Source organism: Streptomyces sp. bgisy159 (assembly GCF_965341775.1).
Lineage (GTDB): Bacteria > Actinomycetota > Actinomycetes > Streptomycetales > Streptomycetaceae > Streptomyces.
On the sequence record NZ_CBDQZH010000002.1, the window covers coordinates 1 to 222,848 of the forward strand.

A 222,848-nucleotide genomic window follows, 5' to 3' on the forward strand; every position below is an offset into this window, starting at 1 on the left:
CGGTGGAGCGCCCCTCCAGGTGGTCAAGGACTACATCGAGAACCAGAAGCGGCCGGACTGAGCGCGGCTGTCGTCGTAGAGCATTCCGGAGCGATGCTGCGGCGCTCCGCGCCGCAGGGCCCAGGATCGGATTCCCTCCCCGCCTGAAGGCGGGGATTCCCTCCGAAGAGGAGGGCCGCCCTCCCGGTACGCCGCGGAGGCGGAGGCCCGGGCGAGGGCCGAGGCCGAGGCCAGGGCGCGGGCGGAAGCGGCGGCCGAGGCCGAGGCGGCGGCCAGGGCGGAGGCGGAGGCCGCGGCGCTCACCGCGCGCCGTCGGGCCGGCCGCTCGCGCCGGATCGCGGTGGACCTGCTGCCGCCGGTCGTCACCCGCACGATCCGCAAGGCCCGCGCCGGCCGCTGACCGCGCGCCGTGCCCGGGGCCCGGAACTCGGGGCCCGGAGGAATCGCGCCCCGGGGCCCGCAGGAGCCGCACGCCGAGGCCCGGGGCCCGCAGGAGCCGCACACCGGGCCCCCGCAGTCACAGTCGCAGCCGACCCGTAGCCGCGGTCAGCCGGGCCGGTAGCGGGCCTCGATGCCCGCGATCACCAGGTCCAGCCCTTCCGCGAAGCGCTGGTCGTACTGAGCGAAGATCTCCGCGCCCGCCGCCGCCGTCAGGGGGAAGTCGGCCAGCAGGCGGGCCCGTTCGCCGATGTCGTAGCCCTCGCGGCGCTCCCCGGGCAGCGGCTCGACGCCCTGTTCCTCGGTGACGAAGCCGAGGGTGTAGGCGAACGTGGTCGTCATGGCGCGCACCGCCTGGGTGAGGGTGAGGCCGGCGGCCGTGAAGAGGCGCAGGTCGTCCTCCATGCGCGCGGCGTGGTCGATGCCCGTGAAGCGGGAGCCGCTGAACACCTTGGCGCCGTCGCGGTAGGCGAGGAGCGCGTCCCGCAGGCCGTGGCCGGTCCTGCGCAGCCGCTCCTGCCAGGTGTCGCCGGGATCGGGTCCGGCCCCGGCGGCCATCCGGCGGTACATCTCGGTCGCCATCTCGTCGAGCAGCGCCTGTTTGTCCTTGAAGTGCCAGTACAGGGCGGGCGCCTTGACGTCGAGTTCCCTGGCGATGGCGCGCAGGGTCAGGCCGTCCAGGCCGACCTCGTTGAGCAGGTCGAGGGCGGTGGCGGCGACGCGACGGCGATCGAGGGGGGCACGGCGCTCGGTGGTCACCCTTGACAGCTTAACGGAGTTAAGGGCACGCTCGTCGACGACAGAACTTAACAACGTTAAGGGGGAGTGGGCATGCTGGACGTCCTGATCGCGGGGGCCGGGCCCACCGGTCTCACGCTCGGCGTCGACCTGGCCCGGCGCGGGGTGCGGGCGCTGGTGATCGAGGCCGGCGACGACGTCGCCGCCGGCTCGCGCGGCAAGGGCCTGCAGCCGCGCACGATGGAGGTCTTCGAGGACCTGGGCGTACTCGACGCCGTGCTGGCGGCCGGCGGCCGGTACCCGGTCAGCCTGATCTGGAAGAACGGCGAGCCGGCCGGGGAGCACGTCATGTTCGACCCGGCGGAGGAGGGCGAGAAGGACTGCCGCTTCATGGAGCCGTGGATGGTGCCGCAGGAGCGTACGGCGCGGATCCTGCTGGCCCGCCTCGGCGAACTGGGCGGCAGCGTGCGCTTCGGCGCGCGGGCCGTCGGCGTGGAGCAGGACGCCGACGGCGTCACCGTGCGCCTGGCGGACGGCGAGGCGCTGCGCGCCCGCCACGTCGTGGCCGCCGACGGCGGCCGCTCGACGGTCCGGCGCGCGCTGGGCGTCGCCATGACGGGCGGCGGAGTCGCCCCCGGGCGGGAGAAGCCGGGCACGGGGGAAGTGGACCCGGACCCGTTCCTGGTGACGGACGTGCGGATACCGGGGCTCGACCGCGGCCACTGGCACATGTTCCCGCCGCCCCGGGAGGGTTCGGGCTTCCTGGCGCTGTGTCCGCTGGCCGGCACCGAGGACTTCCAGCTGGTCGCCGGGTTCCCGGGCGGGGGAACTCCCGACCTGTCGCTCGCCGGGGTCCGCGCGGTCGTCGCCGAGCGCACCCACCTCGCCGCCGGGGACGTGACGGCGGTGAGCTGGGTGTCCGCCTTCCGGCCCCGCGCGGCCCTGGCCGACCGCTTCCGCGTCGGCCGGGTGTTCCTCGCCGGGGACGCGGCGCACGTCCACTCACCGGCCGGCGGCCAGGGCCTCAACACCAGCGTGCAGGACGCCTACAACCTGGGGTGGAAGCTGGGCGCGGTGCTGCACGGGGGAGCGCCGCCGCGGCTGCTGGACACCTACGAGGAGGAGCGCCGCCCGGTCGCCGCCGCGATGCTCGGCCTGTCCACGGCCATCCACCGCGCCGAACGGACGCGGGGCGCGGCGACCCGCCAGCTCGGCCTGCACTACCGCGAGTCCCCGCTCAGCGAGGAGACCCGCCGCGACCCCGGCCCGCTGCGCGCCGGGGACCGCTTCCCGGACGTAACGGTGGACGGCGTGCGCCTCTTCGACCGGCTGCGGGGCCCGCGGTGGACGTCGCTGACCCTGGACTCCGGCGTGTATCTGGTCCGCCCGGACGGCTATGTCGGCTGGGCGGGCGAGACCCCGGAGGGACTCGACGGGTACCGGCGGCGCTGGTCGGTCCCGGCCGCCTGAGCGGCCGGGCCGGGTCTCAGGCGCCGGCCAGCGACAGCTTCACCGCGAACCCGAGGAACAGCGCGCCCGCCGCCGAGGTGGCCCCGGCCGCCAGCCGTCCACGGCGCCGGAACGCCTCGGCCAGCCGTGTGCCGCCGAAGATCAGGAGGGACAGGTAGAGGAAGCTGGCGAGCTGGAGCAGGGCCCCCAGGACGACGAAGGACAGCGCCGGGTAGGCGTAGTCCGGGTCGACGAACTGCACGAAGAAGGAGATCAGGAAGAGGATCGCCTTGGGATTGACCAGGGAGACGGCCAGCGCCCGGCGGTAGGGCCGCTCGTCGCCGCCCTGGACGGCGGCGGGTTCCCGGCCCGTGGTCCGCACGGGTTGCCCGGTCCGCCCCCGCGCCCGCCACATCTCCCGCGCGGAGCGCAGCATCCCGTACGCCATCCACGCGAGGTAGCCGGCGCCGGCGTACTTGACCACGAGGAACAGCAGGGGGGTGGTGGTGAGCACGGACGCCGCGCCGAGCGCCGCGAGGGTCATCAGGACGGTGTCGCCGGTGAACACGCCGGCGGCGGCCGCGTACCCGGTGCGCACGCCCTTGCGGGCGGCCACGGACAGGACGTAGAGCGAGTTGGGCCCCGGGAGCAGCACGATGAGCACGAGCCCCGCCAGATAGGTGGGCAGGTCGATGACGCCGAACATGTGAAGGAGTGTCGCACGCGGGTACGACACTCCTTCCGGGTGACCGGGCCGGCACCGGCCGGACGGCTCAGAAGGCGTCCGACGGGACGTACGTCCCCCAGACCTCCCGCAGCGCGTTGCAGACCTCGCCGACGGTCGCGCGGGCACGCAGCGCGTCCTTCATCGGGTACAGCACGTTGTCCTCGCCCTCGGCGGCCTTCTTCAGCGCCGCGAGGGCGGTGTCCACGGCCTGCTGGTCGCGCTCGGCCCGCAGCCGGGCCAGGCGTTCGGCCTGCTGGGCCTCGATGGCCGGGTCGACGCGCAGCGGCTCGTAGGGCTCCTCCTCGTCGAGCTGGAAGCGGTTGACGCCCACGACCACGCGCTCGCCGCTGTCGGTCTCCTGCGCGATGCGGTAGGCGGAGCGCTCGATCTCGTTCTTCTGGAAGCCGTGCTCGATCGCGTTGACCGCGCCGCCGAGGTCCTCGACCTTCTGCATCAGCTCCAGCGCGGCGGCCTCGACGTCGTCCGTCATCCTCTCGATGACGTAGGAGCCGGCGAACGGGTCGACGGTGGCCGTCACGTCCGTCTCGTACGCCAGCACCTGCTGGGTGCGCAGGGCGAGCCGCGCGGACTTGTCCGTGGGCAGCGCGATGGCCTCGTCGAAGGAGTTGGTGTGCAGCGACTGGGTGCCGCCCAGGACCGCGCCCAGGCCCTGCACGGCGACCCGGACCAGGTTGACCTCCGGCTGCTGCGCGGTCAGCTGCACGCCCGCGGTCTGGGTGTGGAACCGCAGCATCAGGGACTTGGGGTTCTTCGCCCCGAACTCCTCCTTCATCACCCGCGCCCAGATCCGGCGGGCCGCGCGGAACTTGGCGACCTCCTCCAGGATCGTGGTGCGGGCCACGAAGAAGAACGACAGGCGGGGCGCGAAGTCGTCGACGTCCATACCGGCCGCGACGGCGGTGCGCACGTACTCGATGCCGTCGGCGAGGGTGAACGCGATCTCCTGCGCGGGGGACGCGCCGGCCTCCGCCATGTGGTAGCCGGAGATCGAGATGGTGTTCCACTTCGGGATCTCGGCCTTGCAGTACTTGAAGATGTCCGCGATCAGCCGCAGCGACGGCTTGGGCGGGAAGATGTACGTCCCGCGCGCGATGTACTCCTTCAGCACGTCGTTCTGGATCGTGCCCGTCAGCTTGTCGGCGCTGACGCCCTGCTCCTCCGCCACCAGTTGGTACAGCAGCAGCAGGAGCGCGGCCGGGGCGTTGATCGTCATCGACGTCGACACCTTGTCCAGCGGGATCCCGCCGAACAGCACCCGCATGTCGTCGACGGAGTCGATCGCCACGCCCACCTTGCCGACCTCGCCGTGCGCGATCGGCGCGTCGGAGTCGTGGCCCATCTGGGTCGGCAGGTCGAAGGCGACCGACAGGCCCATGGTGCCGTTGGCGATCAGCTGCTTGTAGCGGGCGTTGGACTCGGTCGCCGTGCCGAAACCGGCGTACTGGCGCATGGTCCACGGGCGGCCCGTGTACATCGTCGGGTAGACGCCGCGCGTGAACGGATACGACCCCGGCTCGCCCAGCTTGCGCTCAGCGTCCCAGCCGACGAGGTCGTCGGGTCCGTAGACCGGTTCGATCGGCAGCCCGGACTCGGACTCGCGTGCCATTTGTTGCCTCCGCGCTTATTGGTTACTCGCCAGTACGACCGACTCCTCGGCACGGACTGTAGCGGCGGCCGTGCGCCCGGTGGAGTGGACCAGGCTGGGAGCTTGCTCACAACGATGCCGTGTCGTTCGCAACCCGTCACGCACGGGCAGCATCTCTAGGGGAACAAGGGTCGCCGCCTCAGGCGACCGGTGGGACGGCTGGGGGCGCGATGGGCGGCGGGAGCAGAGGCAGATCCGGGCTGAGCGGCAGATCCGGGACCAGAAGCAGATCCGGGCTGAGCGGCGGATCCGGGCTCAGAAGCAGGTCCGGGACCAGAAGCGGAGCGGTGATCGCGACCGCCGGCCTGGCGGCCCTCGCCGTGCTCTGCGGCTGCACGGTCCGCACGACGGAGGCGGACGGCCCGCCGGTGCGGGTCACCCCCACCCGGCCGGGCGAGCCGAGCACCGCCACCCCGGCCACCCCGGCCGACGGCAAGCCGGGTGACGACACCCCGGCACCGTCCTCCGCCGAGCCGCCGTCCTCGCCCCCGCCGTCGTCCCCGGCACCGCCCTCCCCCACGCCCACCCCCGCCCGGGTGCTGTGGCGGCCCGGCGACCAGGGCCGCGACATCCGCGAGCTCCAGGCCCGGCTGCGCCAGGTCGCCTGGCTGTACGACGGGCCCACGGGCGTGTACGACGACCGCACCGAGGAGGCGGTACGCGGCTTCCAGGGCAAGCGCGGGCTGCCCGGGACGGGGACGACGGACACGGTCACCTGGCGGCGGCTGCTGGCCATGACGCACGAGCCGGGCCGGTGGGAGCTCTACCTCATGGGCGGCCAGGAGGCCGCCCCGCCCGACCCGCGCTGCCTGACCGGCCGGGTGCTGTGCATCGACAAGACCTCCCGCACCCTGCGCTGGATGATCGACGGCCGCACCCTGTCGACGGTGGCGGTCCGCTTCGGCGCGCAGTACACGCCGACCCGGGAGGGCGTCTTCCAGGTGTACTGGAAGTCCCGGCACCACGTGTCCACGCTGTACGACTCGCCGATGCCCTACGCCATGTTCTTCAGCGGGGGACAGGCCGTGCACTACTCGGCCGACTTCGCCGCCCGTGGCTATGCCGGCGCCTCGCACGGCTGCGTCAACGTACGGGACGAGGCGGCGATCGCGAAGCTGTTCGACCAGGTGCGCACGGGCGACAAGGTCGTCGTGTCCTGGTGAGCCGCCGGTGCGGCGCGCGAGATCCGCGGCAGGACCGGGAGTGAGCGGGAGGGAGATTGGGCGCGGGCGGGACCGGGGGAACGTGTCCCGCCCGCGCCAGGTGCACGAGCCGTAGGTACGGGGGGAACCCCGGCTCTGTGCGAGGGCCGATGACCAGTCGGCTCGCTTATTACTGCGCGCCCGGGGCCGAAAACGTCACACCTGCCGGGAAGAAATTTCCAGAACTTCCAAAACCGCAGGTCAGAGTGGTTCCGAGGGGGTCAGTGACCGTGGCGCCCGGGGTTGCCGCCCTGGGCGCCACCGTCTCCGTGGCCGCCGCCATGCCCACCGGACCCGCCTTGGCCACCGGACCCTCCGTGGCCGCCGTGAGCGCCGCCGGCGGCCCGCTCGCCGGTGCCCCCGGCACCTCGGGTGTCACCGGTTCCGCCGCTGCGGCCGTCCCGGCCGCCGGTCCGGCCGGTGCCGCCGCCTCCGGAGTGGCCCGCGCCGCCGGTACCGCCCGTACGTCCGGTGCCTCCGGTGTGGGCGCCCGGCTCGTCCCGGCCGTGGTGCCCGCCGTGGTGCCCGTCTTCGCGCTCGTCGTCACCGTCGTCGAGGACGTGCGCGCAGTACGACGGGACGCGGGCCGCGCCGCCCGCCGTGCGCTCCAGGGAGCGGCGCCGCTCGCCGTCCAGTGGACGGCCGTCGTGCAGGTCGCGGCAGGAGTCGGTGATGTCACGGGGCGGGGCGCCCCGGCGGTCGGTGCCGCGCGGGCCGGGCGTGGCGGGTGCGGCGCCCGGGTCGGCGGAGCCGCCCGTCGTGCCGGCCGCCCCGCCTTCCGACGCACCGGCCGTCGCTCCGTCCGGGGTGGCGGCGCCGGTGTCCGGGGTCGCGGAACGCGGCGGGCCGACCGGGCCGGGCGTGGCGGCGGAGACGGAGGCGGCGGGCTCGGGGCCACCGCCGTCGAACGGACCCGGCAGGATCCCGGTCCCGGCGGCGACGGCGACCCCGCCGGCCATTCCGGCGACCAGAGCGGCGGCCAGCCCGAACCGCACCGGCCGGCCCCACCGGGGCCGCGGCACGTCGAACCGGCGCCCGCGGCCGAGCCGGTACAGCCCGGCGTCGGACCCACGCGCGCCCCTCCGTGCCCCGTCCCCGGCGCGCTCCTCGGCCCGCTCCTCCGGCTCACCCGCGCCCGCGGCGCGGAACGCGGCGAGCGCGCCGGCCTCACCGGGCGACGCGGGGCCTGCGGGCGCGGACCCACCGAACCCGTCGGTGGCACCCGCCTCCACGGCCGCGTGCGCCGACGGCACCCCCGCCCGGCCGGACCGCTCCCCCGGCGCGGACGCGTCCGAGCGCGCGGCGGTGGCAGCGGCCCGCTCGTCCGGCACGGCAGCCCCGGACGCCGCCGGGGGAGCCGACGCGGACGAGACCGCGCGTGCCGCGCGGAAGGCGGCCAGTGCGGCGGCCTCACCGGGGAGTTCCGCCGCGGCCTGCGAGGTCCGCGGGGGCGGGGTGCCGAGGGCGGAGAGGGCGGCGAGAGTGCGGGCGAGGCGTTCGGCCTGGTCCCGGTCGGCGGGCCGGGCGCCGGCGTCGGGTGACTCGCCGCGCAGCAGACGCTCGGCGGTCTCCGGGTCCAGCCAGCGGGCGGGGGCCCCGGGCTCGTCCCCGGGGAAGACATCGCGCTCGTCGCCCATCACATGTCCTTCTGCGTCCGCGCCCGGGCGTGCGTCACGCCGGCGGAGCTGACCGCGCCGGCCCGCGGGCCCCGCTGCGGCGGCAGCGCGTCGAGCACCCCGGCGGTCTCCGGGTCCTCGCCGATCAGCTCGGCGAGCTTCTTCAGGCCGCGGTGCGCGGCGGTACGGACGGCGCCGGGCCGCTTGCCGAGCGTCTCGGCCGCGGTCTTGGCGTCCAGACCCACGACGACCCGCAGCACGACGGCCTCGGCCTGGTCCTGGGGCAGCCGCGAGATGAGGGAGAGGGTGCGGTTGGTGGCCAGCGCCTCGATGGCCTCCCCGGCGGTGTCCGACTCGGCGGCCCGGCCCGTCAGCTCGGTCTCGTCGCCGCCGACCGCGGGACGGCGGCCGCGCATGCGTATGTGGTCCAGGGCTCGGTTACGGGCGATCCTGGCGGCCCAGCCGCGGAAACGGTCCGCGTCGCCGCTGAAGCGTTCCAGGTCACGGGCGATCTGGAGCCAGGCCTCGGAGGTGACGTCCTCGGCGTCGATCTCGCCGACGAGGGTGCGGACGTATCCCAGCAGCCGGGGGTGCACCGCGCGGTACACGGAGCGGAACGCGTCCTCGTCCCCGTTCTGCGCCGCCAGCACGGCGGCTGTCAGCTCGGCGTCGTCCCCCAGCACCCTGGTTCCTCGATCGATGGTCGCGGTCCGCGCGACCGCGGGTCTTCGCGGTGGTCGGGCCGCCCGCAGTCACCCCCCGCGGTCCGGCGCGAAAAGGCACGTTACGGCGTGAAACCGCGACTCGTCCACGCCGGTCCGTCCTGCAACTATCTCGTGACATCGCCGACGCGCGACGGGGGTGTGACACAAAACGCACCGCCGGCGCTGTAGGGAGTACGGGCCGTACGCGGCTCGTGCCGCGCGACGGCCGGGGCCTCTCCTGTGGGGGGTGGCGGCCCCGGCCGTTGCCTCGGCCGGCCCCTCGCGAGGACCGGCCGCTCCTTCTTTCCCGCCCACGGCGATGGTCAGCGCAGGAGTGGCGGCCCACCGGGCCGCGGCTATCGTGGTCCAGGGGGCCGCGACTGCCGGTGAGCGAGGTCTCCATGAGCGGATCGGTCACTCCTGCGGGCACCGAGGGCGCCATGGGCCGCGGTTATGCGCGCCACTCCCGCGTCCAGCACCGCGCCGCCGACTACGGGATGCCCCTGCTGGGCCGGGCCCTGGACGAGGTCGTCCTGCCGGAGGAGGGCGCGCCCTTCCGGGCCGCGGACCTCGGCGTGGCCGCCGGAACCAACTCGCTGGACCCGTTACGGGCCGTGGTGGAGGGGATCCGCCGGCGTACCGGCGAGGACACCCCCGTGACGGTGGTGCACACCGACATCCCCGCCAACGACTTCAACGCCATGTTCACGACGATCATGGAAGCGCCCGGCTCCTACGCCCACCTGCCGCAGGTCTTCGCCCACGCCGAGGCGCGCTCCTTCTACGAGCCCCTCTTCCCGCCCGCCGAGCTGCACCTGGCGTGGAGCGCGATCGCCGTGCACTGGCTCTCCCGGGTACCGGAGCCCGTCCCCGGCCACATCTACTCCTCACGGGCCGCCGGCGGCACGCGCCGGGCCCTTCGGGAGCAGTCCCGCGCCGACTGGGAGGCGTTCCTCACCCACCGGGCGCGGGAGCTGCGTCCCGGCGGTCAGCTGGTCGTCCTGGGCGGGGGGCGCGCCGACGACGGGTCCGGCGGGGCCGACGGTCTGATGGACGCCGCCGACGCCGTGCTGGCCGACCTGGTGCGGCAGGGGCTGGTCACGCCGGGCGAGTACGCGCGGATGACGATCCCGACCTGGAACCGGACCAGGGAGGAGTTCCTCGCGCCCCTCGGGGCGGGTCCCCTGTCAGGGGTCCTGCGGGTCGAGGAGTGCGATCTGGTGGTGCTGCCCGACGTCCTCCTCGAACAGCTGCGGGCGAGCGGGGACGTCCACGACTTCGCCGGGCAGGTGACGGCGTTCTTCCAGGCGGCGTTCCAGTCCTCCCTGTTCAGCGCGCTGGACCCGGGCCGCGGCCCCGGCGGGGTGGACGCCCTGGCGGAGGCGTTCGCCGCCGGGATGCGGAGCCGGGTCGCCGCGGACCCGGAAGCGGTCGAGACCCACTGGCACGTCGTCCCGCTGCGCATCGCCCGTGCGTGACGCGCCGGGCGCCCGGACGACCCCTGCCGCCCCGCCGCGTCCCGCGCGCCGTGGCCCCGACGGGCCTCCGGCCCGTCACGCGCGCGGTGCCCGACGGAGTGCCGGGCGGGCCGCGTATCCGCCCATGCCGCCCAGGACGCCCGCCGCCGCGACCAGCAGGGCCGCGGTGATGCCCACCCGCAGCAGCAGGGTGCCGAGGGCCGCGCCGGTCAGCACCGCCACCAGGCCCGCGGCCCGGTAGGGCTGGAACGGGTCGCCCGCCCCACCGCCCAGAGCCGACTTCCGGATCCAGGTGACGAGGGTGCCGGTGACGAGCGTGGTGTTCAGGACCGCCCCGAGCCTCCACATGGTCGCGCTGCGCACGCCCATGGCCGCCGCGGTCGCGGCGATCACCGCGTAGTGCCGGGGCGAGGGCTCCTCCGCGGCGGGCGGCAGACCGACCGCGGCCACCGCCCCGGCCACCAGCAGGGTCGCGGCGATGGCGGCCGAGGTGAGGATCCACCGCCGCCGTCCGGCCTCCAGGGCCGCCCCCAGGCGGTTCCCGACGACGGCGCCGGCCATGAACGCGGCGAGCGCCGTGAACGACGCCAGCGGCGCCGGGCCCCCGCCCCGGGCGAGCGCGAAGCCGAGGAAGAGGATGTTGCCGGTCATGAAGGCGGTGAAGACCTGCCCGAGGCCGAGGAAGGCCACCGCGTCGACGATCCCCATGACCGCGGTGACCACGGCGAGCACCTTCGGCAGTGGATCGGGGTGAGCGGGTGCGGGTACGGACATCGGCTCGCCTTCCTGGTCCCGACGCGCCGGTGTGGAGGCCGGTCCGGGCAGCTCTCCCGGCGAGCGCCCGCGCCGCCCCGCGGAACGGGTCCGCCGCCCATTACAGCCCCGAACCACCCCGACCGGGTCACACGGCACGCCGGGGTCCGGGCCGCCGCCCCGGCTCCGCTAGGGGTTCCGGCCCTGGCCGGTGCCCGCCGTCGGCCGGCCCTGGCCGTCCTGCCGCGGTCCGTTCGTCCCCGCCTCGGCCGCGCTGCCGCCGCCCGGGGTGACGGGCACGCTGGGCGCGGACGGCTCCGTCGGCCGGCCCGCCGCGGCCGTGCCGGCCGGCGGCGTCGGTACGGCGGCCCCCGGGTCCCGGTCCTCGCCCGCCCCGGTCCCGGCCGTCTGCCGGGCGCAGAACGCGTCGACCTGGTCCGCGCCGCCCGCGGCGGCAGCCAGCCGCTCCCAGGCGGTGGCGTCCAGCGCCTTGCCCCGCGCCTCCACCAGCGCGTACGCCTGGCACTGGGCCTCGGTGTCCTGGGCGGTGTCCGGGCGGTCGGTGGCCCCGGGGTCGGCGGCGGAGCGGGAGGCGTCGGCGGAGCGGGAGGCGTCGGCGGACGGCTCGGCGGAGTGGTCCGGTGCCCCGGCCGACGGAACGGGCCGGCCGGGCCGGTCCTGCTCGGGGCCGTCGCCGGAGGATCCGGCCGTCCCGATCGCGGCGACCGCGACCCCGCCGAGGGCGAGGCCGGCCACCGCCATGGACAGCGTGACCCGGACCGGGCGGCGCCCGGACCGGCGCCGGTGGCCGCGGGGGCGCCAGTCGTCGCGGTGCCGGGTACGGGTGCGGTGCTCCCCCGCCTCGCGGGCGGCCCGGAAGGCGGCCACGGCACGCCGCTCGCCCTCGCTGCCGTCGAGCGGCCCGTCGCCGGTGTCCCGCAGCGCGACGGCGAGCAGTTCCTCCAGTCCGGCCGCGAGGCTCAGGTCGTCGGTGCCGCGGACGGGGCCGCCGGACGCGGTGGCGCCAGGGTGCGCACGCCGCCGGTGGCCGTGCGCGGCCCCGCCGTCGTCCTGCCGTTCACCCATGTCCTGTTCCGCCTCTGTCCCGTTGATACGTGTTGCCGTCCGCGCCGCCGCGCGCGGTTCCGCGAGCCGTCGGTGATCCATACGGATGTCCGCCCCGGCCGTTCATGTCGACTCACCCAGCGTCCGGGAGCCGCCATCCGTCACACCCTCGACCCCGAGCTGGCGGGCCAGCCGCTTCAGTCCGCGGTGCGCGGCGGTCCGTACGGCGCCGGGCCGTTTGCCGAGCACCCGGGCCGCCGCGGGCCCGTCGAGGCCGACCACCACCCGCAGCAGCACCGCCTCGGCCTGGTCGCGGGGCAGCCCCCGCACCAGCTCCAGGGCGCGCTCGGTGGAGAGGGTCTCCAGCGCCTGGTCGTGCGTGCTCTGCGGTCCGGGCAGCTCCAGTACGTCCTGCTCCAGGGCGGTGCCCCGGGGCCGTACCCGCAGCCGCCGCAGATGGTCCAGCGCCCGGTGCCGGGCGATGGTGGCGGTCCAGCCGCGGAAGCCCGCGCCGTCGCCCTTGAACCGGCCGAGGTCCCGGGCTATCTCCAGCCAGGCGTCGGACGCGACGTCCTCGGCGTCGTCGCCGACGATCCCGCGCAAGTAGCCGAGCAGCCCCGGCTGCACGATCCGGTACGCCACCGCGAACGCGGCCTCGTCGCCGCCCTGGGCCCGCACCACCGCCGCGCCCAGTTCCCCGTCGTACGCGTGAGCGCGCCGGGGTTCCCCTCCCTGGCCCAAGACTGTCCTCGTTCGTGCGGAGTTCGTGGCGGGTGCGCGGTCCCGGCGCCGGGTCGGCGGTCCGGCCGGGGGCACGCTCCCACGGTCATCAGCGTCGCCGCTGACGGAAACGTCACAGAGCACCGGCGACGCCGACGCGGCCCACCCCCGTAGGACCGTGCCGGTGCCGCCGGTGCGCCCCCCGGTCAGGCCGCTGCCCTCCTGACCCTGCCGGGCAGGGTCAGGAAGAAGAGGTGCAGGGACTCCTCCGGCCCGCCCACCTCGTACCGGTTGACGACCTTCCCGAGAGGGTTCCAGATCCGCCCGTCCGGCATCCGGACGCCGACGGGCTGACCGAAGTAGGCGCGCTGCTCGGTGTCGAAGTCGACCCAGACGGCCCCGGCGCGCCGGACGAGCACCTCACCGACGTAGGCGCCGAGCGAGACGAGGGTGTCGTGCACCAGTTCACGGCTCCCGCCACCCTTGCGCAGGCCGTCGACCAGCGAGTCGACGACGCGCAGGCTGGCGACGGAGTAGTCCAGCGGCAGCCGGCGGCGCGCGCCGACCCGGGCCACGAATCCGGCCGCCCGGGCCGTCATCGCGTCGGCGTCCTCCATAGGGTCCGTTCCCCTCCTCGACATGGCGGGGAACACCGAGTCAGGTCTCCCCGCCTGCCCCAGCGCACGGACCTCCGAAGACGTCACACCAGTCCCATGTGTCACCGCTCACACAACGCCCCCGCCCCGCCGCGTCACCCCACGGCGTCCCGGCACAGCAGCCGCAGCGACCCCTCCCCGGCGAAGCAGCGCCGGGCCTCGTCGAGGGGGTCCCACAGGCGGCCGTCGGGGGTGCGCACCCAGTGGTCGCCGCCGCTGGTCCACCACTCGCCGCCGGTCTCCCGGACGATCACCTCGCCGGCGTACGCGCCGAGGCCGCGCAGCGCGCTTGCCATGGCGGCGTACGGCGTGCCCTCGCGGCGGATGTCGTCGATCACCCGGTCGACGCGCCACAGACTCTGTGCCGAGTAGTCGAGGTACAGCCGGGCGCCCTCACGCATCGTCGCCACGGCGTCGGCGGCCCACCGCTGAGGTCTGGCGGCGGCCGTGGGCCGGGTCTCCTGGGTCTCGCTCATCGCACTGGTCACACAGGGAAGAGCGACTCCGGCCCGTCATTCGTCACCGGCGCGAGGCACCTGACACGGGACCGGCGCAGGACCGCCCCACCTCCCCCGCACCCCGGTCACCGGCGGTCCCCGGTGTGACACTCCGCCCCGGCCCTGCGCTCTCGAAGTGATGAGCGCGTACTTCCATCTCCGCGCCGTGCCCCCGGCGGCGCTGCGCAACAGCGCGTCCTGGCTGCGCAGGCTGTTCGACGACGACTGGAACACCGTGCGGGACCGGATCGACCGGCACCGCGAGGAAATGCTCGACGCCCGCTACCACGACCACCAGCTTCTCTACGCCGACGCCCCGCCGGAGCACACCGACGCCGGCCCCGGCGCCCAGGTGGTGCTCGGCGGCCAGCGGGTCTACACGACCGACACCGGGCAGCCACCGTTCCTCCTGCTGACGGCGGCCCAGACGGCGCGGGTGGCCGCCTTCCTGTCGGCCGCGGACTTCGACGCCCTGTGGCGCCCGGCCCGCGGCAGTCTCCTCGCCCACTACGGCGGCCCGGCCCACGAGCCGCGTGCCAAAGCCGCGTTCGCCTCCGCGCACCGCGACCTGACGGCCTTCTACACGACGACGGCCCAGTACGGGGACGCCGTGGTGAAGTGGCTGGTGAGATAGGGGGCGGTCGTCACCCCACGGCCCGTGCGCGGCGCGAGACCACCGCCCGCAGTACCCGCCGCCCCTCGGTGGACACGTCCAGCGCCCGGCGCAGCCCGCCCGCGCCGTGCTCCGCGAGGAGTTCCAGGATCGTCAGCTGACGGCGCAGCTCGGCGGCGGCCAGCGGCGGCATCCCGTCGGTACGGCCCTCGCGGCGCGCGTCGACCGGGTCGGGGTCGTCGGAGGGGTCGAGCAGCCGGTGTATCTGCAGCGCGGCGACCGAGCAGGCGTCGGCCCACGTCCGCAGCTCGCCGTTCGACCGCTCGGCCGGCACCGCGGCGAGCATCCGCCGGGCGAGCGCCGCGGCCTCGTCGCCGGCGCCCTCGGCGTCCTCGGGGGTCTCGCCGATCCGTTCGCGCGCCTGCTCCACCAGGCCGCTCCAGGCCGCCGCGTCGGCCCCCGCCGCGAGGTTCCCCCACAGCGGCCGCAGCACCTCGTCGTCGCCTCCCAGCAACGGCACGCACCGGTCCAAACAAGCCAAGCCGCTGGCGGCCAGTCCACGCTCGTCGGCCTGAGCGATCAGTTCCACCAGGCTCATCACGTCTCCCTCGCCGGGGCGCCATCCCTTACGGAGCCCGCACTTCCCCTTACTGCGTGCGACGGCACCGGAATGTCACTGGAGCACCACACCGAGTCCCGCCCCACTCACGACCGGCGCTTTTCAGCCAAGCACCGGGGCCTGCATGATCCCGCCGGCCACCGGTCCGCGCAACGCCTTCTCGTGCTGCATCCGCGTCAGCCGCAGCACCAGCAGGACGGCGAGCACGGCGGCGAGGGCGTCGGTGAGGTCGGCGAAGAGGAGCAGCCGGACGGCCGTACGCCCCACCTCGGCCTCATCGGCGCGCCCGTACATCCGCGACGCGACGCGGCTGACGCTGATCGAGACGACCCACATCACCCACCAGGCGTTGACCAGCCCGTGTCCGCGGGGCCGCTCCGGGTCGCCGCTGGCCTTCCAGACGTCCACCGTGATCCGGCGCGGGAACCACAGGTTCACGAGCGGCACGAACCACGCCCCGATCGCCCAGCCGCGCTTCATGGTGTGCCCGAACGGGTCGAACACCTCCGCGTTGACGCGCACCCGGTAGAACCAGCACAGGAACACGACCGCGGCGGCCAGCAGGGCGCCGCTCTGCAGCACCCCCGAGGTCTCGAACAGCGAGTCGGCGCGGTCGGCCCGCCGGGCCAGGTCCGCTCCCCCGCCTCCGTTCACGATGTCGTCCAGGACATTGTGGACGTACAGCTCGACCCCGACCGCGAACAGGTCGACGACCAGGACCAGCCCGAGCAGGGCCGCCGTCGCGCGCCCCAGTCCGACCGGCGAGCGCAGCCAGGCCACCGGCGCCACCCCCTTGGCCGGCGGCACCGGGCTCACCGGCGGCGCCGACGGCAGCTCCCGCGGGGTCCCGGACGGCGCGGCGGCGCACTGCCCGCACGACGGCTCCCCCTCCGGCACGGCACCGGCCCTCCCGCAACGCGCGCACGACATGAAGCCCCCTCCCCTCCCCGGCGGTCCCCCCGGACCGCATGGAGCGGAACCTACGGTTCATCACCGTCGCGGGTCCACACCCGTTACCGACCCGTCACCCCACGCGCCCGGCCAGCGCCCCGAACTGCGCCCACGTCAGCGCCGGCTCGCGGGCGTCCCACAGCTTCTGGGCGGTCGCCCGCAGCGGCATCCGTATACCGGCCGCCACCTGGTCCTGCGTCTGCGCGCCGGCCAGGTCGCACCACACCGCGAAGAACCCGCCGGGTATCTGCGCGTCGTACCGCGACGCCACCGGCGTCGTGCCGCGCAGCACCAGCGGCGTCCACTGCTCGTAGATCCGCCGCCCCGTCGGATAGACGAAGGTCTGCGGCTCGCCGAGCACGTAGTAGAGGAACTCGTCGTTGTAGTTGACGACCTTCCGGCCGGCGCTCAGGTACTCCACCGGCTTGCGCGCCCCGAGTTCCTTGCCGGTCCAGTACGCGGCCCGCAGGTCGTCGGCGGGCCGTACCGAGCTGTCGCGGAAGAAGCCGTCGTTCCACACCGACATGGTCCGGCCGTGGGCGCGGACGGTCCCGGCCCGGTCGTTGAGCCAGCCGGTGGTGAGGTCGGCGACCCCCGCCCCGGCCCCGTACCGCTTCCGCGCTGCGGCCGCCAGCTGCGGGTAGGAGGCCTCCGGGTCGGACGCCATCAGAGCCAGGTACTCGTCCCCGCCGAGGTGCCACTCGCCGCCCGGGAACAGATCGGCGTACTCGTTCAGCAGGTCGTCGACGAGCCGGGCGGCGGCGGGGTCGGATATGTCGACGGCGCCGCGAGCGGCGGCCCCCCGCACGTTGCGCAGCTGGAGCTCGGGGTGCGCGGCGATGACCGCGCCCAGGTGGCCGGGCGAGTCGATCTCGGGGACGACGGTGATGTGCCGCGCCGCCGCCAGCGCGACGATGTCCTTCACCTGCGCCTTGGTCAGGTGCTGCCGCGCCACGATCTCCGGATGGCTGTCGGACTCGATCCGGAAGGCCTGGTCGTCGGAGAAGTGCAGCTGCAGCCGGTTGTACTTCAGGTCCCCCAGCTCCCGCACCCGGTCCTCGATCCACCCGGCGGTGAAGTGCTTGCGCGCGATGTCCAGGGAGAGGCCGCGCACCGGCTTGGCCGGCTGGTCGCGCACCACGCCCTCCGGCGCCGTACCGCCCCCGCGCACCTCCTGCTTCAGCGTCCGGGTCCCGTAGAAGACCCCCGCCTCCGGCCCGCTGATGGTGACCCGCCCGTCGCGCACGGTCATCGTGTACGACTCCGGGTTCGCCCCCTTCCCGTCGTCGAGCTCAAGCCGCAGGTCCCCGGGCCGGGTCCCCGCCGACTCGCCCGCGTACGCCAGGCCCAGCTCCCCGGCTATCAGCCGGCCCTCGTCGGCGAGCCGGGCGTCGTCGACGACGACCCGCTGTCCCTTCGCCGGCCGCCACCCGGGTCCGCGCGCCGCCGTGTGCGACCGTACGGCGGGTATGGTCCGGGGCGCCTCGGACAGGGGGTACGTCCGGGTGGGTGACGGGTCGGCCGGGGTCGACGAGGCGGCGGACGGACTCTGCGCCGAGACCGTGCCCGGAGCCCGCTCCGCGCCGGCCCCGGCGTCGTCGCCGCCGGTCGACGCCCACACCCCGATCCCGACGCCGAGTCCGACCGTCGTGACGAGCGCCCCGACGAACAGCGCCCGCCGCCCCGTCCTGCCGTCGCCCCGCACCCTGCGCCTGTGCCTGCTCATTCCGCCAACCTACGACCGGCGGCAGCCGAACGTGTCCACCGGGCGTTCCGAAACTCTCCCGTTCGGGTGAAATTCAGGCAACCGTCGGCCGCCTCGTGACCATTCTGGATAGCGTGGCGTCACACCTTTCACAGCATCCCCTGCCGCACCACTTCGTGACGCGAGGATCCACGCTGCCCGCCCACCGACTCCCCCACCCGCCCGGCCCGGTCGCCATACCGGACCTGCCCCTGCTGAGGGGCTTCAACACCGCCCCGGCCCCCGAGGCCCACCGGGCCCTCCTCTCCTGTCTGCGCAGCCCGCGCTGGGCCCACCGCGTCGCCGCGCACCGCCCCTACCCCACCCCGGACGCCCTGCTGGCCGCCTCCGACGAGGCCGCCTACGACCTGACGTCGGCGGACCTGGCACAGGCCCTGGCGGGCGAATCGCTCCCCGCCCTGCCGGACGGCACCTACGAGGCCGCCCACACCGCCCTGAGCGCCGCCCACGCCGCCTACGAGGCGAAGTTCGGCCACGTCTTCGTCATCTGCCTGGCGGGCGTCTCCCCGCGCGAGTCGCTGGACCGCGTCCTGGAGGGAATCCGGTCACGATTGGCGAACGATCCGGAAGACGAACGTGTAGTGGCCACGGAAGAACTCCGCCACCTCGCCCGGGAGCGTCTGATCGCCCTCCTCACGGACGGAACTCACCCGTACGTGCGCTCTTGAATGCCAGTTTGATCACACCACAGACCCCCGGCTGAGCCCGGCGGCGGCGCATGGCTACGATGCTGGGGGCCGGTGGACCGTACCCGGCCGGGCCCGACCGACACCGAAGCCGGCGCGGCCCTAGTCCCCGCTCCCGGAGGGTTCTTCCGTGCCGGCTGGAACGCTGTACCGCGGCCGGGAAGGAATGTGGTCCTGGGTGGCTCACCGAGTCACCGGCGTCCTCATCTTCTTCTTCCTGTTCGTCCATGTGCTCGACACCGCTCTCGTGCGCGTCTCCCCCGAGGACTACGACAACGTCGTAGCCACGTACAAGACGCCCATCGTCGCCGTGCTGGAGTACGGCCTCGTCGCCGCCATCCTCTTCCACGCGCTCAACGGCCTGCGCGTCATCGCCGTCGACTTCTGGTCGAAGGGCGCCCGCTACCAGAAGCACATGCTGTGGACCGTTGTCGGCGTCTGGGTCGTGCTGATGCTCGGGGCGATCTACCCGGTGCTCGGCCACGCCGCTCGTGAACTGTTCGGGAAGTGACGTCGATGGCCACCACTGAAACCACCGCGTCGGGCGTCGGCCCGGTCGAGGACGCGCACGGCGGCTACGGCGTGGACAACCCCGCGCCGCTCATCGAGGCCCCGCGCAAGCGCACCAAGAAGACCCCGCGGTCCACCCGCGGCAACTTCGAGATGGCCGCCTGGCTGTTCATGCGCCTGTCCGGCATCGTCCTGGTCGTCCTGGTCATCGGCCACCTGCTCATCCAGCTGGTGCTGGACGGCGGCGTGTCGAAGATCGGCTTCGCCTTCGTGGCGGGCCGCTGGGCCAGCCCGTTCTGGCAGGTCTGGGACCTGCTGATGCTGTGGCTGGCGATGCTGCACGGCGCGAACGGCCTGCGCACGGTCATCAACGACTACGCGGAGCGCGCGAACACCCGGCTGTGGCTGAAGGCGCTGCTCTACACCGCCACGGTGTTCACCATCCTGCTGGGCACGCTGGTGATCTTCACCTTCGACCCGAACATCCGCTAGGCACGGGGCTGCGAGAATCATGAAGATCCACAAGTACGACACCGTCATCGTCGGCGCCGGCGGCGCGGGCATGCGCGCGGCCATCGAGTCGACGAAGCGCAGCCGCACCGCCGTGCTGACCAAGCTCTACCCCACCCGCTCCCACACGGGCGCCGCGCAGGGCGGCATGGCCGCCGCGCTGGCCAACGTGGAGGAGGACAACTGGGAGTGGCACACCTTCGACACGGTCAAGGGCGGTGACTACCTGGTCGACCAGGACGCCGCCGAGATCCTGGCGAAGGAGGCCATCGACGCCGTCCTCGACCTGGAGAAGATGGGCCTGCCGTTCAACCGCACCCCGAACGGCACCATCGACCAGCGCCGCTTCGGCGGCCACAGCCGCAACCACGGCGAGGCCCCGGTCCGCCGGTCCTGCTACGCCGCGGACCGCACCGGCCACATGATCCTCCAGACGCTGTACCAGAACTGCGTCAAGGAGGGCGTGGAGTTCTTCAACGAGTTCTACGTCCTCGACCAGCTGATCACCGAGGTGGACGGCGTCCGCAGGTCCGCCGGTGTGGTCGCCTACGAGCTGGCCACCGGCGAGATCCACATCTTCCAGGCGAAGGCCGTGATCTACGCCTCCGGCGGCTGCGGCAAGTTCTTCAAGGTGACGTCCAACGCGCACACGCTGACCGGCGACGGCCAGGCCGCCGTGTACCGCCGGGGTCTGCCGCTGGAGGACATGGAGTTCTTCCAGTTCCACCCGACCGGCATCTGGCGCATGGGCATCCTGCTCACCGAGGGCGCCCGCGGCGAGGGCGGCATCCTGCGCAACAAGGACGGCGAGCGCTTCATGGAGAAGTACGCTCCCGTCATGAAGGACCTGGCGTCCCGTGACGTCGTGTCCCGCTCCATCTACACGGAGATCCGCGAGGGCCGCGGCTGCGGTCCCGAGGGCGACCACGTCTACCTCGACCTGACGCACCTGCCGCCGGAGCAACTGGACGCCAAGCTCCCGGACATCACCGAGTTCGCGCGCACCTACCTGGGCATCGAGCCGTACACCGACCCGATCCCGATCCAGCCGACCGCGCACTACGCCATGGGCGGCATCCCGACCAACGTCGAGGGCGAGGTCCTCGCGGACAACACCACCGTCGTACCGGGTCTGTACGCGGCGGGCGAGGTGGCCTGCGTGTCGGTGCACGGCGCCAACCGCCTGGGCACCAACTCGCTCCTGGACATCAACGTGTTCGGCCGCCGGGCCGGCATCGCGGCCGCGGAGTACGCACAGAAGGCCGACTTCGTGGAGCTGCCGGAGAACCCGGCGCGGTTCGTGGCCGACCAGATCGAGCGGCTGCGCGAGTCCACCGGCACCGAGCGGGTGGCGACCCTGCGCAAGGAGCTGCAGGAGACCATGGACGCCAACGTCATGGTGTTCCGCACCGAGCAGACGATCAAGACGGCGGTCGAGAAGATCGCCGAGCTGCGCGAGCGCTACAAGAACGTGGCGATCCAGGACAAGGGCAAGCGGTTCAACACCGACCTGCTGGAGGCCGTCGAGCTGGGCAACCTGCTCGACCTGGCCGAGGTCATGGCCGTCTCCGCGCTGGCCCGCAAGGAGTCCCGCGGCGGTCACTACCGCGAGGACTACCCGAACCGCGACGACGTCAACTTCATGCGCCACACCATGGCGTACCGCGAGGTGGGCGACGACGGCACCGAGTCCGTCCGTCTCGACTACAAGCCGGTCGTCCAGACCCGCTACCAGCCGATGGAGCGTAAGTACTGATGGCAACCCCCGTTCTGGACAAGGTGGAAGCGGAGTCCGCCGCGTCCCCCTACATCACCGTCACCTTCCGCGTCCGCCGGTTCAACCCGGAGGTCTCGGCCGAGGCGACCTGGGAAGACTTCCAGCTGGAGATCGACCCCAAGGAGCGCGTCCTCGACGGTCTGCACAAGATCAAGTGGGAGCTGGACGGCAGCCTGACCTTCCGCCGTTCCTGCGCGCACGGCATCTGCGGCTCGGACGCGATGCGGATCAACGGCAAGAACCGCCTCGCGTGCAAGACGCTGATCAAGGACATCAACCCGGAGAAGCCGATCACGGTCGAGCCCATCAAGGGCCTGACGGTCCTGAAGGACCTGGTCGTGGACATGGAGCCGTTCTTCCAGGCGTACCGGGACGTGATGCCCTTCCTGATCACGAAGGACACCAACGAGCCCACGCGTGAGCGGCTGCAGTCGGCCGAGGACCGCGAGCGCTTCGACGACACCACCAAGTGCATCCTGTGCGCGGCGTGCACCTCGTCGTGCCCGGTGTTCTGGAACGACGGGCAGTACTTCGGCCCGGCGGCCATCGTCAACGCGCACCGCTTCATCTTCGACTCGCGCGACGAGGCCGGCGAGCAGCGCCTGGAGATCCTCAACGACCGGGACGGTGTGTGGCGCTGCCGCACGACGTTCAACTGCACGGACGCCTGCCCGCGCGGTATCGAGGTCACGAAGGCGATCGCCGAGGTGAAGAAGGCGCTGATCACGCGCCGCTTCTGAGCCGTCCGGCGCCCGTACGGCGGTTGTACGACGGCGAGGGCCCCGCTCCGTGAGGAGTGGGGCCCTCGCCGTTGCGGCGCCGGTGACGTCAGCCGCGCAGCACGCGGCCCTGCGCGTCGGTGCGGTCGTTGCTGGTGAGGAAGAGGATGCCGTCGATCAGCGCCCAGACGCCGAGGCCGCCGCAGGTCAGCAGCTGGGCGACGCCCACGCCGACGCTGCCGACGTAGAAGCGGCCGATGCCGAGGGAGCCGAGGAAGAGCTGGAGGATGCCCGCGACGATCTTCGACTTGTCGGAGTACGGGCGGCCCTGGGGGTCGTAGCCGTAGGGCGCGTCAGGGGTGGGGACGGTCATGTGAGCTTGCTCCTGGGATGACTTCGTGAGAGCCCGGAGCGGAACGGCTCCGGGGCCGGGGAGCACGCGCACGCACGTATCCGGCCGAACCCGGCCGCCCCCCGTCTGGCGTGAGACTAGAGAGACGGATGGGGCGAAGGGGAGGGACCCGGGCGGATCGTTCCTGTTCTGTGATCAGATTCTCGCCATGTAACAGCCGGAAAGCGTCACCGGTCGAAACGTCGGGCAACCCGCGGCCGTCAGACGACGTTGCGCACCACGGTCCAGGTCACGGCGAGTCCCAGGATCAGGATCTGGGTGCGGCGGCTGAGCCGCGGCCGCCAGCGGCGCCCGCGCAGCCCCTCCCACGCCCAGCGTCCGAGCAGCGCGAGGGCGAAGGGCGAGGCGAGCAGCAGGGCACGGTTGTCGTGCCAGGCCCCGGCCAGGTCGCCGTGCAGCAGGTCGTACGCCATGCGGGTGCCACCGCAGGCGGGGCAGAGCTGCCCGGTGACCAGGCGGAACGGGCACTGCGGCAGGAGGTGGCCGGGCTCGTGCGGGTTGGTGCCGTACAGGTACACGCTGCCCGCCAGACCGGCGGCGAGCACCGCGAGGGGTGCCGCCGCCGGGTGCCGCAGCAGGGCGGACGCGGGGGCAGGGGGCGTCCGGGGCGCGTCGGCCACGTCAGCCACGCAGCACCCGTCCGTTGGCGTCGGTGGTGTTGCTGCTGGTCAGCAGGATGATGCCGTCGATCAGCGCCCAGATGCCGAAGCCGCCGCAGGTGAAGAGCTGGGCGAGGCCGAGGCCGACGTTGCCGATGTAGAACCGGCCGACGCCGAAGGTGCCCAGGAAGAGCTGGAGGATACCGGCGACGATCTTCGACTTGTCGGAGTAGGGGCGCCCGTAGGGGTCGTAGCCGTAGGGCGCGTTGGGGTCGCCGGTGTAGCCGCCGGGAGCGGCGTACCCGGGCTGCTGGTAGCCGCCCTGGGCGTACCCCTGCTGCTGGTAGCCGGGCTGCTGGTAGCCCTGCTGCGGATACCCGTAGGGACCGGCCTGGCCTCCCGCGTACGGCCCTTGACCGGCGTTCGGATAGCCGTACCCCGGCTGGGGCTGCTGCGGCTGCTGCGGCTGTTCGGTCACGGTGACTACTCCCCGAGGCCAGATGATCGGATGTGACAGTTAAGTGAGTTCAGGTCATCTTGCAGGAGGAGGCCGCCCGTTAGGAAGTCGGGTCGGTACGGGGACGAACCCGTCAATCACGGCTTTTCATCCGGTGTGCACCTATTCTGACGGTATGTCGGATGACCAGTCCTACGAACTGCTCGGGTTCGACAACGTCCTGCTGCCCGTCGGGGATCTCGGCGAGGCGGTGGCGTTCTACGAGCGCGCGGGGTTCACCACGGCGTTCCGGTTCGACGAGGCCGGGATCGCCCTGCTCAAGGTGGGTGGTGAGACCCCGGGGATCCTGCTGCGGCAGGAGGACGGACTGGGGCACCGGCCGCCGTCGTGGCCGGCCCCGCGCCTGTGGATCGAGGTCCCGGACGCGTCCGCGGCCGCCCACCGGCTCGCGGAGGCCGGGATCACCCCGCTCGACGCCCCCTTCTCCGGGGCCACCGGCTGGACCGTCGAGTTCGCCGACCCCTGGGGCAACATCCTCGGCCTCACCGACTACTCCAAGCGCCCGGAACTGGCCCGCCACAGCTGACGCCGACGGCCGGACAGCCGCGCCCCGCAGGCGAGTTGAACATGTTCAAAAGGAGGTCTACAGTCTCCCCTTGTCAGCGTTTTGAACGCGTTCAAGAAGGGGTGGGGCATGGACCGCACCGTCATCGCCTACGTCATCTACCTGGTCGTCAGCGTCGGTCTGACCGTCTGGGTGGCCCGGACCCTCAGCCGCAACGGCCGGATCTTCCTCGCCGATGTGCTCCACGGCGACGAGAAGCTCGCCGACGCCGTCAACCACCTCCTGGTGGTCGGCTTCTACCTGGTCAACCTCGGCTTCGTCGCGCTGTACCTGAGCGACGACCAGACCGTCACGGACACCCGGGGGATCTTCGAGGCACTGTCGACCAAGCTGGGCGTGGTGCTGCTGGTGCTCGGCGGGATGCACCTGGGCAACGTGTACGTGCTCAACCGGATCCGGCGGCGCGGACTGCTGGAGCGCGAGCAGGTCCCGCCGGTCGCGCCGCAGGGCTGGACCGCTCCGGCGGCCGGCGCGTGACCGGGGTGGAGGCCACCGAGGCCGCCACCGCGGACCGGGGCGCCCCGCGCGTCCCGGTCCGCCGGCTGACCGTCCTCTACGACGCCGGGTGCGGGCTGTGCGCCTTCGTGCGCGACTGGCTCGTACGCCAGCCCCAGCTGGTGCCGCTGGACCTGGTCCCGGCCGGCTCGCCGCAGGCCCGCCGTCGCTTCCCCGGGCTCGACCACGACAGCACCCTCGACGAGATCACCGTCGTCGGCGACGCCGGCCAGGTCTACCGCTCCGCCGCCGCCTGGATCGTCACCCTGTGGGCCCTGCGCGGCCAACGGGCACTGGCCCACCGGCTGAGCACACCGGCGGGGGCCCGCCTGGCGCGCGGCGCGGTCCTGGCCGCCGCGAAGTGGCGCGGGCCGCGGACCGGCGGCAGGGGGTCCCGCCCGGGCGGCGGGGAGTGGGGCGGGCGGATGTACCGCGGCTCCGACGGCTGGTCGTACGACCCGCGCTCCGGCTGGACCCGCACTCCGCCCACCTCCTGTACGGACGGCGCCTGCGGCACTGACTAGGCTCTCTGTCCGTGCCCGCGAACCACGACGGCCCCCACGCGGCGGCCCCCGCCCCCGGCCCCCCGCCCAGCAAGTCCGAGCAGACCCGCGCGCTGATCCTGGAGACCGCCATGCGGCTCTTCCAGGAGCGCGGGTACGACAGGACGACGATGCGGGCCATCGCCCAGGAGGCCGGGGTCTCCGTCGGCAACGCGTACTACTACTTCGAGGGCAAGGAACACCTGATCCAGGGGTTCTACGACCGTCTGGCCGCCGAGCACCGGCAGGCGGTCCGGGCGGTCCTGGACCGGGAGACCGATCTGGAGGCGCGGCTGGCGGGGGTGCTGCGGACCTGGCTGGACGTGGCGACGCCGTACCACGAGTTCGCCGTCCAGTTCTTCAAGAACGCCGCCGACCCGGACAGCCCGCTCAGCCCGTTCTCGCCGGAGAGCGAGCACGCGCGCGTGGAGGCCATCGCCGTCCACCGCGAGGTGCTGGCGGGCTCGAAGGCGAAGGTTCCGCAGGAGCTGCGGGACGCCCTGCCCGAGCTGATGTGGCTCTCCCAGATGGGCCTCGTCCTCTACTGGATCTTCGACCGGACGGAGGGCCGCGAGCGCAGCTACCGCCTGGCCGAGCGCGGCGCCCGCCTCACCGCGCGCGGTGTGTCCCTGGCCCGCTTCCGGGTGCTGCGCCCGCTGGTCCACGACGTGCACGAGCTGTTCACGGACTTCCTGCCGGGCATGACGAGGGTCCTGCCGGACCCGGGGAGCAGGGGCGTCCGGAAGGACTGATCCACTTTCGGGTGAAGGGGCCGGAACGGGACACCGGGGGTGCGGGCTGCCTACGATGATGCTCTCGACACCAGCCCCTAGGAGGCACGCGATGTCCGCCGCATCCGTCGAGCAGCCCTTCGACGACGAGCCGTTCTCCCTCACGGCCATCGCCGACGAGATCATGGAGCGCCATCCGGGCTACCGCGTCGAGATCATCGGAGGCCACCTCCTCGTGACCCCTTCACCGGATGCCCCGCACGCCCGCGCTCTGACCAAGCTCATGCGCCCCTTCATCGCCGCCGGCCTCGACGACGGCGAGACCGAGGTCCTTCAGAACGTCGGCCTCTGGCTGCCCACCGGTACCGAGGACTACGCCATCCCCGACCTCGTCGTGGTGGACGCGGACATCGACGAGCACTTCGTCGAGAACAACTGCTACGACCCGGTCTGCTTCCGGCTCGTCCTGGAGGTCACCTCCAGCAACTGGAAGGACGATCTCAAAACCAAGGTCAAGGCGTACGCCAGCGCCGAGATCCCGGTCTACGTCATCGTCGACCGCAAGCACCAGCGCCTTCACGTCCTCACCGACCCCGTCGCGGGGGACTACGAGCACCACCGCCCGTACTCCCCCGGCGAGACCGTCACCCTGCCCGACTCCATCGGCGCCAAGGTCACGCTCGACGTCGCCGAAACCATCAAGGCCGGGCAGGCGAGAACGGCTAGCTGACCGCGTCCACCTCCCCCTCCGCCAGCTCCACGTCGTACACCACCGGCCCCTCCGCCACCGTCACCTGCCGGGCGCGGGGCGCGTACGACGGTGCCGTGACCGCGAGGAGGTAGCCGCCCGGGGACGGCACCGAGAGGATGTAGGAGCCGTCGGCCAGGGAGGTCACCCGGTCGAGCTGACGGCCGCCGGGGGACATCAGCGTGACCGCCGCGCCCTCGACCGGCGCACCCGAGGAGTCGCGCACGAGACCGTGGACCACCGAGGCGGGACCCGCCTCGACCGGTGCCGCCAGATCCTCCTCCTTCGGTTCGACCGCGAGGTGGGGCAGCCGCTTCTCCAGCCAGGCCGGCAGCCACCAGTTGGACGTGCCGAGCAGGTGCATCGCCGCCGGCACCAGGGCCGTACGCAGGACGAACGCGTCCAGGGCGACCGCCGCCGCGAGCCCGACGCCCGCCATCGCAGCGCCCGAGTCGCCGCTGAGCACGAAGGCGAGGAAGACGCACACCATGATCAGGGCCGCCGAGTTGATGACCCGGCTGGTCTCCGCGAGACCGACCCGGACCGCCCGCGCGTTGTCCCTGGTGTGGACCCACTCCTCGTGCATCCGGCTCACCAGGAACACCTGGTAGTCCATGGAGAGACCGAAGAGCAGGGACAGCATGATGACCGGGAGGAACGCGTTGATCGGGCCCTCCTTGCCGAGGCCCAGCAGTTCCAGGCCCCAGCCCCACTGGAAGATCGCCACCAGGACGCCGAACGAGGCCGCCGCCGCGATCAGGTTCATCACGGCCGCCGTCAACGGCACGACGAGGGAGCGGAAGGCGACCAGGAGCAGCAGGAAGCCGAGGCCGATGATCGTGCCGACGAACAGCGGCAGCCGGTCGCCGGTGACCGTCGCGAAGTCCTTGGACACCGCCGTCACACCGCCGACGTGCGCCTGGGCGCCCGCGTTCGGGATCACCTCGTCGCGCAGGGTGTCGATCAGGACGTCGGTCTCCTCCGACTGCGGTGAGGTCGTCGGGATCACCTGGATGACGGTGACGCCCTGCGCCGGGGGCAGCGCGGCCACCCGCGCCACGCCGTCCGTCGCCTCGATGCCCCGGACCAGTGCGGCGCTGTCACCGCCGTCCGACACCACCTGAAGGGGACCGTTGAAGCCCGGCCCGAAGCCCTCGGCGAGCAGGTCGTAGGCCTGCCGGGTGGTGGTGGACGTGTCGTCGTTGCCCTGGTCGGTCGCGCCGAGCCGCAGCGACAGCACCGGCAGGGCGAGCAGCGCCATCACGACCAGCGCGATCGCGCCGACCGTGCGCGGACGCCGCTGCACCACACCCGACCAGCGCACGGCGAGCCCGTCGGTGCGCTCCGGCTCCGGGCCGTTCTCCGCCAGCCGGCGCCGCTGCCCCCGGCTGAGGACCCGCGGGCCCAGGAAGCCCAGCAGGGCGGGCAGCAGCGTGGTCGCCGCCAGCACGCTCAGCACCACCGTCAGGGAGGTGCCGATGACCACGCCGTCCAGGAAGCGCAGGTTCGTCACGAGCATGCCGGCGAGCGCGATGCACACCGTGCCGCCCGCGAAGAGCACCGCGCGGCCGGAGGTGTTGAGGGCGGTGACCACCGACTCCTCGGGGTCCACGCCGCGCAGCACGCCGCGCCGGTGCCGGGTGACGATGAACAGGGCGTAGTCGATGCCGACGCCGAGACCGATGAGCGAGGACAGCAGCGGCGCCAGGTCGGGGATGTCGGTGCTGTGGCTGAGCAGCTGGGTGCCGAACAGGCCCATGCCCACGCCGAAGACGGCCACCGCGATCGGCAGCAGCATCGCGAAGAACGAGCCGAAGGCGAGGAAGAGGACGACAGCGGCGGCGGCGAGGCCGACCATCTCCGCCAGTCCGGTCGGCGGCTCCTGCACCCGCTGGACGGCCTGGCCGCCCAGTTCGACCCGCAGCCCGTCGCGCTCGGCGGCCCGCGCGGTGTCGACGACGTCCTCGACGAGTTCCTTGGGGACCTCGTTGGCGCGCAGGGTGAAGGTGATCTGCGCGTACGCGATCGTGCCGTCCTTGCTGATCTGTGCCGCGCCCTGCGCGCCCGTGTAGGGGCCGGCGACGTCGCCGACGCCCTTCATCGCGGCTATCTCGTCGAGGGCGGGCTGTATTCGGGACCGTACGTCCTGGTCACGCACACTGCCCCGGTCGACCTTCCAGACCACGGTGTCGGTGTCGCCCGCGCGCGCGGGGAACGCCTTCTCCATCAGGTCGTAGGCCTTCTTGGAATCCGTGTCCGGCAGGGAGAAGACGTTCGCGTAGTCCGTTCCGGCCGTCGAGGCGGCGAAGCCCGTGCCGAACAGCGCCCCCACCCACAGCAACAGGACCACCAGCCGGTGCCGGTAGCACCACCGTGCCCATGTGGCCACGTTCAAGCTCCTTCGTCAGGTCATCGGTTGTCGGTCGGTCCCCCAGGTCCTGCGCACCAGCATGGGCGGCCCTACGCGCGCGTGCCCGCCGGCCGCCCGGACTCTCAAGGAACTCCAAAGCGGGAACGGTCCGCGTTGTCGGTGGGCGCACCGATACTGGGGGCATGTCGACGGCTCCCGGGACCGTGCTGGTCGTGGAGGACGAACCGAGCATCGCGGACGTCCTCGCCATCGCCCTGCGCTACCACCGCTTCGAGGTCATGACCGCGGGCACGGTCCGCGAGGCGCTCGCCCTGGCCGAGCGCACCCGGCCCGACGTGGCCCTGCTGGACGTCATGCTGCCGGACGGCGACGGCCGCGCCCTGGGCCGGCGGCTGCGCGCCGACCGGCCGCAGACGGCGCTGGTGTTCCTCACCGCGCGGGACGCCCCCGGCGAGATCGTGGGCGCGCTCGGCTTCGGCGACGACTACATCACCAAGCCGTTCGACATCGACGTGGTCGTCGCCCGCATCAGGGCGGTGCTGCGCCGCACCCGCCCCCCGGCGGACGTGCTGCCGCAGCGGCCGCCGCTGCGGTACGGCGATCTGGAGCTGGACGAGACGACGTACAGCGTCCACCGCGCGGGCCGCACCGTCGAGCTGACCCCGACGGAGTACGCGCTGCTGCGCTTCCTGGTGCGCAACGGCGGCCGGATCGTGTCCAAGGAGCAACTGCTGCGGCACGTCTGGCAGTACGAGCACACGCCGCCCGAGTCGACCGTCGTGGAGACCTACATCAGCTATCTGCGGCGCAAGCTGGCCGTCCTGGGCCCGCCGATGATCACCACCCGGCGCGGGGTGGGGTACGGGCTGGCATGAGGCGGGGGATGCACTCCCTGCGGGTGCAGCTGACGCTGGCGAACGTGGCGCTGCTCGCGCTCGGCGTCGTCGCGGCCACCGCGGTCAGCCTGATGGGCATGCGGCACTACCTGATCGGGCAGATCGACTCGGAGTTGATCAAGACCCGCGACTCGCTGGCCAGTGCCCGGCTGACGGTGCGGCAGATCGACTCGCTGAGCGTGCTGTCGTTCGTCCGGGAGCGCATCGCCCCGCAGGAGGGCGACGACCGGCCCGCGCCCGACTCCGTCTTCACCGCCGTCGACGCCCGGGGCGCCCCCCTGTCCCTGTTCGGCGGGACCGTGACCGACGCCCAGCGGGACCTCGCGGCCGCCGTGGCCGACCCGGACGCCCTGACCCGCGAGCCGGCGCCCCGGGACGTGCGGGTGCGCGACGCCCCGTACCGGGCGACCGCGACCCGGCTCGCCGACGGCACCTACGTCCTGCTGGCCACCTCCACCGACGGCCTGCACAAGGGCATAGCGAAGGCCCTGAGACTGGACCTGGCGACGGGCACGCTGCTGCTGGCCCTGCTGGCCTGCCTGACGCTGTTCAGCGTCAGGCGGCGGCTGCGGCCGCTGGAGGACATGGTGGAGACGTCGTCGGCGATCGCGGAGGGCGATCTGACCCGGCGGGTGCCGTCCAGCCACCATCCCACCCAGGAGGTCGAGCAGCTGCGGCTGGCGCTGAACTCGATGCTGCACCAGGTGGAGGCGGCGTACCGTACGCGCGAGCGCAGCGCGGCCCAGCTGCGCCGGTTCGTCGCGGACGCCTCGCACGAACTGCGCACGCCGCTGTCCGCGATCCGGGGCTATCTGCAGCTGTACGACCAGGGCATGCTCCGCGACCCCGACGAGCGGCGGCGGGCCTGGGACCGGATGAACGGCGAGGTGGACCGCATGGGCCGGCTGGTCGACGAACTCCTCACGCTGGCCCGCCTGGACCAGCGGCCCGAGCTGCGGCTGCGCCAGGTCGACGTGAGCCGGCTGGTGCGGGACGCGGCGCAGGACCTGCGCGCGCAGCAGCCGGACCGGCCGGTGTCCGTGTCCGCCGACGGCACGGTCCTGGTCAGCGCCGACGAGTCCGGGCTGCGCCAGGTGCTCGGCAACCTGGTCGCCAACGTCCGCACGCACACGCCCCGCCACGTGCCGGTGCACCTGGGTGTGCGGCGGGTGGACGGCGTGGTGCGGCTGTCGGTGGCGGACAAGGGCCCGGGGCTGTCCCCGGAGGACGCGGCCCGGGTCTTCGACCGCTTCTTCCGGGCGGGCAGCGGCGCGGGCAGCGGCCTGGGCCTGGCCATCGTCCAGGGCGTCGTCGAGGCCCACCACGGCGAGGTGACGGTGCGTACGGCGCCGGGCGAGGGCCTGACCGTCACGGTCCTGCTCCCGCCGCGCGCGCAGGCCTGCGGCTGACGGTGCCGGAGCCCGCCGCGGCCGGTCGCCCGCCACGGCGTCGGGCCGCCGGAACGGGTGTTCCGGCGGCCCGACGGCCCGCTCGCGGTGGATCAGCCGGTCAGCAGGACGAGGTCCACTTGTGCGAGGAGTAGTCGTTGTCGTTCATGCCCCAGTCGTAGTAGTCGCCGCGGACGACGCAGAGGTCCTCGTTGACGTAGTTGACGTCCATGTACACACGGACGTCGTCGTACGTCGCCGGCGTGCCGTTGTTGTACAGCGACTCGGCGCGGTCGCCCCAGCCGTTGTCGTGCCAGTTGGAGTCGTTGCCGGTCCAGCCCATGCGGGCGCCGGTGTAGTCGTCGTCGTCCCAGACGCAGAACTGGCCCTGCGGGCAGTCGCCGAGGGCGGCCGACGCGGTGGAGGCGGGGAGCAGCACGCCGACTGCCGCCAGCGCCGCCGCCGCGACCGTTCCGAGAAGGGCTCGTCGCATGATGGTTCTCCTTCGTGAGGGTGTGGATGTGCGGTGGGGTGTCGGCCCGTCAGGAGGTGGGGGCGGCACCGCGGAGGACGGTGGCCGCCTCCGGCAGAGCCGCCCGCTCCAGGCGGACCAGGTCGTCGAGTTCCTCGCGGAACTGTGCGCGCAGGCGGGGGCGCCAGTACGCCTCCCGCTCCCGCACGGTGCGGGCCATGCCGGAGGACCGGGCGCAGGTCGCCTCGACGACGGCGGTGGCGACCTCCAGCGCCCGCGCCTCGGCGGGTGTCCGGCCCGTGACGCGCCGGTCGAGTTCCTCGCGCAGTTCGCCGGGTGAGCCGACGTCGTGCCCGTGGGTGCGGGCGCACCGGCTCCAGGCGGCGACGGCGTCCGTGAAGGCGCGGTCGTCGCGGACGCGCTGGCGGACGAACACGTCGATGTTGTCCGTGATCCTCCGGGCCGGGAACCAGCGTTCGAGGTCCCCGTAGAGGGTCTTGCGGGCGGAGGCCAGGCACCCGCGGTCGCTCGTGCTGAGCCGGCCGCCGCCGGGCAGTTCCACCGACACCTGGCGGCCCGTGCCGTAGAGCGCGCGTGTCCAGGCGGCCGACGGCCGCGCCGGGGCGCCCTGCGCGGTCCGGGAGGGCGCGTCCGTCTTCCCGTCCGGTCCGGTTCCGGGGTTCGGCGTGAACGCGTCGCCGTAGCCGTACTTCTTCGCCCAGGCGACGTCGTCCACCAGGTACGGGAAGCTGCGCCCGGCGCCCTCGGCCTCGGCCTGCGCGTCGGGGGGCTGCTCCCGGTAGGTCCAGCCCTGGTCCTGCATGCAACGGTGGACCAGGCGCTCCTCCGCGCGGTGCAGGGTCGCCTTCTGGGCCGCCGACAGGGGCGCACCGGCCGGCGTGCGGTCGGTGGGCGTGCGGTCGGCGGGCGCGGGCGGGTTCGCGGCGCATGCGCCCAGCAGCAGGGCGGCCGCCGTGACGGCCGTGGCGCCCAGCGCGTGCTTGGTGCGGCCCATGGTGCGGAACTCCTTCGCGGGTGTCGTACGCAGGGTGGGAAGGGCGGAACGGCGCTCGACCCGTGGCGGGCGGTGGGGCCCGGCCCGGGAAGCGACTGGTTCCAGGGAAGGGCGCCGGGGAGTTGTCCGGTAGCTTTCCGGGCCGGGCGCGGACAACCTGACAACCCGACAATGCGTCGGTGCCGGTCAGATGGGTTGTCGGGTACGGTCCGCGGGGTTGTCCGGGCCGGGTCGTCGTCCCGGTGGTCCGGACGCGCGGGCGAGGGCCGGGCAGTCGGCGGACCGGCCGCCGGTCGCGCGCTGTGGGCCTTCCGCGGGGGTCGTGCCGGGCGTGGCCGCCGTGAGGGGCGTACCGGCCGTAGCCGCCGAGGGGGACGTGGCGGTCGTGGCCGCCCGGGTAGGCGTACCGGCCACAGCCGCCGTGGAGGACGTGGCGGTCGTGGCCGTTGTGGGGGAGGCTCCCGTCGCCCGGCGGTCGGTGGGCGCGGCGCGGTCGTCGAGAACGGCGCGCAGCGCCATGACGCCGGCCAGCAGGGCCAGCGCGCTCACGGTGGCTATCAGCAGGCGTACGGCCCAGCGGCGGCGCCGCTCGGCCGTACGGGAGGCGGTCAGGAAGGCACGCTCGCGGGCGTTGAGCTCCGCCGGGTGCTCCCGGGCCCAGGACCGCGCGGCGGCCAGCCGCACACCCCGGTACAGCGCGCCGGGGTGGCGGCCCGCCGCGCTCCACTCCCCGGCGGCCTCGGTCAGCCGACGGTGGGTGCGCAGGCCGTCGCGGTCGTGGGCCAGCCAGTGGCGCAGCCTGGGCCAGGCGGTGACGACCGCCGCGTGCGCGGGCTCCACCGTGCCCGCGTCGAGGACGACGAGGCGGGCGCCGGCCAGTTCACCGAGGAGCCGGTCGAGGTTCCCGCGCGGTGCCAGGCCGCGCAGTTCCTCCCGGTCGACCCGGCGCGGGGTGTCGTCGGTGCCGTCCCCGAGGGCGGTCAGCCGGACGAACAGGGCGCGCAGGAGACGCCGTTCGTCCGGCCTACGCGCCGCGTACTCCCGTTCGGCGGTCCGGGCCACGGCGGCACCGACACCTCCCTCCGCGAGGTGGCCGGCCAGCCGCAGCACGCCGTCGGTACGGCGCTCCCACGCGCGGCGCAGCGCGTCCGACAGCAGGGCCGGGGCGCCGGGCTGTCCGTCCAGGTCCGCCAGGAGCGCGTCCACCAGGGCGGCCTCGACCGTCAGGCCGGCCGCCTCGGCGGGTCCGACGACGGCACGGCGCAGGTCGTCGGCGCGGAGCGGCGCCAGATCCACGCGGGCGGTCTCCCCCCACGCGGCCGGCGTGCGGGCGTCGGACCTCAGCGCGACGACCACGCGCAGGCGGTCGTCGCCGGCCCGGGCTGTGTGGGCGAGCTGCGCCAGGAACGCGTCGCGCTCGGCGGCGGGGACGTTCCCGGCGAGGACGGCCTCTTCGAACCGGTCGACCGTCACCAGCACCCGGGTGCCGGGCGGACGGCACAGCAACAGGCCGCTCAGCGCCAGGTACAGGGCCTTGGGGTCGTCGGTGAACGCCTCGCGCGGGGTCGGGGGACCGCCCCCGCCGGTCAGGTCCTCGACGGCGCCGGCGAGCGCGCCGAGAGGGTCGCGGGACGGGGTGAGGGCGAGGTGGAGCCAGTCCGGGCCGAGCGCGGGCAGCAGACCCGCGTGCAGCAGTGAGGTCCTGCCGCTGCCGGAGGGCCCGGACAGCACGACCGGGCCGGGCGTCTCGTCCCCGGTCACCAGGTCGATCAGTCGCCGGACCGGCTCCTCACGGCCGAAGAAACCCGGTGCGTCCCGCGCGGTGAAGGGACGCGGCCCCGGATACGGGCACTCCCGCCGCGCCACCGGCCGGTCCGGCCCCGGTGCTCCACGACCGGACCGCGTGGCGGGCTGTGTGGCGGCCTGTGTGGCGGCCCGCGTGCCGGTCCGGCCTCGGGCCGCCGCCCGCCAGCGGGCCGCCCACTCCTCCCGGTCGCCGCCGCACGCCTCGGCGAGGGCCACCGCGACGTCGAGGGTGGGCAGCCGGCTGCCCTTCGTCGCTTCGGCCAGGGTGCTGGCGGAGTAATGGGCCCGACGGGCCAGCTCCCGGTAGCTGGGCGCGCCCGCGCGGGTGCGCAACTGCCGCAGTTCCCAGGCGAATCGGGCCACCGGCCCGGCCTGGGGGTCCAGTGCGCGCTCCGGCCTGCCCGCGCGCCGTCCCCGTGATCCCCGTACCTGTCCTGTCACTCCCGAGCCTCGCTCCCCTGTCGCCGGGGGCGGGCCGGTCACGCCCGCCCTGCCGGGCCGACTCGCCGCCGGGGGCGCCGGGCGGCCAGGCGTCCGGACCGGCCCGACGGCCGTTCACCGACGGGACGGCCTGCCGGGGACACCGGTATGCCCGCACGGCGACGGAGCCGGGCGCAGGCGGGACTTTGGCAACAGGCCCTATATCCAGGTGAGCTTCCAGAGGCGGAAGATGCCGTTGCCGTCCGCGAGGTACTGTCCGCCGCCGACGGCCTCGCTGGTGACGACGTACTCCTTGCGCTGCCACAGCGGGATCACCGGCACGTCCTCGGCAACGGCCTCCTGGACCTTGCGGAAGTCGCCGTCGACCCGGCTGCGGTCGGCGTACTGCTGGCTGGCCCGGATCAACCGGTCGACCTTCTTGCTGCTGTAGCCGGTGCTCATCGTGGAGTCGGTGCCGATCAGTGGGGCGCCGAAGGTGTCTGGGTCCGGGTAGTCCGGGAACCAGCCGACGGCGTACGCGTCGAGCTTGCCCGTCGCCCACCGCTTCTGGAAGTCGGTCCACTCGTAGCCCTTGACGGTCACCTCGAACAGCCCGCCGGCCTCCAACTGCCGCTTCAGCTCCTTGGCCTCCGCCTCGGCGGCGCCACGGCCCTGGCCGTAGCCGTAGGTGAAGCGGACCGGGAGTTCCACTCCGGCGTCGGTGAGCAGTTCCCGGGCCTTCTGCGGGTTCTGGGCCGGGTAGTCGTCGAAGAACGACGTGGTGTGGCCGGTGATGCCGGTCGGGATCAGCGAGTACAGCGGGTCGACGGTGTTGTCGTAGACGCTGCTCGCGAGCCGCTCGCGGTCGATCAGCCAGGCCATCGCCTGACGGACCTTCACGTCGTGCAGCGGCGAGGAGGAACGGGTGTTGAGGTACAGGTTGCGGGTCTCGGCGCTGTCGGCCTCGGTGACCCGCTGGTCGGGGTCGCTGCCGTTCAGCGACGCCAGCGTCTTCGGCGGCAGTTGCCGGGTGGCGGCCTCGACGTCACGCTCCTTCCAGGCGGCGTCCAGTGCCTCGGAGTCCTCGTAGAAGCGCAGCTCGACGGGGCTGCCGGTCTGGACGGCGCCCTTGTAGCGGGAGTTGGGCTTCAGCTCCGCCTTCTCGCCCTCGGTGTAGCCGGTGAGCTCGTACGGGCCGGTGCCGTCGACCTCGTCGTCCTCGCGGATCTTGTCCGCCGGGTAGCGGCTGCTGTCGACGATGGAGCCGGCGCCGGTGGCCACCTTGAACGGGAAGGTGGCGTCGGGGGACGACAGGTGGAAGGTGACCTTGGCACCGTCCGCGTCGACCGACTTCAGCGTGGAGAACAGCGAGGCCGGACCGACCTCCGAATTGATCTTCTTGACCCGGTCGAACGAGAACTTCACGTCCTCGGCGGTCATCTCGCGCCCGCTGGGAAACGTCAGACCGTCGCGCAGCTCGCACTGGTACGTCGTCAGCCCGCCGCTGAAGCCGCACTCCTTGGCCGCGTCAGGCACCGGCGACACACCGCCCGTGTCGTACGTCAGCAGCGACTGGAACACATTGCTGAACAACGCCCAGGAGCCGGCGTCGTAGGCGCCGGCCGGGTCGAGCGAGGTGATGGTGTCCGTCGTGCCGACCTTGATGGTCTTTCCGTCGTCCTGCTCCTGCGGCAGCAGCTGCCAGCCGCCGATCCCGACGACGGCCAGTACGAGCAGCGTCACGAGAATCCGCATGCGAACCGATCGCATGGTGGTGCCTACCCTCCCCAGGCCCGCCATGGAGCCCGGCACTACAAACAAGCCACTCCCCTATTAGTGGCGGGCACACCTAATCACACGTGTTTCGTGCGGCGGAAGAGGATTCTTGCGAGATGAGAGAGAACTTACCGACGCGCTGTTTCGGCCGGGTTTCACAGCCTGCACACCACATCGCACATATCCCGTCATCACCGCACAAGGACGGCGCCCAAAGCACCCGAGGTGCCGGGGAGTTCGGGTGCACCGGCGGCCGCCCGCCCGCGGTGCTCACGGCGCTCGTCGCGCGCTCACGCCCGCGGTGAAGCCAGTTCGACCACCGTGATGTCCGACGGAGCGCCCACCCGGGTCGGCGGCCCCCACGCGCCCGCGCCGCGGGTGACGTACAACTGCGTGTCGCCGTACCGCTCCAGGCCCGCCACCGTCGGGTTCGCGGCGGCGGCGACGAGGTTGCCCGGCCAGAGCTGGCCGCCGTGGGTGTGCCCGGACAACTGGAGGTCGACGCCGTGGCGGACCGCCTCGTGGACCTGCACGGGCTGGTGGGCGAGGAGCACGCACGCGCGTGCCGGGTCGCGGTCGTCGAGCGCCCTGGCGAAGTCCGGGCCCCGGCCCTCCCTCTCGCCCGCCACGTCGTTGACGCCGGCCAGGTCGAACCAGGGCATCTCCGTACGGTCGTTCTCCAGCGGGCGCAGCCCGAGCCGCCGTACCTCCTCGACCCATTGCTCGGCGCCGGAGAAGTACTCGTGGTTGCCGGTGACGAAGTAGCTGCCGTGTCGTGCCGTCAGCCGGGACAGGGGCGCGGCGGCCGGGCCCAGGTCCTTCACGCTGCCGTCGACCAGGTCGCCGACCACCGCGATCAGGTCGGGCTGGGTGGCGTTGACGGTCTCGACGACCTTCTCGGCGAACCCGCGGCCGAGGACCGGGCTGAGGTGGATGTCGCTGACCACCGCGATCCGGTAGCCATGTGCGGCTCGCGGCAGCTTGGCCAGCGGGACGGTGACCCGCTTGACGCTGGGGCCGCGCAGGACGCCGTACGTGCCGTAGCCGACGGTGCCGACGGCGACGGCGGCCGCCGTACCGGCGAGGACGCGGGAGACGAACAGCCGACGGGAGGGCGCCGGGGCGGGGGGCGCTTCCCGCGTCGGCTCGGAGTCGTCGGCGGGGGGCGACGCGGGGTCGCCGCCGGAGGGCGATCGGGGGTCGCCTGCGGGGGGCGGCTCGGAGCCGGGTGCGGGGGTGGGCTCCGGGTCGCGTGCCCGGTCCGCGGCCGGTGGTACGCCGGAGGGTGTCGAGTCTGCGGGGGGTTCGGTGGGGGGCCCGGCGGGTGGATCGGCGGGGGGTTCGGTGGGCGGTTCGGTGGGGGGCTCGGTGGGGGGCTCGCGGTGCTGTGTGCGGTCGTCGGCCGGTACCGGCTCCGGATGCGGGCGGGGGGCCTCCGCGCGAGCCGCCGCGCGGCTGCGGGGCCACCTCAGCAGCAGGGGCCGTACCACCTCGCCCGCGATCATCGCCAGCAGCAGGTAGAGCGACAGCGCCAGCCACAGGAAGCCCGGCCAGGCCAGCGTGCGCTGCAGCCAGAACGGCGCTCCCGCGCGCTCGGCCACCAGGGCGCCGACGGCGGCCGCCCAGCCGCCCGCGATCACCGCCGCGCCGGTGCGCCGCACCCAGCCCCCGCGGGCGGTCGTGTCGCGGAACAGACGCCGCCACAGGTACCAGTTGGCCACCACCCCGACGGCCAGCACGGCCAGGGCGACCAGCACGAACAGCAGGACCATCGCGTTCTCCCCGGAGACGGACAGGAGGTACGGCCGGAAGGCGCGGGCGGGCGGCACGGCCGGGAAGTGCGGCCGGGAAGTGCGGCCGGGAAGTGCGGCCGGGAAGTGCGGCTATGACGTCCGGCGCAGCGCGCGCAGTCCGCGCAACCCGATGCCCCCGATGACCGTCCCCAATACGAAGGAGACGACGGCCAGCGTCAGGTGCACCCAGAAGAACGCGGTCGGCTGCCCGTCGTCGAAGGCCTGTCCGCTGCTGTCCTTGATCAGGTTTTTGACGAAAGTGACCCAGATGACCCAGCTCCACACCCCGAAGGCGAGCAGGAACCAGGAGACGGGGCGGCTGAGCTTCATGCGTTCAGTATCGCCGCCGGGCCTCCGGTCCTCGGACCGGGGTGGGGAGGGTGGTGGGACTTCCCGTCGTACGGCAGGTACGTTCTCCGTCGTGCCCGCACCCATGAAGCGTTCCGGCAGGCGTTCCCTGCAGGTCACCTCCGCCGCCCTCGTCTGTCTCGCGTCCGCCGCGTCGCTCGCGCTGACCGCGCCCGCCGCCGTCGCCGCACCCGGCCCGTCGACGAGCCCGTCGGCGAGCCCGTCGGTGACCCCGCCGGCGCGGATGTCCATCGTCGGCGGCGCCCGGCTCGGGCAGCCGGGAACCCAGGTGGACCTCGCGAACGGCGCGCCGGTGCTGCCGAAGGACCTCACCGCCCGCTCCTGGATCGTCGCCGACGCCGAGTCGGGCGAGGTGCTGGCCGCGCACAACGCACACTGGCGGCTGCCTCCGGCGAGCACCCTGAAGATGCTGTTCGCGGACACCGTGCTGCCGCGCTTCCCGAAGACCACCCAGCACAAGGTGACGGCCGAGGACCTGGCGGGCATGGGTGAGGGCTCCAGCCTGGTCGGCATAAAGGAGGGCGAGACGTACACCGTCCACGACCTGTGGCTCGGCGTCTTCCTGCGCTCCGGCAACGACGCGGTGCACGTGCTGTCGTCGATGAACGGCGGCGTCGCCGACACCGTGAAGCAGATGAACGCGCACGCCGAGGAGCTCCAGGCCCTCGACACCACCGCCGTCTCCCCCGACGGATACGACATGCCCGGCCAGGTGTCCTCCGCCTACGACCTGACGCTGATCGCCCGCTCCGGAATGCAGAAGAAGGACTTCAGGGAGTACTGCTCGACGGTGCGGGCCAAGTTCCCCGGCGAGACGAAGAAGGACGACAAGACCGGGAAGACCACCCGCGGCACCTTCGAGATCCAGAACACCAACCGGCTGCTGGCGGGCGACTACGACATCACCCAGTACCAGGGCATCGCGGGCGTCAAGAACGGCAACACCACCAACGCGGGCGCCACCTTCACCGGCGTCGCGGAGCGCAACGGCAAGGTGCTGCTGGTCACGGTGATGAACCCGCAGAAGCCGCAGCACAACCAGGTCTACAAGGAGACCGCCGCGCTCCTCGACTGGGGCTTCCGGGCGGCGGGCAAGGCGCGGCCCGTCGGACAGCTCGTGCCGCCGAAGAGCGCCGCGCAGCCGGGTGCGGGCAGCGCCACCGCGGCGGCGGACGCCGCCGGTGAGGCCGGCGGCGCCGGGAACGCCTCCGGTGCTCCGGTGGCCGCCGCCGCCTCCGAGGACGGCGGCAGCGGAATGGGCGTCGCGCTGGGCATCGCCGGGGGCGCCCTCGCACTGCTCGCGGGCGCCGCCTTCCTGGTCAACCGCCGCTGGCCGCTGCCCGATCTGGTACGTCGCCGGCACTGACGTCGTTCGGGGCGGGGGCAGGGGCAGGGGCAGTGCCAGGGGTGCCAGGGGCAGGGGCCGTCGCCCGGGCAGGGGGCGATGCCGGGGTCGTGTCGCTATCCGGCTTCGACTCCCGCTTCGACTTCCGACCGGGTTCCGGTTCGGTTGCGTGTTCCGGGGTGTGCTGCTGATCCGGGGCAGATTCCGGTTCTGGTTCCGCGCTCGATCCCGGTTCCAGCTCTGATTCCGGTTCCGGTTCCGGTTCCGGCTCCGGGGCGCTCCCGGTCGCCGTCCACGACGCGCAGAACAGCACGAGCTTCGAGGTGAAGTTGATCCACAGCAGCAGGGCGACGGGCACCCCGAACGCGCCGTACATGCTCTTCGTGGCCACGCCCTGCAGATAGCTGCTGAGCAGCAGCTTCAGCAGTTCGAAGCCGATGCCGCCGAGGAGCGCGGCGACCACCAGCCGACGGCGCGGCGGTTCCGCGCCCGGCAGCAGGGTGAGAACGTACAGCAGCATCAGGACGTCGGCGAGGACGGCGACGGTGAAGGCGGCGATCTGGAGCAGCAGGGTGCCCCAGCCGTGTTCGTCCAGGCCGAGCCCCTGGGAGATCCGGCCGACCGCCCAGGACGCCACGGTGGAGGCGGCGATCGTGACCAGCACGGCGCCGCCCAGCCCGACAAGGACGCCCATGTCCTTCGCCTTGTGCAGGAACGGGTTCTCCTGCTTGTCCGGCAGCTCCCACACCGCGCGCAGGCACTCCCGCACCTGTCCGACCCAGTTGATGCCGGTGAACAGCAGCACGGCGCCCGCGATGAGTCCGACGGTGCCGGCATTCTCGACCAGGGTGTCGATGTTCAGCTGGTCGGAGATGCCGGGGACCTGGTCGGCGATCCGGTCCTGGAGGTCCTGCTGCTGTTCCTCGCTGAGCGTGGCCGCGGCGATGGCGGCGGCGACCGTCAGCAGCGGGAACAGCGAAATGAAGCTGATGAACGTCATGGCGGCGGCCAGCCGCGTCCACTTCACCCGGTCCAGACGCTCGTACGACCGCCACGCGTGCGTGGTCATCAGGCGTGTGACGTACGGCCCGATGACGGGGAGCCCTTTCAGCCAGTCCATGATCCGACTCTGCCCTCCTCCTGGAAGACCCATGTCCGGGTACCCCAGAACCGCAGGACCGTGGCCAACGCCATGCCGACGCCCAGACCCGAGACGGTGTCGGCGCGCTGCGAGGTGAGGCCGAGTCCGTAGTGGCTGACGGTCAGACAGAGCAGTTGCACGAGGACTCCGGCGGCGTTCACCGCGAAGAACACCGGGTACTGCCGCCAGGGGGAGGCCCGGCGGCCCCGGTAGGTGCCGAGCGTGTTCCCCGCGTACGCCACCGTGCAGCCGGCGAGGAACGACAGTGCCTTCGCGGTCAGCGGGTCCAGGGCACCGGGGCCGCGCAGCCCGGTGAAGACGGCCAGATCGGCGGCGTAGGCGAGGACACCGACGGTGAGGAAGCCGAGCACCTCACGGCGGGTCACGGGCGAGTACGGCGTGCGCGCGGTCGCAGCACGGCCGTTGCGGCGGCTCACCAATTGGCCACCGCCAGGCCGTACATCGCCAGCCAGGCCACACCGATGAGGGCGAGGGCGCGGTCGCCCAGGACGACCTCCTCGGGTTCGCCGGCGGTGCCCCGGTCGGCGAAGACGGCGTAGCGCAGGACGGCCAGGACGAACGCCACCATGGACAGCTGGCGCCAGGGCAGCACACTCGTGTGCGGCACCCCGCCCTCCTCCAGCGCCCACAGGCAGTAGCCCAGGACGGCCACCCCGGCGGCCAGCTGCCACACGAACCGCAGGTAGCCGACGGTGTACTCGGTCAGCAACGCGCGCGTGGCTCCCGCCTTCCCGGCCATCTGCAGCGCCTCGGAGTACCGCTTCGCCGCCACCATGAACAGCGCGCCGAAACCCGTCGTGATCAGGAACCAGCGTGACAACGGGATGCCCAGAGCCAGTCCGCCCACCATCGCCCGCATCAGGAAACCGGTGGTGACGACGACGAGATCGACGACCAGGACGTGCTTCAGACTGATGCAGTACGCCAACTGCATGCCGAGGTAGGCCGTCAGCAGCGCGGCGACGGCCGGGGTGGTGAGCCATGCGGCGAGCGACGGCGCGAGGACGGCGAGGGCCCCGCCGACGCCGTAGGCGACCGGGACCGGCACCTGCCCGGCGGCCACCGGCCGGTGCCGCTTGGTGGGGTGCGCGCGGTCGGCGTCCGCGTCCCGGGCGTCGTTGATCAGGTACACGGCCGCGGCGCAGGCGGTGAACAGCGTGAAGACGGCGGTGAGTTCGGCCAGCGACCGCCAGGAGAACAGTCGCCCCGCGGCCGCCGGCGCGGCGACCACCAGCACGTTCTTGACCCACTGCTTGGGGCGCGCGGTCCGCAGCAGCCCGCCGAGGAGCGCGGCCGGACGGGAGCGCGGGGGTGGGGAGCTCGCACGCCGGGCGCGTTGTCCGAGCAACGCGCCGGAGCGGGAGGCGGGGCGGGAGCCGAGGTGCACGTCGGGGCGGGGGGCGGGACGGGAGTCAAGAAGGGCGTCGAAATGGGGGGCGGGCTGGGAGTCGCGGTGGGTGCCGGTACGTCCGGTGGGGCGGACGTCGGGGCGTGCTTCGGAGTCCGTGGGGCGTGACGGCGTGACGTGGGGCGCGTTCTCGGTGGTGCGCGCCGGGCTCGCAGTCGACGTCGTGCCCCCGGCGTGTGCCGTATCGATGAAGCGCGGTGTGTTGTCGAGGCGCGCCGCTTCAGACATGTGCGCCCCCCAGCAGCACCGGAGTCATCGCCGGAGTCACCACCGAAGTCACCATCGGAGTCATCGACCGCCCCACGGGCATCACCGACCCCCTTCGGCCCACTGCCCCACCCGCGGCCCCCTGCCTCACCCAACGCGCCCCCGCACAAGCCGCGAGCGCCCCGAGGGCCGCGCCCGCCGCGACGTCCGACGGGTAGTGCACGCCCACCACCAGCCGGGAGAGGCACATCGCTGCGGCGAGCGGCGAGACGGCGTACGCGCCGAGCGCGCCGTAGGCGACGGCGGCGGCCGCGGCGGAGGTGGCGTGGGAGCTCGGGAAGGAGTGCCGGCCGGCGGTGCGCACCAAGGGCTCGACGTGCGCCGGGCGCGGGCGGCGCACGACCCTTTTCACGCCCATGCTCACAGCGTGCGCGCTCGCGGTGAGCGCTGTCGCGCGCAACCACGCGCCGCGCCGCGCGCCGTCCACGGCGGCCCCGGCCAGCCCCGCCGCGAGCCACAGCGCCCCGTGCTCACCCGCCCAGGACAGGGCGCGTGCGGCACCGGCGACGCCCGGGTCGGCGCCGCGGGCGCGGAGCACGGCGAGGAGCCGGCGATCGACGCCGCGTCGCGTCCTCCTGCCGCCCTTCCCGCCCAACTCTTCCTTCGTGTCCATGTGGACTCACTGTTCATGCCGGGCCCACCGGAACACCGGCAATATTGAGCGACATCCCATTAATCACCCATTTCGGGGAGCGCTCCCTGTGGCACGGACAAAGCGCCGCACAGCGCGCGATACGGTCACCGGCATGTCTGCCGAGACCGCTTCCGTCACCGGTTGGGGCCGCACCGCCCCGTCCGTCGCCCGTCTGGTCCGCCCCAGGACGTACGAGGAGGCCGTGGCGGCCGTCCGGGACTGCGGGGCCCGCGGGAGCATCCCGAGGGGCCTGGGCCGGGCCTACGGGGACGCGGCGCAGAACGCGGGCGGCGACGTGCTGGACATGACCGGCCTGGACCGGATCCACGCCATCGACGCCGACGACGGGTCGGTCCTGTGCGGCGCGGGCGTCTCCCTGCACCGCCTGATGGAGGTGCTGCTGCCGCTCGGCTGGTTCGTGCCGGTGACCCCCGGCACCCGCTACGTCACCGTCGGCGGTGCGATCGGCGCGGACATCCACGGCAAGAACCACCACGTCTCCGGCTCCTTCGCCCGTCATGTGCGCTCCATGGAGCTGCTGACGGCGGACGGCACCATCCGTACCGTCCGCGCGGGCACCCCCCTGTTCGACGCGACGGCGGGCGGGATGGGCCTGACGGGGGTGATCCTCACCGCGACGGTCGAGCTGCAGCCGGTCGAGACGTCCCTGATGTCGGTCGACACCGAGCGTGCCGCCGATCTGGACGACCTGATGGCCCGGCTGACCGCCACGGACGACCGCTACCGCTACTCGGTGGCCTGGATCGACCTCCTCGCGCGCGGGGCGGCCACCGGGCGCGCGGTGCTCACCCGGGGGGACCACGCGCCCCTGGCCGCCCTGCCCGCGGGTATGCGCGCGCGCCGTGACCCGCTGGCGTTCCGTCCCGGCCGGCTGCCCGCGGCCCCGGCCTTCCTGCCGGACGGCCTGCTCACCCGCCGCACCGTTGGCCTCTTCAACGACCTCTGGTACCGCGGGGCGCCCCGGGCGCGGACCGGCGAGCTGCAGCGGATCTCCGCGTTCTTCCACCCCCTGGACGGCGTGCCGCATTGGAACCGGGTCTACGGCCGGGGCGGCTTCGTGCAGTACCAGTTCGTCGTCGGGTACGGCCAGGAGGAGGCGCTGCGCCGGATCGTGGCCCGGATCGCCGTCCACCGCTGCCCGTCCTTCCTGGCCGTGCTCAAGCGGTTCGGCGACGCCGATCCCGGCTGGCTGTCCTTCCCGCGCCCCGGCTGGACGCTCGCCCTGGACATCCCGGCCGGCCTGCCCGGCCTCGGGGCCCTGCTCGACGAGCTGGACGAGGAGGTGGCCGGAGCCGGCGGCCGGGTCTACCTGGCCAAGGACTCCCGGCTGCGGCCGGACCTGCTCGCCGCGATGTACCCGCGCCTGGAGGAGTTCCGCGCCCTGCGCGCCGAGCTCGACCCGCGCGGGGTGTTCGTCTCCGACCTGGCCCGCCGGCTGGGGCTGTAGCGGCCCGGGCGGCAGGTCCAGGGCGAACGGTCCCGCCCACCCGGTTCACTCGTAAGGAGCTGCAGTGAAGGACGCCTTCGGTCTCCCCCAGTCCCTGCTCGTCCTAGGCGGTACGTCGGAGATCGCCCTGGCCACGGCGCGCCTGCTGATCGCGCGCCGCACGCGCACGGTGTGGCTGGCCGGCCGCCCCTCCCCCGCCCGGGACGAGGCCGCCGACGAACTGCGCGCGCTCGGCGCCGACGTGCACACCGTCGGCTTCGACGCGCTCGACCCCGCGGCGCACGAGGCGGCGCTCGGCAAGGTCTTCGCCGAGGGCGACATCGATCTGGTGCTGCTGGCGTTCGGCGTCCTCGGCGACCAGGCGCACGACGAGCGTGAGCCGGTCGCCGCCGCGCGCGTGGCGCAGACCAACTACACCGGGGCGGTCTCGGCCGGTCTGGTGTGCGCCCGCGCGCTCCAGGCGCAGGGCCACGGCTCCCTGGTCGTCCTGTCCTCCGTCGCCGGTGAGCGGGCCCGCCGGGCGAACTTCATCTACGGCTCCAGCAAGGCCGGCCTGGACGCCTTCGCCCAGGGCCTCGGCGACGCTCTGCAGGGCACAGGCGTGCACGTCATGGTCGTACGGCCCGGGTTCGTGCGGTCGCGGATGACCGCCGGGCTGCCCGAGGCGCCGCTCGCGACGACGCCCGAGGCGGTGGCGACGGCGATCGAGCTGGGGCTGCGGCGCCGCTCGGAGACGGTGTGGGTGCCGGGGGTGCTGCGCGTGGTGATGTCCGCGCTGCGGCACCTGCCGCGCGGGGTGTTCCGCCGGCTGCCGCTGTGAGTGGTCCGGCGGGGGCTCAGTGGGCGGGCAGGGTGTCCTGCCGCTCGACCGGCGCGGACGCCTGCGGCGGCACGACCGAACCGCCGAAGGCGTACTCGCGCAGCTTGCGCCAGACGCCGTCGGGGCCCTGCTCGTAGAGGGCGAAGCCGGTGCAGGACCAGTCGGCCTCGTAGTCGGCGAGTTCCGCGTGGGCCCGGTCCATGGCGGCGTCGTCGATGCCGTGCGCCACGGTGACGTGCGGGTGGTAGGGGAACAGCAGGTCGCGGGCCACGGGACCGGAGGCGTCGCGGATCTGCTGCTGCAGCCGGGCGCACTCCTCGCCGCCCTCGACGACCCGCACGAAGACCACCGGGGACAGCGGCCGGAAGGTGCCGGTGCCGCTCAGCCGCATCGGGAAGGGCCGCCCGGCACCGGCGACCCGGGTCAGATGCGCCTCGACGGCCGGCAGGCCGCTCCGGTCGACCTCGGTCGGCGGCAGCAGCGTGACATGCGTCGGGATGCCGTGAGCCGCGGCGTCGCCGAAGCCCGCGCGCCGCTCCTGGAGCAGGCTGCCGTGAGGCTCCGGGACCGCGATCGACACGCCGATCGTTACGGTCCCCACGTCGTCTCCCTGTCTCGGGCTGCCCGGCAGGGGCACTGCCGGGTGGTGTCAGTTATCGACTGTACGGCCACCGCCGCCGTGTTGGGCGGCGGTGGCCGTGTGCTCTACGGCTCAGTGCTTCGCGGGCAGGAAACCGACCCGGTCGTACGCCTGCGCGAGCGTCTCCGCGGCGACGGCGCGCGCCTTCTCCGCGCCCTTGGCGAGGATCGAGTCGAGCGTCTCGGGGTCGTCCAGGTACTGCTGGGTGCGCTCGCGGAACGGCGTCACGAAGTCGACCATGATCTGAGCCAGGTCGGTCTTGAGCGCGCCGTACATCTTGCCCTCGTACTCCCGCTCCAGCTCGGCGATCGACTTGCCGGTGAGCGTGGAGTGGATGGTGAGCAGGTTGGAGATGCCGGGTTTGTGCTCGACGTCGTAGCGGATGACCGTGTCGGTGTCGGTGACCGCGCTCTTGACCTTCTTGGCCGTCGTCTTCGGCTCGTCCAGGAGGTTGATGAGACCCTTCGGCGTGGATGCCGACTTGCTCATCTTGATCGCCGGGTCCTGGAGGTCGTAGATCTTCGCCGTCTCCCTGAGGATGTACGGCTTCGGGATCGTGAAGGTCTCGCCGAACCGGCCGTTGAACCGCTCGGCGAGGTCGCGGGTCAGCTCGATGTGCTGGCGCTGGTCCTCGCCGACCGGTACCTCGTGCGCCTGGTACAGCAGGATGTCCGCGACCTGCAGGATCGGGTACGTGAACAGGCCGACGGAGGCCCGGTCGGCGCCCTGCCTGGCGGACTTGTCCTTGAACTGGGTCATGCGGGACGCCTCGCCGAAGCCGGTGAGGCAGTTCATCACCCAGCCGAGCTGGGCGTGCTCGGGCACATGGCTCTGGACGAAGAGGGTGCAGCGCTCGGGGTCGAGGCCGGCCGCGAGCAGCTGGGCCGCGGCCAGCCGGGTGTTGGCGCGCAGCTCCTTCGGGTCCTGCGGGACCGTGATCGCGTGCAGGTCGACGACCATGTAGAACGCGTCGTGGGTCTCCTGCAGCGCCACCCACTGACGGACGGCGCCGAGGTAGTTGCCGAGGTGGAAGGAGCCTGCGGTGGGCTGGATTCCGGAGAGCACTCTCGGACGACGCTGCATGGCGGAGCCATTCCCCTGAGGGTGGTGGTGGGCGACGGGTGGGCGGTCAGAGGCCATGGTCCTCATTCTCTCAGGTCGCGGCGGCCGATCCGGAACTGGCCGGAAACAGGCGGGAACCGATCCGCCCCCGGCGGTGTAACAAGAGCATGGCGGGTGCCGGGGGGTCCAGGGGAGGAACGGGTATGAGCGGGAGACGACGGGGGCCGGTGCGGGCGCGGGGCAGGGGGCTCGTGCCGGGCACGGTGGTGGCGCTGGTGGCCGGCTCGGCGCTGCTGGGGCTGCCTGCGGGCGAGGCGGTCGCACGGCCGCCCCAGCCGGACGCCCCCGATGTGGCGGTGGTGACGCGGGGTGACACGGGCCGGACGACGACCCTGCGGTCCGGCGAACCGGATTTCACGCGGCTGTGGCAGCTGCTGCAGCCCACGTACACGGGGACGACGCCGGTGTCACGGGCGTGGGACGAGGGTCGCTACCCCGCGGTCCGGGCGACGGTGGTGTGGGGGCTGACCGGGGTCGGGGGGTGGCCGCGGACCAGCCGGCCGCCGGGTGGTGACGTGGCGCTGGAGCGGCAGGACCAGGTGTTCCTGGCCGAGGACGGCACCCCGTGGGTGCGGTCGGATCCCGCGCCGGAGGTGGCGGACGACGACATCCGCTGGCACCGGGCGTCCCGTGCGGCCTTCGACCGGCTGGAGCGGTCGGGGCTGCTGGGCGCGGAGCGGGCGCGGCCGACGGCGCAGACCGGGTCCGGGCGCACGGGCGCGCTGCGGTGGGCCGTGCCCGGGCTGGCGGTGGGTGTGCTGCTCGGCGCCGCGGGCACGGCGCTGATCCGCCGTGCGGCACTCCTGCGGGACTCGGGACCGCCGCACGGTGAACCGCGACAGGAGCTGATCGACCTCTGATCCGGGCCGGTGACCCGGATCGGTGGCCGGGATCGGTGGCCGGGATCGGTGGCCAGGGTCCGGGGCCGGGATCGGTATCCGGGATCGGTGGCCAGGGTTGGTGACCGGGGCCGGTGACCGGGATCGGTGGCCAGGGTTGGTGACCGGGGCCGGAGGCCGGGGCCGGTGACCCGGAGCTTGGCCCGGTGTCCGGCCCAGGGCTCTGCCCCGGGTGCCCGGTCCGGAGTTCTGACTCGGCCCCGGTCCGGGCTCTGACCGGCACGTCCGGCCAGTGCTCTGACCGGCACCTCCGGCCGGCGCTCCGACCGGCGCGTCCGGCCCGTGGGCTTCCGGCGCGTCCCGTCCGGCACGGCCGACCCGGGGCGGCCCGTGCGGCCTACAGACCGGCCGCCGTCGTGACCCCGGCCGGTCCGCCGGGGTCCGCCCGGGCCCGGGGTCAGCCCAGGTCGATCTCCGGGTACAGCGGGAAACCGGCGACGAGGTCGGTGGCCCGGCGGGAGATCTCGTCCGCGATCTTGGGGTCGAGGACGTGGGCGGCCTTGGACGGGGTGCCCTTGGCCGTGGTGCCCGCCTCGGTGGTGGTGAGGACGCGGTCGATCAGGCCGGCCACCTCGTCCATCTCCGCCGTGCCCAGGCCGCGCGTCGTCAGCGCGGGCGTGCCGACGCGGATGCCGGAGGTGTACCAGGCGCCGTTGGGGTCGGCGGGGATGGCGTTGCGGTTGGTGACGATGCCGGATTCCAGCAGCGCGGCCTCGGCCTGGCGGCCGGTGAGACCGTAGGACGTGGCCACGTCGATCAGGTTGAGGTGGTTGTCGGTGCCGCCGGTCACCAGGGTGGCGCCCCGGCGCGTGAGCCCCTCGGCGAGGGCGCGGGAGTTGTCGACGATGCGCTGGGCGTAGTCGCGGAAGGACTCCTGCCGCGCCTCGGCCAGAGCGACCGCCTTGGCGGCCATGACGTGCGGCAGCGGGCCGCCGAGGACCATCGGGCAGCCGCGGTCGACCTGGTCCTTGAGGGAGTCGTCGCACAGGACCATGCCGCCGCGCGGGCCGCGCAGCGACTTGTGGGTGGTGGTGGTGACGATCTGGGCGTGCGGGACCGGGTCGAAGTCGCCGGTGAGGACCTTGCCCGCGACCAGGCCGGCGAAGTGCGCCATGTCGACCATCAGCGTGGCGCCGACCTCGTCGGCGATCTCCCGCATGATCCGGAAGTTCACCAGCCGGGGGTACGCGGAGTAGCCGGCGACGATGATGAGCGGCTTGAACTCGCGGGCCTGGGCGCGCAGTGCCTCGTAGTCGATGAGGCCGGTGGCCGGGTCGGTGCCGTAGGAGCGCTGGTCGAACATCTTGCCGGAGATGTTCGGGCGGAAGCCGTGGGTGAGGTGGCCGCCGGCGTCCAGGGACATGCCGAGCATGCGCTGGTTGCCGAAGGCTCGGCGCAGCTCGGCCCAGTCGGCCTCGGAGAGGTCGTTGATCTGGCGGACGCCGGTCTTCTGGAGGAAGGGCGCCTCGACGCGGTCGGCGAGGACGGCCCAGAAGGCGACCAGGTTGGCGTCGATGCCGGAGTGCGGCTGGACGTAGGCGTGGCGGGCGCCGAAGAGTTCGCGGGCGTGCTCGGCGGCGAGGGACTCGACGGTGTCGACGTTGCGGCAGCCGGCGTAGAAGCGGCGGCCGACGGTGCCCTCGGCGTACTTGTCGCTGAACCAGTTGCCCATGGCCAGGAGCGTGGCCGGGGAGGCGTAGTTCTCGGAGGCGATCAGCTTGAGCATCTCGCGCTGGTCGGCGACCTCCTGGCCGATGGCGTCGGCGACCCGCGGCTCGACGGCGCGGATCACGTCCAGGGCGGCGCGGAAGGCGGTGGACTCGGTGGACGGGTGCTGGTCTGGCATGTCGTCGGCCTCCGGGTGGCGTGGCGGGTGTCGGTCACGATGCTCGGCTGGCCCAGGCGCACGGCACTTGATCACTCAGGGCCGCTCCCCGATGGTCCGTCCCATCCCAGCGCGCCAGTCACGGCCCGTCGTCAGCCTACCCGTCGCCCCCGGTGGCCAGGGCCGCCGGTCCACCATGCGGGCGACCGAGCGACCGGGGCGCGACAGGTCCTGGACGCTGCCGCGAGCAGCCCCCCGGGCCCCGGGCCCCTGGTCCCTGACCCCTGGTCCCTCACCGCTAGAGGATCACGTGCGGGAGGAAGCGGGCGTACTCGTCGGTGATCAGGCCGGCGGATTCGCGGATGCCGAGGCCGGCGGACTCGTCGCCGACGACCCAGGCGCCGAGGACGACGTGGTTGCCGTCGAAGGCGGGGAGGGGAGCGAGTCCCTGGTAGCAGCAGGCTTCGTCGCGGACGACCGGGTCGGCACCCGGCGGGTGGACGGTGACACCGGCGCCCTCCCGGCCCAGCAGCGGCTTGGCGACGTAGCCGCCGGTGGCGGCGAGCTCGCGGGGGCCGTCGAGGTGGGCCGGCAGCAGGTTGGGGTGGCCGGGGTGGAGTTCCCAGAGGACGGCGAGCAGGGCCTTGTTGCTGAGCAGCATCTTCCAGGCGGGCTCGATCCACAGGGTGCTGCCGGTGCCGCCGCCGTTGTCCAGGGTGTCGAGGACGTGGTCGGCGAACCGGTCCTGGGTCATCCACTCCCAGGGGTAGAGCTTGAAGCAGCTGCGGATGAAGCGGAGCCGGTTGTCGACGAACCGTTCCGCGAGGGGGTCCCAGCCGATCTCCTCCATGGAGATCCAGTCGGTGTCCAGGCCGGCCTGCTCGGCGGTCTCCTTGAGGTAGGCGACCGTCATCAGGTCCTCGCCGAGTTCGTCCGCGGCGGAGTGCGCGAAGTAGAGCGGGCTGCCGGGCGGGAGGAGGGGGGCCTGCCGCTTCCAGGCGGCGACGAGGCGTTCGTGGAGGGAGTTCCACTGGTCGGCGCCCGGGAAGCGTTCCTCCATCCAGAACCACTGGGGGCTCGCGGCCTCCACCAGGGAGGTGGGGGTGTCGGCGTTGTACTCCAGCAGTTTGGCGGGGCCGGTGCCGTCGTAGCGCAGGTCGAATCGGCCGTACACGGACGGGAGTTCGGCGCGCCGGTGCCAGGCCTCGGCGACCGCTGCGGCGACGCGCGGGTCGGTGATGCCGAGGTCGGCGAAGCGGCCGGTGGTGACGATGTGGTCGGCGGCGGCGAGGCACATGCGGTGCAGTTCCTCGACGGTCTCCTCCAGCGCCTCGACCTCGTCGAGGGAGAAGACGTAGTACGCGCTCTCGTCCCAGTAGGGGCGCAGGTTGCCGTCGGGGTGGCGGGTGAGCGGGTAGATCAGGCCCTGTTCCTCGACGGTCCGCTGCCAGCCGGGGCGCGGTCGTACGGTGCGGCGTTCCATGCGCGGGTCTCCGGCTCAGCCGCCGTAGCTGCCGGAGCCGCCGCCGAATCCGTCGCGGTCGACTCCGCTGCCGCCGCTCGACGAACTGCCGGAGCCCTTGCCGGGCTTGGTGAAGGAGCCGCCCCAGACCCAGCCGTCGTCCTTCTTGCCGCCGTAGTACCAGCTGTCGGTGCCGGTCTTGCAGTTCCGGTCGGAGGTCACCTTGTAACCGCGGCCGACCTGGTAGCTGTTGCGGTCGACGCAGCGCTTGTCGGGGGCCGAGGAGCAGGCAGTGAGGGCGGTCGCGAGCAGCCCCACGCCGCCGAGTACGACCGTGCCGGACCTGAAACGCCTGCGTGCCTGTTCCGCCATGTCCCCGTCTCCCCGTTGTCCCGCGGGGGCTGCCCCGCGCGCTGTCCTCGCGCCGTCGTCGCGCTGTCGTCGCATCGTCGCGCTGTTGTCGCGTTCCCCCGCGCCGTGCTCGCGCCGTCTTCGCGCGGCGTTGTGCGGCGTTGTGCGGCGGTGCGCGTGGGTACTGTCCGAGGTCAGCCTAGAGATCGCCGGTACTCCCCGTACGAGCGGCCCCCGCCCCCGCCGCCAGATCCGTCACGGCAGTACGCGGCACAACGCCTCCAGCGCGCCCGGCCAGGCCCGGTCCGAGGGCGCCCCGTAGCCGACCACCACGGCGTCCGCCGGCTCGGTCGTGGCGGCCGGGTGACGGAACCAGGACAGGCCCGTCAGGGCCAGGCCCTGCCACGCGGCGGCCCGCACCACCGACTCCTCGGTGCCGGGCGGGAGCCGGAGCACGGCGTGCAGCCCGGCGGCCATCCCGGTGACCCGGACGTCGGGCGACTGGGCGGCGACGGCCTCGACGAGGGCGTCCCGGCGCCGCCGGTACCGCAGGCGGCAGGCGCGCACATGGCGGTCGTAGGCGCCGGAGGTGATGAACTCGGCGAGAGTCAACTGGTCGAGGACGCCGGTGGAGCGGGCTGCGGCGAGCCGGGTGATCCCGGGGGTGAGCGCGGGCGGCAGCACCAGCCAGCCCAGCCGCAGCCCGGGGGCGAGCGACTTGCTGGCGGTGCCGAGGTGCACGACGTGGTCGGGGTCGAGGTCCTGGAGGGCGCCGACGGGCTGCCGGGCGTCGTAGCGGAACTCCCCGTCGTAGTCGTCCTCCAGGACCAGCCCGCCGGTACGCCGCGCCCGGTCCACGACGGCGGCGCGCCGCTCGGCCCGCAGGGCGCCCCCGAGCGGGAACTGATGGGCGGGCGTCAGCAGCACCGCCCCGCCGGCCGGCAGCTCCGCCACGCGTGTGCCGTGTTCGTCCTGCGGCAGCGGCACGGTGCGCAGGCCCGCCCGTTCCAGCAGGGTCCAGTGGGGTGCGAGGCCGTACGACTCCACGGCGAGGTCGCGCAGTCCGCCGGCGCGCAGGGCCTCGGCGAGGAGACGCAGGCCGTGCGAGAAGCCGGAGCAGACCACGATGTGCTCGGGGTCGGCGCGGACGCCCCGGGCCCGGGCGAGGTAGCCGGCCAGGGCGGTACGCAGTTCGGGCCGGCCGCGCGGGTCGCCGTAGCCGAGGGCGTCGGCAGGGGCCGCGTTCAGGGCGCGGCGGGCGGCCTTGAGCCACTCCGCGCGCGGGAAGGACGACAGGTCGGGGGTGCCCGGCATCAGGTTGTGGGCGGGCCTGCCGGGCTCCCGTCGGCGGGCGGTCCGCGGCTCGGCCGGCCGGGGCGCGGCCGCGCCCTCGGCGACCCGCGTGCCGGAGCCCTGCCGGGCGGTCAGCCAGCCCTCGGCGACGAGGTCGGCGTACGCGCCGGCGACCGTGTTGCGCGCGACACCCAGGTCGGTGGCGAGGGAACGGGAGGACGGCAGCCGGGTGCCGGGGGCGAGCCGGCCGCCGCGGACGGCCTCGCGCAGCGCGTCGGTCAGCCCGCGCCGCACGCGCGGACCGGTGACTTCCAGGTGCAGGTCCACGCCCAGAGTGGCCCATGAATCACGCATGGAAATGGACCATACTCCTGGGCTGCTTCCTTCCTAGGGTGGAGACCATGACCACCACGCAGACCACCGGAACCACCGGCGGAACCACCGCCGGGACCGGCACCGAAGCCACCACCGCGACCAGCACCGGCTACGCCGTCGAGGAGCCCGCCCGGCTCAACTGGGCCGAGCACGCGCCCGAGGTCTACAAGGCGATGATCCGGCTGGACGCGGCCGCCCGGCGGGGACTGGACCCGACGCTGTACGAGCTGGTGAAGATCCGCGCCTCGCAGCTCAACCGCTGCGCGTTCTGCCTGGACATGCACACCAAGGACGCGCTCGCGGCGGGCGAGAGCGTCGAGCGGATCATCCAGCTGAGCGCGTGGCAGGAGTCGCGCCACTTCTACACCGAGAAGGAGCTGGCGGCGATCGAGCTGACCGAGGCGGTGACCGTGCTGACCGACGGGTTCGTGCCCGACGAGGTGTACGCGCGGGTCGCGGGCCACTTCGAGGAGGCCGAGCTGTCGCAGCTGATCTCCGCGATCGTCACGATCAACGCCTGGAACCGCTTCGGTGTGACCGCGCGCATGACCCCGGGCCACTACCGGCCGGGGCAGCACCGGTGACCACCGCGCCTGGGACGGTACGAACGCGGCTGCTGGACCGCGAGGTCGCCCGGGCGATGTCCGCCCTGAGCGCCGCCGCGAAGCGGGGACTCGGCGACCCGGTGCTCGCCGAACTGGTCGTCCTGCGCGCCTCGCAGCTCAACCACTGCGCGTTCTGCCTGGACATGCACCTCGCCCTCGCGCGCGAGCACGGGGTGAGCGAACGCCAGTTGGACCTGCTGGCCGCCTGGGAGGAGGCCGAGGACGTCTTCGACGCGCGGCAGCGGGCGGCGCTCGCGCTGACGGAGTCGATCACCGTCCTCGCGGACGGGTTCGTGCCGGACGCGGTGTACGAGCGGGCCGCCGAGCACTTCGACGACGTGCGGCTGGCCCACCTGGTGGGGCTGGTGGTGGCGATCAACAACTGGAACCGGACGATGGTCGCCCGCCGCGTCCCGCCCGGGGGGTACACCCCGTGAGCGCGGACCCGACCGGTAAGGCCGGCACGTTCCGCGCGCTGCACCGCCGTACCGCGCCCGGCGATCCCCTGGTGCTGCCGGGCCCCTGGGACGCGGCCTCCGCGCGCGCGTTCGCCGGCGCGGGCTTCGCCGCGCTGGCCACACCCAGCGCGGGCGTGGCCGCCTCGCTGGGGTACGTGGACGGGCGTACCCCGCCCGACGAGATGTTCGCGGCGGTCGCCCGGGTCGCCCGGTCGGTCGACGTGCCGGTCTCGGCGGACGTCGAGGACGGGTACGGTCTGCCGCCCGGCGAACTCGTCGAGCGGCTCCTCGCGGCGGGGGCCGTGGGCTGCAACCTGGAGGACTCGTCGCGGGGCGCCCTCAAGGACCCGTACGCCCACGCCGACTGGCTGGCCGAGGTACGCGCCGCGGCCGGGGACCTGCTCTTCCTCAACGCACGCGTCGACACGTTCCTGCACGGCGACGGCGATCCGGAACGGGCCCTGGAGCGGGCCGCGGCGTACGTGGCGGCGGGCGCCGACTGCGTGTACCCGATCCTCGCCCCGCCCGCCCTGCTGCCGCTGCTGCGCTCGGGCATCGACGGCCCGGTCAACGCCTACTGCGACCCGACCCGGGGACCGTCACCGGCGGAGCTGGGCGAACTCGGTGCCACCCGGGTCACGTTCGGTCCGTGGCCGCAGCGGATGGCGACAGCGGCACTGACGGAGATCGCGGCGGCCCTGAAACCGTAGCGCCGCCGCGGAGGACCTGCCGACGCCAGAAGGCCCCTGGACGACGCGGTCGGCCGCCCGGCTCCGTGGAAACGCGAAGAGTCCCTCCCCGCCAGGCGGGGAGGGACTCTTCGGACGGAGCGCCGGGCAGGCCTTGCACCTGCATCTCCCCGCAGGAAGCGGGGCGTCTTTCCTTGGACCACCAACGCACAGTCGGCTTCCGGGAGTTCCGGCGGCCGGTGTGTGATCAACTATAAACCACACCGGCCGCCGAAGTCACATCGGCCGACTCGCCTGGGACAGGCTCAGAGGAGGCCGAGGCCGCGCACCGCGTCGCGCTCCTCCGACAGCTCCTGGACGGAGGCGTCGATGCGGGTGCGGGAGAACTCGTTGACGTCCAGGCCCTGGACGATCTCGTACTTGCCGTCCTTGCAGGTGACCGGGAAGGAGGAGATCAGGCCCTCCGGGACGCCGTAGGAGCCGTCCGACGGGATGCCCATGGAGGTCCAGTCGCCCTCGGCGGTGCCGTTGACCCAGGTGTGGACGTGGTCGATGGCGGCGTTGGCGGCGGAGGCCGCGGAGGAGGCGCCGCGGGCCTCGATGATGGCCGCGCCGCGCTTGGCGACGGTCGGGATGAAGTCGTCGGCGAGCCACTTCTCGTCGTTCACGACCTCGGCGGCGTTCTTGCCGGCGACCGTGGCGTGGAAGATGTCCGGGTACTGGGTGGCGGAGTGGTTGCCCCAGATCGTCAGGCGCTTGATGTCGGAGACGGCGACGCCCGTCTTCTTCGCGAGCTGGGTCAGCGCGCGGTTGTGGTCCAGCCGGGTCATGGCCGTGAACCGCTCGGCCGGTACGTCCGGCGCGGCGGCCTGGGCGATGAGCGCGTTGGTGTTGGCCGGGTTGCCGACGACGAGGACCTTGATGTCGTCCGCGGCGTGGTCGTTGATGGCCTTGCCCTGCGGCTTGAAGATGCCGCCGTTGGCCTCCAGCAGGTCACCGCGCTCCATGCCCTTGGTACGGGGGCGGGCGCCGACGAGGAGGGCGACGTTGGCGCCGTCGAAGGCGACGTTGGGGTCGTCGGTGATGTCGATGCCCCGCAGGAGCGGGAACGCGCAGTCGTCCAGCTCCATCGCGGTGCCCTCGGCGGCGCCGAGCGCCGGGGTGATCTCCAGGAGGCGGAGCTTGACCGGCACGTCCGCACCGAGCAGCTGGCCGGAGGCGATGCGGAAGAGCAGGGCGTAACCGATCTGGCCGGCCGCGCCGGTGACGGTGACGTTCACGGGAGTGCGGGTCATGGCGTTCTCCGTATGACAGCTGGCGGTGAGGCGTCCCTGCCCCGGGGCGGGAACGGATGATCGATCTCTCGGCATCAAGAGATCCACCGGTCAGGCTATCGCGCATCCGGCATCGGGGACTGCCGGGGCCCTGTGGCCCGCCCCACAGAGGGTGACGGCGCGCCGGCCGGACTCAGGGTGTGCAGCCCTTCTGCCCCGACGCGAGCGTCACACACGCGCGGGCCTGCGCGGGGCCGTCCACGGCGACCATCGGGGTGTAGGCGCTGGTGTCGCCGAGGGTCCGCACCGTGTCGCTGCGGCGGACCGCACCGACCGCCACCTGCACCACGTCGCCCGGTCCGGCCTGGGTGATCCGCGCCCAGGCGGCGCCGCAGGCGGCGCTGTAGCGGACCTCGACGAGCGTGGTCCGCACGGTGGCGCTCTTCGCGGTGACCACGAGGGCGCCGCCGCAGCCCATCGCCTCCGCGTCCTTGCCCTCGCAACCCGGCCCGCCGCAGCCGACCCCGGGCGGTGTCGGGAAGCCGGGGCTCGCCGCCGGGGAGGGGGAGGCCGCCGGGGCGCCCGCGCGGCCCTCCCCGGGGCCACCGTCGGTCAGCCAGAAGGCGCCCGCCGCGATGACGAGCACGCCCGCCGTCGCCGTGAGGAACAACAGGCCGCGCCGGCCACCGCCCGTCGTGCCGTCCGCACGGGCCCGAGGCGCTGCCGCCGGGCCCGGGATCGCCGGCGGGACACCGGCGGGTCCCGCGACGCCTGGCCGGACCGGCGTCGGCGTGCCCGGCCGTCTCGGGGCCGGAGCGGCGCCCTCGGCCGGCCCGAACTCCCCGCGCGGGGCCGCCGCCAGGCCGGTCCAGGTCGCCTCGGCCGTACCGCCGCCGTGGGTCTCGGCGTGGCTCCGGGCCCGGGCTGCCGGCTCCCGCAGGGCGGTCAGGCGCGCGGGGTCGGCGCCGGTGACCTCCGCGAGGGCGAGGACCGCGCCCTCGGGCGCGAGCGACCGGCCGTCGAGGTAACGCTCCCAGGACGCCCTGTCGTACCCCGTGCGGTCGGCCACCGCCGAGACGCTCAGTCCGCTGCGGTCCACGACCCTGCGCAGCTGTACGGCGAACTCCCGCACCTGAGGGCCGGGTTCGTCCGGCAAGTCCGTCCACCGAGGCATCGAACCCCCCTCTCCCCCGGACCGGGTCCGCCCGATTGGACACGTTAGCTCCGCCGTGACGCCGAATCGATCCGTATTCGCGCATTGTCGGCACATCGGCACATCGGCCGCTCGAAACGGGGACGGGGCGCGGACGCACGCTCGGTCAGCCGAACACCAGCGCGCCGGCCACCGCCGTACCGAGCAGCAGCAGGAGCAGCAGGACGGCAGTGAGGAGCAGCCGGCCGGCTCCGGTGCGGCCCGGCACGGCGGGCGGCTCCCCGGCCCGCTCCCACCAGGGAACGGTCGGATCGTCCTGGTACTCCCCGCCCGGCGGGACGGTGTCCTGCGCCCGCGCCGCCGCCGGGCGCGGCCACGCCTTCACCGCCAACTCCCAGCGGACGCCGTACCGTTCCGCCTCGGTGCCGGTCAGCCCCGCGACCCGGCACAGCGCGGCCACCGCCTGGCGGGGCGGGGGCTGTACGGCATTGAGGTAGCGCTGCCAGGAGGACTTGCTGTAGGCGGTGCGGGCGCCGAGGGCGGCCAGGCTCAGGCCGGTACGGTCCTTCAGCTCCCGCAGGTGCTCCACGAAGTGCCGCACCTCCGGCGGCAGCTCGGCCGGCAGCGGTTGCCAGGAGCCCATCGCGCACCCACCCCCCACCGCGTCCCGTGTCCCGCCTGGTCGAACCGGTGGACGAGCGCGGGGCCCGTTCGGTTCCGCAGCGGAACGGCCACCTCCGTGCCACAGCGGGCTGACAGGCGTCGAACAGGCCCTTCACCGTGGGAGAGCGGGTGGGCGCGGGGGCGGGTCAGTTGTCGACCGTGAAGTGCAGGGTGTCCTTGAGGAAGGGGATCTGCAGCCACGGGTTGGGCTGGGCCATCAGCGCGAGCAGGACGATGACGGCGCCCAGCACGCCGTAGGTGACGATGTCGGTGAAGCGGGAGCGCACCGCCAGCATGCCGACGCCGGGCAGGAGCCAGCGCAGCACCGCACCGCCGAGCAGGGCGGCGCCGATCAGGATGGTGCCGACGCGGAACTGGTCGAGAGCGGTGAGCAGCAGGCCGAGTCCGACCGTGCTCAGCACGGCCAGCATCGGCCACTGCCGGGCGGGGGCCGGCGCGTCACGGGGCGCGGCCCGGCCGCCGCCCTCGGGCCGGGCGGTGTCCCGGGTGAACCTGGGGAACCGCCGGGGGCCCCGCCGCCGGGCCCCGCCCGCATCGTCCGCCGCGCCGTCGCGCACCTGGGCCCACCACATGTTCCGCCGCGTGTTCCGCCGCCGGGGCGCGCCGGCGTGGCCGGCCGCCCCGCCTCCCGCCTCAGCCGACACTGCGCTCCGCCGCCTCGACCACGTTGACGAGCAGCTGGGCACGGGTCATCGGGCCGACGCCGCCGGGGTTCGGGGAGACCCAGCCGGCGACCTCGCGGACGTCGGGGTGGACGTCCCCGACGATCTTGCCCTCGGCGCTGCGCGAGACACCGACGTCGAGCACGGCCGCGCCGGGCTTGATGTCCTCGGCGCGGATCAGATGGGCCGAGCCGGCCGCGGCGACCACGATGTCGGCGTTCTTGAGGTGCGCCGACAGGTCCCGGGTGCCGGTGTGGCACTGCGTCACGGTGGCGTTCTCGCTGCGCCGGGTCAGCAGCAGCGGCATGGGCCGGCCGATGGTGACGCCGCGGCCGACGACCACGACCTCGGCGCCCTTGGTCTCCACCCCGTAGCGGCGCAGCAGGGTGAGCACGCCGTTGGGGGTGCAGGGCAGCGGGGCGGGCTCGCCCAGGACCAGGCGGCCCAGGTTCATCGGGTGGAGCCCGTCCGCGTCCTTGGCCGGGTCCATCAGTTCCAGGATGCGGTTCTCGTCGATGCCCTTGGGCAGCGGGAGCTGGACGATGTAACCGGTGCAGGCCGGGTCCTCGTTCAGCTCGCGGACGACCGCCTCGATCTCCTCCTGCGTGGCCGTGGCGGGCAGTTCGCGCTGGATGGAGGCGATACCGACCTCGGCGCAGTCGCGGTGCTTGCCGGCGACGTACTTCTGGCTGCCGGGGTCCTCCCCGACGAGGATGGTGCCGAGGCCGGGCGTGACGCCCTTCTCCTTCAGCGCCGCCACGCGGGCGGTCAGATCGGACTTGATCTCGGCTGCGGTGGCCTTGCCATCGAGAATCTGGGCGGTCATGCCCCCCATCCTCCCGGATGACGGGCCCCGGGTTCCAATCCGGTGCGCATTGCACTTGCACAACACCCGGCGGGCGGCGCTGGACACCTGTGCCCCCGTGGAGAACGATTGACGTGATCAAGCACAGTGCCGCGGGCAGTACGGGGGGACGAGCCGCTTCTGTTGACCTTCCTCCGCGCCGCGCCGCGCACCCCGCACCGGCATACGGAGGAAGCGAGACCATGAGCTTCGGCGAACCGAACAACCCCTACGGCCCGCCGCCGCAGCAGAACCCCCAGCAGCCGGGATACGGCTACCCCTCGGCGCCGCCGGTCTCCCAGCCTTACCCCGGCGGGCTCCCGCCCATGACGTCGATGCCGAGCACGGTGTCCGCGGCCCGGATCATGCTCTGGGTGATCGTCGGCCTGAACGTGATCGGTGTCTTCCTGTTCGCCGGTCTGGGCATCGCGGGATCCAACGCGGACGACGTCGACGACTCCGACCTGCGGGACATCCTCGGGGACATCCCGACCGGGCTCATGTACTTCTACGCCGTTCTGGCGCTGGCCTGGCTGATCTGGGCGGCCGTCCTCGCGGTGAAGTTCAAGAGCGGCGGGAACGGCCTCCGGATCACCGCGCTGGTCTTCGGCATCCTGACCGCCGTCCTCGGCGTGTACCCCTTCTTCCTCATCGGCACGGTCCACCTGGTGCTCGGCGTCCTGATCGCCGTCTTCACCGGCAACTCCACCGGTTCCGCCTGGTTCAACCGGCCCCGTCACTGACGTGCTCCGGCCACCCTCGACGCGCGGGAGCCGGCCTCGGCGGCGAGGCCGGCTCCGGCGGGCGGTGCGGATCAGTGGAAGAAGTGCCGCGTGCCCGTGAAGTACATCGTGACGCCGGCCTTCTCGGCGGCCTCGACGACCAGTTCGTCGCGGACCGAACCACCGGGCTGGACGACCGCCCTGACGCCGGCCTCGGTGAGGATCTCCAGGCCGTCGGGGAAGGGGAAGAAGGCGTCGGACGCGGCGTAGGCACCCCGGGCGCGCTCGGCGCCCGCCCGCTCGACGGCCAGCTTGGCGGAGTCGACCCGGTTGACCTGGCCCATGCCGACGCCGACCGAGGCGCCGTCCTTGGCGAGGAGGATCGCGTTGGACTTCACGGCCCGGCACGCCTTCCAGGCGAACGCCAGCTCGGCCAGCTCGTCGGCGCTCAGCGCCTCGCCGGTCGCCAGGGTCCAGTTGGCCGGGTCGTCGCCCTCGGCCTGGAGGCGGTCGGTGACCTGGAGGAGCGCGCCGCCGTCGATCGGCTTGACCTCCACCGGGTGGGAGGGCGCGGCCGGTGCCTTGAGGACCCGGAGGTTCTTCTTCCTGGCGAGGGCTTCCAGGGCGCCGTCCTCGTAGTCCGGCGCGACGATGACCTCGGTGAAGATCTCCGCGACCTGCTCCGCCATCTCCTTGCTGACCGGCCGGTTGACGGCGATGACGCCGCCGAACGCCGACAGCGGGTCGCAGGCGTGGGCCTTGCGGTGGGCCTCGGCGACGTCCGCGCCGACCGCGATGCCGCAGGGGTTGGCGTGCTTGATGATCGCGACGCAGGGCTCGTCGTGGTCGTACGCGGCACGGCGGGCGGCGTCCGTGTCCGTGTAGTTGTTGTACGACATCTCCTTGCCGTGCAGCTGCTCGGCCTCGGCGAGGCCGGTGCCCGTGCCGTCGACGTAGAGCGCGGCCGCCTGGTGCGGGTTCTCGCCGTAGCGCAGGGTGCTCTTGCGCTCCAGGGCGGCGGCGGTGAAGTCGGGGAAGGGCGAGTCGTCCACGGGCGCGTAGGCGCCGGCGAACCAGCCGGCGACCGCGATGTCGTACTCCGCGGTGTGCCGGAACGCCTCGGCGGCCAGCCGCTTGCGGGCGGCGAGGTCGAAGCCGCCGTCCCGGACCGCGGCGAGGACGTCGGCGTACCGCGCGGGGCTGGTGACCACGGCGACGGACGGGTGGTTCTTGGCGGCGGCGCGGACCATCGAGGGGCCGCCGATGTCGATCTGTTCGACGCACTCGTCGGGCGAGGCGCCCGAGGCGACGGTCTCCCGGAACGGGTAGAGGTTGACGACGACCAGGTCGAACGGCGCCACGCCCAGCTCGTCGAGCTGCTGACGGTGGCTGTCGAGGCGCAGGTCGGCGAGGATGCCCGCGTGCACCCGGGGGTGCAGCGTCTTGACCCGGCCGTCGAGGCACTCGGGGAAGCCGGTGAGCTCCTCGACCTTGGCGACGGGAACACCGGCGGCCGCGATCCGGCCGGCCGTGGAACCCGTCGACACCAGCTCGACGCCCGCCTCGTGCAGCCCGCGCGCGAGGTCCTCCAGTCCGGTCTTGTCGTAGACGCTGACCAGTGCGCGACGGATGGGCCGCTTGTTGCTCTCGGCGGTCACTGGATAACTACCTTTCGTCCCTCGATGCGATGGCCGCGGCGGGCGAGCCGTCCCACGACCTCGACGAGCAGCCTTCGCTCGACTTCCTTGATGCGCTCGTGCAGCGCGCTCTCGTCGTCCTCGTCCCGGACCTCCACCACGCCCTGGGCGATGATCGGGCCGGTGTCGACGCCGTCGTCGACGAAGTGGACGGTGCAGCCGGTGACCTTGGCTCCGTACGCGAGCGCGTCGCGGACACCGTGGGCGCCGGGAAAACTGGGCAGCAGGGCGGGGTGGGTGTTGACGAACCGGCCGCCGAAGCGGGCCAGGAACTCCTTGCCGACGATCTTCATGAAGCCGGCGGAGACCACCAGGTCGGGTTCGTGGGCGGCGACCGCCTCGGCGAGCGCGGCGTCCCACTCCTCGCGGGAGCCGTAGTCCTTGACCCTGCGCACGAAGGTGGGCAGCCCGGCGCGCTCGGCACGGGCGAGCCCCTCGATGCCGTCCCGGTCGGCCCCGACGGCGACGATCCGCGCCCCGTAGGACTCGGCGCCGGTGCGTTCGATCTCGTCGAGGAGCGCCTGCAGGTTGGTACCGGATCCGGAGACCAGCACGACCAGGCGCTTGGGCTCGGGGCTGGCCACGGGGTTGGCGGCCACGGTGGGGGCCTTTCTCGGGAGGCGGACTGTCACGGCGACGGCTTGTGCGATCGTACGAATGCTTCGCACCCCCGGATACGGGGAAGTCTACGAACCGGTCGACCGTCAGCAACGATACCGGCACACCGGACGGCCCCCTCGGGACGGGGGCGTGGCCGGAAGGTAGCGTCTGGGAGGAGCGGGTCCGGGAACGCGGTGGTCGTGCCGCACGTTCCCCGGGTGCACGCTCATGGACTCGCCCATGACTCGATGCAGATCCACGTCGAAATCACCTAGGGGAAGACGCTCTTTGATGCCGGACCGCAGCCTGCGACTCCTCACGTTCCCGCCGCTCCCGGCACAGGCCGGCGAGCGTGGCGCCGTGCTGCTGCGGGAGCGGCCCGGTTCTCCCCCCGAGACCGGCCAGACCTCCGACGGCGACCGCGACCGGGGCGGGGACCAGCAGGACGACAACCCCTTCGCGCCACCGCCGGAGGGCACTCCCGACCGGCCGTGGCAGCCGCGCCACCCCGCGACGGGCGGGGATCAGGGGCAGCAGGGCGGCGGCTCGCCCTGGGGCAGCCAGTGGAGCGACCGCCAGCCCGGGCGTTCCGACGGCGGGTTCGGTGAACGGCCCGGCGAGCGGCCGGGTGGCGGCCCGGAGGGCGGCGGGGGCCCGGGCGGCTCCGGCGGGCAGGGCGGCCCCGGCGGCTCCGCGCCGCGCTGGGACCCGACCGACCCCGCCCAGCGCCGGGCGCGCTACGCGCTGCTGGGCGGCATGTGGGCCTTCTTCTTCGCCCTGTTCAGCTGGACGTACGTGGCACTGCTGCTGGGGGCGCTCGCCCTGTACTGGGGCATCAGCGCCCTGCGCGCCAAGCCCCGCACCCCCGACCCCGACGCGCCGGCCGCCCCGCCCGCCCCCGGCACGGGCCGCCCCCAGACCACGGCCGCGATCAGCGGCCTGGTCACCGCGTCGCTGGCCCTCGCGGTGGTCGCCACCGTCTTCACGACCCAGCTGGTCTACCAGGACTACTACACCTGCAAGCAGGACGCCCTGACCCACGAGGCCGAGCAGGGCTGCAGCGACCTGCTGCCGAAGGAACTCCGGAGCATCCTCGGGGAGGACTGACGGTGAGGATGCCGGTGGCTTGCCCGGGTGGGTCCGGCTCACGGACCGACCGACGCCGACTGGCTGTCCTCCAGGGGATGCGTCGGCCCGCTCGGGGTCTCACCGCACGCGACCGGACGGGCGTCCGTGACCATTCGACACGTCAGGAGCCGGACGGCCGAGGCCGGCGCGGGTGAGGTCCCGCCGGAAACCGGCGTGGTCACCTGCCTGGTCGCCGACGCAGGTCACGCGCCCGGGCAGCCGGGTCGGCCGGTCGTGGGCCCCGGTCACGGGGAAGGCTGGTCGGGGTTCTCCGAGGGTTCGCCGGGAGGCGTTCGGCGGGCGGTGTCGTCGTGCCGGGGGTTCTGGTGCGAGGAGTCGTGGGGCGAGGGGTTCGGGTACGAATCCTGGGGCGAGGTGTGGTCGTGCGACGAGTCCCGGGGCGACGGGTTCGCGTACGAGGAGTGCTGCGAGGGGTGCTCGTACGAGGAGTGCTGGGGCGAGGGGTGCTCGTACGGAGGGAGCGGTGAGTCGAGGAGGGGGTCGGGGCTCGGGTCGTGGGGGAGGAAGTCGTAGGGCTCGAAGGTGGGGTCCGGGGCGGGTGCGGGCTTCGCGTCGGGGGTGCGGGGGACGCCGACCGGCGTGCGGTCGGCGGATGCCGATGCCGTGAACGTCCCGTCGGTCTCGGTGCCGGTGCCGTCCCGGCCCGTTCCCCGGCGTCGCCAGGCCCGTACCGCGAGCGCGGTCGGCACCGCCGTCACCGAGGTCCACGCCAGCGCCGCCGCCCCCACCTGCCATCCCACCGGCCCGAAGCGGGCGAGCGCGGCCGCCCCCAACGGGCCGCCGGACAGCGCGGCCAGCGCGCCCATGGCGACGGCGACGAACCCGGCGGCGAGCAGCGCGACACGGCAGGTCCGGCCGCCTGACCAGGGGAGACGGTTCTTCGGCCGGGCAGCGCCGCCGCTCTGGTCGTCGGCGGGCCGCGGGCCGGGCGGGCCCGGAACGCCGGCGGTGTGCTCCGCGAGGGCGTCGGCCACCGCCTGGCCACGGCCCGGTGCGGCCGCACGGGCCACGAACCAGCCCACCGTCACCCCCGCGACGACCGGCACCGCACCCGCCGCCCAGTTCCAGGGCGTCCCGGCGCCCGCGTCGGGCACCGCCGCGAGCAGCGGGAACGGCGGCAGCAGCGGCGCGGGGTCGGAGGCCAGCGGGGTGACCGGATGGCCGGCGCCGAGGGCGAAGCCGGGGCCGAGCGCGTAGGCCGCGCCCCACAGCGCCGCGTTGGGCAGGAGCGCCACGCACAGCAGCAGCACCGCGAACCGCCCCGACCACCCCTCCGTCAGCTGCAGGAACGTCATGCGCGCGACCGCGCCGTGCCACACCGACGACGCGGCCACCAGACCCGCGCCGCCCCCGGCGAGCAGCGCCACCCCGGCCCCCGCCGCCCGCCCGGCGGCGCCGAGCGCGGCTCTGCCGCCCGGGCCGAGTGCCCGCCGCCGCAGGCCGCGCGGCAACAGCAGGAGCACGTCGTCCAAGGGGCGCCGCGGACGGCCGTACGCCGTCCAGACCCCGGCCCCGGCCGCGACGGCGGCGACCGTCGGCAGCGCGACCGCCGTCCAGCCCCAGGCGGGGCGCAGATCACCGCCGGCCGCGTACAGCGCGGCGCCCGCGCCGACGGCGAGATAGCCGAGGACGACACCGGTCCACGCCGTACGGGCACCGGCCATCACCCCGTGCTCGTCGGCGAGGGCGGCGTCCCGCGCCGCCCGGTGCACCAGCCACCCCGGCAGCGCGAGCAGGAGCAGCGGGATGACGCCGACCGGCGCGGGCACGCCGGCGAGGGTTTCCGTGCGGACCAGTTCGGTCCCGTGGGCGAAGAGCCACAGGGCGGCGGCGACGTGCAGCGCGGCACTCGGCCCGCTGTCGGGGTAGGGAGAGCTGATCCAGAGCACCATCACCAGCACGGCGCAGGAGCCGAGCCCCAGCCCGGCGGCGAGCACGCCACCCAACAGGCTGGCGCCCAGTCCGGGTGATCGGTCGCGCATCCGGGTGAGCAGGGATGACAGGGACGATCGGCGAGCGGTCATCGGCAGCACACACGCCATGCTCCCAACGACACGCGATTTGACGTCGTAACAGGCGAAGCTCCGTTGTGTCGCCCAATATACGTTTATGTACTTTTCCGTACGGAAGTCCCGGACGGGGCCGGCCTCGGGTCAGGTGGCGGATGAGGTGCGGGCCATGACGGTCGGTCTGGTGAAGGAACCGCCGGAGAGCGCCCTGTCCGCCGAGCACGCGGTGCCACTGACCCCCGCTCAGGCTTTCGACGCGCTCTACGCGTTCTGCGCTCCCGCGCTCGTACGGCAGACCTATCTCCTCACCGGCCGCCGCGAACTCGCCCGCGAGTCCGTCGAGCGCGCCTTCCAGCACGCCTGGGACCACTGGCCGCGCGTGGCCCGCGACCCCGATCCGGCGGGCTGGGTGCGGGCGGCGGCGTACGAGTACGCCCTCTCCCCCTGGCACCGGCTGCGCCCGCGCTACCGTCACCCCGAGCCGCCCCCCGCCGACGCCGCCGACCGCGCGCTGCTCGACGCGCTGCTGCGGCTTCCGCCGCCGTACCGCCGTACCCTCGTGCTCTACGACGGGGTCGGCCTCGACCTGCCGGAGACGGCGGCGGAGACGGAGGCGAGCACCCCGGCGACCGCGCACCGTCTGCTGCACGCGCGCGAGGAGCTCACCGCGCGCGTTCCCGACCTCGCCGACCCCGCGCTGCTGCACCGCCGCCTCGCCGAGGTCGCCTCCGCCGAACGGCTGCGCGCGCCCAAGCCCCTGACCGTCCGGCTCGGCAGCGAACGCCGGGCACGCCTGTGGACGCGGGCGGCGGTCGCCGTCACGGTCGCCGTCATCGGCGTCACGGTCCTCGCGCTGCGCACCGCCCCCACGTCGTACGAGCCGCCGGTACCGGCCGGTGAGACGATCCAGGGCGTGCCGGAGAAGGCCGCCCCGGGCACCCTCTCGGACGCGGAACTCGACCTGCGTGCCCGGCTCAGGTCCCACACGGCCAACGGCCCGCAGCGGCTCGTGCCGCAGGCGCGATAGGCGGCTCGTACGCAGGGCCACCGGAGCGGGCGGCCACCACAGACGCCGGTGGGCCCGCCCCCACGCAGGGAGCGGGCCCACCGAGAACGCGGCCGAGCGGGATCGGCGGTGTCAGGCGCTCAAGATCTCCCGGGCCAGCTTCGCCGTCTCGGTCGGCGTCTTGCCGACCTTGACGCCGGCGGCCTCCAGGGCCTCCTTCTTCGCCTGGGCGGTGCCGGACGAGCCGGAGACGATGGCGCCCGCGTGACCCATGGTCTTGCCCTCGGGGGCGGTGAAGCCCGCGACGTAGCCGACGACCGGCTTGGTCACGTTCTCCTTGATGAACGCGGCCGCGCGCTCCTCGGCGTCGCCACCGATCTCACCGATCATCACGATCAGCTCGGTGTCGGGGTCGTCCTGGAACGCGGCCAGCGCGTCGATGTGCGTGGTGCCGATGATCGGGTCACCACCGATGCCGACGGCGGTCGAGAAGCCGATGTCACGCAGCTCGTACATCATCTGGTAGGTCAGCGTGCCGGACTTCGACACCAGGCCGATGCGGCCCGGCTTGGTGATGTCGCCCGGGATGATGCCGACGTTCGAGCCGCCCGGGGTGATGATGCCGGGGCAGTTCGGGCCGATGATGCGGGTCTTGTTGCCCTTCTTGCCGGCGTACGCCCAGAAGGCGGCCGTGTCGTGCACGGCGATGCCCTCGGTGATCACGACGGCCAGCGGGATCTCGGCGTCGATGGCCTCGACGACGGCGTCCTTGGTGAACTTCTCCGGCACGAAGATGACGGAGACGTTGGCGCCGGTCTTCTCGATGGCCTCCTTGACGGTGCCGAAGACGGGTACCTCGGTGCCGTCGAAGTCCACGGTCTGACCCGCCTTGCGCGGGTTCACGCCGCCCACGACGTTCGTGCCGTCACCGAGCATGAGCTTGGTGTGCTTCATGCCGGTGGCGCCGGTCATGCCCTGGACGATGACCTTGCTGTCCTTGTTGAGCCAGATAGCCATGGTGGTTTGAGTCCTCGTCCTTGTGCTTACTTGGCGGCGTGGGCCAGCTCGGCGGCCTTGTCGGCCGCGCCGTCCATGGTGTCGACGCGCTGCACCAGCGGGTGGTCGGCGTCGGTGAGGATCTGCCGGCCCAGCTCGGCGTTGTTGCCGTCGAGGCGGACGACGAGCGGCTTGGTGACGTCCTCGCCGCGCTCCTCCAGCAGCTTCAGGGCCTGGACGATGCCGTTGGCGACCTCGTCGCAGGCGGTGATGCCGCCGAAGACGTTGACGAAGACCGACTTGACGTCGGGGTCGCCGAGAATGATCTCCAGGCCGTTCGCCATGACCTGGGCGGAGGCGCCACCGCCGATGTCCAGGAAGTTGGCGGGCTTGACGCCACCGTGGTTCTCACCGGCGTACGCGACGACGTCCAGAGTGCTCATGACGAGACCCGCGCCGTTGCCGATGATGCCGACCTCGCCGTCGAGCTTGACGTAGTTGAGGTTCTTCTCCTTGGCGGCGGCCTCCAGCGGGTTGGCCGCGGCCTTGTCGTGGAGCTCCTCGAAGTCGGGGTGACGGAACTCGGCGTTGTCGTCCAGCGACACCTTGCCGTCGAGGGCGATGACGTCCCCGGAGGCGACCTTGGCCAGCGGGTTCACCTCGACCAGGAGGGCGTCCTCCTTGATGAAGGTGTCCCACAGCCGGACCAGGACGTTCACGACCTTGTCCGCGACCTCGGCCGGGAACTTCGCGGCCTCCACGATCTCGCGGGCCTTGGCCTCGTCCACACCGTCGATCGGGTCGATCGGGGTCTTGGCGACGGCCTCCGGACGGGTGGCCGCCACCTCCTCGATCTCCACGCCGCCCTCGACGGAGGCGATCGACAGGAAGGTGCGGTTGGCACGGTCGAGGAGGAAGGAGACGTAGTACTCCTCGACGATCTCCGGAGCGGTCTCGGCGATCATCACCTTGTGGACCGTGTGGCCCTTGATGTCCATGCCGAGGATGTCCGTCGCCCGGGCGACGGCCTCGTCCGGGGTGGCGGCGAGCTTGACGCCGCCGGCCTTTCCACGACCACCGACCTTCACCTGCGCCTTGACGACGGACTTGCCGCCCAGACGCTCGGTGATCTCGCGCGCCGCCTCAGGCGTGTCGATGACTTCACCGGCCAGCACCGGTACATCGTGCTTGGCGAAGAGGTCCCTCGCCTGGTACTCGAACAGGTCCACGCGCTTCCGTCCCTATCAGTGATCTCGCGGTTCGTTGGATGCGTGGGCGTGCCGCGAGGGCAACGTGACGACCGCATGTGTCACATGTCACAAGGGAAGCGCACACGGTGTCCGAGCGCGCGGCATGTCCGTCTCGCAGGTTATCTCTGCTACCGGGAGCCCTCTAAATCGCGGGTCACACCTGAGCGGTGATACCTGTCACATGATGCCGTCCTCACCGGCACGGGGTGCCGCGTGTGAGCGCTTGCGCCGACTGCGACCTGCGGCCTTCCCGGTGTGCGCAGGGTCCCCGCCCCGGTGCGGGCAAGGTGCCGGCCGGTCCGACGGCCGGACCGTCGGGGTCCCGCGTCCCGCGTGGTCACCGGATCTTCCGGAGGTCTCACCGGGTTGGGGTGGGCCCGGTGAGACCGCCGTGCACAGCCGGAGGCTGCTCGGGGCGGCCGTCCCCACCCCTTTGGGGACGGCCGGCCCCGGAACCGTGGAGCCCCACCCGAACAGGTCCGACGGCTTTCGGCCGTCCGGGTCGGTCACCCCACGGAGTCTGCTGCGCCAGGCGCCGTACGGGGCGGTGGCGGTCGTGTGCGTGTGCATGCGTCCCGTCAGGTCTCGGGAGGGGGTCGTCCGAGGCCCTGGAAGCCGCAGCCGATCCGGTTCGGGATCTTCGGGTTCCGGGGGCTTCCGGTTGCTGTCGGGCAGACCTGCTTCGCCCCCGGCGCGGCAGGGCGAGGGGAAGGCGTCCGGCTAGGCGGGGAAAACGGGAATGTCCCGGTACCGGTCCCGGCTCTCGAAGACGTCCGCACGCGCGACATCAACGGCCGCGAGCCTCCGCAGCTCCTGATGGTGCGGAGTGACGGCCCACGCGGCACCCACGGCCGACGCGTGCATCGGCTCCCGCGAGGATGCGCGCGCCGGTGCGTGCACGGGCGTCCGCGCCGGCAACGAAGCCGGCCGATCGGCAGCCGCCCGCACCACGTCACGCCCCGGCACGGCCGCTTCCGCCGCCTGAACGCCGGTCTCCGGATCCGGAGCTGCCTCCTCGGCCGCCTGCGCCTGGCCCCCGGACAACAGCCCCACCGCGAACAGTCCGCCCAGCAGCAACACCCCTCGGAACACACGCCGCCCCGCCCCGGGGCGCACGAGGCGCCGGGCGGCTGCTGAGGCCAGAGCGGTGAGCCAGGTCAAAGGGGGCTGACCTCCCGTGTGGCGGTACGGCTCGTCAAGGGCCGGGGTTGGCCTCGCGAAGGCGTCGATCCTTGCATGATGGTCCGGCGGTCACGCAAGCCCCTCGTTACCGATGAGTACTCATGTCCCGTTTGCCGGCCGCTCCGCCGGGACGTCGGGCCGACAAGTCGTCAGCCGGCGTCCGGTATCGGCAGTGGCCGCTTCTCGATCGCCGCCGCCATCACCTCCGGGAAGTGGTCCGGTGTACAGGCGAACGCCGGTGCCCCGAGCGCCGCCAACGCCGCCGCGTGGTCCCGGTCGTAGGCCGGCGCCCCCTCGTCCGACAGCGCGAGCAGCGTCACGAAGCGCACTCCCGACGCCTGCATCGCCGCGACCCGCTTCAGCATTTCCTGCCGTATGCCCCCCTCGTAGAGATCGCTGATCAGTACGACGACCGTGTCCGCGGGCCGGGTGATCCGCGACTGGCAGTACGCGAGCGCCCGGTTGATGTCCGTACCACCCCCGAGCTGCGTACCGAACAGGACGTCGACCGGATCGTCGAGCTGGTCGGTCAGGTCCACGACGGCGGTGTCGAAGACGACGAGCCGTGTGCTGATCGACCGCATGGATGCGAGCACGGCCCCGAACACCGACGCGTACACCACCGACGCCGCCATCGACCCCGACTGGTCGACACAGAGGATGACCTCCTTCCGGACCGCCCGCGACGCCCGCGCGTACCCGACCAGCCGTTCCGGCACCACCGTGCCGTGCTCCGGCAGGTAGTGCTTGAGGTTGGCCGCGATGGTGCGGTTCCAGTCGATGTCGCGATGGCGTGGCCTGCTGACCCTCGCGCCGCGGTCGAGCGCCCCGGTCAGGGTGGCCCGGGTACGGCTCGCGAGCCGCTGCTCCAGGTCCCCGACCACCTTGCGGACGACGCCTCTCGCGATCTCCCTGGTGCTCTCGGGCATCGCCTTGCCGAGTGAGAGCAGGGTGCCGACCAGGTGCACGTCCGGCTCCACCGCGGCCAGCATCTCCGGCTCCAGCAGCAGCGTGGACAGGCCGAGCCGGTCGATGGCGTCGCGCTGCATGACCTGGACGACGGAGGAGGGGAAGTACCTCCGGATGTCACCGAGCCAGCGCGCCACCGCCGGTGCCGACGCGCCCAGCCCAGCCGTGCGCTCCCGCCCCGACGGCGCCCTGTCGGCGCGCCCGTAGAGCGCGGACAGCGCTCCGTCCATCGCCGCGTCCCGCCCCGCCAACACATACCCCGTGCCGTCCGCCGCCTCGCCCCCCAGCACCAGGCGCCACCGCCGCAGCCGCGCCTGGTCCTCTGCCTCCCGCTGTCCGGGCGTCATTCCCTCACGTCCCCCTGTATCCCCTGCACCGCCTACGCCACCTACGCCACCTGTGCCCACTGGATCCATCTCACCCTCCCTCACGCCTCTGTCCTTTTCCTCCGTCTCCGCCTCCGTCCCCTCTTGTTCCTCCTCCTCGCCTCCCGGTGCTTCGGCCCGCCTGCGCCGTCACGCCCTCACACCCGCGCTGCTCCGACCCTCCGGCGCCCCCAGCAGCAGCCGGACCACCGGCAGCACCGCCTCCGCACGCGCCCGGTCCGGCTCCGGCGCGAACCCCGGGGCCGCCGCCCCCGCCCCCGTCACCTCGCCACGCTCCGCCGGCCCACGCCGCACCAGCTCGCCCAGCGTTCGGCGCACCCCCGTCTCGTACGCGGAGAACGTCCGCCGCAGGAGCGGCAGCACATCCGTGAAGGCCTCCGCCGGCACACCGGTCAGCCACTCGTCGACCAGGGCCAGCAGCCGCTCGTCGTGGACCAGCAGCATCCCCCCTCCGGAGCCGCCCCCGAGGAACCCCTCGATCCACAGTGCCGCGTCGGCCGGTGGCGTCCCGACCGACAGGGCGAGCCCCATGAGGCGCGCCGCCTCGTCCGGCTCCAGTTCCCCACAGTCCAGCAACAGCCGTACGGCCCGCCCCCGCACGACTCCCGGCACGCTGTCCCGCCCCGCCAACGTCCGCAGCACCGCCCGCCACCGGGCCGGGAGGCCGGAGGGGGTGGCGGCTCGGCAGGGTTCACCACCGGGCTCCCCGCTGGCATCCCCCAGCAGCCCCACCACCCCGTGCACCGCGTCCACGTGGCGGCGCATCTCCTCCGCCGCGTCGGCGTCGAGTCCGGCGCAGGCCGCAGGCAGCCCCACGAAGATCCGCTCGGCGAGACCCGCCGCCACCTCCGCCAGCGCCCCGGTGCCGGTGCCCCGGACGTCGCCGTAGCGCAGCGAACGGACCAGCGCGGGCAGGGCCTGGGCGAGGTGACCGACATCGGTGTCGAGGGCCGCCCGGTCGGCGAGGACCCGCATCACGGCGGGCAGCGCCCGCGGCAGTTCGGCGAGCAGACAGCACTCGGCGAGGCCGGTGACCTCGGCCAGGGTCTGTGCGCCGACGGCGTCCGCCTCCGCCTTCGCGGTGGCCGCCGCGCACACGGTGGTCCCCCACACGCCGGCCTCCGCGACCCGCACCGACAGCTCCGGCTCCCAGTGCAGCCGCCACGTCTCCCGGAAGGTGCCCGTGCCGGCCCGTGAGGCCGTGGGCCGGCCCCACTCGACGCCGAGCAGTCGCAGCCGGTGCAGCAGGCGGCCGCGCTCCGCGTCGGTCTCCTTGCGCAGATCCAGCTCCAGTTCCCGCTCCCGCGCCTCCGGCCTGAGCCGCAGTCGCCGCTGCAGCCGGTCCAGGTCACGCTGCAAGGGCACCGCGGGCGCCGTGGCCGGTACCTCGCCCAGCACGTCCCCCACCTCCAGCCGGTCCCGCACCAGGTCGAGCGGCACGTCCGAGCCGTCGCACAGCACCGCCCGCACCGCGTCGGTGGCCTCCCCGAGGCCGGGCAGCGGCCTGCCGCGCAGCGCGGCGAGCGTGTCCGCCAGCCGCACCGCCTCGATGACGTGCGCGGGGGACACCGTCCGGCCCTCCTCCCGGAGCAGCCCGGCGACCCTGGTCAGCCAGCGCTCGACCGGCCGGTCCGGGGCGGCGAACAGATGGCCGTACCACCCCGGCGAGCTGATGCCCGCCCCGTATCCTCCGGCCCGCGCCAGCCTCCGGTGGGTCCACGGCACCCAGGTCGTGTCCACCTTGACCTTCGGCAGCCCCTTCAGCAGAGCCCGGTCGGCGGACACGGTGGTCCGCCGCCGCAGCGCCGGGACATGCCAGGCTCCGCACACCACGGCCACCCCGTCGGCCCCGAACTCCCGGACCGCCGCCCGCACCTGGAGCCGCATCGCCGCCTCGCGCACGGCGTCCCGCTCGTGCTGCCCGTCGGGCTGGGTCTCCCGCATGGCTCCCATCGCCTCCTCCAGCGCGGCGAACGGCGCGAACGGTCCCGCCGGGCCCCCGCCCCGGTGCTCGACGACGTCCTCCCACCAGCGCTCCGCGTCCTCGTACCCGGCGGCCTCGGCGAGCACGGCCAGGGGATCAAGCCGAAGCCCCTCCCCATGGCCCTCCGGCTCCCCCGCTCCCTCCCCCAGACCCCTGTGCTCCCCGCCGGGCTCCCCCTGCTCCGCCGGGTCGCCCGGCTCCCCGTCGGCCCGCCCCGCCGCGGCCCGGCCCGCCCCGGGCTGGTCTGCGTCGCCCTGCCCACCGCTCGGCCCTCCCCAGCCCCTTTCTCCCGTGCCCGTGTCCTCCCGCCCTTGCCACGCCAGCGTGTGCGCCGCCGGCAGGTCGATGAAGCGGACCGGAACCCCCTGCTCCAGGGCCCAGCGGAGCGCGACCCACTCCGGGGAGAACGCGGCGAACGGCCAGAAGGCGGAGCGGCCGGGCTCGTCGACGGCGTGGGCGAGCAGGGCCACCGGCGGCCGCATGTCCTCGTCGGCGGCGAGCGCCAGCAGTGTGTCGGCCTCCGGCGGTCCCTCGATCAGCACCGCCCTCGGCCGGGCTGCCGTCAGCGCCGCCCGCACGGCCCGGGCGGAGCCGGGCCCGTGGTGCCGTACCCCCAGCAGCAGGGGCCCCTGCCCCCGTCCCCCGCTCATCCGGCCGCCTCCCGGCAGGCCCGGTAGAAGTCGGTCCACCCCTCGCGCTCGCGGACCACGGCCTCCAGGTACTCCTGCCAGACGACCCGGTCCGCGGCCGGATCGCGGACGACCGCGCCGAGGAGACCGGCGGCCATGTCGCCGGGCCGCAGGACACCGTCGCCGAAGTGGGCGGCGAGGGCGAGGCCGCCGGTCACGACAGAGATGGCCTCGGCGGTGGACAGGGTGCCGCTGGGCGACTTCAGCTTCGTCCGGCCGTCGGCGGTGACCCCGGCTCGCAGTTCCCGGAAGACCGTGACCACCCGGCGGATCTCGTCCGCCCCGTCGGGCACGGCCGGCAGGTCGAGGGATCGGCCGATCTGGTCGACGCGGCGCGCGACGATGTCCACCTCGGCGTCGACACTGGCCGGCAGCGGCAGCACCACACTGTTGAAACGGCGGCGCAGGGCGCTGGAGAGGTCGTTGACCCCGCGGTCGCGGTCGTTGGCGGTGGCGATGAGGTTGAAGCCGCGTACGGCCTGCACCTCCTGCCCCAGCTCGGGGATCGGCAGGGTCTTCTCCGACAGGAGGGTGATGAGGGTGTCCTGCACATCGGCCGGGATACGGGTCAGCTCCTCCACCCGGGCCGTCATGCCCTGGGCCATGGCCCGCATGACGGGGCTGGGCACGAGGGCGTCGCGGCTCGGGCCGTGGGCGAGCAGTCGCGCGTAGTTCCAGCCGTAGCGGATGGCCTCCTCCGGGGTGCCCGCCGTGCCCTGCACCAGCAGGGTGGAGTCCCCGCTGACGGCCGCGGCCAGGTGCTCGGAGACCCAGGTCTTGGCGGTGCCGGGCACGCCGAGCAGCAGCAGGGCGCGGTCGGTGGCGAGTGTCGTGACGGCGACCTCGACGATGCGGCGCGGACCCACGTACTTCGGCGTGATCACGGTGCCGTCCGGCAGGGTACCGCCCAGGAGGTAGGTGGCGACCGCCCACGGCGACAGCTTCCACCGCGGTGGTCGGGGGCGGTCGTCCTGCCGTGCCAGCGCGGCGAGTTCATGGGCGAACGCGTCCTCGGCGTGCGGTCGCAACGCCTCGGTCTGCTTCTCCTCCGCCAGGTCCACGGACCTCGGTTCCACGGACACAGACACAGCTGGTCCCCCTCTCCAGCTCGGCCGGTTCGGATCTGGCTCCCACCTTGCACCACCCCACTGACAGTCGGCCCTGACCTGGGAAAATGGTCTGCTCCGAGCTACGTCCGGGCCGATTGTCAGTGGGTGGGCCTACGGTCTTCGGTATGACTCAGCAGGGGGTGCGCCGGACCGCGGACCAGGTGCTGGAACTGGCGCCTGACGACGCGTCACGCAAAGCGGGGAGCAAACTCGCCTCGGCCGGTGCGTGGTCGGGGACGGGCAGCAGCGAGGAGGGGGTGGTGTGGGGTCTGTGCAAGGGGAGCGGCCGTACGCCGTACCGGACGGTCGTGGACCTGGCGGACCCCGCCGGCGGACCGGCGTACCGGTGCGGTTGCCCGAGCCGCAAGTTCCCGTGCAAGCACGCTCTCGGGCTGCTGCTGCTCTGGTCGGGCGGTGAGGCGGCGGTCCCCGGAGGGCGGGCGGCGCCGGAGTGGGCGGAGGCATGGCTCGCGGGCCGGCGCGAGCGCCGTGGAGCGGGGGGAGAAGAGGGGGCGGGTGGAGAGAAGGGGCCGGGCGGCGGGGGCGCCCGGCCCCCGGCCGGCCCGGTGGACCGCGAGGCGGCGCGCCGGCGGGCGGAGCGCCGGGCCGAGCGGATCACGGCGGGGGCGACCGAGCTGGAGCAGCGCCTGGCCGACCTGCTGCGCTCCGGCCTGGCCACGGCCGAGCAGGCGGGGTACGGGCTGTGGGAGGAGACGGCGGCCCGCATGGTCGACGCGCAGGCGCCCGGGCTGGCGTCCCGGGTGCGGGAGCTGGGCTCGATCCCCGGGTCGGGCCCGGACTGGCCGGTGCGGCTGCTGGAGGAGTGCGCGCTGCTCCACCTGCTGGACCGGGGCTGGCTGGGCCGCGCGCGGCTGCCCGAGGAGCTGGTGGCGACGGTCCGCTCCCGCGTCGGCCTGACCGGTGCGGCGGAGGGGCCGCCGGAGCGCGACCACTGGCTGGTCCTCGCCCAGTACGACACCGCGGACGCCAAGCTGACGACCCGCCGGATCTGGCTGTACGGCACCGGCACCGGCCGTACGGCGCTGCTCCTGTCGTACGGCGCCGCCGGACGGACTCCGGAGCTGGCGCTCCCGGTGGGGCTGGCCGTGGACGCCGAGCTGTCCGCGTTTCCGGAGACCGGCCGGCGGCGCGCGGCCCTGACGGAGCGCCGTTCCCCGCCCGTCCCCACCAGCGCGCGGCCGCCGGGTGTGTCGACCGGCACGGCGGCCGCCCACTACGGTGACGCCCTGTGTGAGGACCCCTGGCTGGACTCCGTGCCGGTGACGCTGGACGACGTCGTCCCGGTACCGGACGGCCCGTCGTGGCAACTCGCGGATGCCGCCGGGGACACGGCGCTCCCCCTCGCGCCGGGCGCCGCCGCCCGCCCCGGTCTGTGGCGGCTGGTGGCTCTGTCCGGCGGCGCCCCCGTCAAGGTCTTCGGCGAGTGCGGCCACCGCGGCTTCACGCCCCTGACGGCGTGGCCTGCCGGCCCCGGGGAGGCCGTCGCCCTGTGCTGACTCACTCCTCGCGCCCGTCGCCTCCCGCCGCCACGCATACGTGCGGCCGCAGAGGACACCCGGCCCCACACAGCGTCTCCCTCACCACCCGCAGCAACTGGACCGCAAGGAACAAGAGGAACAACCAGCCCGAGGGGACCGACCGGTGCGGCAGCACCAAGAACACCGGCAGCGCCAGGAACACCGGCAGCGCCAGGAAGGGACCCCCATGAACGGCACCACGGCCGCGGCCCCGCCCGGCGCCTGGGAAGCGCTGGTCACCGCGGCGCTCCTGGGCACCGACCGGCGGACGCCCCCCGGGGTGCCGCCGGGCCCCGACGCTCCCTCGGCGCTCCTGGACGCGGCGGCCGCCGAGACCGTACGGCGCCGCGCCGGACTGCGCCCGGGCCCGGCAGCCCGTCGCCCGGATCCGGCCCCCGAGGACCCGCGCCGGCCGCTTCCGCCCGCGGCGGCGCGCCGCCTCGCCCTGCTGCTGGCCGACCGGCCCGGCGCGGCCGGCGGCGGCCGGCGCGGCGCCACCCCCGACCTCATCGAGCTGCTGCCCCAGTGGCTGGCGGCTGCCAACGCGCACGGTTACGGCGCGCCACCGCAGGCGCTTCCGGCCCTGCTGGACGCGGCCCGCGGGCGTACGGACCTGCGGCCGGCGGCGCTGGAGTTCGCGGGGCCACGCGCCCTGTGGCTGGCCCGGCTCAACCCGGACTGGCGGTTCGCCCTGCGCGCCACACCGGGCGGTGGCGCGTCCCTGCCCGGCGCCCAGGACACCGAGCAGGTCAGGCGGCTGTGGCAGGAGGGGCTGTTCGCGGAGCGGGTCGCCCTGCTGGCGGCGCTGCGCTCGCGCACCCCGGACGCCGCCCGGGAGCTGCTGGCCGCCACCTGGCCGACGGAGCGTGCCGAGGACCGGCTGATGTTCCTGGACTCGCTGCGCACGGGTCTCGGCCCGCGCGACGAGCCCTTCCTGGAGCAGGCGCTCGCCGACCGTTCCCGTACCGTCCGGTCGACCGCCGCCGAGCTGTTGTCGGCCCTGCCGGAGTCGGCCCTGGCGGCTCGGATGGCCGCCCGCGCCGCCACCTGCGTGGCACTGGACCTCACGCAGCCGACGCCGACGATCGTCGTGGAGGCGCCGCACGACTGCGACGCGGGCATGGAGCGCGACGGGGTGGTCCCCAGGCCGCCGACCGGGCGGGGCGAACGGTCGTGGTGGCTCGGCCAGCTGGTGGAGGCGGCCCCGCTGGGCGCCTGGCCGGCGCGGCTGGGCGGCCGTGCGCCCGAGGAGATCGTGGCGCTGCCGGTGGCCGACGACTGGCTGTCGGAGCTGCACGCGGCCTGGTGCCGGGCCGCCGTGAGGCAGCGGGACGCGCTCTGGTCACGGGCGCTCCTCGGTTCGCCGTCGGCGCCGGAGGCGGGCGGCCCCGGAGCGGTGTCCCTGGCCGAGCGCGCCAAGCTGCTGAGCACCTTGCCGGCCGGAGAACGCGCCGAATGGGTGGCCGGCTTCATCGCCGCGCACGGTCTGTCGGAGGCGTTCCAGCTGCTCGGCGTGTGCGCGGTGCCGTGGGCGGCGCCGCTCGGGCGGGCCGTGGTCGACGCGCTGAACATCGCCCGCGACGCGGGCAGCTACCCGTGGAGCTTCAGCGGGGTGATGGGGCTGGCCGAGCGCTGTCTCGACCCGTCGGAGGCGGGCCGGCTGGACGCGCTGCTGGCGGTGCCCGAGGAGCCGGAGGACGCCTCGCCCGGTGCCGGGGGCTACTGGGCGGAGGCGTTCCAGCGGCTGGTCACGACCCTGCGGTTGCGCGGGGTGATGCGACAGGAGCTGGAGGCACCATGACGGATCGACCCCAGGTCACGGACTGCGGCTCAGCTGCCCGAGCCGGCCGGCTGCCGGACGTGTGCCCGGACCCAGTCCACGATCGACTGTGTGGTGGCGCCGGGTGTGAAGATCTCGGCGACGCCCTTCTCCTTCAGCGGCGGGATGTCCGCCTCGGGGATGATGCCCCCGCCGAAGACCAGGATGTCCGCCGCGTCCCGCTCCTTGAGCAGCTCGATCACGGCGGCGAAGAGCGTGTTGTGCGCCCCGGAGAGGATGGACAGGCCGATCGCGTCGGCGTCCTCCTGGATCGCCGTGTCGACGATCTGCTCCGGGGTCTGGTGGAGGCCCGTGTAGATGACCTCCATACCGGCGTCGCGCAACGCGCGCGCGATCACCTTGGCCCCGCGATCGTGGCCGTCGAGCCCCGGCTTGGCCACCACCACGCGGATCGGACCGGCTGCCACACCCATCACTGCCTCCATGAAGCGACTACATCCATCCGTACCGGATCCTGCTGAATCCATGCACACCGATTCGTACCGACGGACACCCCGCACCACGCCGGGCGGGGAAGTGAACGAACGTTATCGCCAGCATCCCGCAACCGGCAGTTTCGCGGTGGAGAGGGAGGGGGAAATCACACGGTGGGACACTTTCACCGCGCACGGTTCCCCTTCCTGGCGGGGGAACGGGCGCACCGGGAGCCGCTCCGAGGTCGCCGCACCACCGCGCCACAGGGCCGCGCATCGTGGTGGTACGGCGGATCGGCGAAGGCACGGCGGGCTCGCCTCGCGCGCCCCGTCGTCCACCTCCGCCGCGGCCTCCCACGAGGGCACACGGGGGACACGGGCGTCCCGTCGTGTGCCGACAGGAGGTCGGCCATGAAGGTCACCTGGGCCCTGGAGCCCCTGCTTCCGCTCTGTCAGCGTCTCCTGCCGAGCAGGCTGGCGGGACTCTCCGTGACTCTCCTGAAGGCGACCGCCCTGGAGCTGGCCATCCTCGCGGGCCATCTCGTCCTCTATCCGTCGGGCATCGTCCAGGAACGGCGCACTCCGCCCGCGCTGCCCCCGGGGGACGGCGACACCGCCGAGCCGGCGCAGCTGCCGGCCCAGGGCGCTCCCCCGGTGGTGCTGCTGCACGGGTTCATCGACAACCGTTCCGTCTTCGTCCTGCTGCGGCGCAGTCTCGCCCAGCACGGCAGGCACCAGGTGGAGTCGCTCAACTACTCGCCGCTGACCTGCGACATCCGCACGGCGGCGGAGCTGCTGGGCCGCCACATAGAGGGCATCTGCGCCCGCACCGGCAGCCGACGGGTCGACATCGTGGGACACAGCCTGGGCGGGCTGATCGCCCGGTACTACGTGCAGCGCCTGGGCGGCGACGCCCGGGTACGGACGCTGGTCACGCTCGGCACCCCGCACTCGGGCACCCGGGTGGCGCGGCTGGCGACCGCGCACCCGATCGCGCGCCAGATGCGTCCGGGGTCGGCGGTCATCGAGGAGCTGAAGGAGCCCGCGCCGGGCTGCCGGACCCGGTTCGTCGGCTTCTGGAGCGACCTCGACCACATCATGGACCCGCTGGAGTCGGCCTGCGTCGACCACCCGGACCTGCGGGCGGTGAACGTACGCGTGACGGGGATCGGCCATCTCGCGCTTCCCGTGCACCCGGCGGTCGCCATGGGCGTCCGGCAGGCGCTGGACGCGGAGGGCCCGGCGGCGGATCCGGCCGCCTCGGCGGAGGCCCGGGCCGGTGGTCTGACGGTCGCCTGACCCGTTTCTCTCTCGAACAGCTCTCGAACATAGAGCCAAGGTCGTGCCCGCGGTCCCCCGAAACACGGCCGAATGCCCGTTTCCCCGGGCTCCGAAACCCGTCGAAGATTGTCGTGCCCGCGTACCGCCGGGTACAGTCACCGCACTGCTCTGGCAGCCCCTGTTGTCGAGGCGAAAGAGAAGTTGGTGAACGACCGTCACCCGTCGGGGACCATGACCACCCCGGCATCGGCTTCCGAAGCCGCCTCGGCGCCCTACGCGTCGTACGGCACCCAGGAAGCCGCGTACGACGGCTTCACCTCCTATGACACCGGGTACGACACCGGCGCCCACCCGACGACGGGGCTCGGTGACGCCGCTTACGCGACCGGGACGTACGACACCGGCGGCTACGGCACCGGCACGTACGACACCGGCGCCTACGATTCCGGTCAGTGGTCGACGAGCAGCCACCAGACGCTGAACCACGACCCGTACGCGGCCCAGCACCACGCCGCCTATGACACGGGCGCCTACGACACCACCTCCTGGTCCGCCGGCTACCAGCAGCTGGTCCCCCAGCAGCAGGGCGCCCCCGACACCAGCGGCCAGTGGGACGCGAGCACCTGGCTGCAGGCCGACCAGCCCGCGGGGTCGGCCGACCGGACCCAGCAGTGGGAGTGGGGTACCCAGTCCTTCGACACCGGCGCCTACGACGCCACGCAGTGGAACACCGCGGACGGTGAGCCGACGCCGGGCCCCGGCCCGTACCAGGACACCGGCGACCCCTACCAGGACGACGCCGAGCCGTACCAGGACAACGCCGAGCCGGCGGCCACCGGCGAGCTGCCCGTCGTAGAAACGCTTCCGCACGCCGAGGACGAGGACGGGCAGGCGCCCGGCGAGCTGCTCCTCGACGCGCAGGAGGACGTCACTCCCGTACCGGCCCCCCGGGCGGCTTCGCGCGGTGGCAGCCGCTCCCGGCGCCGTACGCCCGCGAAGCGCTCCGCGCTGTTGACCGTGGCCGTGCCGTCGGTGTGCGTGATGGGTGTCGCCGGGATCGCCGCCGCCTCGGTGGGCACGCTCACCGGGGACGACACGGACACCAGCGCCACCGCCGCCGACGCGCCGGTGGTGAAGGCGTCCGCCGCGAACGACAAGCTGGCCGCCCAGCTGCTCGACGTACGGGAGGGCGCGGACGACTTCAGCGACCGGGTCAGCCGCGAGCAGGAACGCATCGACCTCAAGGCGCAGCAGGAGCTGGAGCGGAAGAAGGCGCTGGCGGAGGCGGCTCGCAAGGAGCGGCTGCGCCCGAAGTACGCCGTCCCGGTGGGCCAGCACGGTCTCAGCGCCTACTACGGCCAGTCCGGCGTCAACTGGATGTCCATGCACACGGGCATCGACTTCCCGGTCTCCTACGGCACCACCGTGATGGCCGCGACCGACGGTGTCGTGCGGACCCAGTGGAACAGCGCCTACGGCAACATGATGATCGTGACCGCCAAGGACGGCACGGAGACCTGGTACTGCCACCTCTCCAGCTACCGTGTGGCCTCCGGTACGACGGTGAAGGCCGGCGACCCGATCGCGTACTCCGGGAACTCCGGCAACTCGACCGGCCCGCACCTGCACTTCGAGGTCCGGCCGAGCGGCGGCTCGCACATCGACCCGCTGGCCTGGCTGCGCAGCCACGGACTGGACCCGACCTGATCCGGCCCCGTCGCTGAGGTGCGCGTGCCCCCGCCGTTCGGCGGGGGCTCACTTGTGGATCGGCCCCGGGCCGGAGCGGGTCAGAGTTTCTCCACCGGCGCGTACCGCAGCAGCAGCCGCTTCGGTTTGGCGTCGCCGAAGTCGATGGTCGCCTCCGCGTTCGCTCCGGTGCCCTTCACCCCGACGACCGTGCCCAGGCCGAACTGGTCGTGGGTGACACGGTCACCGACGGCCAGGGCGACCACCGGTTTGTCGGTGGTGCGGCTGGTGGCGAAGCCGGACGCTCCCGACGCCGACGAACGGGAGCGGGACGACGACAGCGAGGACGCGACGCCGCCGGTCGGCGGTGCCAGGGTGGCGCCGGTGCGCTTCCAGTCCACATGCGTGGGCGGGATCTCCTCCAGGAAGCGGGAGGGCGGGTTGTACGACGGCTGTCCCCAGGCGCTGCGCATCGCCGAGCGGGTGAGGTAGAGCCGCTCACGCGCGCGGGTGATGCCGACGTAGGCCAGGCGGCGTTCCTCCTCCAGCTCCTTGGTCTGCCCGAGGGCGCGCATGTGCGGGAAGACGCCGTCCTCCATGCCGGTGAGGAACACCACCGGGAACTCCAGGCCCTTGGCGGTGTGCAGGGTCATCAGCGTGATGACGCCGTCGCCGTCCTCCTCGTCGGGGATCTGGTCGGAGTCGGCGACCAGGGCGACCTGCTCCAGGAAGTCGGCGAGGGTGCTCGCCTCGTCCTCCCCGCGCTCCTGCTCGAACTCCAGGGCGACGGCGGCGAGCTCCTGGAGGTTCTCGATGCGGGTCTCGTCCTGCGGGTCGGTGGAGGACTGCAGCTCGGCGAGGTAGCCGGTGCGCTCCAGGACGGCTTCCAGCACGGTCGCCGGGCCGGCTCCCGACTCGACGATCGTGCGCAGTTCCTCCATCAGCGCGTTGAACCGCTTGACCGCGTTCGTCGACCGCGCGGCCATGCCGTACGCCTCGTCGACGCGCTTGAGGGCCTGCGGGAAGCTGATCCTCTCGCGCTGGCTCAGGGCGTCGATCATCGCCTCGGCGCGCTCGCCGATGCCGCGCTTGGGCACGTTGAGGATGCGGCGCAGCGGCACGGAGTCCTCCGGGTTGGCGAGGACCCGCAGGTAGGCCAGGACGTCCCGGACCTCCTTGCGCTCGTAGAAGCGGACCCCGCCGACGACCTTGTAGGGCAGGCCGACGCGGATGAAGACCTCTTCGAAGACGCGGGACTGGGCGTTGGTGCGGTAGAAGACGGCGACATCGCCGGCCTTGGCCTCCCCCGCGTCGACCAGGCGGTCTATCTCGTCGGCGACGAACTGCGCCTCGTCGTGCTCGGTGTCGGCGACATAGCCGGTGATGCGCGCGCCCGTGCCCGCGTTGGTCCACAGGTTCTTGGGGCGGCGGGACTCGTTGCGCTCGATGACCGCGTTGGCGGCGGACAGGATGGTCTGCGTGGAGCGGTAGTTCTGCTCCAGCAGGATCGTCGTCGCGTCCGGGTAGTCCTCCTCGAACTGGAGGATGTTGCGGATGGTCGCGCCGCGGAAGGCGTAGATCGACTGGTCGGCGTCGCCCACGACGCACAGCTCGGCGGGCGGCACGTCGTACTCGCTCGGGGGCGCGTCGACGGGGTGCTCGGCGCTGCCGACCAGCTCGCGCACGAGGGCGTACTGGGCGTGGTTGGTGTCCTGGTACTCGTCGACCAGGACGTGCCGGAAGCGGCGGCGGTAGTGCTCGGCGACGTCCGGGAAGGCCCGCAGCAGGTTGACCGTGGTCATGATCAGGTCGTCGAAGTCCAGCGCGTTCGCCTCACGCAGGCGGGACTGGTAGAGCGCGTACGCCTGGGCGAGGGTCTTCTCGAAACCGTCGGCGGCCTGGGCGGCGAAGTCCTCCTCGTCGATCAGCTCGTTCTTCAGGTTGCTGATCTTGGCGCTGAACGACTTGGGCGGGAAGCGCTTCGGGTCCAGGTCCAGGTCCCGGCAGACCAGGGCCATCAGACGCTTGGAGTCGGCGGCGTCGTAGATCGAGAACGACGAGGTGAAGCCGAGCTTCTTGCTCTCCCGGCGCAGGATGCGTACGCACGCGCTGTGGAAAGTCATGACCCACATGGCGCCCGCGCGCGGGCCGACCAAGTGCTCGACGCGCTCCTTCATCTCGCCGGCGGCCTTGTTGGTGAAGGTGATCGCGAGGATCTGCCCGGGGTGCACGTTCCGCTCGGCGAGCAGGTACGCGATGCGGTGGGTGAGCACCCGGGTCTTGCCGGAGCCGGCGCCGGCCACGATGAGCAGCGGGGTGCCGGAGTGGACGACGGCGGCGCGCTGGTTGTCGTTCAGCCCCTCGATCAGCGCGGCGGCGTCCAGGGCGGGGCGCGGGGCGCCGTCGCGGTAGTGGGTGTCCCGGTCCGGGGGCACGTCGAACTTCCCGCCGAACAGATCGTCCGGAACCTGCTCCGGAGCGTGATCGTCCTCGGGCGGCGGCGGGGGTTCCTCCCCGTGCCCGCGGGGGGCCTGGAGGTCCGCCAGGAAGCTGTCGTCAAAGAGGCTGCTCATCGCTCTCCGAGTCTAGGGCGCCTCACTGACAACCGGCCGCCGTACCGGAACATCGGCGTCGGGGGTGAGGATCCTCACCACCTGACGCGCGCGCCGCCCACCTCACCGAACGGGGCCTCACCGTGACCGTCCGAAGCCGGACGAAGAAGGTCACGAAAATGTATCGGGCATATCACCCATCAACCTTCACAGGGGCCACACCGGTTGGCTACCGTGCGGGCGGGCCGTACGACCCCCACCGGCGAACGTCGCCGGGCCGCGCGGCCTCCGCCGAGTCCGGCGCGCCCCTCATGGCGACCGGAGCCGGGGACCCACCGACCTTGGGGTGAATCGGCCCGCCTCCCCTCCCGGGAACGAGCCGTAGGGCAACCCTTCCGATCGTCCGCCCGAACCCGACAGCTAACTCGGTAGGCGGAACATGGAAGGAGTCGCCTCCCTTGGCGTCGCAGCACCGCAAGCCGCGTTCCGCCGGTTCGCGCGTGGCCGGGATCCGCACCCCCGCCCTCGCCACCGCCGCCCTGACCTCCGTGGCCCTGCTCTCCCAGACGGCGAACGCCGCGCCCTCCGACGACGGCAGACCCAGCCTGGAGGAGGTCGAGAAGAAGGTCGACGACCTGTACCGGCAGGCGGAGTCGGCCACCGAGAAGTACAACGCCGCCAAGGAGCGGACGGCCAAGCAGCGCAAGCAGGTCGACACCCTTCTGGACGACGTCGCCCAGCGCACCCAGAAGCTCAACGCGGCCCGCGAGGAGCTGGGTTCCTACGCGGCCGCGCAGTACCGCACCGGTGCGGCCGTGCCGGACACCGCGACCTTCCTGCTCGCGGACTCCGCGCAGGACTACTTCGACCAGTCCCAGCTGATGAACCGGATGACCGACCGTCAGAAGGACGCGGTCGACGACTACATCACCGAGCAGTCGGAGACGATGCGCAAGCGCCGGGAGGCGTCGCAGAGCCTGCAGACGCTGACCGAGACGCAGAACGAGCTCAAGACCGCCAAGGCCACCGTCCAGAAGAAGCTCGGCGACGCGCGCGAACTGCTGGCGGAGCTGACGGCGCAGGAGAAGGCCCGGCTCGCCGAGATCGAGCGGCAGAAGCGGGAGGAGGCCGCCCGCAAGGCCGCGGAGCTGGCCGAGCGGCAGGCGGCCGAGGAAGCGGCCCGACAGGCGGCCGCCCAGCAGGACACCTCGACGCCGGCCGGCTCCACCGCGGACACCTCGGGCTCGACGGCGGCCGCTCCGGCCACCGACTCCTCGTACACCACGAAGGCCGAGAAGGCTCTCGCCTTCGCCCGCGCGCAGGTCGGCAAGCCCTACGTCTGGGGCGCCACCGGGCCCGACTCCTACGACTGCTCCGGCCTCACCCAGGCCGCCTGGAAAGCCGCCGACGTCACTCTCCCGCGCACCACCTGGGACCAGGTCGAGGCCGGCACCACGGTCCCCCTGTCCCAGGCCCAGCCTGGTGACCTCGTCTTCTTCTACGGCGACATCAGCCACGTCGGCCTCTACATCGGCAACGGCATGATGATCCACGCCCCGAAGCCCGGCGCGTACGTCCGTGAGGAGTCCATCTACTACGACGGCGAGTCCTCGATCCACAGCGTGGTCCGCCCGGCCTGACCGCTCCCGGTCTCCCCCGGCCCGGCCGTTTTTGTCGCCGCCCGCGTGCGCGCCCCACTCCGGCGTCGGAGCGGGGTCCGTAGCATCGGTGCATGTCCGGGACGATCACATCGCTGTACGACCGGTGGGGGCGGCGTCCGCCGGCGGCCGGGGCCGCCGTCATGGCGACCGGCATCGTGTCGGTCGGGCTGGACCTGACCGGTTACGACACGCTGTCGCTGATCGCGTTGGCGACAGCGTCGCTCGCGTGGGCACTGCTGGCGGCGGACTTCACCGCGCGGCTGCTGTGGGACCGCAAGCGGTGGCTGGCCGAGGCGGGCACGCCGGGCGCGCTCACCGCCGTGGCCGCGACGGCGGTGCTCGGGACCCGGTTCTCCGCGATGGGCCGGCACACGCTCGCCGGGGCTCTGCTGGCGCTGGCGGTGCTGTGGTGGCCGGTGCTCCTCGTGGACGTCGTGCGGCACCGGCGGGACCGCATGCCGGGCTCGGTGTTCCTGTGCACCGTGGCCACGCAGGCGCTCGCCGCGCTCGGCGCGACGCTCGCCCGGGCGCAGGGCCTGGCCTGGCTCGCGCACGCGGCGCTCGTGGTGTTCTGGCTGGGCCTCGGGCTCTACGCCTTCGCTCTGGCCCATTTCGACTTCCGGGAGATCGCCACCGGCGCCGGGGACCACTGGGTGGCCGCCGGGGGGCTGTCGACCTCCGCACTCGCGGGCGCCAATCTGCTCAGCGCCGACGACACCGGTCTGCGCCTGTGGAACGCCGACGACACGGGCGTCCTGCGCACCGTCACCGCGGCCCTGCTGGTGCTCGCCCTGTGCTGGTACGCCGTGCTGCTGGCCGCCGAGGCGGCGTGGCCGCGCCCGCGCTACGACGTGCGCCGCTGGGCGACGGTGTTCCCGATGGGCATGATGGCCGTGGCGGCTTCGTCGGCGGCCACCGCCGCCGATCTGCCCTGGGCCCGCCGGTCGGAGCACGGGCTGCTGTGGGTCGCGGTGGCCGTGTGGACGGCGGTCGCCGTGGGCGCGGTCGCCTCCGCGCTCGGGGCGATCAGGTCCACAGCACCGCGATGAACACGTTCGCCATGGTGAGCGCCCCGACCAGGCCGAACAGCCGCTTGTCCACCCGCTCCTCGTCGCGCTGCACGTAGACCAGGCCGAGGATCACGATCAGCAGGGCCAGTTTCACCCCGATCTTCACGTTGTTGACGTGGTCGTACTCCGCCTGGTCGAGGCCGACCAGGACCACGCCGGTGACGAGCATGGTGGCCGCGCCGTGCAGCATGGCGGGGACGAACCGGGCGGTGCCCTGGCCCATCGCCTTCATCTGCGTGAGGAACCCGCCGAGGAGCGCGCCGATGCCGATGATGTGCAGGCCGACGAAGAGATGGATGAGTACGTCCATGAGGCCGGATGCTAATCAGCCCCCTGGTCCCCGCCCGACACCGGCCCCGCCGTGAGCGCCCCGTGAGCGCCCCCGGACGGACTGTCCCGCGCCGAATGCGGTGCCATAGCAGCCGTCGCGCCCCGGCCGCCCCGGGTTCCCCGCCTTCGGTCAGCGCCCCGCGTCAACCCGTCGCCCACACCCCGCCCTGCCGGTCAGGTGTGGTCACCGGGCTGTCCGCTTGTGTCATTTCCGTACATCGCGTCACCGACCCCGCACCGGCGGGCCTAGCGTCCTGCAGCAGGTGACCGGCTCCCCACCGCCGCCCGGGCCAGGGGCGGCAGCCGGGCACCACCGCCGAGAGTCCGGCGGCGTCCCGCTCCCCCGTGCGGGCGCCGCCGGGCAACCCCCGCTCCCGGTACCGCGGCGGTCGTACGAAAGGACGTGCAGTCCCAGGTGGCAGCGCACCGCAAGTCCCGACAGCGCTCACTCGGCGGCCATACGGTCCGTACCGCGGCGACCTTCGCCCTCGCGGGCGCGGCGACCGCCACGGCGTTCGACGGCACCGGACACGCCGAGCCGCAGCTGACGCCCGCGCAGGTCAAGGCGAAGGTGGACCAGCTGTACCAGGAGGCCGAGGTGGCCACCGAGAAGTACAACGGCGCCAAGGAGAAGGCCCAGCAGGCCGAGCGGCGGCTGAGGACGCTGCGGGACCAGGCGGCGCGCAAGGCGCAGCGACTGAACTCGGCCCGCGAGGCGCTGGGTTCGATGGCGGCGGCCCAGTACCGCACCGGGACGATCGACCCGGCCGTGCAACTGGCGCTCTCCGACGACCCCGACCAGTACCTCGACGGCGCCGCGTTCGCCGAACGCGCGAACGACCGCCAGTCCGCCACCGTCACCCGGGTGCGCAACGAACTCCGCGAGATCGAGCAGCTGCGCGGCGCGGCCCGCGTCGAACTCGACACCCTCCAGTCCCGTCAGGCTGAGCTGCGGCAGTACAAGAACACGATCACCGGCAAGCTGGACACCGCCCGCCGGCTGCTCGCCCGGCTGACCGCCGAGGAACAGGCCCGGCTCGCGGCCGACGACAGCACCGGGAGCGACGCCCGCGCCTCACGCACCTCCGCGGGCGGACCGCGCGACGGCCTGCGGGCCACCCCCGTCTCCTCGACCACGCAGGCCCCCAACTCCCGCACGGCGGCGGCCGTCGCCTACGCCTACTCCAAGATCGGCAGCCCCTACGTCTGGGGAGCCACCGGCCCGAACGCCTTCGACTGCTCCGGGCTCGTCCAGGCCGCCTACCGCTCCGCAGGCATCTCCCTGCCCCGCACCACCTACGCCCAGATCGACGCCGGCCGACGGGTCTCCCGCTCCGAACTCCTCCCCGGGGACCTGGTGTTCTTCTACTCCGGCATCAGCCACGTGGGCCTCTACATCGGCAACGGGCAGATGATCCACGCCCCCAACCCGTCCTCCTCGGTCCGTGTCGCCCCCATCGACCAAATGCCCTTCGCCGGAGCGACCCGGGTGGTGTGAACGAGACAGCGGGCGCCGCGTCGGGGCGCCGGGGCATGGCCGGAACGGCGGGGGCCGCAACGACCCCGGCTCCGTGGCACGGTAGCGTCACGACCGTCCCCGCCGCGCCTCACCGACCCTCAAGAGAGTCCCGATGTCGCGCTCCCTACTGTCGCCGCCTTCACCGCCGCACTTGCGCGCCTGGCCGGACCGGACCGCGTTGCTGGCCGACCGCGCCCGGGCCCTGGCCGAACTGCACCGCCACAGCCTCGGAGTGCACCGGGTCCTTCTGCTGTGGCTGCTGGCGCTCGCCGCGATCATCGGCTGGGCGCTGCTGGTGCTGCCGCTGCAGCAGTTCGAGGAGCGGGACCCGACGGGCCTCCTCCTCGGCCCGGTCTTCGCACTGCTCGGGCTGGCCTCGCTCACCCCCTCCGTCGTCGCCGTCACCCGCGCCATCCGCCGCGACCGGCAGACGCGCCGGCTCCTCGACGCCTGGCTCGCCCTGGACCACCACCCCCAGACCGACGCCCGCCTGCGCTCCCCCGGCCTGAGCCTGTTCTGGCTGCTGTCCTCCGGCGCCCTGGGCTCGATCGGCCTCTGGGCGTCCGTCGCCTCCGCCGGCCCGGCTGCCGGGCAGAACGGCTACGCCCGCGCCGCCCTCGGCCTGGGCATCGGCACCATCCTGTGGCTGACCGGGCTCATCGGTGCGATCAACGCCGTACGCCACTACCGCTGGGCGGTGCGCGCCCTGCGGGCCGCGCCCGTCAGACGAGGCGCCGGGCCGTCGCCCACCGGGTCAGCTCATGACGGTTGGACAGCTGGAGCTTGCGCAGCACCGCCGACACATGGGACTCCACCGTCTTCACCGAGATGAACAGCTGCTTGGCGATCTCCTTGTACGCATAGCCGCGGGCGATGAGGCGGAGCACCTCCCGCTCGCGCTGGGTGAGGCGGTCGAGGTCCTCGTCGACCGGCGGAGCGTCCGTCGAGGCGAACGCGTCCAGCACGAAACCGGCCAGCCGGGGCGAGAAGACGGCGTCGCCCTCCTGCACCCTGAAGACGGAGTCGACAAGATCCGTGCCCGTGATCGTCTTGGTGACATAGCCCCGCGCGCCACCGCGGATCACCCCGATCACGTCCTCCGCCGCGTCCGACACGGACAGCGCGAGGAAACGCACCGGCTGCTCGGCGTCGGCCATCAGCGCGGCACACCGGCGCAGGACCTCCACCCCGCCACCGCCGGGCAGATGGACGTCCAGGAGGACCACCTCGGGGCGGGTCGCGGTGATGACCGTGACCGCCTGGTCGACGTCGGCGGCCTCGCCGACCACCTCGACGCCGGTCTGCTCGGTCTGCCCGATCTCGGCCTGCACCCCCGTACGGAACATACGGTGATCGTCGACGAGGACCACGCGCACATGGCGTCCGCCCGCACCACCGGTCGTCTCCGCGGGCTCCGCGTTCATCTCGGTCGGGTCGCTCATGACGTCTTCTCCGCCCTCTCCATCTCCAGCTCGACCTCCGTGCCGCCACCGGGCACCGCCCGCAGTCGCGCCGTACCGCCGTGGCGCTCCATGCGGCCGATGATCGATTCTCTGACACCCATGCGGTCGGCGGGTATCGCGTCGAGGTCGAAGCCGGGACCACGGTCACGTACGGACACGAAGACCGTCCTCCCCTCGACTTCGGCGTAGACCTGCACGGCGCCGCCCTCGCCACCGTACTTGGCGGCGTTCACCATCGCCTCGCGCGCGGCCTGCATCTGTGCCGCGGTCTTCTCGTCGAGCGGGCAGTCCCCCACGACGACGACCTCCAGGGGCACTCCGTGCTTGTCCTCCACCTCCGCGGCGTTGCGCTTGACCGCCTCGGCGAGCGTCGTCGGCTCGTCGGCCTCGTCCTTGCCGGTGCCCTCCGGCTTGTACAGCCAGGTGCGCAGGTCCCGCTCCTGGGCGCGGGCGAGCCGGCGGACCTCGCCGGCGTTCTCCGCGTTGCGCTGGATCAGGGTGAGGGTGTGCAGCACCGAGTCGTGGACGTGGGCGGCTACCTCCGCGCGCTCCTGGGCTCGGATGCGCATCAGGCGCTCCTCCGACAGGTCCTGGGTCATCCGGACCAGGTAGGGCCCGGCGAGCAGCGTTATCCCGACGAGTACCGCGAGGGCCGCCTGAAGGACGGAGCCGAGGTGTGCGGCGGAGCCCTGCAGCACGAAGATGCCGACGACACCGGCCGTGACCAGCAGGACACCGCCCACCGTGCGCAGCAGGGCGAGAGTGCGCCGACGGCGGCCGACCTCGATCCAGCGGGCCCGGCGCGCGTTGTCCGCCTGCCGCCAGACCAGGGCGACGCCCGCGCCGACGAGGACGGCCGGCAGCAGATAGGCCTTGGCGCCCCCGCCGAGATCGACATTGCCCACGAAGATGAGGGCCATGACGACCATCAGGAGCAGGGCGACGATCTGCCCCTTCTCCGGTCTGCGGGCCACGAGTCTGCGGCGGCCGTCGGGCGAGATCTCGCTGCTGACGAGCGACGGCGGCCTCTGCGCCTCCACACCGCCGACGCCGAGCGGGACGAAGAACCAGAACGCCGCGTAGAGCAGGGCGCCGAGGCCGTCCGCCATGAACAGGCCGACGAAGACGAGCCGCACCCAGATCACGGGCAGTCCGAGATGCCCGGCGAGCCCCCGCGCCACGCCACCCAGCCAGCGACCGTCACTGCTGCGGTAGAGCTTGCGCGGCGGCCGCGGTTCGAGGAGTGGCGCTGCTGCGGCTTCCGGCATGCCAACGATGGTCACACGGCCGGCGGCGGCCGGGCATCAGGGTTCGTCCCCGAGACGCCCCTGATCTTCAGCCGCGGCAGGGTTCGAACGGCTCCCCGGCCGGGCGTCAGGGCGGATATCAGGGTCCGACCAGGGTCGTTCCGACTGCCACCGGGGCGGCTCACCCGCCACCATGGACGCATGGCAGATCACCAGCACGCCCCGGACACCGGGCCAGACGCGGACACCGCGTCCGACGCGTATGCCGCGGGCGCCGCAGGTGAGGAGCCGCGCGCGCACGAGCGGGCGGGCGCACCCGGGGAGAAGGGTGCGCCGGAGGGCCGGGAACCGCGGGCGGAACGGAGTGCGCCCGAGCAGTCGGACGGGCGCGGGAAGAGGGGGACGTCCCGAGGGGCGGACCGGGGTGAAGGGGCGGGCGTGACGGAGGAGACAGTGACGAACGGGGCGGACCAGGAGGTCGGCGTCCCCACCGGTGGGAGCAGCCGGGGGGACGCGGGCTCCGGCCGGCCGGGCAGCGCGGGGGCCGGTGGTGTCGGCACCACCGCCGCAGGTGCGGGCGGCTCCGCCGCGAGGCCGGACAACCCCGGTTCGGGAAGGGACGGCACGGCTGCGGAACAGCGTGAGGGGGTGTCCGCGGCCGAGGCGTCCGTGCCGCGACTGCGCCGGGACCCGGAGTACAAGATGCTCGCCGGTGTGTGCGCGGGTCTGGCGCGGCAGTGCGACATGGATCCAGTGATCTTCCGGATCACCCTGGCGGTGCTCTCCGCGACCGGCGGCATAGGCCTCATTTTCTACGGGTTCGCCTGGCTCTTCGTGCCGTACGCGGGCGAGGAGGAGAACGAGGTGCGCAAGCTCCTCACCGGCCGGGTCGACGGCCAGGCCCTCGCCGCGGTGCTGTTCGCGCTGGTGGGCTGCGGGGTGTTCCTGACGATGGTGAAGAACGGCGGGGTGCTGACGTTCGCCGTCGTCCTCTCCGTCCTCCTGGCCGGCGCCGGCTACTGGTCGCAGCGCCGCGCCGCCCCGGAAGAGGAGGAGCCGTCACCGAGCTCCGGGCCGCGCCCCGGCCGGCCGAACCCGATAGCCGCGCAGGCCGCCGCCGACGCTCCGCCGGAGGCGAAGGCACCGCCGGTGCCCGCGGCCTACCCGTCCTGGTGGCGCGACCCGATCGTCAAGGACGGCACGCACGTGGGCGGCACCGGCTATCTGTGGGGCCCGCGGGACGCCCAGGGCCGGGACGTCACGACGGCCCTCGACGTCGGACTGGGTGCCTACAGCCACGGACACGGCCGTCCGGATGTATGGGCGGCCCCGCCGGTCCGGGCGCCGAGACCTCGCGGCCCTCGCTGGATCGGGGGCTGGCTGTTCCTGCTGGCCTTGCTGGCGTGCGGCCTGACGACCTCGCTGACCTGGCAGGACCATCCGCTGGGCAGCAGTCTGCAGGCGGGGCTGTCGGCCGCGCTGATCGTGCTGGGTCTGGGGATCGCGGTGAGCGCGTTCCTGGGGCGCACCGGAGCCGGCTCGGTCCTGCTGGCGGTCGTCACGGCGGGTCTGCTGGCGGGTGCCGCCGCGCTGCCGCGGGACATCAGCACCCACTGGATCGAGCGGGAATGGCGACCGGCGGCGGTGACGGACATACGTGAGTCGTACGACCTCGGCACCGGCGAGGGGACGCTGGATCTGTCCCGGGTGAAACTCGCGGCGGGGCAGTCGGTGTCCACCGATGCCGAGGTGGGACTGGGCCGGCTGCGGGTGATCCTCCCGCCGGACGTGACGGTGAAGCTCGACATCGAGGTGGGTCTGGGTGACATCCAGTTGCCGGGTGACGACGAGAAGGACGTGGATGTGCAGCCGGACAGACACACTGAGCTGACCCTGCCGCCGGTCTCGGGCGGTAAGGACACCGGCACGCTCGTCCTGGATCTCCAGGTCGGGGCGGGACAGGCGGAGGTGGCCCGTGCTGCGTCATGAGTTCCGGCCGGGCCGGCTGGTCGCCGGTCTGTTCTTCGCGGCCGCGGGCGTGGTCTGCGCGGGCGACGTGGGCGGGCTGTGGGACAGCGAGTGGTTCGCCGTCATCCCGATCACCGTGGCCGGCCTTGCCCTGGCGGCTGTGACGGCGCTGACGGCCCGCGGTGTACGCAGACGCCGCCGCACCACGGGAGGGTCCGGCCCCGACGAGCCGGGAGGCACGCAGGGCCCGGGGAGCCGCTCCGGCGCGGCGGCGTGAGCCGACTCAGGCACGCGGACGGGTGAGGGCCGGAGCAGAAGCGGCCGGCTGTCGGTGAGCGGACCACCCGTGGCCCGGGCTCAGCGTCGGCGTCTGGCGCGCCAGAGCGCGTCGAGGGACAGGACCGGGGCTCCGGCGAGGACGAGAGGGAGCCAGGACATCAGGTACGGCAGATCATTGCCGTAGTAGTAGGGGTCGGAGGCCCAGCTGACCGTCAGCCAGAGGCTGAGCGAGATCAGGGCGCCGCCGAGGGCGGCCAGACGGGTGAGCAGGCCGAGCAGGGCGCCGATGCCCACGAGGAGTTCACCGGCGGCGATGGCGTAGCCGAAGGCGACGGGGTTGTTGAGGGCGAGGTCGACCAGGGCGGGGACGGCTGAGGAGTCGCGGACGGCCCGCATGGTCTCGCCGATGGAGCCGGGGCCGGAGTCCTTCATGAAGGCGCTGTCGGTGAGCTTGTCCAGCCCGGCGTAGAGGAAGGTGACGCCGAGGAAGAGGCGGAGCGGGAGGAGGGCGTAGCGGGTGGCGGTGGCGCGCCAGTCGCGGGGACCGTCGGTGTGGGGTGAGTGGGTGTCCGTACGCATGCTGTGAGTCATCGCCCGCAAACCGCCTCTCGTCCGGCCCGAGGGATCGATCCCTCGCCGAGCCCCTCAATAGACCATACGTACGAAAGGGGCGATACGTTCACGCGGCTGCGTCCGCCAGGACCAATGTCGGGCCAGGTGGGTCTTGTGCGGCGACGGCCGCGTTCGGCTCCCAGGGCAGGGAGAAAGCGCGGGGGTCCCGGGAAGTGCCGGGCGGATTGTCGAGTGGCGCCAAGGGCTGTCCAGTGGCCGTCCGGGTCAGTCGGTCACGTCGATCGGGTAGCGGTTCGTCTCCACACCGGCCGCCGTCACCACCTGGACGTCGACCCGGCCGGGCTCGACGTCCGCGGGGACCGGCACGGTGAGGACCGCGTCGGTGGGGTTACTGAAGCCGCCCGTGACGGGGACGAGGGGGACATGGACGTGGACGGCGCCGATGCGCACGACCATGCGGGAGAGCCGGTCGGCGCTCTGGGCGCCGGGCGGGACGAAGCCCGCGCCGCGGATCTCGATGTCGTCGCCGGTACGGATGGGGGCGTCGAGGTCGCCGGCTTCCCGGGAGCGGACGACGGAGAGGATGACGGGACGGCCGCCCTCCGCGTATTTGCCGGCGACGTAGGTGGCGGCGGAGACCAGTACCACCACGGCCAGTCCCCAGGGCAGATCGGGGAGCTGGTCGGGGCGGCGGGCCAGGCGGACGGCGGCGAAGACCAGGGCGACGACGCTGATCACGACGTACTGGATGTCGGCGAAGGTGCCGCGTCCCGAGTCGTCGGTGAGCAGGTCGGCGGCTCTGGGCCGGTCGGCGCGCACCTTCTGCAGGCGCTGGGAGAGTACGCGCAGCCCGACCACTCGGCGCACCAGCACGGCGATGCCGCACACCACCGCGAGGACGGTCACCACGCCGGCCCCGCGGGCGAGGTCGAGTCCGGCGATGAGGGTGTCGCGTTCGGTGTGACCGGAGGCGGCGGCGAGGCGGCCCGCCAGGACCAGGACCGCGTAGGCCAAGAGCAGCACCCAGGCCGCGGCGACCGCGCGGGAGGTGGACAGGCGGTTGTCCTCGCCGATGACGGGGGCGAGGACACCGCCGCGCGCTCGGTGGAACCAGGAGGCCGCGGTCAGGACACCGGCCACCAGCAGGGCGGCGAGCAGTCCGGCGGTGCGGGCCGTGGTCCAGCCCGCGCCGACAGCGGTGAGGGCCTGGACGAGCAGCAGGACGACGACGGCCGCCCACACCGTGCAGGCGGTGCGGACCCAGAGGCGGGCCAGCCAGGCCTCACCCTCGGCACGGCCCCGTTCGGCGACGAGTACGGCGGACTGGGTGAGTTCCTCGGAGACCCACTGTCGGGAGGCGGACACGGAGTGCGCCACCGCGGCCGGCAGGCCCTGGCCGGCCGCGAACTCGTCCCGCCGGAGCAGGAACGCGGCCACTGCCCGGCGGTGTCCCTCGCGTGCCCCGTGAGGGCAGTCGTCGCAGGTGCAGCCACCTGCGTGCGCGCCCGTTCCGACGTCCTGTCTCGCCTCCTGCACCGCCACGTGCGACGCCCGCCTTCCCCACGACCCATAAGCGGACGGCGACCTCCGTTGACCCGGCCACCGCCCGTGCAAAAACCGGTGCGACGTGAGCGAATTGTGCCCTACGGGACACCTGTCGCGCCTGCCAGGTCCGACTATCAGACACCCCCGCAAGGGTGAAGTCGCGATCGTCGCGTTGACTGTCCAGCCGATGCGGGGCCGACTGGCCTGCTCGGGCCTGCTGGGGCGCCCTCTTGAGCCTGCTCCGGCCTGCTCGAACCGGCTGCGAGCCGCTCGAGCCGGCTACGGCCCGCTCGCAGAGGTCCGCGGTCGGCTCGTGCTCGGCTGTGTCCGCTGTGTTCGGATGTGCTCAGCTCAGCAGGTCCGGTTCGCTGTTGCTGATGTCCTGCCAGAGTGGCTGGTAGTTGATCCACGCGACCAGGTCACCACCGAGTTGCTCACGGGTGGCCACCGCCTGCTTGTGGTCGATCAGCACCGGCCGTCCGGCGGCCCGGGCGAGGAGCTGGACCTGGCTGGACCGCTCCATGGACAGGAACCACCAGGCGGCGGCGTCCACCGAGTCCCCGACGGTCAGCAGCCCGTGGTTGCGCAGCACGAGCGCCTTGCGGGAGCCGAGCGCGGCGGCGATCCGGCGGCCTTCCTCGGCGTCGACGACGACGCCGGAGTAGGCGTCGTAGAGCGCCATGTCCTCGTAGAAGGCGCAACTCTCCTGGGTGATCGGGTCCAGGAGTTCACCGAGGGCGGCGAGGGCGCGGCCGTGCACGGAGTGGCAGTGGGCGACGGCGACGACGTCGGGACGGGCGGCGTGCACCTGGGCGTGCACGGTGAAGGCGGCCTGGTTGACGTGGTAGCGACCCTCGACGACCTGTCCGTCGGCATTGGCGAGGACCAGGTCGCTCACGGTGACGTGCTTGAACGGCACACCGAAGGGATTCACCCAGAAGCAATCGCTGTACTCGGGGTCGCGGGCGGTGATGTGCCCGGAGACGCCGTCCTCGAAGCCCTGCCGTCCGAAGATGCGCAGGGCGCCGGCGAGCCGTTCCTTGCGGTGCCGGCGTTCGTCCTCGACCGAGTCGTACCTGGGGGGCATCGCGAACCGCAGCTGGTCCGTCGGAAGGGCGGGGGGCGGGGTCGGCCGCGGTGTCCCGTGCATCGGGTCCTCCAGGAGCGGGTGCTGTACGGGGCGGAAATTACCGTCGGTCAGCGCAGGAGAACAGAGCCGTTCTGTGAAGAAGCCACGCGCAACCCTGCCGCGTCCTCAGGTGTCTGGGGTGCGTAATCAGAAGTTCGGCGTCCGGTCCCGGACCGCGCCGAAGAGCACACCGGAGCCCTCAGTGAGTGTCAACCGCCACCTCAAGCCCCTCATGCGGCAGATCGCGACCCAGGACGAGGTCGAGATCGTCGCCCCCGGCGATGCCGAGACGGCCGCCGCGCTGGCCTACGTCGCCGAGTGCTACGGCTTCCGTTACTCGGGGGTGCGGCTGGTCGGCCGGCACAAGGTCCTGCACGTCGACCTGGTCCGCGGCACCGACCCGGCGGCGCAGCAGCGGGCGGCGGCCAACGTGGCCGCGTTCCCCGACCCGGGCAAGGACCGGCCGGTGCCGGGGATGTACCTGGGTTCGCTGAAGCCGGTGCCCGAGACCCAGGCGGAGGTCGACGTCCTGGCCGACCTCATCCGCTACGACCGTCTGGTGGCCGCCGGCAACCCCCGGCAGCTGCGTGCGCTGGCCGCGGGCAGCGCCGTCCTGTTCCTGCTGCTGACCGTGGTGACGGGCAAGTACGCGGTGCTGGTACCGATCACCGTCCTGCTCCCCGCGCTTCTGCTGGGCTCGATACGCGTCAACGCGTCCCACCGCGCGAAGCTGGGCCGACGCCTGACGGCGGCCGGCTGCGCGCAGGCCCGGGACCACCGGGGTGTGGAGCGGTACATGCGCCCGGTGCCGTACGCGGTCTGAGCGGCCCAGCCGCGGGCGGTGGACGCCGCCCGCGCTTCCGCGCACGGTCCGTGCCGCCGACAGCCGACAGCCGACAGCCGACAGCCGACAGCCGACAGCCGGCAAATGCCCGATACCCGGCACTCGATACCTGATACCTGATACCTGCCAGAAGGTGTCGGGTATCGGCGCCACACTCGTCGCATGGCAGCGAACTGGCAGGCCTTCGCCTCCGCCGAACCCGCCCTCGCCCGCATCGTCGAGGACCGCTTCGGCGCCTTCACCCACCATGTCCTGGCGACCCTCCGCAAGGACGGGTCGCCGCGAACCACGGGCCTGGAGGTCCGTTTCCTCGACGGTGAGCTGTGGCTCGGCATGATGCCGGACTCGCTCAAGGCGCTCGACCTGCGCCGCGATCCCCGGTTCGCGCTCCAGGCGAACCCGGGCGAGGGGACGGGTATGGGCGGCGGTGACGTGCGGATCGGCGGGCGCGCGATCGAGGTGGAGGACCCGGGGACCCGGGCCCGGTACGTCGAAGAGGTGGAACCGCCGGAGCCGTTCCACCTCTTTCGCACCGAGCTGACGGAGGTCGTGCGGACCTACGTCGAGGACGACACGTACCTCGTCGTCCAGGTCTGGCGGCCCGGGGAGCGGGTGCGCACGCTCAGACGGGCCTGAGGACCGGACCGGGCTCTGACGCCCGGACCGGACCGGGCCGCGACGGCCTCACTCCCACTCGATCGTCCCCGGGGGCTTGCTGGTCACGTCGAGCACGACCCGGTTGACGTCCCGCACCTCGTTGGTGATGCGGGTGGAGATCCGGGCGAGCACGTCGTACGGCAGGCGCGACCAGTCGGCGGTCATCGCGTCCTCGGAGGACACGGGACGCAATACGACGGGGTGGCCGTAGGTGCGGCCGTCGCCCTGGACGCCGACCGAGCGGACGTCCGCGAGCAGGACCACCGGGCACTGCCAGATCTCACGGTCGAGGCCGGCCGCCGTCAGCTCCTCGCGGGCGATGGCGTCGGCCTCGCGGAGCAGGTCGAGCCGCTCCTTGGTGACCTCGCCGACGATCCGGATGCCGAGGCCCGGGCCGGGGAACGGCTGGCGCTGGACGATCTCCTCCGGCAGCCCGAGCTCCTGGCCGACCATGCGGACCTCGTCCTTGAACAACTTGCGCAGCGGCTCGACGAGCTTGAACTCGAGGTCCTCGGGGAGGCCGCCCACGTTGTGGTGGGACTTGATGTTCGCGGTGCCGGTGCCACCGCCGGACTCGACGACGTCGGGGTAGAGGGTGCCCTGCACCAGGAACTCCACCGCCGGGCCCTCGTCGGCGATGATCTCGGCCTGCGCCTGCTCGAAGACGCGGATGAACTCGCGGCCGATGATCTTCCGCTTCTCCTCGGGGTCGGAGACCCCGGCCAGCGCCTTGAGGAACCGCTCCTCGGCGTCGACGACCTTCAGCTGCACGCCGGTCGCCGCGACGAAGTCCTTCTCGACCTGCTCGGTCTCGCCCTTGCGCATCAGGCCGTGGTCGACGTACACGCAGGTCAGCTGGGAGCCGATGGCCTTCTGGACGAGGGCGGCGGCCACGGCGGAGTCCACGCCGCCGGACAGGCCGCAGATGGCGCGCTTGTCGCCGACCAGTTCACGGATCGCGGCGACCTGCTCGTCGATCACGTTGCCCGTGGTCCAGGACGGCTTCAGGCCCGCGCCGCGGTACAGGAAGTGTTCCAGCACCTGCTGGCCGTGCGTGGAGTGCATGACCTCGGGGTGGTACTGGACGCCGTAGAGCTTCTTCTCGTCGTTCTCGAAGGCGGCGACCGGGACGACGTCCGTGGAAGCCGTCACGGAGAAGCCCTCGGGGGCGGCGGAGCAGGCGTCGCCGTGCGACATCCAGACGGCCTGCTCGGCGGGGGTTCCCTCGAAGAGGGTGGAGGACGGCTTGGAGACCCGCAGGTCCGTGCGGCCGTACTCGCGGGCGCCGGTGTTGTCGACCGTGCCGCCGAGGGCCTGTGCCATCAGCTGGAAGCCGTAGCACATGCCGAAGACGGGGACGCCGGCCTCGAAGAGCGCGCGGTCGAGACGCGGGGCGCCCTCCTCGTACACGGACGAGGGGCCGCCGGAGAGAATGATCGCCGCCGGGTTCCTGGCAAGCATCTCCGAGACCGGCATGGTGCTCGGGACGATCTCGCTGTAGACCCGGGCCTCGCGGACGCGACGGGCGATGAGCTGGGCGTACTGCGCGCCGAAGTCGACGACCAGGACGGTGTCGGGGGCGGCGGCAGCGGGAGTCGCTGGTGACACGGGAGCCTTCCGGCGGTGGGGCGGGGTCGCTGTGCTGGCCAATTCTACCGGGGGTGGCGTCGGGGTCCGCCGTGGCATACTGGCCGCATGCTCGCGCACTCGACCTTCCTCTTTACCTATGGCACCCGGCCCGCCGGCTGCCATGGTCGAGCTGCTTGAGCGACGAACGCCGAGCGACTTCCCAGGCGCCCCGGGCCGACAAGGCCCGGGGCGCCTGTCGTTTCTCCGGGTCCTGCCGTTCCGGGGCACCTTCCTCCGACACCACACAGGAGCCCCCAGTGACGACCTCCCCCTCCACCGAGCGGACCACGTCCTCCACCGAGCGCGCCACGCCCTCCAGCCGGCGCACCACGTCCTCCACCGACCGGACCGGAGCCCGCACGGCCGAGGCCGCGGGCGTGATCAGCGGCGCGCGGGAGCGCATCGACGCGCTCGACGACCGGATCATCGGGCTGATCCAGGAACGGATGGCCGTGTCCGCGGTGATCCAGGAGGCGCGGATCACGTCCGGCGGCCGTCGGGTGAACCTGGCCCGGGAGACGGAGATCCTCACCCACTACCGGGAGGCGCTGGGCCGACCCGGCACCACGCTCGCCATGACGCTCCTCGAACTGTGCCGCGGCCGGGTCTGAGCCCGCCAGATCTGGAGCCCACCGTGCCTGAGCCCACCGGCTCAGGCACACCAGGTCTGAGCCACCAGGTCTGAGCCACCGAGGCCGAGCCACCGGGCCTGAGGCAGTCGGATCTGAGTTCGGGCCCGCTCTCACCCGTACGGCCCGTGACCGGCCTCATACGCCTTCGTTGGTACCGGTGTCCGTGCCAGCCAGGCGCGGGCCCGGAAGAACCACGCGTGGCTCGCTGGAGCGATGAGGCGTACGGATCGTGCCGTGCGCCGTGGGACCTCGCTCCAGGGAAGTGACCGGACGGCAGGGGACAGCAGCCCGGTCACCCAAGAGAACGGTCGGCCTCGGGGACGCCCGGGGCCGACCGGCGGACAGTGACACACCGCCTCAGTCCATGTCAGCGGCGCAACCCCCCGGCGCCGCTCCCCCGAGGCACCGGCGCTGCCCTGACGCCGGTGCTGACGAGAAAGAAGGGCCCCGCGATTCCGTCCCGCGGGGCCCTTCCTCTCCGTTCCGCAGAGCCTGTCCTCGCCCTGCGTCGCACCCCCCGCGAAGTGACTCAGGTCACATGAGAATCGGGTGAGGAGCGGTGCAACCATTCATCCGCCTCACGGATCAAAGCTGGCGTAACACGAGCCCCGCACGTGCTCCCATTCGTCACGGATCCTTCGAGGTCTTTCATGAAGCTTCGCCGCGCCATGGTCACCGTGGCCGCGACTGCCGTCATAGCGCCGCTCGCCCTGCTGTCGGCACCCAGCGCGTACGCGGACGACACGCCGTCCTCGGGTGCCTCCGCGTCGCAGGACGGTTCCGCGAAGACGTCGCAGACCGAGGACGACACCACTCGGTCGACCAGTGACCCCGCCCGGTCCTCCGAGACGGAGGACACCGAGAACGGGCAGAACACCGTCTCCGGCACCGCCCCCGAGACCGGTGACCCCGAGACCGGTGACTCCAAGGCCGGCGGTTCCGGGTCCGGCGGTTCCGGGTCCGGCGAATCCGGGTCCGGCGGATCCGGATCGAAGAACGGCGAGGCGTCCGGCAGCGGCGAGCAGGAGAACTCCGGTGCCGAGAAGGACGAGAACCAGAACCCGGGCACCTCGGAGGGCGAGGACGACGGCGAGGACTCCGAGCCGCCCTTCTGCGAGGACATCGACGAGGACTACGAGGGGGCTGCCCTCGACTCCGAGATCACCGGTCTGCCCGGCAAGATCGTCGCCGGCAGCGGCTGGCACGACTTCTCGCTGAAGGTCACCAACACCTCGAAGGCGGACCTCAAGGACGTCGCCGTCTACGCCGAGGTCGAGAACTTCAGGAGCGACGAGTACACCGACTACCTGTCGCCGTACGTCGAGCTGCAGTTCCTCAACCCGGAAACGAAGAAGTGGGAAGAGATCCGGGAGTCCTTCCAGGACGAGAACGGCAACGACCGGTCGTGGGCGGGCGGCTACTTCTGGGGCCTCGACGTGATGAAGCCCCAGGACTACATCAAGGCCGACCTGCGCCTCAGCATCCACAAGGACGCCCCGGTCGGCGACGGCTACTTCTTCGACGCCGGCGCCTACCTGGACACGGTCGACGACCAGGAGTGCGTGGCCACGAACTACGGGTCGGACGCCTACTTCACCGTCCTCGCCCCCGGCACCTCCAACGAGGACCCGGGCGAGGCCGAGCCGGGCGACGGCTCGACGACGAAGCCCGTCCCGCAGACCAAGCCCGAGACCAAGCCGCAGGGCGGCGTCTCCCGGCTGCCCGTCACCGGCAGCCTCGCCGAGACCGGTTCGAGCTCCGCGCTCCCGCTGATCGGCACGGTCGGCGGCGTCGCCGTGCTGGCCGGTGCCGGCGTGATGTTCGCGGTGCGTCGCCGCAAGGCCGGTACGACCGCCTGAGGCAGGCGGCCGACCGACGTCGGAAGGGACCTGCGCTCGGAGGGGGGCGCAGGTCCCTTCTGCTGTACGCGCTCGACGGCCGCCGGACCACTACGCCTTCGGGGGCACCGGCGGCATTCCCAGGAACGGCAGCCGCAGCGCGCCGAACGCCTCGGGCGGGACCGCGGGGGACTTGGGCTCGACCGGCTGGAGGCGGACGTAGGCCGCGCCCTGCGGCGGACGCGGGTCCTCCTCGCCCTTGTTGGGCCAGTACGACATCGCCCGCTCGGCCTGGGCGGTGATCGTCAGCGAGGGGTTGACCCCGAGGTTCGCCGAGACGGCGGCGCCGTCGACGACCGAGATGCCGGGGTGGCCGTACAGGCGGTGGTACGGGTCGACGACACCGGTCCGCGGGGAGGAGCCGATCGGGCAGCCGCCCAGGAAGTGGGCGGTCAGCGGGGTGCCCATCAGCTCGCCCACGTTGGAGCCCGCGAAACCGTTGATGTCGGCGGCGATCGCCGAGGCCGCCTCCGAGGCCGCCTTGATCTGCTTGGGGTTGGGCGCGCCGTGGCCCTGGCGGGCGGTGAGCAGGCCCCGGCCGAGGCCGTCCGGCTTCAGGTACGTCGTCAGCGAGTTGTCCAGCGACTGCATCACCAGGCCGATGATGCTCCGCTCCGACCAGCGGCGGTTGGACAGCGAGCGCAGCACCAGCAGGGGGTGGCGGGCGGCGTTGGCCAGCCAGGCGGCGACCCGCGACGAGCCGTCCGTGTAGGGGACCTGCAGGATCGACAGGCCGCCCATCGCGTTGGAGCCCTTGCCGTAGCGGACCGGCTCGATGTGGGTGTCCTCGTCGGGGTGCACGGACGACGTGATGGCGACGCCGCGGGTGAAGTCGACGCGGGCCGCGCCGGTCACCTTGCGGTAGCGGCGGTCGTCCGTCTGGGCGCCCACCAGCGCCTCCGAGTTGGTGCGGGTCAGCTCGCCCAAGCGGTCGGAGAGGTGAGGCAGTTGGCGGTTTGCTTTCATGCGGTGCAGCAGGGTCTGGGTGCCGTAGGTACCGGCCGCCAGGACGACCCGGCGGGCGGTGAACACCCGGCCCCCGCCCGTGCCCGTGTCCGTGCCTGTGCCCGTGCCTCTCCCCCTGCCCCCGTCCCCGTCCCTGCCCTTGCCCTTGCCCTTGCGGCGGTCCGTCGGGAGGGTCGTGACCGCGTAGCCGCCGCGTGAGTCGTCGGTCACCGACACGACCGTGGTCATGGGGTGGACGGTCGCGCCGGCCTGCTCGGCGAGGTGGAGGTAGTTCTCGTTGAGGGTGTTCTTCGCGCCGTGGCGGCAGCCCGTCATGCACTCCCCGCACTCGGTGCAGGCGGTGCGGCTGGGGCCGGCCCCGCCGAAGTAGGGGTCGGGTACGGTCGCGCCGGGCGTCGCCCGGGCCGTTCCGTCGGCGTCCTGGCCGTCGCCGAAGAACACGCCCACCGGGGCCAGGTGGAAGGTGTCGCCGCAGCCCATCTTCTCGGCGGCCGCCTTGAGATGGACGTCCGAGGGAGTCGTCGTCGGGTTCAGCCGTACGCCGAGCATGCGCCGCGCCTGGTCGTAGTACGGCTTCAGCTCCTCCTGCCAGTCGGTGATGTCCCGCCACTGCGGGTCCTCGAAGAACGGCTTCGGCGGTACGTACAGGGTGTTGGCGTAGTTCAGCGATCCGCCGCCGACCCCCGCGCCCGCGAGGACCATCACGTTGCCCAGCAGGTGGATGCGCTGGATGCCGTAGAGGCCGAGCCTGGGGGCCCACAGGTAGTTCTTCAGGTCCCAGGAGTTCTTCGGGAGGGTGGCGCGGGTGAAGCGGCGGCCCGCTTCCAGGACGCCCACCTTGTAGCCCTTCTCCGTCAGGCGCAGGGCGGATACGGACCCGCCGAAGCCGGAGCCGACGACGATCACGTCGTAGTCGTAGTCGTGGGCGTCCTCTGGCACGTGCTTCTCCTCTTCGAGTGTGCAGTGCGGGCGTGCGTACATGCGGTGGGCGTGCGCTGTGGGCATGCGCTGTGGGCGTGCGGTGCGGCCTGGGGCCGGATGCGCCGCGGGCCCCGCCCGGGCCGCCCCGCCCCGGCCGGCTATCCGAGCCGGAGTGCCTTCATCACCCTCAGGCTGCGGCTCATGAAGGCCGCGTACTTCTCGTCCGTCATGCCCAGGGCCGGGGCCATCGGCAGCAGGCGCTGATGGGCGACCGTCTGGGCCTCCGTGTACTTGAGGATGCCCTCCGAGCCGTGGCGGCGGCCGAGACCGGAGTCCTTCATGCCGCCCATGGGCGACTGGACGCTGCCGTAGGCGGGGGCGTAGCCCTCGTTGATGTTGACCGTGCCGGTGCGCAGACGGGCCGCGACGGCCCGGCCGCGCTTGGCGTCCTTGGTCCACACCGAGGAGTTCAGGCCGTACGGCGTGGCGTTGGCGCGCCCGACGGCCTCGTCGTCCGTCGAGAAGCGGTAGACGGACACGACCGGCCCGAAGGTCTCCTCCGTACAGACGGACATGGTGGTGTCGACGCCGTCGAGGATGGTGGGCTCGTGGAAGTAGGGGCCGATGTCCGGCCGGGCGACCCCGCCCGCGACGATACGGGCGCCTTGTGCCACGGCCTCCGCCACGTGCCGCGTCACGGTTTCCAGCTGGCGCTCCCCGACCAGCGAACCCATGTCGGCGCCGTACGCCAGGGAGGCGCCCAGCCGCATGGCCCGGGTGCGGGCGGCGAACCGCTCGACGAAGGCGTCGGCGACGGCCTCGTGGACGTAGAGCCGCTCAATGGAGATGCACAGCTGGCCGGCCGAGGAGAAGCAGGCGCGCACGGCGCCGGCGGCGGCCTTCTCGATGTCGGCGTCCTCCAGGACCAGCATGGCGTTCTTGCCGCCCAGTTCGAGGGAGACGCCGACCAGGCGGGCGGCGGCGCCCTGGGCGACCTCGCGGCCGGTGCGGGTGGAGCCGGTGAAGGAGACGTAGTCGGCGTGGCGGACGACCTCGGGGCCGACCACCGGCCCCTCGCCGAGGACGACCTGGAAGACCTCGGCCGGCAGCCCCGCCTCGATGAGCAGGTCACGGGCCCACAGGGCGGTCAGGCAGGTCTCGGTGTCCGGCTTCATCACCACCGCGTTGCCCGCGACGAACGCGGGGAGCGCGTCGCCGACCGACAGCTCCAGCGGGTAGTTCCAGGGGGCGATCTGGCCGACGACCCCGCGCGGGTGGCGCAGTTCGGTCACCTTCGTCAGCGTCGGTATGGCGCCCGCGTGCCGCTTGGGCCGCAGGTACCCGGGGGCCTTGCGGCCGTAGTGGCGGGCCGCGACGGCGACCGCCTGGACCTCCTCGTGGGCGTGCAGCCGGGCCTTGCCGGTCTCCAACTGGATGAGGTCCAGCACTTCGGCCTGGCGCTGGAGCACGAGGTCGTGGAAGCGCAGGAGCACCGCCGCACGCTCGCGGACCGGGATCTGCTCCCAGACCGCCTGTGCGGCGCGGGCCCGGTCGAAGGCGGCGGCGACGTCCTCCGGTGTGGACTCCGGCAGGTCGGTGAGCTTCTCGCCGGTGAACGGCGTGTGGTTGGCGGTCCGGCCCGAACCGGCCACGCCCTTGGTGAGCCGGGCCACCAGCGCCGGGGTGACCACGTCGGCGGCGGTACGGACACCGGCCGGTGCGGGGGCGACGGGATTGGTGCCGTCAGCGGCCTTCTCAGGAGCCTGCGCTTCGCTCATGAGGCGCAGGGTATGCGGCGGGACAGCCTTTGTGTACCCGTCGGTAATCTGCATTCACCGAGTACTCACATCCCGCCAGCGACCACTGGCAACGAACGCGCTGATCAGGGCGTTGCACGACGGGCGACGGAAGGAGCGGCGGGTTTTCAGTTGTCGGGGTGGTCCGAGATCAGCAGCCGGTCCCGCGCGGCCTTGAAGACGGACAGGCCCTGCCGTTCGGCGGCCTCGTCCTTGGGCATCTCGACGCGCAGTTCGTAGAAGCGCTCGTCGTCGGTGACGACGAGCAGTTCGACGAGCCGGCGCCGCAGGTCGCCCTCGCCGTAGGTGGTGTCGCACTGCATCGCTTCCCAGCCGTGGAAGGTGGTGGGGGTGTAGGAGGTGGTGGCGTCGCCGTCGCCCAGGAACTTCCAGGTGCGGGCGTGCTTCATGGCCTGGCCCTTGGGTGTGCCCGGCGCCGTGTCCCACTGGGTGAGGTGGACCTGGACGAAGCCGGCCGAGTACTCCACCACCCGGGGCTGGACCTTCGCGTTGCCCTGCCGGGCGTACTCCTCGTAGGCGGCGGGGAGCACGAGCGTCGCGCTCATGGTCGGTTCGGGGTGGGCCAGCCAGCCCTCCGGGAGGGGGACCGGGCTACCGCCGGGGCCGGAGCCGACGCTCGGGCTCGGGCTCGGGCTCCGGCTCGGGCCGGTGGCGGCGCCGGGACTGCTTCCGGCGGCCGCGTCGCTGTCGGGGCCGACGAGGACGGAGGTGCTGAACCAGAGGGCACCGGCCAGCAGACCGCCGAGGAGTGCGAGGGGGACGGGGCGGCGGTGCAGGGGGCGACGCGGAGCGAGCGGGGACGGCGAGGCCGGGGTGGATATCGGCACGGGAGCCGGGGTTTCGGAAGCCCCGGCGCCGGAATCCGCGGCGCCGGAAACCTCAGTGCCGGGAACTTCGGCGCCGGAAGCCCCGGCACCGGCACCGGCACCGGGAACCCCGGCATCGCGAGCCAGGTCGTCAGTGTCGGCCGCGTCGCCGTCCCCGCCGTCCCCGCCGACCCCGCCGTTCTCCCCGCTGTCCCCGCCGTCCCCAGCGGTCCCGGCGGTCCCGGCCGCCCCGGCGTCCCCGGTCGCCCCGAGCCGGGCCGTCCGTACGTCGTCCCCGAACTCCCGCAGTGCTGAGGTGTCCTGGGCCTCGGCGGCCTCCTGCGTGCCCTGTCCCGGGCCCGCCGCCGGCCACGCCGAGTACCCCCCGGGCGACGGCTCCTCGCCGGCCGCCGCCGCCAGCGCGGCCTCGGTCGCCGCCGCGTCGGGGCGCAGCGCGGGTTCCTTCACCAGTAGCCGGCCGATGAGCGGGGCCAGTGGGCCGGCCTGCTTCGGCTCGGGCACCTCGGCGGCGAGGATCGCGGCGAGGGTCGACTCCAGCGTCGTACGGCGGAACGGCGACCAGCCCTCCACGGCGGCGTACAGCAGGACCCCGAGGGACCACAGGTCGGAGGGGGGACCGGCGCGGCGGCCGGACATCCGCTCGGGGGCGATGAACTCCAGTGAGCCGATGAACTCGCCGCTGGCGGTGAGGGATTCCTCGCCCTGTACGTGGGCGATGCCGAAGTCGGTCAGGACGACCCGGCCGTGCCTGCCCATCAGCACGTTGGCGGGCTTCACGTCGCGGTGGACGATGCCGACCGCATGGGCGGCGCGCAGCGCGCCCAGGACCGCGAGGCCGACGCGGGCGGCCTCGGCGGGCTCCAGCGGGCCGCGTTTGAGCACCTCGTGCAGGGACTCGCCGCGGACCAGCTCCATGACGATCCAGGGCAGGCCGTCCTCGCCGTCGTCCTCCTCCACGACGACGTCGTGCACGGCGACGGCACAGGGGTGGTCGACGCGGGCGGCCGCCCGGGCCTCCCGGTAGAGGCGGTGGGCGGCCCGGCGGTGGGACTCGTCCCCGGGGTCGCCGGGCAGCCGGGGTTCCTTGACGGCGACCTCGCGGTCCACCAGTTCGTCGTGGGCCCGCCAGACCGTGCCCATGCCGCCGGAGCCGATGCGGTCCAGCAGCCGGTAGCGCCCGCCCACGGTCCGGCCCCTGCCGCCTCCGGCGCCCCGGTCGTTCCTCATGCCCCATGACTACCGTGCAGGGCCCTTGCTTGTCGACGCGGGGCCGGGACGACGGCCCTCCCAAGCCCTGGTCGCCCCGTGCGCGCCGGTCAGAGACGGTCCAGCTCCAGGTGCTCCATCGCCGTACGGGCGACCTCGCGGCCCCGCTCGGTGACGTCGCCCTTGCCCGGGTAGAGGACGGTCAGCCTGTACATGTCGCCCGCGCTGCTCCGGTAGTAGAGGATCCGCACCTCCCGGGGGCGCGGGTCCGAGCTGTCGTCCGTGTCGTACCTGACGGTGTTCCGGGCGGCGGCGCGGCCGTGGAAGGTCACGTCGTCGTCGGTGGTCGTCCGCGGCCCCTTCGGCATGTCGAGTTCGTAGTCGCCCCGCTTCTGGAACGCACCGTTGTCGGCGTACATCTCGGCGCTCGCGGACGCCTCGATGTCGCCGCTCGTGTCCTCCGCCCGGCGGTCGACGGTCAGGACGACGGAGAGGACGCCGCTGGGGTCGGTGTAGGCGACCCAGTGGTCGTCGTCCGTCTTCCGGTCGGGGCCGGTCCGCACATAGCCCTCGGGGACGGCGAGCGTCGCGGTGACGTCCTTCTCGTGGTGCGTCGCCCAGCCCGCGGGCAGCTCGCCGTCGGCGGAGTCGCCGCCGAGCAGCAGGTACGCCGTGGTGGCCGCCGCGACGACGGCCGCGCCCACGCCCAGCCACAGCGCCCGGCGAGGCAGCCGCCGTCGGGTGGTGACCTCGGCCCCCCTCACGGTGCGCACCGGCTCCGGCGCGGGAGGGTCGGCCGCCTCCTCCAGCAGTGCGCGGACGCGGGCGGCGTCCGGGCGGTGCGCGGGATCCTTGTGCAGCAGCCCGCCCAAGACCTCCGCGAGCGGGCCGGTGGCGGCGGGCGGGGCGGGGGCCGCGTTCAGGACGGACTGCAGGGTCGCCGGGGTGTTGCTGCGGCGGAACGGCGAGACGCCCTCGGTCGCCGCGTACAGCACCACGCCGAGCGACCACAGGTCGGACGCCGGGCCGGGCCGCCGGCCCAGCACCCGTTCCGGGGCGATGTACTCGGGCGAACCGACGAATCCGCCGGTGTCGGTGAGGCTCGTGTCGCCCTCGATCCGGGCGATGCCGAAGTCGGTGAGGACGACCCGGTCGTACCGGCCGAGCAGGATGTTGTCCGGCTTGACGTCCCGGTGCAGGACGCCGGCGGCGTGCGCGGCCTCCAGCGCGCCGAGCACCTGCAGGCCGATGCGGGCCGCCTCGCGGGTGCTGAGGGTGCCCTCCTGGAGGACCGCGCCGAGGGAACGGCCGTGCACCAGCTCCATGATGATCCAGGGCCGGCCGTCGACCACGGCCACATCGTGCACGTCGACCACGGCCGGGTGGTCCAGGCGGGCTGCCGCGCGGGCCTCCCTGCGCATGCGTTCGAAGGCGTTGGCCTGTTCGCGCTCGGGAAGATGCTCCGGCACACGAGGTTCCTTGACGGCGACCTCACGGTCCACCGTCTCGTCGTGCGCGCGCCACACCGTGCCCATGCCGCCGTGCCCCAGCTTGGCCAGCAGCCGGTAACGGCCCGCGATGAGCCGGCCGACCCCGGTGGGCTGCGGCTGCCCCGGCGCGGCCGGGGCCTGCGCGGCCGGAGGCTGGGCGACCGACGACCGGGCGGGGACGGCGGCCGCGTTCGGCGGTTGCAGAACAAAACTCGTCGTGTCGTCAGGCTGTGGAAGGGCTCCCCCGGAAGCCTCCTGACGGGCTCCCCCGAAGTCGTTCATGGCTCCATCCTTATCGCGCCGCCCGCGGCCACGGCCACAGCCGACCGGCACCGGTCACAGACATGTGACCCGCACCGCTCCTTATGTGACGGTTATGCCGGTACCAGGGTGTCGACCGCCACGTCGAAGTACTCCCGCGCCTCGCGCGCCTTGCCCACCGGCGCCGACACCCACACGTCGTACAGCCGGCCGCCCTCCTCCCAGCACAGGTCGTAGGTGTGCCGGGGGCCCTCCGCAGCGCTGAAGCCGTCCCAGGTGAACTCCCAGAAGGCGGCGGGGCGTCCGCGGCGCTCGGTCTCGGTGACCCGCCCGTCGCGGTAGCCGGGGTTGCTGACCGGCCCGTCGGCGTGCTGGCGGCGCATCACCGTCAACGGGCCGCCGGGGTCGGGCTCGGTGACCTTGACGCCCAGGCGGAAGGTTCCGCCCGGCGAGAGGTAGAAGACGCGTTCGCCCTGCGGGCTGCGCAGGAACCCCTCGGGTACGGCCAGCGCGAACCCGGCGGGTTCGTCGGCGAGCCGGTATCCGGAGGGAGCCGTGGGCCGACCGCCGGAAGCGGCGGAGGACGCCGACGGCGACACCGACGGTACGCGGGTGACGGTCACCGTCGGAGCCGGCGAGGAGCCCGTTCCCTCCCCCGGTGTGTGCGGCGCACTGCTCGTGGGCCGGCCACCGCCTCCGTCGTCGTCGTGGTTGAGCAGCAGCGCGACCGCCGACACGCCCGCGCCCGCCATCGCCGCGACCAGCGCCGCCGCCACCAGCACGCCCCGGGTGGAGCGCTGCTCGCGCCTCGGGAGCGGTGGTACGGCGGTGTCGTCCGGCTCCGGGGCGGGCGGGCGCCCGGGCGCGTCACGCTGAGTGGGCGGGTGGTCGACCGGCATCACCGGCGTCCGGCCGGTGTCCCGGAAGGCGCGCAGCATCCGTTCGGCCTCCGCCGCGTCCAGCCGCCGGTCGGGGTCGCGCTCCAGCAGCCCCCGCACGACCGGCGCCAGCGGCTCGGCCTGTGGTGGAGTGCGGATCTCGCCGAACACCACGGCGTGCAGGATGCCGCCCAGCGAGTCGCGCCGGAACGGCGATTCGCCGCTCAGCGCGGTGCACAGCAGCGCGCCCAGCGACCACAGGTCGGACTCGGGGCCGGTGCGCGCGCCGGACATCCGCTCGGGCGCGGTGTACTCGGGTGAGCCGACGAAGGACCCGGTCTCGGTGAGCGTGGTGGCGCCCGCGACCTGCGCGATGCCGAAGTCGGTGAGGACGACGCGGCCGGTGCCGGACTCGATGAGGACGTTCGCCGGTTTGATGTCGCGGTGCAGGACGCCGGCGGAGTGGGCGGCGCGCAGCGCGCCCAGCAGGGCCAGACCGATCCGGGCGGCCTCGTCCGGGTCGACCGGGCCGTCCTCGGCGATCCGGTCGGCCAGCGAGACCCCGTCGATCAACTCCATGACGATGAAGGAGCGTTCGCCGTCGACCACCACGTCGTGCACGACGATGATGTGCGGGTGGTGCAGCTGGGCCACCGCGCGCGCCTCGCGCAGGCTGCGGTCGCGGCGGTCCCGGGCCTCGGTGTCGGAGTCGCCGGCGTCCTGGGCCAGTTCCTTGACCGCGACCCGGCGTCCCAGCAGTTCGTCGGTGGCCCGCCAGACGACCCCCATGCCGCCGCGTCCGATCCGCGTCTGGAGCCGGTAGCGGCCCGCGATCACACGGCAGTCGCCGTCCCCCTCGGTCCCCATGCGCCCATCATGCCCCACCGGAGCACCCACCTCCGGGACGGCCACCGGCCAACTCCGGGGCACCGTTCAGGACGTCGTGCCCGGTTCGCGCCAACTGCGCAGCAGGCTCCTGAACTGCTCCTCGGTGGCGTCCCAGTCCTCCGCGGGGGACGAGATGTACAGGACGTACTCGGTGCCGTCGCGGGCGATGTACGTCTCCTCGATCGCGTGGCGCGGCCCGGGGAAGTCCGTGTCCTTGAGCTGCGCGGTCCAGGTGTACTCCCACTCCGAGCCCTCGCGGTCCCGGTACACGTTCCGCTCCAGCTTGAGTGGCCGGTAGTCGACGAGCCGCCGCAACTGCTGGTCGAGGTCGCGCTGGTGGGCGTGGGGGTCGTCGAAGTCGGGGGAGGTGTCGATGGCGATGCGGATGAAGTGCTCGCCGCCGTCGGGGGTGTAGTCGACCTGCTTGAGGTCGCCGTCGTCCTGGAAGGGCTTGCGCTCCCAGCCCTGCGGCACGGAGATCCGGAACCCCAGGGGGTCCGTCTTCTCGACCCAGGTCCTGGGGACGCCGTCGGCGGTGACGGTACCGGTGGCGGGCGTGGACGGCGAGGTGTCCGGCGACGTGGCCACCGGGTCGTCCCCCGTCCGGTTCTGCTCCAGTTGCTGGAGCACCACCGCCGTACCACCGCCGACCAGCGCGGCGACGGCGACGACCAGGGCGAGGGTGCGCAGCCGGCGTCGCCGGGGGCGTACGGGCTCCCCCACGGGGGTGGGGCCGACGACGATGGCACCGCTCGCCGGGTGCGGCGCCGGGGCGTACGGCCCGCCCGCGGCTCCCGCGTTGGGCGCGGTGGCTCCGCCGCCGTACGAGCCGGGCGGGGTGTGCCCGCCGCCGTAGGTGCCCGCCGGTCCGCCGCCGGTCGTACGGTCCTGGCCGTCGTATCCGCGGCCCTGGGCGTTGTCACCGTCGTGACCGTTGTGGACGTGTGTCGGGCCGTCGCCGGCCCGGTCCAGCCCGGTGTACGCGCCGTTCCGGCCGGTGGGCGGCGCCACCCCGCCGGGTGTCGTGCCGTCCCCGCCGGCGTACGAGAACGTGCCGCCGCTCGTCGTGCGGTCCGGGCCCGCGTACTGCGGGGGCACGGCCGACCGGCCCGTGCCGCCCGCGTGGCGCCCCTCGGACACGTCGGCCAGCATCTGCTCGGCCTCGGCGGTGGTGGGCCGGCCGGCCGGGTCCTTGCGCAGCAGTGCGGCGATGACCGGGGTGAGCGGACCGGCGTGCTCGGGCGGGCCGGCCTCCTCCTCGACGACGGCCTGCATCGTCGACAGCGGGGAGGTGCGGCGGAACGGCGAGCGGCCCTCCACCGCCGTGTACAGCGTGGCGCCCAGCGCCCACAGGTCGCTGGACGGGCCGGGGTCGTTGCCCCGGATGCGCTCGGGGGCGAGGTAGTCGACGGAGCCGACGACCTCGCCGGTGCGGGTGATGGTCGTGTCGCCGTCGATCTGGGCGATGCCGAAGTCGGTGAGCAGGACGCGGCCGTCGTGGGCGAGGAGCACGTTGCCGGGCTTGATGTCGCGGTGCAGGACACCGGCGGAGTGCGCGGCGCGCAGGGCGCGCAGCACCCACAGGCCGATCCGGGCCGCCTCGGTGGGCTCGATCCGCCCGTCCTCCTTGACGGCGTCGGCGAGCGAGCGGCCCTCGACCAGTTCCATCACGATCCAGGGGCGGCCGTCGTGCTCCAGCACGTCGTGCACGGTGACCACGGCGGAGTGGTTGATCCGCGCGGCCGCTCGGGCCTCCGCCCGGGTTCGTGCCAGCAGGATCGCCTGGTCGCTCTCGGAGACGTAGAGGGCGGCGGTCAGCTCCTTGATGGCGACGCCTCGATGCAGGAGCTCATCATGAGCACGCCACACCCGCCCCATGCCGCCGCTGCCGATGGCGTCGGCCAGCCGGTAGCGACCCGCGAGGAGCTGGCCCTGCATCTGATTCACATCGCCCCTCTGATGGTCTTGACAAGGTCAGCGTAAAGAACCGGTCCGCGTCCGGGGAACCGGCGGGGTGTCACGGTGACCGCACTGTGACGGTTGTCGCTCGCGCCACCGTCGGGAGACCGGCCGCCGGCCGTCGGCCCGGCCGGTGTCCGCGGCCCGCTCAGCCGGTGCCCGCCAGCCCGCTCAGCCGGTGTACTCGTAGGTCGCGGACGCCTGTTCGTACAGTCGGGTCACCTCGTCGCGCTCGGCCTCCGGGCCGCGTACCTGGACGACGTGGTAGCGACCGCCGAGGAGGATCGCGAGGTTGCGCACGAAGAGTTCCCGGCCGTCGCCGCCGGTCCAGGTGAACTGCCCCTCGGCCATGGTGCGTCCGCCCACCGTGGTGGTGCGCAGCCCGGAGGCGGTGGCCCAGCTGGAGTTGCGGTAGGGCTGGAGTTCGCTCTCCTTCTCCCGCTGGTAGGTCATCGGGTCGCTGCCGTACCGCCCGGCCGAGTCCCGCCCGGGGACCACGATCAGCGTGAAGCCGCTGTGGGAGTACACCACTTGGCCGTTGCCGTTGCCCGGCGTGCGGTCCCAGCCGTCGGCGACGGCGATGCGGAAGCCCGCCGGGTCCGTGCGCAGGGTGAAGCCGTCGGCGACGGCGGGGCCGGCACCGGACTGGGTCTCGGGCGCCGAACTCCCGCTGTGCCGGGGGGCGGGGGAGGTCTGGGTCCGCTCGTCGGGCCGGGGTTCGCCGCTCGCCGACGCGGGCCCGCCGGCCGAGTCGGTGGGGGAACCGGCCGATCCGGTGGGGGAACCGGCCGATCCGGTGCGCTCGGTGCCGTCGCCGCCGTCGGCCTTGGGCATGAAGAGCATGGCGTACGCGACCGCCGCCGCCAGCGCCAGCAGTATCACCACCAGCAGCGTCCGGCCCAGGCTGCGCGGCGAACGGTCCGTCTCCCGCCGCTTGTGCCGGCCGTGGTGCGCGGGCAGGGCGGCCCGCCGCCTGCGCACCAGTTCGCCCCTGCGGCGCACGATCGGCAGCCGCTTCGGGTCGGTGGGCGGCGCGGCGACGACATGGGTGCCGGCCTCCGGCTCGGGCGCCGACCTGACCAGGGAGCGCAGCCAGCCGCGCAGTTCCTCGAAGTCGGGTCGTTCGGTGGGGTCCTGACGCAGCAGCGACTCCACGACCGGGCGCAGCGGGCCGCACTCCTCGGCGAAGGCGGGCGGCTCGGCGCACACCATCTGCACCAGGTCGGCCGTGGACTCCTCCGGGTAGGGGGCGTGCCCCTGGACGGCCCGGAAGAGCAGCGCGCCGAGCGCCCACAGGTCGGTCGCGGGGCCGATGGGCGCCGCCAACTGCCAGTTCTCGTGCACCGGTCCGGCCTGCTCGGGCGCCCACCGCTCGGTCACCGGCCCCACGACGGCCATCCGCGCCTGGCGCGCCCGCTCGGCCGCCAGCGCGGTGGCGGGGCCCCGGGCGCCGGCCCGCTCCGCGTCGGAACCGCCCCAGCGGGACGCGGTCCCTTCCGGCGGGGCGGCACAGCCGTCCGGTACGGCGGGGACCCCGGGTGCGGTGTGCGGGGCGGGCACGGCGGGCACAGGGGCGCCGGGGTTCCGCTGCCCGCTCGGGGGTCCGAGGGGGTCGCCACCGGCCGGCGCCGAAGGATGCCCGCCCGGGGCGAGGAGCTCGAACCCGGGCGGCACGGGGGGCATGGCGCCGGGCGGGCGCCGCACGCCGTAGGGGTCGACGATCTGCCCGGGCGGGAGGGCGGTTCCCCCGGTGGCGGTGTCGTCGGTCCCCTGGCCCGTGCGTCCGTTCGCGTACGGCAAGAAAGTCGAGGGCGTCGAGGGCGTCGAGGAGGGCGAGGGGTCGTCCGGGCCCGCGCCCTGCGTGCGCGAGGCCGGCAGGGCCGCCGCGCCGTTCTGCTGGGCCTCCTGGACCCGCGCCGCCGCCCGCGCGCCCGCGCGGTAGGCGGCGATGGCACCGGCCCGGGCCGCTCTGACATCGCCGTTGGACTCCAGGGCGCGGGGAGCCGGGGCACCCGGCGCCGAGCCCCCGGGAGCGCCGCCGCCCCCGGACAGCGGTGGCAGCCCGCCCGCCGCCCGCGCCTCGATGGCCGCACGCCGGGCGGCCTCGGCCTCAGCCGCGGTCATGCCCCGCTCACCGGCCCGACCGGACCCCGCCGCGCCGTACGCCGCACCACCGAAGGTGCCCGGCCCGTGTCCGGCGCCGCCGGCGCCGCCCGCAGGGCCGGTGGGACCGCGGCCGTCGGCGGTCCCGCCGTCAGCCGCGCCGCCGGCCGGGGTCCCGGAGCCCGGCAGGGGCTCGGGCTCCGCCGGGACCGGGTCGTAGCCGCACAGGGCCTCCTCCGCGGCGCCGACCGCGAGGCCGGTCAGCATGACCCGGCCGTCCTCGCAGACGAGGACCGTACGGGCGGTGATGTTGCGGTGCACCCAGCCGTGCGCGTGCAGCACCCGCAGCGCGGTGAGCACGTCGGAGGCGACCTCGGCCGCCCGGTACGGCGTCAACGACCGCTCGGCGAGCAGCGCGGACAGCGGGCGCGCGGCCACCAACTCGCTGACGACCCACAGCGAACCGCCCTCGGCGAACACGTCGAAGACCTGGTCGAGCCGGGGATGGTCGGGTATCCGGGCCGCCGCCTGCGCGGCCTCCACCGCCCGCCGTACGGTGGGGTCGGCGGGCCGCCGCGCCGCCCCGGCCGCGCGGCCGGGACCGCCGTGCTGCCCGTGCTGCCCGGGCCGTGCGTACTCCCGGGCCGTGAACCCGTCGGGCAGCCCCTCCGCGTCCAGCACCTCCGCCTCGACGACCTCCGGCAACGGCACCTGGCGCACCAGGACTTCCTGCCCGCTGTAGGTGTCGAAGGCCCGCGTCTCGGTGAGTTCGTACGCGTCGGCGGGCGGCAGCGGCAGGCGGTAGCGGTCGGCGAGCACCCGCCCCGCATAGTCGTCCACGATGCCTCCCCCGGCCGCCCGGTCGGTCAAATCCGTTCGTGACGCGCTCCGTTCCGCGCGCCCACGCGGCTGCGTACGGTCCGCAAGCACTCACGATACGTGCCGGAGGCAACCCGCAAAGAGGGGATGCCAGATCTGATGCCTCGGTTCGGGCTTCCGTTCGGGGATCGGCCCCGGATTCCCCTGCGCGTCGCGCGCCCGGCTCCCGGACGTGCCGTCAGTCCTTGGGCTGGAACGTCCTGGTGAACGTCTCCCAGGCGGCGAGCCGCTGCGCGCCGTCCCAGCCGTCGGCCTTCGCCGTGTACATCAGCGCGTAGCCCTGGTGGTCGTCGACGACGAAGCCCCGGTCGATCGTCCGGTACGTCGTGCCGTCCTCCGCGTACGTGAACTCCCAGTCGGCCGTGTTCCAGCCCCGGTAGTCCACCTGCTCTATTCGGATCTTGCGGTACTGGGCGCGCTTCATGTAGCGCGCCTGGTTCTCCCAGTCGGCGACCGGGTCGTCCTTGGGTGTGCTGGTCCAGCCGATCAGCAGCTTCTGCCCGTCTGGGCCGGTGAAGCGGTCGCCGGCCGAGCCGGTCGTCTGGAACTTCCACCCGGCGGGCAGGCCGATGGAGTATCCCTGGCCGCCCGGATACGTCGTCGCGGCGGCCGTACCGCCGCCCGTGCCCGGGGACACCTGAGCGCCGGCGCCCCCGGTGGCGGCGGCCCCGTCCGGAGTGGCCCCGCGGTTCCCCTCGGAGGAGGCGTCCGCCCCGGCGGCCGGGTCCGCGCCGGACGGGGAGGAGGCCCCGTCCGTGCGGGCGCCGTCGTCGGTGTCGTCCTTGGTGTCGGCGCTCGCGGCACCGCCGGCCACCTGCCGCGCACCGCCGTCGTCGGCGCCCTTGGTGTCGTCGCCCCCGCCGAACACGAGGGCGAGGACGGTCCCCAGGACCGCCAGGACGGCCACCACGGCGATGATCACCAGGGTGCGCCTCGGCACGACGTCCGTCAGCGGTGCCCTCGGGACCGGCCGGGGCGGCGGCAGATCGGCCGGCGGCGTCATCACGGGCCAGCCGGAGCTGCGCCCGCCGCCCGGAATGCCTGCCTCGCCGCCCGGTCCGCGGGACGTGTCGGCCGGCCCCGCAGCACCGGGCACCCCGGCGCCGCCGGCCGCGCCCCGGCCGGAGCCACCGGATCCGGCCGGGGACACCGTCGGAGCCCCGAACGCGGCCGTGGTCGCGGCACCGCCCTCCGTCGCCGCGCCGCCGCGCGCACCCGGCGCCGCGGTGGAGCCGCCGACGCCACCCGCCGCACGCGAAGTGCTCGCGACACCCGCCGCGTCCCTCTCGCCCCCGGAGCGTCCCCGGGACGCCGCCGTGGTCGCCGCCCCCGCTGCCACGGCGGCCTTGCGGACCGACCGCAGCGCACCGCGCAGCTTCTCGGCCGCCTCGCCACCGGACCCGCTCTTGTCGCCGGACCCGCGGTCCGGCTGCGCGGGCAGCGGCACGATCTTCGTCGCGTCCGCCGGCGGGGCGTCCTGGGGGGCGGGCGCGTGGATCACCCGGTTGAACATGGCCCGCGCGCCCGCGTCGTCGAGGCGCAGGGCCGGGTCCTTGTTGAGCAGGCCGTAGATGACGTCCCGCAGCGGGCCGGCGTTCTTCGGCTCCTCCAGCGGTTCGGTCATCACGGCGGTGAGGGTGGCGATCGCCGAGCCCTTGTCGTAGGGCGGGGTGCCCTCGACGGCCGCGTAGAGCAGACCGCCGAGCGACCACAGGTCGGCGGCGGGGCCCGGCCGGTGGCCGCGGGCGCGCTCCGGGGAGATGTAGGAGGGGGCGCCGACGAGCATGCCGGTGGAGGTGATGGACGGGTCGCCCTCGACCTGGGCGATGCCGAAGTCGGTGAGCACGACCCGGTCGGTGCCGGTCTCCAGCAGCACGTTGGACGGCTTCACGTCGCGGTGCAGGATGCCCTCGCGGTGTGCCGAGCGCAGGACGTCGAGAATGGCAAGGCCGACCTCGGCGGCGCGCCGCGGGTCGAGCACGCCGTCCTCGCGGATGACCTCGGCGAGCGACTTGCCCTCGACCAGTTCCATCACGATCCACGGCCGGTCGTCCTCGTCGACCACGTCGAAGACGGTCACCGCGCTGTTGTTGCGGATCCGGGCGATGGCCTTGGCCTCGCGCAGGGTCCGGGTGATCAGCCGGCGCTTCTCCTCCTCGTCGATGTTCGACGGGAACCGCAGCTCCTTGACGGCGACGGTCCGCCCGAGGGTCTCGTCCTCGGCGCGCCACACCGTCCCCATGCCGCCGCGGCCGAGTACGTCTCCCAGCCGGTACCGCCCGGCGAGGAGACGTGCGCTCTTGTCCTGACGGGGTGTCCCCGCCCGCTCCGCCTCCGACATGCGTCCCCTCAAGCAAACCGCCCTGACAGAGCCTCCATTGTCCCCCACGCGGCAAGTGCCCGACGCCCAGGGGCCCCTCTACACCCCCACCCAGGGGCATATTCCGGCCAATCCCCCCGTCACGGTTCGGCCACTCAACTCAGCGCCCGCACCCGGGGACTGAGCGTGACTCACAACGGCACGATGTCGGGCGCTCCGAGCCGCGCCGCGTCCGCCGTGTGGTCGTCGGGCTGCAACTGGGACTCGCGCTCGGCCTCGACCCGCTTCTCGTAGTGCCGGACCTCGCGTTCCACGTGGTCCTTGTCCCAGCCGAGGACGGGCGCCATCAGCTCGGCGGCCTCCCGGGCGCACCGGGTGCCCCGGTCGAAGGTCTCGATGGAGATGCGGGTGCGCCGGGTCAGTACGTCGTCGAGGTGCCGGGCCCCCTCGTGGGAGGCGGCGTAGACGACCTCGGCACGCAGGTAGTCGTCGGCGGAGTGCAGCGGTTCGCCCAGCGACGGATCGGCGGCGACGAGGTCGAGGACCTCCTCGGCCATCGATCCGAAGCGGCCCAGCAGATGCTCGATCCGCACCACGTGCAGACCGGTGCGGGCGGCGATCCGGGCCCGGGCGTTCCACAGCGCCCGGTAGCCCTCCGCGCCGAGCAGGGGCACGTCCTCGGTGACGCAGTCGGCGACCCGCAGGTCGAGCGCGTGCACGGCCTCGTCGACGGCATCCTTGGCCATCACCCGGTACGTCGTGTACTTGCCGCCGGCGACGACGACCAGCCCCGGCACGGGGTGGGCCACGGTGTGCTCGCGCGAGAGCTTGCTGGTGGCGTCGGACTCGCCGGCCAGCAGCGGGCGCAGCCCCGCGTACACGCCCTCGACGTCGTCTCTGGTCAGGGGCACCGCGAGGACCTCGTTCACATGCTCCAGCAGGTAGTCGATGTCCGCGCTGGAGGCCGCGGGGTGGGCCTTGTCGAGGTCCCAGGAGGTGTCGGTGGTGCCGATGATCCAGTGCCGGCCCCAGGGGATGACGAAGAGGACGGACTTCTCGGTGCGCAGGATGAGCCCGGTGGCGGAGTTGATGCGGTCCCGGGGCACGACCAGGTGGATGCCCTTGGAGGCGCGCACGTGGAACTGCCCGCGCGAGCCGACCATCGCCTGGGTGTCGTCGGTCCACACCCCGGTGGCGTTGACGAGCTGCTTGGCCCGGATCTCGTACTCGCCGCCGCCCTCGACGTCCCGCACGCGCGCGCCCACCACCCGCTCGCCCTCACGCAGGAAGCCGGTCACGCGGGCCCGGTTGGCCACCTTCGCGCCGTACGCGGCGGACGTGCGCACCAGCGTGGTGACGAAGCGGGCGTCGTCCATCTGCGCGTCGTAGTACTGGAGCGCGCCGACCAGCGCGTCCTTCTTCAGCGCGGGCGCCACGCGCAGGGCGTGACGGCGGCTCAGGTGACGGTGGGCGGGCAGCCCTCGTCCGTGGCCCCGGGCCAGGGACATCATGTCGTACAGGGCGACGCCGGAGCCCGCGTAGAGCCGCTCCCAGCCCTTGTGCCGCAAGGGGTACAGGAACGGCACGGGCCGGACGAGGTGGGGGGCGAGGCGCTCCAGCAGCAGTCCGCGTTCCTTGAGCGCCTCGCGCACCAGCGTGAAGTCGAGCATCTCCAGGTAGCGCAGGCCGCCGTGGATGAGCTTGCTGGACCGGCTGGAGGTGCCCGACGCCCAGTCCCGCGCCTCCACCAGACCGGTGGACAGGCCGCGGGTCGCGGAGTCGAGGGCGGTGCCCGCCCCGACCACGCCGCCTCCGACGACCAGCACGTCCAGTTCGCGTTCGGCCATGGCCGCCAGTGACTCCGCCCGCTGCGCCGGTCCCAGTGCCGCTGTCCTCACCGCTGCCTCCCGCTGTCCGTCCGGTGTCGCGTAGCCCCTACCTCATGCCCAGATTCTGACCGGGTTGCCCGGGTTCAGCCACCACTCACCCCCAGCCTGCGGACAACCGGCGCGGAACTGAGGCATCCGGTCGGACCACTCCGACCGGACAACACAACCGATCAATGCCGCATATCGGTCATATTTACTCCTAGTCTGACATTGCGCTCGCTCATCCTGTCCACAGGGCTTGCGCGCCTGTCCCACTTCGGCTATCGGGAAGGACGGCCCACGCCATGCCCGCAGATCTCGCCGTCATCGGACTCGGCCCGCTCGGCCTGCCCCTGGCCCAGGCCGCCGTGGCCGCCGGCATCCCCACCCTCGGCTACCCCACCGGACCGCAGACGGGCTCCCTCAGCCCCGCCGAACTGCGCCGCATGCTCGCCGGGGGCTTCCGCCCCACCGCGAACCCGGCCGAACTGGGCCGCGTCCGCACCGCCGTGATCTGCGCGCCCACCCCGCGCGGCGCGGACGGCGGACTCGACCTCGGCCAGGTGGAGAAGGCCGCGCGCACCCTCGCCGGCCATCTGCGCCCGCACACCACGGTCATCCTGGAGTCGGCGGTCCACCCCGGCACCACGGAGGGCTTCCTGCGCCCCCTGCTGGAGGAGAGCTCCGGGCTGCGCGCCGGCCGCGACTTCCAACTCGCCTACTCCCCCTGCCGGGTCGACCCCGGCAACCGCGTCTTCACACCCGCCAACACCCCGAAGGTCATCGGCGGCCTCACCCCCGCCTGCACCGAGTCGGCCGCCGCCTTCTACGGCCGCCTCACCGAGAAGGTGGTCCGCGCGCGCGGGCTGCGCGAGGCCGAGACCGTGCACCTGCTGGAGACCAACTTCCGGCACGTCAACATGGCGCTCGTCAACGAGATGGCCGTGCTCTGCCACGACCTCGGCGTCGACCTGTGGGACGTCATCCGCTGCGCGGAGACCAAACCGTTCGGCTTCCAGGCGTTCCGCCCCGGGCCCGGCGTCGGCGGCCACGCCGTACCCCTGGACCGCACCGACCTGCCCGGCCGTCCCGGCGGTCCGCTGCGCCTGGTGGAGCTGGCCCAGCAGGTCAACAGCCGCATGCCCCGCTACGTCGTGCAGCGCGCCGCCGCCCTCCTCAACGAGCACGGCAAGTCCGCGCGCGGCGCCCGCGTCCTGCTCCTCGGCGTCACCTACAAACCCGACCTAGCCGACCTGCAGGGCACTCCGGCCCGGGAGATCGCCGGCCGCCTGATGGAACTGGGCGCCGAGGTCAGCTACCACGACCCGCACATCCCGTCCTGGACCGTCCACGACCGCCCCGTCCCCCGCGCCGACGCCCTCTACGACGCCGCCGCCGACGCCGACCTGACGATCCTGCTCCAGCAGCACCGCACGTACGACCTCCAGGGCCTGTCGGTGAAGGCACAGTTGCTGCTCGACACGCGGGGGGCCACTCCGACGGGGGCGGCGCACCGGCTGTGAGGGGGCGCGCGGGTGCAGGTGCTGCGAGGCCGGTGGGTGCCGGCACCCGGCGCCGGCAGCTTGGGCACCGGTGGAGCCCACCGCAGCGGTCACTGCGGCGGGCTCCGGGCTCATTCACGGGTGTCCGCCCCTGGCTCTGAGAGGGGCGGCCGCTCACCAACGGAAGATCCGCAACCTCCTCCGGCACTTCACCAGCCAGAGCCGGATCCGATCCCGGCGAGTGGGCTTGTGGCGACGGCCCATGGGCACGCCCCCGACCGCACGCCCGGGTGCCGTCCTGCGAATTCGCAGGTGAAGACAGCGACCGCCCCCTGCTACTCTGCGGCGACTCTTCGCACACGTGTGCGCGGATATCGCCGCTCTCTTCCTGTCTCCGGTCCCGTGGGGGGAACCAGCTGTCATGACCCAACCAACTCCGCCGCCGAACCAGCCCGCCGACGGCAACCCGTACGCCCAGCAGCAGCCGCAGGCCCCGTACGGCCAGCAGCCCGCGGCCGGAACCCCGTACCCCCAGCAGCCGGGCGGCGCCCCCTACGCCCCGCACCCGGCGCCGGGCAACCCCTTCGCCCAGCAGCCCGGCGGGTTCCCGCCGCCGCCCGCGCCGGGCCGGAACAGCATGGGTCTCGGCATCCTGGCCGCCGTCGCCGCCGCGGTGGTCGTGGCCGGTGTCTACGGCGGGATCATCGGCGCCACCAAGCACGAGATCGGCTGGGCCGCCGTCGGCGTCGGCTTCGTCGTCGGCCTCGCGGCCGGCAAGATCGGCGGCCGCAACCCCGCTCTCCCGGTGATCGGTGCCGTCCTGGCGCTGGGCGCGGTCTACCTCGGCCAGATGGTCGGCGAGGCGATCCTCGTCACCAAGGAGTTCCCCGTGAGCTTCAACGAGGTCTTCTTCGAGCACTTCGGTGACCTGCACAAGCTCTGGAAGGAGGACGCCGACCCGCTCACCTTCCTGTTCTTCGCGCTGGCCGGCGCCGCCGCCTTCTCCGCCGCGAAGAAGGCCGCCGCGTAGGCGCCCGCGCCGAACAGCGAGGGCCGGTCACCCACCCGGGTGACCGGCCCTCAGCCGTCGTACGGACCGGACCTCAGCCGTCGTTCGCGGTCAGTGCTGGGAGTCCGCCACCGTCACCTCGACGCGCTGGAACTCCTTCAGCTCGCTGTAGCCGGTGGTGGCCATGGCGCGGCGCAGGGCGCCGAAGAAGTTCATCGAGCCGTCGGGCGTGTGGGACGGCCCGGTCAGGACCTCCTCGATGGTGCCGACCGTGCCGAGGCCGACCTTCTTGCCGCGCGGCAGCTCCTCGTTGACGGCCTCCATGCCCCAGTGGTGGCCCTTGCCCGGCGCGTCGGTCGCGCGGGCCAGCGGGGAACCCATCATCACGGCGTCGGCGCCGCAGGCGATCGCCTTGGGCAGGTCGCCGGACCAGCCGACCCCGCCGTCCGCGATCACGTGCACGTACCGGCCGCCGGACTCGTCCATGTAGTCCCGGCGGGCCGCGGCCACGTCGGCCACCGCGGTCGCCATCGGCACCTGGATGCCCAGCACGCTGCGCGTGGTGTGCGCGGCGCCGCCGCCGAAGCCGACCAGCACGCCCGCCGCGCCGGTGCGCATCAGGTGCAGGGCGGCGGTGTAGGTGGCGCAGCCGCCGACGATCACGGGGACGTCGAGCTCGTAGATGAACTGCTTCAGGTTCAGCGGCTCGTGCGAGCCGGAGACGTGCTCCGCCGACACCGTGGTGCCGCGGATGACGAAGATGTCCACGCCGGCGTCGACGACGGCCTTGGAGAACTGGGCGGTGCGCTGCGGGGAGAGCGCGGCGGCGGTGACCACACCGGAGTCGCGCACCTCCTTGATGCGCTGCCCGATCAGCTCCTCCTTGATCGGCGCGGCGTAGATCTCCTGCAGCCGGCGGGTGGCCGTCTCGACCGGCAGCCCGGCGATCTCGTCCAGCAGCGGCTGCGGGTCCTCGTACCGCGTCCAGAGCCCTTCCAGGTTGAGCACGCCGAGGCCGCCCAGCTCGCCGATCCGGATCGCGGTGGCCGGCGAGACGACGGAGTCCATGGGGGCGGCCAGGAAGGGCAGCTCGAAGCGGTAGGCGTCGATCTGCCAGGCGATCGAGACCTCCTTCGGGTCCCGCGTACGGCGGCTGGGGACGACGGCGATGTCGTCGAAGGCGTACGCCCGGCGGCCGCGCTTGCCGCGCCCGATCTCGATCTCAGTCACGATGTGTGGCCTTTCCCTGATGCGTTTCAGCGTCTCCCAGTATCGCCGACGGGCACGACGAGGGCGGCCCCGAGTGTCCCGGGGCCGCCCTCGTCGGCGTTCGCGGCGGTGGTCGCGGCCTACTTGTTGCGGCTGTAGTTCGGCGCCTCGACCGTCATCTGGATGTCGTGCGGGTGGGACTCCTTCAGGCCGGCGGAGGTGATCCGCACGAAGCGGCCGTTGGCCTGGAGGTCCGGGACCGTCCGGCCGCCGACGTAGAACATCGACTGGCGCAGGCCGCCGACCAGCTGGTGGACGACGGAGGACAGCGGTCCGCGGTAGGGGACCTGGCCCTCGATGCCCTCGGGCACCAGCTGCTCGTCGGAGGCGACGCCCTCCTGGAAGTAGCGGTCCTTGGAGAACGACTTGCGGTCGCCGCGGGTCTGCATGGCACCCAGCGAGCCCATGCCGCGGTACGACTTGAACTGCTTGCCGTTGATGAACAGCAGCTCGCCCGGCGACTCCTCGCAGCCGGCGAGCAGCGAGCCCAGCATCACGGTGTCGGCGCCGGCGACGAGGGCCTTGGCGATGTCGCCGGAGTACTGCAGGCCGCCGTCCCCGATGACCGGGACACCGGCCGCGCGGGCCGCCTGCGCGGCCTCGTAGATGGCCGTGACCTGCGGGACGCCGACACCGGCGACCACGCGGGTGGTGCAGATGGAGCCGGGGCCGACGCCGACCTTGATGCCGTCGGCGCCCGCGTCGACGAGCGCCTGGGCGCCGTCCCGGGTGGCGACGTTGCCGCCGATGACGTCGACGCGCGTGTGGTTGGACTTGATCTTGGCGATCATGTCGCCGACCAGCCGGGAGTGGCCGTGGGCGGTGTCGACGACGATGAAGTCGACGCCCGCCTCGATCAGCGCCTGGGCCCGCTCGAAGGCGTCACCGGCGACACCGACCGCGGCGCCGACGAGGAGCCGGCCCTCGGCGTCCTTGGCGGCGCTCGGGTACTTCTCCGCCTTGACGAAGTCCTTGACGGTGATCAGGCCCTTGAGCACGCCGTGGTCGTCGACCAGGGGCAGCTTCTCGATCTTGTGCTTGCGCAGCAGCTCCATGGCCTCGACACCGGAGATACCGACCTTGCCGGTGACCAGCGGCATCGGGGTCATGACCTCGCGCACCCGGCGCGAGCGGTCCGACTCGAAGGCCATGTCGCGGTTGGTGACGATGCCCAGCAGCTTCTTGTCGCCGTCGGTGACCGGCACCCCGCTGATCCGGAACCTGCCGCACAGCGCGTCGGCCTCGGCGAGCGTGGCGTCCGGGTGGATGGTGATCGGGTCGGTCACCATGCCGGACTCGGAGCGCTTGACCAGGTCGACCTGGTTGGCCTGGTCCTCGATGGACAGGTTGCGGTGCAGAACGCCGACGCCGCCCTGACGGGCCATCGCGATCGCCATGCGCGACTCGGTGACCTTGTCCATGGCGGCGGACAGCAGCGGGATGTTCACCCGCACGTTCTTGGAGACGTACGAGGCGGTGTCGATCTCGTCGGGTGCCATGTCCGACGGGCCCGGCAGCAGCAGCACGTCGTCGTAGGTCAGCCCGAGCGTCGCGAATTTGTCGGGCACTCCGTCGACGTTGGCAGTCATGACACCTTCCCCAAATGGCCTTGATCGGTGCGGATGTCCATGCTAACGGGAGATGGACCCGTCTCATTCCACGGTTCGGGACCGCTCACGGCTTCGTATGTTCGTACGGAAACGCGGGGTCGCCTGTTCAACAAAGGTGCGGCCAACGGCCTGCGGGCCCGTCCTACTGCTCGGCGAGGGCGCGCAGCCGGCTGAGCGCGCGATGCTGGGCGACCCGGACGGCGCCGGGTGACATTCCCAACATCTGGCCGGTCTCCTCGGCGGTCAGGCCGACGGCGATCCGCAGCAGCAGCAGTTCGCGCTGGTTCTCGGGCAGGTTGGCCAGCAGTTTCTTCGCCCACTCGGCGTCGCTGCTGAGCAGGGCGCGCTCCTCGGGGCCGAGGGAGTCGTCCGGCCGCTCCGGCATCTCGTCGGACGGCACGGCCGTGGACCCGGGGCCGCGCATCGCGGCCCGCTGCAGATCGGCCACCTTGTGCGCGGCGATGGCGAACACGAACGCCTCGAAGGGACGGCCGGTGTCCTTGTAGCGCGGCAGGGCGAGGAGGACGGCGACGCAGACCTCCTGTGCCAGGTCCTCGACGAAGTGACGGGCGTCGCCGGGCAGCCGGGACAGCCGGGTACGGCAGTAGCGCAACGCCAGGGGGTGGACGTGGGCGAGCAGGTCGTGGGTGGCCTGCTCGTCGCCGTCCACCGCGCGTAGGACGAGTCCGCCGATCGCCCCCTGGGCAGAACTGACCGCCTCGTCGTCGCGCATCGGTCCATGGTGCCCTGCGGCCGAACGGTCCGCCGCTCCGCGCCCGTCGTTGTGCACCGAAGCGTTATGAGCAGGTGCGCCGGAAGTCATCCCCTGCGCCCTCCCCTTCCGCTCTCCCGACTCGTCCCCGAGGAACTCCACACCTCAAGGATGCGGCATCCGCGGCGAAACGAGCACCGGGCACCGGGACGGGCCCGTGCCGCCCCGCCCGAACCGCGCGCAGGCCCGCCGTACGATGCCTGCCCCGTACGGCGTACCGCGCGACCCCGCGGCCCCGGCCGGCCTGCGGGGGCCTGCGGCGCGGACGCCGCCCGGCCGGGCCGGGCCACCTCGCGGGGCGCCGCTCAGCGGACGAGGCCCCACCGGAAGCCGAGGGCCACCGCGTGGGCGCGGTCGGAGGCGCCGAGCTTCTTGAACAGTCGACGGGCGTGGGTCTTGACGGTGTCCTCGGAGAGGAACAGTTCGCGGCCGATCTCCGCGTTGGAGCGGCCATGGCTCATGCCTTCCAGGACCTGGATCTCACGCGCGGTGAGCGTCGGCGCCGCGCCCATCTCGGCCGAGCGGAGCCGGCGCGGGGCGAGCCGCCAGGTCGGGTCGGCGAGTGCCTGGGTGACGGTGGCCCGCAACTCGGCGCGGGAAGCGTCCTTGTGCAGGTAGCCGCGGGCGCCGGCGGCGACGGCGAGGGCCACGCCGTCGAGGTCCTCGGCGACCGTCAGCATGATGATCCGCGCGCCCGGGTCGGCGGACAGCAGCCGCCGGACGGTCTCGACGCCGCCCAGACCGGGCATGCGGACGTCCATCAGGATGAGGTCGGAGCGGTCGGCGCCCCAGCGGCGGAGGACTTCCTCGCCGTTGGCCGCCGTGGTCACGCGCTCGACGCCGGGCACGGTCGCGACCGCGCGGCGCAGCGCCTCTCGGGCAAGCGGGGAGTCGTCACAGACGAGGACGGAAGTCATGGCCGTCCTCCGCAGCTGATGCGCGTCACCTTGTGCCTCCAGGCTGGTACGAATCGTCACCTGTGCGGTCGACCGTCTCGGACGCCTGCCCGAGCGTTTGTGTTTTCAACCGCCTCGCACTCTCAACGATGGTCACTCGAAAGAGTTACGGGGCCGCGTGCAGTCTTCGGCACTCTACGTGAGGGCGCGGACACGGTGCAGGTAGGCGCGGTGGACCCTCAAGCTTTCACCACATCCCGTGCCCCGTTCGGCCCCATTTCTTCCCATTACCTGGTGTCTGAGGCTAGATTCGCAATGAGTCATATTTTCATCTCCTTAGATCGTAGTTGTACGGTCGTGGGCACCGTATCCGCTCGAAACGGCTGCAAGGGGTCACGCAATGGCAGATTTCTCCCGCCTTCCCGGACCGAACGCGGACCTGTGGGACTGGCAGCTGCTGGCTGCCTGCCGCGGGGTGGACAGCTCGCTCTTCTTCCATCCCGAGGGCGAGCGCGGGGCGGCCCGGAGTGCCCGCGAGAACTCGGCCAAAGAGGTCTGCATGAGGTGTCCGGTCCGCGCCCAGTGCGCGGCACACGCCCTGGCGGTGCGCGAGCCGTACGGCGTGTGGGGCGGGTTGACCGAGGACGAACGCGAGGAGCTCATGGGGCGGGCACGCAACCGCCTCGTGACAGCGGCGGCGACCGGTGGCAGGGACGTCGCGTCGAACAATTGAAGGAACGTTTCCCCGCAGAAGGATGCGGACATCGAGAACGGAGGGCGGGCCGGCGCCCTCCGTTCTCACTGCTCCGGGGCCGTCACCGCCGCGCGGGCGCAGCCGCCGCCCGCTGCAGCTCGTCCAAGGTGGCCGCCACCGCCGGCACCTGCGCCAGGTCGGGCAGCGTCAGCGCGACGATCTCCCGCCGCACCGCCGGTTCCAGCGCCACCGTGCGCGCACCCCTCGGCCGTACGGACGCCAGGGCCAGCTGGGGCAGCACGGCGACACCGAGGCCCGCGCCCACCAGTCCGACGACCGCCGGATAGTCGTCGGTCGCGAAGTCGATCCGGGGCGTGAAACCGGCGCTCTCGCACACCTCCACCAACTGCCCCCGGCACCGCGGGCACCCCGCGATCCACGGCTCCTCCGCGAGTTCGCCGATGGACACCGCGTCGGCCGGGGCGGTCCGCGCCAGCCGGTGCCGCTCCGGCACGAGACCGACCAGGCGGTCCGTCAGCAGCGGCCGTACGACCAGGTCGTCCCACTCCCCCGAGCCGCCGGCGGCGTCCTGGTAGCGGAAGGCGAGGGCGATGTCGCAGTCGCCGGCGCGCAGCTTGTCGACCGACTCGGGCGGCTCGGCCTCCTCCAGGGAGACCCGGGTGCCGGGGTGGGCGGCGCGCAGCGCGGCCAGGGCGGTGGGGACCAGGCTGGAGCTGCCGCTGGGGAAGGAGACCAGCCGCACCCGGCCGGCCCGCAGCCCGGCGATGGCGGCGACCTCCTCCTCGGCGGCCGTCAGCCCGGCGAGGATGCCGGCGGCGTGCCGCACCAGCGCCTCGCCCGCCTGGGTGAGCCGCATCTCGCGGCCGGTGCGCACCAGCAGCGGGGTGCCCACGGACGCCTCCAGGGCCTTCATCTGCTGACTGACGGCGGGCTGGGTGCAGCCCAGCTCCCGCCCCGCCGCGGAGAAGGAGCCGGTGGCGGCGACGGCGCGCAGGACGCGCAGATGACGGGCCTCGATCACCCTCCGAGCATAAGCGAGGCTTGGACGGAGCGGCGAATAATGGGTCGATGCTTTGATGCCGGCTCACCTGGCGTGCCCCTCATGCCGAACATGACGCTTCTCTCCGTCAATCTGGGCCGGGCCGCGGCCGTGCCGCACGCGGAGGGCCCCGGGGGGCTCACCGGGATCGACAAGAGGCCGGTCACGGAGCCGGTGCGGGTGGCGGCGCCCGGGCCCAAGGGCGTGGGCGGGAGCGGACTCGCCGGGGACGACGTCTGCAAGAAGCAGCACCACGGCGGTGACGACCAGGCGGTGTACGCGATGGCTCGCGAGGACATGGACGCCTGGGAGCGCGAGCTGCGCCGGCCGCTGGCGAACGGGATGTTCGGCGAGAACCTCACGACCCGCGGCCTGGACGTGTCCGGCGCGCTGATCGGCGAGCGCTGGCGGATCGGGCCCGACGTGGTGCTGGAGGTGACGGCGAGCCGGATCCCGTGCGCCACCTTCCAGGGCCACATGGCGGAGCCGCGGTGGGTGAAGCGGTTCACCGCGCAGGGGGCGCCGGGCGCCTGTCTGCGCGTGATCCGGCCCGGCGAGATCCGGGCGGGCGACGCGATCGAGATCGCCCACCGGCCCGCTCACGACGTGACCGTGGCGCTGCAGTTCCGCGCCGCCACCACCGAACGCACGCTGCTGCCAAGGCTGTTGGCGGCCGGTGCCGCGCTGCACCCGGAGAGCCTGGCGGCCGCCCGCGCGTACGTCGAGCGGCACGGCGGCTGAGCTGCCCGTACCCCGTCGGCAGCCCGCCGGCCCGGCCGCCCGCGAGGCACGCCGCGGGGAGCGGACGCGCACACTCCGGGTCACTACGCTGCTGCCATGACAACGGCTCTGATTACGGGATCGACCGCGGGGATCGGTGCCGCGTTCGCGCGGCGGCTGGCGGCGGACGGGCACGATCTGGTTCTCGTCGCACGGGACACCGAGCGGCTGCGGCGCCAGGCCACCGAGCTGCACGACCGGCACGGCATCGAGGCGGAGGTGCTCACCGCCGACCTGGCGGAGGACGACGGCATCGAGACGGTCGCCGGGCGGCTCGGCGACCGCCGCAAGCCCGTCGACCTGCTGGTCAACAACGCGGGCTTCGGCAACAAGGGCCGCTATCTCGATGTGTCGATGGCCGACGAGCTGCGGATGCTGAAGGTGCACTGCGAGGCGGTGCTGCGGCTGACGTCGGCGGCGGCCGAGGCGATGCGCGGGCGGGGCCGTGGCGGCGTGGTCAACGTGGCGTCGGTGGCGGCCTTCGTGCCGCGCGGGACGTACGGGGCGTCCAAGGCGTGGGTCGTGCAGTTCACCCAGGGCGCGGCGCGGGACCTCGCGGGCAGCGGGGTACGGCTGATGGCCCTGTGCCCCGGTTTCGTGCGCACCGAGTTCCACGAGCGGGCCGGGATGGGCACCGACGGCATCCCGGGCTGGATGTGGCTGGACGCGGACAAGCTGGTCGCCGCGGCGCTGGCCGACCTGGCACGCGGCAAGTCGCTGTCCATCCCGGACCCGCGGTACAAGGCGCTGATGGGGGCGGCGAAGCTGGTGCCGCGCGGGATGCTGGGCGGGGTGAGCTCCCGGGCGGGCCGCAAGTACGGCCCCCGCTGACCCGAACCGCGCCGACGGGTGGCGCCGCCGTCCCGGTGGGAGAATGATCCCGACGGTACCGGACCCACGGAGGACCGGAGGCGGCTCATGACCTTCGTACAGCTCATCGACTGCAGGACCAGCCGGTTCGAGGAGATGAACCAGCTGATGGACAGGTGGGTCGAGCAGACCCGGGGCAGGCGGACGGCGACGCACGACATCATCGGCAAGGACCGGTCCGACGCCTCGCACCTGATCGAGATCGTGGAGTTCCCGTCGTACGAGGAGGCGATGCGCAACTCGCGGCTGCCGGAGACCGACCGGATCTTCCAGGAGATGGTCGCCCTGTGCGACGAGGCGCCCACCTTCACCGACCTCGACGTCGTCCGCGACGAGCAGCTGAACGTCCTGGCCGCGCGGGCGTTCTTCGCGGCGATGGGCCAGGTCGAGCCGGACGCGCTGGCCGACCACCTCACCGACGACTACGTGGACCACGATCCGTCGTTCCCGGAGGCCGTGCAGGGCTTGGACCGGCTGCGCGAGCAGTACGCGGACTGGCGGGCGGCCTTCGCCTTCTCGTTCCGCGTCGACGACCAGATGGCCCAGGGTGACCGGGTCTGCACCCGCTGGACGTGGCTGGCCCGCCACCACGGCGACTACCTGGGCATCCCGCCGACCGGCCAGGACGTCACCATGACGGGCATGACCCTGCACCGCCTCCGTGACGGCAGGCTCTGCGAGGCGTGGTGGCAGTACGACCGGGCGGGGCTGATGGAACAGCTGGGGGTGGTGGGCGAGTAGCGCCGGGGACGGGGTGGGCCCCGGCGCTACTCGGGTGCCGGGGCTTTCCCTGTGCCCTCGAACTGTTCAGTGCCGACCATTCCAGCCGCCGTCTGTCTCCTTCGGTGGGTGGTCGGCGCGCGGCCCGCCGAGCCGACCGGCGATCAACGCGAGCCAGCCGCTGGGTGAGTACGGAGCCGGCGGGTCGACCTCCATGCCCAGCTCGGCCAGGGCCAGTGCGTAGTCGGTTTCCTCCAGGTCAAGGGCGAGCAACTCATACAGTTCGCCCACCAGCCGGGCAGTGAGCCGCGCGTCCGTGGTGGCCCGGTAGTCGGCGACAGCGGCGTCGTGATCGGCGAACTCGTCGGGCATGTCCTGCGAGAACCAGCCGCCGAGGAACTGTGCGAGCTCGGGGAAGCGGGCGTGCCATTCCCAGTGTGTCTCCGGCACGGCGGGGGGCGGTACCTCTCCCTGCTCGATGCTGTGCCCGATGTGGTCGGCGAGGCAGCGCAGCCACCCCTGGATCTCCCCCTCGGGGAGGCCGACGTCGGGAACGGGATAGAACTCGCCCAGTCGCAGCCGCAGCCGTCCCGGCGGGTGCTCGGCGTACTCCCGCAGCTGCCGCTCGGCCACGGCGAGCGCCCACGGCCGGGTGTGCCATGTGTGGCGCAGGTAGGCGACCAGGGCCCGGCTGGGCCTGTCCGGGGTGTCGTCGGCCGACTGTCCGGCGTAGGCGCGGATCACCTGATCGAGTTCGCCGTAGCGGCGGTCGTGTTCGAGGGGGCTCAAGGGCACGGGGGTCAGCCTCTGTGGGGAGCTACAGGTAGACGGGGAAGGTGGCCTGCACGACGAAGCCATGGGGGCGGGTGGCGTCCCGCCTGAGGATGACCCGGGACGCTCGTACGTCGACGGGCTCACGACCGGCCAGCATCATCGCCTGCAACAACACCCGCCCCACCGGCTCCTCCCTAGACGGCCACGAGGCTTCGATGGTCAGACGGGCACGGGTGGACTGTGCGAGCCAGCGATGGATGAGCTGCTCGTTGGCGGTGACCGCATGCTGGGTGGCCCACTGGGCCGTGTCGCGGTCGGGGTAGGTCGAAGTTCTGATGCGTACAGGAGTCGTGTTGGACACGGTCACCATTTCGCTCGGGAGGTCGAGGCCACCATGTGCTGCCTCACGTCGGATCGAAGGACCAGAAGACGCCGACTTCCTCGGGCGCGACGACAACGAAGCCGAAGTCGCCGACGTAATCCGTGAGAGGCGTCCAGCTGTCCACCCCAGCGGTCAAGTCGGGAGAAACTGACACCCGGGCGGCGGCGATGTTGCTGTGACAGTGCACATCGCTGCCGAATCGGCCGAGTACAGTCCACGCATCGGCGAGTGCGTCCCCCGCCTCGTCCCAGGGCCCGATCGGCCCCCACTCGTACGACATGATGACCAGGAGGCGAGCCGCCGTCTCCAGGTCCACGGGGTGGAGCTTCTGACTCAGGGTGGCCTCCGACAGAGCGAGAAAGGGGAAGACCGCGCCCTCCGCAACTCCCCGCTCGTGACGCACCCTTCCCCTGTCCCAGTCGAGGGTCCGCCAGCCACGCGGATCGTCAGCCTCCCGGCTCATCACGGCGAGCACGTCGCCCTGCCAGTCGCCATGCGTCCTGGGCCCCGTCGCCGCGAACGCGTACACATCGTCCAGAAGGCGAAGTGCGGCTGCCTCCCAGGCCGCTCGGGTTACCGTTGACAATTTCTCTTCCACAATCGACCGGTCAACGCGCCGGCATAGAAGTGATCACAACGAAGGGGGGATCGAGAGTCGAATCGTACTTCAGCCGGGTGTCGAGGTTCTTCAGGTCGGTACTCCTCACATTCATTCCGCCTTGTTTGAAACCGGACAGCGGATCGCTCGGATCGTACGGCTGCTTCATGACACCCATCCCGGTCACCTCCCCGTTGGGGCCTGGGCCGACGAGTTTCTTCACGTCTCCGTCCGCAGGCGGGGGCGGCCCCTGAAGCCATGCCTTGACTTCGGCGGAATGTGCATCGATGTTGTACTGCGTGAAGCGTTGTGCGCTCGCCAGGTCGGCGAAACTGGATGCCGCGCCGACCGTCGGCTTGCCATGGGGCCAATTCGCGGTCGGGGCGTCCCCCTGGTCGCGCAGCCGTTGAGCGAGTTGCTCAGAGCTCTTCCCCACATGCTTGTCCAGGGTGTGTCCGTCTCCCAGCCACTCACTGCTCGCCAAGTCGATCCGATAGATCCCGTTCTTGGTGTCCTCCGGATCGGACCACCGGAGTTCGTGTCTGAACTCGTCGAGCGACCGGGCACCGAACGCTTCCGCTCGCGCCTCCTCAGCCGCGTACGTGGGGACGCTCCGTCCGGCCTCCTCCAGTGCCTCCTTGAGATCGGTCAGACCGTCGGCGAGCTTGTGGATCTCGCTGTTGTACGAGTCCACCGCGTGGTTCAAACGGCCGGTGTCGATGTTCGCGATGAACTCCGCGGCCAACTCCGGCAGTTTGCCGATCAGTTCTAGGGCGTCCTTGAAACTCTTCATCGCGAAGGTCCGGGTCGCCGCGTCCTTGTAGACATCGACGATGGTGGACCTGATCTTCGTCACTTCGGCACTGACCGAGTCGCATCCGCTCGCGACAGCGCGAGCCGTGTCCTGAAGAACGTCCAGCGCGGGTCGTTGACCGTCCCTGTGGTTCCACTTGTGGCCATGGCGCTCCTTGCCCCATGCCGTCGTGCCCCACATCGACGAGCAGAACTGCTTCATCGCGTTCTGCCACTCGTCGTGTCCCGGAGCCGGGTTCGTGATGTACGCGATCGCGTCGTTGAACTCGTCCGCCGACGACCTGGCGTCCTGGGCGGCCAGACGCCAGACCTTTGCTATCTCGGGCAGAGCCGTGTCGTCGCCGCCGGGTGTGATGTCGGCGACCTTGCCATGTCGCAGGGCGTGGCCGAGGATCGGGCGCAGGATCTCGGCGCCGATCGTGCTCAGCGCCCCGGAGACCTCATCGATGATCGCGTTGCCCCAGCCGTCCTCGGCGGGAGCCTGGCCCCAGCCGAGCTGGGCCACGGGACCGGTCGCACCGGTGTTCTTCAGGACGTCCGGGGGGCTCTTCTTCACCAGCACCGGAGTCGGGGCGAGAGTGACGTGGTCCGCCTGGGCGTAGTTGTTCGCGGTGACCGTGAGGCCGACGGCCGCGCCGCCGACCCCCTCCGCGGTCTTGTTCCACACGTCCAGGAAGAGGCCGGCGACATCGGCGTATGCCCTCGCGAAGGCTTCCGGCCCGGTGCCGCAGCCGACGGCGTGTTCATGACCGTCGAGCGCGCCGACCAGCCTCCTGGCCCGGGCGGCGAAGTCGTATTGGGCATTGCGCAGCATGTACGACGCGTAGTACACGTGCGGCGGCTGGACGTCGAAGGCGACGGCGCTGCCCGGCGGGGCGGGTTTCATCGCCGCCAGTTCGGCGGCCCGCTGGTGCCGGTCCGAATCGGTGTCGCCCTGGGAGATGTCCTTGCCGTCGGGGTCGGTCAGGCCGCCGGGCGACGGGTGGGGCGTGGGGCTCGCACCGCCGCCGGAGGCGGACGGCTGGGGAAGCCCACCGCCCGTCGACGGCGTGGGGGTGGGGCTCGCGGACGGCGCCGGAACCGGCGTGCCCATCAGAGTGCGCCCCAGCCGCCCAGCACCGCCCGGTGCGCCGCGGCGTAGTTGAGGTGACCCGTGGTGACGAAAGCGTGCAGCCACTTCTGGGCCGCTTCCAGGTCCTGTGCGGAACGGTCCCATTCGTCGAGCTTCTCGACGAAGACCTCCCTGGCCTCGCCCCGCCAGGAGAGCACCACGGGTTCGACACGGCCGTACAGGGCTTCCAGCTTCTCGTTCAGCTGCTTGAGGATGTCCTCAAGGTCGGCGGCGAGTTCCTGGAGCGCCGGCAAGGAGACGGTTATCTGCTCCTCGGACTCAGGCTTGCTCGACATGTTCCCCCCCTGTCATAGCGTCAGTACGCGTCGAGCGCGCTGCCGGTGGCCTGCGGCGCCGCCTGCGGATCCGGTGTGGACAGCCGGCCGACCTCACTACTGATGTCCACGTGGACCTGCCGAATGCGGTGGAGGACATCGAGGTCCGTCTCGGAGAATCCGTCCCGGCTCAGCAGCACGGCCTGCTGCAGCACCTTCACCACTTCACGGATACGTACGGCGTCCTCGGCCGCGGCACGGTGGAACTCGCGGTACACCGTCCCGGCCGGACCGCGCCAGCCCGCCTCGATCCGGTCCACGATCGCATCCATACGCGTGACCTGCTGGTCCAGGTGGTCACCCATATCGCCGAGGTCGCCGGCGAGCTTCGTCAGGTCGGTGCGGGTCACCTTCAGGTCTGGAGTAGCCCCCTGCGGCGACCCGGTTGCTTGCCCACTCATGGCGAATGCCCCCCGAGTCCTGCGCCCCCGTAAGCCTCTGCAGTATCGAGATCATCATACGAGCACATGTTCGCCGGGCAGCACTTCGCCCCGTCGCGCGGCGACGGGGCGAAGACGACCTACGAGGGGCCCGCTCAGTGGGCGTGGCCGTGGCCGTGGCCCGCGGCGGCGGCCGGCTCTTCCTCTTCCTTCTTCTCGACGACCAGGGTCTCGGTCGTCAGGAGGAGGGAGGCGATGGAGGCGGCGTTCTCCAGGGCGGAGCGGGTGACCTTGACCGGGTCGATGACGCCGGCCTTGACCAGGTCGCCGTACTCGCCGGTGGCGGCGTTGTAGCCGTTGCCCTTCTCCAGCTCGGCGACCTTGGAGACGATGACGTAGCCCTCCAGGCCGGCGTTCTCGGCGATCCAGCGCAGCGGCTCGACGGCGGCACGGCGGACCACGGCGACACCGGTGGCCTCGTCGCCGGTCTTGTCGAGGTTGCCCTCCAGGACCTTCACGGCGTGGACCAGCGCGGAGCCACCACCGGAGACGATGCCCTCCTCGACCGCGGCGCGGGTCGCGGAGATGGCGTCCTCCAGACGGTGCTTCTTCTCCTTCAGCTCCACCTCGGTGGCGGCGCCGACCTTGATCACGCACACGCCGCCGGCCAGCTTCGCGAGGCGCTCCTGGAGCTTCTCGCGGTCCCAGTCGGAGTCGGTGTTCTCGATCTCGGCCTTGATCTGCGCGACGCGGCCGTGCACGTCCTCGGACTTGCCGGCGCCGTCGACGATCGTGGTGTCGTCCTTGGTGACGGTGACGCGGCGGGCGCTGCCGAGCACGTCGACGCCGACCTGGTCGAGCTTGAGGCCGACCTCCTCGGAGATGACGGTGGCACCGGTGAGGACGGCCATGTCCTGCAGCATCGCCTTGCGGCGGTCGCCGAAGCCGGGGGCCTTCACGGCGACGGCGTTGAAGGTGCCGCGGATCTTGTTGACGACCAGGGTCGACAGGGCCTCGCCCTCGACGTCCTCGGCGATGATCAGCAGCGGCTTGGAGGAGTTGGTCTGGATGACCTTCTCCAGCAGCGGCAGCAGGTCGGCGATCGAGGAGATCTTGCCCTGGTTGATCAGGATGTACGGCTCGTCGAGGACGGCCTCCATGCGCTCCTGGTCCGTGACGAAGTACGGCGACAGGTAGCCCTTGTCGAAGGCCATGCCCTCGGTGAAGTCCAGCTCCAGACCGAAGGTGTTGGACTCCTCGACGGTGATGACGCCGTCCTTGCCGACCTTGTCCATGGCCTCGGCGATGAGCTCGCCGACCTGCTGGTCCTGGGCGGACAGCGCGGCCACGGCGGCGATGTCGGACTTCTCGTCGATCGGGCGGGCCGAGGCGAGCAGGTCGTCGGAGACGGCCTTGACAGCGGCGTCGATGCCCTTCTTCAGCAGCGCCGGGGAGGCACCGGCGGCGACGTTCTTCAGGCCCTCGCGGACGAGCGCCTGGGCCAGCACCGTGGCGGTGGTCGTACCGTCACCCGCGATGTCGTTGGTCTTGGTCGCCACCTCCTTGACGAGCTGGGCGCCGAGGTTCTCGTACGGGTCCTCGATCTCCACCTCGCGGGCGATGGTCACGCCGTCGTTGGTGATGGTCGGGGCGCCGAACTTCTTGTCGATGACGACGTTGCGGCCCTTCGGGCCGATCGTCACCTTGACCGTGTCGGCCAGCTTGTTGACGCCGCGCTCAAGGGCGCGACGGGCGTCCTCGTCGAACTTCAGGATCTTCGCCATGACAGCGGCAGCCCTCTCGGAAATCTTGGGCGGATAACGCGGAAAACGGGGTGGAATGGCACTGCGCCCCCGGCGCCCGGCTGATCAGTGTTCGCGGGGGGCCAGGGGCGCAGTTCGAAGCGGTTCCCCGCTTCGACGGGTACTACTTCTCGATGATCGCGAGGACGTCGCGAGCCGAGAGGACGAGGTACTCCTCGCCGTTGTACTTGACCTCGGTGCCGCCGTACTTGCTGTAGAGCACGACGTCACCGACCTTGACGTCGAGCGGCAGGCGCTCGCCGTTCTCGAAGCGGCCCGGGCCCACGGCGAGGACGGCGCCCTCCTGGGGCTTCTCCTTCGCGGTGTCCGGGATGACCAGGCCAGAGGCCGTGGTCTGCTCGGCGTCCAGCGGCTGGACCACGATGCGGTCCTCGAGCGGCTTGATGGCAACCTTGGTGCTGGCGGTCGTCACGATCCGACCTCCCCCTTCGGAGATCTCACGGGGTTGACTGTCTGAGGTGGCGACCAGGTGGATCCGTCGTCGCGGGTGCCGGACCTGCCCGTCGCTTTTTGGCACTCTCCAGTGGGGAGTGCCAGAGCCGAGACTATGACCGCGATTAGCACTCGGTCAAGCGGAGTGCCAATGCGGACCGCGCGTCGGCCGGAATGCGCCACCGGATGCCGCTCAGAAGCCGCCGGATGCCGCTCAGAAGTAGTCCTCCAGGCGCGCCACCCGCAGCCCTTCCTCCCGTACGGTCCGCAGCAGGCGGGTGGTCCGGGCGCGCAGGTCGGGGGTGGCGGGCTCGTCGGGGGCCACGGCGATGACGTCGCCGGGCAGGAGGCGGCGCGGGCCGCGGGTGAAGGTGAGGCGGCCGGCGGGCCCGGCCGAGGCGCGCCACAGCACGACCGCCGAGATCCCGCAGTCGGCGGCGGCACGGCGGGTGGCGGTGTCGTGGGCGCCGTAGGGCGGGCGCAGCAGCCGGGGGCGCACGCCGAAGCGGGACCTGAGCTTGTGCTGCTGGCCGCAGATCTCCGCGCGCTGCCCGGCGTACGGCAGGCCGCGCAGGGCGGTGTGGTCGAGGGTGTGGTTCTGCAGGCGCGCGCCGGCCGAGCGCAGCCGGGCGAACCGGGCGTAGCCGGGGCCGGTCACGCGGTCCGTGAGGAACAGGGTGACGGGGAGCCGGAGTTCGCGGACCAGGTCGAGGAAGCGGGCGTCGCGCTCGGCGGTGTCGTCGTAGGTGAGGAAGACGACCTTGTCGCGGGTGGGGACGCGGTGGACGACGGGCGGGAGGGATGCGGGGCCGGCCAGGGGGCGCGCGGCCGGCGCCGGGCCGTCGGGCCGCGCCCGCCGGGTCGTTGCTCCCCCGGGCCGCGGGGCCGTCGTTCCCGCGGGCCGCTCGACCGTCGCCCCACCCGGCCGCTGGACCGTCGCTCCCGCGGGCCGTTCGACCGGCTCGGCGGGCCGTGCGCAGCCGGCCACCGCCATGGCGGGCACCAGAGCCAGGGCCAGGGCCGTCGCCGGCCATGGCGCCGACGCGGGCAGCGGTGCCCTCACAGATAGTCCTCCAGCCGGGCCACCGCGTACCCCTTCGCCGTGACCATGTCCAGGAACCGGCGGACCATGTCGGGCATGGTGCCCTTCCAGTCGTTCCGGCCCCGGAAGTGGGTGAGGACGATGTCGCCGGGGTGGAGGTCGCGGTCCCACTCGCGGTACTCCCAGTGGTCCACGAACACCTCCTCGTCCCACAGCGGCGCGTACTTCACGCCGCACGACTTCGCGGCCCGCAGAGTGTCCTGGTTGTAGTTGCCGTAGGGCGGGCGGAAGAGGAGGGGCCGCTTGCCGTAGTGCTTCTCGATCACGTCCTGCATGCCGCAGATCTCCCGTTTCTGCCGGGCGTACGACAGCGCGGGCAGATAGGGGTGGTGCAGTGTGTGGTTGTTGAGGGTGATCCCGGCGCGCTGCATCTTCTTGAAGTAGCCGTAGTCCTCCTTGACCAGGTAGTCGGAGAGGAAGGCGGTGTACGGCACGTCCAGTTCGCGCATCATCCGCAGGAACGCGGGGTCCTTCTCGGCGCCGTCGTCGATGGTGAGGAAGACGACCTTGTCCTTGGTCGGGACGGTGGTGAAGACGGGCGGCAGACCCAGCTTCTCGTGGTCGTCGACCTCGAAGCCCTTGCGGGTGGTGATGCGCGGCTTGTGCGCGGGCGGCGCCGGGGGTGTGAGCGGGACCCGCTTGAGCCTCCAGTGCCTGGCGGCGGCGACCCGGCGGGCGTACGCGGCCTCCAGCCGGTCGGCGTACGCCGTGAGGGCCCGGCCGGGCTGCTCCTGACCGGCCTGCTGGCCCGCGGCGGGGCGGGTTCCGTCGGCGCCGTCGTCGCGCCCGCAGCCGGACACGGCGGCGACGACCGCGAGGACACCGGCCCCGCCCCGGACTCCTGCCCGCCGCAGCGTCGGCCGACTCCACCCAGGCGCACGCTTTTTATCGTTTTGTCGTACGACTCCCATGGCGCCGGATCCTCCCAGCCGGCCTCCCGTTCCCGGTTCCGACACCGCGGCCGGGGGCACGCCGTCCACCGACTGGCCCAAGGCCGTCGCGTGACCGACCGGCCGCCGCCCGACGGACGACTCGCCGCCTGACCGACAATGAGCCGGTGAACGAAGTCGATCTCGCCTCCCTTCTCACCCCCGAGGGCCGGGCCCTCCTCGACCAGGTGCGCGGCACCCGGCCCGCCGACGAGCTGGCCGTGGCGACCCGGCTGCGCCGCGACCACCCCGCCGCCCTGGTGTCGGCGGCGCTCGGCCAGGCCCGACTGCGGGAGCGGGCGGTGGCGAAGTTCGGTGCGGAGGACGCGCTCCGGATGTACTTCACGCCGAACGGGGTGGAGCAGTCGACGCGGGCCGGGGTCGCCGCGTACCGCGCGGCGCGCCTGCGGGAGCTGGGCGTACGGTCGGTCGCCGACCTGTGCTGCGGCATCGGCGGGGACGCCATCGCCCTGGCCCGGGCCGGGATCCGGGTCCTCGCCGTGGACCGGGACCCGGTGACGGCGGCGACGGCCCGGGCCAACGCCGAGGCGCTCGGGCTGGCGGAGCTGATCGAGGTCCGGGAGGCGGACGTCACGGAGGTCGACACGGCCGGCTTCGACGCCGTCTTCGTCGACCCGGCCCGGCGCGGCGGCCGGGGCCGCGTCTTCGACCCTGAGGCATACTCGCCGCCCCTGTCCTGGGCGATCGAGGCGGCCCGGACGGCCCCGCGCGCCGCGCTGAAGATCGCCCCCGGCATCCCCCACGAGACGGTCCCCGGCGACGCCGAGGCCGAGTGGATCTCCGACGGCGGGGACGTGAAGGAGGCCGTGCTGTGGTTCGGCACCGCCGCCCCGGGCACCGTCCGCGCCACCCTCCTCCCCGGCCCCCACACCCTCCTCGCCGCCGGCCTGCCCAACCCGCCGGTCCGCCCCGTCGGCCGCTACCTCTACGAGCCCGACGGGGCCGTGATCCGCGCCCACCTGGTCGCGGACGTGGCCCAGCGGCTCTCCGGCGGGCTCATCGACGAGACCATCGCCTACGTCACCGCCGACGAGCTGCGCCCCACGCCGTACGCCACCGCGTACGAGATCACCGACCACCTCCCCTTCAACGTGAAGCGGCTGAAGGCCCTGCTGAGGGAGCGGCAGGTCGGCGTCCTCACGGTGAAGAAGCGCGGCTCGGCCGTGGAGCCGGAGGAACTCCGCAAGAAGGTCAAGCCGCAGGGGCCGAACTCGGCGACGGTGTTCCTGACGCGGGTGGCCGGCGCCCCGGCGATGCTGATCGGCCGGCGCCGGTGAGGCAGCCGTCGAGGACATCAGGTCTCCCTTCACCCAGCCGACCACCGCCGCCTCGCCGCGCTCCACCGCCCGGCGGGCCGGCACGTGGCAGCTCCAGTCGTGCAAGCAACCGCAGGGATGACGAGCCGTCAGTCCCTGTCGACTCCACGCTTGGAAGGTCAGTGAGCCTTTTCCAACCTCACGCTGACGCGTGGTGAAGGACGAGGACGGCCTGGACGATCGCTGTGATGCGGTTGGTGCTGCAGCGGAGCTTCCGTAGGAGACGCCAGCCCTTCAGGGTGGCCATGGCCTGCTCGCCGAGGCAGCGGATCTTGGCGTGTGTGCTGTTGTGGCAGCGCTGCCACCGCTTGAGGCGACGGCCGCGGAAGGGCACCCGGATGGAGCCGCCGGCGCCCTGGTATGCCTTGTCGGCCCGGCACTTGAGGTGGGCGTCGGTGAGTGCTTCGACGATCCCGTGAGTGCGGGCGGCGGTCAGGTCGTGGGTGGAGCCGGGCAACGCGGGCGAGGCCCACGACAGGCGGCCGAACGGGTCGGTGAGGACTTGGATGTTCATGCCGTGCCTCTTGTGTTTGCCTGAGTAGTACGGGGCTTCGGCGGCGATCCGGTCGATCGGCAGCAGGGTGCCGTCCAGGATCACGAACGCCTTGGTCCGCGCGATGCGCATCGCCTCGGCCAGGGTGGGCGCGAGTGTGGCCAGCACATCGACGGCCTCGCGTATGTAGCGGTATGCGGTCGCGATGCCGATACCGGACCCGGCGGCGAGCCGGGCGTAGGTGTCACCACAGCGCAGACGGGCCAGGGCGAGCAGAGCCTGACGACCGGCGGTCAGACGCCGCCACCGGGTCCCGATCTCCTGCCGCCTGGCTGTCAGACGCTCGGTCAGGAACCGCAGGGTGCGACTGGACAGGTCGTTAGAGGACGGGTAGACCAGCACGCGAAACCCCTGGCGGACACGGGTGATCTTGGTCGAGAACCCGTCTACCGGGAGCTTCGTCGTTCCGCAGTTCCGTCCAACACGTGTGACTGAGCGCCTGAGTTGGCCGGTTGAGCGTTGACCGGGCAGGTGCGCCGTATCCCGTGCGGGCGCCGTCCCCGATCTACTCCACCGGCTCGCACCAGGCGGCGACGAGATCCTGGAAGCCCGAGAAACGGGTGCCAGGAACAGTCTCACCACTGAACGTCTCGCCGTTGAGCCAGCAGATGTCGAAGATGTCGGTCTCGGTGTCGAGGAGGCAGCACACACCACCGGTGGTGGCGGTGAGGTCGGTGAACACCTTCCTGACGCTCGCGGACTGCACGAACATCCGGCTCATACTCGAGGTAGCGGCTGTGAACTGCAGTGACGCAAAGTTCGGGTGCCATGCGGGGGAGAACCTGACCGTCAGGTAGATGTACCCGACCGACACCCGTCCCTGCTCGTCGACTCTGTCGGAATCGCGGAGGAAGCACTCGCGCACCGCGTCGTCGACGCCGACGACGATCGAGGTGTCCAGTTCGAGCGAGCCGCCTGCCGAACAGTCGACCGGTTCGCTCTTGAACTTCGAGGTGAACGGCACGATCAACTGCTCTCCGCCCGGCAGGGTCACCGGAAGCGGCGGCGTCTCGCGGCCTCGGGGCGCGAGCTCGGCCAGCCGGGTCAGCGCTCTTGCAACGTTCCGAGGGGGCATGAAGATCTCATAGCTGTAGTCCAGCCCCATACCGTCCCGCCTCCCCTGTCCTGAACCGTCATCCTGTCATGATCGGGATCGATCACCCAGTTGATTCCAACGTGGCTGGCTTCGTCCGGACGCAGTCGGCAACGAAGCGCTCAGTCACAACAGGCGGCCACCGCCGGCAGGTTGGAAGTGGCTCGGTGGTTGAGGCAGCCGCTGCAGGCGGCCCCACGAAGAAGATGAGGCGGGCCGCTTGTCGGCCTGCGCCTTCGATCGTTCACGGCACTCGCCCTCGGTGTTGCTTGTCCGCCACGATGCGCCAGTCCCACAGGGGGTCCGCTCGAAAACGAGCCCGCAACCTCACCAAAGGCGGCCAGCTCGCCGTGGTTCGTATCCGGCAAGCCCGGGACTCCGTGCAGAACGTCCATCAGAAGATCGCCACGCACGGCACATCGGGGTGCTCCAGCGTGATCGCCCGGAACTCCCCGATGCTCCGGCGAATCTCAGCGAGTCCCTCTTCATCGAACTCACTGTGCAATCCCGCGACACGTCCGCCCTCCGGGGGACTGAGGAGAACAACGGTAGGCAAGGCAACACGGATCTTCCTGACGGGTGCGGACGGCGGCTTCACCCCATCGCCGGGTTACTGGCCAGACCCGCCCGGACTTCGAGTGGTAGATCATTCTCGGGCATGCTCAGGTCCTGCCCGGGCATGCCTGAGAGGACCTCGCTCAGCGACCTCCCGATCTCGCGTCCCGTCAGGTCGACCAGTTCCTCGTCGAGGACGGCGAACTCCAGCGCGTCGAGAGCCCGGCGATCCGGCCAGTGAGCCAGGTCGGCGACGGCCCAGCAGCGCGCGATGACGTCTTCGGTCGGGTCCGACACGAGAGCCGCAAGACGCTCCGCGCGTGGGTCCCAGGGGAGCGGGCGGGTGTCGAGCAGGCTCTTCTGCAAGGGCGCGGGGAGCCGGTACCCGTGGTCGTGCACATAATGTTTGATCAAGACGGGTGCAGTGTATGTAAGGCCGTCGTGTGCGTAATACCGGTATTCACCGTTCCCGACTGCAGTCAAGCCGTCCACACAGAACTCACACTCGTGCTCACCCAATGTGCGACTGACCACCCGGCGAGATGCACGTTCGAACGCATCGACGACTTCCCGCGACATGGCGGGATGATTCCATCGCTGAATCCCGTTTTCCTTCCCGAGCCATCCAACACAGACCAGGGGAATCGGAAATTCCATGTACTCATAAGGCGACAGGTCGAGGCATTCCACCCTTTTAGCCATTCTCTCGTCCATAACGGGAAGGTGGCCCCAGCCGTGAGTCCGGAGCCACCTCAAGGACCGGCTGCCGACCCTTAGAGCTCGCAACACGATCTTGTTGAGGTGTCCTGGCCGGGCGTGACCGATGCGACGATTCGGCCGTTCGGGAGGGTGTGAGTACTCGGCCGTGGATCGTCGATGACGACGGCATCCCGCCGGTGGCCGGGCGCCCCGGCCGACCACGCCGCCGCCCCGATTCGCTGCTCGGGGACAAGGGATACGACTCCAACCCCACCAGCGAGGAGCTGCGCAAGCGGCGGATCCTGCCGGTGATCTCCCACAAGGGCGCCCCGAACATCAAGGGCCTGGGCAAGCTCCGCTACGTCGTCGAGCAGACCTTCGCCCTGCTCCACCAGTTCAAACGCCTCGCCGTCCGCTGGGAACGCCGAACCTTACTCCACGACGCCTTCGTCTCCTTGGCCTACGGCCTCATCTACTCGAGGCGACTGAAGAAACACCGATCATGATCGTGTCACGAGCTTTTGGCTACAACTCACACCACTCACCCAGAGGGCCGGCCGCCCGCATCTGCGTGAAGTCGTGCACCAGCTCCCACGCCCGATCGACATCCAGGACAAAGTCGCCCGTGAACACGGCGAATTCGTCCATGATCGGGACTTCGACCTCGGCACCCGAGGGCACGGTACCGTCTCCTACGAGCAGAGACATCCGCTCGGTGTCACTCATCAGGTGGACCACCGCGTGATTATCCCGGAAGGCCAGGATCAGCACCGGGAACTCCCTGTTCGGCGACCGAACCTCGAGGTACCCCTGGCCACAGGAACGCAGGTCGTTGAAGCGATCTGACAGATCCTTCACCTCTGAACGTCTCTCAACCGGATGGAAGAGTCCAGATTCCGGCGACGTCGCCGCCCACATCACGCTCATCCAGCCCTCTTCCCCACGCAAGCCGTCGCCCACGATCCAGAGCCACGTTCCCACGCTCCACCACGACAGGACTACTGGGACTGGGCAGCGTGATCGTGTTACGAGCTCTTAGCGGCGGCCGGCCAGTTCGGTACCTCGGCGCCGTTCGTCGGGTCTCGGGCCGCCGGACCCCGTGGAGCGCCCGGCGGTCAGCAGGCCGGCTGCCGCGGCGGCCGCCGTCATGAGGGCCGCCGCGGCCCAGTACGCGGTGCGGTAGCCGTCGACGAGTGCCTGGGGATCGCTCGTGGCGTACCGGGCCGCGGCGACGGTGACCAGGACGCCCAGGCCGATGGCGCCGCCGAGTTGGCGGGAGGTGTTCAGCAGGCCCGACGCCATGCCGGTCTCCGCCGGGGCGACGCCGTCGGTGGCCGCCGTGCCGAGGGGGACGAAGCACATGCCGGTGCCGACGCTGGTGACGAGGGAGGGCAGCAGCACCGAGAGCGCGTAGCCGCCGTCCGCCGACACCGTCAGCGCCCACAGGGCGAGTCCGGTCGCGCCGAGCAGGCCGCCGGCCGTCAGCAGTCGGCCGACGCCGAGGCGGCCCATCAGGCGGGTCGCGACCGCCGTGCCGACGACGATGCCCGCGCAGAAGGGCAGGAAGGCGGCGCCGGCCGCCGTGGGGCCGTAGCCGAGCACCCGCTGCACGTACAGGGAGGTGAAGTAGAAGGCGGCGAACTGGCCGGCCGACATCAGCAGCGCGAAGACGTTCGCGGCGAGGACCGGGCCGTCGGCGAGCAGTCCGAGGCGGAGCAGGGGGTGGCGGACCCGGATCTCGGTGACGGTGAAGGCCGTGAGCAGCAGCCCGGCGGCGAGCAGTACGCCGGTCGACCGCCATGAGCTCCAGCCGTGGGACTCGGTCTGGGCGAGGCCGAGGACGAGCAGTGCGGTCCCGGCGGTGACGAGCAGCGCGCCGACGAGGTCCAGGCGCGGGCGGTCCGCCGCGTCGGGTCGGCCGTCGCCGCGTACCGCGCGCCCGGTCACGGCCAGCGCGGCGGCCACCACCGGCACGTTGACCAGCATCACCGAGCGCCAGCCGGCCCAGTCGGTGAGCAGCCCGCCGGCCAGCACCCCGACGGCTCCGCCGACCGCGCCGGCCGCGCCCCACAGTCCGAGGGCACGGGAACGGGCCCGCCCCGGTGCGTAGGTGACGGTGATGAGGGCGAGGGCGACCGGCGCGAGGGCGGCGGCGCCGGCCCCTTGCACCGCCCGTGCGGCGATGAGCTGGCCGGGCGCCTGGGCGAGCCCGCCGGCCAGGCTCGCGGCGCCGAACACGGCGAAGCCGGCCACCAGCATCCGGCGCCGCCCCGCGACGTCGGCGAGCCGGCCGCCGAGCATCAGCAGTCCGCCGAAGGTCAGCGCGTAGGCGTTGACGACCCAGGCCAGCGAGGCGGGCGCGAAGCCGAGGCCGCTGCCGATGTCCGGCAGGGCGATGTTGACGACGGACACGTCGAGGGAGACCAGGAACTGCACGGTGAGCAGCACCGGGAGTAACCAACGGGATGGGTTCGTCCGGGAGTTCGACATGACGACGAGATTAATATACGCGTATAGAAAATTGCTATACGCGTACGGAAAACCGCCCCGAGGCGGCCGTGGAGAATGCTCGGGTGACAGCCAACGGAGAGAAGCGGGCGGTCGGCCGGCCCCGCCGGATCGAGCGGCGGCAGATCGTGGACGTGGCCCGGCGCATCCTTCAGGAGGAGGGCGTGGCCGCGTTGTCCATGCGCCGGGTCGCCAAGGAGGTCGGCGCCACCCCGATGGCGCTCTACCACCACGTGCGCGACAAGGACGAGCTGCTGATGCTGACCCTGTCGGGGACGGCGGCGACCGTGCCGCGCCCGGACCTGCCCGAGGACCCCCGCGCGCGGATCGTCGCCACGGCCGTCCACATGCACGGCGTGCTGCGGGAGATGGACTGGGTCGTCGACGTGCTGGGCCTGGGCGACCTCACCGACAAGGGCGCGCTGTGGATGACGGAGGAGATCGTCGACTCGTGCGTCGCCTGCGGGCTGACCCCCGAGCAGGCCGTGCACGCGTACCGGACCATCTGGTACGTCGTCTACGGGGCGCTGGTCTTCGCGCGGGCCGAGGCGCGCCGTGCCGCCGATCCCGGCCGGCGGCCCTTGTTCGCCTCCCTGCTCACCCCGGAGGACGCCGGGGAACTGCCCCGGTTGGCGGCACTGGCGGACCACTGGGAGGAGACGACCGCGGCCTACGACGTCGCCGAGCAGGTGCGCAAGGTCGTCGCCGGCCTGCTCCCCTGAGGAGCACCGGGCCGGCGGTCCGGGCGCCGTGACCGCCGACCGGCCTTCCCGGTCGCGACGGAGTCAGGCGCTCACAGCCCCGGCTATCGAAAGTTTCGACCTGACAACCGATTTACTCTGACGGAGGGCGAGGCGGTCCGCCACGCCCGTCAGAACGTCAACTTCCGGCCAGCGGCGGCGCCCCCGTACTCGTACGCACCACCAGACTGGTCGCCAACTCGACCCGGGTCGCCGCCGGTTCGTCCTCACCCGACGACCGCCCGAGTTCCAGCACCAGCCGGGCCGCCGCCTCGGCCATCTCGGTCAGCGGCTGCCGTACGGTCGTCAGCGGCGGCCCCACCCAGCGGGCCACCGGCAGGTCGTCGAAGCCGACCACGCTGAGGTCCTCCGGGATGCGCAGCCCCAGCTCGCGCGCGGCCTCGTACAGCCCGAGGGCCTGGAGGTCGTTGCCGGCGAAGACGGCGGTGGGCCGGTCGGGGCGGGCCAGCAGCTCGCGGCCGAGCCGGTAGCCGGTCTCGTGGTGGAAGTCACCGGTCTTCACCAGCCCGGGGTCGACCGGCAGCCCGGCGGTCTCCAGCGCGGCCCGGTAGCCGTCGATGCGGGCCCGGCTGCACATCATCTGCGGCGGACCGCTGATGGCGCCGATCCGCCGGTGGCCGAGCTCGACCAGGTGCCGGGTGGCGGCGAGCCCGCCCTGCCAGTTGGTGGCGCCGATGGACGGCACGTCCGCCCCCGGGTCCCCGGCCGGGTCCATCACCACGAACGGGATGGACCGGCTGGTCAGCAGCGCCCGCTGGGAGTGGTCCAGCCCCGAGAGCACCAGCACCACGCCGTGCGGGCGGCGCGCGGCGACCTGGTCGGCCCACGTCCGCCCGGGGGTCAGCCGTCCGGCGCTCTCGCTCAGCACCACGCTGAGCCCCGCGTCCCGGGCGACGTTCTCCACGCCCCGGATGACCTCCATCGCCCAGGCGCTCTCCAGCTCGTGGAAGACCAGGTCGATGAGCGGGGAGCGGGTCGCCTCGGCCCGCCGGCGCCGGTAGCCGTGGGCGCGCAGCAGCTCCTCGACGCGGCTGCGCGTGGCCGGGGCGACGTCGGCACGCCCGTTGAGGACCTTCGAAACAGTCGGCGCCGAGACGCCGGCCTCGCGGGCGATCTCCGCCAGGGTCGCGGTCTGCGCGCGCTTTTCAGCGGACTCGGAGGGTGTCATGGCGGCGATCGTATCCATACGCGGCCTCTTGACGAACCCCGCACGGCACCATAGGTTCCCGGAACATTCGAATTGACTTACGAAACATTCGAACCGGGACTGGAGCTTCATGACCACCGCCCCCTGGCGTGACCCCGCCCTGCCCGCCGCCGCCCGTGTCGACGACCTCCTCGCCCGGATGACCCCGGAGGAGCGGACCGCCCAGCTGTACGGCGTGTGGGTGGGCGCCGAGACGGACGGCGGCGGCGTCGCCCCGCACCAGCACGACATGACCACCGACTACGACTGGGACGAGCTGATCGGGCAGGGGCTCGGCCAGCTCACCCGCTCCTTCGGCACCGCGCCCGTGGACCCCGGCCTGGGCGCCCGGGCCCTCGCCCGCGCCCAGCGCCGGATCGTCGAGGCGGGCCGGTTCGGCATCCCGGCGGTCGCCCACGAGGAGTGCCTGGCCGGGTTCACCGCCTGGCGGGCCACGGCGTATCCGGTGCCGCTCGCCTGGGGTGCGGCGTTCGATCCGCCGCTGGTGGAGGAGATGGCCCGCCGCATCGGGCACGACCTGCGCTCGGTCGGCGTCCACCAGGGGCTCGCGCCCGTGCTGGACGTCGTACGCGATCCGCGCTGGGGCAGGGTGGAGGAGACCATCGGCGAGGACCCGTACCTCGTCGGCACGGTCGGCGCGGCCTATGTGCGGGGCCTGGAGTCGGCGGGCGTGGTCGCCACGCTGAAGCACTTCGCCGGGTACGCCTCGTCGGCGGGCGCCCGCAACCTCGCCCCCGTGCGGGCCGGCACCCGGGAGTTCGCGGACGTCACCCTGCCGCCGTTCGAGATGGCGCTGCGCGAGGGCGGCGCCCGCTCGGTGATGGCCGCCTACACCGAGCGCGACGGCGTCCCCGCCTCCGCCGACCCGGAGCTGCTCACCCGCCTGCTGCGCGAGGAGTGGGGCTTCACCGGCACGGTGGTCGCCGACTACTTCGGCATCGGCTTCCTCGAGACCCTGCACCGGGTCGCGGGCAGCCCCGAGGAGGCGGCCCGGCTGGCTCTGGAGGCCGGCATCGACGTGGAACTGCCCACCCTGAAGTGCTACGGCGAGCCCCTGCTGGCGGCCGTACGGGAGGGCCGGATCCCCCGGGAGCTGGTCGACCGGGCGGCCCGCCGGGTGCTGCTGCAGAAGTGCGAGCTGGGCCTGCTGGACGAGGACTGGCGGCCGGAGGCCCCGGAGTCGGTGGACCTGGACTCGGCCGCCAACCGGGCGGTGGCCCGGCGGCTGGCCGAGCAGTCGGTGGTCCTGCTGGACAATCCCGACGGGGTCCTCCCGCTGGCCCCGGACACCCGGATCGCGGTGGTGGGCCCGCGCGCGGCGGACGCGCTCGCCATGCTGGGCTGCTACTCCTTCCCCTCCCACGTCCTGCCCCGTCACCCGGAGGTGGACCTGGGCATCGAGATCCCCACCGTGCTGGAGTCGCTGCGCGCGGAACTGCCCGACGCGAAGGTGGCGTTCGCGCACGGGTGCGGTGTCCGCGACCCGGACACCGCCGGCTTCGAGGAGGCCGTCGCCCGGACCGCCGAGGCGGACGTGTGCGTGGCGGTGCTGGGCGACCGGGCGGGCCTCTTCGGGCGGGGCACCTCCGGGGAGGGCTGCGACGTCACCGACCTGGGACTTCCGGGCGCGCAGGGGGAGCTGCTGGACGCGCTGGTGGCCACCGGGGTGCCGGTGGTGCTGCTGCTGCTGACCGGCCGCCCCTACGCGCTGGGCCGCTGGCACGGCCGGCTGGGCGCCGTCGTCCAGGCGTTCTTCCCGGGGGAGGAGGGCGGTCCGGCGGTCGCGGGGGTGCTGTCGGGCCGCGTCACCCCGTCCGGCCGGCTCCCGGTGAGCGTGCCGCGCGTGCCAGGGGGCCAGCCGTGGACGTACCTCCAGCCGCCGCTGGGCCTCGCGGGCGAGGTCAGCAACCTGGACCCGACGCCGCTGTACCCCTTCGGCCACGGGCGCTCGTACACCACCTTCGCCTGGGAGGACTTCGAGGCGGCCGGTACGGCGGACATCCCGACCGACGGCTCCCACGACCTCGCGGTGACCGTCCGCAACACGGGTGACCGGGCCGGTGCCGAGGTGGTCCAGCTCTACCTGCACGACCCGGTCGCCTCGGTGACCCGGCCCGACGTGCGGCTGATCGGCTACCGGCGGCTGGAGCTGGCGCCCGGCCAGGCGCGCCGGGTGTCGTTCCGTTTCCACGCGGACCTGTCGGCGTTCACGGACCGGGACGGCCGCCGGATCGTGGAGCCGGGAGCGCTGGAACTGCGGCTGGGTGCGTCCAGCGCCGACATCCGGCACCGGTCCGCCATCCAACTCGTCGGCCCCGTCCGCGAGTTGGGCGCGGAACGGCGGCTGCACTGCGACACGGACGTGACGTAGTCTCGCGGGGGACCACAACCGGAACCCTCTGGTTCAAGCATGAATAAAATCTGGAGCCCTCATGGAGAGGTGCTGCAGATGAGCGAACCAACCGGCCGGGTCTGCCCGTTATGCGGCGCGCCCCGATCCCACCGAGCCGCCCCGACCTGCGCCTGCCCCCGCCTGGCCTCCGACGCCCACCGCAGCGAGCGCACGGCCCAGGCGGCGGCAGCGGAGGACTTCGACCCGGTGCGCATACGCCCGTTCGTGCACCTGCCGGACGGGGACGCGGCGCCCGACGGGGGAACGTCCCGGACGACGGAGACGGACCCGGCCCCGGAGACCGGCGAGGAGACCGGTTCGGGCGAGGAGACCGGTTCGGGCGAGGACACCGGCCCCGGCCGGGCACCCGGTCCGGGCGAGGACACGCGGACCGGCGGGCGGACCGGGGAGGGCGGCGCCGAGGAAGCCGGGGAAGCCACCCCGGAGACCGAACGCGGCGGGACGGGGGAGACCAGCGGCCCCGAGGAGACCGACGGGGGGACCCGGACAGGCGCCACGGCACGTGAAGGCGGCGGGACCCGGCAGGGCGGCGCCCCCGAGGACGGGCGCCGGGCGCGGTCACGGGGACGGGTGCCGGCCCTGGTGGCGGTGGGGATGGCGGCGCTGACGGCGGCGACGCTCGTCGCGGTGCTGCGGTACGAGGGGCCCTCTCACCGTACGGCGCCCGAGGACGGCCGGGCGCCCGTGCCCGGCGCCACGTCGGCGTCCGGGGAGGCCGCTCCGGCCCCCGCGCCGGTCACGAGCGCCGCACAGGCCGCGCCGAGCCCGTCGGCGGCCGGCCCCTCGGCGTCGAGCCGCGCACCGAGCGGCGGCCCGGCCCCGTCCCCCGGCGCGACGGCCCCCACCCTCACGCCGGGTCCGACACAGCAGCCGCCCAGCGACGAGGCGACGCCGACCGCGGTCCCGCCGACGGTCCTGCGCCCCGGCGACAGCGGCCCGGAAGTCACCGAGCTCCAGCTCCGCCTCGCCCAGATCGGCTTCTACCGCGGCGAGGCCGACGGCGCCTACGACGACGACGTGGCGAACGCCGTCCGCTCCTACCAGTTCACCCGCCTCCTGCTGACGGAGGAGTCCGGGGTGTACGGCACCGCGACCCGCGCCTCCCTGGAGGCGGAGACGACGCGGCCCTGACGGCCCTCAGTCCGTGCCGGCCGACTCGAACCGCCACCGGTGCACCGGACGGCTCACCAGACGGCCCTCCGGCTCGGGCAGTTCGGGCAGTTCGGCGTCCATGTCCGCGTCCCACCAGCTGATGACGAGGACCCGGTCGCCCGGGGCGTGGAACGTCTCGCGGCGCAGCGGCGGAGCGGCCAGCCGCTGCCGTCGGGCCCAGGCCAGCAGCTCCGGGCCGCGGCCCGCGACCGCCCGTGCCTCCCACATCAACGCCACGGTCATGCGTACAGGTTCTCCTCGCCGGCCTCGTGCACGTGGTCGTGGCCGGTCCCGTTCCCCGGCACGTGCGGGTCCGTCACCGGCAGCGACGAGTCGGCCGACAGCTCCCAGTCGGACACCGGCCGGTTCCGCGCCACCATCTCCGCGCCCAGCGCCGCCACCATCGCCCCGTTGTCCGTGCACAGCTTGGGGCGCGGCACCCGCAGCCGGATCCCGGCCCGCTCGCACCGCTCCTGGGCGAGCGCCCGCAGCCGGGAGTTGGCCGCGACGCCGCCGCCGATCATCAGATGGTCGACGCCCTCGTCCTTGCAGGCCCGCACGGCCTTGCGGGTCAGCACGTCGACCACCGCCTCCTGGAAGGAGGCCGCCACGTCGCGCACCGGCACCTCCTCCCCCGCCGCCCGCCGCGCCTCGATCCAGCGGGCCACGGCCGTCTTCAGCCCGGAGAAGGAGAAGTCGTACGCCGGATCGCGCGGCCCGGTCAGGCCGCGCGGGAAGGCGATCGCCTCGGGGTCGCCCTCCCGGGCGTACCGGTCGATGACGGGACCGCCGGGGAAGCCCAGGTCCAGCACCCGCGCGATCTTGTCGAAGGCCTCGCCGGCCGCGTCGTCGATGGTGGACCCCATCGGCCGGACGTCGGAGGTGATGTCGGACGACAGCAGCAGCGAGGAGTGGCCGCCGGACACCAGCAGCGCCATCGTCGGCTCCGGCAGCGGGCCGTGCTCCAGCTGGTCCACGCAGATGTGGGAGGCGAGGTGGTTGACGCCGTACAGCGGCTTGCCCAGCGCGTAGGCGTACGCCTTCGCCGCCGACACCCCGACCAGCAGCGCGCCGGCGAGGCCGGGGCCGGCGGTCACGGCGATGCCGTCGAGGTCGCGGGCCGTGACCCCGGCTTCCTTCAGCGCACGGTCGATGGTCGGCACCATCGCCTCCAGATGGGCCCGGGAGGCCACCTCGGGGACGACCCCGCCGAAGCGGGCGTGTTCGTCGACGCTGGACGCGACGGCGTCGGCCAGCAGGGTGGTGCCGCGCACGATGCCGACGCCGGTCTCGTCGCAGGAGGTCTCGATCCCCAGGACCAGGGGTTCGTCAGCCATTGATCTCGGTTCCTCGTACGGATGTGGTGGGGTCGGTCAGGCGCATGATCAGCGCGTCCACGTTCCCCGGCTGGTAGTAGCCGCGCCGGAAGCCGATCGGCTCGAAACCGAACCGCTCGTACAGCTTCTGGGCGCGGACGTTGTCGATCCGGCACTCGAGCATGACCTCGGCGCACTCGAAGGCCGTCGCCGCCCGCAGCAGTTCGGTGAGCAGCAGCCCGCCGAGCCCGGTGCCCCACTGGTCGCGGGCCACGGCGATGGTCTGCACGTCACCGGTGCCGCCGGCGGCGGCCAGCCCGGCGTATCCGACGAGGCGGCCGTCGGGCAGTTCGGCGACGAGATACCGCCGGCTCGCCTCGGGGCCGCGCGCGTGCGCCAGCTCGGACCAGAACATGCCCCGGGACCAGGCGTCCTCGGGGAACAGGTCCTTCTCCAGTACCAGCACGGGGTCGATGTCCCACCAGCGCATCTCGCGCAGGCGGAAGGTCGCGGCGGTGTCCGTCACTTGGGGGTGACCACCTTGTAGTTCTTGGGGACCTGGGCGTCCGGCCGGCGCAGGTACAGCGGCCGGGGTGCCTCCAGTTCCGCCCCGGCGGCCAGCCGTTCGGCGGCCAGCCGGGCCAGCGCGGCGGCGGAGACGTGCTCCGGCTCGTGCACGGCCGGGAAGGTGTCCGGGTAGAGCAGCGCGCCCGCCCCGACGGCGGGCAGCCCCGCGACCCGCTCCGCGATGTCGGCGGGCCGGTCCACGGCGGGCCCGGTGAGCCGGGTGCGCGCGTCGGCGTAGGTCGCCCAGTAGACCTCCTTGCGCCGGGCGTCGGTCGCCACGACGAACGGGCCGTCGAGATCGGAGGCGAGGGCGAGGCCGTCGAGCGTGCACACGCCGTGCACGGGGACGCCGAGCGCGAGGCCGAACGTGTCGGCGGTCATCAGCCCGACGCGCAGCCCGGTGTACGGGCCGGGGCCGACGCCGACGACGATGCCGGTGACGGCGTCGAGCCCGGTCCCCGCCTCGGCGAGGACCCGGTCCACGGCCGGCAGCAGCAGCTCGCCGTGGCGGCGGGCGTCCACCTGGCTCGACGAGGCGACGACGTCCGTCCCGTCGTGCAGCGCGACGGTGACGGCGGGGGTGGCGGTATCCAGAGCGAGCAAGAGCACGCGAACAGCCTACGGGTCCCGGGGCCGCCGGACAGCCGCACAGGTCGCTCCGGCGGCTGCTGCTACCGTCGGCGCAAAACGGACGTACGACGCGATATGTGAGGTGGGTGCGGGTGGCAGGCAGCAGCTCGGCATGCGTGGCCGGGCTCACCGCGGCGGCCCTGGCGACGGTCGGCTTCCTGGCGTGGCAGGCCGCCGAGAACGCCCCGGAGCGGCTCGCCGGGGCGCCCGCCGGTGGCGACGCCGCCGGGGCGGCCGCGGTCAGGGCGCCGCGCGAGCGGGACCCGGCCGCGCTTCCGGCGCGGTCCGGCACGGGTCGCCGGGTCGTGTACTCGCTGGGCGGCGACCGGGTGTGGCTGGTCGGCTCGGACGGCGAGGTGGTGCGGACCTTCCGGGTGTACCCCGGCACCGTGGAGCCGGCGCCGGGCGGCTACCGGGTCACCTCGCGGGCGGTCGCCGTCACCGGCACCGACGGCGCCCCCGTGGAGCACGTCGTCCGCTTCACCAGCGTCGACGGGCTGGCCGTCGGGTTCAGCGCGGCGGTGAGCGGGTCCACGGAGCCGCCGCTGCGCACGCTGCGGACCGGGGCGATCCGTGAGACCCGGGAGGACGGGGCGGTGATGTGGGACTTCGCGACGATCAGGCAGCGGGTGGTGGTGATCCGTTAGGCGCTGGCCCGCCGGGCACAGGCCCGTCAGCCGCTGGTCCGTCAGGCCACTTGTCCGTCGGACGCTGGCCCGTCAGGGACTGGCCCGTCAGGGCACAGGCCCATCGGTCGCTGACCCGTCAGGGCACAGACCCGTCAGGGCCCTGGCACGTCAGGCGCTGCGCGGGAGGTGCCGGGTGGCGTCGCCCTTCGGGTGCCGCAGCGTCGTGGCCGGTCTCGCCCATGCGGCGGAGCCGCACGGCGACTCGGCCGCACCCTCGGATGCCGCCCCGGCGGGGGCGGCCGGCGCGGCGGGGGGCCGCGAGACCGCTTCCGCCGCCGCGCAGGAGGCCAGCAGGTCGCTCATGGAGACGGCTGAGGGAGCGGTCATGGACGCCTCCTGAAGGGCGGGGGCGGGAGCGGTTAGGCAAACCTAACCACGAGCTGGGTACCATAGGACCACGCCCGGCACACCCGGCGCAACGTTTTGCCGACAGCCTGTCGGAGCGAGGCCGGGCCGACCTCCTCCCCGAGGAACCCGCGAAGGAACCCTCAGGCGGACAGCGCGCTCAGGTCCGCCGCCGCCCACCGCTCGCCGATCCCGGTCAGCGTCATCCGCCGCACCTCGTCGGTGGTGTCGCCGACGGCCCGGTGGATGACGACCTGCAGCCGGTCGTCGGTCAGCTCCTCGACCTTGCCCTCGCCCCACTCCACGACGATCACCGACTCGGGCAGCGACACGTCGAGGTCCAGGTCCTCCATCTCGTCGAGTCCGCCGGACAGCCGGTAGGCGTCGACGTGGACCAGCGGCGGGCCGTCCCCGAGGGACGGGTGCACCCGGGCGATCACGAACGTCGGTGAGGTGACCGCCCCCCGCACGCCCAGCCCCTCGCCGAGCCCGCGCGTCAGCGTCGTCTTGCCCGCGCCCAGCTCACCGCTGAGCATCACGAGGTCCCCGGCGCGCAGCAGCTCGGCGAGCCGGCGGCCCAGTTCCCGCATCTGCTCGGGCGAGGTGACGGTCAGCTCGGTCTCAGTGCGGGTGTGCGGTGCTGGTGCTTCCATAGCCCCCCACGGTAGCCCCTGCGGGTACGGCACCCGCGCGGGTGAGCAGGTCGGCGAGCCGGTCGGTGACCACTTCCGGGTGTTCCAGCATCACCAGGTGCCCGGCGTCCGGTACGAGCACCAGCTCGGCGTCGGGCAGCAGGTCGGCGATGGCCTCGCTGTGCTCGCTCGGCGTGACCAGGTCGCCGATCCCGGCGAGCACCAGCACCGGCATGTCCCGGAAGCAGGCCAGCGCGTCCGTCTTGTCGTGGTCGGTGAACGCCGGGTAGAACTCGGCGACGACGTCGATGGGCGTGCCCTCGATCATCCGCTCGGCGAACCGGGCGACCGCCGGGTCCACCTCGCGGGAGGCGAACGAGTACCGCTTGATGACCCCGGCGAACAGGTCGGCCGTGGCCCGCCGCCCCTTCTCCACCAGCGCCGCCTGCCGCCCCATCGCCCGCAGCACCCCGGGCAGGACCCGGCGCACCGCGTTGACGCCGGCGACCGGCAGCCCGAAGTTGACCTCGCCGAGCCGCCCGGACGACGTGCCGACGAAGGCGGTGGCGACCACCCGCTTCCGGATCAGCTCGGGGCACTGCGCGGCCAGCGCCATCATGGTCATCCCGCCCATGGAGTGCCCGACGAGCACGATCGGCCCCTCGGGCGCGGCCGCGTCGAGCACGGCCTTCAGGTCCTGGCCCAGCCGGTCGATGGTGACCGGCGGCCCGTCCTCCTCGGCCGTCCGCCCGGAGCGCCCGTGGCTGCGCTGGTCCCAGTACACGGTCCGGACGACCCCGCGCAGCGCCGCCCGCTGGAAGTGCCAGGAGTCCTGGCTGAGGCAGTAGCCGTGGCTGAAGACGACGGTGACCGGAGCGGGCGCCTTGCGGCCGAACAGCCGGCGCCGGCGGCCGCCCAGCGGGGCGTCCGGCTCGACCTCGTCGACCTCGTAGTACAGCTCGGTGCCGTCGTCGGCGTACGCCTTGCCCGGCGTGCCGCGCAGCGCGCCGAAGGGTCCGGCGGAGTCCAGCGCGAGCCGCGCCTTCTGCCGCATGCCCCGGCCCACGGTCATCCGTTCGATGGCCACGCCCGCCGCCGCGCCCGCGGCGATCACGCCTATCGCGGCGCCGGCGATGCCGGTCGCCCGGCGCCAGCCGCCCGCCTCCGCGGCGGAGGCGGCCACGACGGCCGCCGTCGCGACGTCCGCCACCGCCTCCGCGCTGCTCTCGCTCACGTACCGGTCCTCCTGACCACTGCTGCCTGCCGCCCACCGCGGCGGTGCCGCCCTGTCCCGCGGTTACCCCTCGGGGCCCTCGTTCACATGGACGCGGGGAACGCGTGGACCGATGCGCGTGACGATCTCGTATCCGATGGTGCCCGCGGCCTGCGCCCAGTCCTCGGCGGTCGGCTCGCCCCGGTCGCCCGGCCCGAACAGCACCGCCTCGGTGCCCGCCTCGGGCGTGTCACCGCCCAGGTCGACGACGAACTGGTCCATCGCGATCCGCCCGGCGACGGTCCGCCACTTGCCGTCGACCAGCACCGGGCCGGCGCCGGAGGCGTGCCGGGGCACCCCGTCGGCGTAGCCGAGCGGGACCAGGCCGAGGGTGGTCGCGCCGGGGGTGACGTAGTGGTGTCCGTAGCTCACCCCGTGCCCGCCCGGGGCGCGCTTGACCAGGGCGAGCGAGGCGGTGAGCGTCATGACCGGGCGCAGTCCCAGGTCGGCGGAGCTGCCGAGGGCCGGCGCGGGCGACAGTCCGTACATGGCGATGCCCGGCCGGACCAGGTCGAAGTGGCTCTCCGGGAGGGTCAGCGTGGCGGGCGAGTTGGCGATGTGCCGCACCTCGGGCCGCACGCCCCGCCGCTCGGCGTGTCCGGTCATCTCGCGGAAGCGGGTGAGCTGGGCGGCGATGGAGGGGTGCCCCGGCTCGTCGGCGCAGGCGAAGTGCGACCACAGGCCGGTGATCCGGATCAGCCCGTCCGCCTCTGCGCGCAGCGCCTCGCCGACGAGTTCGTCCCAGTCCCCGGGCTGGCAGCCGCCCCGCCCGAGACCGGTGTCGGCCTTGAGCTGCACGCGCGCCGGCCGTCCGGCGCGCCGGGCTCCGTCGACGGCCTCCCGCAGGGCCCACAGGGCGCTCACGGACACGTCGAGGTCCGCCTCGACCGCCTCCTGCCACGGCCCGCCCGGCGTCCACAGCCAGCACATGATCCGCACGTCGGCGGGCAGCCCCGCGCCGGCCCGCACCGCGAGGGCCTCCTCGGGCGTGGCGGTGCCGATCCAGCCGGCGCCGGCCTGGACCGCGGCCCGGGCGCACGGCAGCGCCCCGTGCCCGTACCCGTCGGCCTTCACCACGGCCATGAAGGCCGCCCCGGGCGCCTTGGCGCGCAGGGCGCGCACATTGGCCCGCAGCGCCGCCAGATCGATCTCGGCCCGGGCGCGCGACGGCGCGCTTGTCAGTCGTGCAGTCTCACTCATCGCGCCCAGTGTCTCAGAGGCCTCCGGCGGCGGCCGTGGCGCAGGGCTCCTGTGCCCGGGTGCAACGGCATCCGGCGGTTCCGCGGGCACACGCGGGTGAGTCTCCGGCGCGAGCGGCGCCCGACGGCGGGGACGAGCCAGTGCCGCGCACGCGCGCGTGAGTCGCACGGCACCAAGCTCTGTGCCTGGTACGGCTCCGCAGTGCCGCGCACGCGCGCGTGAGTCGCGGCAGGCCCGCGCAAGGTCGCGTGAGTCACCGCCGTACGTCTCGCCAGGCCCTGGGTACCGCCGCCGCCACGTCGTGGGCCCCGACCGGTGCGCCCGCCGCCGCCAGGCGGGCCGCGAGGCCGTGCAGGTAGGCGGCGACGCTGCCGGCGTCGCGGGCCCTCAGACCCGCCGCCAGCAGGGAGCCGGCGAGGCCGGAGAGCACGTCGCCGCTGCCCGCGGTGGCGAGCCACGGGGTTCCGGTGGGGTTCACCCGGACCGGTTCCCCGCCGGGCCCGGCCACCACCGTCGTCGAACCCTTCAGCAGCACGGTCGCCCCGTACGCCGCCGCGAGTTCCCGTACGGCCGCCAGCCGGCCCGCCTCGACCTCCTCGCGGGCGACGCCGAGCAGCGCGGCCGCCTCACCGGCGTGCGGGGTCATCAGCGTCGGCGCGGTCCGCGCGCGCACCGCGGCCCGGTCGGCGAGCCGCAGCCCGTCCGCGTCGATCAGCACCGGCACCTCGGCGGCGACCACCTGGCCCACGGTGTCCGCGTCGTCCCCGGCGCCCGGCCCGACGACCCACGCCTGCACCCGCCCGGCGCGCCGCGGCCCCTGGTCGGACACCAGCGTCTCCGGGAACCGGGCGATCACCGCGTCCCGCGCGGGACCGACGTACCGTACGGCCCCCGCCCCGCCGCGCAGCGCCCCGGCGACCGCGAGCACGGCGGCTCCCGGGTAGCGGTCCGACCCGGCGGCGACGCCCACGACGCCCCGCCGGTACTTGTCGCTCTCGGCGCCCGGCACCGGCAGCAGCCGCGCCACGTCCGCGTGCTGGAGCGCCTCCAGCACGGCCCGCTCGCCGGACAGGCCGAGCCCGATGTCCACCAGCCGCACGGACCCGGCGTACTCCCGGGCGGGGTCGACCAGCAGGCCCGGCTTGTGCGTGCCGAAGGTGACGGTCAGGTCGGCCCGGACGGCCTGACCGCGCACCTCTCCGGTGTCCGCCTCGACCCCGCTCGGCAGGTCCACGGCGACCACGGTGGCCGGCGAGCCGGCGGCACACGCGGCCAGCGCGGCGGCCTCCGGCCGCAGCCCGCCCCTGCCGCCGATGCCGACGATCCCGTCGACCACGAGATCCGCCCGCCGGACGGCCGCTTCGCCGCCCTCGGCGGCGACGGTGACGCCCCCGGACCGCCGCAGCGCCGCGAGTCCCGCGCCGTGCGCCCGTTCGGGTGACAGCAGGACGGCGGTCACCCCGGCGCCGCGCCGCGCCAGCCGCGCCCCGGCGAACAGCGCGTCGCCGCCGTTGTCCCCGCTGCCCACGAGCAGCACGACCCGACGCCCGTACACCCGCCCCAGCACCCCGGCGCAGGCGGCGGCCAGACCGGCGGCGGCCCGCTGCATCAACGCCCCGTCGGGGAGCCGTGCCATCAGCTCCCGCTCGGCGGCCCGCACGGTCTCCACGGAATAGGCAGTACGCATGAAGCCCAGTCAAACACCACCCCGCCCGGGGGCGCGGGGAACCGCGCGATCGGCCACGAACGCCCCGCACCGGCCGGCGCCCACCGACAGCCCCCGCGAGGGGCCCTACCCCTCGGCCACCACCACCGCGGACGCGATCCCCGCGTCGTGGCTCAACGACACGTGCCAGCTCCGCACCCCCAGCTCCTCGGCCCGGGCCGCCACCGTCCCGCGCACCCGCAGCCGGGGCTGCCCGCTCTCCTCGACGCACACCTCCGCGTCGGTCCACAGCAGCCCGGCCGGCGCCCCCAGCGCCTTGGCCAGGGCTTCCTTCGCCGCGAACCGGGCGGCCAGCGAGGCCACGCCCCGCCGTTCCCCACTGGGCAGCAGCAGTTCCGCGTCGAGGAACAACCGCCGCGCCAGCCCGGGCGTCCGCTCCAGCGACGTGCCGAACCGCTCGATCTCGGCGACGTCGATACCAACCCCGATGATGCTCATGCGGTGCACCCTACGGCCGCTGTCGGACCCTCCTGCTAGCCTGCGGCGGCTGATCCACACTCAAGGCGCCAGGGGGGCGGAGATGAGCGGCACCGGCGACGGCCACAGACCCGACGGCACGCCCGGCCGGGGTGGGGGAAGGAAGCCGACCTTCGACCCGTTCGACAACGTGCCGGAGCTGGTCCCGCTGCGCACCGCGGCCCGGGCGGGCGACTGGCCGGCGGTACGGGCCCGCCTCACCCGTCTGGAGTCGGCCGACCAACTCGTCACGGCCGCCAGTGCCCTGGCCGAGGTCCCCGGCGTGGAGACGTTCCTGGAGAAGGCGGCCGCCGACCTCCCCGCCGACCCGCTCCCCCGCACCCTGCTCGCCGAGCGCTACATCCAGATCGGCTGGCAGGTCCGCGGCCGGGCCACCGCCGAACACGTCTCGCGGGAGCAGTTCGACCGGTTCCACGACTGGCTGCGCCGGGCGGAACTGCTCCTCATCGAGGTGTGCGCCGAGCAGCCCGCGTACGCCCCCGCCTGGACCGCCCGCCTGCTCACGGCGCTCGGGCTGGGCCTGGGTCAGGCGGAGGCCCGCCGCCGCTACGACCGGCTGCGCGCCCACCACCCGCACCCGTACGCGGCCCAGAGCCGGCTGCTCCAGCAGCTGTGCCCGAAGTGGGGCGGCTCCTGGGAGGCGGCGCACGCCTTCGCCCGGGAGTGCGCCGTCGCGGCTCCCGACGGCGCGGTCAACGCCGCACTGGTGGCCCAGGCGCACCTCGAACAGTGGCTGGACCTGGAGGACTTGGAGGGCCGGGCCTACCTGCGCGGCGTCCCGGTGCGCGACGACCTGCGCAACGCCGCCCAGGTGTCCGTGCTGCACCCCGCCCACCGGCCCGGCTGGGACTCGGTCGGCGCCCACAGCGCGTTCGCGATGGCCTTCTCCCTCGGCGGCCACTTCGCGGACGCGGCCCCGCACTTCGCGTTCCTCGGCGACCGCGCGTCCGACCATCCGTGGCGGTACCTGTCCGACGCCGGGACGGCCTTCCGCAAGTTCCGCAAGTCCGCCCTGTCGGCGGCGGCCTGAGGGGAGCCGAGAGCGACATGACCACCGACCCGCGCACCGAACCCGCCGCACCCGCCTCCGGCGCGCTCGACGCCCTGTCCGGCCTGATCTCCCACACCACCACGCAGGGCGTCCGCACCCTGTACGCCCCGCGCACCGGCGAGATCACCGCCGGCCTCTTCTTCCGGGTGGGCCGCGCCGACGAGACGCTGGCCACGGCCGGCCTCACCCACCTGGTCGAGCATCTCGCCCTGCACCGGCTGGGCCTGACCGACCTGCACTACAACGGCAGGACGGCGAACGCGTACACCCTCTTCCACGTCACCGGCGACGAGGACGAGGTCGTCGCCTACCTGAACGCCGTGTGCGCGGGCCTGCGCGAGCTGCCGCTGGAGCGGCTGGAGACGGAGAAGGAGATCCTGCGCACCGAGGCGGCCGGCCGGGGCACCGGCCCGCTCGCCCAGTTGCCGCTGTGGCGCTACGGCGCCCAGGGCTACGGCCTGTGCAGCTACAACGAACTCGGCACCTGGTCCCTCACCGCCGACCAGGTGCGCCACTGGGCGGCGACCCGCTTCACCCGCGAGAACGCGGTCCTGTGGCTCACCGGCGACCGCGTACCCGACGGCCTCGACCTCACCCTCCCCACCGGGGAGCACCTGGCGCCGCCCCCGGTGACCAGCGCGCTCCCGGTCACCCCCGCCTACATACCCGGCGACGACGGCCACGTCGCGTTCTCCGCCGTGGTCCGCCGCTCCACCGCCGCCACCGTCTTCGCGGACGTCCTCGGCCGGGCCCTGTTCCGGGACCTGCGCCAGGACGGCGGCTACTCCTACTCGGCGGAGGCCGACTACAGCCCGCGCGACACCACCCACGCGACGATCACGGCGTACGCGGACGCGCTGCCGCAGAAGCAGGACGCGGTGGTCGGCGGGTTCGTCGACACCCTGGCCAGGCTCCGGGCGGGCCGGATCGAGCAGGCCGAGCTGGACTCGGCCAGGACCCGCCTCCTCAAGCAGTACGACACCCCCGACCTCGGCGCCGCCGCCCTCCCCTCGTACGCCCTGTCGCTGCTCATGGGGCACGAGCTGCTCACCCCCGAGCAGCACCGGGCCGAGCTGGCCGCGGTGACGCTCACCGACCTGCGGGAGGTCGCCCGGGAGGCGTGGGAGACGGCCCTGCTGCAGGTGCCCGGCCGGGGCGTGGACTGGGCGGGCCTGACGCTCGCTCCCCAGTACTCGGCGCAGGCCGTCACCGGCACCGGTCACCCGTCTCTGGAGGACGACCGGGTCACCCTCGTCATCGGCGAGGACGGGGTCACCCTGCAGACGCCGGGCGGCCCGGTCACCGTCCGCTACGACGCCTGCGCCGCGATGACCGTCCGCCCCGACGGCGCGCGGGCGCTGACCGGCACCGACGGCTTCTCGGTGACGGTGGAGCCGACCCTCTACAAGGACGTGACCGCCGAGCGCGTCTCGGCCATCGACGCGGCGGTGCCCCGTGACGCCGTGGTCCCCATGCCGGCCCGCACGCCGGACCAGATCCCCCGACCGCGGCCGGCCGTGAGCCGCTCGGGCCCGACCCGCCCCCAGGACCTGTGGCTCGTCGGCCTGCCGGCCGCCCTGTGGAGCTGCCTGGTCCTCGTGGTCACGGTCCGTCAGGGCAGCGCGGGCCCCGACGACTGGACGGAGTTCGCCGGCATGTGGGTCACCGAGCTGGTCCTGGTGGCCGGGACGGTACACCTGTACCGGGCACGGCTGCTCGGACGCGGCTGAGCGGGGGCGGGCAACGTGCTGATCTGGTCCGGCGTTCTCGGCGGGACGCCGGCGCGGCTCGACGAGACCGACGGCCGGCGGGTGCTCACCGTCGGCGTGCGGCGGACGGTGATCCGCCCCGACACCATCGTCCGGCACCGCGGCGGCGTCCTCTTCCAGCGGCTCACCGTGTCGACCCCCGGCGAGCCCGGCCTCACCCACCGCTACCGGCTGCCGTGGCTGCTCCAGCTGGCCCCGTTCCGGGAGGCGACCTACGACCGCTGGGCGGCCGAGGCCGACGACCCGGGCCTGCGGCTGACGGAGCTGCTGGGCGGCACCGACGACTGGGAACCGTCGAGCGGGTCCGTGCGCTAGAGGGGCGTCCCGTACCCCTGCCGCGTCCGCACGCCTTTCCGCGTCCGAAGGAGGCAATGGCCCATTTGGCGTTCTGCCCCCGGGGCACCGCCCGTGCCAGCATGACCGCCATGACGAGTACAGGGCACACGCCGGCTGTCACACCGTCACCCGCGCCCGGCCAGGGGCGATCCCCGGCCCCCGCCGCACGGCTCACCCCCCTCGCGCCTCTCACCGTCGGCGCCGAGGAGGAGTTCCTCCTGGTAGACCCCGTCACCCGGGAACTGCGTGCCGACGCCGAGACCGTCGTGGCCCGAGCCGCCCGCGACCTGCGCGACCGCATCGGCCCGGAGATCACGCGCTTCCAGGTCGAGACCCGTACCGACCCCCACACCGACCTCGCCGGCCTCGCCGACCAGATCCGCTCCACCCGCGCCGCCCTGGCCCGGGCCGCCGCGCGCGAGGGCCTGCGCGTCATCTCCAGCGGCACCCCCGTCATCGCCCCGCCCGGCCCGCCGCCCCTGACCGACGGCCCCCGCTACGCCCGGAGTTCCGCCGAGTTCAGGGCCCTGGACGACGAGCAGATCGCCTGCGCCTGCCACGTCCACGTCGGCGTTCCCGACCTCGCCACCGCCCTCCAGGTCAGCAACCACCTCCGCCCCTGGATCCCCGCCCTGATCGCCCTGTCGGCGAACTCGCCCTACTGGGCCGGCCGGGACACCGGTTACGCCAGCTGGCGTACCACCACCTGGGGGCGCTGGCCCGTCGCGGGCCCGCCGCCGTACTTCGCGTCCCCGTCGCATTTCGAGGATCTCGTCGCCGGCTTCCTCGCCACCGGGGCCGTCATGGACCGGGGCGGTCTCTACTGGGACATCCGCCCCTCCCACCACGTGCCCACCCTGGAGTTCCGGGCGGCCGACGCGACGGCCACCCCGGAGGACACGGTGCTGGTCGCCGGCGTCGTCAGGGCCCTGACCGCGACCGCCCTGGCCGCCGTCCGCGCAGGGGAACGCCCCCCGCAGCCGGCCGCCGACCTCCTGCGGGCCGCCTGCTGGCGCGCCGCCCGCGACGGTCTCGCCGGGCAGGGCATCGACCCCGCCACCGGCCGCCTCGTACCCGCCACCGCCCAGGTCGAACAGCTGCTGGCGCATCTGCGCCCCGCCCTCCACCACCACGGCGACGCCGATCTCGTCACCCGTCTCTGGTCCCGCCTGCGCGCCCAGGGCAGCCGGGCCGACGCCCAGCGCGCCGCCCACCGCCGGCGCGGCCGGCTCACCGACGTCGTCGATCACCTGGTCGCCACGACCACGCCCCACCCGTCATGACAGCAGCGCTACTCCGAGCTACTCCGACGCGGACGCCGACCAGGGTGCGGAGCGCAGCTCGGAGACGGTACGCCGGCCACGGCTCCCCGGCGGCGCGCCGACGGCCCTGCCCACGGCGACCATGGAGACGATCGACCAGCCCGCGTCGGGACGCAGTTCCTCCGTCAGCCCCTCCAGGTCGAAGGCGCGGAACTGACGCGCGGCCAGCCCCATGGCCGCCGCCTGGAGGGTGAGGTGGGCGACGGCCTGGCCGAGGTCGTAGTCGGCGAACTCGGAGTAGAGCAGTTCCGAGTCGTCGACGTGGCGGCGGGTCAGGGCGACGACGAGGAGGCCCGCCTCCGTCGCCCACCGCGCCGAACTGGGCGCGAGGTGCGGCACGACCCGCGCGTGCTCGGGCTCACCCGGCCGCGCGGTGAAGAACGCCCAGGGCTGCGAGTTCCCGGCGGACGGCGCCCACCGCGCGGCCTCCAGGAGCAGCCCGAGGGTGTGGTCGTCGACGACGGCCGACGGGTCGAACCGAGTGGGGCTGAACCGCTCCGCCAGCAGCGGATGGATTCCGCTGGGCTGCTCTGGATCATCGCGCATGCCCGACTCCAACCGTCCGCCGTCCGGACGTATTCCGATCGGGCGGGGCGGGTGACCGCCCGAGGCCCCTCATTCCCCGTCATTCCTCGCCGAACAGGTCCTCGGCGCGCTCGACCGTGCCGGCCCGATCCAACCAGTCATCGAGACGGTCTAGGTCGGTGCATGTGGTGATGCGTTCGCGGGCGTCGTCGGAAACGGGCAGGTTGCGCAGGTCCAGGATCCGCAGGATGCCCTTGGCCTGCCCCTTTGCCTGCCCCTTTGCTTCTCCCTTCGCTTCGCCCTTCACCTCGCCTTCGGCCTGACCTTCCAGATACGCCTCTTCAAAGACCGTGCCCCGGCCCGGGAAGTAAGTGACGACCATTTTCTCCAGTTCCCTCCACGTCTCCCGGGCCGGAGTGCCATCCAGCCCGATCTCCAGCATCTCGGACCAGTACTTGACGGTGGGCAGGTCGAACGACCGCATTCCGCGCGCCAGCAGATTCAGTATGGCGTCGATGCCCGCGCTCTCGCTGTGCACGATGGCGGAGAACGTCGCCAGCGCGGGCTGCCGTGCCACCTCCGACTCGTCGGTGATCTCCGCGACGGTGTCCGGCCCCAGCACGAACGGGCGCGTGACCTGGCTCTGCCAGGTGCTGACGCGGCACTCGAAGGGCCCGGCCGCCCAGGTCGCGGTGGACCTCTTCCGGCAGACGGCCAGCAACAGCACCGGCAGACCGAACTTCGCGTGCAGGTAGGCGACGTAGTACGCCCAGTTGACGCCCTTGTCGGGAGCCTTCTTCGTCTGGGCCTCGATGGCGAGCAGGAAGCTCTCCCCCTCGGAGAGCTCGAACTTCAGCACCGAGTCCACACGGCGCTCCAGCGGCTTGATCTCCGTCGTGTCCGGCGTGACGACGGTGACCTCCGCCTTCGCGGGCGGCGGCAGCCCCAGCGCCTGGAAGACGGGGGCGAGGACCTCCGGATGGTCCTGGAAGATCCGGTGGGATGCCTCGTGGGTGGATGTGACCATGTGCGCCACCTTGCGGGGTCGGAGGGACGGCCGATCGGGCGATTCGGGGACGTTTACTCTTTCGAGTCGCGGAAAAACGTTCACGCCGCCGAACTCAGCTCGCACCACACGTACTTGCCCGGGTCGCCGGACCGGGACAGCGGCTGCCACCCCCACAGTTGGGAACAGGCCCGCACCAGGAGGAGCCCCCGCCCGTCCTCCTGATCGCAGAGGCCGGCCGCCTCACCCGGGAAGTCGGGCGGTTCCGGGTCGGCGTCCCAGGCGCCGATCCGCAGCACCCCGCCCCGCCAGCGCACCCGGAGGGCCGCCGGTCCCTTGGTGTGCCGTACGGCGTTGGAGATCAGCTCGGCGCCGAGCAGTTCGGCGGTGTCGGCGAGGTGGATGAGGCCGTGCACGGTGAGGACGATGCGGATCATCCGGCGCGAGACGGGCACGGCACGCGGGTCGTTGGGGATGTGGAGGGAGTACTCCCAGGAGTCGGGGTTCTCGTCTTCAGGCATACGTCAGCTCCCGTTCGGCGATGTGGGGGTCGGGACCGAGGCGCGGTGTCATTGCCGCAGCCGTCACGGCAGGACGGAGCGGTGCGCTTCCGCAGCGTGTTCCCTACGTCACCGAAGGTAGGGGGTACATGTAGGACCGAGCAAGCCGTTCGCGTAATCTGAACCCGATCGAGAGGAAGCAACTCATGGCCAAGAGGCTCGAACCCACAGCACGTCAGGTGCGGCTGGGAGTCGAGTTGCGCAGGCTCCGCGAGGCGGCAGGGCTGAGCGCCATCGAGGCAGCGGCGCTGCTCGGGGTGAACCGAGTCCAGATCAGCCAGATCGAATCCGGCTCCGCAGGCGTGAGTGAGCAGCGGCTGCGCCGCCTCGCGTCCCACTACGCGTGCACGGACGAGGAGTTCGTCGACGCGCTGGCCGCGATGGCCACGGACCGGACGCGCGGCTGGTGGGAGGAGTACCGGGGTCTGCTGCCCACGTCGTTCCTGGACCTCTCCGAGCTGAACCACCACGCCTCGTTCCGGCGTGATGTCGCGATCCTCTACGTACCGGGCCTGCTGCAGACCGAGGACTACTCACGCGCCGTCTTCTCGGCGCGGGTGCCGCGACTCACGTCCGAGGAACTGGAACTGAGGGTCCGGCACCGGATGGCGGGCCAGCGGATCACCGTCCCGTACGAGCTGGTGATCCACGAGTCGGCACTGCGTATCCGGGTCAGCGACCGCGCCGTTTCCCGGGCACAGCTCGCCAAGCTCATGGAACTCTCCGAGAGCGACGGCATCACCGTGCGGGTCATCCCGTTCGACCTGGACGGCTTCGCCACGGCGGCCAGCACCATGACGTACGTCGGCGGCCCCGTCCCCAAGCTGGACACGGTGGTGCGCGACGTGCCCCACGGATCGGCCTTCATCGACTCCGAGGCGCAGCTCAACGCCTTTCGAACGCGCTTCCGTAGGGTAGAAGCCGTGTCACTCGAACCCGGACCATCGCGTGACTTCATCCACCGGCTGGCGAACGAGCTGTGAGGCACCCCATGGAGAACTGGCGGAAGTCGTCGTACTCGGGTCCCGACGACGGCAATGAGTGTGTGGAGGTCGCCACCTCCCCCACCCGTATATCCCTGCGCGACTCAAAGGCCCCGGCCAGAGCCGTCCTCACCTTCCCGGCCGGAGCCTTCGCCCCCTTCCTCTCAGCGCTGAAGTCGGAGGACTCGGAGACTCACTCCACCGTCACCGACTTCGCCAGGTTCCGGGGCTGATCCACCTCGTTGCCCCGGGCCGTCGCCAGCTCGCAGGCGAAGACCTGGAGCGGCACCGTGGACACCATCGGCTGGAGCAGCGTCGGCGTCGCCGGAATGCGGACCAGGTGGTCGGCGTACGGGACCACCGCCTCGTCGCCCTCCTCCGCGATGACGATGGTGCGCGCACCGCGCGCCCGGATCTCCTGGATGTTGGAGACGATCTTGTCGTGGAGGACGGACCGCCCGCGCGGTGAGGGCACCACGACCACCACCGGCAGGTCCTCCTCGATGAGCGCGATGGGCCCGTGCTTCAGCTCGCCGGCGGCGAAGCCCTCGGCGTGCATGTAGGCGAGTTCCTTGAGCTTGAGGGCGCCCTCCAGGGCGACCGGGTAGCCGACGTGCCGGCCCAGGAACAGCACCGTGTTCTTGTGGGCGAGGGACCGGGCGAGTTCCCGTACCGGCTCCATCGTCTCCAGGACCCGGTCCACCTGGCCCGAGATCTGCGCCAGGTCGCGGATGACGGCCCGGATCTCGTCGCCCCACTTGGTGCCCCGCACCTGGCCGAGGTAGAGCGCGACGAGGTAGCAGGCGACCAGCTGGGTCAGGAACGCCTTGGTCGAGGCGACGGCGACCTCCGGCCCGGCGTGCGTGTACAGCACCGCGTCCGACTCCCGGGGGATCGTCGACCCGTTGGTGTTGCAGATCGCGAGCACCCGGGAGCCCTGCTCGCGCGCGTGCCGCAGCGCCATCAGCGTGTCCATGGTCTCGCCGGACTGGGAGATGGCGATGACCAGCGAGCGCGAGTCCAGGATCGGGTCCCGGTAGCGGAACTCGCTCGCCAGCTCCACCTCGCAGGGGATTCGCGTGAAGTGCTCGATGGCGTACTTGGCGATCAGCCCGGCGTGGAAGGCCGTGCCGCAGGCGACGACGACGACCTTGTCGACCTCGCGCAGCTCGCCGGCCGGGATCCGCACCTCGTCGAGGGTGAGCGCGCCGGACGCGTCGATACGTCCCAGCAGGGTGTCGGCGACGGCCTTGGGCTGCTCGGCGATCTCCTTGAGCATGAAGTAGTCGTAGCCGCCCTTCTCGGCGGCGGAGGCGTCCCAGTCGACGTGGTACGAGCGGACCTCGGCGGGCCGGCCGTCGAAGCCGGTCACCGTCACCCCGTCCCGCCGCAGCTCGACGACCTGGTCCTGGCCGAGCTCGACGGCGTCGCGGGTGTGGTCGATGAAGGCGGCGACGTCGGAGGCCAGGAACGCCTCGCCCTCCCCCACGCCCACCACCAGCGGCGAGTTGCGGCGCGCGCCCACGACCACGTCCGGTTCGTCCGCGTGGACCGCGACCAGCGTGAACGCGCCCTCCAGCCGCCGGCAGACCAGCCGCATCGACTCCGCGAGGTCCTCGCAGGAGGAGAACTCCTCGGCGAGCAGATGGGCGACGACCTCGGTGTCGGTCTCCGAGGTCAGCTCGTGCCCCCGCTCCGCCAGCTCCGCCCGCAGGACGGCGAAGTTCTCGATGATGCCGTTGTGGACGACGGCGACCCGCCCGGCGTTGTCCAGGTGCGGGTGGGCGTTGGCGTCGGTCGGCCCGCCGTGGGTGGCCCAGCGGGTGTGCCCGAGTCCGGTGGTGCCGGCCGGCAGCGGCCGCTCGACGAGTTCCTTCTCCAGGTTGGCGAGCTTGCCCGCCTTCTTCCCGGCGGCCAGCCCGCCGTCGGCGAGCACCGCGACGCCCGCCGAGTCGTAGCCCCGGTACTCCAGCCGCTTCAGTCCGGCCATGACGACATCGAGCGCAGACTGCGCCCCCACGTATCCCACGATTCCGCACATGCGCGGCAGCCTACGACCCGTCAGCGGCCCGAACGCACCTCCGGACGCCCTTCCTGTGCCCGATTTCGGAAATTCTCGCGCCGGTACGCCGGGGTATCCCGTCCCGGATACCCCCTGTCCGTCGGCGACCGATCTTGGTTAAGGTGGCGCCGCACGTGTCCGGATCCGACCAGTCCGAAGCGCGTGCACGACCATTCGCGACCGGGGGAACTGCGTCGCCTGACGGGGAGGGGGCGCGCTGTGCCATGCCCGCGTCCGGTCCTTCCCTGCCCTGGCCCATCGGCCTTGTCACCGCAGCTCGCGCTTCCCCCGGTCCCTGCCTGCACACAGGAAGGAATGCGCTCTTGCGTTCCAGACCACGGGGGTTGTCGAGATCGGCCCCCGCCCTCGCCCGTCTCGTCCCACTCGTCGGCGCGGCCGCCGTCCTGGCCTCGCTGATCCCCTCTCCCGCCCTCGCGGCACCGCCCGCCGCCCCCACGGCCAGTGACCGGCCGGACGACTGGTACGAGACCACACCGGACGAACAACTGCGGTTCGACCAGTGCCTGATGAACGACGCTGTACGCCTGGGCGGATCCGGCATGTACAGCTTCGCCCAGAACGCGCTCGACCAGACGCCGCAGAAGCTGCGCGAACTGGCGACACTGGACGGCGCGTTCGACGGCCCGCTGCGCCAGGCGCACGAGAAGGACCGCGCCGACTGGAACGCCAACTGGGAACGGCTGTACGCCCGCCGGGACGCCTGGGAGAAGCCCCTCGACGGTCTCTCCGCCCCGCACGGGTTCACCGACGCCTCGTTCCACTGGGTGCCCGGTGTCCACGAGGGAGACGACTTCTACGACCAGACCGGCCTCGGCAAGTGGGCCGGCGGCCCCGACTGGAACGAGAAGTTCAACTTCTACGACCCGACGCCGAGGGCCGACGACAAGACCCGGCAGGCCGTCACGGACCTCGGCACGCCGCTCTACCCCGAGGAGGGCGACACCTCCCTGCCCACCGACGAGTGGAACCGGCAGTACTACGAACGCCAGGCGTTCGAGTACCTGACCGAGGGCGGGATGCACGGCACCGGCGCCGACGACGCCCGGATCTTCCTGGCCTCCGGCGGCTGGCCCCGTACCGCGCCCCGGCTCGGGACGGCCGAGTACCGGGTGGCCGTGGAGGACCTGAAGACCCGTTTCGCCTCGTGCGCCTGGCGGGACCCGATCGACCCGAACAAGGCGCTGCGCGGGGTCGAGACCACCGCGGCGGCCGAGTGGCAGCAGGAGATCGCCGGACAGTCCACGCAGCGCAACCAGATCCTCGACGCCAACCGGGACGCCACCACGGCCCTCGCCAAGGCGTCCGAGTCGATGGCCGACCTGCTCGGCCAGTCCTGGATCGCCGACCACCTCACCCGCTGGCAGGACTACTACAGCCCCGGTGGCGTCGGCTGGATCGGTGACGCCGACACGGTCATCCAGGTGGCGGCCGCCAAGGGCATGTGCCTGGACGCCCAGGGCGGCAAGAAGACCAACGGCACCCCGGTGCAGATCTACACCTGCAACGACTCCGCCGCCCAGCGCTGGCAGATCATCGGCTACCACGACGGCTACGCCCTGTGGAACGTCAACTCGATGAAGTGCCTCGACGTCAGCGGCAGCAAGGACGCCAACGGCACGAAGATCCAGCTGTGGACCTGCAACGGCAGCAAGGCCCAGCAGTGGAATTTCGACGTCCGCGCCACCGGCGCGCTGCGGAACGCGGCCACGGACAAGTGCCTGGACCTGCACACGTTCGACAAGGGCCGCGACTCGTGGCTGTGGACGTGCAACGGCGGCAACCCGCAGAAGTACAAGGTCGTCCCCAAGGGACACAAGGGCGAGGTCCCGCCCGCGGCCCACTTCGCCAAGGCCAGGAAGGGCATCGCCGACGCCCAGGCGCAGGCCAAGAGGCAGCTCGCGGTCGTCAAGGCGCAGCTCGCGGTCGCCCGCAAGGCCGCCACCACGTCCGACACGGCCACCCAGGCCGCCTACGCCATCGCCGACAAGACCGGCGCCCCGCGCGGTCGCGGCCTGCTGGCCGGGCAGCAGAAGGCCCAGGTCACCAAGGGCGCGGTCGCCGCGCTCGAAGCGCTGGTGAAGGCCGGTGAGACCGCCGAGGCGGCGACCCGTGCCGCCGCCGGCGACAGCGCGACCATCACCCAGCGCGCCCTGGCGCAGGCCGCGCAGTCGAAGGCGGAGTTCCGCAAGGCGGCGGCACTCGCCGCGGAGATGCAGGCGAAGGCCGCGGCGGACGCGGCGAAGGTCCACCGGGACAACGCCAGGAAGGACAAGGAGACCGCCGAGGCGAAGCTGACGGTGGCGCTGAAGGCGGAGGGCGACGCCAAGGCCGCCGCCGCCGACGCGCACGCCAAGCGGCTGGCCGCCGAGGCCGAGGAGAAGACGGCGAAGGCGGAGAAGGACACCGCCGCCGCCAAGCAGGCCGAGGCCGCGCAGCACAAGAAGAACGCCCAGGCCGAGGCCGTCAACGCGGAGAACGCCCGGAAGAAGGCCGAGACCGCCGAGCAGACCGCCGTCGCCCGCAAGAACGACGCGGTGACGGCTCGCGACAACGCCAAGGCCAAGCGCGACGACGCCTGGGACGCCGAGCAGAAGGCCGAGGCCCTGCGCGCCAAGGCCGACGCCAAGGGCGCCTACGCCGACTCGCTGGCCGCGGGTGACGCGGCCACCGCCGCGCGCGCCGCCGCCGACGAGGCCGACCGGCAGGCGACCGCCGCCGAGGCGGCGGCAGGCCGGGCCCGTACCGAGGCCGACGCCGCCACCCGGGCCGCGGCCGAGGCGGACGCCGCCGCCACCCGCGCCGAGGCCGCCGCCAAGCGCGCCCGCTCCGACGCGGACGCCGCCCAGGCCGCCAAGCTGCGGGCGGAGGCCGCGGTGAAGACCGCGACCAGCGCCGCCGCGGACGCCATCGCGGCCTCACGGCACGCCGCCGACGAGGCCAGGACGGCCGTCGCCCTGGCAGACCAGGCGCAGGCGCACGCCGAGGACGCCCGCACCCAGGCGGACGGCGCGAAGGCGGAGGCCGCCAAGGCCATGGCCGCCTCGGCGAAGGCGGCGGGTTTCGCCTACGTCACCGCCCAGGCCGCCGTCGACGCCGGCAACGCGGCCGCCCAGGTCGCGCAGCCCGCCAACGACGCGATCCAGCTCGGCTCGCCCTACGTCACCACCGACTCGGCGGCGGCGCTGGTGGTGCTGAGCGGGCAGGCGTCGAAGTCGATCGCCGAGCAGCAGAAGGCCGTCGCCGACGCGCACGCGAAGAACGCGCAGGCCGAGGCCGCCGCCGCCAAGGCGCTGGCCGAGCAGGCGAAGGGCGACGCGAAGGAGGCGTACGTCCACGCGGCGAACGCCGCCGGACACGCCGCGAACGCCCGGACGTACGCCAAGGAGGCCCTCGGCTACGCGGCCGACGCGGCTGGCGCGGCGGCCAAGGCGTCGGCCTCGCTGGCCCGCACCACCGAGTACGACCGCCAGGCCGGCGAGGACGCGGCGGCCGCCGACAAGGCGGCGGGCCGCGCCGAGGGCTACGCCCGGGACGCCCGCGCCAGCGCCGACCAGGCCGCCCTGGACGCCTCCGCGGCCCGTGCCGCCGCGGCGCAGGCCGAGCAGTCCGCGAAGGAGGCCCGCGCTGCGGCGGACCGAGCCGACGCGGCGGCGACCGAGGCCGAACAGGCGGCCAAGGACGCCGACAAGTACGCCAAGGAGGCCCAGGAGGCCGCCGACCGCGCCGAGCAGGCGGCGAACGCCAAGGAGCTCAGCGACGGCACCGTGCCCGACGGGAACGGCGGCTCGATCGGCAACGTGTTCTACGTCGTCGACCACATCGAGACCGTCGGCGACCCGGAGGTCGTGAAGAAGACGGGCGGCTGCGACGGCTGGATCGACAAGCTCTTCTACAAGGGCGACTGCACGATCACCGAGAAGATCCGGTACAAGGCCGTCCTCGACCTGTACCTGTGCACCGCGCAGGACCTGGACCCGCAGAAGTACACGTGCCCGTCCGCGGCGACGGACTACCTCGGCCAGATCCACACCAAGGAACTGTCCCAGACGGTCACGCACACCATCACCATCGCGGAGTACCAGTCCAACATCGACCCGGTCGACATCCTCTTCGGCAGCTGGATCAAGTGCGCCCAGAAGCTCACCCCCGGCGGTGAGTCGGGCAGCTGGGGCGGCTGCGCCTGGGCGTCCCTGGACGTCGCCAGCCTGTTCGCGGGCAAGGTCATCCGGCCCATCGCGGACGCGGTGCGCGCCGTGGACGCCGCGTTCGTGACGGGCGTCGGCGTCCGGGACGCGTTCAAGGCGCTCAAGGCGCTCGAAGGCGTGGACGCGGCGGCGGTCGCCGCGATCGAGCGGGAGGTCCAGCTCTACGAGGAGCTCCGCACGGCGTGCCTGACCAACAGCTTCCCCGGCACCACCGAGGTGGTCCTCGCCGACGGCGGCCGCAAGGCGCTGCGTGACGTGCGGACCGGCGACCTGCTGCTGGCCGCCGACCCGGAGACCGGACGCACCCGGGGCGAGCCCGTCACCCGCACCTTCCAGCACGGCGCCACCGACCTGGTCGACGTGACGCTGACGGACGGCGGCAGCCTCACCAGCACCCCCGGACACAAGTTCTTCGTGACCGGCCGCGGCTGGACCCTGGCCGCCGACCTGCGACCCGGCTACGTGCTGCCCACCCCGGACGGTGTCCGCACGGTGGCCGCGCTGACCGAACGGCAGGAGGCGAAGCCCCGGACGGTCTACGACCTGACCGTTTCCGGCCTGCACACCTTCTACGCCGTGGCGGGCGACAGCCCGGTCCTGGTCCACAACTGCAACGACCTCGTGTTCGACGCGAGCAAGTTCCCCGGACTGGCCCACACGCTCGACGAGCACACGGCGGGCGTCGTCAGCGCGCAGCGAGCGGTGGACCTGGCGATCGAGAAGACGAGGAAGTACGGGCGCACCACGCCCAACAGCCTCTTCGTCGACCAGCAGACCGCCCAGCAGGTGGTGGACTACGCACTGGCCAACAACGCGAACCGCATCAAGACCTGGCTCCAGAAGACCAGGGAGCCGGACCTGGACTGGCAGGGTTTCTTCGGCGCGAAGAACTCCCTCGGCAAGGTCTACTTCCCGGACGGCAGCGTGCGGACGGCGGGCAACGGGTTCTACATCAAGCTCGTGCGCTCCAAGGGACACAAGGGCGGCTTCTACGTGCAGACGTGCTATCCGAAGTAAGGAGGGAAGGATCGGTGCCACGCTTCACACCGTTCGACTTCGGCGTGTCCTGGGTGATGGGTTTCTTCCATCAGGACGGAACCCACTACGGGGACACGGCCGCCGAGATCGTCGCGAACCACCTGGCGGGGTGGAGCGGCGAAGCCGCCCTGGCGGTACGCCGTGACGCGCTGCTCCTCGGCGACCTCCCGTCGACGACACTGGAGGTGCTCTGGAACGCCGGGGCGGAGTACCTGCCCGACCTCGGCCGGCTGGGGGGCGGAGCAGGGTGGACCCGGACGGTCGTGGAACTGTGTGACACGCGGCTGTCGGCGGAGGCCGGCGTCCGCCCGCTCACGGGCGCGGACACCGAGGACGGCACGGACTGCCTCGACGCGGTGGTCGCCGAGATCGAGGCGACGCGGTTCCTGCCGGCCGAGGTGCGGGCGGCGCTCGTCGACTGCGCGCGCCGGTGCACTCCGGACCTGGCTCTGCGGATACTCCTGAGGGCGATCAGGTCCGCCGCCCAGGACGCCGTGCTCTCCCCCGACCAGTACCGCAGGCTGGAATCCCTCGGATCGGCCCTCCAGTACGGCGAGTTCCTCGTGGACTCGGTCAGGTACCGGGTCGAACAGCTGTAACGGCACGGCCGGCGCCCCTCTCCACCAGCACATCGGAGAGGGGCGCCGGTCATCTCCGCTCTTGATCACACCCCCGTCACAGTCTCGTCCCAGGAAGCGGCCCGCCGATCACCTGTGCGAACGCCCCGCATACAGTGCAGCGGAACGCCCGCGGTCCGTGTCCGCGGCTCCGAGAGAAAGAAACACCAGACGTGAGATCCACCGCCGTCCGCCGTACCGCGCTCGCCGCCTCCGCCGCCGCCCTCGCCCTGCTGGCCACCGCCTGCGGTGGCTCCGACGACGGGGACAAGGCCAAGGGCGGCGACAGCACCAAGGCCGCCGCCGACGCGACCGCCCCGGCCGAGGCGACCGCCTCCGCCCCGGCCGCCGGTGCCGCCAAGGCGCTCACCGCCGCCGAGCTGGAGAAGGCGGCGCTGACCCAGGCCGACGCCAAGAGCGGCAAGATCACCGTGAAGCTCACGGCGGACGACGACGTCTCGCAGGACAAGGTGAGCGTCGACAAGCCGGCCTGCGCCCCGCTCGCCTACCTCCAGGCCGGCACCTTCGTCGGCAAGCCCGCCGCCTCCGTCAAGCGGAAGTGGGAGGACGACCCGAAGAAGCCCGCCGCGGGCGCCGACGAGGAGGCGAAGATGTACGCCTCCCTGAACGCCGTGGAGTCCGTGATCACGCTGGCCTCCTACGACAACGGCGGCGCCGAGCAGGCCATGAAGGACCTGAGCGCGGCCGTGAAGAACTGCGCCGGCGGCTACTCGCACACCGAGAACAGCGACAGCATCAAGGTCACCAAGGTCACCACCGGCGAGGCGCCGAAGGGCGGCGACGAGGCGCTGGCCGTGAACCTGAGCATCAACTTCGGCGAGGGCGTCACGGGCACCACCAAGCTCGTCGTCGTCCGCGAGGGCGCCACCCTCGTCTACTTCCCGACCGTCAACGTGGGCGCGTTCCTCACCGGCGAGGACTACGCCTTCCCCACCGCGATGCTCGACGTCCAGCTCGCCAAGCTCGGCTGACCGACACCGCCGTGACCGGGATGGCGGGAAGTGGTCGACGTGACCGACCCCACCCGCCATCCCGTTCGAAGTCCGTTAACAATGAACTGTGATCTCTCCGGCCTCCTCGATGCCCCGGAGCGCCCACCGGCAGCGGCCGGAGGCGACTCCCTACGTCGACCTCACCCGAGCCGAGTGGAGCGCCCTGCGCGACAAGACGCCGCTGCCGCTCACCGCGGCCGAGGTCGAGAGGCTGCGCGGCCTCGGTGACGTCATCGACCTGGACGAGGTGCGGGACGTCTACCTCCCCCTCTCCCGGCTCCTCAACCTCTACGTCGGCGCCACGGACGGCCTGCGCGGCGCGCTGAACACCTTCCTCGGCGAGCAGGGCTCCCAGTCCGGCACCCCGTTCGTGATAGGGGTGGCCGGTTCGGTGGCCGTCGGCAAGTCCACGGTCGCCCGCCTGCTGCAGGCACTGCTCTCCCGCTGGCCGGAGCACCCCCGCGTGGAGCTGGTCACCACGGACGGCTTCCTGCTGCCCACCCGGGACCTGGAGGCCCGCGGCCTGATGTCGCGCAAGGGGTTCCCGGAGTCCTACGACCGCCGCGCCCTGACCCGCTTCGTCGCCGACATCAAGGCCGGCAAGGCCGAGGTGAGCGCCCCGGTCTACTCCCACCTCATCTACGACATCGTCCCGGACCAGCGGCTGGTGGTGCGCCGCCCGGACATCCTGATCGTCGAAGGGCTGAACGTCCTGCAGCCCGCCCTGCCCGGCAAGGACGGCCGCACCCGCGTCGGCCTCGCCGACTACTTCGACTTCAGCGTCTACGTCGACGCGAGCGCCGAGGACATCGAGCGCTGGTACCTGAACCGCTTCAAGAAGCTCCGTCAGACGGCGTTCCAGAAGCCGGACTCCTACTTCCGCAAGTACACCCAGGTCTCCGAGGACGAGGCCCTCGCCTACGCCCGCACCCTGTGGCGCACCATCAACAAGCCCAACCTGGTGGAGAACATCGCCCCCACCCGGGGCCGGGCCACCCTGGTCCTGCGCAAGGGCCCGGACCACAAGGTGCAGCGCCTGCGGCTGCGCAAACTGTAGAAAGGCGCCATGCTGCACGTGCGCCTGATCACGCCGTCCGACCGCACCGACGACGTGGTGAACCTGATCGAGCGGTCGGTCGGCACCACCCATCTGGTCGTGCTGCCGGGCGCGGCCCGCAGGCCGGCCGGTGACGTCGTCACCTGTGACGTGGTCCGCGAGGCGGGCGACGAGCTGATCAGCGGCCTCCACGACCTCGGCGTGCACCGCACCGGCGCCATCACCGTGCAGGGCCTCGACCTGGCCCTGTCCGCCAGCGCGGACGAGGCCGAGCACGAGTCCCCGGGCGAGAGCACCGACGCCGTTCTGTGGGAGCAGTTGGAGGAGGTGACGTACGACGAGTCCTCGCTGTCCGTCACCTACGTCGCCTTCATCACGCTGGCGACGATGATCGCGGCCTGCGGTGTCGTCCTGGACAACGCGATCCTGATCGTCGGCGCCATGGCCGTCGGCCCGGAGTTCGGCCCGCTGGCCGGCATCTCCACCGCGATCGTGCAGCGCACCCCGCGCCTCGCGCTGCGCTCCCTGGTCGCCCTGCTGGTCGGCTTCGCCGCGGCGATCGCGGTGACCGCCGGGTTCAGCGTCCTCATGGACGCGGTCAGCCTGTTCACCAAGGGCCGGCTGGAGAGCGAGCGCCCCAACACCGGCTTCGTCTACGCGCCCGACTGGTTCTCGTTCGTCGTGGCGCTCCTGGCCGGAACGGCCGGCACCCTGTCGCTGACCTCCGCCAAGTCAGGGGCCCTGGTGGGTGTGGCCATCTCGGTGACCACGATCCCGGCCGCCGCCAACGCCGCCGTGGCCCTGATCTACGGCGATTTCTTCCAGACCCTGCGCTCGTCCCAGCAGCTCCTGCTCAACCTGGGCGCCATCATCCTGGCGGGGACGATGACGCTGCTGGCCCAGAAGTACTTCTGGCGACGCCGGCGCGATCGTTCCGGGTGGCGGAAGCCGTCCTGACCCCGCCCCCGGAACCCGGTCCTCAGCCCAGCGCCGACTTCACCACGTCCGCCAGCCGCCCGGCGACGGCCCGCGCCTGCTCGATGTCCGCGGCCTCGACCATCACCCGCACCAGCGGCTCGGTGCCGGAGGACCGCAGCAGCACCCGCCCGGTCGAACCCAGCTCCCGCTCGGCCTCGGTGACCGCCGCCGCCAGCTCGGCCGACGTGGTGACCCGCGCCTTGTCGACGTCCGGGACGTTGACCAGCACCTGCGGCAGTCGCTCCATGACGGACGCCAGCTCCCGGAGCGTCCGGCCGGTCTCGGCGATCCTGGCCGCGAGCATCAGCCCGGTGAGCGTGCCGTCACCGGTCGTCGCGTGGTCGAGGATGATCACGTGGCCGGACTGCTCGCCGCCGAGCGCGTAGCCGTGCTCTTTCATGGACTCCAGCACATAGCGGTCGCCGACCGCCGTCTGGACGAGCTTCAGCCCCTCGCGCTCCAGCGCCAGCTTGAACCCGAGGTTGGACATCACGGTGGCGACGACGGTGTCCGACCGCAGCGCCCCGCGCTCGCGCATCGCCAGTCCGATCACCGCGAGGATCTGGTCGCCGTCGACCTCCTCGCCCGTGTGGTCCACGGCGAGGCACCGGTCGGCGTCCCCGTCGTGAGCGATGCCGAGGTCGGCGCCGTGCGCGACGACGGCCTCCTTCAGCAGGCCGAGGTGGGTCGAGCCGCAGCCGTCGTTGATGTTGAGCCCGTCCGGCTCGGCACCGATGGTGATGACCTCGGCCCCGGCCCGCGAGAACGCCTCCGGGGAGACCCGGGCGGCGGCCCCGTGCGCCTCGTCCAGGACGATCTTCAGCCCGTCGAGCCGGTTCGGCAGCACCCCGATCAGGTGGGCGACGTACCGGTCGAAGCCCTCGTCGTACGAGCGCACCCGGCCGACGCCGGACCCGGTGGGCCGCTCCCACGGCTCCCCGCGCTTGTGCTCCTCGTACACGGTCTCGATCTTGTCCTCCAGTTCGTCGGCGAGCTTGTGGCCGCCGCGGGCGAAGAACTTGATCCCGTTGTCGGGCATGGCGTTGTGGCTGGCGGAGAGCATGACCCCGAGGTCGGCGCCCAGCGCGCCCGTCAGGTACGCGACGGCCGGCGTCGGCAGCACACCGACCCGCAGCACGTCGACGCCGGCGCTGGCGAGGCCGGCGACGACCGCGGCCTCCAGGAACTCCCCGGACGCACGCGGGTCCCGCCCCACGACCGCCGTCGGCCGGTGGCCCTCGAAGGTGCCCGCCTCGGCCAGTACGTGCGCCGCCGCGACGGACAGCCCGAGAGCCATCTCGGCCGTCAGATCCGCGTTGGCGACACCGCGCACGCCGTCCGTGCCGAAGAGTCGTCCCACTTGTCCTCCTGAGGAAGCGTCAGTTCCCAAAACACACAGTCACAGAGTCATACCGTCACGCGGTCGCACAAGCCTTAGAACGTCTTGTGTCGTTATACGCCCGTAGGCGGTGATATACGAACGCCCCGACGGCACTGTGGCGTGCCGCCGGGGCGTTCGGAGTACGTGCAGGCAGCGGGCGCTTAGCGCTTGCTGTACTGCGGCGCCTTGCGGGCCTTCTTCAGACCGGCCTTCTTGCGCTCGACCGCACGGTCGTCGCGGCGGAGGAAGCCGGCCTTCTTGAGCGCGCCGCGGTTGTTGTCGACGTCGGCCTCGTTCAGCGCGCGGGCGACACCGAGACGGAGCGCACCGGCCTGACCGGAGACACCGCCACCGGCGATGCGGGCGATGACGTCGTAGCGGCCCTCGAGCTCCAGGACCTTGAACGGCTCGTTGACTTCCTGCTGGTGCACCTTGTTGGGGAAGTAGTCCTCAAGGGTGCGACCGTTGATCTTCCACTTGCCGGTGCCCGGGACGATCCGGACGCGGGCGATGGCGTTCTTGCGACGGCCCAGGCCGGCGGCCGGCTGGGGCTCACCGAAGCGCGAGGCGAGGGACTCGGAGGTGTACTCACCCTCCACCGGAACCTCGGACTCGGTGGTGTAGCTGTCGATGTCAAGCTCTTCGAGCGGCTGCTCGGCAGTGGTCTCGGCCACGATGCTCCTCAGATTCTCTTCAGTCTTAGGGGGTGGCCGGACTTACTGCGCGACCTGGGTGATCTCGAACGGCACCGGCTGCTGGGCAGCGTGCGGGTGCTGGTCGCCCGAGTAGACCTTCAGCTTGGAGAGCATCTGACGGCCCAGGGTGTTCTTGGGGAGCATGCCCTTGACGGCCTTCTCGACGGCCTTCTCGGGGTTCTTCGCCAGCAGCTCGTCGTAGCGCACGGAGCGCAGACCGCCCGGGTACCCGGAGTGGCGGTACGCCATCTTCTGGGTCCGCTTGTTGCCGGAGAGGTGCACCTTGTCGGCGTTGATGATGATGACGAAGTCACCAGCGTCGACGTGCGGGGCGTAGATCGGCTTGTGCTTGCCGCGGAGGAGCGTGGCGGCGGTGGTGGCCAGACGGCCCAGGACGACGTCCTGAGCGTCAATGACGTGCCACTGGCGCGTCACATCGCCGGGCTTGGGGCTGTACGTACGCACGGTTCGTAGCCTTCGCTTCGAGTGAATGGTCCTGACAAGGTCACCGAAACGATCACGACAGCCCTGACCGCATGGCGGCGACGCATACCGCGTACATGGGGTCGCTGGTCATCGGCCCGGTGGACCGGTGTAAGGGCCCGTCCCGTGAGAATGAGCAAGCCAATACACAACGACTAGGCAGAATACCCGTGCCCCGGCCGAAGGGTCAAAACGACCCCGGCGCCACCCCCACGGCGCGTCTGTCTCCGCGGGCCCCCAGGCCGGGACGCCGGGGCGGCCACCGCCCCTCGGTCCCCCCTCCTCCCCCGGCACACACCCCGGCGACCGGGCACCCGCGGCCCCGCACGGACCGCCCCCCGGACCGACCCCGGGACCGACCCGCGGCCCGGCGCGGACCGCCCCACGGACCAGCCACGGACCAGCCACGGCCGGCCTACGCCCGACAGCGCGGGCCGGCATGCCGCCACCGCCACGGGCCGGCGCCAAGGCGGTGGTGGCCGCGGTGGTGGTGGGGTGCGGCGGCACGAAGCGTGGCCGCGCGGAGGGCGGCGGCGAGGTCACCGCCCGGCTCCCCGAGAGGCGCGTCCGGCGTCGTCCGGGCGCCGGACGGCGCCACCGCCCGCTTCCACCGGCCCGGGGCCCCGCCCCGGCGCGCCGCCGCCACGCGGGCCCGGGCGCCGCCCGGTGACCCGAGCCCGCGTCTTGACCGCCCCCACGAGCACCCCCAGCGTCGCCGCGCCCCGGACGGCCCGGCAGCGGGCCGCCTCCGGATACGGCCCCACGACCCCCGTTCACCTGCGACACCACCAGCACCACCAGCACCACCAGCACCACCGGCAGCCAGAATCACGGCCCCGGGCCACCGCCCCCCTCGTACGGCACCCCCGCGAGCAGCACCGGCAGCACCGGCAGCACCACCGCACCAAGCACCCGGAGATGTCGCTTATGGTCCGGTTCATCAGGGCAACGCTGAGGCGGCTACGGGCCGTTGGGTCGGACCAGCACACCCCGAGCCCCGTCTAAGATGCGCCCCATGAGCTATGGGCAGGGGGGGTCTCAGTCCCAGTGGGATCCCTGGAAACCGAACTCCGAGCAGCCGTGGAACAGCGGCGCTGACGGACAGAGCCCGGACTGGGCCGCGCTCGCCGAGGCGTCCGAGACCCGCAACAAGCGGCGTCGGCTGCTGTTCATCGGCGGGGGCGCCCTCGCGGTGGTCGGCGTGGGCGCCGCCGTCGCCATGGCCGTCGTCTCCGCGAACAGCGACGACCCCAACCGGCCGACCTCCTCGCTGCCCGCGAGCGGGCTGCCGAGCGCGTCCGGCACCCCGTCCTTCGCGCCGACCAGCGCCCCGCCGCCGCTGGACCCGAAGGAGTTCGTGTCCAGCAAGACCAAGGACACCGCGCCCAACGGACCGAACGTCATGTTCCCGGGCACCCAGCTCACCATGGGCTCGGCCGTGTACAAGAAGGGCGCGACGGCCGACACCCAGGACTGCGTGGCCGCCACCCAGGGCACCCTGCCGAAGGTCCTCAAGGACAACGGCTGCACCCGCCTGATGCGCGTCACCTACACCAGGAACGGCATGGCCGTCACCGTCGGCGTCGCCGTCTTCGACAGCGAGGCCCAGGCCCTGAAGGCGAAGAAGGCCGCCGACAAGAAGAGCATCGTGCGCGCCCTGTCCGGCAAGGGCGTCCCCGCCTTCTGCAACGCCGCGATCTGCCGCTCGACGACCAACTCCTACGGCCGGTACGCCTACTTCACCCTCACCGGCTTCACCAACGGCAAGGACGTGACGACGAAGGACACGCCGGTCTTCACCGCCGGCGACGACCTCGCCGAGTTCACGTTCCAGCAGATCCGCAAGCGCGGCGAGGCACAGGCGTCGGCTGCGGCGGAGCGGTAGGAGCGGCGCTCAGCAGCACCCCGCGCCGGGAAGCGACCGCTTGTTGCGCGCTTCCCGGCTGCGCGCCGCCAGCAACTCGTCGGCGGGATAGCCGACCTGCTCCAGCGTCAGCCCGTGCGGCCGTACGACGTGGACGGCCGAGTCGCGCACCCCGGCGGCCAGCACCTTGCCGGGCCAGTCGGCCGGCCGGTGCCCGTCCCCGACGAACAGCAGCGCCCCGATCAGCGACCGCACCATGTTGTGGCAGAACGCGTCGGCCCGGACGGTCGCGGTGATGATCCCGTCGTCGCCCTTGACCAGGCTCAGCTCCTGGAGGGTGCGGATGGTGGTGGCGCCCTCCCGCTTCTTGCAGTAGGCGGCGAAGTCGTGCTCGCCCAGCAGCGCCCGGGCCGCCTCGTTCATCGCGTCGACGTCGAGCGGCCAGTCGTGCCACAGCACGTGGTTGCGCAGCAGCGGGTCCACCCCGCCGGGGTTGTCGGTGACCCGGTAGGCGTAGCGCCGCCAGACCGCCGAGAACCGTGCGTCGAACCCGCTCGGCGCCTCCCGGAGCGCCCACACCCGCACGTCCCGGTCCAGTCGCCCCGCGAGCCGCTTGAGCAGCTTCTCGTGGTGCTCCCGCCACACCGCCTCCGGCAGGTCCACATGGGCGACCTGCCCCCGCGCGTGCACACCGGCGTCCGTCCGCCCGGCGACGGTCAGCTCGTACGTCTCCCGGGACCGCGTCACGGTCCGCAACGCGTCCTCGATCTCCCCCTGGACGGTCCGCCGCCCGCCGGCCTGCTTGGCCCACCCGGAGAACGCGGTCCCGTCGTACGACAGATCGAGCCGGACGCGGACATGACCGGGCGCTGCTTCATCACTCACGTACAGATCCTCTCAGGTACACGAAAGCGGGCCCGCTCCGGGAAGGAACGGGCCCACTCACGCGCCCCACAGGGGCGCGGGGAACCGCGCGAACAACCGCAGCGGCGCCGCAGTCGAAGGACGGCCTTACGCCTCCTTGGACTCCTCGGCCGGCGCCTCGGTCGCCTCGTCGGCCTTGGTCTCCTCGACCTTGGCCTCCTCGGCCTCCTTGACCGCACGCTTGGTGGCGGCCTCGGCCTCGCCCACGGCGTTCTGCTGCACCGTCAGCGCCTCGACCAGCTCGATGACCGCCATGGGCGCGTTGTCGCCGCGACGGTTGCCGATCTTGGTGATGCGGGTGTAGCCGCCGGGACGGTTCTCGTACCGCGGGCCGATCTCGGTGAAGAGCGTGTGGACGATGCCCTTGTCCGTGATGACCTGGAGCACCTGACGGCGGTTGTGAAGGTCACCCTTCTTCGCCTTGGTGATCAGACGCTCGGCGTACGGCCGCAGACGGCGGGCCTTCGCCTCGGTGGTGGTGATGCGGCCGTGCTCGAAGAGGCTCTTCGCCAGGTTCGCGAGGAGCAGCTTCTCGTGCGCGGCGCTGCCGCCCAGACGGGCACCCTTGGTGGGCTTCGGCATGATCTTTCTCCTGTGTGTCTGCCCCGGCCGTATCAGGTACCGGGGTCAGTATCCGAGCAGACGGTTGTCTGTCGAAGATCCAGGCCCCCGAAGGGGCCTGGAAGGGGCGCGGGGCCGCTGCATTCGCGGCTCCGCCGCGCGGGCGCGGCCGGCCACGACCAGCCCGCGGACGCAGTACGGACTCCCCGCGGAGCGCTCAGTACTGCTCGGTCTCGACGAACCCGGCGTCCGCGTCGTCGTCGGCGCCGAAGGCGTCCGCGGCGGCGGTCGGGTCGAATCCGGGCGGGCTGTCCTTCAGGGCCAGGCCCATGCCGGCCAGCTTCGCCTTGACCTCGTCGATCGACTTCGCACCGAAGTTGCGGATGTCGAGCAGGTCGGCCTCGGAGCGGGCGACGAGCTCACCCACGGAGTGGATGCCCTCGCGCTTGAGGCAGTTGTAGGAGCGGACCGTGAGCTCCAGCTCCTCGATCGGCAGCGCCAGGTCGGCGGCCAGGGCGGCGTCCGTGGGGGACGGGCCCATGTCGATGCCCTCGGCGTCGATGTTCAGCTCGCGGGCGAGACCGAACAGCTCGACCAGGGTCTTACCGGCGGAGGCCATGGCGTCACGGGGACGCATCGCCTGCTTGGTCTCGACGTCGACGATCAGCTTGTCGAAGTCGGTGCGCTGCTCGACACGCGTGGCCTCGACCTTGTACGTGACCTTCAGCACGGGGCTGTAGATGGAGTCGACCGGGATACGGCCGATCTCCTGGCCCACCTGCTTGTTCTGCACGGCGGAGACGTAGCCGCGACCGCGCTCGACGGTCAGCTCCATCTCCAGCTTGCCCTTGCCGTTGAGCGTGGCGAGGACGAGGTCGGGGTTGTGCACCTCGACACCGGCCGGCGGCGCGATGTCGGCGGCGGTGACCAGACCCGGGCCCTGCTTGCGCAGGTACATCACGACCGGCTCGTCGTGCTCCGAGGAGACGACCAGCTGCTTGATGTTGAGGATCAGGTCGGTGACGTCCTCCTTGACGCCCGGCACGGTGGTGAACTCGTGCAGCACGCCGTCGATCCGGATGCTGGTGACGGCGGCACCGGGGATCGAGGACAGGAGGGTACGGCGCAGGGAGTTGCCGAGGGTGTAGCCGAAGCCCGGCTCCAGCGGCTCGATCACGAACCGGGAGCGGAATTCGTCGACGACCTCTTCGGTCAACGAGGGACGCTGAGCGATCAGCATGTGTGGATCAGATCCTTCTTTCGTGGACGCCCGCTATTTGACGCCCGACGGAAACCGCACCTGTGAGAAGTGCGGGTATTGCAAGGGTACGGGCGATACGGCGCCTTGCAGAGCCGTACCGCCCGAAACCACAGACCGTGACGAAGCGGTCGTCAGACGCGACGACGCTTCGGCGGACGGCAGCCGTTGTGCGGGGTCGGGGTGACGTCCTGGATGGAGCCGACCTCGAGGCCCGTGGCCTGCAGGGAGCGGATGGCGGTCTCACGACCGGCGCCCGGGCCCTTGACGAACACGTCGACCTTGCGCATGCCGTGCTCCTGAGCGCGGCGGGCGGCCGACTCGGCGGCCATCTGCGCGGCGAACGGCGTGGACTTGCGCGAGCCCTTGAAGCCGACGTGGCCGGCGGAGGCCCACGAGATCACGTTGCCGGTCGGGTCCGTGATGGACACGATCGTGTTGTTGAACGTGCTCTTGATGTGCGCCTGGCCGTGCGCGACGTTCTTCTTTTCCTTGCGGCGCACCTTCTTGGCAGCGCCCTGACGTCCCTTGGGGGGCATGTCTGAATCTCCTACGGGAGGTGGTCGGTCCTACAGCGAAGACCGCTGGACGGCGTGTCCGCTGCGGACTACTTCTTGCCCGGCTTCTTCTTGCCGGCGATGGCGCGACGCGGGCCCTTGCGGGTGCGGGCGTTGGTGCTGGTGCGCTGACCGCGGACGGGCAGGCCGCGGCGGTGACGCAGACCCTGGTAGCAGCCGATCTCGACCTTGCGGCGGATGTCGGCCTGGATCTCGCGACGGAGGTCACCCTCGGTCTTGATGTTGTTGTCCACGAACTCGCGGATCGCGACGAGCTGCTCTTCGCTCAGGTCGCGGACGCGGGTGTTCGGGTCGACGCCGGTGGCGGCCAGCGTCTGCTGCGAAAGGGTCCGGCCGATGCCGAACACGTAGGTGAGGGCGACCTCCACGCGCTTGTCGCGCGGGATGTCAACACCGGAAACGCGTGCCATTCAATGGCTCCTGGTGATCTTCGGAGGTCTTCCACAGAGCCGGCTCCCAGCCGCCGTACCAGGTACGAACTGGGTCCCCAGCCTCCGAACCGGGGGTGTCAGGCGCGAAGGAATCCCCGCCTGGGCTCTGCGTATGAACAAATTCAGCTCGCGTCGCGCGAAGTCTCTGCGATAGAGGTGCAGAGGGTGTGATCCGTGTGCGTCAGCCCTGGCGCTGCTTGTGGCGCGGGTTGTCGCAAATGATCATGACCCGGCCGTGACGGCGGATCACCCTGCACTTGTCGCAGATCTTCTTGACGCTCGGCTTGACCTTCATTGGGTGAGGTTCTCCGGGTCAGTGCCATCGCCGCGGGAGGCCCGGGGCGCGGGCAAGATCTACTTGTACCGGTAGACGATCCGGCCACGCGTCAGGTCGTAAGGAGACAGCTCCACCACGACCCGGTCGTCAGGGAGAATGCGGATGTAGTGCATGCGCATCTTGCCGCTGATGTGTGCCAGGACCTGGTGGCCGTTCTGGAGCTCGACCCTGAACATGGCGTTCGGCAGAGACTCGACGACAGTGCCCTCGATCTCGATGGCACCTTGCTTCTTGGCCACGCTTTGCCCTTCGAATCGACTACCTTGATCGACTCACTGTGAGCGCACGAAGACATGCGGACACACAAGAGCCGACGAGTCAGTCTACGTCAGGCCACCCGGAAACACGAATCGAGGGAGTCTGCCCACCCTCGATGGTCGTTACGCCAGCGGATCCGGTGCCGCCGTGACGCCGTACTCCGCCAGCTTCGCCCGGCCGCAGTCCGGGGCCGTCAGGACCAGGGGGCCCTGCTCGGTCAGGGCCACCGAGTGCTCCCAGTGCGAGGACCAGGTGCCGTCCGTCGTGATGACGGTCCAGTCGTCCTCCAGGACCTTGGTCCGGGGGGTGCCGAGGGAGACCATGGGCTCGATGGCCAGGCAGAAGCCGGGGACCAGCTTGGGGCCCTTGCCGCGGCGCCGGTCGACGTAGTTCAGCAGGTGCGGGTCCATGTGCATCTCGGTGCCGATGCCGTGGCCGCCGTAGTCCTCGATGATGCCGTAGCGGCCGCCGCCCGGCTTCGGCTGGCGCCGGATATAGGTCTCGATGGCCTTGGAGACGTCCACGAGGCGGTTGCCCTGCCGCATGGCCGCGATCCCGGCCCACATCGACTCCTCGGTGACCCGGGACAGCTCGACCAGCTCCGGAGCGTGACCGGAGCCCACGAAGGCCGTGTAGGCGGCGTCACCGTGCCAGCCGTCGATGATCGCGCCGGCGTCGATGGAGATGATGTCGCCGTCCTTGAGGACGACGTCCTCGGAGGGGATGCCGTGCACCACGACGTCGTTGACGGAGGTGCAGATGGTGGCCGGGAAGCCGCCGTAGCCGAGGAAGTTCGACTTCGCGCCGTGCTCGGCGATCACCTTGCGGGCGACCTCGTCCAGGTCCTTGGTGGTCGCACCCGGTACCGCCGCCTCACGCGTGGCGGCGTGAATGGCGGCGACCACCAGCCCGGCCGCACGCATCTTGGCGATCTGCTCGGGGCTCTTGATCTGCACCATGGGAAGCCTGCGCTCTCCGTCACTCACGTCAACCGATTACCTACACAACACTAGGCCGTGGCACCCGGGAGGGGCGCCACGGCCAGGTCGGCCGACGGCTACTCGCCGTCGCCCTCGCGCTTCAGCGCCGCCAGCGCACGGCCGGTCACCTCGTCCACCGGGCCCATGGCCTCGATGGTCACCACCAGGCCCTGGGCCTTGTAGTAGTCGATGATCGGCTCGGTCTGCGTGTGGTAGACCTCCAGCCGCTTGCGGACGGTCCCCTCGGTGTCGTCGTCGCGCTGGTACAGCTCACCGCCGCAGACGTCGCACACGCCGTCCTTCGCCGGCTTCTTGTACGACACGTGGAAGACGTGCGCGGAGTCGTTGCGGCAGATGCGCCGACCGGCGATCCGCTTGACGACCTCCTCCTCGGGGGCTTCGAGGTCGAGTACCGCGTCCAGCTTGATGGCCTCGGTCTTGAGCAGCTCGTCGAGCGCCTGGGCCTGCGAGACATTGCGCGGGAAACCGTCCAGCAGGAAACCGCCCTCGGCGTCGGGCTGCTCCATGCGGTCCTTGGCCATCGCGATGGTCACCTCGTCGGGGACGAGGTTGCCGGCGTCCATGTAGGACTTCGCGAGCTTCCCGAGCTCCGTCTGCTGGCTGATGTTGGCTCGGAACAGGTCGCCCGTGGAGATGTGCGGGACGCGCAGCTTCTCAGCAAGGCGAGTGGCCTGCGTGCCCTTTCCGGCACCCGGCGGCCCGACGAGGACGATTCGCATCAGCGGAGGAACCCTTCGTAATTGCGCTGCTGGAGCTGGCTCTCGATCTGCTTCACCGTCTCCAGGCCCACACCCACGATGATCAGGATGGAGGTCCCGCCGAACGGGAAGTTCTGGTTCGCCCCGAAACCAACCAACGCCATCGTCGGCACGAGAGCAATCAGACCCAAGTACAGCGAACCCGGCCAGGTGATCCGGTTGAGCACGTACGAGAGGTACTCAGCGGTCGGTCGGCCAGCCCGGATGCCCGGGATGAAGCCACCATACTTCTTCATGTTGTCGGCGACTTCCTCGGGGTTGAAGGAGATCGCCACATAGAAGAACGCGAAGAAAACGATCAGCAAGAAGTACATGCTGATGTAAATGGGGTGGTCGCCCTTGGTCAGGTTGGCCTCGATCCACCGCTTCCAGCTGGAGTCGCTGTCGGAGAACTGCGCGATCAGGGCCGGGATGTAGAGCAGCGACGAGGCGAAGATGACCGGGATCACACCGGCCTGGTTCACCTTCAGCGGGATGTACGTCGAGGTACCGCCGTAGGAACGGCGGCCGATCATGCGCTTCGCGTACTGGACGGGGATCCGGCGCTGGGCCTGCTCGACGAAGACCACCAGGCCGACCATGACCAGGCCGACCGCGATGACGGTGCCGAACTCGATCCAGCCCTGAGCGAGGGTGCCCTGCTTCTTGATGGCCCACAGCGCGGACGGGAAGGTCGCGGCGATCGAGATGAACATCAGGATCGACATGCCGTTGCCGATGCCGCGGTCGGTGATCAGCTCACCGAGCCACATGACGACGGCGGTACCGGCGGTCATGGTGATGACCATGGTGATGGTCGTGAAGATGGCGGTGTCCGGGACGATGCTCGACGCGACCGTGCAGCCGGAGAAGAGAGCGCCGCTGCGGGCCGTGGCCACCAGGCCGGTGCCCTGGAGGATGGCGAGGGCCACCGTCAGGTACCGGGTGTACTGGGTGATCTTCGCCGTGCCGGCCTGGCCCTCCTTCTTGAGGGCTTCCAGGCGTGGGATCACCACGGTCAGCAGCTGGAGGATGATGCTCGCCGTGATGTACGGCATGATGCCCAGCGCGAAGACCGTGATCTGCAGCAGCGCGCCGCCGCTGAACATGTTGACCAGTCCGAAGAGGCCCTGGTTGCCGGACGCCTCGTCCACACACTGCTGGACGGACTTGTAGTCGACGCCCGGGATCGGGATGTGGGTACCGACCCGGTAGACCACGATGATGCCGAGCGTGAAGAGCAGCTTCTTGCGCAGGTCGGGCGTCCTGAACGCCCGGGCGAACGCGGTGAGCACGGTGCCTCCTGCGACCCCCGCGCATCTGCGTCAAGGGTGACGGTCTTGAGGTTCGACGGATACAGAAAAAGAACAGTGCAGGCCACCTTACCGGCGACACTGCCCCCCTAGGAACGACCAACCGGGGATGCCCCATTTGTAGGGCATCCCCGGTCGGGATCGCTCATGTCACTGACACGTCCGAGTGGTTCAGACGAGCTCGGTGACGGTGCCGCCGGCGGCGGTGATCTTCTCCTTGGCGGAGCCGGAGACGGCGTCGACCGTCACCTGCAGCGCCACGGAGATCTCGCCCTGGCCGAGGACCTTGACGAGGCTGTTCTTGCGAACGGCGCCCTTGGCGACCAGGCTCTCGACGGTGACCTCGCCACCCTCGGGGTAGAGCGCGGCCAGCTTGTCGAGGTTCACGACCTGGTACTCGGTCTTGAACGGGTTCTTGAAGCCCTTCAGCTTCGGGAGACGCATGTGGAGGGGCATCTGCCCGCCCTCGAAGCGCTCCGGAACCTGGTAACGGGCCTTGGTGCCCTTGGTACCACGACCGGCCGTCTTACCCTTCGACGCCTCACCACGACCCACACGGGTCTTGGCGGTCTTGGCGCCCGGGGCGGGACGGAGGTTGTGGATCTTGAGCGGGTTGTTCTCCGCCATGATCAGTCGACCTCCTCGACCGTCACGAGGTGGCGGACGGTGTGCACCATGCCGCGGAACTCGGGGCGGTCCTCCTTGACGACCACGTCGCCCAGGCGCTTCAGGCCCAGGGAACGCAGGGTGTCACGGTGGTTCTGCTTGCTGCCGATGTAGGACTTCGTCTGCGTGATCTTGAGCTGCGCCATGATTACGCACCCGCCCCGGCACGCGCACGCAGCAGGGCCGCGGGAGCGACGTCCTCGAGGGGCAGACCGCGGCGGGCCGCGATCTCCTCGGGACGCTGCAGGCCCTTCAGGGCCTCCACGGTGGCGTGCACGATGTTGATCGCGTTGTCGGAGCCGAGCGACTTCGACAGCACGTCGTGGATACCGGCGCACTCCAGCACGGCACGCACGGGACCACCGGCGATCACACCGGTACCCGGCGAAGCCGGCTTGAGGAGAACGACACCGGCGGCCTTCTCACCCTGGATGGGGTGAGGGATGGTGCCCTGGATCCGGGGGACCTTGAAGAAGTGCTTCTTGGCCTCCTCAACGCCCTTGGCGATGGCGGCCGGCACCTCCTTGGCCTTGCCGTAACCGACACCCACGGTGCCGTCACCGTCGCCCACCACGACCAGCGCGGTGAAGCTGAAGCGACGACCACCCTTCACAACCTTGGCGACGCGGTTGATCGCGACAACGCGCTCAACGTACGCGGTCTTCTCGGCGGCAGCAGCGCCGCCGTCACGGCCCTTCCGGTCCCGCCGCTCGCCGCCACCGGCACCGCCACCGCGGCGCTGGGGTCCAGCCATTGGAATTACCTCTCTCTGTTTCCGCTAGCGCTACGGAACCGGCTCAGAACTTGAGCCCGGCCTCGCGGGCGGCGTCCGCCAGGGCCGCGATGCGGCCGGCGTACTGGTTGCCACCACGGTCGAACACGACGGCCTCGACACCGGCGGCCTTGGCACGCTCGGCGACCAGGGCGCCGACCTTCTTGGCCTGCGAGGACTTGTCCTCGGCACCGCGGATCGACGCGTCCAGGGAGGACGCCGACGCCAGGGTGTGGCCCTTCAGGTCGTCGATCACCTGCGCCACGATGTGGCGGTTGGAGCGGGTCACGACCAGACGGGGGCGCTCGGCCGTACCGTTGATCCGCTTGCGGATCCGGAGGTGACGGCGCTTGATCGCGGCGCGCTTGTAGGCGTCGCCCTTCAGGATCTTCTGCCCGTATGCCATGGCTTACTTACCCGCCTTTCCGACCTTGCGGCGGATGACTTCGCCCTCGTACTTGACGCCCTTGGCCTTGTACGGGTCGGGCTTGCGCAGCTTGCGGATGTTGGCCGCGACCTCGCCCACCTTCTGCTTGTCGATGCCCTCGACCTGGAATCGGGTCGGGGTCTCCACCTTGAAGGTGATGCCCTCGGGCGCCTCGACGGTGATCGGGTGGCTGTAACCGAGCGCGAACTCGAGGTTCGAGCCCTTCGCGGCCACGCGGTAACCGACACCGCTGATCTCGAGCTTCTTCACGTAACCCTGGGTCACGCCGGTGATCATGTTCGCCACCAGCGTGCGGGACAGGCCGTGCAGGGCCTTGCTCTGACGCTCGTCGTTGGGGCGGGTCACCTGCAGGGTGCCGTCCTCGCCCTTGGCGATGTCGATCGGAGCAGCAACGGTGTGGGTCAGCTCGCCCTTGGGGCCCTTGACCTTCACCGTGCGGCCGTCGATGGTGACGTCCACGCCGGCGGGAACCGCGATGGGGAGCTTGCCGATGCGCGACATAGCTGTTTCCTCCGTTCCCTTCTGCTACCAGACGTAGGCGAGGACTTCCCCACCCACGCCCTTCTTGCCGGCCTGCTTGTCGGTGAGGAGCCCGTGCGACGTGGAGATGATCGCCACGCCCAGGCCGCCGAGCACCTTCGGCAGGTTGGTGGACTTCGCGTACACCCGGAGACCGGGCTTGGAGATCCGCTTGATGCCCGCGATGGAGCGCTCACGGTTGGGGCCGAACTTCAGCTCCAGGACGAGGTTCTTGCCGACCTCGGCGTCCTCGACCTTCCAGCCCGTGATGAAGCCCTCCTGCTGGAGGATCTCCGCGATGTGAGACTTGATCTTGGACGCCGGCATCGTCACGGAGTCGTGGTACGCCGAGTTCGCGTTACGCAGACGCGTCAGCATGTCTGCGATCGGATCAGTCATGGTCATGAATTGGCCTGTGGCCTTTCTCGCCGGGGTTTCCTATATGCGCCATCCCTCTCCCCGTACTTCTCAGACGGGACGGGTGCGGTGCGGGGACCTACGGCGTAGTAAGTCGTTCAGGGCGGCAGAGGCCCAACCCTCCCAGCCTAAGGCATGCGGGGAGGGGCCTCTGCCGTCCCGGTTGCTTACCGAGAGGTCCAGGAATCCCTGAAAGCAGGGATTACCAGGAGCTCTTGGTCACGCCCGGCAGCTCGCCACGGTGAGCCATCTCACGAAGGCACACGCGGCACAGGCCGAACTTGCGGTAGACGGAGTGCGGACGACCGCAGCGCTGGCAGCGGGTGTACGCACGCACGCCGAACTTGGGCTTGCGAGCAGCCTTCGCGATGAGAGCCTTCTTCGCCATCTCGCTCACGCCTCCTTGAACGGGAAGCCGAGGTGACGGAGAAGGGCGCGGCCCTCTTCGTCGTTGGTCGCCGTGGTGACCACGGTGATGTCCATACCCCGGACACGGTCGATCTTGTCCTGGTCGATCTCGTGGAACATGACCTGCTCGGTGAGACCGAAGGTGTAGTTGCCACGGCCGTCGAACTGCTTGGGGGACAGACCGCGGAAGTCGCGGATGCGCGGCAGCGCGAGCGACAGGGTGCGGTCCAGGAACTCCCACATGCGGTCGCCACGGAGCGTGACGTGGGCACCGATCGGCTGGCCCTCACGCAGCTTGAACTGCGCGATGGACTTGCGGGCCTTGGTCACGGCCGGCTTCTGACCGGTGATCGTGGTGAGGTCGCGGATGGCGCCCTCGATCAGCTTGGAGTCGCGGGCGGCGTCGCCCACACCCATGTTGACCACGATCTTGACGAGGCCGGGAACCTGCATGACGTTCTCGTACTGGAACTGCTCACGCAGCTTGCCCGCGATCTCCTCGCGGTACTTCGTCTTCAGACGCGGAGTGGTGGTGGTAGCCATCAGATGTCCTCACCCGTCCGCTTGGCAACGCGGATCTTGTTGCCCTCGTCGTCGAAGCGGTAACCGACACGCGTGACGACCTTGTTGCCGTCCTTCTCCACGACCAGCTGGACGTTGGAGACGTGGATCGGGGCCTCGGTCGTGACGATGCCGCCGGCCTGGGAACCGCGAGCGGTCGGGCCGGCCTTGGTGTGCTTCTTGACCCGGTTGACACCCTCGACCAGGACGCGGTCCTCGCGGGGGAAGGCCGCGATGACCTTGCCCTGCTTGCCCTTGTCCTTACCGGTGATGACCTGGACCAGGTCGCCCTTCTTGATCTTCATGCTTACAGCACCTCCGGCGCGAGCGAGATGATCTTCATGAACTTCTTCTCGCGCAGCTCACGGCCGACCGGGCCGAAGATACGGGTGCCGCGAGGGTCGCCGTCGTTCTTCAGAATGACGGCGGCGTTCTCGTCGAAGCGGATGTACGAGCCGTCCGGGCGGCGGCGCTCCTTGACGGTGCGAACGATGACCGCCTTGACGACGTCACCCTTCTTCACGTTGCCACCGGGGATCGCGTCCTTGACGGTGGCGACGATGACGTCACCGATGCCCGCGTAGCGGCGACCGGAGCCACCGAGCACACGGATGCAAAGGATCTCCTTCGCACCAGTGTTGTCGGCGACACGCAGTCGCGACTCCTGCTGGATCACGTCTATCTCCTGTTTGTCTGCCGGTTCCCCGGGTGGGTGCGACACTTGCACACCCACCCGGAGCCTGGCGGAACTGTCCTGCGGGGTCTGCCCCGCAGGCGTACTTGTTGGAATTCCCTTGCGGGAATTACCTACTTGGCCTTCTCGAGGATCTCGACGACGCGCCAGCGCTTCGTCGCGGACAGCGGCCGGGTCTCCATGAGGAGGACGCGGTCGCCGACGCCCGCGGCGTTCTGCTCGTCGTGCGCCTTGAGCTTGTTGGTACGGCGGATGACCTTGCCGTACAGCGCGTGCTTGACACGGTCCTCGACGGCGACGACGACGGTCTTGTCCATCTTGTCGCTGACGACGAGACCCTCACGGGTCTTGCGGAAACCGCGCGCCTCGGTGCTGTTCTCAGTCACGTTCTTCTCGCTCATCAGGCGTTCTCCACCGTCTCGATGCCGAGCTCACGCTCACGCATGAGGGTGTAGATCCGGGCGATGTCCTTGCGGACCGCCTTGAGACGGCCGTGGTTCTCGAGCTGACCCGTGGCCGCCTGGAAGCGGAGGTTGAACAGCTCTTCCTTGGCCTCGCGGAGCTTGTTCAGCAGCTCCTCGTTGCCCAGCTCGCGCAGCTCGGACGCCTTGGTACCGGCCGACATCACGCTTCACCTGCCTCGCGCTTGACGATCCGGCACTTCATCGGCAGCTTGTGGGCCGCACGGGTCAGCGCCTCACGGGCGATCTTCTCGTTGGGGTACGACAGCTCGAACATCACGCGTCCGGGCTTGACGTTGGCGATCCACCACTCCGGAGAACCCTTACCGGAACCCATGCGGGTCTCGGCCGGCTTCTTCGTCAGCGGACGGTCCGGGTAGATGTTGATCCAGACCTTGCCGCCACGCTTGATGTGGCGGGTCATGGCGATACGAGCCGCCTCGATCTGGCGGTTCGTGACGTACGCCGGGGTCAGCGCCTGGATACCGTACTCGCCGAACGCAACCTGCGTCCCACCCTTGGACATGCCGCTGCGCTTCGGGTGGTGCTGCTTGCGGTGCTTGACCCTACGGGGGATCAGCATGGGTCAGCTCTCCTTTCCAGCAGCGCTGGGCTCGGCGGCCGGTGCCGCGGGCGCCTCGGCCGTGTTGGCCTCGGCCGCCGCGGCGGACTGCTGCGGCTTGCGACCGCGCCGCTCGCCACCGCGGCCACCACGGGCCGGGCGGTCGGCACCACCGCGGGACGGGCGGTTGCCCGCACGCGCGGCGGCGTTCTCGGCGCGGACCTCGGCGATGTTCTTGACGTCGCCCTTGTAGATCCAGACCTTCACGCCGATGCGGCCGAAGGTCGTCTTGGCCTCGAAGAAGCCGTAGTCCACGTTCGCGCGGAGCGTGTGCAGGGGCACGCGGCCCTCGCGGTAGAACTCCGAGCGGGACATCTCGGCGCCGCCGAGACGGCCACCGCACTGGATCTTGATGCCCTTGGCGCCGGCCTTCATGGCGGACTGCATGCTCTTGCGCATGGCCCGGCGGAAGGAGACGCGGGAGGAGAGCTGCTCGGCGACGGCCTGGGCGACCAGCTGGGCATCCGTCTCGGGGTTCTTGACCTCGAGGATGTTCAGCTGGACCTGCTTCTTCGTGAGCTTCTCGAGGTCACCGCGGATGCGGTCGGCCTCGGCGCCACGACGGCCGATGACGATGCCCGGACGCGCGGTGTGGATGTCCACGCGGACACGGTCACGGGTGCGCTCGATCTCGACCTTGGAGATGCCGGCGCGCTCCATGCCGGACGTCATCATCCGACGGATGGCGACGTCTTCCTTCACGTAGTCCTTGTAGGACTTGTCGGCGTACCAGCGGGACTTGAAGTCCGTGGTGACACCGAGCCGGAACCCGTGCGGGTTTACCTTCTGGCCCATTACCGGGTTCCTTCCTTGCTGCTGACGACCACGGTGATGTGGCTGGTCCGCTTGCGGATCCGGTAGGCGCGGCCCTGGGCACGCGGCCGGAACCGCTTCAGGGTCGGGCCCTCGTCGACGTAGGCCTCGGAGATGAAGAGGCTGTCGGCGTCGGTGTGGTCGTAGTTGTGCGCGGCGTTGGCGATGGCGCTGTCGAGCACCTTGCCGACGGGCACTGAGGCTGCCTGCGGAGCGAATCGCAGAACAGCCTGAGCCTCCGTGGCGTCCATGCCACGGATCAGGTCCACCACGCGGCGGGCCTTCATGGGCGTGACGCGGATGTACCGCGCCTGGGCCCTGGCTTCCATGGTTGTCCCTCTCAGTTACTTACGTGTCTGAATGCGATCCGCTGCTAGCGGCGCTTCGACTTCCGGTCGTCCTTGACGTGACCCCGGAAGGTGCGCGTCGGCGAGAACTCGCCGAGCTTGTGGCCGACCATCGACTCGGTGACGAACACCGGGATGTGGGTCTTGCCGTTGTGCACCGCGAGCGTGTGGCCGAGCATGGCCGGCACGATCATGGAGCGACGGGACCAGGTCTTGATGACGTTCTTGGTGCCGGCTTCGTTCTGGGCGTCCACCTTCTTGATCAGGTGGTCGTCGACGAAGGGCCCCTTCTTGAGACTGCGCGGCATCTAAACCCGCTCCTAGCGCTTCTTGTTCGTCTTGCGGCGGCGGACGATGTACTTGTTCGACGCCTTCTTGGGCGAACGAGTACGGCCTTCCTTCTGGCCCCACGGGGACACCGGGTGGCGACCACCGGAGGTCTTGCCCTCACCACCACCGTGCGGGTGGTCAACCGGGTTCATCGCCACACCGCGAACGGTCGGGCGGACGCCCAGCCAGCGCTTGCGGCCGGCCTTGCCCCAGTTGATGTTGGACTGCTCGGCGTTGCCGACCTCGCCGACCGTGGCGCGGCAGCGCTGGTCGACCAGACGGATCTCACCGGACGGCATGCGGAGGTGGGCCATGGTGCCCTCCTTCGCCAGCAGCTGCACCGAGGCACCGGCGGAGCGGGCGAACTTGGCACCGCCGCCCGGACGAAGCTCCACGGAGTGGATCGTCGTACCGACCGGGATGTTGCGCAGCGCCAGGTTGTTGCCGGGCTTGATGTCGGCACCGGGACCGTTCTCGATCCGGTCGCCCTGGTTCAGGCCCTTCGGCGCCAGGATGTAGCGCTTCTCGCCGTCCGCGTAGTGCAGGAGCGCGATGCGCGCGGTGCGGTTGGGGTCGTACTCGATGTGCGCGACCTTCGCCGGCACGCCGTCCTTGTCGTGGCGACGGAAGTCGATCACACGGTAGGCGCGCTTGTGGCCACCACCCTGGTGACGGACGGTCACACGACCGGAGTTGTTACGGCCACCCTTGCTGTGCAGGGGGCGGACCAGCGACTTCTCCGGCGTGGACCGCGTGATCTCGACGAAGTCGGCGACGCTGGAACCACGACGGCCCGGCGTAGTCGGCTTGTACTTGCGGATTCCCATTTCTCAGTCCTCGTCCGATATCGGACGATCCGGACCGCCCTCAGGCGGTCGGACCGCCGAAGATGTCGATACGGTCGCCCTCGGCGAGGGTCACGATCGCGCGCTTGGTCGCCGCGCGCTGGCCGAAGCCGGTGCGGGTCCGCTTGCGCTTGCCCTGGCGGTTGATCGTGTTGACCCCAGTGACCTTGACGTCGAAGACCGCCTGGACGGCCTCCTTGATCTGGGTCTTGTTGGCCCGCGGGTCGACGACGAACGTGTACTTGTTCTCGTCGAGCAGCGCGTAGCTCTTCTCGGAGACGACCGGCTTCAGCAGGACGTCACGGGGGTCCGTGTACGACTTGCTCAGCGGGGTCTCGACGGTGTTCTTGCCCTCGGTGGCGTGGCGGCGGGCCTTGGCGACGCGCGCGGCCTTGGCGGCCTTGGCCGCCTTCGAGGCGATAGCGGGGTGACGGATGGCCATCAGACCTCGCTCCCTTCGGTGTCGTTGGCCTTCTTCGGGCCGGCGACGAAGGACTCGAGAGCGGCCTGGGTGAAGACCACGTCGTCCGAGACGATCACGTCGTACGTGTTCAGCTGGCCCGGCTCCAGGATGTGGACCTGGGGCAGGTTGCGGGCGGACAGCCACGCGGCCTCGTCGGCGCGGTCGACGACCAGCAGGAGGTTCTTACGCTCGCTGATCTTGCCGAACAGAGCCTTGGCGGCCTTGGTGGACGGGGTCTCGCCCTCGATCACGCCGGTGACGACGTGGATGCGGTTGGCGCGGGCCCGGTCGGTGAGGGCGTGCCGCAGGGCGGCGGCCTTCATCTTCTTCGGGGTCCGCTGCGAGTAGTCGCGCGGCACGGGACCGTGCACGACGCCACCACCGGCGAACTGCGGGGCGCGGGTAGAGCCCTGGCGCGCACGGCCGGTGCCCTTCTGACGGTAAGGCTTCTTACCGCCACCACGAACCTCGCCGCGGGTCTTGGTCTTGTGCGTGCCCTGGCGGGCAGCCGCGTTCTGCGCGACGACGACCTGGTGGATCAGCGGGATGCTGACCTTCTCCACGCCGAAGATCTCCGCGGGGAGTTCGACGCTACCGGTCTTCTCGCCGGCAGGCGAAAGGATGTCAACAGTGCTCATCGGTTACCTCAGGCCCCCTTGGCCGCGGTGCGGACCAGGACGAGGCCGCCGTTCGGACCGGGAACCGCGCCCTTGATGAGCAGCAGGCCCTTCTCCGCGTCAACGGCGTGGACGGTCAGGTTCTGGGTGGTGACCCGCTCGTTGCCCATGCGACCCGCCATGCGGAGGCCCTTGAACACACGGCCCGGGGTGGCGCAGCCACCGATGGAGCCGGGGGAGCGGTGCTTGCGCTGGGTGCCGTGACCGGCGCCGAGGCCACCGAAGTTGTGGCGCTTCATGACACCGGCGAAGCCCTTGCCCTTGCTCTTGCCGGTCACGTCGACCTTGACGCCGGCCTCGAACACCTCAGCGGTGATCTCCTGGCCGAGCGTGTACTCGGAGGCGTCCGCGGTGCGGATCTCGACGAGGTGGCGGCGCGGCGTGACGTCGGCCTTGGCGAAGTGGCCCTTGAGGGGCTTGTTCACCTTGCGCGGGTCGATCTCGCCGAAGGCGATCTGGACCGACTCGTAGCCGTCGGTGTCGTTGGTACGGACCTGGGTGACGACGTTGGGGCCGGCCTTGACGACGGTGACCGGAACAACACGGTTGTTCTCGTCCCACACCTGCGTCATGCCGAGCTTCTCGCCCAGGATGCCCTTGATCTGCTTGGTCATCTTCAGATCACCGGCCTCAGAGCTTGATCTCGATGTCGACACCGGCCGGGAGGTCGAGTCGCATCAGAGAGTCAACGGTCTTGGGGGTCGGGTCGAGGATGTCGATCAGGCGCTTGTGCGTGCGCATCTCGAAGTGCTCGCGCGAGTCCTTGTACTTGTGCGGCGACTTGATGACGCAGTACACGTTCTTCTCAGTGGGCAGCGGCACCGGGCCCGCGACCGACGCACCAGTGCGGGTCACCGTCTCGACGATCTTCTTCGCCGAGGAGTCGATGACCTCGTGGTCGTAGGCCTTGAGCCGGATGCGGATCTTCTGTCCCGCCATGGCTACTCAGTAGTCCTTTGTCTCTTCACGCTCTGGAACCCGGCGGTTCCTGCCACCTTCGCTTCTCCGACCCACGCGGTCGGGCGTGTCGCGCTTCCGCTGACACAGATGTCCCTTGTTCGAACATCCCTGCGGAATGAACACGGCCCTTCCGGAACCGCAAGCCGGGGGCGAAGGCCCACCGGGCGCCTGGCCGGTGCCGCACCACACTTCCCGGAAGATTCCCGTACGTCCGCCCCAGCGCTGCCTCGCGGCAGTTAGGGCGACGAGTACTGTGGGACTCGCTTCCGGTCCCCCCGGCGGGAGGCGCGCAGCATCAACACTCGACCGAGCAACTCGGACAGTCTGCCATATGGGGCAGGGGCCTGGCCAATCGAGCCGGAGAGAATACCCCGGGGGTGACGAAGGTCAAACGCCGGCCACCGCAGGTAACGAGTCGGGTCATATCGGTGCCGCCCGCCGTCCCCTGCTCTACTCTGTGCCACCGGACGAACGCGGAGCGCGTGGGGGCGCGCCGGGGTGGGGGTCGACCTTGTCATCGATGCTGCGGAGATTCGGCCGCTGGGCGCCACGTGCCGGGGTCGCCGTCGGCGCTGCCGTGCTCCTGCTCGGGTTGCTGCCGGTCACGGCCGAGGCGCACCACGACGGGTGCCACCGCTGGCATTCGTGCCCGTCCGACACCGGCTCGTACGTGTGCGGTGATCTCGGCTACGACACCTACTGCGGCGGGACGGGCGACGACGACAGCGGCCCTTCCGAGTCCGTCGACGTGACCGCTCCCCGGCGACCGAAGGTCGACCGGCCGCATGCGGGCGAGGGCGGCCGGGTCAGCCTGACCGTCACGGCCGAACAGGGGGCGCGGATCGACGTCTCGGAGACCGACGAGTACGGCGGGGCGGGGCGGACGGTCGCCGTGGCCACGGCTACCGGGAACGCCCAGCCCCTCTCCTTCAAGGCCGCCAGCGGCTCCCACACCTACACCGTCACGGCCACCGACGCCGCCGGCAACACCAGCGACGTGTCCGAGGGCATCGCCCTCGACGTGGACGCCGACAGTCCGGAGATCACCGCCCTCTCCGTGTCCGACCCCGACGCGACGACCGCCACCACGCGCGTGTCGTTCGCCTCCGAGGCGGGAGCGGCGTACGAGCTCGCCGTGTCGGGCCGCAAGGAGCGGATCACCGGCACCGTCGGCGGTGACGGCACGGTCTCGGACGCCGTCCTCGTCCTCCCGAACGGCAGCTACACCGCCCGGGTACGGGTCACGGACGACGCGGGCAACGTCGGCCGCGCGGAGCGGAGCCTGCCCGTGGACGTCGAGGCACTCGCCCCGCGGGTGACCGCCGACCACGCACCCGGCTCCGGCCTTGTGCGGTTCGCCGTCACTGCCCCGCCACGGAGCAAGGGGACTCTCACGGTGGGCGACGCCGTTGAGCGGGCCTTCACGACGGACGCGGACGGACATGCCACGGTCAGTGCGGAGCTGCCGGACGGCAGCCACCCGGCACCGGTCGTCACGGTCACCGATCGCTACGGGCGCAGCGGCCGTACGAGTGGCCGCAGCCTGGTCGTCGACACCGTCGCCCCGGTGCTGAAGGTCGTGTCGGACGCCGAGCGGGCCACTCACGGGGAGCTGTCCCTGGCCGTGACGAGCGAGGCGCGGGCCAAGGTCTCGGTGGTGTACGGGTCGGGCGCACGCGACGGCTTCACCTCCTCCGGGCACCGCGCCACAGTGACCAGAGCGCTCGCTCCCGGCACCTATCAGGTCACCGTCACCGCCACGGACGCGTACGGCAACACCTCGACCGAGCACCTCAGCATCGAGGTGGGCGATCAGCGGACCGCAGGGCAATGGCTGGCCCTCGTGCTGAAGGCGGTACTGGTGCTCGGGCTGATCGCGGCAGCCGGGTACGTGTACCACCGCACCCGGCCCGCTCGCGAGGCCCGCCGGGCGCGACGGGCGGCGGAGCGGCACGCACGGGAACTGCGCGCCTGGGAGCAAGAACACGAGCGCCTGGTGGACCTCGCCGAGTTCGCCGCCGAGTTGGGGGAGGCAGAGGGGCCCGGCGGTGAGTGGCCGGCCGCATGGGGCAAGCGAAAGCGGGGCGAGGCGGTGTGGTGGGTGACGGACGCCGACATGGTCCAGCACGGTAAGAACGGCATGGACGTCCCTGGCGGCGGCTCCGTACGGGACTCCGGAACGCTCGTGGTGACCGGGCAGCGGGTGCTCTTCGTCGGTGGCACGAGGCGCGAGTGGCTCTTCGCGAAGCTCGTCCACGTCGAGCACTCGGGCCGGGACATCACGTGGATGCGGGTGACCAACCGCTCCAAGGTCTCCGGCGTCCGGTACCGGCGCGAGCCCGAGAGGACCCGCGTTGCCATCGAGTCGGCCATCGCCGAGGCTCCGGCCGGTGAAGCACGTGAACTGGGCACGGGGCGCGGTCCGGTACTGGCCCGGCTGCGCCAGATGATCACGGCTCACGACAGGCAACGCCCCGGCGGCACCGAGCCGGCCCCGGCCGCACGGGCGGCGCAGCCGACGAGCCCCCGCGTTTGACTTCCGCCTGACCACGTCCCCCTCGCGGCTCCGCCGCCCGGTCAGCCGGAGGCGGGCAGGTGGGCGCCGAGCAGATCGCGCAAGGGGGCGGCGTGGTCCGTGCCGTCCGTGCCCCGCTTGGGCAGGATCACCAGGCAGGACGCCCGTTTGTCCGCGCTCACCAGCACGAACAGATGGCGCGTCTCGACGTACCGGGACATCGAGGGCCAGCCATACCTGGTGAGGGTGTGGGCCGTCTCCACGGTCACCCCCGACTCGTCGACGGTTATCCGCCGTTCCCCGTGAGCCTCGTGGATCCGCTGCTGGGCTCGAGCGGTCATGCTGCGTATGCCGACCAGTCCGAAGAGCAGGAACAGCACGGCGAGGAACATGGAGACCGGGTCGACAACGATGCTGTCGTCCGTGGTGTGGACCGCCATGACCACCAGGAACGCCCCCACCACGAGCACGCTCCACCGCTGCCGCCGCGCGGCCGGCGACACCTTCGCATGGCCCCGCAGCGCCTCTCGGAACTGATCGGCCGTCGTCGTGTGCCGGACCTCGACCCGTCGCTCACCGGCCTGCTGCACCTCGGTCGTCACCGATCAGTCCCAACTCTCGCCCTCGATGTCTCCGTCACGCGACCACGGCATCGGCAGCCGATGCGGACGCGCCGGAAAGACCACTTGCCGGAGGCATTGTTTTCGGCCACACCGGGTCGCGCCAGGACGCTGTACGGGATCGTGCGGAAGCCGTGAGGGAACCGGTACGTCGCGGGTCCCACACAGGTACGGGCGGGCCGACGCCGAGCGAAATGCGCTCGTCCGTCGCCGACCCGCGCTCCTACGCTGATCAGCCACGTCGGCCGTCACGGGGGCTCGTCCCTGGCTGCGGGCCGTGGCGGTGTGGCGACAGGGCCGGCAGAACAGCCGCGCAGCATGTACGGCTGGCCTCCAGGCCGACTCCGGACAGCGGTTGCAGCGCCGTCTCGATCTCTGAGCGCCGCCGTCGGAATGAGGTGGCGCAGCCACCGGGGTTGTGGCGCTCCTCCGGGCAGGGTGCGCAGTCCCGCGCGGTGGAGGGTGACGGCGGCGGTCAGTCCGGCGTTGCCGGCGCCGATGACCACCGCGTGGAAGTCCGTCGTCGTGGCTACTGTTCGGCGGCCTCTCGGGCGATCTGCTCGAACTGGGCGCCCATGGCCTCGGCGAGCGCCTGGGCACCGGAGAGCGGACGCACCATCACCGTGAACTCGTCGATCTTCCCGTCGTCGTCGAAGTGCAGGAAGTCGCACCCCTGGAGCTTCTTGCCGGCGACGGTGGCGGTGAAGACGAAGGCGTGGTCGCGGCCGTCGGGGTCGGCGATCTCACGGATGTAGGTGAAGTCCTCGAAGACCCGGGACACGCCGCGCAGAATCGCGGCGGTGATGGCCTTGCCCGGGTACGGCTTGAAGGCGACGGGACTGGTGAAGACGACGTCGTCGGCCAGCAGAGCGGCCACGGCCTCCAGGTCGTCGCTCTCGACGGCCTCGCGGAAGGGATGCATGAGCCTACCTCTAATCAGAAATGTGAATAGGTGTGATGGAGATTAGAGAGCCCATTAGGGCTTGTCTACAGGGAAAGGGCGCCCGCTAGTCACCTTGTTGATTAATCTGCTAGCGTGCATCCATGGCTTTGCGGAACGCAGTGATGGCCGCGCTGCTGGAGGGCGAGGCGTCCGGGTACGACCTCGCGAAGGCGTTCGACGCGACGGTCGCCAACTTCTGGATGTCGACGCCTCAGCAGCTCTACCGGGAGCTGGATCGCATGGAGACCGAAGGACTCGTCACGGCCCGCGTCGTCGAGCAGGAGCGCCGCCCCAACAAGCGACTGTTCTCCTTGACGGAGGCCGGACGGAAGGCCGTCCACGCCTACACCGCCGAGCCGTTGGGCAAACCGGCCGTGATCCGGGACGAGTTGCTGGTCAAGGTGCAGTGCCTGGATGCGGGCGACATGGAAGCGGTCCGGACTGCCATCGCCGAGCGCATGGGGTGGGCCACCGCCAAGCTGGCCCGCTACGAGAGGCTCCGGCAGCGTCTGCTCGACGGGCGCTCCGAGGAGGCGTACTTCGCTGAGGCCGAGTGCATCGGCCCGTATCTGACTCTGCTGCGCGGGATGTCGTTCGAGCGGGAGAACCTCCAGTGGGGGGACATGGCGCTGCGCAGGCTCGAACAGCGCGCGGCCGGCCTCCGCGCCGACAACTGACCTGCGGCGGTCCCAGCCACGCGGTCAATCAACAAAGTGGGAGCTGGGAGCGTGACGCAGGACGACACAGCGCAGATACCACTGCTCGACACGGAGCCGACCGCCTCTCGGCAACGCTGCTGATGGAAGTGGCACACGACCACCAGTCAACAACTAGGCACCTAGTCGCATTGTTGAATATGAGGATGGCTGCGGGCTCCCCTTCCTGCAAAGTGACGCCGTTTAGGCAGGTGCTGAGAGACCTGAGCACCGACCACGGGTGCGCTGCGTGGACGCCTACGTCTCGCCGGACGACCTGCGCGAGGCCCGGCTGCTGCGCGCGCCGTTCTTCACCGCCCGTACGCCGCACGCGTGGGACGGCGCGGACCGGGCGCCCGTCCGCGCGGCGCCGCGCCCGACGCCTCGCGCGGCGTGCGGGTCCTGACCGCCCTGACCTGGGACACCCTGTGGGCTCGCCACGACGCCGAGCTGGTGCACAGCGCCCGTCGGCCCGCGCTGCTGCGGGCCCTGTGCGCCCCGGCCGCCAGAAGCCCGGCGGGCCCGACTCGTCGCCCTCATGAGGCGCCGCGTACCGCCGGAGCGGTGACACGCGGTGGTGGTCCGCCTCCGCGACGCCTCATGAGGGCGGCGATGTCTCAGGCGTGCCGTACCGCGCCCGGCCGCTCGCCCTCGAACGCCTCCATGAACTCCCGGGTGATCTCCAGGGAGAAGGGGTCCGTGTCCGGATTCGCGGGGGTCACCACGCTGACCACGAACCCCGGTTCCAGCGGAGGCTGGCTGCGGCGGTAGAAGACGGCGTACGGTCCCTGTCCCGAGGACGGGTCCAGGGCGTAGCCGTTCTCCTCCCAGAAGTCCTCCATCTCCTTGCCGGAGGTGAACGTGACGGCCGCCGGTGTGGTGGCGTCCTGCGGCGGGTCCAACTCCCAGGTCTGCCATGCCTCCGGTGTCAGGTACTCCCCGTCGAGGAACAGCCCCGGCCAGCGCCGCCGCGCGCTCCGGACGAAGCGGACCATGGCCGAGGGCAACGACAAGTCCACGATGAAGTCCGTTGCGTAACCGGTCAGTTCCACCAGTCTTCCCTCCCGTCACTTTCCTCGCACTGCCATCGAACGCCCTCAGCCTAGGGGGCCGGGGGCCTCTCGTACGCCCCGAACGATCGCATCCCCGCGCTCACCGGCGCGCGAGGTTTCGGATACGCCCCCGAAGACGTAGCCGGGACATCACTATGTTGACCGCCCGGGGCGCATTCCGGATCGTTGTTGACGCGTGGGGAGTGATCACCCGGCCACCCCGCCCCATTGGTCCATACCAACCTCTTGCCCCCTCCGCGAACCCGCAGCAAGCTCCCCCTATGGAGCTGGAGTTGAGGCATCTGAAGACGGTCCGGACGATCGCCGAGGCGGGCAGCCTCACCCGGGCGGCGACGGTGCTCGGGCTCGCCCAGCCCGCGCTCAGCGCACAGCTCAGGCGCATCGAGCGGGCCCTGGGCGGCGAGCTGTTCGAGCGCGGGCGGCACGGCGTACGGGCCACCGCGCTCGGCGAACTGGTCCTGGAGCGCACCCGGCTCCTGCTCCCCGCCGTGACCGCGCTCCAGCAGGACGCGGCCCGTCTCGCCCACACCGGTCACACGGCCGGCGGGCGGCTGCGGCTCGGCGGCACCCACGGCCCGCTGCTCGGCGCCCTCGTCGACCGGCTGGCGGCCGCCGTCCCCGACGCCACGGTGACCACCCGCACGTCGTGGTCGGAGCGCGAGCTGGCCGGGCTGCTGGCCGACGGCCGCCTCGACTACGCCCTCACCGGCGCCTGCGGCTCCGCCCCGCCGCCCGGCGCGGACGGGCTGCGCTGGCGGGAGGTGGCCGTCGACCCGGTCCACGTCATGCTCCCGGACGGCCACCCCCTGGCCGGGCGCCCCGAGATCGAGCTGTCCGACCTGGCGGACCGGGCGTGGGCGTGCGTGCCCGGGGACGGCTGCTTCGCCGACTGCTTCACCGCCGCCTGCGCGCACGCGGGCTTCGCCCCGCGCCGGATGTACGAGACGGACACCACGTCCTGCGTCCACCTGGTGCGGGTGGGCCGCGCGGTGGGCCTGTGCCGGGCCACCTTCCCATCCACCCCCGGCCTGACCACCCGACCCGTGGCCGGTACGCCACTGCTCTGGCGCCACCTGCTGGGCTGGCACCCGGCGGCCCAGCGGGAGGAGACGGCGGCCGGGGTGCTCGCCCAGGCCCGAGCCGCGCACCGTTCCATAACACCGACCCGGAGGGTCAACTGACTGCTTACCGAGCCCACTCGGCGCTCCATACGGTGTCGGAGCTTCCCCACCGATCGATGCGACACCTTCCGACACCGAGGAGTTCCCCATGCTCCACAGGCACAGGAGAGCCGCGGGCAGCGTCGCCGCGGCGACGGCCGCACTGCTCGTGGCCGGGCTCAGCGGCTCCGCGAGCGCGCGGCCGGCCGGACCCACGGCGGACGCGGCGGACACGGCGGCCGTGGCCGCGGCAACGGCCGCCGACACCCTCCGCACCGCCGACACGTCCGCCGCCGTGCTCACCGCCATGCAACGCGACCTCGGCCTCACCGACCGGCAGCAGGCCGAACGCCGCCTGGCCAACGAGGCCGCGGCGGGCGCCCGGGCAGGCACCCTGCGGTCCGCCCTCGGCGCGGACTACGCGGGCGCCTGGGTCTCCGGCCGCGAGTCCCGGACCCTGACCGTGGCGACGACCGACCCGGCGGACGCCCCGGCCATCCGCGCGACCGGCGCCGAGCCGCTGGTCGTACGCCACTCCCTGGCCGACCTGGACGCGGCGAAGGAACGCCTGGACCGGGCGGCGGCCGCCCGCCGCACCACCGCCGACGTGCCCGTCCGGTACGTCGACGTCCGCTCCAACAGGGTCGTGATGGAGGCGATACGACCGGACGCCGCCCGTGCCCTGACCGCCGCCGCCGGGGTGGACCCGGCCCTCACCCGCACCGTGAAGTCGGCCGAACGCCCGCGCCCGCTGTACGACCTGCGCGGCGGCGAGGCGTACTACATCGGCAACAGCAGCCGCTGCTCGATCGGCTTCCCCGTCACCCGGGGCTCCCAGCACGGCTTCGCCACCGCCGGCCACTGCGGCCGCGCGGGCTCCTCGACCAGCGGCTACAACCAGGTCGCCCAGGGCACCTTCCAGGCGTCGGTCTTCCCCGGCAACGACATGGCCTGGGTCGCGGTCAACTCCAGCTGGACGGCGACGCCGTACGTCAAGGGCGCGGGCGGGACGCAGGTCCAGGTGACCGGGTCGGCGCAGGCGCCCGTCGGCGCGTCGGTGTGCCGCTCGGGCTCCACCACCGGCTGGCACTGCGGCACGATCCAGCAGCACAACACCAGCGTCACCTACCCCGAGGGCACGATCTCCGGCGTCACCCGCACCACCGTCTGCGCCGAACCCGGCGACTCCGGCGGCTCGTTCATCTCCGGCAGCCAGGCCCAGGGCGTCACCTCGGGCGGCTCGGGCAACTGCTCCAGCGGCGGCACGACGTTCTTCCAGCCGATCAACCCGCTGCTCCAGACGTACGGCCTGACCCTGCGCACCACGGGCGGCGCCCCGGGCGACCCCGGTGACCCGGGAGATCCCGGCGAGCCCGGCGGCACCTGGGCGGCCGGCACCGTCTACCGGGCGGGCGACCAGGTCACCTACGGCGGCGCCGCCTACCGCTGCCTCCAGGGCCACCAGGCCCAGCCCGGCTGGGAGCCCCCGAACGTCCCCGCCCTCTGGCAGCGCCTCTGACGCACCCGGCTCATCCCGCGTCGACCTGAGCCCGGAACTCGTCCATGGTCATGGTGCGTTCCGGGCTCGGGAACGTGATGTCCTGCTTCTGCCCGAAGCCTGAGTAGGTCGTGGAGCTGGTCCGCCCGTCGCGCACCGACACCAGTTTGAGCAGCCGGGCCGGGTCGTCGACGCTGATGTAGTACGTGTCCGAGGTGGGCCCCGAGGAGGCGACGACGGCCCGCGCCCGGACCCCGTTCACCGTGGTGTCCTTCTCGGGCGCGAAGGTCCCGCTGCCCGGCAGCACGAAGTACATGGAACAGTCCCGGCCGTCGGCCTCGGTGACCACGTACACGTCGGCGAGCCGGTCGGGCACGCTGATCTCTATGCCCTTGCCGGCCAGGCCCTGCTTCAGCAGCGGGGCGCTGGTGTACGTCACCCCGTCCTTGCAGTACATGTCCTTGCCGCCGTCGGCCGTGGCGGAGTACGAGATCCGCAGCCCCTGGTCCGGGTTCCACGCCACCTGCGTGGTGCCGCCGTCGAAGGCGGTGGAGTTCCCGATGCCGGTGAACGCGAGGCTGCGCATCGTGTCGTTGACCTGCCCGATCAGCAACTCGGCGGAGCCGCCGCCGGTACCGGTCGGGGCGGCCGTCTCGGTGGCGGTCGGGCTCTCCGACGCGGTCGGCGGCCAGCTCACCCCGGACCCGGAGGAGGAACCGCACCCGAGGGCGCCGAGGCCGAGCAGAGCGGTGAGGGCGAGGCTACGAGCGAGAGTTGTCTTCACCCCTCCATGATCACGCCCTGCACGAACTCCGCCCAAACCACCGGCGCGAGCGCGAGCCGGGGGCTCTGGTCGCGGTACTTGGAGTCGCGGATGTGGATGGTGCCGGGGGTGGTGGCCATCTCGACGCATGACTCGCCGTCGGTGCCGCTGCTGTAGCCGCTCTTGACCCGGATCATGCCTCTCCCCGCACTCTCTCGATGAACTCCAGCGACTCCCGTGGGGGGAGAGCCTGCGCCCGGATCGTGCCGTACCGCAGTTCCAGGATGCGCGGTCGCCTCGGCTCCGTGACCACCCACCCCGGTCCGTCCGCCCCGGTCACCACCTGAACGTCCGTCGCCATCCCCGCACACCCCTCCGTCGTACGGCTGCCCCGGCAGCGACGCCTCCCCGTACGCCCCGCCCGACCGCGCCGACACGGCCGGCCAACGACTGGGCGGTCACCGTACGCAACGACGTCGTCACTGCTCAAGGTAGGCGAGGTGAGGGTGGCCCCCTCAAAGAACCACGGGAGGAGAAGGACCCGCCCCCCCCCGCGCAAGAACGGGCAGAAGAAGGGCAGAACCGGAACATGAGAAGAACGGGCGGACGACGCGTGCGGGCAGCCGGGCTGTGGTGGCGGGTGGATTTCGACGGTCGCCACGTGACGGTGGTGCGGCGGTGGGTACCGGTCCCGGGCCTGCGCGCACGCCGGTACCCGCTGGCGGACGTCATCAGCGCGGACTTCTCCTACGCGGGCGGGGAGGACGAGCTGCGCTCCCTCGACCTCTTCCTGCGCGGCGACCGCATTCTGCGGGTGGGGGGCGGGACGGGCTTCCGCGCGCACCTGCCGTGGTTCACGGTGTGCGAGGCGATAGAGGCGGCGATCCGTGCCAGGGAGCTGCACGTCCTCCGTTCCACCGTGGGCCTGGGCCCGTGGAGCGAGCAGGAATGGGCTCGGGTGGAAGCCCTCGTACCGGAGATCACGGCGTTCGCGGACCACACCTTCGAGGACAGGCCCGGCGCCCTGACCACTCGCGTCGAGATCGGCCACCGTGTCGAGGTCGAGGCGCTTCTGACCCAACTGCGGGACGAGACCAAGCCCTACGTCAGGACCGGCGGCCGCATCGCCCTCAAGTGGCGCAACGCGGACGAGCCCGACCTCCCCGGCCAACAGCGGATCCGAGCGCGCGGCGAAGCCTGGGCCACGCTGCTCGAACGCCTCCAGGTCGGCACCGAGGTCACCGCCACCGCCTCATGGACCGAGCAGGCCGAGGCGATCCTCGACGCCGTCGCCCGGCGGTGAGCGCTCCGGTCAGACGCGGCTGACCACGCCGCACGACTCCTCCTCTGCCCCGTCCCCGGCCCCGTCGGTCAGGAGATCGCGGCTGCGGTCGTACGGGTCAGCGGCCTCGCCGGTGGGCGGTGCACCGGTCGGCCCGGCGTCTGGGAAGGAGGGGTGGAAGTAGCCGTCGTCGACACCGCACTCGTCGTTGCCGTAACTGGCGTCCCACGCCTCCATCCAGAGCTTGCCCTCGGTGGCCCGCAGCCGCGCCGGGTCCGCCATGGTCACCGTGAGGTACCGCCGGATGATGGTCCGGGTCACCACGTCACCGTCGCCGTGCGCCCGCGCCAGCGGATAGACGAAGGTGTAGTCGGCGTGCACCCGGACCTCGCCACGCCGCCCCGGCTCGAACGTCATGTGCCCGCGCACCTTGACCACGTCACCGACGAGGACGACCTCATCGGGGTTGAAGCGGCTGAAGAACTCGACGGGTTCGTTCTCGCGGGTCGGCTCGCGCAGCGACCGCCGCACCTCGGACAGGAGACTCTGCTGCTTCGGATCGAACAGGCCCAGCGCCTTCTCGGGCTGCTCGCCCCGCAGCACGGCGGGATCGAGGTTCGCGGCGACCAGGAACTCCTTGGTGCGGCGCAGCGCCAGCGCCACCTGATCCTTGCTCAGCCCCGGGACCGCCTTGGCGTCCGGCAGCTCGATGGCACCGGCGCCGTCGGCCCACTGCAGGGCGGGGGAACCCAGGAACGGATGCTCCCGTGTCGGCAGTCCGGCCTGCGTCACCTCACCCGGCGCGGCGGTCGGCAGCGCCGTCTCGGCGGGCAGCGGCGACGCCGACACGGCCGCCTCCGGCGAGCCCGAGGCCCGCCCCGGTATCCGGTCCAGCACCAGCGACGGCTTCACGGCGACCACCGCCAGCGCCACGGCCAGCACGACCCACACCACGGACCGCACCGTGCGCCGCCGCCCGGCCCGCCCGTTCATCTCCTGCCACGCCGGCCCGGTCCGCCACCCCGGCGGCGTCCACGCCTCCGGCTCCGGCTTCCGCTTCCGTCCCCAGCGCCGCCGCCGGCCCTGCTCACGCACGGCCGCCTCGTCCTGCTCCCGCAACCGCCGAGCCACCATCCGAGCCCGCGCGGACGGCTCCTTCGGCGCACCCGCGCCACCGCCCTCCGCCGCCTCACGCATGAACGCCTCCAACTGCTCGTCGGAGAAGGAGGACTCAGCGGAATTCTCACCGGGGTTCTCGGGAGGGGGGACGGTGCTCACGGAAGCGCTCACATGGGATAGGGCGGACAATACGAAGACGACAGCCATTCAAGATCGCCGAACGGCATTGTTCGCGTCACCACAGGCAATTCACAGAGCTGTGCAGGATCGTACGAAACCCGTGATCGAACCGGTACGGGTGCCCCAGCCCCGAGGCGGACGACCGCTTCGGGTGATTTCAAAGGTCGTGCGGCACATCGGACGACCCGAACAGGCACACTGGCCACTCCGACCCGGAGGACGCGCAACGGAAGGGCCCGTGATAGTCAAGGTACGGCTGGAGACCAGCCGGGAGCATGTCGCCGAGCTGGCTCGGCTGCGCGACCCTGTCGGGGCGATCGAGGAACTGATCTGGAACGCCCTGGACGCCGACGCTTCTCGGGTCGCCGTCGAGTTGGAGCGCAACGACCTCGGCGGGGTGGAGCGGGTCCGGGTGGAGGACGACGGCAGCGGTATGTCCGCCGAGCAGTGCGCGGAGTACTTCCGCCCCATCGGGGCTTCCTGGAAGAAGAGCGCTCGCGAGAGCCCGGTGAAGAAGCGGGCCCTGCACGGCAAGAACGGACGCGGCCGGGTGCGAGCCTTTGCGCTCGGTGTCGAGGTGCGCTGGACCAGCGTGAGCGAAGGAACGACCGGACATGAGCGGCTGGTGGTCGAGTCCGACCGCCACTCCATGGACGAGTTCGACATCGGCGAACCGGAGCCCACCTGCGCCGACACCGGCACTCTCTTCGAGGCGTTCGGCAGCGCACAACTGGACGTGCTCGCGGAAGAGCGCACCAGATCCTCACTGACCGCGGCTTTCGCCACCTACCTGGAGAAATACCCGGATGTCCACATCGATTACGACGGCCGCGACCTAGATCCATCCTCGGAGCAACTTCTCGTACGCAACTACCCCTTGCCAGGCGGCGATGGCTGGGACGGCGAGCCCGCACACCTCAAGGTCATCGAGTGGCGCAAGCCGGTGACCCGTGCGCTCTTCCTGTGCGACGGGGAGGGAATGTCACGGGTCCAGCTGAAGCCAGGTATCCAGGCTCCTGGCTTCGAGTTCACCGCACACCTTCAGTGGTCCGGGTTCGATGAACTCGACGCCGACGAGCTGGCGTTCGCCGAATGGGCCCCCGACGGTGTCCCCGCCGAAGTCGTCGCCGCGGCACGGGAGCACCTCAGAGGCCACTTCCGGTCCCGGGTGGACCAGCGCCGACGGGAGCAGGTCGGCGAGTGGCGGAAGGAAGGGATCTACCCGTACGCCGGTGAACCCGCCGACGAACGTGAGCGCGCCGAACGCGAGACGTTCGACGCCGTGGCCACCACCGTCGTACGACATCTCCCCAGGTACACGCGCGCCCGCAGAACCACCTTCGCCCTCCTCAGATCGGTCATCGCGCACGAGCCGGGGGATGTCCTGCGGATCGCCGAGGAACTCTTCACCCTCTCCAGGCAGGAACAGGAGGAGTTGGCCCGTCTCCTCGACCGTACGCCGCTCACGGCTCTGGTCAGGGCATCAGCGGCGGCCACCAATCGGCTGGATTTCCTCGCAGCCCTGGAACACCTCGTCTTCGAGAGCGAATCACGCAAGCGTGTGAAGGAGCACGGCGAACTGCACCGCATCCTGGAGAAGGAATGCTGGGTGTTCGGTGAGGAGTACGGGCTGCATGTGAGCGACCGCAGCCTGGACGAGGTACTGCGGCAGCACTGCCGGCTTCTCGGCCGCGAGGACCTCGTACCGACCGAGTCCGTGCTGATGGACGACGGCCGCCGAGGCCGCGTCGACCTCATGCTCTCTCAGGCGGCCCGGCGCGGGAAGGGCGAACGGCACCACCTCGTCGTTGAACTGAAGCGACCGAGCACCGTCCTGACCATGACCGACTTCGGGCAGCTCAACAGCTACGCCCAAGCCGTGGTGACCGCCGACCGGTTCCGGGACGCACCCGTGACCTGGGATTTCTGGCTGGTCGGCAACAGCATGGACGGAGGCCTCCGCCAACTCGCCCACCAGCACGACCGCATGCCCGGCTGCGCACTCCTCCAGCCCCGGTTCCGCATCTGGGTCCGCACCTGGGGCGAGATCATCGAGGACTGCCAGGAACGCCTGCGCTTCTACGGCGAGCAGCTCGAATACCAGTCCTCGACGGAGCACGCCATGGACTACCTGGTCCGCGAACACGCCGACGCGGTCGGCGAACTCGTCTCCGGCGGGGTGATTCCGTCGGCGCGGAGCGCCAATGGAAGACCTGCTGGCCTTCACGGCCTTCCCGCGTGAGATCTGGCGGCAGATCTGGTCGGACAACCCGCAGGAACGGCTGAACAAGGAAATCCGGCGCCGCACCGACGTGGTCGGCATCTTCCCCGACCGCACCGCCGTCATCCGGCTCGTCGGGGCGGTCCTGGCCGAGCAGAACGACGAGTGGACCGAGGCCCGCCGCTACATGGGCCGCGAACTCCTCGCCAATGCCTTCCTCCACCCGATCGAGTCAGAAACCGACGACGACACCGCCCTGCCCACCAAACTCACCGCATAGCCTCAGAACGAGATCACCGAGTGGCCGTCGATACACCACTCCAGCGGACGTGACCGGTGACACCAGCTACCAGCCGCTTGACATCCATAGAGGCATCAGCCGGGCCACCAACCTGCCCACCTGCAGAAAAAGCCACAAGATCGAGGCTAAGTTTAGTCCGCTTCCAACGATGGGGGCGAACCAAAGTCGAGATTTACGATGACCCGCTGTCAGTAAGTTCCGGCTCCTCGAGAACGAGAAAGTCGGTAACAAAGCATGCGACATCACCGCTGCTGGTACGGCCGACCCAGGTTGGGTAGAAGCCGTATCCACGGCCAGTGGTAAACGCCACTATCTCTTCTCCGTCCGATCCGACCGCCTTTACGGGAGGCAGACCGAAACTTGCCGCCGCATAGGCAGCGAGAGCCTCGACGAGCCATTCCTCGTGATCAGCCAGTGCGGAGACGGCAGATGCGTCGACGAAGCATACGTCCCCATAGTCGGTCTCGTAACCAAAAAATTCATGATCGCCGAGTTCCTCGATATTCTGGTTTTCATTGAGCGCAAGTTCCCATCGAGTTACTGGAGCGCCACTGACGGACAGTCGAGCGGCGGCCGCCACTTGAGCCGGGGTGCCATCGTTGCCGAAAGAAGCGACCGCCAAGGTGACCGGATATCTGCCAGGGCAGACTGCGGCAGTGAACGGACGGGGCGCGAAGGGGCCGAGTCCGGTAAAGGGATCGCCGACCACGACCTGCCCAGTGGGTAGCGCAAGGTCCACGGGCTTACTCAAGCTTATGGTGGCAGGTCGACCCCCCAGGAGGGTGCAGCGGTGCTGATCTGCGAACAGTGCAGTGAAGTCCGATGGATTGAGAGGCATGACGTAGTCCAGGTCGGCAGCAGTAACCAGACTGTAGACGAAGACTCATGGATGCACGTAAGCACCGTCACCCGGCACACCTGCTACCGATGAGGTGGGGCACGCAGCAGCTCAGCGTTGCCGCACTCCGACTCCGCGCATGCAGATGCTCAAAACTCGCCCTGCCACGTCCTGGTTCGGCGGAAGCCCGTCAGGGGTGTTGTACACCGTCCAGTGCGAAAAGCTGCCTCTGCTTCCGAATGCGTACAGCTCGACAGTGTCAGGCACAGGGTTGCTTCCCTCGTACATCGGAATTGACGCATAGAACACCCGCTCGCCTGCATCGAGTCTCCCTCGCACGATCGACTCATGATCTTCCATGATTACCGAATTAGCTTTGTTGTACAGCTTCACCAAGTTGCGTCGATCTCGACCATTGCCTCCCAGTTGCCGCCCCAGCAGATGACCGCGCGCCCAATCGCGCTGCCCGTCGAGATATTGCCATCCTGCCGGGTTACTGCGATCCGTGCCACGACCCCGGGTGGTGTCGCCACCCATGATATCCGTGTCTTTATTCGGGTCTGCCTTCTTTCCGCGACCCCGGTAGTCGACCGCATCCGCGCTCAGGCATGCAGTTACGCCCGTGGCTCGTCCCCGATCCAGCGGGTGGTAGTAAACCCAGGACTTTCCCTCACCCATCATGCAGTTACTCGGCTGGTTATTCCATGCGGCCAGGAAATTCCTGAATTCCTCGCTCAGCCCGTTCTGATCATCCAAGCGAGGGAAGTTCTTGAAGTACCTGAGGAGTTCCTTCTCCGAGAGCTCCAAGTCCTTCTGCGCCCGGATGAAGGAGTCGTCGACGAACTCGGAGACCTCGTCATCGGTCTCCCTGCCCGTGACCGGATGATCAACCTTGGTGCCAAGTGCCTTCCCGAGGAGGTCATCCCAGTCCAGCGGGGGCGGCGGTCCCTCGTTGTGACAATGGGACACGCACGGGCCAGCCCCGACGCCGGTTCCGCCGCCGCCCCCTCCGCCACCACAGCAGAAGATACATGGGCCGTTTCCGGCACCAGCTCCAGCTCCAGCTCCGTGGCCAGTCTTGACGAGATAACTTTTGCCGTCTCCTTGGCTCGGCCGAGGATGACCGGGAGGAACGGGAGTGCGCTGTGATGGTGGGAGCGGTGCGACGCACTCCGAGAACCACGGCATGGTACGGCAGATTGATTCCCGCGAGACTTCGTGGGTGCGGGACTCAAACGCCCAGCCGATCCACCCTCCGAACACCCTGCTGCCGCCGATACGCAGCGCCCTGCCGGGATGTTTGTAGACCCAGCGGCCTCCAGCCTTGACCACCTCGGCGCCCTTGTTTGCCGCTTCCTCTGCGAGTTGGGTACCTCGGCTGATCAAGCTGCCGATGGTCGAATGACCGCTCGGGTCCGTGTTCGCCAACGGATCACCACCGCCGTACCCATACCGATTCGCATTGATCGACGGAACCGGGTTCAGCGTCCAGGAGTCCCGGGACGAGAACCCGCCCGTCGCCGGGTCGTACCAGCGGGCGTGCATGTTGACCTGGCCCGTGGACGGGTCGGTGTACTCGCCCTGGTAGCCCAGGGGGCCGGCCGCGCCGGACCGGGCGGTGATCTCGCCGAAGGGGGAGTACGACGTCGAGGCGCCGAGTTCACCCGTCGCCGCGTCGATCGCGCCCGTCACGTCACCGTGCATGTCAGAGAGCAGCGCGCGGGCGTTCGTACCGTCCGTCGCCGCGCTCGACACCGCCTCACCGGCCGGGTCCCTGAAGACCAGCCCCGCCGCCGTAGCGACCGGGTTGTTCGACTGGTCGGCGTACGTCAGCCGGTCAGCGCCCTGCTGGACCAGGCGGCCCAGCGCGTCGTAGGCGTAGGCCGTGCCGTCCGCCGAGACCATCCGGCCGAACGCGTCGAAGGCCGCGGTGTGCGTACCGCTCGTGTCCGTGCTGCCGGTGCGGGTGCCGCGCGCCGAGTACGTGTACGTCACGTTCCCGGCCGACAGCAGCCGGTTGCGCTCGTCGTAGACGGCGGTGACGTCTCCCGCACTCGTGCGGTTGCCCGCCGCGTCCCAGCCGTAGGACGTCACGGTGCCGTCGACGCCGGTCCAACTGGTCAGGCGGCCCGTCCGGTCGTAGCCGTAGGACTGGGTGCCCGAACCGGCCGTGCCGGTCGTGGTCTTCCCGGTCAGACGGGATGCCTTGTCGTACACGTACGCCGTCGACGACGTCGTCGCGCCCTACGCGACGCCTTCGGCATCGCGCTGCCTCACTGAGCTGTGCCGCACGACCGCTGGAATGCTGCCGGCCCCGCCGACTGCTCCTCCCCGTTCCGGCGATTGCGCGGAGGCAAGGACTCTCGCCGCCGGCCGTGGGGTGCCTCTATGCCGGTCGTCAACACTGTCGTGCCGGGTTCGGGGTGTCCGTCGGGGTGCGGTTCATGCGGGGAGGGTGGCGGTGCCCGGCTGGCGAGGTTCGCAGAAGGTGCTGTCGCGGAGTGACGCAGTGGGGAGCGGGGCCCGGATCGGCGGGGTGAAGACGATCACGGAGGTCGCCGGGGGTATCGATCAGGCGGCACTCTTGTGCCATGACGATCGCACCGGAGTTCGGGGTCCAGTCGGCTGAGGCCCCTCGGCCCGCCCCTCTTCCGTATCATCGCCTGGGCCATGTGACGGGGCGGCACCGCTGGTGGCGTCCGCTGGTCGGCACGCTGGTGGCGGTGGTCGCCTGGCTGGTGGCCGGTGTCGTGCTGTACGGGGCGAGCGAGGTCTTCGGCTTCGTGACCGGGATGCCCGAACTCGACGACGGGGGTGTCGACTTCAGCCCGCTCCAGGGAACGGTGCTGGACCTGGCGGCGATAGCCGTCGCTCTGCCCGTCGTCCTGCTGACAGTGCTGTGGCTGGGCCGACGCCCGGCGGGCACGGTGTCGTCCGTCAGCGGGGGGCTGCGGTGGGGGTGGCTGGCGCGGTGTCTGGTGGTGGCCGTGGCACCGGTGTTGTTGTTGGTCGTGGGATCTTTCCTCGTCTCCGGCGAGGAGCAGGACACGTCGTCGTCGGCCCCGTCGGAATGGGTCGGGTGGCGGTTCTATCTGTTCTCGCTGGCCGTGCTCGCCGTCATGGTGCCGTTGCAGGCCGCTGCCGAGGAGTACCTCTTCCGGGGTTGGCTGCTCCAGTCGGTCGGTGCCTTCTTCCGGTCGTACTGGTGGGCGTTGGTGCCGCAGGCGGCCCTCTTCGCGGCGGCCCACGGGTGGGGGACGGTCTGGGGGTTCATCGATCTGCTGCTGTTCGGGATGGTGGCCGGGTGGCTGGCGGTCCGCACCGGAGGACTTGAGGCGGCGGTGGCGCTGCACGCACTGAACAACCTGTCGTTCTTCGCGCTCGGGGCCACCGTGACGGACGGGTTGGCGTCGGACGAGACGGCGGCGGACATGCCGTGGCAGTTCTTCGTCATCGACGTCGTGTCCATGGCCGTCTACACGGCTCTCATCCTGCTCTGGGCCCGTCGCCGCCGGCCCCGGCGGACCGCCGAGCCGATCGTCCAGGCGCGGTGGCCCGAGCCGCCGCTGCCGTGGCCGGGGGCGCCAGGGGTGTGGCCGGGGGCGTGGCATGCGGTGCCGGGAGGTCAGGGTGCGGTACCGGGGGGTTGGGGCGCGGCCTCGGTGGGGTGGCCCGCGCCGCCCGCTGGGTGGTCGGGGGCGCCCGCTGGGTGGTCTGGTGCCCCGGGGCCGTGGCCGGTGCCTCCGGTTCCTCCGGCGCCGGGGGCTACTGCCGGGCCGTCTGTGTCTGCCGCAGGGGCGCCGGTGCCTCCGGGGGTGTCGTCGCCAGTATCGGCCGCAGAGGCGCCGGTGCCTCCGGGGGTGTCGTCGCCAGTATCGGCCGCAGAGGCGCCGGTGCCTCCGGGGGTGTCACCGCTGCCTGCCGCAGAGGCGGGGATGCCGCCCGGGCCGGCCGCCGGGCCGCCCGGGTCCGCCGCGGCGCCGTCCGACGCCGAGCCGCACCACGCGCCGGACTCCTCTCCCGGCCCGGCGGGTGAGTCGCAGTGACGTCGTCGTCCGGGCCCGGCGGCGAGTCCGGGGTACGGGTGGCCGTTGTGCACGTGGGTGAGGGCGGGCAGGGCTTGGCGGCCGGTACTCAGGTGCCGCCGTCGGGTTCCGGGCTGCGGGCGGGGCCGACGCGG

212 protein-coding genes, 5 pseudogenes and 2 riboswitches (1 of these 219 running past the window's edge) are annotated in these 222,848 nt (G+C 72.3%); of the genes and pseudogenes, 73 read left to right on the forward strand and 144 right to left on the reverse strand.

Annotation, left to right across the window (positions count from 1 at the left end; all coding sequences use genetic code 11):
- Positions 1 to 546 precede the first annotated feature (546 nt).
- On the reverse strand, positions 547 to 1,197 hold the full coding sequence (locus ACSLTV_RS01995; RefSeq protein ID WP_432134851.1) for a TetR/AcrR family transcriptional regulator C-terminal domain-containing protein: 651 nt from the start codon (positions 1,195 to 1,197) through the stop codon (positions 547 to 549).
- A gap of 72 nt (positions 1,198 to 1,269) precedes the next feature.
- On the opposite strand from ACSLTV_RS01995, the gene ACSLTV_RS02000 reads away from it, so the two are divergent.
- Positions 1,270 to 2,646 carry an FAD-dependent monooxygenase gene (locus ACSLTV_RS02000; protein ID WP_435611507.1) on the forward strand — a complete coding sequence of 459 codons (1,377 nt, stop codon included), beginning with the start codon at positions 1,270 to 1,272 and terminating at the stop codon, positions 2,644 to 2,646.
- 16 nt (positions 2,647 to 2,662) lie between these two features.
- Here the strand turns inward: ACSLTV_RS02000 and leuE are convergent, their stop codons facing one another.
- Complete coding sequence (leuE, locus tag ACSLTV_RS02005; RefSeq protein WP_432134853.1) at positions 2,663 to 3,331, reverse strand: leucine efflux protein LeuE; 669 nt, start codon at positions 3,329 to 3,331, stop codon at positions 2,663 to 2,665.
- 67 nt (positions 3,332 to 3,398) lie between these two features.
- Positions 3,399 to 4,979 carry an acyl-CoA mutase large subunit family protein gene (locus ACSLTV_RS02010; RefSeq protein ID WP_432134854.1) on the reverse strand — a complete coding sequence of 527 codons (1,581 nt, stop codon included), beginning with the start codon at positions 4,977 to 4,979 and terminating at the stop codon, positions 3,399 to 3,401.
- 326 nt (positions 4,980 to 5,305) lie between these two features.
- Between ACSLTV_RS02010 and ACSLTV_RS02015 the strand changes: the two genes are divergently transcribed.
- Positions 5,306 to 6,181, forward strand: coding sequence for a L,D-transpeptidase family protein (locus tag ACSLTV_RS02015; protein WP_432134855.1), 876 nt, complete (start codon positions 5,306 to 5,308; stop codon positions 6,179 to 6,181).
- Between the two features lie 260 nt (positions 6,182 to 6,441).
- Here the strand turns inward: ACSLTV_RS02015 and ACSLTV_RS02020 are convergent, their stop codons facing one another.
- Both ACSLTV_RS02020 and ACSLTV_RS02025 read right to left on the reverse strand, forming a co-directional pair.
- Positions 6,442 to 7,857: a hypothetical protein gene (locus tag ACSLTV_RS02020; RefSeq protein ID WP_435611508.1), complete on the reverse strand. Its 1,416-nt coding sequence runs from the start codon at positions 7,855 to 7,857 to the stop codon at positions 6,442 to 6,444.
- Positions 7,857 to 8,519 carry an RNA polymerase sigma factor gene (locus ACSLTV_RS02025; RefSeq protein WP_432134857.1) on the reverse strand — a complete coding sequence of 221 codons (663 nt, stop codon included), beginning with the start codon at positions 8,517 to 8,519 and terminating at the stop codon, positions 7,857 to 7,859. Before ACSLTV_RS02025 ends, ACSLTV_RS02020 begins: the two co-directional genes overlap by 1 nt.
- Positions 8,520 to 8,941: 422 nt before the next feature.
- Here ACSLTV_RS02025 and ACSLTV_RS02030 point away from each other — a divergent pair, with 422 nt between their 5' ends.
- Complete coding sequence (locus ACSLTV_RS02030; protein ID WP_435611509.1) at positions 8,942 to 10,018, forward strand: hypothetical protein; 1,077 nt, start codon at positions 8,942 to 8,944, stop codon at positions 10,016 to 10,018.
- A gap of 75 nt (positions 10,019 to 10,093) precedes the next feature.
- Here the strand turns inward: ACSLTV_RS02030 and ACSLTV_RS02035 are convergent, their stop codons facing one another.
- From ACSLTV_RS02035 to ACSLTV_RS02055, 5 genes are all read right to left on the reverse strand, one after another.
- A complete protein-coding gene (locus tag ACSLTV_RS02035) occupies positions 10,094 to 10,792 on the reverse strand; it encodes a YoaK family protein (protein WP_432134859.1) in 699 nt (232 codons plus the stop codon).
- 168 nt (positions 10,793 to 10,960) lie between these two features.
- Positions 10,961 to 11,857: a hypothetical protein gene (locus tag ACSLTV_RS02040; protein WP_432134860.1), complete on the reverse strand. Its 897-nt coding sequence runs from the start codon at positions 11,855 to 11,857 to the stop codon at positions 10,961 to 10,963.
- A gap of 102 nt (positions 11,858 to 11,959) precedes the next feature.
- Complete coding sequence (locus ACSLTV_RS02045; protein WP_432134861.1) at positions 11,960 to 12,577, reverse strand: RNA polymerase sigma factor; 618 nt, start codon at positions 12,575 to 12,577, stop codon at positions 11,960 to 11,962.
- 185 nt (positions 12,578 to 12,762) lie between these two features.
- Positions 12,763 to 13,173: a hypothetical protein gene (locus tag ACSLTV_RS02050; RefSeq protein ID WP_432134862.1), complete on the reverse strand. Its 411-nt coding sequence runs from the start codon at positions 13,171 to 13,173 to the stop codon at positions 12,763 to 12,765.
- A gap of 134 nt (positions 13,174 to 13,307) precedes the next feature.
- Positions 13,308 to 13,688, reverse strand: coding sequence for a hypothetical protein (locus ACSLTV_RS02055; protein ID WP_435611510.1), 381 nt, complete (start codon positions 13,686 to 13,688; stop codon positions 13,308 to 13,310).
- Positions 13,689 to 13,848: 160 nt separating this feature from the next.
- Here ACSLTV_RS02055 and ACSLTV_RS02060 point away from each other — a divergent pair, with 160 nt between their 5' ends.
- A complete protein-coding gene (locus ACSLTV_RS02060; RefSeq protein WP_432134864.1) occupies positions 13,849 to 14,343 on the forward strand; it encodes a DUF1877 family protein in 495 nt (164 codons plus the stop codon).
- A gap of 10 nt (positions 14,344 to 14,353) precedes the next feature.
- Here the strand turns inward: ACSLTV_RS02060 and ACSLTV_RS02065 are convergent, their stop codons facing one another.
- From ACSLTV_RS02065 to ACSLTV_RS02075, 3 genes are all read right to left on the reverse strand, one after another.
- The gene (locus ACSLTV_RS02065; RefSeq protein WP_432134865.1) at positions 14,354 to 14,920 is read right to left on the reverse strand and encodes a hypothetical protein; all 567 of its coding nucleotides are present in this window, start codon (positions 14,918 to 14,920) and stop codon (positions 14,354 to 14,356) included.
- 123 nt (positions 14,921 to 15,043) lie between these two features.
- Complete coding sequence (locus ACSLTV_RS02070) at positions 15,044 to 15,838, reverse strand: DUF4328 domain-containing protein (protein ID WP_435611511.1); 795 nt, start codon at positions 15,836 to 15,838, stop codon at positions 15,044 to 15,046.
- A gap of 127 nt (positions 15,839 to 15,965) precedes the next feature.
- Positions 15,966 to 17,618: a beta-N-acetylhexosaminidase gene (locus ACSLTV_RS02075; protein ID WP_435611512.1), complete on the reverse strand. Its 1,653-nt coding sequence runs from the start codon at positions 17,616 to 17,618 to the stop codon at positions 15,966 to 15,968.
- Positions 17,619 to 17,773: 155 nt separating this feature from the next.
- Between ACSLTV_RS02075 and ACSLTV_RS02080 the strand changes: the two genes are divergently transcribed.
- The 5 genes from ACSLTV_RS02080 (at position 17,774) to ACSLTV_RS02100 (ending at position 21,880) form a co-directional block, all read left to right on the forward strand.
- Complete coding sequence (locus tag ACSLTV_RS02080) at positions 17,774 to 18,325, forward strand: 2-oxo-4-hydroxy-4-carboxy-5-ureidoimidazoline decarboxylase (RefSeq protein ID WP_435611618.1); 552 nt, start codon at positions 17,774 to 17,776, stop codon at positions 18,323 to 18,325.
- Between the two features lie 148 nt (positions 18,326 to 18,473).
- Entirely contained in the window at positions 18,474 to 18,854 is a 381-nt protein-coding gene (sdhC, locus tag ACSLTV_RS02085; RefSeq protein WP_432134868.1) for a succinate dehydrogenase, cytochrome b556 subunit, read from the forward strand.
- A gap of 5 nt (positions 18,855 to 18,859) precedes the next feature.
- Positions 18,860 to 19,345 carry a succinate dehydrogenase hydrophobic membrane anchor subunit gene (locus ACSLTV_RS02090; protein WP_435611513.1) on the forward strand — a complete coding sequence of 162 codons (486 nt, stop codon included), beginning with the start codon at positions 18,860 to 18,862 and terminating at the stop codon, positions 19,343 to 19,345.
- A gap of 19 nt (positions 19,346 to 19,364) precedes the next feature.
- On the forward strand, positions 19,365 to 21,119 hold the full coding sequence (gene sdhA / locus ACSLTV_RS02095; RefSeq protein WP_432134870.1) for a succinate dehydrogenase flavoprotein subunit: 1,755 nt from the start codon (positions 19,365 to 19,367) through the stop codon (positions 21,117 to 21,119).
- Positions 21,119 to 21,880 carry a succinate dehydrogenase iron-sulfur subunit gene (locus ACSLTV_RS02100; protein ID WP_432134871.1) on the forward strand — a complete coding sequence of 254 codons (762 nt, stop codon included), beginning with the start codon at positions 21,119 to 21,121 and terminating at the stop codon, positions 21,878 to 21,880. The genes sdhA and ACSLTV_RS02100 overlap by 1 nt, the downstream gene beginning before the upstream one ends.
- 88 nt (positions 21,881 to 21,968) lie before the next feature.
- On the opposite strand, the gene ACSLTV_RS02105 is transcribed toward ACSLTV_RS02100, so the two are convergent.
- The 3 genes from ACSLTV_RS02105 to ACSLTV_RS02115 all read right to left on the reverse strand — a co-directional run bounded on the left by ACSLTV_RS02105 (position 21,969) and on the right by ACSLTV_RS02115 (position 23,348).
- Positions 21,969 to 22,232, reverse strand: a complete 264-nt coding sequence (locus tag ACSLTV_RS02105) for a TM2 domain-containing protein (protein ID WP_432134872.1) — start codon at positions 22,230 to 22,232, stop codon at positions 21,969 to 21,971.
- Between the two features lie 239 nt (positions 22,233 to 22,471).
- The gene (locus ACSLTV_RS02110) at positions 22,472 to 22,900 is read right to left on the reverse strand and encodes a DUF2752 domain-containing protein (protein WP_432134873.1); all 429 of its coding nucleotides are present in this window, start codon (positions 22,898 to 22,900) and stop codon (positions 22,472 to 22,474) included.
- Positions 22,893 to 23,348: a TM2 domain-containing protein gene (locus ACSLTV_RS02115; protein WP_435611514.1), complete on the reverse strand. Its 456-nt coding sequence runs from the start codon at positions 23,346 to 23,348 to the stop codon at positions 22,893 to 22,895. Before ACSLTV_RS02115 ends, ACSLTV_RS02110 begins: the two co-directional genes overlap by 8 nt.
- 154 nt (positions 23,349 to 23,502) lie before the next feature.
- Here ACSLTV_RS02115 and ACSLTV_RS02120 point away from each other — a divergent pair, with 154 nt between their 5' ends.
- The 5 genes from ACSLTV_RS02120 to ACSLTV_RS02140 all read left to right on the forward strand — a co-directional run bounded on the left by ACSLTV_RS02120 (position 23,503) and on the right by ACSLTV_RS02140 (position 26,450).
- Positions 23,503 to 23,913 (forward strand): VOC family protein, encoded by a 411-nt coding sequence (locus ACSLTV_RS02120; protein WP_432134875.1) that lies wholly within the window; start codon positions 23,503 to 23,505, stop codon positions 23,911 to 23,913.
- Positions 23,914 to 24,021: 108 nt separating this feature from the next.
- Positions 24,022 to 24,429: a hypothetical protein gene (locus ACSLTV_RS02125; RefSeq protein WP_435611515.1), complete on the forward strand. Its 408-nt coding sequence runs from the start codon at positions 24,022 to 24,024 to the stop codon at positions 24,427 to 24,429.
- A complete protein-coding gene (locus ACSLTV_RS02130; RefSeq protein WP_435611516.1) occupies positions 24,426 to 24,971 on the forward strand; it encodes a thiol-disulfide oxidoreductase DCC family protein in 546 nt (181 codons plus the stop codon). The genes ACSLTV_RS02125 and ACSLTV_RS02130 overlap by 4 nt, the downstream gene beginning before the upstream one ends.
- An 11-nt stretch (positions 24,972 to 24,982) precedes the next feature.
- Complete coding sequence (locus tag ACSLTV_RS02135; protein WP_432134878.1) at positions 24,983 to 25,741, forward strand: TetR/AcrR family transcriptional regulator; 759 nt, start codon at positions 24,983 to 24,985, stop codon at positions 25,739 to 25,741.
- Positions 25,742 to 25,832: 91 nt separating this feature from the next.
- On the forward strand, positions 25,833 to 26,450 hold the full coding sequence (locus ACSLTV_RS02140; RefSeq protein WP_432134879.1) for a Uma2 family endonuclease: 618 nt from the start codon (positions 25,833 to 25,835) through the stop codon (positions 26,448 to 26,450).
- Here the strand turns inward: ACSLTV_RS02140 and ACSLTV_RS02145 are convergent.
- Positions 26,443 to 28,857, reverse strand: a complete 2,415-nt coding sequence (locus tag ACSLTV_RS02145) for an MMPL family transporter (RefSeq protein ID WP_432155375.1) — start codon at positions 28,855 to 28,857, stop codon at positions 26,443 to 26,445. The two genes, ACSLTV_RS02140 and ACSLTV_RS02145, sit on opposite strands and share 8 nt — an antisense overlap.
- 164 nt (positions 28,858 to 29,021) lie before the next feature.
- On the opposite strand from ACSLTV_RS02145, the gene ACSLTV_RS02150 reads away from it, so the two are divergent.
- Positions 29,022 to 29,714 (forward strand): response regulator transcription factor, encoded by a 693-nt coding sequence (locus tag ACSLTV_RS02150; RefSeq protein WP_435611517.1) that lies wholly within the window; start codon positions 29,022 to 29,024, stop codon positions 29,712 to 29,714.
- An 8-nt stretch (positions 29,715 to 29,722) separates the two neighbouring features.
- The gene (locus tag ACSLTV_RS02155; RefSeq protein WP_432134882.1) at positions 29,723 to 31,144 is read left to right on the forward strand and encodes an ATP-binding protein; all 1,422 of its coding nucleotides are present in this window, start codon (positions 29,723 to 29,725) and stop codon (positions 31,142 to 31,144) included.
- 100 nt (positions 31,145 to 31,244) lie between these two features.
- Here the strand turns inward: ACSLTV_RS02155 and ACSLTV_RS02160 are convergent, their stop codons facing one another.
- The 6 genes from ACSLTV_RS02160 to ACSLTV_RS02185 form a co-directional block, all read right to left on the reverse strand.
- Positions 31,245 to 31,616 (reverse strand): peptidase inhibitor family I36 protein, encoded by a 372-nt coding sequence (locus ACSLTV_RS02160; protein ID WP_432134883.1) that lies wholly within the window; start codon positions 31,614 to 31,616, stop codon positions 31,245 to 31,247.
- Positions 31,617 to 31,665: 49 nt separating this feature from the next.
- On the reverse strand, positions 31,666 to 32,610 hold the full coding sequence (locus ACSLTV_RS02165) for a hypothetical protein (protein ID WP_432134884.1): 945 nt from the start codon (positions 32,608 to 32,610) through the stop codon (positions 31,666 to 31,668).
- A 186-nt stretch (positions 32,611 to 32,796) separates the two neighbouring features.
- Positions 32,797 to 34,779 carry an nSTAND1 domain-containing NTPase gene (locus tag ACSLTV_RS02170; protein WP_435611518.1) on the reverse strand — a complete coding sequence of 661 codons (1,983 nt, stop codon included), beginning with the start codon at positions 34,777 to 34,779 and terminating at the stop codon, positions 32,797 to 32,799.
- A 276-nt stretch (positions 34,780 to 35,055) separates the two neighbouring features.
- Entirely contained in the window at positions 35,056 to 36,591 is a 1,536-nt protein-coding gene (locus tag ACSLTV_RS02175; protein ID WP_432134886.1) for an ABC transporter substrate-binding protein, read from the reverse strand.
- A gap of 311 nt (positions 36,592 to 36,902) precedes the next feature.
- Positions 36,903 to 38,384 (reverse strand): metallophosphoesterase, encoded by a 1,482-nt coding sequence (locus ACSLTV_RS02180; protein ID WP_435611619.1) that lies wholly within the window; start codon positions 38,382 to 38,384, stop codon positions 36,903 to 36,905.
- A 111-nt stretch (positions 38,385 to 38,495) separates the two neighbouring features.
- Positions 38,496 to 38,735: an SCO4848 family membrane protein gene (locus ACSLTV_RS02185; RefSeq protein WP_432155379.1), complete on the reverse strand. Its 240-nt coding sequence runs from the start codon at positions 38,733 to 38,735 to the stop codon at positions 38,496 to 38,498.
- Positions 38,736 to 38,838: 103 nt separating this feature from the next.
- On the opposite strand from ACSLTV_RS02185, the gene ACSLTV_RS02190 reads away from it, so the two are divergent.
- Entirely contained in the window at positions 38,839 to 40,140 is a 1,302-nt protein-coding gene (locus ACSLTV_RS02190; protein WP_435611620.1) for a D-alanyl-D-alanine carboxypeptidase family protein, read from the forward strand.
- Between the two features lie 238 nt (positions 40,141 to 40,378).
- On the opposite strand, the pseudogene ACSLTV_RS02195 reads toward ACSLTV_RS02190, so the two are convergent.
- The 4 genes and pseudogenes from ACSLTV_RS02195 to ACSLTV_RS02210 form a co-directional block, all read right to left on the reverse strand.
- Positions 40,379 to 41,239 (reverse strand): annotated as a pseudogene (locus ACSLTV_RS02195) (YihY/virulence factor BrkB family protein); the annotation flags it as partial.
- Positions 41,227 to 41,697: a GtrA family protein gene (locus ACSLTV_RS02200; RefSeq protein ID WP_432155382.1), complete on the reverse strand. Its 471-nt coding sequence runs from the start codon at positions 41,695 to 41,697 to the stop codon at positions 41,227 to 41,229. The gene ACSLTV_RS02200 and the pseudogene ACSLTV_RS02195, both read right to left, overlap by 13 nt.
- Positions 41,694 to 42,629, reverse strand: coding sequence for a decaprenyl-phosphate phosphoribosyltransferase (locus tag ACSLTV_RS02205; protein WP_435611621.1), 936 nt, complete (start codon positions 42,627 to 42,629; stop codon positions 41,694 to 41,696). Before ACSLTV_RS02205 ends, ACSLTV_RS02200 begins: the two co-directional genes overlap by 4 nt.
- A 403-nt stretch (positions 42,630 to 43,032) precedes the next feature.
- A pseudogene (locus ACSLTV_RS02210) lies at positions 43,033 to 43,569 on the reverse strand (phosphatase PAP2 family protein); the annotation flags it as partial.
- Positions 43,570 to 43,702: 133 nt separating this feature from the next.
- Here ACSLTV_RS02210 and ACSLTV_RS02215 point away from each other — a divergent pair.
- Both ACSLTV_RS02215 and ACSLTV_RS02220 read left to right on the forward strand, forming a co-directional pair.
- The gene (locus tag ACSLTV_RS02215) at positions 43,703 to 45,058 is read left to right on the forward strand and encodes an FAD-binding protein (protein WP_435611519.1); all 1,356 of its coding nucleotides are present in this window, start codon (positions 43,703 to 43,705) and stop codon (positions 45,056 to 45,058) included.
- Between the two features lie 64 nt (positions 45,059 to 45,122).
- On the forward strand, positions 45,123 to 45,878 hold the full coding sequence (locus ACSLTV_RS02220; protein WP_432134890.1) for a decaprenylphospho-beta-D-erythro-pentofuranosid-2-ulose 2-reductase: 756 nt from the start codon (positions 45,123 to 45,125) through the stop codon (positions 45,876 to 45,878).
- Between the two features lie 16 nt (positions 45,879 to 45,894).
- On the opposite strand, the gene ACSLTV_RS02225 is transcribed toward ACSLTV_RS02220, so the two are convergent.
- Together ACSLTV_RS02225 and trpS are read right to left on the reverse strand one after the other, a co-directional pair.
- Positions 45,895 to 46,479 (reverse strand): 2'-5' RNA ligase family protein, encoded by a 585-nt coding sequence (locus ACSLTV_RS02225; RefSeq protein WP_432134891.1) that lies wholly within the window; start codon positions 46,477 to 46,479, stop codon positions 45,895 to 45,897.
- A gap of 111 nt (positions 46,480 to 46,590) precedes the next feature.
- Complete coding sequence (trpS, locus tag ACSLTV_RS02230; RefSeq protein ID WP_432135023.1) at positions 46,591 to 47,601, reverse strand: tryptophan--tRNA ligase; 1,011 nt, start codon at positions 47,599 to 47,601, stop codon at positions 46,591 to 46,593.
- Between the two features lie 182 nt (positions 47,602 to 47,783).
- Between trpS and ACSLTV_RS02235 the strand changes: the two genes are divergently transcribed.
- Positions 47,784 to 48,500, forward strand: a complete 717-nt coding sequence (locus tag ACSLTV_RS02235; RefSeq protein WP_432134892.1) for a hypothetical protein — start codon at positions 47,784 to 47,786, stop codon at positions 48,498 to 48,500.
- A gap of 436 nt (positions 48,501 to 48,936) precedes the next feature.
- Here ACSLTV_RS02235 and ACSLTV_RS02240 read toward each other — a convergent pair whose 3' ends face one another.
- The 4 genes from ACSLTV_RS02240 to ACSLTV_RS02255 all read right to left on the reverse strand — a co-directional run bounded on the left by ACSLTV_RS02240 (position 48,937) and on the right by ACSLTV_RS02255 (position 53,824).
- Positions 48,937 to 50,385 carry a glycine hydroxymethyltransferase gene (locus ACSLTV_RS02240; RefSeq protein WP_432134893.1) on the reverse strand — a complete coding sequence of 483 codons (1,449 nt, stop codon included), beginning with the start codon at positions 50,383 to 50,385 and terminating at the stop codon, positions 48,937 to 48,939.
- A 43-nt stretch (positions 50,386 to 50,428) separates the two neighbouring features.
- Positions 50,429 to 50,517: riboswitch (ZMP/ZTP riboswitch) on the reverse strand.
- 145 nt (positions 50,518 to 50,662) lie between these two features.
- A complete protein-coding gene (locus ACSLTV_RS02245; RefSeq protein WP_432134894.1) occupies positions 50,663 to 51,847 on the reverse strand; it encodes a glutathionylspermidine synthase family protein in 1,185 nt (394 codons plus the stop codon).
- Between the two features lie 15 nt (positions 51,848 to 51,862).
- A complete protein-coding gene (locus tag ACSLTV_RS02250; protein WP_432134895.1) occupies positions 51,863 to 52,198 on the reverse strand; it encodes a hypothetical protein in 336 nt (111 codons plus the stop codon).
- Positions 52,199 to 52,432: 234 nt separating this feature from the next.
- Positions 52,433 to 53,824, reverse strand: coding sequence for a PLP-dependent aminotransferase family protein (locus tag ACSLTV_RS02255; RefSeq protein WP_435611520.1), 1,392 nt, complete (start codon positions 53,822 to 53,824; stop codon positions 52,433 to 52,435).
- 47 nt (positions 53,825 to 53,871) lie between these two features.
- On the opposite strand from ACSLTV_RS02255, the gene ACSLTV_RS02260 reads away from it, so the two are divergent.
- The 3 genes from ACSLTV_RS02260 to ACSLTV_RS02270 are packed head-to-tail and all read left to right on the forward strand — an operon-like array spanning position 53,872 to position 55,618.
- On the forward strand, positions 53,872 to 54,429 hold the full coding sequence (locus tag ACSLTV_RS02260; protein WP_435611521.1) for a carboxymuconolactone decarboxylase family protein: 558 nt from the start codon (positions 53,872 to 53,874) through the stop codon (positions 54,427 to 54,429).
- Positions 54,426 to 54,887: a carboxymuconolactone decarboxylase family protein gene (locus ACSLTV_RS02265; RefSeq protein WP_432155389.1), complete on the forward strand. Its 462-nt coding sequence runs from the start codon at positions 54,426 to 54,428 to the stop codon at positions 54,885 to 54,887. The genes ACSLTV_RS02260 and ACSLTV_RS02265 overlap by 4 nt, the downstream gene beginning before the upstream one ends.
- Positions 54,884 to 55,618 (forward strand): isocitrate lyase/PEP mutase family protein, encoded by a 735-nt coding sequence (locus ACSLTV_RS02270; RefSeq protein ID WP_432134899.1) that lies wholly within the window; start codon positions 54,884 to 54,886, stop codon positions 55,616 to 55,618. The genes ACSLTV_RS02265 and ACSLTV_RS02270 overlap by 4 nt, the downstream gene beginning before the upstream one ends.
- 284 nt (positions 55,619 to 55,902) lie before the next feature.
- Here the strand turns inward: ACSLTV_RS02270 and ACSLTV_RS02275 are convergent, their stop codons facing one another.
- The 5 genes from ACSLTV_RS02275 to ACSLTV_RS02295 all read right to left on the reverse strand — a co-directional run bounded on the left by ACSLTV_RS02275 (position 55,903) and on the right by ACSLTV_RS02295 (position 60,196).
- A complete protein-coding gene (locus ACSLTV_RS02275; RefSeq protein WP_432134900.1) occupies positions 55,903 to 56,892 on the reverse strand; it encodes a malate dehydrogenase in 990 nt (329 codons plus the stop codon).
- Between the two features lie 172 nt (positions 56,893 to 57,064).
- Complete coding sequence (locus ACSLTV_RS02280; RefSeq protein ID WP_432134901.1) at positions 57,065 to 58,045, reverse strand: DUF2690 domain-containing protein; 981 nt, start codon at positions 58,043 to 58,045, stop codon at positions 57,065 to 57,067.
- Between the two features lie 145 nt (positions 58,046 to 58,190).
- On the reverse strand, positions 58,191 to 58,667 hold the full coding sequence (locus ACSLTV_RS02285) for a helix-turn-helix domain-containing protein (protein WP_432134902.1): 477 nt from the start codon (positions 58,665 to 58,667) through the stop codon (positions 58,191 to 58,193).
- 166 nt (positions 58,668 to 58,833) lie between these two features.
- Positions 58,834 to 59,280 carry a DUF3017 domain-containing protein gene (locus ACSLTV_RS02290; RefSeq protein WP_432134903.1) on the reverse strand — a complete coding sequence of 149 codons (447 nt, stop codon included), beginning with the start codon at positions 59,278 to 59,280 and terminating at the stop codon, positions 58,834 to 58,836.
- 61 nt (positions 59,281 to 59,341) lie between these two features.
- Positions 59,342 to 60,196, reverse strand: a complete 855-nt coding sequence (locus tag ACSLTV_RS02295) for a bifunctional methylenetetrahydrofolate dehydrogenase/methenyltetrahydrofolate cyclohydrolase (protein WP_432134904.1) — start codon at positions 60,194 to 60,196, stop codon at positions 59,342 to 59,344.
- Positions 60,197 to 60,417: 221 nt separating this feature from the next.
- Here ACSLTV_RS02295 and ACSLTV_RS02300 point away from each other — a divergent pair, with 221 nt between their 5' ends.
- Positions 60,418 to 60,957, forward strand: a complete 540-nt coding sequence (locus tag ACSLTV_RS02300; RefSeq protein ID WP_432134905.1) for a hypothetical protein — start codon at positions 60,418 to 60,420, stop codon at positions 60,955 to 60,957.
- Between the two features lie 71 nt (positions 60,958 to 61,028).
- Here the strand turns inward: ACSLTV_RS02300 and purH are convergent, their stop codons facing one another.
- Both purH and purN read right to left on the reverse strand, forming a co-directional pair.
- Positions 61,029 to 62,594, reverse strand: a complete 1,566-nt coding sequence (gene purH, locus ACSLTV_RS02305; protein WP_432155391.1) for a bifunctional phosphoribosylaminoimidazolecarboxamide formyltransferase/IMP cyclohydrolase — start codon at positions 62,592 to 62,594, stop codon at positions 61,029 to 61,031.
- Positions 62,591 to 63,232, reverse strand: coding sequence for a phosphoribosylglycinamide formyltransferase (purN, locus tag ACSLTV_RS02310; RefSeq protein ID WP_432134907.1), 642 nt, complete (start codon positions 63,230 to 63,232; stop codon positions 62,591 to 62,593). The genes purH and purN overlap by 4 nt, the downstream gene beginning before the upstream one ends.
- A gap of 292 nt (positions 63,233 to 63,524) precedes the next feature.
- On the opposite strand from purN, the gene ACSLTV_RS02315 reads away from it, so the two are divergent.
- Positions 63,525 to 64,340: a hypothetical protein gene (locus ACSLTV_RS02315; protein WP_432134908.1), complete on the forward strand. Its 816-nt coding sequence runs from the start codon at positions 63,525 to 63,527 to the stop codon at positions 64,338 to 64,340.
- Positions 64,341 to 64,606: 266 nt separating this feature from the next.
- Here ACSLTV_RS02315 and ACSLTV_RS02320 read toward each other — a convergent pair whose 3' ends face one another.
- Positions 64,607 to 66,424 (reverse strand): cell division protein PerM, encoded by a 1,818-nt coding sequence (locus tag ACSLTV_RS02320; protein ID WP_435611522.1) that lies wholly within the window; start codon positions 66,422 to 66,424, stop codon positions 64,607 to 64,609.
- A 136-nt stretch (positions 66,425 to 66,560) separates the two neighbouring features.
- On the opposite strand from ACSLTV_RS02320, the gene ACSLTV_RS02325 reads away from it, so the two are divergent.
- The gene (locus ACSLTV_RS02325; RefSeq protein WP_435611523.1) at positions 66,561 to 67,418 is read left to right on the forward strand and encodes a sigma factor-like helix-turn-helix DNA-binding protein; all 858 of its coding nucleotides are present in this window, start codon (positions 66,561 to 66,563) and stop codon (positions 67,416 to 67,418) included.
- Positions 67,419 to 67,529: 111 nt separating this feature from the next.
- On the opposite strand, the gene sucD is transcribed toward ACSLTV_RS02325, so the two are convergent.
- The 6 genes from sucD to ACSLTV_RS02355 all read right to left on the reverse strand — a co-directional run bounded on the left by sucD (position 67,530) and on the right by ACSLTV_RS02355 (position 75,941).
- Positions 67,530 to 68,414, reverse strand: a complete 885-nt coding sequence (gene sucD / locus ACSLTV_RS02330; protein ID WP_432134911.1) for a succinate--CoA ligase subunit alpha — start codon at positions 68,412 to 68,414, stop codon at positions 67,530 to 67,532.
- Between the two features lie 26 nt (positions 68,415 to 68,440).
- The gene (gene sucC, locus ACSLTV_RS02335) at positions 68,441 to 69,622 is read right to left on the reverse strand and encodes an ADP-forming succinate--CoA ligase subunit beta (protein WP_432134912.1); all 1,182 of its coding nucleotides are present in this window, start codon (positions 69,620 to 69,622) and stop codon (positions 68,441 to 68,443) included.
- Positions 69,623 to 70,363: 741 nt separating this feature from the next.
- Positions 70,364 to 70,723, reverse strand: a complete 360-nt coding sequence (locus ACSLTV_RS02340; RefSeq protein ID WP_432134913.1) for a hypothetical protein — start codon at positions 70,721 to 70,723, stop codon at positions 70,364 to 70,366.
- Between the two features lie 251 nt (positions 70,724 to 70,974).
- Positions 70,975 to 72,141 carry a VWA domain-containing protein gene (locus ACSLTV_RS02345; RefSeq protein ID WP_432134914.1) on the reverse strand — a complete coding sequence of 389 codons (1,167 nt, stop codon included), beginning with the start codon at positions 72,139 to 72,141 and terminating at the stop codon, positions 70,975 to 70,977.
- Positions 72,142 to 72,309: 168 nt separating this feature from the next.
- Entirely contained in the window at positions 72,310 to 74,814 is a 2,505-nt protein-coding gene (locus ACSLTV_RS02350) for a DUF5682 family protein (protein ID WP_435611524.1), read from the reverse strand.
- Positions 74,811 to 75,941 (reverse strand): ATP-binding protein, encoded by a 1,131-nt coding sequence (locus ACSLTV_RS02355; RefSeq protein WP_432134916.1) that lies wholly within the window; start codon positions 75,939 to 75,941, stop codon positions 74,811 to 74,813. The genes ACSLTV_RS02350 and ACSLTV_RS02355 overlap by 4 nt, the downstream gene beginning before the upstream one ends.
- Positions 75,942 to 76,087: 146 nt before the next feature.
- Here ACSLTV_RS02355 and ACSLTV_RS02360 point away from each other — a divergent pair, with 146 nt between their 5' ends.
- A complete protein-coding gene (locus ACSLTV_RS02360; protein ID WP_435611525.1) occupies positions 76,088 to 77,479 on the forward strand; it encodes an SWIM zinc finger family protein in 1,392 nt (463 codons plus the stop codon).
- Positions 77,480 to 77,687: 208 nt separating this feature from the next.
- Entirely contained in the window at positions 77,688 to 79,301 is a 1,614-nt protein-coding gene (locus tag ACSLTV_RS02365) for a DUF5691 domain-containing protein (RefSeq protein ID WP_432134918.1), read from the forward strand.
- Between the two features lie 29 nt (positions 79,302 to 79,330).
- On the opposite strand, the gene ACSLTV_RS02370 is transcribed toward ACSLTV_RS02365, so the two are convergent.
- Complete coding sequence (locus ACSLTV_RS02370) at positions 79,331 to 79,753, reverse strand: cobalamin B12-binding domain-containing protein (protein WP_432134919.1); 423 nt, start codon at positions 79,751 to 79,753, stop codon at positions 79,331 to 79,333.
- 411 nt (positions 79,754 to 80,164) lie between these two features.
- Here ACSLTV_RS02370 and ACSLTV_RS02375 point away from each other — a divergent pair, with 411 nt between their 5' ends.
- Both ACSLTV_RS02375 and ACSLTV_RS02380 read left to right on the forward strand, forming a co-directional pair.
- Positions 80,165 to 81,052 carry an esterase/lipase family protein gene (locus ACSLTV_RS02375; RefSeq protein ID WP_435611526.1) on the forward strand — a complete coding sequence of 296 codons (888 nt, stop codon included), beginning with the start codon at positions 80,165 to 80,167 and terminating at the stop codon, positions 81,050 to 81,052.
- 72 nt (positions 81,053 to 81,124) lie between these two features.
- Complete coding sequence (locus tag ACSLTV_RS02380; protein WP_435611527.1) at positions 81,125 to 82,741, forward strand: peptidoglycan DD-metalloendopeptidase family protein; 1,617 nt, start codon at positions 81,125 to 81,127, stop codon at positions 82,739 to 82,741.
- Positions 82,742 to 82,821: 80 nt separating this feature from the next.
- On the opposite strand, the gene pcrA is transcribed toward ACSLTV_RS02380, so the two are convergent.
- Positions 82,822 to 85,293 carry a DNA helicase PcrA gene (gene pcrA / locus ACSLTV_RS02385; protein ID WP_435611528.1) on the reverse strand — a complete coding sequence of 824 codons (2,472 nt, stop codon included), beginning with the start codon at positions 85,291 to 85,293 and terminating at the stop codon, positions 82,822 to 82,824.
- Positions 85,294 to 85,551: 258 nt separating this feature from the next.
- Positions 85,552 to 85,722: riboswitch (cyclic di-AMP (ydaO/yuaA leader) on the forward strand.
- Between the two features lie 8 nt (positions 85,723 to 85,730).
- Between pcrA and ACSLTV_RS02390 the strand changes: the two genes are divergently transcribed.
- A complete protein-coding gene (locus ACSLTV_RS02390) occupies positions 85,731 to 86,912 on the forward strand; it encodes an NlpC/P60 family protein (protein WP_435611529.1) in 1,182 nt (393 codons plus the stop codon).
- Between the two features lie 92 nt (positions 86,913 to 87,004).
- Positions 87,005 to 87,982, forward strand: coding sequence for a hypothetical protein (locus ACSLTV_RS02395; RefSeq protein WP_432155397.1), 978 nt, complete (start codon positions 87,005 to 87,007; stop codon positions 87,980 to 87,982).
- Here ACSLTV_RS02395 and ACSLTV_RS02400 read toward each other — a convergent pair.
- Positions 87,960 to 88,313 carry a hypothetical protein gene (locus tag ACSLTV_RS02400; RefSeq protein WP_432134933.1) on the reverse strand — a complete coding sequence of 118 codons (354 nt, stop codon included), beginning with the start codon at positions 88,311 to 88,313 and terminating at the stop codon, positions 87,960 to 87,962. The genes ACSLTV_RS02395 and ACSLTV_RS02400 overlap by 23 nt on opposite strands.
- Before the next feature lie 435 nt (positions 88,314 to 88,748).
- On the opposite strand from ACSLTV_RS02400, the gene ACSLTV_RS02405 reads away from it, so the two are divergent.
- Together ACSLTV_RS02405 and ACSLTV_RS02410 are read left to right on the forward strand one after the other, a co-directional pair.
- Positions 88,749 to 89,831 (forward strand): NlpC/P60 family protein, encoded by a 1,083-nt coding sequence (locus ACSLTV_RS02405; RefSeq protein WP_432134934.1) that lies wholly within the window; start codon positions 88,749 to 88,751, stop codon positions 89,829 to 89,831.
- A 172-nt stretch (positions 89,832 to 90,003) separates the two neighbouring features.
- The gene (locus ACSLTV_RS02410) at positions 90,004 to 90,684 is read left to right on the forward strand and encodes a hypothetical protein (RefSeq protein WP_432134935.1); all 681 of its coding nucleotides are present in this window, start codon (positions 90,004 to 90,006) and stop codon (positions 90,682 to 90,684) included.
- On the opposite strand, the gene ACSLTV_RS02415 is transcribed toward ACSLTV_RS02410, so the two are convergent.
- A complete protein-coding gene (locus tag ACSLTV_RS02415) occupies positions 90,575 to 91,294 on the reverse strand; it encodes a LuxR C-terminal-related transcriptional regulator (RefSeq protein ID WP_435611530.1) in 720 nt (239 codons plus the stop codon). The genes ACSLTV_RS02410 and ACSLTV_RS02415 overlap by 110 nt on opposite strands.
- Positions 91,291 to 92,583, reverse strand: coding sequence for an ATP-binding protein (locus tag ACSLTV_RS02420; protein ID WP_432134937.1), 1,293 nt, complete (start codon positions 92,581 to 92,583; stop codon positions 91,291 to 91,293). The genes ACSLTV_RS02415 and ACSLTV_RS02420 overlap by 4 nt, the downstream gene beginning before the upstream one ends.
- Positions 92,584 to 93,264: 681 nt before the next feature.
- Here ACSLTV_RS02420 and ACSLTV_RS02425 point away from each other — a divergent pair.
- Positions 93,265 to 94,551, forward strand: coding sequence for a PspC domain-containing protein (locus ACSLTV_RS02425; protein WP_435611622.1), 1,287 nt, complete (start codon positions 93,265 to 93,267; stop codon positions 94,549 to 94,551).
- Complete coding sequence (locus ACSLTV_RS02430) at positions 94,538 to 94,807, forward strand: hypothetical protein (RefSeq protein ID WP_435611531.1); 270 nt, start codon at positions 94,538 to 94,540, stop codon at positions 94,805 to 94,807. Before ACSLTV_RS02425 ends, ACSLTV_RS02430 begins: the two co-directional genes overlap by 14 nt.
- Positions 94,808 to 94,887: 80 nt before the next feature.
- Here ACSLTV_RS02430 and ACSLTV_RS02435 read toward each other — a convergent pair whose 3' ends face one another.
- The 3 genes from ACSLTV_RS02435 to ACSLTV_RS02445 all read right to left on the reverse strand — a co-directional run bounded on the left by ACSLTV_RS02435 (position 94,888) and on the right by ACSLTV_RS02445 (position 98,077).
- A complete protein-coding gene (locus ACSLTV_RS02435; protein ID WP_435611532.1) occupies positions 94,888 to 95,400 on the reverse strand; it encodes a DoxX family protein in 513 nt (170 codons plus the stop codon).
- A gap of 246 nt (positions 95,401 to 95,646) precedes the next feature.
- Positions 95,647 to 96,924: a hypothetical protein gene (locus ACSLTV_RS02440; RefSeq protein ID WP_435611533.1), complete on the reverse strand. Its 1,278-nt coding sequence runs from the start codon at positions 96,922 to 96,924 to the stop codon at positions 95,647 to 95,649.
- A 349-nt stretch (positions 96,925 to 97,273) separates the two neighbouring features.
- The gene (locus ACSLTV_RS02445; protein ID WP_432134941.1) at positions 97,274 to 98,077 is read right to left on the reverse strand and encodes a class II aldolase/adducin family protein; all 804 of its coding nucleotides are present in this window, start codon (positions 98,075 to 98,077) and stop codon (positions 97,274 to 97,276) included.
- Between the two features lie 181 nt (positions 98,078 to 98,258).
- Between ACSLTV_RS02445 and ACSLTV_RS02450 the strand changes: the two genes are divergently transcribed.
- Entirely contained in the window at positions 98,259 to 98,879 is a 621-nt protein-coding gene (locus ACSLTV_RS02450; protein ID WP_432134942.1) for a hypothetical protein, read from the forward strand.
- Positions 98,880 to 99,062: 183 nt separating this feature from the next.
- Positions 99,063 to 99,536, forward strand: coding sequence for a pyridoxamine 5'-phosphate oxidase family protein (locus ACSLTV_RS02455; RefSeq protein WP_432134943.1), 474 nt, complete (start codon positions 99,063 to 99,065; stop codon positions 99,534 to 99,536).
- A 48-nt stretch (positions 99,537 to 99,584) separates the two neighbouring features.
- Here the strand turns inward: ACSLTV_RS02455 and guaA are convergent, their stop codons facing one another.
- Entirely contained in the window at positions 99,585 to 101,165 is a 1,581-nt protein-coding gene (guaA, locus tag ACSLTV_RS02460; protein ID WP_432134944.1) for a glutamine-hydrolyzing GMP synthase, read from the reverse strand.
- Positions 101,166 to 101,443: 278 nt separating this feature from the next.
- Between guaA and ACSLTV_RS02465 the strand changes: the two genes are divergently transcribed.
- Together ACSLTV_RS02465 and ACSLTV_RS02470 are read left to right on the forward strand one after the other, a co-directional pair.
- Positions 101,444 to 101,797 carry a chorismate mutase gene (locus ACSLTV_RS02465; RefSeq protein WP_435611534.1) on the forward strand — a complete coding sequence of 118 codons (354 nt, stop codon included), beginning with the start codon at positions 101,444 to 101,446 and terminating at the stop codon, positions 101,795 to 101,797.
- Between the two features lie 671 nt (positions 101,798 to 102,468).
- Positions 102,469 to 103,677: an LAETG motif-containing sortase-dependent surface protein gene (locus tag ACSLTV_RS02470; RefSeq protein ID WP_435611535.1), complete on the forward strand. Its 1,209-nt coding sequence runs from the start codon at positions 102,469 to 102,471 to the stop codon at positions 103,675 to 103,677.
- A gap of 90 nt (positions 103,678 to 103,767) precedes the next feature.
- Here the strand turns inward: ACSLTV_RS02470 and ACSLTV_RS02475 are convergent, their stop codons facing one another.
- From ACSLTV_RS02475 to ACSLTV_RS02515, 9 genes are all read right to left on the reverse strand, one after another.
- Positions 103,768 to 105,663: a GMC oxidoreductase gene (locus ACSLTV_RS02475; RefSeq protein ID WP_435611623.1), complete on the reverse strand. Its 1,896-nt coding sequence runs from the start codon at positions 105,661 to 105,663 to the stop codon at positions 103,768 to 103,770.
- Between the two features lie 98 nt (positions 105,664 to 105,761).
- Positions 105,762 to 107,381 carry a succinic semialdehyde dehydrogenase gene (locus ACSLTV_RS02480; RefSeq protein WP_432155404.1) on the reverse strand — a complete coding sequence of 540 codons (1,620 nt, stop codon included), beginning with the start codon at positions 107,379 to 107,381 and terminating at the stop codon, positions 105,762 to 105,764.
- Between the two features lie 146 nt (positions 107,382 to 107,527).
- Positions 107,528 to 109,474 (reverse strand): serine/threonine-protein kinase, encoded by a 1,947-nt coding sequence (locus ACSLTV_RS02485; RefSeq protein WP_435611536.1) that lies wholly within the window; start codon positions 109,472 to 109,474, stop codon positions 107,528 to 107,530.
- An 89-nt stretch (positions 109,475 to 109,563) separates the two neighbouring features.
- Positions 109,564 to 111,225, reverse strand: coding sequence for a serine/threonine-protein kinase (locus ACSLTV_RS02490; protein WP_435611537.1), 1,662 nt, complete (start codon positions 111,223 to 111,225; stop codon positions 109,564 to 109,566).
- Between the two features lie 92 nt (positions 111,226 to 111,317).
- Positions 111,318 to 112,949 (reverse strand): serine/threonine-protein kinase, encoded by a 1,632-nt coding sequence (locus tag ACSLTV_RS02495; protein WP_435611538.1) that lies wholly within the window; start codon positions 112,947 to 112,949, stop codon positions 111,318 to 111,320.
- Positions 112,950 to 113,015: 66 nt separating this feature from the next.
- Entirely contained in the window at positions 113,016 to 114,908 is a 1,893-nt protein-coding gene (locus ACSLTV_RS02500) for a serine/threonine-protein kinase (RefSeq protein WP_432155496.1), read from the reverse strand.
- Between the two features lie 192 nt (positions 114,909 to 115,100).
- Positions 115,101 to 117,872, reverse strand: a complete 2,772-nt coding sequence (locus tag ACSLTV_RS02505; protein ID WP_435611539.1) for a protein kinase — start codon at positions 117,870 to 117,872, stop codon at positions 115,101 to 115,103.
- A 217-nt stretch (positions 117,873 to 118,089) separates the two neighbouring features.
- A complete protein-coding gene (locus tag ACSLTV_RS02510; protein WP_435611540.1) occupies positions 118,090 to 120,252 on the reverse strand; it encodes a serine/threonine-protein kinase in 2,163 nt (720 codons plus the stop codon).
- 170 nt (positions 120,253 to 120,422) lie between these two features.
- Positions 120,423 to 122,129, reverse strand: coding sequence for a glycerol-3-phosphate dehydrogenase/oxidase (locus ACSLTV_RS02515; protein ID WP_435611541.1), 1,707 nt, complete (start codon positions 122,127 to 122,129; stop codon positions 120,423 to 120,425).
- Positions 122,130 to 122,404: 275 nt separating this feature from the next.
- Here ACSLTV_RS02515 and ACSLTV_RS02520 point away from each other — a divergent pair, with 275 nt between their 5' ends.
- Positions 122,405 to 123,622, forward strand: a complete 1,218-nt coding sequence (locus ACSLTV_RS02520) for a nucleotide sugar dehydrogenase (protein ID WP_432134954.1) — start codon at positions 122,405 to 122,407, stop codon at positions 123,620 to 123,622.
- A 400-nt stretch (positions 123,623 to 124,022) separates the two neighbouring features.
- Positions 124,023 to 124,631 (forward strand): hypothetical protein, encoded by a 609-nt coding sequence (locus ACSLTV_RS02525; RefSeq protein ID WP_432134955.1) that lies wholly within the window; start codon positions 124,023 to 124,025, stop codon positions 124,629 to 124,631.
- A 90-nt stretch (positions 124,632 to 124,721) separates the two neighbouring features.
- Here ACSLTV_RS02525 and ACSLTV_RS02530 read toward each other — a convergent pair whose 3' ends face one another.
- The 4 genes from ACSLTV_RS02530 to ACSLTV_RS02545 all read right to left on the reverse strand — a co-directional run bounded on the left by ACSLTV_RS02530 (position 124,722) and on the right by ACSLTV_RS02545 (position 129,178).
- Positions 124,722 to 125,840, reverse strand: coding sequence for a GuaB3 family IMP dehydrogenase-related protein (locus tag ACSLTV_RS02530; RefSeq protein ID WP_432134956.1), 1,119 nt, complete (start codon positions 125,838 to 125,840; stop codon positions 124,722 to 124,724).
- A 119-nt stretch (positions 125,841 to 125,959) separates the two neighbouring features.
- The gene (gene guaB / locus ACSLTV_RS02535; protein WP_432134957.1) at positions 125,960 to 127,468 is read right to left on the reverse strand and encodes an IMP dehydrogenase; all 1,509 of its coding nucleotides are present in this window, start codon (positions 127,466 to 127,468) and stop codon (positions 125,960 to 125,962) included.
- Positions 127,469 to 127,631: 163 nt separating this feature from the next.
- Positions 127,632 to 128,222: a sigma-70 family RNA polymerase sigma factor gene (locus ACSLTV_RS02540; protein ID WP_432134958.1), complete on the reverse strand. Its 591-nt coding sequence runs from the start codon at positions 128,220 to 128,222 to the stop codon at positions 127,632 to 127,634.
- Between the two features lie 344 nt (positions 128,223 to 128,566).
- Entirely contained in the window at positions 128,567 to 129,178 is a 612-nt protein-coding gene (locus ACSLTV_RS02545) for a response regulator transcription factor (RefSeq protein WP_003948568.1), read from the reverse strand.
- A 379-nt stretch (positions 129,179 to 129,557) separates the two neighbouring features.
- Between ACSLTV_RS02545 and ACSLTV_RS02550 the strand changes: the two genes are divergently transcribed.
- The gene (locus ACSLTV_RS02550) at positions 129,558 to 129,890 is read left to right on the forward strand and encodes a WhiB family transcriptional regulator (RefSeq protein ID WP_432134959.1); all 333 of its coding nucleotides are present in this window, start codon (positions 129,558 to 129,560) and stop codon (positions 129,888 to 129,890) included.
- Between the two features lie 82 nt (positions 129,891 to 129,972).
- Here the strand turns inward: ACSLTV_RS02550 and ACSLTV_RS02555 are convergent, their stop codons facing one another.
- The gene (locus tag ACSLTV_RS02555; RefSeq protein WP_432134960.1) at positions 129,973 to 130,893 is read right to left on the reverse strand and encodes a LysR substrate-binding domain-containing protein; all 921 of its coding nucleotides are present in this window, start codon (positions 130,891 to 130,893) and stop codon (positions 129,973 to 129,975) included.
- Positions 130,894 to 130,983: 90 nt separating this feature from the next.
- Here ACSLTV_RS02555 and ACSLTV_RS02560 point away from each other — a divergent pair, with 90 nt between their 5' ends.
- The 3 genes from ACSLTV_RS02560 (at position 130,984) to ACSLTV_RS02570 (ending at position 133,302) form a co-directional block, all read left to right on the forward strand.
- Positions 130,984 to 131,652: an MOSC domain-containing protein gene (locus ACSLTV_RS02560; RefSeq protein WP_432134961.1), complete on the forward strand. Its 669-nt coding sequence runs from the start codon at positions 130,984 to 130,986 to the stop codon at positions 131,650 to 131,652.
- 96 nt (positions 131,653 to 131,748) lie between these two features.
- Complete coding sequence (locus ACSLTV_RS02565) at positions 131,749 to 132,522, forward strand: SDR family NAD(P)-dependent oxidoreductase (RefSeq protein WP_435611542.1); 774 nt, start codon at positions 131,749 to 131,751, stop codon at positions 132,520 to 132,522.
- A gap of 87 nt (positions 132,523 to 132,609) precedes the next feature.
- Positions 132,610 to 133,302 carry an ester cyclase gene (locus tag ACSLTV_RS02570; RefSeq protein WP_432134963.1) on the forward strand — a complete coding sequence of 231 codons (693 nt, stop codon included), beginning with the start codon at positions 132,610 to 132,612 and terminating at the stop codon, positions 133,300 to 133,302.
- A gap of 66 nt (positions 133,303 to 133,368) precedes the next feature.
- Here the strand turns inward: ACSLTV_RS02570 and ACSLTV_RS02575 are convergent, their stop codons facing one another.
- From ACSLTV_RS02575 to ACSLTV_RS02620, 10 genes are all read right to left on the reverse strand, one after another.
- Positions 133,369 to 134,076, reverse strand: coding sequence for a contact-dependent growth inhibition system immunity protein (locus tag ACSLTV_RS02575; protein WP_435611543.1), 708 nt, complete (start codon positions 134,074 to 134,076; stop codon positions 133,369 to 133,371).
- 22 nt (positions 134,077 to 134,098) lie between these two features.
- The gene (locus ACSLTV_RS02580) at positions 134,099 to 134,416 is read right to left on the reverse strand and encodes an RNase A-like domain-containing protein (RefSeq protein ID WP_435611544.1); all 318 of its coding nucleotides are present in this window, start codon (positions 134,414 to 134,416) and stop codon (positions 134,099 to 134,101) included.
- Positions 134,417 to 134,459: 43 nt separating this feature from the next.
- Positions 134,460 to 135,035 carry a hypothetical protein gene (locus tag ACSLTV_RS02585; RefSeq protein WP_435611545.1) on the reverse strand — a complete coding sequence of 192 codons (576 nt, stop codon included), beginning with the start codon at positions 135,033 to 135,035 and terminating at the stop codon, positions 134,460 to 134,462.
- Positions 135,036 to 135,045: 10 nt separating this feature from the next.
- Positions 135,046 to 136,941, reverse strand: a complete 1,896-nt coding sequence (locus ACSLTV_RS02590; protein ID WP_435611546.1) for an RNase A-like domain-containing protein — start codon at positions 136,939 to 136,941, stop codon at positions 135,046 to 135,048.
- The gene (locus ACSLTV_RS02595; protein ID WP_435611547.1) at positions 136,941 to 137,255 is read right to left on the reverse strand and encodes a WXG100 family type VII secretion target; all 315 of its coding nucleotides are present in this window, start codon (positions 137,253 to 137,255) and stop codon (positions 136,941 to 136,943) included. The genes ACSLTV_RS02590 and ACSLTV_RS02595 overlap by 1 nt, the downstream gene beginning before the upstream one ends.
- 20 nt (positions 137,256 to 137,275) lie before the next feature.
- Positions 137,276 to 137,695: a WXG100 family type VII secretion target gene (locus ACSLTV_RS02600; RefSeq protein WP_435611548.1), complete on the reverse strand. Its 420-nt coding sequence runs from the start codon at positions 137,693 to 137,695 to the stop codon at positions 137,276 to 137,278.
- A gap of 134 nt (positions 137,696 to 137,829) precedes the next feature.
- Complete coding sequence (groL, locus tag ACSLTV_RS02605) at positions 137,830 to 139,458, reverse strand: chaperonin GroEL (RefSeq protein ID WP_432134964.1); 1,629 nt, start codon at positions 139,456 to 139,458, stop codon at positions 137,830 to 137,832.
- 142 nt (positions 139,459 to 139,600) lie between these two features.
- Entirely contained in the window at positions 139,601 to 139,909 is a 309-nt protein-coding gene (gene groES, locus ACSLTV_RS02610; RefSeq protein ID WP_432134965.1) for a co-chaperone GroES, read from the reverse strand.
- Positions 139,910 to 140,143: 234 nt separating this feature from the next.
- Positions 140,144 to 140,923, reverse strand: a complete 780-nt coding sequence (locus ACSLTV_RS02615; RefSeq protein ID WP_435611624.1) for a polysaccharide deacetylase family protein — start codon at positions 140,921 to 140,923, stop codon at positions 140,144 to 140,146.
- A gap of 65 nt (positions 140,924 to 140,988) precedes the next feature.
- On the reverse strand, positions 140,989 to 141,942 hold the full coding sequence (locus ACSLTV_RS02620) for a polysaccharide deacetylase family protein (RefSeq protein WP_432134966.1): 954 nt from the start codon (positions 141,940 to 141,942) through the stop codon (positions 140,989 to 140,991).
- 128 nt (positions 141,943 to 142,070) lie between these two features.
- Between ACSLTV_RS02620 and ACSLTV_RS02625 the strand changes: the two genes are divergently transcribed.
- Complete coding sequence (locus tag ACSLTV_RS02625; protein ID WP_435611625.1) at positions 142,071 to 143,258, forward strand: THUMP-like domain-containing protein; 1,188 nt, start codon at positions 142,071 to 142,073, stop codon at positions 143,256 to 143,258.
- Between the two features lie 178 nt (positions 143,259 to 143,436).
- Here the strand turns inward: ACSLTV_RS02625 and ACSLTV_RS02630 are convergent, their stop codons facing one another.
- The 3 genes from ACSLTV_RS02630 to ACSLTV_RS02640 form a co-directional block, all read right to left on the reverse strand.
- Positions 143,437 to 144,192 carry a transposase family protein gene (locus ACSLTV_RS02630; protein ID WP_435611549.1) on the reverse strand — a complete coding sequence of 252 codons (756 nt, stop codon included), beginning with the start codon at positions 144,190 to 144,192 and terminating at the stop codon, positions 143,437 to 143,439.
- A gap of 163 nt (positions 144,193 to 144,355) precedes the next feature.
- A complete protein-coding gene (locus ACSLTV_RS02635; RefSeq protein WP_435611550.1) occupies positions 144,356 to 144,955 on the reverse strand; it encodes a hypothetical protein in 600 nt (199 codons plus the stop codon).
- Positions 144,956 to 145,537: 582 nt separating this feature from the next.
- On the reverse strand, positions 145,538 to 146,212 hold the full coding sequence (locus tag ACSLTV_RS02640; protein WP_435611551.1) for a hypothetical protein: 675 nt from the start codon (positions 146,210 to 146,212) through the stop codon (positions 145,538 to 145,540).
- Positions 146,213 to 146,349: 137 nt separating this feature from the next.
- Between ACSLTV_RS02640 and ACSLTV_RS02645 the strand changes: the two genes are divergently transcribed.
- Entirely contained in the window at positions 146,350 to 146,703 is a 354-nt protein-coding gene (locus tag ACSLTV_RS02645) for a transposase (protein ID WP_435611552.1), read from the forward strand.
- A 19-nt stretch (positions 146,704 to 146,722) separates the two neighbouring features.
- Here the strand turns inward: ACSLTV_RS02645 and ACSLTV_RS02650 are convergent, their stop codons facing one another.
- Together ACSLTV_RS02650 and ACSLTV_RS02655 are read right to left on the reverse strand one after the other, a co-directional pair.
- Complete coding sequence (locus tag ACSLTV_RS02650) at positions 146,723 to 147,124, reverse strand: hypothetical protein (protein WP_435611553.1); 402 nt, start codon at positions 147,122 to 147,124, stop codon at positions 146,723 to 146,725.
- Between the two features lie 108 nt (positions 147,125 to 147,232).
- Positions 147,233 to 148,687, reverse strand: coding sequence for an MFS transporter (locus ACSLTV_RS02655; RefSeq protein ID WP_435611554.1), 1,455 nt, complete (start codon positions 148,685 to 148,687; stop codon positions 147,233 to 147,235).
- A gap of 83 nt (positions 148,688 to 148,770) precedes the next feature.
- Here ACSLTV_RS02655 and ACSLTV_RS02660 point away from each other — a divergent pair, with 83 nt between their 5' ends.
- A complete protein-coding gene (locus ACSLTV_RS02660; RefSeq protein WP_435611555.1) occupies positions 148,771 to 149,427 on the forward strand; it encodes a TetR/AcrR family transcriptional regulator in 657 nt (218 codons plus the stop codon).
- A 157-nt stretch (positions 149,428 to 149,584) separates the two neighbouring features.
- On the opposite strand, the gene ACSLTV_RS02665 is transcribed toward ACSLTV_RS02660, so the two are convergent.
- Entirely contained in the window at positions 149,585 to 150,634 is a 1,050-nt protein-coding gene (locus tag ACSLTV_RS02665; RefSeq protein ID WP_432134972.1) for a LacI family DNA-binding transcriptional regulator, read from the reverse strand.
- 109 nt (positions 150,635 to 150,743) lie between these two features.
- On the opposite strand from ACSLTV_RS02665, the gene ACSLTV_RS02670 reads away from it, so the two are divergent.
- Together ACSLTV_RS02670 and ACSLTV_RS02675 are read left to right on the forward strand one after the other, a co-directional pair.
- Positions 150,744 to 153,044 carry a glycoside hydrolase family 3 N-terminal domain-containing protein gene (locus ACSLTV_RS02670; protein ID WP_432155413.1) on the forward strand — a complete coding sequence of 767 codons (2,301 nt, stop codon included), beginning with the start codon at positions 150,744 to 150,746 and terminating at the stop codon, positions 153,042 to 153,044.
- A 78-nt stretch (positions 153,045 to 153,122) separates the two neighbouring features.
- Positions 153,123 to 154,217, forward strand: a complete 1,095-nt coding sequence (locus ACSLTV_RS02675) for a peptidoglycan-binding protein (protein WP_435611556.1) — start codon at positions 153,123 to 153,125, stop codon at positions 154,215 to 154,217.
- Positions 154,218 to 154,223: 6 nt separating this feature from the next.
- On the opposite strand, the gene ACSLTV_RS02680 is transcribed toward ACSLTV_RS02675, so the two are convergent.
- Genes ACSLTV_RS02680 through tsaB form a run of 4 tightly spaced genes read right to left on the reverse strand, consistent with a single transcriptional unit; the run spans position 154,224 to position 156,730 of the window.
- Positions 154,224 to 154,481 (reverse strand): hypothetical protein, encoded by a 258-nt coding sequence (locus tag ACSLTV_RS02680; protein WP_432134975.1) that lies wholly within the window; start codon positions 154,479 to 154,481, stop codon positions 154,224 to 154,226.
- Positions 154,478 to 155,575 carry a tRNA (adenosine(37)-N6)-threonylcarbamoyltransferase complex transferase subunit TsaD gene (tsaD, locus tag ACSLTV_RS02685; RefSeq protein ID WP_435611557.1) on the reverse strand — a complete coding sequence of 366 codons (1,098 nt, stop codon included), beginning with the start codon at positions 155,573 to 155,575 and terminating at the stop codon, positions 154,478 to 154,480. The genes ACSLTV_RS02680 and tsaD overlap by 4 nt, the downstream gene beginning before the upstream one ends.
- Positions 155,568 to 156,044 (reverse strand): ribosomal protein S18-alanine N-acetyltransferase, encoded by a 477-nt coding sequence (gene rimI / locus ACSLTV_RS02690; protein ID WP_432135030.1) that lies wholly within the window; start codon positions 156,042 to 156,044, stop codon positions 155,568 to 155,570. The genes tsaD and rimI overlap by 8 nt, the downstream gene beginning before the upstream one ends.
- 32 nt (positions 156,045 to 156,076) lie before the next feature.
- Positions 156,077 to 156,730: a tRNA (adenosine(37)-N6)-threonylcarbamoyltransferase complex dimerization subunit type 1 TsaB gene (gene tsaB / locus ACSLTV_RS02695; protein ID WP_432134977.1), complete on the reverse strand. Its 654-nt coding sequence runs from the start codon at positions 156,728 to 156,730 to the stop codon at positions 156,077 to 156,079.
- 113 nt (positions 156,731 to 156,843) lie between these two features.
- Between tsaB and ACSLTV_RS02700 the strand changes: the two genes are divergently transcribed.
- Positions 156,844 to 157,398: a hypothetical protein gene (locus ACSLTV_RS02700; protein WP_432155416.1), complete on the forward strand. Its 555-nt coding sequence runs from the start codon at positions 156,844 to 156,846 to the stop codon at positions 157,396 to 157,398.
- Between the two features lie 150 nt (positions 157,399 to 157,548).
- Here ACSLTV_RS02700 and ACSLTV_RS02705 read toward each other — a convergent pair whose 3' ends face one another.
- From ACSLTV_RS02705 to ACSLTV_RS02730, 6 genes are all read right to left on the reverse strand, one after another.
- Positions 157,549 to 157,767, reverse strand: a complete 219-nt coding sequence (locus ACSLTV_RS02705; RefSeq protein WP_432134979.1) for a hypothetical protein — start codon at positions 157,765 to 157,767, stop codon at positions 157,549 to 157,551.
- A 161-nt stretch (positions 157,768 to 157,928) separates the two neighbouring features.
- The gene (gene tsaE / locus ACSLTV_RS02710; protein ID WP_432134980.1) at positions 157,929 to 158,438 is read right to left on the reverse strand and encodes a tRNA (adenosine(37)-N6)-threonylcarbamoyltransferase complex ATPase subunit type 1 TsaE; all 510 of its coding nucleotides are present in this window, start codon (positions 158,436 to 158,438) and stop codon (positions 157,929 to 157,931) included.
- Positions 158,407 to 159,651, reverse strand: a complete 1,245-nt coding sequence (locus ACSLTV_RS02715; protein WP_432155417.1) for an alpha/beta fold hydrolase — start codon at positions 159,649 to 159,651, stop codon at positions 158,407 to 158,409. Before ACSLTV_RS02715 ends, tsaE begins: the two co-directional genes overlap by 32 nt.
- Before the next feature lie 63 nt (positions 159,652 to 159,714).
- A complete protein-coding gene (gene alr / locus ACSLTV_RS02720) occupies positions 159,715 to 160,890 on the reverse strand; it encodes an alanine racemase (RefSeq protein ID WP_432134982.1) in 1,176 nt (391 codons plus the stop codon).
- Positions 160,891 to 161,143: 253 nt separating this feature from the next.
- Positions 161,144 to 162,577, reverse strand: a complete 1,434-nt coding sequence (locus ACSLTV_RS02725; protein WP_435611558.1) for an NAD(P)H-hydrate dehydratase — start codon at positions 162,575 to 162,577, stop codon at positions 161,144 to 161,146.
- Between the two features lie 105 nt (positions 162,578 to 162,682).
- Positions 162,683 to 163,054 (reverse strand): holo-ACP synthase, encoded by a 372-nt coding sequence (locus ACSLTV_RS02730; RefSeq protein WP_432155419.1) that lies wholly within the window; start codon positions 163,052 to 163,054, stop codon positions 162,683 to 162,685.
- A gap of 82 nt (positions 163,055 to 163,136) precedes the next feature.
- On the opposite strand from ACSLTV_RS02730, the gene ACSLTV_RS02735 reads away from it, so the two are divergent.
- The 4 genes from ACSLTV_RS02735 to ACSLTV_RS02750 all read left to right on the forward strand — a co-directional run bounded on the left by ACSLTV_RS02735 (position 163,137) and on the right by ACSLTV_RS02750 (position 167,532).
- Positions 163,137 to 164,123, forward strand: coding sequence for a hypothetical protein (locus tag ACSLTV_RS02735; RefSeq protein ID WP_432155420.1), 987 nt, complete (start codon positions 163,137 to 163,139; stop codon positions 164,121 to 164,123).
- A 17-nt stretch (positions 164,124 to 164,140) separates the two neighbouring features.
- Positions 164,141 to 165,874 carry a M16 family metallopeptidase gene (locus ACSLTV_RS02740; RefSeq protein WP_435611559.1) on the forward strand — a complete coding sequence of 578 codons (1,734 nt, stop codon included), beginning with the start codon at positions 164,141 to 164,143 and terminating at the stop codon, positions 165,872 to 165,874.
- 15 nt (positions 165,875 to 165,889) lie between these two features.
- Entirely contained in the window at positions 165,890 to 166,228 is a 339-nt protein-coding gene (locus ACSLTV_RS02745) for a hypothetical protein (protein WP_432134987.1), read from the forward strand.
- A gap of 110 nt (positions 166,229 to 166,338) precedes the next feature.
- Positions 166,339 to 167,532, forward strand: a complete 1,194-nt coding sequence (locus ACSLTV_RS02750) for a carboxylate-amine ligase (protein ID WP_432155422.1) — start codon at positions 166,339 to 166,341, stop codon at positions 167,530 to 167,532.
- A gap of 18 nt (positions 167,533 to 167,550) precedes the next feature.
- Here ACSLTV_RS02750 and ACSLTV_RS02755 read toward each other — a convergent pair whose 3' ends face one another.
- The 3 genes from ACSLTV_RS02755 to ACSLTV_RS02765 all read right to left on the reverse strand — a co-directional run bounded on the left by ACSLTV_RS02755 (position 167,551) and on the right by ACSLTV_RS02765 (position 169,623).
- Positions 167,551 to 168,117, reverse strand: coding sequence for a nitroreductase family protein (locus ACSLTV_RS02755; RefSeq protein WP_435611560.1), 567 nt, complete (start codon positions 168,115 to 168,117; stop codon positions 167,551 to 167,553).
- Between the two features lie 79 nt (positions 168,118 to 168,196).
- Positions 168,197 to 169,123: a hypothetical protein gene (locus tag ACSLTV_RS02760; RefSeq protein WP_432155423.1), complete on the reverse strand. Its 927-nt coding sequence runs from the start codon at positions 169,121 to 169,123 to the stop codon at positions 168,197 to 168,199.
- An 80-nt stretch (positions 169,124 to 169,203) separates the two neighbouring features.
- Positions 169,204 to 169,623, reverse strand: coding sequence for an ATP-binding protein (locus tag ACSLTV_RS02765; protein WP_435611561.1), 420 nt, complete (start codon positions 169,621 to 169,623; stop codon positions 169,204 to 169,206).
- Between the two features lie 185 nt (positions 169,624 to 169,808).
- On the opposite strand from ACSLTV_RS02765, the gene ACSLTV_RS02770 reads away from it, so the two are divergent.
- Positions 169,809 to 170,645, forward strand: coding sequence for a helix-turn-helix domain-containing protein (locus tag ACSLTV_RS02770; protein ID WP_432155424.1), 837 nt, complete (start codon positions 169,809 to 169,811; stop codon positions 170,643 to 170,645).
- A gap of 8 nt (positions 170,646 to 170,653) precedes the next feature.
- Positions 170,654 to 170,878 (forward strand): DUF397 domain-containing protein, encoded by a 225-nt coding sequence (locus ACSLTV_RS02775; RefSeq protein WP_432134993.1) that lies wholly within the window; start codon positions 170,654 to 170,656, stop codon positions 170,876 to 170,878.
- Here the strand turns inward: ACSLTV_RS02775 and glmS are convergent.
- On the reverse strand, positions 170,839 to 172,686 hold the full coding sequence (glmS, locus tag ACSLTV_RS02780) for a glutamine--fructose-6-phosphate transaminase (isomerizing) (RefSeq protein ID WP_432134994.1): 1,848 nt from the start codon (positions 172,684 to 172,686) through the stop codon (positions 170,839 to 170,841). The genes ACSLTV_RS02775 and glmS overlap by 40 nt on opposite strands.
- Before the next feature lie 548 nt (positions 172,687 to 173,234).
- Between glmS and ACSLTV_RS02785 the strand changes: the two genes are divergently transcribed.
- The 5 genes from ACSLTV_RS02785 to ACSLTV_RS02805 all read left to right on the forward strand — a co-directional run bounded on the left by ACSLTV_RS02785 (position 173,235) and on the right by ACSLTV_RS02805 (position 181,615).
- A complete protein-coding gene (locus ACSLTV_RS02785) occupies positions 173,235 to 177,950 on the forward strand; it encodes an RICIN domain-containing protein (RefSeq protein ID WP_435611626.1) in 4,716 nt (1,571 codons plus the stop codon).
- A 14-nt stretch (positions 177,951 to 177,964) separates the two neighbouring features.
- The gene (locus ACSLTV_RS02790; protein WP_432134996.1) at positions 177,965 to 178,570 is read left to right on the forward strand and encodes a hypothetical protein; all 606 of its coding nucleotides are present in this window, start codon (positions 177,965 to 177,967) and stop codon (positions 178,568 to 178,570) included.
- Positions 178,571 to 178,761: 191 nt separating this feature from the next.
- Entirely contained in the window at positions 178,762 to 179,580 is an 819-nt protein-coding gene (locus tag ACSLTV_RS02795) for a hypothetical protein (RefSeq protein WP_432134997.1), read from the forward strand.
- Between the two features lie 109 nt (positions 179,581 to 179,689).
- Positions 179,690 to 180,658 carry a type I pantothenate kinase gene (coaA, locus tag ACSLTV_RS02800; protein WP_432135031.1) on the forward strand — a complete coding sequence of 323 codons (969 nt, stop codon included), beginning with the start codon at positions 179,690 to 179,692 and terminating at the stop codon, positions 180,656 to 180,658.
- A 9-nt stretch (positions 180,659 to 180,667) separates the two neighbouring features.
- Positions 180,668 to 181,615 carry a DUF389 domain-containing protein gene (locus tag ACSLTV_RS02805; protein WP_432134998.1) on the forward strand — a complete coding sequence of 316 codons (948 nt, stop codon included), beginning with the start codon at positions 180,668 to 180,670 and terminating at the stop codon, positions 181,613 to 181,615.
- 22 nt (positions 181,616 to 181,637) lie between these two features.
- On the opposite strand, the gene glmM is transcribed toward ACSLTV_RS02805, so the two are convergent.
- From glmM to rplM, 3 genes are all read right to left on the reverse strand, one after another.
- Positions 181,638 to 182,996: a phosphoglucosamine mutase gene (gene glmM, locus ACSLTV_RS02810; RefSeq protein WP_432134999.1), complete on the reverse strand. Its 1,359-nt coding sequence runs from the start codon at positions 182,994 to 182,996 to the stop codon at positions 181,638 to 181,640.
- A gap of 182 nt (positions 182,997 to 183,178) precedes the next feature.
- Entirely contained in the window at positions 183,179 to 183,691 is a 513-nt protein-coding gene (gene rpsI, locus ACSLTV_RS02815; protein WP_067018959.1) for a 30S ribosomal protein S9, read from the reverse strand.
- 42 nt (positions 183,692 to 183,733) lie between these two features.
- Positions 183,734 to 184,177: a 50S ribosomal protein L13 gene (gene rplM / locus ACSLTV_RS02820; RefSeq protein ID WP_276110719.1), complete on the reverse strand. Its 444-nt coding sequence runs from the start codon at positions 184,175 to 184,177 to the stop codon at positions 183,734 to 183,736.
- 1,033 nt (positions 184,178 to 185,210) lie between these two features.
- Between rplM and ACSLTV_RS02825 the strand changes: the two genes are divergently transcribed.
- The gene (locus ACSLTV_RS02825; protein WP_435611562.1) at positions 185,211 to 186,080 is read left to right on the forward strand and encodes a hypothetical protein; all 870 of its coding nucleotides are present in this window, start codon (positions 185,211 to 185,213) and stop codon (positions 186,078 to 186,080) included.
- A gap of 9 nt (positions 186,081 to 186,089) precedes the next feature.
- Here ACSLTV_RS02825 and truA read toward each other — a convergent pair whose 3' ends face one another.
- The 31 genes from truA to rpsJ all read right to left on the reverse strand — a co-directional run bounded on the left by truA (position 186,090) and on the right by rpsJ (position 203,439).
- Positions 186,090 to 186,944 (reverse strand): tRNA pseudouridine(38-40) synthase TruA, encoded by an 855-nt coding sequence (gene truA / locus ACSLTV_RS02830; RefSeq protein ID WP_432135001.1) that lies wholly within the window; start codon positions 186,942 to 186,944, stop codon positions 186,090 to 186,092.
- Between the two features lie 126 nt (positions 186,945 to 187,070).
- On the reverse strand, positions 187,071 to 187,565 hold the full coding sequence (rplQ, locus tag ACSLTV_RS02835) for a 50S ribosomal protein L17 (protein ID WP_432135002.1): 495 nt from the start codon (positions 187,563 to 187,565) through the stop codon (positions 187,071 to 187,073).
- Positions 187,566 to 187,761: 196 nt separating this feature from the next.
- The gene (locus ACSLTV_RS02840) at positions 187,762 to 188,784 is read right to left on the reverse strand and encodes a DNA-directed RNA polymerase subunit alpha (RefSeq protein WP_003966937.1); all 1,023 of its coding nucleotides are present in this window, start codon (positions 188,782 to 188,784) and stop codon (positions 187,762 to 187,764) included.
- A 152-nt stretch (positions 188,785 to 188,936) separates the two neighbouring features.
- Positions 188,937 to 189,341, reverse strand: coding sequence for a 30S ribosomal protein S11 (rpsK, locus tag ACSLTV_RS02845; RefSeq protein ID WP_398859245.1), 405 nt, complete (start codon positions 189,339 to 189,341; stop codon positions 188,937 to 188,939).
- Between the two features lie 68 nt (positions 189,342 to 189,409).
- Positions 189,410 to 189,790: a 30S ribosomal protein S13 gene (gene rpsM, locus ACSLTV_RS02850; RefSeq protein ID WP_432135003.1), complete on the reverse strand. Its 381-nt coding sequence runs from the start codon at positions 189,788 to 189,790 to the stop codon at positions 189,410 to 189,412.
- A gap of 202 nt (positions 189,791 to 189,992) precedes the next feature.
- Positions 189,993 to 190,106 (reverse strand): 50S ribosomal protein L36, encoded by a 114-nt coding sequence (rpmJ, locus tag ACSLTV_RS02855; RefSeq protein WP_003948619.1) that lies wholly within the window; start codon positions 190,104 to 190,106, stop codon positions 189,993 to 189,995.
- Positions 190,107 to 190,165: 59 nt separating this feature from the next.
- A complete protein-coding gene (gene infA / locus ACSLTV_RS02860; protein WP_004927214.1) occupies positions 190,166 to 190,387 on the reverse strand; it encodes a translation initiation factor IF-1 in 222 nt (73 codons plus the stop codon).
- A gap of 141 nt (positions 190,388 to 190,528) precedes the next feature.
- Positions 190,529 to 191,365: a type I methionyl aminopeptidase gene (gene map / locus ACSLTV_RS02865; RefSeq protein WP_432135032.1), complete on the reverse strand. Its 837-nt coding sequence runs from the start codon at positions 191,363 to 191,365 to the stop codon at positions 190,529 to 190,531.
- Positions 191,366 to 191,463: 98 nt separating this feature from the next.
- Positions 191,464 to 192,126 carry an adenylate kinase gene (locus tag ACSLTV_RS02870; protein WP_432135004.1) on the reverse strand — a complete coding sequence of 221 codons (663 nt, stop codon included), beginning with the start codon at positions 192,124 to 192,126 and terminating at the stop codon, positions 191,464 to 191,466.
- Positions 192,126 to 193,439 carry a preprotein translocase subunit SecY gene (gene secY, locus ACSLTV_RS02875; RefSeq protein ID WP_432135005.1) on the reverse strand — a complete coding sequence of 438 codons (1,314 nt, stop codon included), beginning with the start codon at positions 193,437 to 193,439 and terminating at the stop codon, positions 192,126 to 192,128. The genes ACSLTV_RS02870 and secY overlap by 1 nt, the downstream gene beginning before the upstream one ends.
- Before the next feature lie 189 nt (positions 193,440 to 193,628).
- Complete coding sequence (rplO, locus tag ACSLTV_RS02880) at positions 193,629 to 194,084, reverse strand: 50S ribosomal protein L15 (RefSeq protein WP_030601181.1); 456 nt, start codon at positions 194,082 to 194,084, stop codon at positions 193,629 to 193,631.
- 2 nt (positions 194,085 to 194,086) lie between these two features.
- Positions 194,087 to 194,269: a 50S ribosomal protein L30 gene (gene rpmD, locus ACSLTV_RS02885; protein WP_009190145.1), complete on the reverse strand. Its 183-nt coding sequence runs from the start codon at positions 194,267 to 194,269 to the stop codon at positions 194,087 to 194,089.
- A gap of 2 nt (positions 194,270 to 194,271) precedes the next feature.
- On the reverse strand, positions 194,272 to 194,877 hold the full coding sequence (rpsE, locus tag ACSLTV_RS02890) for a 30S ribosomal protein S5 (protein WP_009190144.1): 606 nt from the start codon (positions 194,875 to 194,877) through the stop codon (positions 194,272 to 194,274).
- A 43-nt stretch (positions 194,878 to 194,920) separates the two neighbouring features.
- On the reverse strand, positions 194,921 to 195,301 hold the full coding sequence (gene rplR / locus ACSLTV_RS02895) for a 50S ribosomal protein L18 (protein ID WP_399649794.1): 381 nt from the start codon (positions 195,299 to 195,301) through the stop codon (positions 194,921 to 194,923).
- Between the two features lie 3 nt (positions 195,302 to 195,304).
- A complete protein-coding gene (gene rplF, locus ACSLTV_RS02900; protein WP_432135006.1) occupies positions 195,305 to 195,844 on the reverse strand; it encodes a 50S ribosomal protein L6 in 540 nt (179 codons plus the stop codon).
- A 24-nt stretch (positions 195,845 to 195,868) separates the two neighbouring features.
- Positions 195,869 to 196,267 carry a 30S ribosomal protein S8 gene (gene rpsH / locus ACSLTV_RS02905; RefSeq protein ID WP_007384075.1) on the reverse strand — a complete coding sequence of 133 codons (399 nt, stop codon included), beginning with the start codon at positions 196,265 to 196,267 and terminating at the stop codon, positions 195,869 to 195,871.
- Between the two features lie 214 nt (positions 196,268 to 196,481).
- Positions 196,482 to 196,667, reverse strand: coding sequence for a type Z 30S ribosomal protein S14 (locus tag ACSLTV_RS02910; RefSeq protein WP_003956452.1), 186 nt, complete (start codon positions 196,665 to 196,667; stop codon positions 196,482 to 196,484).
- 5 nt (positions 196,668 to 196,672) lie between these two features.
- Positions 196,673 to 197,230 (reverse strand): 50S ribosomal protein L5, encoded by a 558-nt coding sequence (gene rplE, locus ACSLTV_RS02915; protein WP_356627492.1) that lies wholly within the window; start codon positions 197,228 to 197,230, stop codon positions 196,673 to 196,675.
- A complete protein-coding gene (rplX, locus tag ACSLTV_RS02920; protein ID WP_003992365.1) occupies positions 197,230 to 197,553 on the reverse strand; it encodes a 50S ribosomal protein L24 in 324 nt (107 codons plus the stop codon). Before rplX ends, rplE begins: the two co-directional genes overlap by 1 nt.
- A 2-nt stretch (positions 197,554 to 197,555) precedes the next feature.
- The gene (rplN, locus tag ACSLTV_RS02925; protein WP_003998823.1) at positions 197,556 to 197,924 is read right to left on the reverse strand and encodes a 50S ribosomal protein L14; all 369 of its coding nucleotides are present in this window, start codon (positions 197,922 to 197,924) and stop codon (positions 197,556 to 197,558) included.
- Positions 197,925 to 198,055: 131 nt separating this feature from the next.
- Complete coding sequence (gene rpsQ, locus ACSLTV_RS02930) at positions 198,056 to 198,343, reverse strand: 30S ribosomal protein S17 (RefSeq protein WP_432135007.1); 288 nt, start codon at positions 198,341 to 198,343, stop codon at positions 198,056 to 198,058.
- Positions 198,343 to 198,567: a 50S ribosomal protein L29 gene (gene rpmC, locus ACSLTV_RS02935; protein WP_059079052.1), complete on the reverse strand. Its 225-nt coding sequence runs from the start codon at positions 198,565 to 198,567 to the stop codon at positions 198,343 to 198,345. Before rpmC ends, rpsQ begins: the two co-directional genes overlap by 1 nt.
- Positions 198,567 to 198,986 (reverse strand): 50S ribosomal protein L16, encoded by a 420-nt coding sequence (gene rplP / locus ACSLTV_RS02940; protein ID WP_030745246.1) that lies wholly within the window; start codon positions 198,984 to 198,986, stop codon positions 198,567 to 198,569. The genes rpmC and rplP overlap by 1 nt, the downstream gene beginning before the upstream one ends.
- A 3-nt stretch (positions 198,987 to 198,989) precedes the next feature.
- On the reverse strand, positions 198,990 to 199,820 hold the full coding sequence (gene rpsC, locus ACSLTV_RS02945; RefSeq protein WP_432135008.1) for a 30S ribosomal protein S3: 831 nt from the start codon (positions 199,818 to 199,820) through the stop codon (positions 198,990 to 198,992).
- Positions 199,820 to 200,167, reverse strand: coding sequence for a 50S ribosomal protein L22 (rplV, locus tag ACSLTV_RS02950; protein ID WP_003974262.1), 348 nt, complete (start codon positions 200,165 to 200,167; stop codon positions 199,820 to 199,822). Before rplV ends, rpsC begins: the two co-directional genes overlap by 1 nt.
- Before the next feature lie 44 nt (positions 200,168 to 200,211).
- Positions 200,212 to 200,493, reverse strand: a complete 282-nt coding sequence (gene rpsS, locus ACSLTV_RS02955) for a 30S ribosomal protein S19 (protein WP_003992359.1) — start codon at positions 200,491 to 200,493, stop codon at positions 200,212 to 200,214.
- 12 nt (positions 200,494 to 200,505) lie between these two features.
- Positions 200,506 to 201,342 carry a 50S ribosomal protein L2 gene (gene rplB, locus ACSLTV_RS02960; RefSeq protein ID WP_432135009.1) on the reverse strand — a complete coding sequence of 279 codons (837 nt, stop codon included), beginning with the start codon at positions 201,340 to 201,342 and terminating at the stop codon, positions 200,506 to 200,508.
- A 40-nt stretch (positions 201,343 to 201,382) separates the two neighbouring features.
- A complete protein-coding gene (rplW, locus tag ACSLTV_RS02965) occupies positions 201,383 to 201,802 on the reverse strand; it encodes a 50S ribosomal protein L23 (RefSeq protein ID WP_208876145.1) in 420 nt (139 codons plus the stop codon).
- The gene (rplD, locus tag ACSLTV_RS02970) at positions 201,802 to 202,461 is read right to left on the reverse strand and encodes a 50S ribosomal protein L4 (protein WP_432135010.1); all 660 of its coding nucleotides are present in this window, start codon (positions 202,459 to 202,461) and stop codon (positions 201,802 to 201,804) included. The genes rplW and rplD overlap by 1 nt, the downstream gene beginning before the upstream one ends.
- Before the next feature lie 8 nt (positions 202,462 to 202,469).
- The gene (rplC, locus tag ACSLTV_RS02975; protein WP_432135011.1) at positions 202,470 to 203,114 is read right to left on the reverse strand and encodes a 50S ribosomal protein L3; all 645 of its coding nucleotides are present in this window, start codon (positions 203,112 to 203,114) and stop codon (positions 202,470 to 202,472) included.
- 16 nt (positions 203,115 to 203,130) lie between these two features.
- Positions 203,131 to 203,439, reverse strand: a complete 309-nt coding sequence (gene rpsJ / locus ACSLTV_RS02980; protein ID WP_003948644.1) for a 30S ribosomal protein S10 — start codon at positions 203,437 to 203,439, stop codon at positions 203,131 to 203,133.
- Between the two features lie 541 nt (positions 203,440 to 203,980).
- Between rpsJ and ACSLTV_RS02985 the strand changes: the two genes are divergently transcribed.
- Positions 203,981 to 205,996: a hypothetical protein gene (locus ACSLTV_RS02985; protein ID WP_435611564.1), complete on the forward strand. Its 2,016-nt coding sequence runs from the start codon at positions 203,981 to 203,983 to the stop codon at positions 205,994 to 205,996.
- Between the two features lie 41 nt (positions 205,997 to 206,037).
- Here ACSLTV_RS02985 and ACSLTV_RS02990 read toward each other — a convergent pair whose 3' ends face one another.
- A complete protein-coding gene (locus ACSLTV_RS02990; RefSeq protein ID WP_435611565.1) occupies positions 206,038 to 206,577 on the reverse strand; it encodes a YcxB family protein in 540 nt (179 codons plus the stop codon).
- 547 nt (positions 206,578 to 207,124) lie between these two features.
- Positions 207,125 to 207,517, reverse strand: a complete 393-nt coding sequence (locus tag ACSLTV_RS02995; protein ID WP_432135014.1) for a nuclear transport factor 2 family protein — start codon at positions 207,515 to 207,517, stop codon at positions 207,125 to 207,127.
- 122 nt (positions 207,518 to 207,639) lie between these two features.
- Here ACSLTV_RS02995 and ACSLTV_RS03000 point away from each other — a divergent pair, with 122 nt between their 5' ends.
- Together ACSLTV_RS03000 and ACSLTV_RS03005 are read left to right on the forward strand one after the other, a co-directional pair.
- The gene (locus ACSLTV_RS03000) at positions 207,640 to 208,215 is read left to right on the forward strand and encodes a PadR family transcriptional regulator (RefSeq protein WP_435611566.1); all 576 of its coding nucleotides are present in this window, start codon (positions 207,640 to 207,642) and stop codon (positions 208,213 to 208,215) included.
- Positions 208,216 to 208,483: 268 nt separating this feature from the next.
- Positions 208,484 to 208,639, forward strand: coding sequence for a hypothetical protein (locus ACSLTV_RS03005; protein WP_435611567.1), 156 nt, complete (start codon positions 208,484 to 208,486; stop codon positions 208,637 to 208,639).
- A 211-nt stretch (positions 208,640 to 208,850) separates the two neighbouring features.
- Here ACSLTV_RS03005 and ACSLTV_RS03010 read toward each other — a convergent pair whose 3' ends face one another.
- Complete coding sequence (locus tag ACSLTV_RS03010; protein WP_432135017.1) at positions 208,851 to 209,285, reverse strand: hypothetical protein; 435 nt, start codon at positions 209,283 to 209,285, stop codon at positions 208,851 to 208,853.
- 281 nt (positions 209,286 to 209,566) lie between these two features.
- Here ACSLTV_RS03010 and ACSLTV_RS03015 point away from each other — a divergent pair, with 281 nt between their 5' ends.
- On the forward strand, positions 209,567 to 210,487 hold the full coding sequence (locus ACSLTV_RS03015) for a LysR family transcriptional regulator (protein WP_432155429.1): 921 nt from the start codon (positions 209,567 to 209,569) through the stop codon (positions 210,485 to 210,487).
- 88 nt (positions 210,488 to 210,575) lie between these two features.
- Complete coding sequence (locus tag ACSLTV_RS03020; protein WP_435611568.1) at positions 210,576 to 211,985, forward strand: carbohydrate-binding protein; 1,410 nt, start codon at positions 210,576 to 210,578, stop codon at positions 211,983 to 211,985.
- Between the two features lie 10 nt (positions 211,986 to 211,995).
- Here ACSLTV_RS03020 and ACSLTV_RS03025 read toward each other — a convergent pair whose 3' ends face one another.
- The 3 genes and pseudogenes from ACSLTV_RS03025 to ACSLTV_RS03035 form a co-directional block, all read right to left on the reverse strand.
- Positions 211,996 to 212,748 carry a hypothetical protein gene (locus ACSLTV_RS03025; RefSeq protein ID WP_435611569.1) on the reverse strand — a complete coding sequence of 251 codons (753 nt, stop codon included), beginning with the start codon at positions 212,746 to 212,748 and terminating at the stop codon, positions 211,996 to 211,998.
- On the reverse strand, positions 212,745 to 212,924 hold the full coding sequence (locus tag ACSLTV_RS03030) for a DUF397 domain-containing protein (protein WP_435611570.1): 180 nt from the start codon (positions 212,922 to 212,924) through the stop codon (positions 212,745 to 212,747). Before ACSLTV_RS03030 ends, ACSLTV_RS03025 begins: the two co-directional genes overlap by 4 nt.
- A pseudogene (locus ACSLTV_RS03035) lies at positions 212,921 to 213,022 on the reverse strand (transcriptional regulator); the annotation flags it as partial. The pseudogene ACSLTV_RS03035 and the gene ACSLTV_RS03030, both read right to left, overlap by 4 nt.
- A gap of 294 nt (positions 213,023 to 213,316) precedes the next feature.
- On the opposite strand from ACSLTV_RS03035, the gene ACSLTV_RS03040 reads away from it, so the two are divergent.
- Positions 213,317 to 214,030 carry a hypothetical protein gene (locus tag ACSLTV_RS03040; protein WP_435611571.1) on the forward strand — a complete coding sequence of 238 codons (714 nt, stop codon included), beginning with the start codon at positions 213,317 to 213,319 and terminating at the stop codon, positions 214,028 to 214,030.
- A 9-nt stretch (positions 214,031 to 214,039) separates the two neighbouring features.
- Here ACSLTV_RS03040 and ACSLTV_RS03045 read toward each other — a convergent pair whose 3' ends face one another.
- Complete coding sequence (locus ACSLTV_RS03045; protein ID WP_435611572.1) at positions 214,040 to 215,287, reverse strand: hypothetical protein; 1,248 nt, start codon at positions 215,285 to 215,287, stop codon at positions 214,040 to 214,042.
- 259 nt (positions 215,288 to 215,546) lie between these two features.
- Between ACSLTV_RS03045 and ACSLTV_RS03050 the strand changes: the two genes are divergently transcribed.
- Together ACSLTV_RS03050 and ACSLTV_RS03055 are read left to right on the forward strand one after the other, a co-directional pair.
- Positions 215,547 to 217,550, forward strand: coding sequence for an ATP-binding protein (locus tag ACSLTV_RS03050; RefSeq protein WP_435611573.1), 2,004 nt, complete (start codon positions 215,547 to 215,549; stop codon positions 217,548 to 217,550).
- Positions 217,516 to 217,809: pseudogene (locus tag ACSLTV_RS03055) on the forward strand (transposase); the annotation flags it as partial. The gene ACSLTV_RS03050 and the pseudogene ACSLTV_RS03055, both read left to right, overlap by 35 nt.
- Before the next feature lie 193 nt (positions 217,810 to 218,002).
- Here ACSLTV_RS03055 and ACSLTV_RS03060 read toward each other — a convergent pair.
- Positions 218,003 to 218,668: a DUF4241 domain-containing protein gene (locus tag ACSLTV_RS03060; protein ID WP_435611574.1), complete on the reverse strand. Its 666-nt coding sequence runs from the start codon at positions 218,666 to 218,668 to the stop codon at positions 218,003 to 218,005.
- A 111-nt stretch (positions 218,669 to 218,779) separates the two neighbouring features.
- Positions 218,780 to 220,885, reverse strand: coding sequence for an RHS repeat-associated core domain-containing protein (locus tag ACSLTV_RS03065; protein ID WP_435611575.1), 2,106 nt, complete (start codon positions 220,883 to 220,885; stop codon positions 218,780 to 218,782).
- 374 nt (positions 220,886 to 221,259) lie between these two features.
- Between ACSLTV_RS03065 and ACSLTV_RS03070 the strand changes: the two genes are divergently transcribed.
- Positions 221,260 to 222,714 carry a CPBP family glutamic-type intramembrane protease gene (locus tag ACSLTV_RS03070; RefSeq protein WP_435611576.1) on the forward strand — a complete coding sequence of 485 codons (1,455 nt, stop codon included), beginning with the start codon at positions 221,260 to 221,262 and terminating at the stop codon, positions 222,712 to 222,714.
- 8 nt (positions 222,715 to 222,722) lie between these two features.
- On the opposite strand, the pseudogene ACSLTV_RS03075 reads toward ACSLTV_RS03070, so the two are convergent.
- Positions 222,723 to 222,848: pseudogene (locus ACSLTV_RS03075) on the reverse strand (IS5/IS1182 family transposase); its annotated part runs 21 nt beyond the window's last position; the annotation flags it as partial.

Excerpts from the sequence above, each read along its gene's own strand:
- ACSLTV_RS02000 (WP_435611507.1), top strand. The coding sequence starts at position 1,270 with ATGCTGGACGTCCTGATCGCGGGGGCCGGGCCCACCGGTCTCACGCTC.
- leuE (WP_432134853.1), bottom strand. The coding sequence starts at position 3,331 with ATGTTCGGCGTCATCGACCTGCCCACCTATCTGGCGGGGCTCGTGCTC.
- ACSLTV_RS02010 (WP_432134854.1), bottom strand. The coding sequence starts at position 4,979 with ATGGCACGCGAGTCCGAGTCCGGGCTGCCGATCGAACCGGTCTACGGA.
- ACSLTV_RS02020 (WP_435611508.1), bottom strand. The coding sequence starts at position 7,857 with ATGGGCGACGAGCGCGATGTCTTCCCCGGGGACGAGCCCGGGGCCCCC.
- ACSLTV_RS02030 (WP_435611509.1), top strand. The coding sequence starts at position 8,942 with ATGAGCGGATCGGTCACTCCTGCGGGCACCGAGGGCGCCATGGGCCGC.
- ACSLTV_RS02035 (WP_432134859.1), bottom strand. The coding sequence starts at position 10,792 with ATGTCCGTACCCGCACCCGCTCACCCCGATCCACTGCCGAAGGTGCTC.
- ACSLTV_RS02040 (WP_432134860.1), bottom strand. The coding sequence starts at position 11,857 with ATGGGTGAACGGCAGGACGACGGCGGGGCCGCGCACGGCCACCGGCGG.
- ACSLTV_RS02050 (WP_432134862.1), bottom strand. The coding sequence starts at position 13,173 with ATGGAGGACGCCGACGCGATGACGGCCCGGGCGGCCGGATTCGTGGCC.
- ACSLTV_RS02055 (WP_435611510.1), bottom strand. The coding sequence starts at position 13,688 with ATGAGCGAGACCCAGGAGACCCGGCCCACGGCCGCCGCCAGACCTCAG.
- ACSLTV_RS02060 (WP_432134864.1), top strand. The coding sequence starts at position 13,849 with ATGAGCGCGTACTTCCATCTCCGCGCCGTGCCCCCGGCGGCGCTGCGC.
- ACSLTV_RS02065 (WP_432134865.1), bottom strand. The coding sequence starts at position 14,920 with ATGAGCCTGGTGGAACTGATCGCTCAGGCCGACGAGCGTGGACTGGCC.
- ACSLTV_RS02075 (WP_435611512.1), bottom strand. The coding sequence starts at position 17,618 with ATGAGCAGGCACAGGCGCAGGGTGCGGGGCGACGGCAGGACGGGGCGG.
- ACSLTV_RS02090 (WP_435611513.1), top strand. The coding sequence starts at position 18,860 with ATGGCCACCACTGAAACCACCGCGTCGGGCGTCGGCCCGGTCGAGGAC.
- sdhA (WP_432134870.1), top strand. The coding sequence starts at position 19,365 with ATGAAGATCCACAAGTACGACACCGTCATCGTCGGCGCCGGCGGCGCG.
- ACSLTV_RS02100 (WP_432134871.1), top strand. The coding sequence starts at position 21,119 with ATGGCAACCCCCGTTCTGGACAAGGTGGAAGCGGAGTCCGCCGCGTCC.
- ACSLTV_RS02105 (WP_432134872.1), bottom strand. The coding sequence starts at position 22,232 with ATGACCGTCCCCACCCCTGACGCGCCCTACGGCTACGACCCCCAGGGC.
- ACSLTV_RS02120 (WP_432134875.1), top strand. The coding sequence starts at position 23,503 with ATGTCGGATGACCAGTCCTACGAACTGCTCGGGTTCGACAACGTCCTG.
- ACSLTV_RS02125 (WP_435611515.1), top strand. The coding sequence starts at position 24,022 with ATGGACCGCACCGTCATCGCCTACGTCATCTACCTGGTCGTCAGCGTC.
- ACSLTV_RS02140 (WP_432134879.1), top strand. The coding sequence starts at position 25,833 with ATGTCCGCCGCATCCGTCGAGCAGCCCTTCGACGACGAGCCGTTCTCC.
- ACSLTV_RS02150 (WP_435611517.1), top strand. The coding sequence starts at position 29,022 with ATGTCGACGGCTCCCGGGACCGTGCTGGTCGTGGAGGACGAACCGAGC.
- ACSLTV_RS02155 (WP_432134882.1), top strand. The coding sequence starts at position 29,723 with ATGCACTCCCTGCGGGTGCAGCTGACGCTGGCGAACGTGGCGCTGCTC.
- ACSLTV_RS02160 (WP_432134883.1), bottom strand. The coding sequence starts at position 31,616 with ATGCGACGAGCCCTTCTCGGAACGGTCGCGGCGGCGGCGCTGGCGGCA.
- ACSLTV_RS02165 (WP_432134884.1), bottom strand. The coding sequence starts at position 32,610 with ATGGGCCGCACCAAGCACGCGCTGGGCGCCACGGCCGTCACGGCGGCC.
- ACSLTV_RS02175 (WP_432134886.1), bottom strand. The coding sequence starts at position 36,591 with ATGCGGATTCTCGTGACGCTGCTCGTACTGGCCGTCGTCGGGATCGGC.
- ACSLTV_RS02180 (WP_435611619.1), bottom strand. The coding sequence starts at position 38,384 with ATGGTCCTGCTGTTCGTGCTGGTCGCCCTGGCCGTGCTGGCCGTCGGG.
- ACSLTV_RS02185 (WP_432155379.1), bottom strand. The coding sequence starts at position 38,735 with ATGAAGCTCAGCCGCCCCGTCTCCTGGTTCCTGCTCGCCTTCGGGGTG.
- ACSLTV_RS02190 (WP_435611620.1), top strand. The coding sequence starts at position 38,839 with ATGAAGCGTTCCGGCAGGCGTTCCCTGCAGGTCACCTCCGCCGCCCTC.
- ACSLTV_RS02215 (WP_435611519.1), top strand. The coding sequence starts at position 43,703 with ATGTCTGCCGAGACCGCTTCCGTCACCGGTTGGGGCCGCACCGCCCCG.
- trpS (WP_432135023.1), bottom strand. The coding sequence starts at position 47,601 with ATGCAGCGTCGTCCGAGAGTGCTCTCCGGAATCCAGCCCACCGCAGGC.
- ACSLTV_RS02235 (WP_432134892.1), top strand. The coding sequence starts at position 47,784 with ATGAGCGGGAGACGACGGGGGCCGGTGCGGGCGCGGGGCAGGGGGCTC.
- ACSLTV_RS02240 (WP_432134893.1), bottom strand. The coding sequence starts at position 50,385 with ATGCCAGACCAGCACCCGTCCACCGAGTCCACCGCCTTCCGCGCCGCC.
- ACSLTV_RS02245 (WP_432134894.1), bottom strand. The coding sequence starts at position 51,847 with ATGGAACGCCGCACCGTACGACCGCGCCCCGGCTGGCAGCGGACCGTC.
- ACSLTV_RS02250 (WP_432134895.1), bottom strand. The coding sequence starts at position 52,198 with ATGGCGGAACAGGCACGCAGGCGTTTCAGGTCCGGCACGGTCGTACTC.
- ACSLTV_RS02255 (WP_435611520.1), bottom strand. The coding sequence starts at position 53,824 with ATGCGTGATTCATGGGCCACTCTGGGCGTGGACCTGCACCTGGAAGTC.
- ACSLTV_RS02260 (WP_435611521.1), top strand. The coding sequence starts at position 53,872 with ATGACCACCACGCAGACCACCGGAACCACCGGCGGAACCACCGCCGGG.
- ACSLTV_RS02275 (WP_432134900.1), bottom strand. The coding sequence starts at position 56,892 with ATGACCCGCACTCCCGTGAACGTCACCGTCACCGGCGCGGCCGGCCAG.
- ACSLTV_RS02280 (WP_432134901.1), bottom strand. The coding sequence starts at position 58,045 with ATGCCTCGGTGGACGGACTTGCCGGACGAACCCGGCCCTCAGGTGCGG.
- ACSLTV_RS02285 (WP_432134902.1), bottom strand. The coding sequence starts at position 58,667 with ATGGGCTCCTGGCAACCGCTGCCGGCCGAGCTGCCGCCGGAGGTGCGG.
- ACSLTV_RS02290 (WP_432134903.1), bottom strand. The coding sequence starts at position 59,280 with ATGTGGTGGGCCCAGGTGCGCGACGGCGCGGCGGACGATGCGGGCGGG.
- ACSLTV_RS02295 (WP_432134904.1), bottom strand. The coding sequence starts at position 60,196 with ATGACCGCCCAGATTCTCGATGGCAAGGCCACCGCAGCCGAGATCAAG.
- ACSLTV_RS02300 (WP_432134905.1), top strand. The coding sequence starts at position 60,418 with ATGAGCTTCGGCGAACCGAACAACCCCTACGGCCCGCCGCCGCAGCAG.
- ACSLTV_RS02315 (WP_432134908.1), top strand. The coding sequence starts at position 63,525 with ATGCCGGACCGCAGCCTGCGACTCCTCACGTTCCCGCCGCTCCCGGCA.
- ACSLTV_RS02320 (WP_435611522.1), bottom strand. The coding sequence starts at position 66,424 with ATGGCGTGTGTGCTGCCGATGACCGCTCGCCGATCGTCCCTGTCATCC.
- ACSLTV_RS02325 (WP_435611523.1), top strand. The coding sequence starts at position 66,561 with ATGACGGTCGGTCTGGTGAAGGAACCGCCGGAGAGCGCCCTGTCCGCC.
- sucD (WP_432134911.1), bottom strand. The coding sequence starts at position 68,414 with ATGGCTATCTGGCTCAACAAGGACAGCAAGGTCATCGTCCAGGGCATG.
- ACSLTV_RS02345 (WP_432134914.1), bottom strand. The coding sequence starts at position 72,141 with ATGACGCCCGGACAGCGGGAGGCAGAGGACCAGGCGCGGCTGCGGCGG.
- ACSLTV_RS02350 (WP_435611524.1), bottom strand. The coding sequence starts at position 74,814 with ATGAGCGGGGGACGGGGGCAGGGGCCCCTGCTGCTGGGGGTACGGCAC.
- ACSLTV_RS02360 (WP_435611525.1), top strand. The coding sequence starts at position 76,088 with ATGACTCAGCAGGGGGTGCGCCGGACCGCGGACCAGGTGCTGGAACTG.
- ACSLTV_RS02365 (WP_432134918.1), top strand. The coding sequence starts at position 77,688 with ATGAACGGCACCACGGCCGCGGCCCCGCCCGGCGCCTGGGAAGCGCTG.
- ACSLTV_RS02370 (WP_432134919.1), bottom strand. The coding sequence starts at position 79,753 with ATGGGTGTGGCAGCCGGTCCGATCCGCGTGGTGGTGGCCAAGCCGGGG.
- ACSLTV_RS02375 (WP_435611526.1), top strand. The coding sequence starts at position 80,165 with ATGAAGGTCACCTGGGCCCTGGAGCCCCTGCTTCCGCTCTGTCAGCGT.
- ACSLTV_RS02380 (WP_435611527.1), top strand. The coding sequence starts at position 81,125 with ATGCCCGTTTCCCCGGGCTCCGAAACCCGTCGAAGATTGTCGTGCCCG.
- pcrA (WP_435611528.1), bottom strand. The coding sequence starts at position 85,293 with ATGAGCAGCCTCTTTGACGACAGCTTCCTGGCGGACCTCCAGGCCCCC.
- ACSLTV_RS02395 (WP_432155397.1), top strand. The coding sequence starts at position 87,005 with ATGTCCGGGACGATCACATCGCTGTACGACCGGTGGGGGCGGCGTCCG.
- ACSLTV_RS02400 (WP_432134933.1), bottom strand. The coding sequence starts at position 88,313 with ATGGACGTACTCATCCATCTCTTCGTCGGCCTGCACATCATCGGCATC.
- ACSLTV_RS02415 (WP_435611530.1), bottom strand. The coding sequence starts at position 91,294 with ATGAGCGACCCGACCGAGATGAACGCGGAGCCCGCGGAGACGACCGGT.
- ACSLTV_RS02420 (WP_432134937.1), bottom strand. The coding sequence starts at position 92,583 with ATGCCGGAAGCCGCAGCAGCGCCACTCCTCGAACCGCGGCCGCCGCGC.
- ACSLTV_RS02425 (WP_435611622.1), top strand. The coding sequence starts at position 93,265 with ATGCTCGCCGGTGTGTGCGCGGGTCTGGCGCGGCAGTGCGACATGGAT.
- ACSLTV_RS02435 (WP_435611532.1), bottom strand. The coding sequence starts at position 95,400 with ATGACTCACAGCATGCGTACGGACACCCACTCACCCCACACCGACGGT.
- ACSLTV_RS02445 (WP_432134941.1), bottom strand. The coding sequence starts at position 98,077 with ATGCACGGGACACCGCGGCCGACCCCGCCCCCCGCCCTTCCGACGGAC.
- ACSLTV_RS02455 (WP_432134943.1), top strand. The coding sequence starts at position 99,063 with ATGGCAGCGAACTGGCAGGCCTTCGCCTCCGCCGAACCCGCCCTCGCC.
- ACSLTV_RS02470 (WP_435611535.1), top strand. The coding sequence starts at position 102,469 with ATGAAGCTTCGCCGCGCCATGGTCACCGTGGCCGCGACTGCCGTCATA.
- ACSLTV_RS02475 (WP_435611623.1), bottom strand. The coding sequence starts at position 105,663 with ATGTACGCACGCCCGCACTGCACACTCGAAGAGGAGAAGCACGTGCCA.
- ACSLTV_RS02480 (WP_432155404.1), bottom strand. The coding sequence starts at position 107,381 with ATGAGCGAAGCGCAGGCTCCTGAGAAGGCCGCTGACGGCACCAATCCC.
- ACSLTV_RS02485 (WP_435611536.1), bottom strand. The coding sequence starts at position 109,474 with ATGAGGAACGACCGGGGCGCCGGAGGCGGCAGGGGCCGGACCGTGGGC.
- ACSLTV_RS02490 (WP_435611537.1), bottom strand. The coding sequence starts at position 111,225 with ATGAACGACTTCGGGGGAGCCCGTCAGGAGGCTTCCGGGGGAGCCCTT.
- ACSLTV_RS02495 (WP_435611538.1), bottom strand. The coding sequence starts at position 112,949 with ATGGGGACCGAGGGGGACGGCGACTGCCGTGTGATCGCGGGCCGCTAC.
- ACSLTV_RS02500 (WP_432155496.1), bottom strand. The coding sequence starts at position 114,908 with ATGCAGGGCCAGCTCCTCGCGGGTCGCTACCGGCTGGCCGACGCCATC.
- ACSLTV_RS02510 (WP_435611540.1), bottom strand. The coding sequence starts at position 120,252 with ATGTCGGAGGCGGAGCGGGCGGGGACACCCCGTCAGGACAAGAGCGCA.
- ACSLTV_RS02520 (WP_432134954.1), top strand. The coding sequence starts at position 122,405 with ATGCCCGCAGATCTCGCCGTCATCGGACTCGGCCCGCTCGGCCTGCCC.
- ACSLTV_RS02525 (WP_432134955.1), top strand. The coding sequence starts at position 124,023 with ATGACCCAACCAACTCCGCCGCCGAACCAGCCCGCCGACGGCAACCCG.
- guaB (WP_432134957.1), bottom strand. The coding sequence starts at position 127,468 with ATGACTGCCAACGTCGACGGAGTGCCCGACAAATTCGCGACGCTCGGG.
- ACSLTV_RS02540 (WP_432134958.1), bottom strand. The coding sequence starts at position 128,222 with ATGCGCGACGACGAGGCGGTCAGTTCTGCCCAGGGGGCGATCGGCGGA.
- ACSLTV_RS02545 (WP_003948568.1), bottom strand. The coding sequence starts at position 129,178 with ATGACTTCCGTCCTCGTCTGTGACGACTCCCCGCTTGCCCGAGAGGCG.
- ACSLTV_RS02550 (WP_432134959.1), top strand. The coding sequence starts at position 129,558 with ATGGCAGATTTCTCCCGCCTTCCCGGACCGAACGCGGACCTGTGGGAC.
- ACSLTV_RS02560 (WP_432134961.1), top strand. The coding sequence starts at position 130,984 with ATGACGCTTCTCTCCGTCAATCTGGGCCGGGCCGCGGCCGTGCCGCAC.
- ACSLTV_RS02565 (WP_435611542.1), top strand. The coding sequence starts at position 131,749 with ATGACAACGGCTCTGATTACGGGATCGACCGCGGGGATCGGTGCCGCG.
- ACSLTV_RS02570 (WP_432134963.1), top strand. The coding sequence starts at position 132,610 with ATGACCTTCGTACAGCTCATCGACTGCAGGACCAGCCGGTTCGAGGAG.
- ACSLTV_RS02590 (WP_435611546.1), bottom strand. The coding sequence starts at position 136,941 with ATGGGCACGCCGGTTCCGGCGCCGTCCGCGAGCCCCACCCCCACGCCG.
- ACSLTV_RS02595 (WP_435611547.1), bottom strand. The coding sequence starts at position 137,255 with ATGTCGAGCAAGCCTGAGTCCGAGGAGCAGATAACCGTCTCCTTGCCG.
- ACSLTV_RS02600 (WP_435611548.1), bottom strand. The coding sequence starts at position 137,695 with ATGAGTGGGCAAGCAACCGGGTCGCCGCAGGGGGCTACTCCAGACCTG.
- groL (WP_432134964.1), bottom strand. The coding sequence starts at position 139,458 with ATGGCGAAGATCCTGAAGTTCGACGAGGACGCCCGTCGCGCCCTTGAG.
- ACSLTV_RS02615 (WP_435611624.1), bottom strand. The coding sequence starts at position 140,923 with ATGGCGGTGGCCGGCTGCGCACGGCCCGCCGAGCCGGTCGAACGGCCC.
- ACSLTV_RS02620 (WP_432134966.1), bottom strand. The coding sequence starts at position 141,942 with ATGGGAGTCGTACGACAAAACGATAAAAAGCGTGCGCCTGGGTGGAGT.
- ACSLTV_RS02635 (WP_435611550.1), bottom strand. The coding sequence starts at position 144,955 with ATGGGGCTGGACTACAGCTATGAGATCTTCATGCCCCCTCGGAACGTT.
- ACSLTV_RS02640 (WP_435611551.1), bottom strand. The coding sequence starts at position 146,212 with ATGGACGAGAGAATGGCTAAAAGGGTGGAATGCCTCGACCTGTCGCCT.
- ACSLTV_RS02650 (WP_435611553.1), bottom strand. The coding sequence starts at position 147,124 with ATGAGCGTGATGTGGGCGGCGACGTCGCCGGAATCTGGACTCTTCCAT.
- ACSLTV_RS02655 (WP_435611554.1), bottom strand. The coding sequence starts at position 148,687 with ATGTCGAACTCCCGGACGAACCCATCCCGTTGGTTACTCCCGGTGCTG.
- ACSLTV_RS02665 (WP_432134972.1), bottom strand. The coding sequence starts at position 150,634 with ATGACACCCTCCGAGTCCGCTGAAAAGCGCGCGCAGACCGCGACCCTG.
- ACSLTV_RS02670 (WP_432155413.1), top strand. The coding sequence starts at position 150,744 with ATGACCACCGCCCCCTGGCGTGACCCCGCCCTGCCCGCCGCCGCCCGT.
- ACSLTV_RS02675 (WP_435611556.1), top strand. The coding sequence starts at position 153,123 with ATGAGCGAACCAACCGGCCGGGTCTGCCCGTTATGCGGCGCGCCCCGA.
- ACSLTV_RS02680 (WP_432134975.1), bottom strand. The coding sequence starts at position 154,481 with ATGACCGTGGCGTTGATGTGGGAGGCACGGGCGGTCGCGGGCCGCGGC.
- tsaD (WP_435611557.1), bottom strand. The coding sequence starts at position 155,575 with ATGGCTGACGAACCCCTGGTCCTGGGGATCGAGACCTCCTGCGACGAG.
- rimI (WP_432135030.1), bottom strand. The coding sequence starts at position 156,044 with ATGCGCTGGTGGGACATCGACCCCGTGCTGGTACTGGAGAAGGACCTG.
- ACSLTV_RS02705 (WP_432134979.1), bottom strand. The coding sequence starts at position 157,767 with ATGACCGCTCCCTCAGCCGTCTCCATGAGCGACCTGCTGGCCTCCTGC.
- tsaE (WP_432134980.1), bottom strand. The coding sequence starts at position 158,438 with ATGGAAGCACCAGCACCGCACACCCGCACTGAGACCGAGCTGACCGTC.
- alr (WP_432134982.1), bottom strand. The coding sequence starts at position 160,890 with ATGAGTGAGACTGCACGACTGACAAGCGCGCCGTCGCGCGCCCGGGCC.
- ACSLTV_RS02725 (WP_435611558.1), bottom strand. The coding sequence starts at position 162,577 with ATGCGTACTGCCTATTCCGTGGAGACCGTGCGGGCCGCCGAGCGGGAG.
- ACSLTV_RS02730 (WP_432155419.1), bottom strand. The coding sequence starts at position 163,054 with ATGAGCATCATCGGGGTTGGTATCGACGTCGCCGAGATCGAGCGGTTC.
- ACSLTV_RS02735 (WP_432155420.1), top strand. The coding sequence starts at position 163,137 with ATGAGCGGCACCGGCGACGGCCACAGACCCGACGGCACGCCCGGCCGG.
- ACSLTV_RS02740 (WP_435611559.1), top strand. The coding sequence starts at position 164,141 with ATGACCACCGACCCGCGCACCGAACCCGCCGCACCCGCCTCCGGCGCG.
- ACSLTV_RS02750 (WP_432155422.1), top strand. The coding sequence starts at position 166,339 with ATGACGAGTACAGGGCACACGCCGGCTGTCACACCGTCACCCGCGCCC.
- ACSLTV_RS02755 (WP_435611560.1), bottom strand. The coding sequence starts at position 168,117 with ATGCGCGATGATCCAGAGCAGCCCAGCGGAATCCATCCGCTGCTGGCG.
- ACSLTV_RS02760 (WP_432155423.1), bottom strand. The coding sequence starts at position 169,123 with ATGGTCACATCCACCCACGAGGCATCCCACCGGATCTTCCAGGACCAT.
- ACSLTV_RS02765 (WP_435611561.1), bottom strand. The coding sequence starts at position 169,623 with ATGCCTGAAGACGAGAACCCCGACTCCTGGGAGTACTCCCTCCACATC.
- ACSLTV_RS02770 (WP_432155424.1), top strand. The coding sequence starts at position 169,809 with ATGGCCAAGAGGCTCGAACCCACAGCACGTCAGGTGCGGCTGGGAGTC.
- ACSLTV_RS02775 (WP_432134993.1), top strand. The coding sequence starts at position 170,654 with ATGGAGAACTGGCGGAAGTCGTCGTACTCGGGTCCCGACGACGGCAAT.
- glmS (WP_432134994.1), bottom strand. The coding sequence starts at position 172,686 with ATGTGCGGAATCGTGGGATACGTGGGGGCGCAGTCTGCGCTCGATGTC.
- ACSLTV_RS02785 (WP_435611626.1), top strand. The coding sequence starts at position 173,235 with ATGAACGACGCTGTACGCCTGGGCGGATCCGGCATGTACAGCTTCGCC.
- coaA (WP_432135031.1), top strand. The coding sequence starts at position 179,690 with ATGCCCCGGAGCGCCCACCGGCAGCGGCCGGAGGCGACTCCCTACGTC.
- ACSLTV_RS02805 (WP_432134998.1), top strand. The coding sequence starts at position 180,668 with ATGCTGCACGTGCGCCTGATCACGCCGTCCGACCGCACCGACGACGTG.
- ACSLTV_RS02825 (WP_435611562.1), top strand. The coding sequence starts at position 185,211 with ATGAGCTATGGGCAGGGGGGGTCTCAGTCCCAGTGGGATCCCTGGAAA.
- rplQ (WP_432135002.1), bottom strand. The coding sequence starts at position 187,565 with ATGCCGAAGCCCACCAAGGGTGCCCGTCTGGGCGGCAGCGCCGCGCAC.
- ACSLTV_RS02840 (WP_003966937.1), bottom strand. The coding sequence starts at position 188,784 with ATGCTGATCGCTCAGCGTCCCTCGTTGACCGAAGAGGTCGTCGACGAA.
- rpsK (WP_398859245.1), bottom strand. The coding sequence starts at position 189,341 with ATGCCCCCCAAGGGACGTCAGGGCGCTGCCAAGAAGGTGCGCCGCAAG.
- rpsM (WP_432135003.1), bottom strand. The coding sequence starts at position 189,790 with ATGGCACGCGTTTCCGGTGTTGACATCCCGCGCGACAAGCGCGTGGAG.
- rpmJ (WP_003948619.1), bottom strand. The coding sequence starts at position 190,106 with ATGAAGGTCAAGCCGAGCGTCAAGAAGATCTGCGACAAGTGCAGGGTG.
- map (WP_432135032.1), bottom strand. The coding sequence starts at position 191,365 with ATGGTGCAGATCAAGAGCCCCGAGCAGATCGCCAAGATGCGTGCGGCC.
- ACSLTV_RS02870 (WP_432135004.1), bottom strand. The coding sequence starts at position 192,126 with ATGCGAATCGTCCTCGTCGGGCCGCCGGGTGCCGGAAAGGGCACGCAG.
- rplO (WP_030601181.1), bottom strand. The coding sequence starts at position 194,084 with ATGGCGGAGAACAACCCGCTCAAGATCCACAACCTCCGTCCCGCCCCG.
- rpmD (WP_009190145.1), bottom strand. The coding sequence starts at position 194,269 with ATGGCGCAGCTCAAGATCACGCAGACGAAGTCCTACATCGGCAGCAAG.
- rpsE (WP_009190144.1), bottom strand. The coding sequence starts at position 194,877 with ATGGCTGGACCCCAGCGCCGCGGTGGCGGTGCCGGTGGCGGCGAGCGG.
- rplR (WP_399649794.1), bottom strand. The coding sequence starts at position 195,301 with ATGGCATACGGGCAGAAGATCCTGAAGGGCGACGCCTACAAGCGCGCC.
- rplF (WP_432135006.1), bottom strand. The coding sequence starts at position 195,844 with ATGTCGCGCATCGGCAAGCTCCCCATCGCGGTTCCCGCCGGCGTGGAC.
- rpsH (WP_007384075.1), bottom strand. The coding sequence starts at position 196,267 with ATGACCATGACTGATCCGATCGCAGACATGCTGACGCGTCTGCGTAAC.
- ACSLTV_RS02910 (WP_003956452.1), bottom strand. The coding sequence starts at position 196,667 with ATGGCGAAGAAGGCTCTCATCGCGAAGGCTGCTCGCAAGCCCAAGTTC.
- rplE (WP_356627492.1), bottom strand. The coding sequence starts at position 197,230 with ATGGCTACCACCACCACTCCGCGTCTGAAGACGAAGTACCGCGAGGAG.
- rplX (WP_003992365.1), bottom strand. The coding sequence starts at position 197,553 with ATGAAGATCAAGAAGGGCGACCTGGTCCAGGTCATCACCGGTAAGGAC.
- rpsQ (WP_432135007.1), bottom strand. The coding sequence starts at position 198,343 with ATGAGCGAGAAGAACGTGACTGAGAACAGCACCGAGGCGCGCGGTTTC.
- rpmC (WP_059079052.1), bottom strand. The coding sequence starts at position 198,567 with ATGTCGGCCGGTACCAAGGCGTCCGAGCTGCGCGAGCTGGGCAACGAG.
- rplP (WP_030745246.1), bottom strand. The coding sequence starts at position 198,986 with ATGCTGATCCCCCGTAGGGTCAAGCACCGCAAGCAGCACCACCCGAAG.
- rpsC (WP_432135008.1), bottom strand. The coding sequence starts at position 199,820 with ATGGGCCAGAAGGTAAACCCGCACGGGTTCCGGCTCGGTGTCACCACG.
- rplV (WP_003974262.1), bottom strand. The coding sequence starts at position 200,167 with ATGGAAGCCAGGGCCCAGGCGCGGTACATCCGCGTCACGCCCATGAAG.
- rpsS (WP_003992359.1), bottom strand. The coding sequence starts at position 200,493 with ATGCCGCGCAGTCTCAAGAAGGGGCCCTTCGTCGACGACCACCTGATC.
- rplB (WP_432135009.1), bottom strand. The coding sequence starts at position 201,342 with ATGGGAATCCGCAAGTACAAGCCGACTACGCCGGGCCGTCGTGGTTCC.
- rplW (WP_208876145.1), bottom strand. The coding sequence starts at position 201,802 with ATGGCCATCCGTCACCCCGCTATCGCCTCGAAGGCGGCCAAGGCCGCC.
- rplD (WP_432135010.1), bottom strand. The coding sequence starts at position 202,461 with ATGAGCACTGTTGACATCCTTTCGCCTGCCGGCGAGAAGACCGGTAGC.
- rplC (WP_432135011.1), bottom strand. The coding sequence starts at position 203,114 with ATGACCAAGCAGATCAAGGGCATCCTGGGCGAGAAGCTCGGCATGACG.
- rpsJ (WP_003948644.1), bottom strand. The coding sequence starts at position 203,439 with ATGGCGGGACAGAAGATCCGCATCCGGCTCAAGGCCTACGACCACGAG.
- ACSLTV_RS02985 (WP_435611564.1), top strand. The coding sequence starts at position 203,981 with ATGCTGCGGAGATTCGGCCGCTGGGCGCCACGTGCCGGGGTCGCCGTC.
- ACSLTV_RS02995 (WP_432135014.1), bottom strand. The coding sequence starts at position 207,517 with ATGCATCCCTTCCGCGAGGCCGTCGAGAGCGACGACCTGGAGGCCGTG.
- ACSLTV_RS03000 (WP_435611566.1), top strand. The coding sequence starts at position 207,640 with ATGGCTTTGCGGAACGCAGTGATGGCCGCGCTGCTGGAGGGCGAGGCG.
- ACSLTV_RS03015 (WP_432155429.1), top strand. The coding sequence starts at position 209,567 with ATGGAGCTGGAGTTGAGGCATCTGAAGACGGTCCGGACGATCGCCGAG.
- ACSLTV_RS03020 (WP_435611568.1), top strand. The coding sequence starts at position 210,576 with ATGCTCCACAGGCACAGGAGAGCCGCGGGCAGCGTCGCCGCGGCGACG.
- ACSLTV_RS03030 (WP_435611570.1), bottom strand. The coding sequence starts at position 212,924 with ATGATCCGGGTCAAGAGCGGCTACAGCAGCGGCACCGACGGCGAGTCA.
- ACSLTV_RS03040 (WP_435611571.1), top strand. The coding sequence starts at position 213,317 with ATGAGAAGAACGGGCGGACGACGCGTGCGGGCAGCCGGGCTGTGGTGG.
- ACSLTV_RS03060 (WP_435611574.1), bottom strand. The coding sequence starts at position 218,668 with ATGCCTCTCAATCCATCGGACTTCACTGCACTGTTCGCAGATCAGCAC.
- ACSLTV_RS03070 (WP_435611576.1), top strand. The coding sequence starts at position 221,260 with ATGACGATCGCACCGGAGTTCGGGGTCCAGTCGGCTGAGGCCCCTCGG.